Source organism: Amycolatopsis sp. NPDC004378 (assembly GCF_053602455.1).
Genome location: NZ_JBSGDR010000001.1, coordinates 1,176,485 through 1,400,011 on the forward strand (window position 1 = coordinate 1,176,485; position 223,527 = coordinate 1,400,011).

Annotated in this window: 213 protein-coding genes, 4 tRNA genes, 1 other RNA gene and 2 pseudogenes (2 of these 220 only partly in view); 85 read left to right on the forward strand and 135 right to left on the reverse strand. The window is 71.4% G+C overall.

All coding sequences use genetic code 11. The features are described 5' to 3' along the window. From ftsH to dacB, 9 genes are all read right to left on the reverse strand, one after another. A protein-coding gene (ftsH, locus tag ACWEN0_RS05790) for an ATP-dependent zinc metalloprotease FtsH (RefSeq protein ID WP_451969273.1) crosses the window boundary here: on the reverse strand, window positions 1-1,915 show its 5' portion. The gene continues 500 nt to the left of window position 1, outside the view; only the first 1,915 of its 2,415 coding nucleotides appear in the window; its start codon is at window positions 1,913-1,915; its stop codon lies off the left edge, out of view. 202 nt (window positions 1,916-2,117) lie between these two features. After that, window positions 2,118-2,945 (reverse strand): ESX secretion-associated protein EspG, encoded by an 828-nt coding sequence (locus ACWEN0_RS05795; RefSeq protein WP_451969275.1) that lies wholly within the window; start codon window positions 2,943-2,945, stop codon window positions 2,118-2,120. Between the two features lie 283 nt (window positions 2,946-3,228). Beyond that, window positions 3,229-4,014: an ESX secretion-associated protein EspG gene (locus tag ACWEN0_RS05800; RefSeq protein ID WP_451969276.1), complete on the reverse strand. Its 786-nt coding sequence runs from the start codon at window positions 4,012-4,014 to the stop codon at window positions 3,229-3,231. A gap of 61 nt (window positions 4,015-4,075) precedes the next feature. After that, window positions 4,076-5,488 (reverse strand): hypothetical protein, encoded by a 1,413-nt coding sequence (locus ACWEN0_RS05805; protein WP_451969277.1) that lies wholly within the window; start codon window positions 5,486-5,488, stop codon window positions 4,076-4,078. Window positions 5,489-5,511: 23 nt separating this feature from the next. Continuing rightward, window positions 5,512-5,877 (reverse strand): hypothetical protein, encoded by a 366-nt coding sequence (locus ACWEN0_RS05810; protein WP_451969278.1) that lies wholly within the window; start codon window positions 5,875-5,877, stop codon window positions 5,512-5,514. A gap of 144 nt (window positions 5,878-6,021) precedes the next feature. Further along, window positions 6,022-6,573, reverse strand: coding sequence for a hypoxanthine phosphoribosyltransferase (hpt, locus tag ACWEN0_RS05815; protein WP_451969279.1), 552 nt, complete (start codon window positions 6,571-6,573; stop codon window positions 6,022-6,024). Between the two features lie 3 nt (window positions 6,574-6,576). Beyond that, complete coding sequence (gene tilS, locus ACWEN0_RS05820; RefSeq protein WP_451969280.1) at window positions 6,577-7,536, reverse strand: tRNA lysidine(34) synthetase TilS; 960 nt, start codon at window positions 7,534-7,536, stop codon at window positions 6,577-6,579. Next, a complete protein-coding gene (locus tag ACWEN0_RS05825) occupies window positions 7,533-8,543 on the reverse strand; it encodes a zinc-dependent metalloprotease (protein WP_451969873.1) in 1,011 nt (336 codons plus the stop codon). The genes tilS and ACWEN0_RS05825 overlap by 4 nt, the downstream gene beginning before the upstream one ends. A gap of 93 nt (window positions 8,544-8,636) precedes the next feature. Beyond that, on the reverse strand, window positions 8,637-11,132 hold the full coding sequence (gene dacB, locus ACWEN0_RS05830; RefSeq protein WP_451969282.1) for a D-alanyl-D-alanine carboxypeptidase/D-alanyl-D-alanine endopeptidase: 2,496 nt from the start codon (window positions 11,130-11,132) through the stop codon (window positions 8,637-8,639). 173 nt (window positions 11,133-11,305) lie between these two features. On the opposite strand from dacB, the gene ACWEN0_RS05835 reads away from it, so the two are divergent. After that, on the forward strand, window positions 11,306-11,818 hold the full coding sequence (locus ACWEN0_RS05835) for an inorganic diphosphatase (protein ID WP_451969875.1): 513 nt from the start codon (window positions 11,306-11,308) through the stop codon (window positions 11,816-11,818). Window positions 11,819-11,873: 55 nt separating this feature from the next. Here ACWEN0_RS05835 and ACWEN0_RS05840 read toward each other — a convergent pair whose 3' ends face one another. Both ACWEN0_RS05840 and ACWEN0_RS05845 read right to left on the reverse strand, forming a co-directional pair. Next, window positions 11,874-13,523, reverse strand: coding sequence for an MDR family MFS transporter (locus tag ACWEN0_RS05840; RefSeq protein ID WP_451969284.1), 1,650 nt, complete (start codon window positions 13,521-13,523; stop codon window positions 11,874-11,876). Between the two features lie 93 nt (window positions 13,524-13,616). Further along, window positions 13,617-14,534, reverse strand: a complete 918-nt coding sequence (locus tag ACWEN0_RS05845) for an Lrp/AsnC family transcriptional regulator (protein WP_451969285.1) — start codon at window positions 14,532-14,534, stop codon at window positions 13,617-13,619. Window positions 14,535-14,616: 82 nt separating this feature from the next. Between ACWEN0_RS05845 and ACWEN0_RS05850 the strand changes: the two genes are divergently transcribed. Continuing rightward, window positions 14,617-15,378, forward strand: coding sequence for an inositol monophosphatase family protein (locus ACWEN0_RS05850; RefSeq protein WP_451969286.1), 762 nt, complete (start codon window positions 14,617-14,619; stop codon window positions 15,376-15,378). Here ACWEN0_RS05850 and ACWEN0_RS05855 read toward each other — a convergent pair. The 6 genes from ACWEN0_RS05855 to ACWEN0_RS05880 all read right to left on the reverse strand — a co-directional run bounded on the left by ACWEN0_RS05855 (window position 15,366) and on the right by ACWEN0_RS05880 (window position 20,112). Further along, on the reverse strand, window positions 15,366-16,634 hold the full coding sequence (locus ACWEN0_RS05855; RefSeq protein ID WP_451969287.1) for a serine hydroxymethyltransferase: 1,269 nt from the start codon (window positions 16,632-16,634) through the stop codon (window positions 15,366-15,368). The two genes, ACWEN0_RS05850 and ACWEN0_RS05855, sit on opposite strands and share 13 nt — an antisense overlap. A gap of 113 nt (window positions 16,635-16,747) precedes the next feature. Next, complete coding sequence (locus ACWEN0_RS05860) at window positions 16,748-17,152, reverse strand: hypothetical protein (protein ID WP_451969288.1); 405 nt, start codon at window positions 17,150-17,152, stop codon at window positions 16,748-16,750. Window position 17,153: 1 nt separating this feature from the next. Further along, window positions 17,154-17,576, reverse strand: a complete 423-nt coding sequence (locus tag ACWEN0_RS05865; RefSeq protein ID WP_451969289.1) for an uL11 family ribosomal protein — start codon at window positions 17,574-17,576, stop codon at window positions 17,154-17,156. A 33-nt stretch (window positions 17,577-17,609) separates the two neighbouring features. Next, window positions 17,610-18,128, reverse strand: a complete 519-nt coding sequence (locus ACWEN0_RS05870) for a gamma carbonic anhydrase family protein (RefSeq protein WP_086853334.1) — start codon at window positions 18,126-18,128, stop codon at window positions 17,610-17,612. An 87-nt stretch (window positions 18,129-18,215) separates the two neighbouring features. Beyond that, window positions 18,216-19,436, reverse strand: a complete 1,221-nt coding sequence (locus ACWEN0_RS05875; RefSeq protein ID WP_451969291.1) for a M14 family metallopeptidase — start codon at window positions 19,434-19,436, stop codon at window positions 18,216-18,218. Between the two features lie 88 nt (window positions 19,437-19,524). Next, window positions 19,525-20,112 (reverse strand): TetR/AcrR family transcriptional regulator, encoded by a 588-nt coding sequence (locus ACWEN0_RS05880; protein WP_451969293.1) that lies wholly within the window; start codon window positions 20,110-20,112, stop codon window positions 19,525-19,527. Window positions 20,113-20,235: 123 nt separating this feature from the next. Between ACWEN0_RS05880 and ACWEN0_RS05885 the strand changes: the two genes are divergently transcribed. Continuing rightward, complete coding sequence (locus ACWEN0_RS05885; RefSeq protein WP_451969295.1) at window positions 20,236-20,691, forward strand: GreA/GreB family elongation factor; 456 nt, start codon at window positions 20,236-20,238, stop codon at window positions 20,689-20,691. Between the two features lie 231 nt (window positions 20,692-20,922). Here ACWEN0_RS05885 and ACWEN0_RS05890 read toward each other — a convergent pair. Then, window positions 20,923-20,996: transfer RNA gene (locus ACWEN0_RS05890), tRNA-Thr, on the reverse strand. A 134-nt stretch (window positions 20,997-21,130) separates the two neighbouring features. Here ACWEN0_RS05890 and ACWEN0_RS05895 point away from each other — a divergent pair. After that, window positions 21,131-22,795, forward strand: coding sequence for a hypothetical protein (locus ACWEN0_RS05895; RefSeq protein ID WP_451969297.1), 1,665 nt, complete (start codon window positions 21,131-21,133; stop codon window positions 22,793-22,795). Window positions 22,796-22,892: 97 nt separating this feature from the next. On the opposite strand, the gene ACWEN0_RS05900 is transcribed toward ACWEN0_RS05895, so the two are convergent. The 7 genes from ACWEN0_RS05900 to topA all read right to left on the reverse strand — a co-directional run bounded on the left by ACWEN0_RS05900 (window position 22,893) and on the right by topA (window position 33,149). Further along, window positions 22,893-24,098, reverse strand: coding sequence for a DNA polymerase III subunit delta' (locus ACWEN0_RS05900; RefSeq protein ID WP_451969299.1), 1,206 nt, complete (start codon window positions 24,096-24,098; stop codon window positions 22,893-22,895). Next, window positions 24,095-26,260: a bifunctional MFS transporter/dTMP kinase gene (locus ACWEN0_RS05905; protein ID WP_451969301.1), complete on the reverse strand. Its 2,166-nt coding sequence runs from the start codon at window positions 26,258-26,260 to the stop codon at window positions 24,095-24,097. Before ACWEN0_RS05905 ends, ACWEN0_RS05900 begins: the two co-directional genes overlap by 4 nt. 148 nt (window positions 26,261-26,408) lie before the next feature. Continuing rightward, a complete protein-coding gene (locus tag ACWEN0_RS05910; RefSeq protein ID WP_451969303.1) occupies window positions 26,409-27,026 on the reverse strand; it encodes a hypothetical protein in 618 nt (205 codons plus the stop codon). 310 nt (window positions 27,027-27,336) lie between these two features. Continuing rightward, window positions 27,337-28,128: a hypothetical protein gene (locus ACWEN0_RS05915; RefSeq protein WP_451969304.1), complete on the reverse strand. Its 792-nt coding sequence runs from the start codon at window positions 28,126-28,128 to the stop codon at window positions 27,337-27,339. 524 nt (window positions 28,129-28,652) lie between these two features. Then, a complete protein-coding gene (locus tag ACWEN0_RS05920) occupies window positions 28,653-29,444 on the reverse strand; it encodes an ESX secretion-associated protein EspG (protein ID WP_451969306.1) in 792 nt (263 codons plus the stop codon). An 86-nt stretch (window positions 29,445-29,530) separates the two neighbouring features. After that, entirely contained in the window at window positions 29,531-30,148 is a 618-nt protein-coding gene (locus ACWEN0_RS05925; RefSeq protein ID WP_451969308.1) for a hypothetical protein, read from the reverse strand. A gap of 118 nt (window positions 30,149-30,266) precedes the next feature. Continuing rightward, entirely contained in the window at window positions 30,267-33,149 is a 2,883-nt protein-coding gene (topA, locus tag ACWEN0_RS05930; RefSeq protein ID WP_451969877.1) for a type I DNA topoisomerase, read from the reverse strand. Window positions 33,150-33,454: 305 nt separating this feature from the next. Between topA and ACWEN0_RS05935 the strand changes: the two genes are divergently transcribed. Beyond that, complete coding sequence (locus tag ACWEN0_RS05935; protein WP_451969309.1) at window positions 33,455-34,261, forward strand: S1 family peptidase; 807 nt, start codon at window positions 33,455-33,457, stop codon at window positions 34,259-34,261. 18 nt (window positions 34,262-34,279) lie between these two features. Here ACWEN0_RS05935 and ACWEN0_RS05940 read toward each other — a convergent pair whose 3' ends face one another. From ACWEN0_RS05940 to ACWEN0_RS05950, 3 genes are all read right to left on the reverse strand, one after another. Continuing rightward, window positions 34,280-34,930 (reverse strand): hypothetical protein, encoded by a 651-nt coding sequence (locus tag ACWEN0_RS05940; RefSeq protein ID WP_451969311.1) that lies wholly within the window; start codon window positions 34,928-34,930, stop codon window positions 34,280-34,282. A gap of 51 nt (window positions 34,931-34,981) precedes the next feature. Next, complete coding sequence (locus tag ACWEN0_RS05945) at window positions 34,982-35,572, reverse strand: hypothetical protein (RefSeq protein WP_451969313.1); 591 nt, start codon at window positions 35,570-35,572, stop codon at window positions 34,982-34,984. 218 nt (window positions 35,573-35,790) lie between these two features. Further along, entirely contained in the window at window positions 35,791-38,052 is a 2,262-nt protein-coding gene (locus tag ACWEN0_RS05950; protein ID WP_451969315.1) for a sodium-translocating pyrophosphatase, read from the reverse strand. Window positions 38,053-38,401: 349 nt separating this feature from the next. On the opposite strand from ACWEN0_RS05950, the gene ACWEN0_RS05955 reads away from it, so the two are divergent. Further along, a complete protein-coding gene (locus tag ACWEN0_RS05955) occupies window positions 38,402-40,849 on the forward strand; it encodes a DEAD/DEAH box helicase (RefSeq protein ID WP_451969879.1) in 2,448 nt (815 codons plus the stop codon). Window positions 40,850-40,930: 81 nt separating this feature from the next. Here ACWEN0_RS05955 and ACWEN0_RS05960 read toward each other — a convergent pair whose 3' ends face one another. From ACWEN0_RS05960 to ssd, 8 genes are all read right to left on the reverse strand, one after another. Then, window positions 40,931-41,548: a bifunctional DNA primase/polymerase gene (locus ACWEN0_RS05960; protein ID WP_451969317.1), complete on the reverse strand. Its 618-nt coding sequence runs from the start codon at window positions 41,546-41,548 to the stop codon at window positions 40,931-40,933. Between the two features lie 488 nt (window positions 41,549-42,036). Beyond that, window positions 42,037-42,450, reverse strand: coding sequence for an Rv3654c family TadE-like protein (locus ACWEN0_RS05965; protein ID WP_451969319.1), 414 nt, complete (start codon window positions 42,448-42,450; stop codon window positions 42,037-42,039). Then, the gene (locus tag ACWEN0_RS05970) at window positions 42,440-42,772 is read right to left on the reverse strand and encodes a TadE family type IV pilus minor pilin (RefSeq protein ID WP_451969321.1); all 333 of its coding nucleotides are present in this window, start codon (window positions 42,770-42,772) and stop codon (window positions 42,440-42,442) included. Before ACWEN0_RS05970 ends, ACWEN0_RS05965 begins: the two co-directional genes overlap by 11 nt. A gap of 20 nt (window positions 42,773-42,792) precedes the next feature. Further along, a complete protein-coding gene (locus ACWEN0_RS05975; RefSeq protein ID WP_451969323.1) occupies window positions 42,793-42,966 on the reverse strand; it encodes a DUF4244 domain-containing protein in 174 nt (57 codons plus the stop codon). A gap of 22 nt (window positions 42,967-42,988) precedes the next feature. Then, complete coding sequence (locus ACWEN0_RS05980; protein ID WP_451969325.1) at window positions 42,989-43,711, reverse strand: type II secretion system F family protein; 723 nt, start codon at window positions 43,709-43,711, stop codon at window positions 42,989-42,991. After that, complete coding sequence (locus ACWEN0_RS05985; protein WP_451969326.1) at window positions 43,708-44,466, reverse strand: type II secretion system F family protein; 759 nt, start codon at window positions 44,464-44,466, stop codon at window positions 43,708-43,710. Before ACWEN0_RS05985 ends, ACWEN0_RS05980 begins: the two co-directional genes overlap by 4 nt. Window positions 44,467-44,533: 67 nt before the next feature. Continuing rightward, window positions 44,534-45,682, reverse strand: coding sequence for a TadA family conjugal transfer-associated ATPase (locus tag ACWEN0_RS05990; protein ID WP_451969327.1), 1,149 nt, complete (start codon window positions 45,680-45,682; stop codon window positions 44,534-44,536). Window positions 45,683-46,039: 357 nt separating this feature from the next. Next, a complete protein-coding gene (ssd, locus tag ACWEN0_RS05995; RefSeq protein ID WP_451969328.1) occupies window positions 46,040-47,113 on the reverse strand; it encodes a septum site-determining protein Ssd in 1,074 nt (357 codons plus the stop codon). A 564-nt stretch (window positions 47,114-47,677) separates the two neighbouring features. Here ssd and ACWEN0_RS06000 point away from each other — a divergent pair. From ACWEN0_RS06000 to ACWEN0_RS06030, 7 genes are all read left to right on the forward strand, one after another. After that, window positions 47,678-48,508, forward strand: a complete 831-nt coding sequence (locus ACWEN0_RS06000) for an HAD family hydrolase (RefSeq protein WP_451969330.1) — start codon at window positions 47,678-47,680, stop codon at window positions 48,506-48,508. Between the two features lie 724 nt (window positions 48,509-49,232). Then, complete coding sequence (locus ACWEN0_RS06005; RefSeq protein ID WP_451969880.1) at window positions 49,233-50,990, forward strand: glycoside hydrolase family 3 protein; 1,758 nt, start codon at window positions 49,233-49,235, stop codon at window positions 50,988-50,990. Then, window positions 50,987-52,246: an exo-beta-N-acetylmuramidase NamZ family protein gene (locus tag ACWEN0_RS06010; protein ID WP_451969332.1), complete on the forward strand. Its 1,260-nt coding sequence runs from the start codon at window positions 50,987-50,989 to the stop codon at window positions 52,244-52,246. The genes ACWEN0_RS06005 and ACWEN0_RS06010 overlap by 4 nt, the downstream gene beginning before the upstream one ends. 46 nt (window positions 52,247-52,292) lie before the next feature. Further along, window positions 52,293-54,011, forward strand: coding sequence for a serine hydrolase (locus ACWEN0_RS06015; RefSeq protein ID WP_451969882.1), 1,719 nt, complete (start codon window positions 52,293-52,295; stop codon window positions 54,009-54,011). Between the two features lie 238 nt (window positions 54,012-54,249). Further along, window positions 54,250-55,224, forward strand: a complete 975-nt coding sequence (locus ACWEN0_RS06020; RefSeq protein ID WP_451969333.1) for a MurR/RpiR family transcriptional regulator — start codon at window positions 54,250-54,252, stop codon at window positions 55,222-55,224. A gap of 23 nt (window positions 55,225-55,247) precedes the next feature. Further along, on the forward strand, window positions 55,248-56,177 hold the full coding sequence (locus tag ACWEN0_RS06025) for an N-acetylmuramic acid 6-phosphate etherase (RefSeq protein WP_451969335.1): 930 nt from the start codon (window positions 55,248-55,250) through the stop codon (window positions 56,175-56,177). A 122-nt stretch (window positions 56,178-56,299) separates the two neighbouring features. Beyond that, window positions 56,300-57,391: a HoxN/HupN/NixA family nickel/cobalt transporter gene (locus ACWEN0_RS06030; protein ID WP_451969337.1), complete on the forward strand. Its 1,092-nt coding sequence runs from the start codon at window positions 56,300-56,302 to the stop codon at window positions 57,389-57,391. Here ACWEN0_RS06030 and ACWEN0_RS06035 read toward each other — a convergent pair. Then, a complete protein-coding gene (locus ACWEN0_RS06035; RefSeq protein WP_451969339.1) occupies window positions 57,388-58,110 on the reverse strand; it encodes an oxidoreductase in 723 nt (240 codons plus the stop codon). The genes ACWEN0_RS06030 and ACWEN0_RS06035 overlap by 4 nt on opposite strands. Next, complete coding sequence (locus ACWEN0_RS06040) at window positions 58,103-58,600, reverse strand: phosphoribosyltransferase (protein WP_451969340.1); 498 nt, start codon at window positions 58,598-58,600, stop codon at window positions 58,103-58,105. Before ACWEN0_RS06040 ends, ACWEN0_RS06035 begins: the two co-directional genes overlap by 8 nt. Window positions 58,601-58,712: 112 nt before the next feature. On the opposite strand from ACWEN0_RS06040, the gene ACWEN0_RS06045 reads away from it, so the two are divergent. From ACWEN0_RS06045 to ACWEN0_RS06055, 3 genes are all read left to right on the forward strand, one after another. Next, window positions 58,713-59,315, forward strand: coding sequence for a GNAT family N-acetyltransferase (locus ACWEN0_RS06045; RefSeq protein ID WP_451969342.1), 603 nt, complete (start codon window positions 58,713-58,715; stop codon window positions 59,313-59,315). 100 nt (window positions 59,316-59,415) lie between these two features. Then, window positions 59,416-61,398 (forward strand): acetate--CoA ligase, encoded by a 1,983-nt coding sequence (acs, locus tag ACWEN0_RS06050; RefSeq protein WP_451969344.1) that lies wholly within the window; start codon window positions 59,416-59,418, stop codon window positions 61,396-61,398. A 141-nt stretch (window positions 61,399-61,539) separates the two neighbouring features. After that, the gene (locus tag ACWEN0_RS06055) at window positions 61,540-62,016 is read left to right on the forward strand and encodes a DUF6319 family protein (RefSeq protein WP_451969345.1); all 477 of its coding nucleotides are present in this window, start codon (window positions 61,540-61,542) and stop codon (window positions 62,014-62,016) included. 99 nt (window positions 62,017-62,115) lie between these two features. On the opposite strand, the gene ACWEN0_RS06060 is transcribed toward ACWEN0_RS06055, so the two are convergent. Beyond that, window positions 62,116-62,457: a cupin domain-containing protein gene (locus ACWEN0_RS06060; protein WP_451969347.1), complete on the reverse strand. Its 342-nt coding sequence runs from the start codon at window positions 62,455-62,457 to the stop codon at window positions 62,116-62,118. A 130-nt stretch (window positions 62,458-62,587) separates the two neighbouring features. On the opposite strand from ACWEN0_RS06060, the gene ACWEN0_RS06065 reads away from it, so the two are divergent. Beyond that, a complete protein-coding gene (locus ACWEN0_RS06065; protein WP_451969348.1) occupies window positions 62,588-63,316 on the forward strand; it encodes a VIT1/CCC1 transporter family protein in 729 nt (242 codons plus the stop codon). Between the two features lie 27 nt (window positions 63,317-63,343). Here the strand turns inward: ACWEN0_RS06065 and ACWEN0_RS06070 are convergent, their stop codons facing one another. Then, the gene (locus ACWEN0_RS06070) at window positions 63,344-64,801 is read right to left on the reverse strand and encodes a peptide MFS transporter (RefSeq protein ID WP_451969349.1); all 1,458 of its coding nucleotides are present in this window, start codon (window positions 64,799-64,801) and stop codon (window positions 63,344-63,346) included. 188 nt (window positions 64,802-64,989) lie between these two features. Between ACWEN0_RS06070 and nhaA the strand changes: the two genes are divergently transcribed. Genes nhaA through ACWEN0_RS06085 form a run of 3 tightly spaced genes read left to right on the forward strand, consistent with a single transcriptional unit; the run spans window position 64,990 to window position 67,640 of the window. Continuing rightward, window positions 64,990-66,177, forward strand: a complete 1,188-nt coding sequence (gene nhaA, locus ACWEN0_RS06075) for a Na+/H+ antiporter NhaA (RefSeq protein ID WP_451969350.1) — start codon at window positions 64,990-64,992, stop codon at window positions 66,175-66,177. Between the two features lie 42 nt (window positions 66,178-66,219). Beyond that, window positions 66,220-66,714: a phage holin family protein gene (locus ACWEN0_RS06080; RefSeq protein ID WP_451969352.1), complete on the forward strand. Its 495-nt coding sequence runs from the start codon at window positions 66,220-66,222 to the stop codon at window positions 66,712-66,714. 5 nt (window positions 66,715-66,719) lie between these two features. Beyond that, complete coding sequence (locus tag ACWEN0_RS06085) at window positions 66,720-67,640, forward strand: alpha/beta fold hydrolase (protein ID WP_451969354.1); 921 nt, start codon at window positions 66,720-66,722, stop codon at window positions 67,638-67,640. Here ACWEN0_RS06085 and ACWEN0_RS06090 read toward each other — a convergent pair. Beyond that, window positions 67,633-68,721, reverse strand: a complete 1,089-nt coding sequence (locus ACWEN0_RS06090) for an FAD-dependent monooxygenase (protein ID WP_451969355.1) — start codon at window positions 68,719-68,721, stop codon at window positions 67,633-67,635. The genes ACWEN0_RS06085 and ACWEN0_RS06090 overlap by 8 nt on opposite strands. Before the next feature lie 111 nt (window positions 68,722-68,832). Between ACWEN0_RS06090 and ACWEN0_RS06095 the strand changes: the two genes are divergently transcribed. Beyond that, window positions 68,833-69,714 carry a GntR family transcriptional regulator gene (locus ACWEN0_RS06095; RefSeq protein WP_451969356.1) on the forward strand — a complete coding sequence of 294 codons (882 nt, stop codon included), beginning with the start codon at window positions 68,833-68,835 and terminating at the stop codon, window positions 69,712-69,714. Here the strand turns inward: ACWEN0_RS06095 and ACWEN0_RS06100 are convergent. From ACWEN0_RS06100 to nth, 4 genes are read right to left on the reverse strand one after another with little or no spacing between them, the layout of a single operon-like run. Beyond that, window positions 69,711-70,895 carry a MarP family serine protease gene (locus ACWEN0_RS06100; RefSeq protein ID WP_451969357.1) on the reverse strand — a complete coding sequence of 395 codons (1,185 nt, stop codon included), beginning with the start codon at window positions 70,893-70,895 and terminating at the stop codon, window positions 69,711-69,713. The two genes, ACWEN0_RS06095 and ACWEN0_RS06100, sit on opposite strands and share 4 nt — an antisense overlap. Before the next feature lie 4 nt (window positions 70,896-70,899). Further along, entirely contained in the window at window positions 70,900-71,598 is a 699-nt protein-coding gene (locus ACWEN0_RS06105) for an NUDIX hydrolase (protein ID WP_451969359.1), read from the reverse strand. Continuing rightward, complete coding sequence (locus ACWEN0_RS06110) at window positions 71,595-72,194, reverse strand: TlpA family protein disulfide reductase (RefSeq protein ID WP_451969361.1); 600 nt, start codon at window positions 72,192-72,194, stop codon at window positions 71,595-71,597. The genes ACWEN0_RS06105 and ACWEN0_RS06110 overlap by 4 nt, the downstream gene beginning before the upstream one ends. Further along, the gene (gene nth, locus ACWEN0_RS06115; protein ID WP_451969363.1) at window positions 72,191-72,874 is read right to left on the reverse strand and encodes an endonuclease III; all 684 of its coding nucleotides are present in this window, start codon (window positions 72,872-72,874) and stop codon (window positions 72,191-72,193) included. The genes ACWEN0_RS06110 and nth overlap by 4 nt, the downstream gene beginning before the upstream one ends. Window positions 72,875-73,100: 226 nt before the next feature. Between nth and ACWEN0_RS06120 the strand changes: the two genes are divergently transcribed. The 4 genes from ACWEN0_RS06120 to ACWEN0_RS06135 all read left to right on the forward strand — a co-directional run bounded on the left by ACWEN0_RS06120 (window position 73,101) and on the right by ACWEN0_RS06135 (window position 76,945). Continuing rightward, window positions 73,101-73,352, forward strand: coding sequence for a hypothetical protein (locus ACWEN0_RS06120; RefSeq protein ID WP_013230551.1), 252 nt, complete (start codon window positions 73,101-73,103; stop codon window positions 73,350-73,352). Window positions 73,353-73,499: 147 nt separating this feature from the next. Continuing rightward, window positions 73,500-74,174: a Crp/Fnr family transcriptional regulator gene (locus ACWEN0_RS06125; protein WP_003081747.1), complete on the forward strand. Its 675-nt coding sequence runs from the start codon at window positions 73,500-73,502 to the stop codon at window positions 74,172-74,174. Between the two features lie 402 nt (window positions 74,175-74,576). Further along, complete coding sequence (locus ACWEN0_RS06130) at window positions 74,577-75,833, forward strand: MFS transporter (protein WP_451969365.1); 1,257 nt, start codon at window positions 74,577-74,579, stop codon at window positions 75,831-75,833. Between the two features lie 44 nt (window positions 75,834-75,877). After that, window positions 75,878-76,945 carry a DNA polymerase III subunit beta gene (locus ACWEN0_RS06135; RefSeq protein WP_451969367.1) on the forward strand — a complete coding sequence of 356 codons (1,068 nt, stop codon included), beginning with the start codon at window positions 75,878-75,880 and terminating at the stop codon, window positions 76,943-76,945. A gap of 85 nt (window positions 76,946-77,030) precedes the next feature. On the opposite strand, the gene ACWEN0_RS06140 is transcribed toward ACWEN0_RS06135, so the two are convergent. The 7 genes from ACWEN0_RS06140 to ACWEN0_RS06170 form a co-directional block, all read right to left on the reverse strand. Beyond that, window positions 77,031-77,285, reverse strand: coding sequence for a glutaredoxin family protein (locus ACWEN0_RS06140; protein ID WP_451969369.1), 255 nt, complete (start codon window positions 77,283-77,285; stop codon window positions 77,031-77,033). Continuing rightward, window positions 77,282-78,052, reverse strand: coding sequence for an MBL fold metallo-hydrolase (locus ACWEN0_RS06145; RefSeq protein ID WP_451969371.1), 771 nt, complete (start codon window positions 78,050-78,052; stop codon window positions 77,282-77,284). The genes ACWEN0_RS06140 and ACWEN0_RS06145 overlap by 4 nt, the downstream gene beginning before the upstream one ends. Continuing rightward, the gene (locus tag ACWEN0_RS06150; protein ID WP_451969373.1) at window positions 78,049-78,867 is read right to left on the reverse strand and encodes an NUDIX hydrolase; all 819 of its coding nucleotides are present in this window, start codon (window positions 78,865-78,867) and stop codon (window positions 78,049-78,051) included. Before ACWEN0_RS06150 ends, ACWEN0_RS06145 begins: the two co-directional genes overlap by 4 nt. A gap of 108 nt (window positions 78,868-78,975) precedes the next feature. Continuing rightward, window positions 78,976-80,130, reverse strand: coding sequence for a hypothetical protein (locus tag ACWEN0_RS06155; RefSeq protein ID WP_451969375.1), 1,155 nt, complete (start codon window positions 80,128-80,130; stop codon window positions 78,976-78,978). A gap of 36 nt (window positions 80,131-80,166) precedes the next feature. Next, the gene (locus ACWEN0_RS06160; protein ID WP_247058879.1) at window positions 80,167-80,793 is read right to left on the reverse strand and encodes a hypothetical protein; all 627 of its coding nucleotides are present in this window, start codon (window positions 80,791-80,793) and stop codon (window positions 80,167-80,169) included. After that, entirely contained in the window at window positions 80,793-81,248 is a 456-nt protein-coding gene (locus tag ACWEN0_RS06165) for a RidA family protein (RefSeq protein ID WP_451969377.1), read from the reverse strand. The genes ACWEN0_RS06160 and ACWEN0_RS06165 overlap by 1 nt, the downstream gene beginning before the upstream one ends. 5 nt (window positions 81,249-81,253) lie before the next feature. Continuing rightward, window positions 81,254-81,415 carry a DUF4177 domain-containing protein gene (locus ACWEN0_RS06170; protein WP_086679227.1) on the reverse strand — a complete coding sequence of 54 codons (162 nt, stop codon included), beginning with the start codon at window positions 81,413-81,415 and terminating at the stop codon, window positions 81,254-81,256. A 138-nt stretch (window positions 81,416-81,553) separates the two neighbouring features. Between ACWEN0_RS06170 and ACWEN0_RS06175 the strand changes: the two genes are divergently transcribed. From ACWEN0_RS06175 to ACWEN0_RS06185, 3 genes are read left to right on the forward strand one after another with little or no spacing between them, the layout of a single operon-like run. Next, window positions 81,554-81,802: a hypothetical protein gene (locus tag ACWEN0_RS06175; protein ID WP_451969379.1), complete on the forward strand. Its 249-nt coding sequence runs from the start codon at window positions 81,554-81,556 to the stop codon at window positions 81,800-81,802. A 21-nt stretch (window positions 81,803-81,823) separates the two neighbouring features. Next, window positions 81,824-82,831 (forward strand): ArsA-related P-loop ATPase, encoded by a 1,008-nt coding sequence (locus tag ACWEN0_RS06180; protein WP_451969381.1) that lies wholly within the window; start codon window positions 81,824-81,826, stop codon window positions 82,829-82,831. Between the two features lie 20 nt (window positions 82,832-82,851). Further along, window positions 82,852-83,937, forward strand: a complete 1,086-nt coding sequence (locus ACWEN0_RS06185) for an ArsA family ATPase (protein ID WP_451969884.1) — start codon at window positions 82,852-82,854, stop codon at window positions 83,935-83,937. Window positions 83,938-83,982: 45 nt separating this feature from the next. On the opposite strand, the gene ACWEN0_RS06190 is transcribed toward ACWEN0_RS06185, so the two are convergent. Next, window positions 83,983-84,279 carry a WhiB family transcriptional regulator gene (locus ACWEN0_RS06190; protein WP_451969383.1) on the reverse strand — a complete coding sequence of 99 codons (297 nt, stop codon included), beginning with the start codon at window positions 84,277-84,279 and terminating at the stop codon, window positions 83,983-83,985. Between the two features lie 344 nt (window positions 84,280-84,623). On the opposite strand from ACWEN0_RS06190, the gene ACWEN0_RS06195 reads away from it, so the two are divergent. Further along, window positions 84,624-86,798: a transglycosylase domain-containing protein gene (locus ACWEN0_RS06195; RefSeq protein ID WP_451969385.1), complete on the forward strand. Its 2,175-nt coding sequence runs from the start codon at window positions 84,624-84,626 to the stop codon at window positions 86,796-86,798. Window positions 86,799-86,830: 32 nt separating this feature from the next. On the opposite strand, the gene ACWEN0_RS06200 is transcribed toward ACWEN0_RS06195, so the two are convergent. After that, complete coding sequence (locus tag ACWEN0_RS06200) at window positions 86,831-88,525, reverse strand: protein kinase domain-containing protein (RefSeq protein ID WP_451969386.1); 1,695 nt, start codon at window positions 88,523-88,525, stop codon at window positions 86,831-86,833. Between the two features lie 119 nt (window positions 88,526-88,644). On the opposite strand from ACWEN0_RS06200, the gene ACWEN0_RS06205 reads away from it, so the two are divergent. Continuing rightward, window positions 88,645-89,625, forward strand: a complete 981-nt coding sequence (locus ACWEN0_RS06205) for a metallophosphoesterase (protein WP_451969387.1) — start codon at window positions 88,645-88,647, stop codon at window positions 89,623-89,625. A gap of 29 nt (window positions 89,626-89,654) precedes the next feature. Then, window positions 89,655-89,728, forward strand: a tRNA-Pro gene (locus ACWEN0_RS06210). A 41-nt stretch (window positions 89,729-89,769) separates the two neighbouring features. On the opposite strand, the gene ACWEN0_RS06215 is transcribed toward ACWEN0_RS06210, so the two are convergent. Continuing rightward, window positions 89,770-90,534 carry a class I SAM-dependent methyltransferase gene (locus tag ACWEN0_RS06215; protein WP_451969388.1) on the reverse strand — a complete coding sequence of 255 codons (765 nt, stop codon included), beginning with the start codon at window positions 90,532-90,534 and terminating at the stop codon, window positions 89,770-89,772. Window positions 90,535-90,573: 39 nt separating this feature from the next. Here ACWEN0_RS06215 and ACWEN0_RS06220 point away from each other — a divergent pair, with 39 nt between their 5' ends. Next, window positions 90,574-92,424 (forward strand): prolyl oligopeptidase family serine peptidase, encoded by a 1,851-nt coding sequence (locus ACWEN0_RS06220; protein WP_451969390.1) that lies wholly within the window; start codon window positions 90,574-90,576, stop codon window positions 92,422-92,424. Between the two features lie 37 nt (window positions 92,425-92,461). Here the strand turns inward: ACWEN0_RS06220 and ACWEN0_RS06225 are convergent, their stop codons facing one another. From ACWEN0_RS06225 to ACWEN0_RS06250, 6 genes are read right to left on the reverse strand one after another with little or no spacing between them, the layout of a single operon-like run. Next, window positions 92,462-92,647, reverse strand: coding sequence for a tautomerase family protein (locus ACWEN0_RS06225; RefSeq protein WP_020642058.1), 186 nt, complete (start codon window positions 92,645-92,647; stop codon window positions 92,462-92,464). 15 nt (window positions 92,648-92,662) lie between these two features. Then, window positions 92,663-93,700 carry a GNAT family N-acetyltransferase gene (locus tag ACWEN0_RS06230; RefSeq protein ID WP_451969392.1) on the reverse strand — a complete coding sequence of 346 codons (1,038 nt, stop codon included), beginning with the start codon at window positions 93,698-93,700 and terminating at the stop codon, window positions 92,663-92,665. Continuing rightward, on the reverse strand, window positions 93,694-94,734 hold the full coding sequence (locus tag ACWEN0_RS06235) for a GNAT family N-acetyltransferase (RefSeq protein WP_451969394.1): 1,041 nt from the start codon (window positions 94,732-94,734) through the stop codon (window positions 93,694-93,696). Before ACWEN0_RS06235 ends, ACWEN0_RS06230 begins: the two co-directional genes overlap by 7 nt. Next, window positions 94,731-95,762, reverse strand: coding sequence for a hypothetical protein (locus ACWEN0_RS06240; protein WP_451969885.1), 1,032 nt, complete (start codon window positions 95,760-95,762; stop codon window positions 94,731-94,733). The genes ACWEN0_RS06235 and ACWEN0_RS06240 overlap by 4 nt, the downstream gene beginning before the upstream one ends. 23 nt (window positions 95,763-95,785) lie before the next feature. Further along, window positions 95,786-96,817, reverse strand: coding sequence for a GNAT family N-acetyltransferase (locus ACWEN0_RS06245; RefSeq protein ID WP_451969396.1), 1,032 nt, complete (start codon window positions 96,815-96,817; stop codon window positions 95,786-95,788). Next, window positions 96,814-97,518, reverse strand: a complete 705-nt coding sequence (locus tag ACWEN0_RS06250) for a hypothetical protein (protein ID WP_451969887.1) — start codon at window positions 97,516-97,518, stop codon at window positions 96,814-96,816. Before ACWEN0_RS06250 ends, ACWEN0_RS06245 begins: the two co-directional genes overlap by 4 nt. Before the next feature lie 323 nt (window positions 97,519-97,841). Between ACWEN0_RS06250 and ACWEN0_RS06255 the strand changes: the two genes are divergently transcribed. The 5 genes from ACWEN0_RS06255 to ACWEN0_RS06275 are packed head-to-tail and all read left to right on the forward strand — an operon-like array spanning window position 97,842 to window position 103,820. Beyond that, on the forward strand, window positions 97,842-98,852 hold the full coding sequence (locus ACWEN0_RS06255; RefSeq protein WP_451969398.1) for a glycosyltransferase family 2 protein: 1,011 nt from the start codon (window positions 97,842-97,844) through the stop codon (window positions 98,850-98,852). Then, complete coding sequence (locus ACWEN0_RS06260; protein WP_451969400.1) at window positions 98,849-100,090, forward strand: ATP-grasp domain-containing protein; 1,242 nt, start codon at window positions 98,849-98,851, stop codon at window positions 100,088-100,090. Before ACWEN0_RS06255 ends, ACWEN0_RS06260 begins: the two co-directional genes overlap by 4 nt. Beyond that, window positions 100,087-101,334: a hypothetical protein gene (locus tag ACWEN0_RS06265; RefSeq protein WP_451969402.1), complete on the forward strand. Its 1,248-nt coding sequence runs from the start codon at window positions 100,087-100,089 to the stop codon at window positions 101,332-101,334. Before ACWEN0_RS06260 ends, ACWEN0_RS06265 begins: the two co-directional genes overlap by 4 nt. 15 nt (window positions 101,335-101,349) lie before the next feature. After that, window positions 101,350-103,149: a carbamoyltransferase family protein gene (locus ACWEN0_RS06270; protein WP_451969403.1), complete on the forward strand. Its 1,800-nt coding sequence runs from the start codon at window positions 101,350-101,352 to the stop codon at window positions 103,147-103,149. Further along, window positions 103,146-103,820: a hypothetical protein gene (locus tag ACWEN0_RS06275; RefSeq protein WP_451969405.1), complete on the forward strand. Its 675-nt coding sequence runs from the start codon at window positions 103,146-103,148 to the stop codon at window positions 103,818-103,820. The genes ACWEN0_RS06270 and ACWEN0_RS06275 overlap by 4 nt, the downstream gene beginning before the upstream one ends. On the opposite strand, the gene ACWEN0_RS06280 is transcribed toward ACWEN0_RS06275, so the two are convergent. After that, window positions 103,804-104,430: a TIGR03085 family metal-binding protein gene (locus tag ACWEN0_RS06280; RefSeq protein ID WP_451969407.1), complete on the reverse strand. Its 627-nt coding sequence runs from the start codon at window positions 104,428-104,430 to the stop codon at window positions 103,804-103,806. The genes ACWEN0_RS06275 and ACWEN0_RS06280 overlap by 17 nt on opposite strands. 74 nt (window positions 104,431-104,504) lie before the next feature. Here ACWEN0_RS06280 and ACWEN0_RS06285 point away from each other — a divergent pair, with 74 nt between their 5' ends. Beyond that, complete coding sequence (locus tag ACWEN0_RS06285; RefSeq protein ID WP_451969408.1) at window positions 104,505-105,560, forward strand: NADH:flavin oxidoreductase/NADH oxidase; 1,056 nt, start codon at window positions 104,505-104,507, stop codon at window positions 105,558-105,560. A 27-nt stretch (window positions 105,561-105,587) separates the two neighbouring features. On the opposite strand, the gene ACWEN0_RS06290 is transcribed toward ACWEN0_RS06285, so the two are convergent. From ACWEN0_RS06290 to ACWEN0_RS06305, 4 genes are all read right to left on the reverse strand, one after another. Then, window positions 105,588-106,976 carry a glutamate decarboxylase gene (locus tag ACWEN0_RS06290; RefSeq protein WP_451969410.1) on the reverse strand — a complete coding sequence of 463 codons (1,389 nt, stop codon included), beginning with the start codon at window positions 106,974-106,976 and terminating at the stop codon, window positions 105,588-105,590. A 72-nt stretch (window positions 106,977-107,048) separates the two neighbouring features. Then, window positions 107,049-107,525: a Dps family protein gene (locus ACWEN0_RS06295; RefSeq protein WP_451969412.1), complete on the reverse strand. Its 477-nt coding sequence runs from the start codon at window positions 107,523-107,525 to the stop codon at window positions 107,049-107,051. A 47-nt stretch (window positions 107,526-107,572) separates the two neighbouring features. After that, window positions 107,573-107,995, reverse strand: a complete 423-nt coding sequence (locus ACWEN0_RS06300; RefSeq protein WP_451969414.1) for an organic hydroperoxide resistance protein — start codon at window positions 107,993-107,995, stop codon at window positions 107,573-107,575. Between the two features lie 135 nt (window positions 107,996-108,130). Further along, a complete protein-coding gene (locus ACWEN0_RS06305) occupies window positions 108,131-108,679 on the reverse strand; it encodes an NADPH-dependent FMN reductase (protein ID WP_451969889.1) in 549 nt (182 codons plus the stop codon). Window positions 108,680-108,830: 151 nt separating this feature from the next. Between ACWEN0_RS06305 and ACWEN0_RS06310 the strand changes: the two genes are divergently transcribed. Then, window positions 108,831-109,883, forward strand: coding sequence for an alpha/beta hydrolase (locus ACWEN0_RS06310; RefSeq protein ID WP_451969415.1), 1,053 nt, complete (start codon window positions 108,831-108,833; stop codon window positions 109,881-109,883). Between the two features lie 93 nt (window positions 109,884-109,976). Here the strand turns inward: ACWEN0_RS06310 and ACWEN0_RS06315 are convergent, their stop codons facing one another. The 3 genes from ACWEN0_RS06315 to ACWEN0_RS06325 form a co-directional block, all read right to left on the reverse strand. Beyond that, the gene (locus ACWEN0_RS06315; RefSeq protein WP_451969417.1) at window positions 109,977-110,501 is read right to left on the reverse strand and encodes a hypothetical protein; all 525 of its coding nucleotides are present in this window, start codon (window positions 110,499-110,501) and stop codon (window positions 109,977-109,979) included. 537 nt (window positions 110,502-111,038) lie between these two features. Continuing rightward, window positions 111,039-111,638, reverse strand: a complete 600-nt coding sequence (locus tag ACWEN0_RS06320; protein WP_451969419.1) for an acyl-CoA-like ligand-binding transcription factor — start codon at window positions 111,636-111,638, stop codon at window positions 111,039-111,041. Then, window positions 111,619-113,145, reverse strand: a complete 1,527-nt coding sequence (locus ACWEN0_RS06325; protein ID WP_451969420.1) for a DHA2 family efflux MFS transporter permease subunit — start codon at window positions 113,143-113,145, stop codon at window positions 111,619-111,621. Before ACWEN0_RS06325 ends, ACWEN0_RS06320 begins: the two co-directional genes overlap by 20 nt. A gap of 182 nt (window positions 113,146-113,327) precedes the next feature. Between ACWEN0_RS06325 and ACWEN0_RS06330 the strand changes: the two genes are divergently transcribed. Further along, a complete protein-coding gene (locus ACWEN0_RS06330; protein WP_451969891.1) occupies window positions 113,328-114,464 on the forward strand; it encodes an MFS transporter in 1,137 nt (378 codons plus the stop codon). 18 nt (window positions 114,465-114,482) lie between these two features. Here ACWEN0_RS06330 and ACWEN0_RS06335 read toward each other — a convergent pair whose 3' ends face one another. From ACWEN0_RS06335 to ACWEN0_RS06350, 4 genes are all read right to left on the reverse strand, one after another. Continuing rightward, window positions 114,483-114,863 (reverse strand): hypothetical protein, encoded by a 381-nt coding sequence (locus tag ACWEN0_RS06335; RefSeq protein ID WP_451969421.1) that lies wholly within the window; start codon window positions 114,861-114,863, stop codon window positions 114,483-114,485. 16 nt (window positions 114,864-114,879) lie between these two features. Continuing rightward, window positions 114,880-116,058: an RtcB family protein gene (locus tag ACWEN0_RS06340; protein ID WP_451969423.1), complete on the reverse strand. Its 1,179-nt coding sequence runs from the start codon at window positions 116,056-116,058 to the stop codon at window positions 114,880-114,882. Between the two features lie 348 nt (window positions 116,059-116,406). Beyond that, window positions 116,407-117,444: an aspartate-semialdehyde dehydrogenase gene (locus tag ACWEN0_RS06345; protein ID WP_451969424.1), complete on the reverse strand. Its 1,038-nt coding sequence runs from the start codon at window positions 117,442-117,444 to the stop codon at window positions 116,407-116,409. Beyond that, window positions 117,444-118,709, reverse strand: a complete 1,266-nt coding sequence (locus ACWEN0_RS06350; RefSeq protein ID WP_451969426.1) for an aspartate kinase — start codon at window positions 118,707-118,709, stop codon at window positions 117,444-117,446. Before ACWEN0_RS06350 ends, ACWEN0_RS06345 begins: the two co-directional genes overlap by 1 nt. A 229-nt stretch (window positions 118,710-118,938) precedes the next feature. Between ACWEN0_RS06350 and ACWEN0_RS06355 the strand changes: the two genes are divergently transcribed. After that, a complete protein-coding gene (locus tag ACWEN0_RS06355; protein WP_451969428.1) occupies window positions 118,939-119,529 on the forward strand; it encodes a nitroreductase family protein in 591 nt (196 codons plus the stop codon). Between the two features lie 231 nt (window positions 119,530-119,760). Here the strand turns inward: ACWEN0_RS06355 and ACWEN0_RS06360 are convergent, their stop codons facing one another. Then, window positions 119,761-120,135, reverse strand: coding sequence for a hypothetical protein (locus ACWEN0_RS06360; protein WP_451969430.1), 375 nt, complete (start codon window positions 120,133-120,135; stop codon window positions 119,761-119,763). A 218-nt stretch (window positions 120,136-120,353) separates the two neighbouring features. On the opposite strand from ACWEN0_RS06360, the gene leuA reads away from it, so the two are divergent. Both leuA and ACWEN0_RS06370 read left to right on the forward strand, forming a co-directional pair. Then, window positions 120,354-122,114, forward strand: a complete 1,761-nt coding sequence (gene leuA / locus ACWEN0_RS06365; RefSeq protein ID WP_451969431.1) for a 2-isopropylmalate synthase — start codon at window positions 120,354-120,356, stop codon at window positions 122,112-122,114. An 80-nt stretch (window positions 122,115-122,194) separates the two neighbouring features. Then, on the forward strand, window positions 122,195-122,746 hold the full coding sequence (locus tag ACWEN0_RS06370) for a DedA family protein (protein WP_451969432.1): 552 nt from the start codon (window positions 122,195-122,197) through the stop codon (window positions 122,744-122,746). Here the strand turns inward: ACWEN0_RS06370 and ACWEN0_RS06375 are convergent. Then, complete coding sequence (locus ACWEN0_RS06375) at window positions 122,733-123,338, reverse strand: peroxiredoxin-like family protein (protein WP_451969433.1); 606 nt, start codon at window positions 123,336-123,338, stop codon at window positions 122,733-122,735. The genes ACWEN0_RS06370 and ACWEN0_RS06375 overlap by 14 nt on opposite strands. Before the next feature lie 61 nt (window positions 123,339-123,399). On the opposite strand from ACWEN0_RS06375, the gene ACWEN0_RS06380 reads away from it, so the two are divergent. Then, window positions 123,400-124,002 (forward strand): TetR/AcrR family transcriptional regulator, encoded by a 603-nt coding sequence (locus ACWEN0_RS06380; RefSeq protein WP_451969434.1) that lies wholly within the window; start codon window positions 123,400-123,402, stop codon window positions 124,000-124,002. Here the strand turns inward: ACWEN0_RS06380 and ACWEN0_RS06385 are convergent. Beyond that, window positions 123,992-124,896: pseudogene (locus ACWEN0_RS06385) on the reverse strand (LysR family transcriptional regulator). The gene ACWEN0_RS06380 and the pseudogene ACWEN0_RS06385 overlap by 11 nt on opposite strands. Window positions 124,897-124,982: 86 nt before the next feature. On the opposite strand from ACWEN0_RS06385, the gene ACWEN0_RS06390 reads away from it, so the two are divergent. Continuing rightward, window positions 124,983-125,891, forward strand: a complete 909-nt coding sequence (locus ACWEN0_RS06390) for an EamA family transporter (RefSeq protein WP_451969436.1) — start codon at window positions 124,983-124,985, stop codon at window positions 125,889-125,891. On the opposite strand, the gene ACWEN0_RS06395 is transcribed toward ACWEN0_RS06390, so the two are convergent. After that, window positions 125,888-126,538 (reverse strand): DedA family protein, encoded by a 651-nt coding sequence (locus tag ACWEN0_RS06395; RefSeq protein ID WP_451969437.1) that lies wholly within the window; start codon window positions 126,536-126,538, stop codon window positions 125,888-125,890. The genes ACWEN0_RS06390 and ACWEN0_RS06395 overlap by 4 nt on opposite strands. A 105-nt stretch (window positions 126,539-126,643) precedes the next feature. After that, window positions 126,644-127,285, reverse strand: a complete 642-nt coding sequence (locus tag ACWEN0_RS06400) for an SDR family oxidoreductase (RefSeq protein ID WP_451969438.1) — start codon at window positions 127,283-127,285, stop codon at window positions 126,644-126,646. Window positions 127,286-127,421: 136 nt separating this feature from the next. Here ACWEN0_RS06400 and ACWEN0_RS06405 point away from each other — a divergent pair, with 136 nt between their 5' ends. Further along, entirely contained in the window at window positions 127,422-127,784 is a 363-nt protein-coding gene (locus ACWEN0_RS06405) for a YciI family protein (RefSeq protein ID WP_451969439.1), read from the forward strand. Beyond that, window positions 127,781-128,974 (forward strand): RNA polymerase sigma factor, encoded by a 1,194-nt coding sequence (locus ACWEN0_RS06410; protein ID WP_451969440.1) that lies wholly within the window; start codon window positions 127,781-127,783, stop codon window positions 128,972-128,974. The genes ACWEN0_RS06405 and ACWEN0_RS06410 overlap by 4 nt, the downstream gene beginning before the upstream one ends. A 36-nt stretch (window positions 128,975-129,010) precedes the next feature. Here the strand turns inward: ACWEN0_RS06410 and ACWEN0_RS06415 are convergent, their stop codons facing one another. The 11 genes from ACWEN0_RS06415 to ACWEN0_RS06465 all read right to left on the reverse strand — a co-directional run bounded on the left by ACWEN0_RS06415 (window position 129,011) and on the right by ACWEN0_RS06465 (window position 141,224). Next, a complete protein-coding gene (locus ACWEN0_RS06415; protein ID WP_451969441.1) occupies window positions 129,011-130,123 on the reverse strand; it encodes an ABC transporter ATP-binding protein in 1,113 nt (370 codons plus the stop codon). After that, the gene (locus ACWEN0_RS06420; protein ID WP_451969443.1) at window positions 130,120-131,115 is read right to left on the reverse strand and encodes an ABC transporter ATP-binding protein; all 996 of its coding nucleotides are present in this window, start codon (window positions 131,113-131,115) and stop codon (window positions 130,120-130,122) included. The genes ACWEN0_RS06415 and ACWEN0_RS06420 overlap by 4 nt, the downstream gene beginning before the upstream one ends. Before the next feature lie 6 nt (window positions 131,116-131,121). Then, on the reverse strand, window positions 131,122-132,051 hold the full coding sequence (locus ACWEN0_RS06425) for an ABC transporter permease (protein ID WP_451969444.1): 930 nt from the start codon (window positions 132,049-132,051) through the stop codon (window positions 131,122-131,124). Then, window positions 132,048-133,049, reverse strand: coding sequence for an ABC transporter permease (locus ACWEN0_RS06430; RefSeq protein WP_451969446.1), 1,002 nt, complete (start codon window positions 133,047-133,049; stop codon window positions 132,048-132,050). Before ACWEN0_RS06430 ends, ACWEN0_RS06425 begins: the two co-directional genes overlap by 4 nt. 87 nt (window positions 133,050-133,136) lie before the next feature. After that, a complete protein-coding gene (locus ACWEN0_RS06435; protein ID WP_451969447.1) occupies window positions 133,137-134,813 on the reverse strand; it encodes an ABC transporter substrate-binding protein in 1,677 nt (558 codons plus the stop codon). 329 nt (window positions 134,814-135,142) lie between these two features. Then, on the reverse strand, window positions 135,143-135,679 hold the full coding sequence (locus ACWEN0_RS06440; protein ID WP_451969449.1) for a uridine kinase family protein: 537 nt from the start codon (window positions 135,677-135,679) through the stop codon (window positions 135,143-135,145). Between the two features lie 4 nt (window positions 135,680-135,683). Continuing rightward, complete coding sequence (locus tag ACWEN0_RS06445; RefSeq protein WP_451969450.1) at window positions 135,684-136,112, reverse strand: DUF2304 domain-containing protein; 429 nt, start codon at window positions 136,110-136,112, stop codon at window positions 135,684-135,686. An 11-nt stretch (window positions 136,113-136,123) separates the two neighbouring features. Then, window positions 136,124-136,825, reverse strand: coding sequence for a glycosyltransferase family 2 protein (locus ACWEN0_RS06450; RefSeq protein ID WP_451969893.1), 702 nt, complete (start codon window positions 136,823-136,825; stop codon window positions 136,124-136,126). Window positions 136,826-136,884: 59 nt separating this feature from the next. After that, the gene (locus ACWEN0_RS06455) at window positions 136,885-138,864 is read right to left on the reverse strand and encodes a DUF6541 family protein (protein ID WP_451969451.1); all 1,980 of its coding nucleotides are present in this window, start codon (window positions 138,862-138,864) and stop codon (window positions 136,885-136,887) included. Window positions 138,865-138,903: 39 nt separating this feature from the next. After that, window positions 138,904-140,193, reverse strand: coding sequence for a hypothetical protein (locus ACWEN0_RS06460; protein WP_451969453.1), 1,290 nt, complete (start codon window positions 140,191-140,193; stop codon window positions 138,904-138,906). A gap of 8 nt (window positions 140,194-140,201) precedes the next feature. Then, window positions 140,202-141,224 carry a glycosyltransferase family 2 protein gene (locus tag ACWEN0_RS06465; protein WP_451969455.1) on the reverse strand — a complete coding sequence of 341 codons (1,023 nt, stop codon included), beginning with the start codon at window positions 141,222-141,224 and terminating at the stop codon, window positions 140,202-140,204. Window positions 141,225-141,308: 84 nt separating this feature from the next. Between ACWEN0_RS06465 and ACWEN0_RS06470 the strand changes: the two genes are divergently transcribed. Together ACWEN0_RS06470 and ACWEN0_RS06475 are read left to right on the forward strand one after the other, a co-directional pair. Next, window positions 141,309-142,406 carry a UDP-N-acetylglucosamine 2-epimerase gene (locus tag ACWEN0_RS06470; RefSeq protein ID WP_451969457.1) on the forward strand — a complete coding sequence of 366 codons (1,098 nt, stop codon included), beginning with the start codon at window positions 141,309-141,311 and terminating at the stop codon, window positions 142,404-142,406. Window positions 142,407-142,465: 59 nt separating this feature from the next. Beyond that, window positions 142,466-143,020, forward strand: coding sequence for a glucosaminidase domain-containing protein (locus ACWEN0_RS06475; protein WP_451969459.1), 555 nt, complete (start codon window positions 142,466-142,468; stop codon window positions 143,018-143,020). Here the strand turns inward: ACWEN0_RS06475 and recR are convergent. After that, window positions 143,017-143,613 (reverse strand): recombination mediator RecR, encoded by a 597-nt coding sequence (gene recR, locus ACWEN0_RS06480; RefSeq protein WP_451969461.1) that lies wholly within the window; start codon window positions 143,611-143,613, stop codon window positions 143,017-143,019. The two genes, ACWEN0_RS06475 and recR, sit on opposite strands and share 4 nt — an antisense overlap. A gap of 5 nt (window positions 143,614-143,618) precedes the next feature. Then, window positions 143,619-143,978 (reverse strand): YbaB/EbfC family nucleoid-associated protein, encoded by a 360-nt coding sequence (locus ACWEN0_RS06485; protein ID WP_451969463.1) that lies wholly within the window; start codon window positions 143,976-143,978, stop codon window positions 143,619-143,621. A 79-nt stretch (window positions 143,979-144,057) separates the two neighbouring features. Between ACWEN0_RS06485 and ACWEN0_RS06490 the strand changes: the two genes are divergently transcribed. Then, window positions 144,058-144,900: an N-acetylmuramoyl-L-alanine amidase gene (locus ACWEN0_RS06490; RefSeq protein WP_451969465.1), complete on the forward strand. Its 843-nt coding sequence runs from the start codon at window positions 144,058-144,060 to the stop codon at window positions 144,898-144,900. Window positions 144,901-144,955: 55 nt separating this feature from the next. On the opposite strand, the gene ACWEN0_RS06495 is transcribed toward ACWEN0_RS06490, so the two are convergent. Both ACWEN0_RS06495 and ACWEN0_RS06500 read right to left on the reverse strand, forming a co-directional pair. Next, a complete protein-coding gene (locus ACWEN0_RS06495; protein ID WP_451969467.1) occupies window positions 144,956-147,280 on the reverse strand; it encodes a DNA polymerase III subunit gamma and tau in 2,325 nt (774 codons plus the stop codon). 43 nt (window positions 147,281-147,323) lie between these two features. Continuing rightward, on the reverse strand, window positions 147,324-148,874 hold the full coding sequence (locus ACWEN0_RS06500; protein WP_451969469.1) for an ALF repeat-containing protein: 1,551 nt from the start codon (window positions 148,872-148,874) through the stop codon (window positions 147,324-147,326). A 54-nt stretch (window positions 148,875-148,928) separates the two neighbouring features. Here ACWEN0_RS06500 and ACWEN0_RS06505 point away from each other — a divergent pair, with 54 nt between their 5' ends. Further along, window positions 148,929-149,792 (forward strand): spermidine synthase, encoded by an 864-nt coding sequence (locus ACWEN0_RS06505; protein WP_451969471.1) that lies wholly within the window; start codon window positions 148,929-148,931, stop codon window positions 149,790-149,792. Between the two features lie 151 nt (window positions 149,793-149,943). Here ACWEN0_RS06505 and ffs read toward each other — a convergent pair. The 11 genes from ffs to ACWEN0_RS06560 all read right to left on the reverse strand — a co-directional run bounded on the left by ffs (window position 149,944) and on the right by ACWEN0_RS06560 (window position 161,665). Beyond that, window positions 149,944-150,038, reverse strand: an RNA gene (gene ffs, locus ACWEN0_RS06510) — signal recognition particle sRNA small type. A gap of 21 nt (window positions 150,039-150,059) precedes the next feature. Beyond that, window positions 150,060-150,659: a GTP-binding protein gene (locus ACWEN0_RS06515; protein ID WP_451969473.1), complete on the reverse strand. Its 600-nt coding sequence runs from the start codon at window positions 150,657-150,659 to the stop codon at window positions 150,060-150,062. Next, window positions 150,637-150,990: a DUF742 domain-containing protein gene (locus tag ACWEN0_RS06520; protein ID WP_451969894.1), complete on the reverse strand. Its 354-nt coding sequence runs from the start codon at window positions 150,988-150,990 to the stop codon at window positions 150,637-150,639. The genes ACWEN0_RS06515 and ACWEN0_RS06520 overlap by 23 nt, the downstream gene beginning before the upstream one ends. Beyond that, the gene (locus ACWEN0_RS06525; protein WP_364378792.1) at window positions 150,990-151,424 is read right to left on the reverse strand and encodes a roadblock/LC7 domain-containing protein; all 435 of its coding nucleotides are present in this window, start codon (window positions 151,422-151,424) and stop codon (window positions 150,990-150,992) included. Before ACWEN0_RS06525 ends, ACWEN0_RS06520 begins: the two co-directional genes overlap by 1 nt. Then, a complete protein-coding gene (locus ACWEN0_RS06530; RefSeq protein WP_451969475.1) occupies window positions 151,421-154,093 on the reverse strand; it encodes a nitrate- and nitrite sensing domain-containing protein in 2,673 nt (890 codons plus the stop codon). Before ACWEN0_RS06530 ends, ACWEN0_RS06525 begins: the two co-directional genes overlap by 4 nt. 25 nt (window positions 154,094-154,118) lie before the next feature. Next, the gene (locus ACWEN0_RS06535; protein ID WP_451969477.1) at window positions 154,119-154,907 is read right to left on the reverse strand and encodes an ABC transporter ATP-binding protein; all 789 of its coding nucleotides are present in this window, start codon (window positions 154,905-154,907) and stop codon (window positions 154,119-154,121) included. Next, entirely contained in the window at window positions 154,904-155,845 is a 942-nt protein-coding gene (locus ACWEN0_RS06540; RefSeq protein ID WP_451969479.1) for an ABC transporter permease, read from the reverse strand. The genes ACWEN0_RS06535 and ACWEN0_RS06540 overlap by 4 nt, the downstream gene beginning before the upstream one ends. Then, on the reverse strand, window positions 155,842-156,855 hold the full coding sequence (locus ACWEN0_RS06545; RefSeq protein ID WP_451969481.1) for an ABC transporter substrate-binding protein: 1,014 nt from the start codon (window positions 156,853-156,855) through the stop codon (window positions 155,842-155,844). The genes ACWEN0_RS06540 and ACWEN0_RS06545 overlap by 4 nt, the downstream gene beginning before the upstream one ends. Before the next feature lie 624 nt (window positions 156,856-157,479). Next, window positions 157,480-159,348 (reverse strand): glycosyltransferase family 39 protein, encoded by a 1,869-nt coding sequence (locus ACWEN0_RS06550; protein ID WP_451969483.1) that lies wholly within the window; start codon window positions 159,346-159,348, stop codon window positions 157,480-157,482. Between the two features lie 81 nt (window positions 159,349-159,429). Then, on the reverse strand, window positions 159,430-160,938 hold the full coding sequence (locus ACWEN0_RS06555) for a sensor histidine kinase (protein WP_451969485.1): 1,509 nt from the start codon (window positions 160,936-160,938) through the stop codon (window positions 159,430-159,432). Next, the gene (locus tag ACWEN0_RS06560; protein WP_451969487.1) at window positions 160,916-161,665 is read right to left on the reverse strand and encodes a response regulator transcription factor; all 750 of its coding nucleotides are present in this window, start codon (window positions 161,663-161,665) and stop codon (window positions 160,916-160,918) included. Before ACWEN0_RS06560 ends, ACWEN0_RS06555 begins: the two co-directional genes overlap by 23 nt. Before the next feature lie 167 nt (window positions 161,666-161,832). Here ACWEN0_RS06560 and ACWEN0_RS06565 point away from each other — a divergent pair, with 167 nt between their 5' ends. The 4 genes from ACWEN0_RS06565 (at window position 161,833) to ACWEN0_RS06580 (ending at window position 164,658) form a co-directional block, all read left to right on the forward strand. Then, a complete protein-coding gene (locus ACWEN0_RS06565; protein ID WP_451969489.1) occupies window positions 161,833-162,498 on the forward strand; it encodes a hypothetical protein in 666 nt (221 codons plus the stop codon). Window positions 162,499-162,637: 139 nt separating this feature from the next. Continuing rightward, entirely contained in the window at window positions 162,638-163,789 is a 1,152-nt protein-coding gene (locus ACWEN0_RS06570) for a sensor histidine kinase (RefSeq protein ID WP_451969491.1), read from the forward strand. Next, a complete protein-coding gene (locus tag ACWEN0_RS06575; RefSeq protein ID WP_451969493.1) occupies window positions 163,786-164,451 on the forward strand; it encodes a response regulator in 666 nt (221 codons plus the stop codon). Before ACWEN0_RS06570 ends, ACWEN0_RS06575 begins: the two co-directional genes overlap by 4 nt. Before the next feature lie 9 nt (window positions 164,452-164,460). Next, window positions 164,461-164,658: a hypothetical protein gene (locus ACWEN0_RS06580; RefSeq protein WP_451969495.1), complete on the forward strand. Its 198-nt coding sequence runs from the start codon at window positions 164,461-164,463 to the stop codon at window positions 164,656-164,658. Between the two features lie 12 nt (window positions 164,659-164,670). On the opposite strand, the gene ACWEN0_RS06585 is transcribed toward ACWEN0_RS06580, so the two are convergent. Then, window positions 164,671-165,117, reverse strand: a complete 447-nt coding sequence (locus ACWEN0_RS06585; protein ID WP_451969497.1) for a nitroreductase family deazaflavin-dependent oxidoreductase — start codon at window positions 165,115-165,117, stop codon at window positions 164,671-164,673. Between the two features lie 127 nt (window positions 165,118-165,244). Here ACWEN0_RS06585 and ACWEN0_RS06590 point away from each other — a divergent pair, with 127 nt between their 5' ends. Further along, entirely contained in the window at window positions 165,245-165,916 is a 672-nt protein-coding gene (locus tag ACWEN0_RS06590; RefSeq protein ID WP_451969499.1) for a TetR/AcrR family transcriptional regulator, read from the forward strand. A 49-nt stretch (window positions 165,917-165,965) separates the two neighbouring features. Then, window positions 165,966-167,492, forward strand: a complete 1,527-nt coding sequence (locus tag ACWEN0_RS06595) for a 3-hydroxyacyl-CoA dehydrogenase (protein ID WP_451969501.1) — start codon at window positions 165,966-165,968, stop codon at window positions 167,490-167,492. On the opposite strand, the gene ACWEN0_RS06600 is transcribed toward ACWEN0_RS06595, so the two are convergent. From ACWEN0_RS06600 to ACWEN0_RS06610, 3 genes are all read right to left on the reverse strand, one after another. Continuing rightward, window positions 167,482-168,006, reverse strand: coding sequence for a L,D-transpeptidase family protein (locus ACWEN0_RS06600; protein ID WP_451969503.1), 525 nt, complete (start codon window positions 168,004-168,006; stop codon window positions 167,482-167,484). The two genes, ACWEN0_RS06595 and ACWEN0_RS06600, sit on opposite strands and share 11 nt — an antisense overlap. A gap of 131 nt (window positions 168,007-168,137) precedes the next feature. Then, the gene (locus ACWEN0_RS06605) at window positions 168,138-171,311 is read right to left on the reverse strand and encodes a PQQ-dependent sugar dehydrogenase (protein WP_451969504.1); all 3,174 of its coding nucleotides are present in this window, start codon (window positions 171,309-171,311) and stop codon (window positions 168,138-168,140) included. Window positions 171,312-171,422: 111 nt separating this feature from the next. Continuing rightward, window positions 171,423-172,064, reverse strand: a complete 642-nt coding sequence (locus ACWEN0_RS06610) for a L,D-transpeptidase (RefSeq protein WP_451969506.1) — start codon at window positions 172,062-172,064, stop codon at window positions 171,423-171,425. A gap of 210 nt (window positions 172,065-172,274) precedes the next feature. Between ACWEN0_RS06610 and ACWEN0_RS06615 the strand changes: the two genes are divergently transcribed. Next, the gene (locus ACWEN0_RS06615) at window positions 172,275-172,784 is read left to right on the forward strand and encodes a hypothetical protein (protein WP_451969507.1); all 510 of its coding nucleotides are present in this window, start codon (window positions 172,275-172,277) and stop codon (window positions 172,782-172,784) included. On the opposite strand, the gene ACWEN0_RS06620 is transcribed toward ACWEN0_RS06615, so the two are convergent. Both ACWEN0_RS06620 and ACWEN0_RS06625 read right to left on the reverse strand, forming a co-directional pair. Beyond that, on the reverse strand, window positions 172,774-173,664 hold the full coding sequence (locus ACWEN0_RS06620; RefSeq protein ID WP_451969509.1) for a serine/threonine-protein kinase: 891 nt from the start codon (window positions 173,662-173,664) through the stop codon (window positions 172,774-172,776). The genes ACWEN0_RS06615 and ACWEN0_RS06620 overlap by 11 nt on opposite strands. A gap of 8 nt (window positions 173,665-173,672) precedes the next feature. Further along, entirely contained in the window at window positions 173,673-175,364 is a 1,692-nt protein-coding gene (locus tag ACWEN0_RS06625; protein WP_451969511.1) for an HsdM family class I SAM-dependent methyltransferase, read from the reverse strand. 76 nt (window positions 175,365-175,440) lie between these two features. On the opposite strand from ACWEN0_RS06625, the gene ACWEN0_RS06630 reads away from it, so the two are divergent. The 6 genes from ACWEN0_RS06630 to ACWEN0_RS06655 all read left to right on the forward strand — a co-directional run bounded on the left by ACWEN0_RS06630 (window position 175,441) and on the right by ACWEN0_RS06655 (window position 180,611). Then, on the forward strand, window positions 175,441-176,238 hold the full coding sequence (locus ACWEN0_RS06630; protein WP_451969512.1) for a PP2C family protein-serine/threonine phosphatase: 798 nt from the start codon (window positions 175,441-175,443) through the stop codon (window positions 176,236-176,238). A gap of 46 nt (window positions 176,239-176,284) precedes the next feature. Continuing rightward, window positions 176,285-176,369 (forward strand) — tRNA-Ser (locus tag ACWEN0_RS06635). A gap of 568 nt (window positions 176,370-176,937) precedes the next feature. Further along, window positions 176,938-177,198, forward strand: a complete 261-nt coding sequence (locus tag ACWEN0_RS06640; protein WP_086677306.1) for a hypothetical protein — start codon at window positions 176,938-176,940, stop codon at window positions 177,196-177,198. Between the two features lie 4 nt (window positions 177,199-177,202). After that, window positions 177,203-177,448, forward strand: coding sequence for a hypothetical protein (locus ACWEN0_RS06645; RefSeq protein WP_451969514.1), 246 nt, complete (start codon window positions 177,203-177,205; stop codon window positions 177,446-177,448). A gap of 32 nt (window positions 177,449-177,480) precedes the next feature. Next, window positions 177,481-180,210: an FtsK/SpoIIIE domain-containing protein gene (locus ACWEN0_RS06650; protein WP_451969515.1), complete on the forward strand. Its 2,730-nt coding sequence runs from the start codon at window positions 177,481-177,483 to the stop codon at window positions 180,208-180,210. Next, the gene (locus ACWEN0_RS06655; RefSeq protein ID WP_451969516.1) at window positions 180,207-180,611 is read left to right on the forward strand and encodes a hypothetical protein; all 405 of its coding nucleotides are present in this window, start codon (window positions 180,207-180,209) and stop codon (window positions 180,609-180,611) included. Before ACWEN0_RS06650 ends, ACWEN0_RS06655 begins: the two co-directional genes overlap by 4 nt. Here the strand turns inward: ACWEN0_RS06655 and ACWEN0_RS06660 are convergent. The 6 genes from ACWEN0_RS06660 to ACWEN0_RS06685 all read right to left on the reverse strand — a co-directional run bounded on the left by ACWEN0_RS06660 (window position 180,608) and on the right by ACWEN0_RS06685 (window position 186,104). Then, entirely contained in the window at window positions 180,608-180,982 is a 375-nt protein-coding gene (locus ACWEN0_RS06660; RefSeq protein WP_451969518.1) for a YbaB/EbfC family DNA-binding protein, read from the reverse strand. The two genes, ACWEN0_RS06655 and ACWEN0_RS06660, sit on opposite strands and share 4 nt — an antisense overlap. After that, entirely contained in the window at window positions 180,979-181,311 is a 333-nt protein-coding gene (locus ACWEN0_RS06665; protein ID WP_451969520.1) for a hypothetical protein, read from the reverse strand. Before ACWEN0_RS06665 ends, ACWEN0_RS06660 begins: the two co-directional genes overlap by 4 nt. Continuing rightward, window positions 181,311-181,889, reverse strand: coding sequence for a hypothetical protein (locus tag ACWEN0_RS06670; protein ID WP_451969522.1), 579 nt, complete (start codon window positions 181,887-181,889; stop codon window positions 181,311-181,313). Before ACWEN0_RS06670 ends, ACWEN0_RS06665 begins: the two co-directional genes overlap by 1 nt. After that, complete coding sequence (locus ACWEN0_RS06675; RefSeq protein WP_451969524.1) at window positions 181,889-183,103, reverse strand: putative T7SS-secreted protein; 1,215 nt, start codon at window positions 183,101-183,103, stop codon at window positions 181,889-181,891. Before ACWEN0_RS06675 ends, ACWEN0_RS06670 begins: the two co-directional genes overlap by 1 nt. Then, window positions 183,100-183,492, reverse strand: coding sequence for a hypothetical protein (locus tag ACWEN0_RS06680; RefSeq protein ID WP_451969526.1), 393 nt, complete (start codon window positions 183,490-183,492; stop codon window positions 183,100-183,102). The genes ACWEN0_RS06675 and ACWEN0_RS06680 overlap by 4 nt, the downstream gene beginning before the upstream one ends. Window positions 183,493-183,626: 134 nt before the next feature. After that, entirely contained in the window at window positions 183,627-186,104 is a 2,478-nt protein-coding gene (locus ACWEN0_RS06685; RefSeq protein WP_451969527.1) for an endonuclease/exonuclease/phosphatase family protein, read from the reverse strand. Between the two features lie 126 nt (window positions 186,105-186,230). Here ACWEN0_RS06685 and ACWEN0_RS06690 point away from each other — a divergent pair, with 126 nt between their 5' ends. Continuing rightward, on the forward strand, window positions 186,231-187,169 hold the full coding sequence (locus tag ACWEN0_RS06690; protein ID WP_451969528.1) for a CapA family protein: 939 nt from the start codon (window positions 186,231-186,233) through the stop codon (window positions 187,167-187,169). A 291-nt stretch (window positions 187,170-187,460) separates the two neighbouring features. On the opposite strand, the gene ACWEN0_RS06695 is transcribed toward ACWEN0_RS06690, so the two are convergent. Next, a complete protein-coding gene (locus ACWEN0_RS06695; RefSeq protein WP_451969530.1) occupies window positions 187,461-187,907 on the reverse strand; it encodes a limonene-1,2-epoxide hydrolase family protein in 447 nt (148 codons plus the stop codon). Window positions 187,908-187,924: 17 nt separating this feature from the next. After that, the gene (locus ACWEN0_RS06700) at window positions 187,925-188,842 is read right to left on the reverse strand and encodes a TauD/TfdA dioxygenase family protein (RefSeq protein ID WP_451969531.1); all 918 of its coding nucleotides are present in this window, start codon (window positions 188,840-188,842) and stop codon (window positions 187,925-187,927) included. 323 nt (window positions 188,843-189,165) lie between these two features. On the opposite strand from ACWEN0_RS06700, the gene ACWEN0_RS06705 reads away from it, so the two are divergent. After that, window positions 189,166-189,513 (forward strand): hypothetical protein, encoded by a 348-nt coding sequence (locus ACWEN0_RS06705; protein ID WP_451969533.1) that lies wholly within the window; start codon window positions 189,166-189,168, stop codon window positions 189,511-189,513. After that, a complete protein-coding gene (locus ACWEN0_RS06710) occupies window positions 189,510-190,082 on the forward strand; it encodes a hypothetical protein (RefSeq protein WP_451969534.1) in 573 nt (190 codons plus the stop codon). The genes ACWEN0_RS06705 and ACWEN0_RS06710 overlap by 4 nt, the downstream gene beginning before the upstream one ends. On the opposite strand, the gene ACWEN0_RS06715 is transcribed toward ACWEN0_RS06710, so the two are convergent. The 4 genes from ACWEN0_RS06715 to ACWEN0_RS06730 all read right to left on the reverse strand — a co-directional run bounded on the left by ACWEN0_RS06715 (window position 190,075) and on the right by ACWEN0_RS06730 (window position 192,181). Then, a complete protein-coding gene (locus ACWEN0_RS06715) occupies window positions 190,075-190,845 on the reverse strand; it encodes an SDR family oxidoreductase (RefSeq protein WP_451969536.1) in 771 nt (256 codons plus the stop codon). The genes ACWEN0_RS06710 and ACWEN0_RS06715 overlap by 8 nt on opposite strands. A 138-nt stretch (window positions 190,846-190,983) precedes the next feature. After that, window positions 190,984-191,071, reverse strand: a tRNA-Ser gene (locus tag ACWEN0_RS06720). Window positions 191,072-191,246: 175 nt separating this feature from the next. Further along, window positions 191,247-191,675 carry a nucleoside deaminase gene (locus ACWEN0_RS06725; protein WP_451969538.1) on the reverse strand — a complete coding sequence of 143 codons (429 nt, stop codon included), beginning with the start codon at window positions 191,673-191,675 and terminating at the stop codon, window positions 191,247-191,249. A 23-nt stretch (window positions 191,676-191,698) separates the two neighbouring features. After that, window positions 191,699-192,181: a tRNA adenosine deaminase-associated protein gene (locus tag ACWEN0_RS06730; protein ID WP_451969540.1), complete on the reverse strand. Its 483-nt coding sequence runs from the start codon at window positions 192,179-192,181 to the stop codon at window positions 191,699-191,701. Window positions 192,182-192,258: 77 nt separating this feature from the next. Between ACWEN0_RS06730 and ACWEN0_RS06735 the strand changes: the two genes are divergently transcribed. Further along, entirely contained in the window at window positions 192,259-193,488 is a 1,230-nt protein-coding gene (locus ACWEN0_RS06735; protein WP_451969542.1) for a M20 metallopeptidase family protein, read from the forward strand. Here the strand turns inward: ACWEN0_RS06735 and ACWEN0_RS06740 are convergent. Continuing rightward, a complete protein-coding gene (locus tag ACWEN0_RS06740; RefSeq protein ID WP_451969544.1) occupies window positions 193,485-195,434 on the reverse strand; it encodes a phosphocholine-specific phospholipase C in 1,950 nt (649 codons plus the stop codon). The genes ACWEN0_RS06735 and ACWEN0_RS06740 overlap by 4 nt on opposite strands. Before the next feature lie 78 nt (window positions 195,435-195,512). Here ACWEN0_RS06740 and ACWEN0_RS06745 point away from each other — a divergent pair, with 78 nt between their 5' ends. The 3 genes from ACWEN0_RS06745 (at window position 195,513) to thrS (ending at window position 197,784) form a co-directional block, all read left to right on the forward strand. Beyond that, window positions 195,513-195,890: a VOC family protein gene (locus tag ACWEN0_RS06745; RefSeq protein ID WP_451969546.1), complete on the forward strand. Its 378-nt coding sequence runs from the start codon at window positions 195,513-195,515 to the stop codon at window positions 195,888-195,890. A gap of 26 nt (window positions 195,891-195,916) precedes the next feature. After that, window positions 195,917-196,372 (forward strand): heme-degrading domain-containing protein, encoded by a 456-nt coding sequence (locus ACWEN0_RS06750; protein ID WP_451969547.1) that lies wholly within the window; start codon window positions 195,917-195,919, stop codon window positions 196,370-196,372. 113 nt (window positions 196,373-196,485) lie between these two features. After that, window positions 196,486-197,784, forward strand: coding sequence for a threonine--tRNA ligase (thrS, locus tag ACWEN0_RS06755; RefSeq protein ID WP_451969895.1), 1,299 nt, complete (start codon window positions 196,486-196,488; stop codon window positions 197,782-197,784). Here the strand turns inward: thrS and ACWEN0_RS06760 are convergent. From ACWEN0_RS06760 to ACWEN0_RS06780, 5 genes are all read right to left on the reverse strand, one after another. Next, window positions 197,714-198,556 carry a MerR family transcriptional regulator gene (locus ACWEN0_RS06760; protein WP_451969549.1) on the reverse strand — a complete coding sequence of 281 codons (843 nt, stop codon included), beginning with the start codon at window positions 198,554-198,556 and terminating at the stop codon, window positions 197,714-197,716. The two genes, thrS and ACWEN0_RS06760, sit on opposite strands and share 71 nt — an antisense overlap. A gap of 111 nt (window positions 198,557-198,667) precedes the next feature. Further along, entirely contained in the window at window positions 198,668-199,495 is an 828-nt protein-coding gene (locus ACWEN0_RS06765; RefSeq protein ID WP_451969550.1) for an ABC transporter permease, read from the reverse strand. Then, window positions 199,492-200,385, reverse strand: a complete 894-nt coding sequence (locus tag ACWEN0_RS06770; protein WP_451969551.1) for an ABC transporter permease — start codon at window positions 200,383-200,385, stop codon at window positions 199,492-199,494. Before ACWEN0_RS06770 ends, ACWEN0_RS06765 begins: the two co-directional genes overlap by 4 nt. Window positions 200,386-200,518: 133 nt before the next feature. Further along, the gene (locus ACWEN0_RS06775; protein WP_451969553.1) at window positions 200,519-201,562 is read right to left on the reverse strand and encodes an ABC transporter ATP-binding protein; all 1,044 of its coding nucleotides are present in this window, start codon (window positions 201,560-201,562) and stop codon (window positions 200,519-200,521) included. After that, window positions 201,559-202,785, reverse strand: a complete 1,227-nt coding sequence (locus tag ACWEN0_RS06780; RefSeq protein WP_451969554.1) for an extracellular solute-binding protein — start codon at window positions 202,783-202,785, stop codon at window positions 201,559-201,561. The genes ACWEN0_RS06775 and ACWEN0_RS06780 overlap by 4 nt, the downstream gene beginning before the upstream one ends. A 62-nt stretch (window positions 202,786-202,847) precedes the next feature. Between ACWEN0_RS06780 and ACWEN0_RS06785 the strand changes: the two genes are divergently transcribed. The 5 genes from ACWEN0_RS06785 to ACWEN0_RS06805 all read left to right on the forward strand — a co-directional run bounded on the left by ACWEN0_RS06785 (window position 202,848) and on the right by ACWEN0_RS06805 (window position 208,193). Continuing rightward, complete coding sequence (locus tag ACWEN0_RS06785) at window positions 202,848-203,552, forward strand: GntR family transcriptional regulator (protein WP_451969897.1); 705 nt, start codon at window positions 202,848-202,850, stop codon at window positions 203,550-203,552. After that, window positions 203,549-204,454 carry a dihydrodipicolinate synthase family protein gene (locus ACWEN0_RS06790; RefSeq protein ID WP_451969555.1) on the forward strand — a complete coding sequence of 302 codons (906 nt, stop codon included), beginning with the start codon at window positions 203,549-203,551 and terminating at the stop codon, window positions 204,452-204,454. The genes ACWEN0_RS06785 and ACWEN0_RS06790 overlap by 4 nt, the downstream gene beginning before the upstream one ends. Window positions 204,455-204,651: 197 nt before the next feature. After that, window positions 204,652-205,665 (forward strand): fatty acid desaturase family protein, encoded by a 1,014-nt coding sequence (locus ACWEN0_RS06795; RefSeq protein WP_451969557.1) that lies wholly within the window; start codon window positions 204,652-204,654, stop codon window positions 205,663-205,665. A gap of 368 nt (window positions 205,666-206,033) precedes the next feature. After that, window positions 206,034-207,377: a diaminopimelate decarboxylase gene (lysA, locus tag ACWEN0_RS06800; RefSeq protein ID WP_451969558.1), complete on the forward strand. Its 1,344-nt coding sequence runs from the start codon at window positions 206,034-206,036 to the stop codon at window positions 207,375-207,377. Between the two features lie 339 nt (window positions 207,378-207,716). Further along, window positions 207,717-208,193 (forward strand): Lrp/AsnC family transcriptional regulator, encoded by a 477-nt coding sequence (locus ACWEN0_RS06805; RefSeq protein WP_451969559.1) that lies wholly within the window; start codon window positions 207,717-207,719, stop codon window positions 208,191-208,193. A gap of 41 nt (window positions 208,194-208,234) precedes the next feature. On the opposite strand, the pseudogene helR reads toward ACWEN0_RS06805, so the two are convergent. Together helR and ACWEN0_RS06815 are read right to left on the reverse strand one after the other, a co-directional pair. Further along, window positions 208,235-210,438 (reverse strand): annotated as a pseudogene (gene helR / locus ACWEN0_RS06810) (RNA polymerase recycling motor ATPase HelR). 101 nt (window positions 210,439-210,539) lie between these two features. Next, window positions 210,540-210,698 (reverse strand): hypothetical protein, encoded by a 159-nt coding sequence (locus tag ACWEN0_RS06815; RefSeq protein WP_451969561.1) that lies wholly within the window; start codon window positions 210,696-210,698, stop codon window positions 210,540-210,542. A 640-nt stretch (window positions 210,699-211,338) separates the two neighbouring features. Between ACWEN0_RS06815 and ACWEN0_RS06820 the strand changes: the two genes are divergently transcribed. Further along, entirely contained in the window at window positions 211,339-211,722 is a 384-nt protein-coding gene (locus tag ACWEN0_RS06820; protein WP_451969562.1) for a VOC family protein, read from the forward strand. Here ACWEN0_RS06820 and ACWEN0_RS06825 read toward each other — a convergent pair. After that, window positions 211,698-212,183 (reverse strand): DUF6328 family protein, encoded by a 486-nt coding sequence (locus ACWEN0_RS06825; RefSeq protein ID WP_451969564.1) that lies wholly within the window; start codon window positions 212,181-212,183, stop codon window positions 211,698-211,700. The two genes, ACWEN0_RS06820 and ACWEN0_RS06825, sit on opposite strands and share 25 nt — an antisense overlap. Before the next feature lie 29 nt (window positions 212,184-212,212). Further along, the gene (locus tag ACWEN0_RS06830) at window positions 212,213-213,169 is read right to left on the reverse strand and encodes a helix-turn-helix transcriptional regulator (RefSeq protein ID WP_451969566.1); all 957 of its coding nucleotides are present in this window, start codon (window positions 213,167-213,169) and stop codon (window positions 212,213-212,215) included. A gap of 115 nt (window positions 213,170-213,284) precedes the next feature. Here ACWEN0_RS06830 and ACWEN0_RS06835 point away from each other — a divergent pair, with 115 nt between their 5' ends. Continuing rightward, complete coding sequence (locus tag ACWEN0_RS06835; RefSeq protein ID WP_451969568.1) at window positions 213,285-213,899, forward strand: N-acetyltransferase family protein; 615 nt, start codon at window positions 213,285-213,287, stop codon at window positions 213,897-213,899. 2 nt (window positions 213,900-213,901) lie between these two features. On the opposite strand, the gene ACWEN0_RS06840 is transcribed toward ACWEN0_RS06835, so the two are convergent. The 3 genes from ACWEN0_RS06840 to ACWEN0_RS06850 form a co-directional block, all read right to left on the reverse strand. Then, window positions 213,902-214,294, reverse strand: coding sequence for a pyridoxamine 5'-phosphate oxidase family protein (locus ACWEN0_RS06840; protein ID WP_451969570.1), 393 nt, complete (start codon window positions 214,292-214,294; stop codon window positions 213,902-213,904). A gap of 67 nt (window positions 214,295-214,361) precedes the next feature. Then, on the reverse strand, window positions 214,362-216,128 hold the full coding sequence (locus ACWEN0_RS06845) for a DUF2339 domain-containing protein (protein ID WP_451969572.1): 1,767 nt from the start codon (window positions 216,126-216,128) through the stop codon (window positions 214,362-214,364). 45 nt (window positions 216,129-216,173) lie between these two features. Beyond that, entirely contained in the window at window positions 216,174-217,136 is a 963-nt protein-coding gene (locus ACWEN0_RS06850) for a Gfo/Idh/MocA family protein (RefSeq protein ID WP_451969574.1), read from the reverse strand. 80 nt (window positions 217,137-217,216) lie between these two features. Here ACWEN0_RS06850 and dusB point away from each other — a divergent pair, with 80 nt between their 5' ends. The 7 genes from dusB to ACWEN0_RS06885 form a co-directional block, all read left to right on the forward strand. Beyond that, window positions 217,217-218,356 carry a tRNA dihydrouridine synthase DusB gene (gene dusB, locus ACWEN0_RS06855; protein ID WP_451969575.1) on the forward strand — a complete coding sequence of 380 codons (1,140 nt, stop codon included), beginning with the start codon at window positions 217,217-217,219 and terminating at the stop codon, window positions 218,354-218,356. 80 nt (window positions 218,357-218,436) lie between these two features. After that, window positions 218,437-219,075 (forward strand): VC0807 family protein, encoded by a 639-nt coding sequence (locus ACWEN0_RS06860; RefSeq protein WP_451969577.1) that lies wholly within the window; start codon window positions 218,437-218,439, stop codon window positions 219,073-219,075. Window positions 219,076-219,108: 33 nt separating this feature from the next. After that, a complete protein-coding gene (locus ACWEN0_RS06865) occupies window positions 219,109-219,801 on the forward strand; it encodes a GntR family transcriptional regulator (protein WP_451969579.1) in 693 nt (230 codons plus the stop codon). Continuing rightward, entirely contained in the window at window positions 219,798-220,793 is a 996-nt protein-coding gene (locus tag ACWEN0_RS06870) for an ADP-ribosylglycohydrolase family protein (protein ID WP_451969581.1), read from the forward strand. Before ACWEN0_RS06865 ends, ACWEN0_RS06870 begins: the two co-directional genes overlap by 4 nt. Next, window positions 220,790-221,665, forward strand: coding sequence for a PfkB family carbohydrate kinase (locus ACWEN0_RS06875; RefSeq protein ID WP_451969583.1), 876 nt, complete (start codon window positions 220,790-220,792; stop codon window positions 221,663-221,665). Before ACWEN0_RS06870 ends, ACWEN0_RS06875 begins: the two co-directional genes overlap by 4 nt. After that, window positions 221,662-223,095: a purine-cytosine permease family protein gene (locus tag ACWEN0_RS06880; RefSeq protein ID WP_451969585.1), complete on the forward strand. Its 1,434-nt coding sequence runs from the start codon at window positions 221,662-221,664 to the stop codon at window positions 223,093-223,095. The genes ACWEN0_RS06875 and ACWEN0_RS06880 overlap by 4 nt, the downstream gene beginning before the upstream one ends. After that, window positions 223,092-223,527 carry the 5' portion of a cysteine hydrolase family protein gene (locus tag ACWEN0_RS06885; protein ID WP_451969586.1) on the forward strand. Its footprint extends 98 nt past the window's final position, so the window shows 436 of its 534 coding nt (coding positions 1-436); its start codon is at window positions 223,092-223,094; the stop codon falls past the right edge of the window. The genes ACWEN0_RS06880 and ACWEN0_RS06885 overlap by 4 nt, the downstream gene beginning before the upstream one ends.

Sequence of the window (223,527 nt, forward strand, 5' to 3'; positions counted from 1 at the left end):
GGGTCTTGATCGGCGGCTTGTCGGACGGCGTCCGCTCACCGAACTCGTTGAACACGGTGATGTGCGGGCGCTTCTCGACCGTCGCGAAGATCCGCTCCAGGTCCTTGCGGGTCAGCGTCTCCTTCTCCAGGAGCTCGATGACCAGCTCGTCGAGCACGTCGCGGTAGGTGTTGAGCACGTGCCACGCCTCGGTGTGCGCCGTCTCGATGAGCTTGCGCACCTCCTCGTCGATCTCGTGCGCCACCTCGAGCGAGTAGTCCGCCTGCCGGCCGGCCGAGCGGCCGAGGAACGGGTCGCCCTGCTCCTGGCCGTACTTGACCGCGCCGAGCCGGGCGCTCATGCCGTACTCGGTGACCATCGCGCGGGCGATCTTCGTCGCCTGCTCGATGTCCGACGACGCGCCGGTGGTGGGCTCGTGGAAGACGAGCTCCTCGGCCGTGCGGCCGCCCATCGCGAAGACCAGCCGCCCGATCATCTCGGAGCGGGTCATCAGGTCCTTGTCGTCCTCCGGGACGAGCAGCGCGTGCCCGCCCGTGCGGCCGCGCGGCAGGATCGTCAGCTTGTAGACCGGCTCGATGTCCGGCATCGCCCACGCGGCGAGCGCGTGCCCGCCCTCGTGGTAGGCCGTGATCTTCTTCTCCTTCTCGGAGATGATCCGGCTCTTGCGGGCCGGGCCGCCGACGACACGGTCGACCGACTCCTCCAGCGCCACGTCGGTGATCACGTGCCCGTTCTGGCGGGCAGTGAGCAGCGCGGCCTCGTTCAGCACGTTCGCCAGGTCGGCGCCGGACATGCCGACGGTCCGCTTGGCCAGGCTGGTCAGGTCCGTGCCCTGGGCGATCGGCTTGCCCTTGGCGTGCACCTCGAGGATCGCCTTGCGGCCGCGCAGGTCGGGCGCGGACACCGGGATCTGCCGGTCGAACCGGCCGGGGCGCAGCAGCGCCGGGTCCAGGATGTCGGGCCGGTTCGTGGCCGCGATCAGGATGATGCCGCCGCGGGCGTCGAAGCCGTCCATCTCGACGAGCAGCTGGTTCAGGGTCTGCTCGCGCTCGTCGTGGCCGCCGCCGAGGCCGGCGCCGCGCTGGCGGCCGACCGCGTCGATCTCGTCGACGAAGATGATGCACGGCGCGTTCTGCTTGGCCTGTTCGAACAGGTCACGCACGCGGGACGCACCGACACCGACGAACATTTCGACGAAGTCCGAGCCGGAGATCGTGTAGAACGGCACGCCCGCTTCGCCGGCGACGGCGCGCGCGAGCAGCGTCTTACCGGTACCGGGCGGCCCGTAGAGCAGGACGCCCTTCGGGATCTTCGCCCCGAGTGCCTGGTAGCGCGCCGGGTTCTGCAGGAAGTCCTTGATCTCGTACAGCTCTTCGACGGCCTCGTCGGCACCCGCGACGTCACCGAACGTCGTCTTGGGCATGTCCTTGTTCAGCTGCTTGGCCTTGGACTTGCCGAAGTTGAGGACGCGGTTGCCGCCGCCCTGGGCGTTGTTCATCATCCACATCAGCAGGCCCAGGACGAGGGCCAGCGGGATGGCGAAGATGAGGATCTGCGTCAGCACGCCCTGCTGGGTCACCTTGGTGGTGAACTTGATCGGCTGGCCGCCGTTCTTCGCCGCGATCAACGAGTCGTAGATCGGGCGGGTGGCGTCCGCCGGGTACTGCGAAATGATCTGGGTGACCTGCTGGCCGTCGACGTCGACGGGCTTGTTCAGCAGGAGCTTGAGCTGCTGTTCCTTGTCCTCGAGGCTGGCTTCCTTGACGTTGTTCGAGGAGATCTGGGAGTTCGCCACCGAGATGGGTGCCTGGGTGTACCCACGATCACTGTCGAAGATCGTGTTGTACGCGAACAACGCCAGCAACCCCGCGACGATCCACAGCAGTGGGTTCCTGAGCACGCTCTTCCGGTTCATACGACTCGGCCCTGGTGGCCTCGACCCTCCCTGGTTGGGCGGCTCCTGTGATACCCGCCATCACGATCTTGACAACCCGCGGTGCCTGGACACCCGTCCCATCAGGGTACCGTCCGCTGCCGCGTTCATCCCCTGTGAGCCTCTCGCAGGTCAACGGGCGATACCGCGCCCGGGTTCCCGCCCGGCGTCCGCGGTGGTCACGCTATCGCGTGCCGTCGGACACACTGCTCACCATCTCTCCCAGCCGCATCCGCAGCGTCTTCGGGTCGGCCGGGGCGACCGTGACCCACTCGCGGCCGTCCGTACCAGCGCGGGAGACGCTCAGGTAGCGCCCGGTGGCGGTGTCGAACCAGGCCAGCACCCGGGACCGTTGCTTGGCCCCGACCTGCGAACGGCTGTTCGCTGCCAGCTGACCGCCGCGCTGCCGCGGCTGGCCGGCGATCCGACCGTACGCCTCGCGCGGGTCGACCGTCGCGCGTTCGCTCAGCGGGGTGCGGCGGGCCCGGCCGCGGCGCCTGTCTTCTTCCTCACCCGGGTTCGACGGCAACGACACGGGCACCCGGATCGGGGCCGTGCGCAGCGCGTCGTCCAGCGGAAGTGTGATCGACGACTCGCTCCCGCGCGGGCCGGCGGGCAGCACCGCGATCACGGCGGACACCAGGCCGTCCGGTGGGGCGTCGCGCAACCAGATGCCGTCACCGTCCTGGATCGCGATGACGCCCGTGGTGTCGTCGGCCGCCGCGAGCACGCCGACCGTGGGCGCGTCGAACTGCGGGATGTGCAGCGCGTCGATGGTCAGCGGCGCGAACGCGAGCAGCTGCAGCGCGTCCTCGATCGGCGGCGCGAGCCGGCCGCGCGGGTCGCGGACGCCGCGCGCCTTCAGCTCGGCGTCGACGCGGTGGCGCAGCGAGACGCGCTCGTCTTCGGTCGCACCGTGCGACCGGACCAGCAGCGGGTACGGCAGCTCCCCGACCTGCGCGGCCTCCCAGAGGAAGTCGAACGCCAGCGGCGAGAAGAACTCTTGCATCACTACTCTCCCGGATCGGACTCTTGCTCAGCGTAGCCCGCACCACCGACAAAAAGTGATCATCGGCCGAGCACGCTCGGAGAAGCCGGAGCCCGATCTTGGCAGAGCCGACGCAGGGCGACGAGGCTGGGCGGAATGCCGTGAATGGGTCATTCATGGACATAAGGCGATGAATGACAGGTCCGGCGCGATCACCGACCGGCCGGCGCGAGGCTCGGCGGCGTCCAGGCCGCGCCAACCACCTCGACAGCGTCCTTGGAACGCCCTTCACGTCCGGTCCGGTGCGTCAGACCGTGCTCGTCGTCGAGGCTCCGGCGAGCATCTCGCCGAGCCGGTGGCGCAGCGTGGCCGCGTCCGCCGGGGCGATCGTGATCCAGTCGCGGCCGTCGCGGCCCCGGGTGGCCTGGGTGAAGTAGCGGCCCGTCTCGGTGTCGAACCAGCTCAGCACCGGGGTCCGGGTCCGGCCGCCGATCCGGGAGCGGGCGTTGGCCGCGATCTGGCCGCCGCGCAGCCGCGGCTGCGCGTGCAGGCGGGCCAGCGCCTTGCGGTCTTCGTCGGCCGAGCTGCGCTCTTCGCCGTTGCCGCGGCGCTGCAGGAAGTCGACGCCGTGCGCGCCGACCAGCTGCTCCAGCGGGACCGTGATCGACTTTTCGGAGCCGCGCGGGGCGCCCGGGAGCAGCGAGACGATCGCGCTCGCGAGGCCGTCCACCGGGCACGGCTGCAGGTGCAGGCCGCGCGTGTCCTGGACCGCGAGCAGGCCCATCCCGCCCAGCACGCCGGCGACCGCGAGCAGCGGCTCGGCGTCCGGGGCGATCAGCTGGATGGCGTCCAGGCTCAGCTCGGGCTGCGCGAGCACCCCGAAGTAGTCCTCGACGTGCGGTTCCGGACGGCCTCGGCCGTCGGCCAAGCCACGCGCGGTCAACGCCTCCAGCGTGCGGCGGCGCAGCAGCGACCGCTCGTCCACGGTTTCGCCGTGCGACCGGACGCGCAGCGGGTACGGCAGCTCGCCCAGCCCGGCGGACTCCCACAGGAAGTCCACCTCGACCGGGGTGAGCAGCTCAGCGTTGGGCATCGAGCCACCCCCAAGGAGAAAACGGGCCGGGCACACCGTCGGCGTGCCCGGCCCGGAAGGATCAGCGGTCTTCGTCGTCCTCGGACCACGCGCCGATGACCGGCGGCGGGGTCGCCTGGTTCGCGCCGAAGGCCTCGTCCGGGTCCGCCTCGATGAGGAAGGACGCGTGCGTGTGCTCCTCGTCCTGCTCGCCCTGGGCACCGCGTGGGGCCATGCCGCCCATGCCGCCCGGGTTCATCGGCGGCGCGGCCTGCCCGCCGATGGTGCCCGCCGACGAGACGAGACCCTGCTGGGGCGCCTGCGCCGACGCGGCGCTCTGGCCCTGGCCTTCGGCCGACGCCAGGCTCGTCTCGTTCTCGGCCTTCGCCCCGGACTTGCTGCCCTTGCCCAGCGCGCGGGAGGCCAGCGCGCCGAGGCCACCGGCGGCACCGCCGATGCCGAGACCCATGCCGATCTTGCCGAGCGTGCTGCCGCCGCCGGCCTGCCCGGCGCCCGGGGCGACGTGGCCCGCGCCGGTGTTCGTGCCCGCCGCCGTGCCGCCCACGCCGCCCGTGCCGTCGCCGCCGAGCGCCGCCGCGTCGTGGCCGAAGCCGCCGCCCGCGACACCGCCGTGGACGCCGTTCGGGCCGACCGCCGCGTGCTGCGCGTCGAACGCGCCGCCGTGGCCGCCGAAGCCCGAGGCGCCGGCCGTGAACACCGCGCCGCCCGCGCCGGACAGGCCCGAAACCGGACCGGTGCTGCCGACCGCGTTGATCGCGTTGAACGACACGGAGTTGTGCGAGCCCGTCGGCTTCATGCCGAGCGACTCCGGGCCGAAGCTCGGGGTCGTGCTGTCGACCTCGCTCATCGACTTCGTGTAGGCGTTGAAGAACGCGACCTGCTGCGCCTTGACGTCGTTGGCCGCGTCCGCCTGGGCCTTCTGGTCGGCGATCAGGGCCGCCGGGCCCCCGGCCAGCGCGGCCGCCATGGCCTGCTTGGGGTCGTAGTCCTTCGGGGCCGGCATCTTCTTGACCTCGGCGGCCGCGGCGGCCTGCCGGGCCAGCCGGTCGGACATCGTGTGCGCGGCGTCGGACGCCTGCGAACCCGAGTTGGCGATGGCCACCAGCGCGCCCTGCGCACCCGCGGCACCGCGGCCGACCCAGGCGTTGCCCAGCTCGGAGATCGCGTTGTACAGGTGGTCGGACGCCTGCTTCAGCTCGCTGCCGTGGTGCGCCCAGGCCTGCCCGGTCGCCTCGGCCGTGCCGGGGTCGTTGTTGTTGACCGCGCCGGCGTAGAGCTGCTGGCTGGCTTGGGCGTTCCAGTTCGGCGGGTTGGCGATCGCGCGGTCGCTGCCCATGTCGAAGCCGCCGGCGCTGCCGCGGGCGTTGTCGACGATGTTCTGCGACGCGGCGTTGTCGCCGAGCGGCACGATCGAGCCCTGGCCGGTCGAGCCCGGAGCGGTCGTCGCCGGCTGGTCACTGTGGTTCGGAGCCATGACTTCCAAATCCCCCTTGTGGCTCAGGCGTTGCGGAACGGTTCGGCCGCGGCGTTGTCGATCTCGTGGTACCGCGACATCGCCGTGACGATGCCCTCTTCGGCCGCCGTGTACTGGTCGAGCAGGTTCTGCAGCGCGGAGGCGTAGGAGTCGTTCCCGCCGTCCGCGCGCTGGACGAACTTCGCCGCCATCGCGTTGCCGACCGGGTTGTCCCCGAGCTTCGGCGGCTGCGCGAGCGTGCCCGCGCCGGCGAGCAGGGCCTCGACCGCGTCCTTGCCCGTGCGGATCTTGTTCAGCACGATCTGCGCGGCGTCGGGGTCGATCCCGACCTGGCCCGCCGCGGCGGCGGCCTTGAAGGCGTTCGCGTCGGCAGCGCTGCTGTTCCCCATCTGAGCTCTCTCCCGTTCCCCCGACCCGGTCACCGCGGGCACGAATGGTCTTCGCATAGGTTAACGCACGTGATCAGAGCCTATGACGCAAACTTCGTGCCCGGGGTTCCGCGGATCCGGTGGTTGCGGTGAACGGTCGGTGAACTAGGAGGTGTACACCTTCGGGTCCAGCGTGCCGATGTAGGGCAGGTCCCGGTACCGCTCGGCGTAGTCCAGGCCGTAGCCGACGACGAACTCGTTGGGGATGTCGAAGCCGATGTACTTCACCGGGACGTCCACCTTGACCGCCTCCGGCTTGCGCAGCAGCGAAACGACCTCGAGCGACGCCGGGTTGCGGCTCGCGAGGTTCTTCAGCAGCCACGACAGCGTGAGGCCGGAGTCGACGATGTCCTCGACGATCAGCACGTCCCGGCCGGCGATGTCCCGGTCGAGGTCCTTGAGGATCCGCACGACGCCGGACGACGACGTCGACGAGCCGTACGAGGAGACGGCCATGAATTCCAGCTGCGTCGGCAGCGGCAGCGCGCGGGCGAAGTCGGTCATGAACATGACCGCGCCCTTCAGGACGCCCACCAGCAGGAGTTCCCCCTGCCCGTTGGCCGGGTAGTCGGCGGCGATCTGCGCCGACAGCTCCGCGATCTTGTCCTGGATCTGCTGCTCGGTGACGAGCACGGAGGCGATTTCGCCCTCGTACACGGGTCATTCTCCTCGAGTGGTGGGTTGGGAGGTGATGCAGAGCCTGCCACGTGCCCGGCGCGCCTCCAAGTTGCCCGGCAGCCACACGCCGCCCTGACCACGCCACCGGGCGACGAGCTCGTCGACGGCCCGGAGGTGCCCGTCGGTGAGCTCGCGCACACCCGATTGCAGCAGCCACCTGCGGAGAACCCGCCGCCGCACCGCCGCGGGCTCGGGCGCGAGCACGCCGACATCCAGCCCTTCGGAGCCGCCCGCGCGGGTGAAGATCATGTCCGCCAATGTGTCCAGTGCCTCACTGTCCTCACGCAGTTGCGCGGCCGTGCGGGCGAGCGCGCCGGCGACGCCGCCGTTGAGGACGTCTTCCAGCAGTGGCAGCACTTCGGTGCGCAACCGGACGCGGGTGAAGCGCGGCTCGGCGTTGTGCGGGTCCTCCCAGGGCTCGACACCGAGCTCGGCGCAGGCGGCCCGGGTGGTCGCGCGCGGCACCGCCAGCAGCGGACGGCCCCACGGCGGGTCGTGCGGGCGCATCCCGGCGACGCTGCGGGGGCCGGAGCCGCGGCCGAGCCCGAGCAGGACCGTTTCGGCCTGGTCGTCGAGGGTGTGGCCGAGCAGGACCAGCTCGTGTCCGCGCAGCGCGTGGTAGCGGGCCTTGCGCGCGGCGGCTTCCGGGCCGCCCGGGCCGGTGACGTCCGCCCGGCGCACCTCGGCGTCGTCCGCGCCGAGGGACTTCGCGGCCGCGGCGGCGTCGCGCGCGATCTTCGCCGAGCCCTCCTGCAGGCCGTGGTCGACGACCAGCGCGCGGACGCGGCGGCCCTGCCCGTGCCCCACGTACGCCGTGGCCTCGGCGAGGGCGAGGGAATCGGCACCGCCGGAGACCGCGACGCACAGCTCGGGCGGCGGCTCGACGGTCTCGAGGAAGGCGCGGACCGCCCGCCGGACCGCCGCGACCGCCGGCCCGGTCATCCGTGCAGGCGCCGGACCCACGCGGCCGGATCGGAGATCTCGGCGCGCGACGGCAGGGTGTTGGGCGACCGCCAGACGGCGTTGAAGCCGTCCATGCCGACGGCGTCCACGACGTGCTTGGTGAACTTCGCGCCTTCTTCGTACTGACGGATCTTCGCGTCGACGCCGAGCAGCGCGCGCAGCAGCCGGTCGAAGACGCCGCCGCCCTTGCGCCGGGCGGTGAACCGCGCGCGGATCGTGTCGACGCTCGGCACGACCTGCGGGCCGACGGCGTCCATGACGTAGTCGGCGTGGCCCTCCAGCAGCGTCGAAAGGGCCAGCAGCCGGTCGAACACGGCGCGTTCCTTCGGCGACTGGAGCAGCTCCGCGAGGTTGAGCTTCGGGCCCTGCTTGATCGCCTCGGGAAGGCGCCCGACCAGGTCGGCCAGGCTGTCGGAGCCACCGCCCGCAAGCCCGGAAACGAGTCGCTCGACCTCGTCGGCGAAGTAGTCGCGCAGCCACTTGACCGCGGTGAACTGCAGCCGGTGGGTGCACTCGTGCAGGCAGACCCAGAGCCGGAAGTCGTGGCCGGGGACCTGCATGGCCTGCTCGGCGGCGACGACGTTCGGCGCGACGAGCAGCAGCTGGCCTTCGCGCTCGGGGCCGCCGAAGGGGTCGTACTGGCCGAGCACGCGGCTGGCCAGGAACGCGAGCACCAGCCCGGTCTGCACGCCGGCGCCGCCGGCCAGGATCGGGCCGAACGGCCCGCCCTGCTGCGGCAGCGCACGCCCGGTGAGCGCGTCCAGCCCGGCCGCGGCCGAGCGCACCCAGCCGGGGCGGTCGACGACTTCGCCGGGCAGCAGCGGCAGGTCGAGGCCCAGGCTCGTCAGCTGCCGGACGTGCCCCTCGGCTTCGACGGTGAGCTCACGCAGGTCGGTGACGGCCGCTTCGGCCTCTTCGCGCGGGACCTGCGGGCCGCCGCGCACGAGCAGCGCGCCGGTCTGCGCGGCGAGTGCCCAGTCGACCATGGGCCGGGTCTCGGTTTCCTGACTCACCCTTCCGACGCTACCTGCCCGGGACGGGTTTCCGGCCACGATCTCCGCACGGTTCGGCGTCCGCGGCTACGAGCATCCGCACTTGCGGAGGCTCGTGGCCAAGGCGTCGATGGCGTCGCGGCCCGGTTGCTGGTCCGAGCCGTTGGACATGAACGCGAACACCAGCACCCGGCCGTCCTGGTCCAGGACGAGGCCGGCGAGCGTGTTCACGCCGGTCAGGGTGCCCGTCTTGGCGCGGACCCAGCCGCGGCCCGCCTGGGACGCCGGGGTCTCGAAGCGCTTGTCGGCGAGGGTTCCCGAGCCGCCCGCCACCGGGAGGCCGGCCAGCATCGGGCGCAGCTTGGCGGTGTTCTCGTTCTTGCCCTCCGGTGCCGCCGCGGCCGCCATCAGCTGGGTCAGCAGCTTCGCCGGGATCTTGTTCTCCGTCGAGATGCCGCTGCCGTCGGAGAGCTTGACGCCCGTGGTGTCGAAGCCGTGGTCCTTGAGCACCTTCAGGGTCGCCGCCGCGCCGCCGGCGAAGCTCGCTTCCTGGCCGGACGCCAGCGCGACCTGCCGCGCGAGGGCTTCGGCGAGGACGTCGTCGGACAGCTCCATCGTGTCCGAGACCAGCTCGGTCAGCGGCGCCGACTTGACCTCGGCGAGCACCTTCGCGTCCTTCGGCGCGGTGGTCTGCCCGCCGGGCGACGCGCTCAGCTTCGACGCGATCGTCGACGCCAGCGCGCTCCCCGCGTTAGGCGCGCGCTGGGAGTTGTTGTTCTTCGGGTCCAGGCGCCCGGCGTCGGCCATGACCGACCCGATCTGGGTGGCGAACGTCGACGGCGCGTCGCCCGCGGCCCAGCCCGGCGCGGTCGTCGCGCCCTTGAACAGGCTGAGGTCGACCTGCACCTTCTTGACGCCGGGGTTGGCCTTCTTGACCTGCGCGACGAGGTCGTCGACGTGCGCGGCGCCCGGGTACAGCGGCGATTCGGTGCCCAGCGGCAGCCCGGTGAGGGTGACGTCGCCGCCGCCGACCAGGATCACCGTCCCCGGGTCGGCGCCCTGGACGATCTTCGTCGACAGCCGGGTGTTCGGGTCCAGCGCGAGCAGGGCGGCCGCGGAAGTGAGCACCTTCGTCGTCGAGGCGGGGGTCACGGCGGTCGCCGAGCTGTGGTCCCACAGCGTCGTGCCGGTCACCGGGTCGACGACGCTCCCGTTGAGCTGGCCGAGGGCGCTGTTCGCGGCCGCGCCGGCCAGCGCGGACTTGACGCCGTTCGCGGTCGGCGCCTGCCCCGACGTGTCCGGCCCCTGCAGCTGACGTGTCGCCGCGGCCGGTTCCGGGCTGTCGCCCTTCGGCGCGTTCGGCGCCCACGGCAGGCCGAGGCGGTTCGACACCTTCGGCATCGCGGCCGCGATGCCGCCGCCGGCCAGGACCAGCAGGACGACCACGACGAGCGCGATGATCTTGCCCTTGCGCCGCTTCTTCTTCGGCGGCTCCTCGGCGGTCGCGGCCGGTGGCGTCGCCGGGGGTTCGGCGGGCGGTTCGCCGCGCTGCTGCGGCTGCTGCTGGAAGGCCCCGGGGAACTGGGTGGGCCGCTCGATCCCGACGGTCGCCTCGGCGTCGAAGCGCTGCCCGTCCGGTTCGATCCGCATCGGCCGGGCCAGCGAGCCCGCGGACGCCGGCGGGACGACCCCGCGCGGCGGCTCCGGCGGCAGCGCGGGCCGGCCGTCCGCCACGTCCACGCGCTGCGCCCACGGCGGCTGCGGTTCCTGGGGACGCTGCGGCTGCTGGGGCCGCAGTTGCTGGGTCTCCTCGCCGCGGGGCTGCGGCTCATCGCGCCGCGGCTGCTCGTCCCGCCGCGCCTGGGGCTCGTCCCGGTAGGGCTGCGGCTCCTCCCGCCGCGCCTGGGGCTCGTCCCGGTAGGGCTGCGGCTCCTCCCGCCGCGCCTGGGGCTCCTCCTGGCGCGCCTGCGGCTCCTCCCGGGGAGGCTGGGGCTCGTCCCGCCGCGGCTGGGGTTCCTCCGTCCGCGGCTGGGATTCCTCGCGGCGCTGCTGGTCGGCGCGCTGCAGCTGCTCTTCCCGGCGCTGCTGCTCCTCGCGCCACAGCTGCAGCTCCTCCCGCCACGGCTGCGACTCGGGCTTCTCGGTCTGAGGCTCTTCGTGCCGGTCCTGCTGCTCGGCAGGCCAGACGTTGCGTTCCACCGGCACCCACGGCGCCTTCTTGGGCGGCTGCTCGACCTCGATGAACTGGGTGTTCTCCGCGGTCGGGGCCGGCTCGGCGGGCTTGGCCCCGGCCGGCTTGGGCTCGCGCGAGCCCAGGCGGTCGGCGAGGTCCTGCTTGGCGGGGGTCGGCGGCTGCGCGGGTTCTTCGGCGGGGACGTTCAGCCCCGGGATCGGCTCGGGCTCGACGTTCGGCGCGAACCACGACCCCTTCGGCGCCTCACTGCCTGTGACGTTGGGCACGCCCGGCCGGTCCGGAGGGCTCTCCGGCGGGTCGGGCAGCGACATCGGGGTGGTCTTCCGCGCGCCGGACGACGAGCGGTCTTCGTCCGACGAAGGCCACATCGGCTGGTCGTTTTCCGGCACCCACCACTCCTTCTCACCTGCCCCGGAAGGGGCCAAGCTCACATGCCGCGTGGCCGACATCGATGCGACCCCGCGGCAGGGCGTAGTCCACACTAGGAGACGTCAAGACAGTCATGAAGGTTGCCGCCCGCGACGCGGGGCACGCCCGGATATCGAGAAGCAGCGAGGACGCCGTGGAGTTCGACGTCACGATCGAAATCCCCAAAGGGGAACGCAACAAGTACGAGGTCGACCACAAGACCGGCCGCATCAAACTGGACCGGACCCTGTTCACGGCCACCCAGTACCCGGCCGACTACGGCTTCATCGACGACACCCTCGGCCAGGACGGCGACCCGCTCGACGTGCTGGTCCTCGTGCAGGAGCCGACGTTCCCGGGCTGCCTGATCCGCTGCCGCGCGATCGGCATGTTCCGGATGACCGACGAGAAGGGCCCGGACGACAAGGTCCTCGCGGTCCCGACGAACGACCCGCGCCTGGAGCACCTGCGCGACATCCACCACCTGAACGAGTTCCACAAGCTGGAGATCCAGCACTTCTTCGAGGTCTACAAGGACCTCGAGCCCGGCAAGAGCGTCGAAGGCTCGTCCTGGGTCGGCCGCACCGAGGCCGAGAACGAGATCGCCCGCTCGTACGAGCGCGAGAAGGACCGCCTGGCCAAGGAAGAGGCCGACGGCGGCCACTGAGCCCGTGAAAAGGCCCCCTCGGGATCGTCCCGAGGGGGCCTTTCTCATTCCCCGGTCAGTGCGCCATGGCGAGGGCGGGAGCGTCGTCGGCCTCCGCGCGCTGCTCCATCGCGGACTTGTCCGAGAGCGGCTTCTCCTTGAGGAACCACACCAGGACGAAGCCCACGGTCAGCACGATCCCGCCGACCAGGAACACCGTGCTCATCGACTCGGCGAAGCCCTGCAGGATCGGCCGGGCCAGCGTCGGGTCCAGCGAGGACAGGAACGACGTGTCGTTGACGTCCAGGCCGCTCTTCATCTGCTGCGCGAACTCGGGGTGCTGGGCCAGCGCCGACACGTAGGCCGGCGTGGTCATCGCCGAGCGGACGGCGTTCGCGATCTTGTCGGCGACCGTGCCGAACAGGATCGAGAGGAACACCGCGGTGCCCGCCGTGCCGCCGATCTGCCGGAAGAACGTCGCCGCCGAGGTGGCGACGCCGATGTCCTGCGGGCGGACGTCGTTGGTCGCGGCCAGCACCAGCGTCTGCATCGAGGCGCCGAGGCCGAGGCCGATCACGAAGGCGATGACCATGACCAGCGCCAGCGAGGTGTCGACGGTGATCGTCGACAGGGCGAACAGCGCCGCCGCCATCAGGCCGATGCCGGCCACGGCGAACATCTTGTAGCGCCCGGTCTTCGAGATGAGCCGGCCGCTGGTCATGCTCGCGGTCATGATGCCCAGCGTCAGCGGGAGCATCTGCAGGCCCGCCTGGGTCGGCGTCGCGCCCTTGACGATCTGCAGGTACAGCGGCAACGACATCATCGCGCCGAACATCCCGGCGCCCTGCACGACCGTGACGAGCGTCGACATCCGGAACACCGGCCGCTTGAACAGGCGCAGCGGCAGCAGGGCGGCGTCGCCCATGCGGCGCTCGATCCAGACGAAGGCGGCCACACCCAGCGCCCCGACGACGTACATCGCGATCGAGGCGGCGGAGCCCCAGCCCCACTCACGGCCCTGCTCGGCGACGATCAGCAGCGGCACCAGGCCGGTGGCCAGCGCGACGGCACCCCAGTAGTCCACCTTCTGGTCGACGCGGGTGTGCGGGAGGTTGAGGACCTTGCTGACGACGACCAGCGCGGCGAGCGCGATCGGGACGTTGACCAGGAACACCCAGCGCCAGCCGGTGATGCCGGCGAAGGAGTCGATGCCGGCGAAGAAGCCGCCGACGACCGGGCCCGCGACGCTCGAGATGCCGAACACCGCCATGAAGTAGCCCTGGTACTTGCTGCGCTCACGCGGCGCGGTGATGTCGGTAATGATCGCCAGTGCGAGCGACATCAGGCCACCGGCGCCGAGGCCCTGGAAGGCGCGGAACGCGGCGAGCTCGTACATCGACGTCGCCATGCCGCTGGCCAGCGAGCCGACCAGGAACAGCGAGATCGCCGTCAGGTACATGGGCTTGCGGCCGTAGAGGTCGGACAGCTTGCCGTACAGCGGCGTCGAGAGCGTCGCGGTGATCAGGTAGGCGGTGGTCGCCCACGCCTGCAGGCTCAGGCCGTGCAGCTCGTCGGCGATGGTGCGCATCGACGACGACACGATGGTCTGGTCGAGCGCGGCGAGGAACATGCCGAGCATCAGCCCGGACAGGACGGTCAGGATCTGGCGGTGGGACAGTTTGCCGTTCGTAGCGGCTGCTCCTTCCGCCGTGGTGGTGTCGCTCATGGTGGTCTCCCTCGGTAAGCCTTCGTCGTATTTGCTTGTACCCCTCAACTACTTGCCTCGGCCAAGTATTCCGCGGAAGCTTGTATGGTGCAATCAAGTTTTCTGTGAGCCCGGTCTCGTCCCGCGCTTGACGGCTTTCGCGACCACCGTGACCTCGGCGGACGGCACATCGAGGCCGGTCACGAAGGCGTAGAGAGCGCCCAGGTCACGGCACCAGACGGCGGCCATCAGGTTCGTGACCCCGGTCGTGGCGAGGGTGCCGTGGACCATCGGGTGGCTCGCCAGCGCCCGCCCGACCTCGTCGAGACGGCCGGGCGGGACGGTCATCCAGACGTTGGCGTCGATCTCCAGGCCCAGCGCTTTGACGTCCACGTTCGCGTAGGTGTGGAGCCGGCCGGCCGCGGCGAGCCGGTCGAGCCGTCGCCGCACGGTCGACTCCGGGGCCTCGGTCGCCAGCTCGCCCGGCCCGAGCCGGGCGTCGGCGGCCAGCCGGTGCAGCAGCCGCCGGTCGAGGTCGTCGAGGGTGACGTCCTCGCCGGACGGCGGCGGGGTCAGCGCGGCGACCTCGGCGTCGGAGAGCAGGCCGGTGCGCCACTGCGTCGCGTCGGAGAAGACGTGCAGCACCGAGTGCGCTCGCAGCTCGGTGACCGCGTTCGTCGACGGCAGCGCGTCGTGCACCAGCCGCCCGTCGAGACCCCCGAGGGCGACGGCGCTGATTTCTTCGCCGCCCGCGAGGATGTCGGCGAACAGGACATCGTCGCGCTTGGCCAGCCCTTCGGCGATCACCGATGTCCGGCCCCGCAGCACCTTGACCCGCAGGAGCATCGCCCCGCGCAGGCCGTGCGCCGGGTTCGGGACGCAGACCACCTCGAGGCGGCCGTCGGCACGCAGGCGGGCGATGACGCGGGTGACCGTGCGCGGCGAAAGATCGAGCACTTCGGCGATCCGGCCGGGCCCGGCGCGGCCGTCGAGCTGCAGGGCCGAAACCACCCGCTGTTCGATTTCTGTCATCAGCTGCACCATGCAGTCCAGTTTCGCTCATGCCGTAGTGCTGGAGTACCTCGCGCAGCCGTTCCGGCCCGATTCTGACCCCATGATGAAGTCCGTGATCGACATCGTGGAAACCCTGGCCGCCGACGTCCGGGCGCCGGAACGGCCGCCCGCTTCGCTCGAAGAACTGGGCACGACCTTCTCCGCCATCGACGACCCGCTGGCCGCCGACCTGCGCGCCGCGCTCACCGACCTCCGGCCGGGCGCGGGCTGGGCGGGCGAATTCGGCGACCTGCCGAGCGGCGAAGTCTGGGTGGTCGACGCGCTGGACGGCGCCGTCCAGCTGCTCCAGGGCCTGCCGCAGTACTGCGTCACCGTGACGCTGGTCCGCGACGGCGAACCCGAGCTGGCCGTGCTGCACTCGCCGTGGCTGCGGGAGACCTACGCCGCGCGGAAGGGCGAAGGCGCGACCAGGAACGGCAAGCCGATCGAGCCGTCACGCAAGAAGACGCTCGACGCGGTCGTCGCCGCGACCAGCCAGCCGCCGTTCGTCACCGGACAGCCGGGCGTGGCCCAGGCCGCCGGGCGATCGCTGACCGCCGTCCTCGAAGAGGTCGCCGCGGTGCGGAACCTCGGGCCGACGTCGTGGCAGGTCGCCGACGTCGCCGCCGGGCGGCTGGACCTCTTCTGGCAGTACGGCACGGACGCGACGAACCTCGCCGGCGCGGCGTTGGTCGCGCGCGAGGCCGGTGCGGTGGTCACCACCGCCGACGGCGCCCCGTGGACGCCGTCGGCCGGCAGTTTCCTCGCCGCCGCACCGGCTCTGCACCCGCTGGTGCGCGACGTCCTGCGTCAGGCGGAGTAGCCCGGGATCGGGAACGGCGCCAGGAACTCGCGGATCTCCGCGGCGATCGAGTCGAGCGAGGACTCGTCGGACGCGGCCGCCGCGGTCACCGTGCGGTCGATCCACTCCGCCACCTGCGGCTGGTGCTCCGGCTTCAGCCCGCGTGTGGTGATCGCGGACGTGCCGAGCCGGATGCCGGACGGGTCGAACGGCTTGCGCGGGTCGAACGGCACCGTGTTGTAGTTCAGCTCGATGCCCGCGCGGTCGAGGGCCTGCGCGGCCGGCTTGCCCGCGACCGCCTTGTTCGTCAGGTCGATCAGCAGCAGGTGGTTGTCCGTGCCGCCGGACACGAGGTCGTAGCCCTTCGCCAGCAGCGCGTCGGCCAGCGCCTTCGCGTTGGCGACGATCGTGTGCGCGTACTCCGAGAACGACGGCTGCTGCGCCTCGCCCAGCGCGACGGCGATCGCCGCGGTCGTGTGGTTGTGCGGGCCACCCTGCAGGCCCGGGAACACCGCCTTGTCGACGGCCTTCGCGTGGTCAGCGTCGGAGAGGATCATCGCGCCGCGCGGGCCGCGCAGGGTCTTGTGCGTGGTCGTCGTGATGACCTGCGCGTGCCCGACCGGCGACGGGTGCGCGCCGCCCGCGACGAGCCCGGCGATGTGCGCGATGTCGGCGACGAGCACGGCGTCGACCTCGCGGGCGATCTCGGCGAACGCCGGGAAGTCGATCGTGCGCGGGATGGCCGTGCCGCCGGCGAAGATGAGCTTCGGCCGGTGCTGGCGCGCGAGGTCGCGCACCTGGTCGAGGTCGACGCGGCCGGTCTCCTTCGCGACGCCGTAGCGCACCGGCGTGAACCACTTGCCGGTCGCCGAGACGCTCCAGCCGTGCGTGAGGTGACCGCCGTCCGGCAGCGCCATGCCGAGCACGGTGTCGCCGGGCTGCGCGAACGCGAGGTACACGGCCAGGTTCGCCGGCGACCCGGAGTACGGCTGGACGTTGGCGTGGTCCGCGCCGAACACGGCCTTCGCGCGCTCGATCGCGAGCTGCTCGACCTGGTCGATGAACTGCTGGCCCTCGTAGTAGCGCTTGCCCGCGTACCCCTCGGAGTACTTGTTGGTCAGCACGGTGCCGGTCGCCTCGAGCACGGCCTGCGAGACGTAGTTCTCCGACGCGATCAAGCGGATCTTGTCGTGCTGGCGCTTCGCCTCGTCCTCGACGAGCCCGGCGATCGCGGGGTCCGCCGCGGCGAGCGCGGTCAGTTTCGGCTGGTGTGTCATGGCGTACTCCGGCTCTGGAGTGGCCTTCACCCAGGCGCGCGGTGCCGGCCTCGTCGTTCGCTTCCCGGTGGTGCTCCACCTCGATGGCGCCAGTCGCTGCTGCGGGAAAGAGCCTAGTCCACGTCGCTGGCGGCCCGGCGGTGTTCGGCGCACCACTTGCGGGTGCAGCCGGACGTCCGGTCGCAGAACGGCCGCGCGCAGGTCGCGCACCGCTTGACCCGCCGCCAGCCGCCGACCGTGACGAGTTCCGCGAGCCCCGCGGCCCCCGCCGCCAGCTCGCCCGTCTCCGCGCGGGGAGTCACGTAGACGATCCGCCACACCGCGCCGGTGTCGACGAGCCGCGGCCGCGCCCCCGCCTCCGCCAGCACGGCGTTGAGGCGGCGCGCGGCCGCGTGTTCATCGGGCAGTTGCGCGACGATGCCGCACAGCTGCGGATTTCCCTGGCGCAGCAACCGTTCCGCGACGCCGAGCTCGGGGTCCAGTGCGCGGAACGGCGGCACGACCGCGTGCTTGCGCACGTCAGTCCACGACCACGACGCCCATGGACCGGGCCGTGCCGGCGATCGTGCGCATCGCCATCTCGACGTCGGAAGTGTTGAGGTCGGGCAGCTTGCGTTCGGCGATCTCCCGCAGCTGGTCCTTGGTCAGCTTCCCCGCGACCTCGTGCCCGGGGTGCGAGGAACCCTTGTCCCCCAACGCCTTCTTGATGAGGAACGCGGTCGGCGGCGTCTTGAGCCGCAGCGCGAACGAGCGGTCCTCGAACACCGAGACGACCACCGGCACGATGTCGCCGCGCTGGGCCGCCGTCGCGGCGTCGTAGGCCTTCTTGACCTCGACGAGGTTGACCCCGGTCTGCCCCAGCATTTTGCCGAGGTCGACGACCGGGGCGTTCCCGGCGCTGAGTTCGAGGGTGACCTGGTGGGTGAGTTTCTTCGGAGCCATGCCCCGAAGCTAGGGTCTCCAGTTACTGGAGAGTCAAACCGGTTTCGTGCCCGCGCGGTGCCGCCGCGCCAGCTCCTGGTAGATCGCCGCGTTGTGCTCGACCCACATCCGGGCCGAGTCGGTCAGCGGCACGAACTTCTTCGCCGGGCTGCCCATCGCGATGACCTCGTCGGGCACCTCGGTCGCCGGTGTCACGGTGGCCCCGGCCGCGACCAGCGCACGCGCGCCGATCTTCGCCTTGTCGAGCACCGTCGAGCCGTTGCCGATCAGCGCCTGCTCCCCGATCGTGCAGTCGTGCACCAGGCACTGGTGGCCCACGGTGACGTTCTTGCCCACCTCGCAGACGCCGTCGTTGACGTGGATCACCGAGTTGTCCTGGATGTTGGCGCCCTCGCGGATGACGATCCGGCCGAAGTCGGCCCGGATCACCGCACCGAACCAGATCGAGGCGTCCTTCTCGACGACGACGTCGCCGATGAGGGTGGCGGTGGGGGCGATCCAGGCGTCCGGGTGGACCTGCGGGCTGAGCCCTTCGAACGAGAACAGAGGCATGCCCAGACCCTAAACCGCCCCGTGACATCCGAGGCTTCGCCTCGGGCCGGGGGCTCCGCCACCCGGACCCCCCGGAAACACCCTGGGTCAGCCGGTGATCGCCGCGTTGATCAGGATGTCGACCGCCTGGTCGTTGCGGGTCGTCTGCGGCACGATCTGCGTGTCCCGCGGGTAGAAGCCCGGGTTCGAGCCCTTCGGGTACATCTCGAAGGTGAAGCTCCAGATCTTGTGCGTCGCCCACATCCAGTCGTTGACGCTGCCGTCGGTGATGTAGAGGTCGCTGGACTGCTCCGGCGTGTAGCCGTTGGTGGCGGCCATCTGCCGTCCCAGCGTCTGGAACTTCTGCGCCTCGGCCGCGGTCAGGCCCGGCGCCGTGTCGGCGTAGGTGTAGCCGAACGGCCAGAGGACGAGCTCGGAGTAGGTGTGGAAGTCGATGTGCGTCTTGATCTGCTGGACGCCGCCGACCACGCGCGAGTTCACCCAGTTCGAGACGGCGCGGGTTTCGGGCGCCGAGAACGCCGCCGTGCCGCGGTAGGTCTCACTGGACGTCGAGCCCGACGAGCCGCCGCAGCAGCCCCACTTGTAGCCCCAGTTGCGGTTGGTGTCGGTGCCTGGGCCCTGGCGGTTCTTGCGCCAGCTGTGGAAGGTACCGCCGGAGATGTCGTACTCGGAACCGTCCGGGTTGACGCTCGGGATCACCCAGATTTCGGTGCTGTCCACGAGCCGCTTGATCGCGGGATCCGTCGCGTAGCCGCTGGTCAGCCGCTGCACGATGTGCAGGCACATCTCGGTGGTGAGGTGCTCGCGCGCGTGCTGGTTGCAGGTGAAGAGGACCTCGGGCTCGTTCTCGTCGGTCGCGGCGTTGTCGGAGATCTTGATCAGCGACAGCGCGCGGCCTTCGTACGACGTGCCGGCGCTGCCGAGCTTCGTCAGCGTCGGGTAATTCGCGACGGTTTTCTGCAGCTCCGTCTGGGTTTCGGCGTAGGTGTGGTAGCCGGTGTAACCGGCCGGGAAGTCCTCGACGGCCGCGGTGCCCTGGGGCCGGTTCACCGCGCCGAGCGCTTTGACGCCGAAGCCGAGCGCGCGCAGCTGGGCCGCTTCGCCTGGGTTGGCGATGACCGTCGTCGTGCCGTTCGTGCTGTCGAGGATGTCGGCGCCGGTCGTCGCGACGTCGGTGCGTTGCTGGGCCGTGCCGGTGCCGATCACCTCGTAGACCTGCGGTCCGGACGGCTGGGCGGCGGCCTGGCCGCCGGTGGCGAGCATCAGAAGGACGGCCGCGGCCGTCGCCGTGCACGTTCGTGGGCGCATCACGTCTCCTGCTCTCGAGGGTGCTTCGACCTTGGCGGGAGCCGGACGTAGTGCGCAATCCGTACGTCTACGGATCTTCAGGGCGTTGCTAGCCGTAGTTGGCGAAGCAGAGGGCCTCGATGTCGGCACGCAGCGTGGCGAACGGCCGAGGCCGCACCCGCTGCTGGACGACCGTGCCGAGCAGGTAGGACAGCAGCGCGCGGGCCCGGGCCCGCGGGTCGTCGACGTCGAGCGGGGCGAGCAGCTCGGCCAGCAGCTCGGTGAGCGAGGTGAGCATGACGTCGATGGCCTGCGGGTGCTGGGCGCGGCCGGCCGCGATCCAGTACTCGAACCAGAGGAAGGCCGCGTTGGGGTTGGCGGCGAAGACGCGCAGGTACTCCTCGAGGACGGCGAAGAGGCGCTTGCGCGGTTCTTCGTGCTTCGCGGCGACTTCGCGCAGTCCCGCGGCGAAGGCGGTGATGTGCGCGGCCATGGCGCGGTCGATGAGGACGTCGATGTCGGCGAAGTAGTAGTGGATGGCGCTCTTGGTGAGCGGCCCGGCGTCGGCGATGGCCCGGACGGTGCACCCGGCGAGTCCGTCGCGCGCGAGGACGACCCGCGCGGCTTCGACGATCTGGTCCTGCTTGGCCAGCTGGTTGGGGGAGAGCCGGTCGCTGCGACCGGGGACTGCGCTCACGGTGATTCTCGTTACCTTCTTCCTGGACGGCAGCCCCGAATCCTAGGGCAGACGTCCTGCGGGTGACCTCGGGGTGAAAAACCGGATTGGCCACCCCGGTCCGTGCGGCGGACAATGCGCGGCATGGTGATCTCAGGGGACAAGGGGCTCAGCTCGGCCGCGCGCAGCCAGCTGGAGAAGGAAATCGCGAACCTGCGCGCGCAACGGGCCGCTCTCGCGCCGCAACCCGGCGAGCAGGAGCGCACCGGGGACGCGGCGGACCAGGCGGACGTGATCGACCGCGCGGAGTCGGCGGCCCGGCTGGACCGCCAGATCGCCGACTTGGCCGCGAAGATGGAGCACGGCGGCTACGGCAACGCCCAGCTCCCGGACGGCACGACGGTGACGCTCCGCTTCTCGGACGGAGACGAAGAGACGTTCCAGGTGGTCACGGTCCCGGGCGAAGACGCGGACGCGATCACCTCGGACAGCCCCCTGGGCCTGGCCCTGGTAGGAGCCAAGTCAGGCGACGAGATCACCTACAAAACCCCCAGAGGCGACGCAAAAGCCACGGTGGTCAAACTGGCCCCCCCGAAGTAGCCGAGCCCCTCAAAGGGCCCCCAGTCACAAGCTGGGGGCCCTTTGCCGTCCCAAACTTGACCCGTACGGGTGGTTCTCGGAAACAAAAATCCGCCCGCCCACCCAAGGCAACCACGGCAGGGGGTCCGGGGGCGAAGCCCTCCGGGCGGGGTGTGGGGGCTGCGCCCCCACGGGACAAGCGGAGCAAAAAAAGGCCCCTGCCCTAGAGGGGCAGGGGCCGTCCATTTGCGGAGCCGCCTGGGGGAATCGAACCCCCGACCTATTCATTACGAGTGAATCGCTCTGGCCGACTGAGCTAAGGCGGCATGTCTCCGGCTCGCGCTGGCGACGGTAGCAAGTGTAGCGGAGGCTGTGCGCGTCACTTTCCGGGGGGACTGTCGTTAGGGCCCTATGACGTCGGTCTCACTCCCCGGTCGACCCTATCTGGAGGCTCTGGCACATGCGGCGAAGACTGCCCCGTTCGGTGGCCCTGCCGGCGGCCGCGGCGTTGGTCCTGCTCAGCGCGGCACCGGCGAACGCCGATCCGACTTATCCGACGACGCCGATCCCGCAGCCGGCGAGTTCCGGGCAGGCGCCGATCTCGGCGCCGATCGGGCCGCAGCCGCTGGGGCAGGCGGTCGGGGACGCGGGGACCGCGCTCGGGATCATCCGGTTGCTGCCGAACTCCGTGCCGACGAGCACGATCCTGCCGGGGTTCGGGGAGACACTGCCGAAGCAGTCGGCGCTCGAGGCCGGGATGGGTCTCTCCAGCGCGTCGGCGAACTCGGACGCCTACTTGAGCTATGAGAAGGCGATCGCGCAGGCGTCGCCGTTCGGGCTTTCGGTGGGCGGGAACGCGCCGCAGGCGCCGGGCAGTGTCGTGCAGACGGCGTTGCCGGACAACCCGCAGCCGATCAGCGGCGGGCTGAACGCGCCGTCGAACCCGCTGCTCAACGTGGGTCTGCTGAACGGGAGCGCGCACGCGCGGTGGAGCCCGACGCTGGGCCCGTGCGTCGACACCATCGCCGACGCGAACACGTCGGTGGCGAGCCTGTCGCTGCTGAACGTCATCCCGTCGATGCCGAACCTGAACCTGGGTTCGCTGTCGCCGAAGCTGGATCCGAGCACGCTGGCGAGCGGGTTCGACCTGACGAAGGGCCTGCAGAGCCTCGGCGGTCTGCTGCAGGGTGGCGGGCAGACGGCGAAGGACGGCACCGGTTCGCTGCTGAGCCTGCCGAACACGCTGTCGTCGCGGTCGCAGGTGAAGCTCGTCGACGTGCCCGGCTCGAAGAACAAGGCCGTGCAGTCGACGTCGACGCTGCAGGCCGCGGACATCGAGGTCCTCAAGGGGACGCCGTTGGCGCTGAGCATCAAGGTGGCGAGCCAGCCGACGCTGAAGGTGACCTCCACCGGTGACGCGAAGACGTCCAAAGTGGACTACACCGCGCCGGTGCTGACCATCGAAGCGGCCGGTAAGACGCTGTACACGCTGGACGCGGCGCACCCGACGAAGGACATCCCGATCGGGCTGCCGCTGAAGGGGCTGAGCGACCAGTTCGGGCAGGTCAACGACATCCCGGTGGTCGGCGGGCTGGTCTCGACGCTCACGAAGGGCATCCAGCAGGTCGGCAACACGACCGGCACGGTGCTCGACCTGGGTGTCCTGCGGCTGAGCATCGCCGGGCTGGACCAGAAGTCCGCGCAGATGACGACGCCGTTCAAGGGCTTCCAGCTGGGCGCGTCGGCGCGGCTGTTCGACCTGCAGCTGCTGCCGACGACCAAGCTCAAGAGCCTGCTGCCGGACGACCAGGCGAAGAACCTGCCGTCGTCGCTGGCGCAGCTGTCGCTCGGCGAGCAGGTCGCGCGGGCCTACGCGCCGACCGGCGGTGTGGTGTGCGGGTCGACGTCGACGCCGCCCGCGGGTGGCCAGGCGCCGAAGGGGCCGGTGAAGAACCTCGCCTACACCGGCGGCGCGTACGACACCGTGCCGCTGTTCTGGACGGGCACGGCGATGCTGCTGATCGGTGTCGTGATGGTGGCGGCGATGCCGGGTACCCGGCGCCGTCCGCTGGCCGTCGCGGTGGAGCCGAAGCCGTTCAAGCCGTCGCCGCGGCCGCGCGAGTGACCGGGACGCCCCGGGGGCAGTGAAGGAACCCGTCAGGAGCCCGGTGCTCCTGACGGGTTCCTTTTCGCTACCTCCCCAGGGCCGCCTGCAGGCGGACTCAGCCTTGGCGCAAGGTCGTGACCATCGCCTCGACGGCAATGCGCGGCTTCACGTTCAAGTCGATCGCTTCACGGCATTCCAGCACCGCTTCGAGACGGCGAAGCGTCGACTCCGGTGTCCACGCCTGCGCCGCCTCGCGGATCTGGTCGGCGTGGTCGGGGTGGTTGAGCGTCGCGCCCGAGCGGGTCGTCGTCACCAGGACGTCGCGGTAGAAGGCGGCCAGGTCGATCAGTGCCAGGTCGAGTGTGTCGCGCTGGGTGCGGGTCGCGCGGGACTTCTGCTTCTTCTCGAGCTGCTTGACCGCGGCCTCCGCGGCTCGTTTGGCCCCGGCGACGCCCTTGCCGACGCCGTCGCCGCCCATCGCGGTCCGCAGTTCGTTGCGCTCGTCCTCGTCGCGGGCCTTGCTCGCTTCGCCCGCGTCGGCCTCCGCCGCGCTGATCAGCTGGTCGGCGCTGGTGAAGACGTCGCTCATCCGGCGCAGGCCCAGCGGGATCCGCAGCACGGTGGCCCGCCGCTGCCGGGCCGCCTCGTCGGTGGCGAGCCGGCGCGCGCGGCCGACGTGGCCGCCGCACACGGAAGCCGCCCACTGCGCGCGCTCCGGGTCGACGTGGTCGCGCCGCATCAGCACGTCCGCGATCGCCTCGGGCGGCGGCGTCCGCAGCGTCACCAGGCGGCAGCGCGAACGGATCGTCACGGAGACGTCCTCGGGGTGGTCCGAGGGCGCGCACAGCAGGAAGACCGTGCGGTCCGGGGGTTCTTCGACGGCCTTCAGCAGCGCGTTCGACGCGCCTTCGGTGAGCCTGTCGGCGTCTTCGATGATCACGACCTGCCAGTGCCCGGTCGTCGGGCGGCGCGCGGCCGCCTGCACCAGGGCACGCATCTCGGCGACCGAGATGGACAGGCCTTCCGGCACCACGAGCCGGACGTCGGCGTGGGTGCCCGCCATCGTCGTGTGGCAGCCCGGGCAGGCGTCGCAGCCGGTGCCGGTGCTGCACTGCAGGGCCGCGGCGAACGTCCGCGCGGCCACCGACCGGCCGGACCCGGGCGGACCGGTGAGCAGCCAGGCGTGCGTCATCGCACCGGCCGGGGCGGGCTCGCCGGCGACGATCTTGGCGGCGGCCGCGGCGGCCTTGGTGAGCGTTTCGACCGCGGGCTCCTGGCCGACCAGCTGGTTCCAGACGCCGATGCGCTCGGTCGTCGTCACTTCGCCTCCACGCGAGGCTCTTCCGGGACGGGCAGCGGGTCGTCGACGTCCAGCGGGAGCGTCGACGGCAGGTCAGTGACCGGCTTGTCCGTGGTCCCCGGCTGCCCGGTGACCGGCTGGTCGGACGCCGGCGCCAGCGCGGCCAGGCGGCCGACGAACACGGCCCGCAGGGCGGTGCGGATGCGCTCGGCGACCTCGGCGTCCGTGCCGTCGGCGTCGACCACGACGTACCGCTCCGGATCGGCCGCGGCCATCTCGGTGAGCAGGTGCTGGACGCGCCACTGGTCGTTCATCGCGGCCGACTTGTCGCGCGGCGCGCCGTTCGGCGCCGAGTCGAGCAGGACGGTCAGGTCCGGGCGAAGCCGTCCGGTCGCCCAGTCGGCGAGGCCTTCCAGCTCGTCGCTGTCCAGCCCGGCGACGGCCGAGAGGTGGGCGAGCGGCGAGTCGACGAACCGCTCCATCACCACGACCGAACCGGCGTCCAGCGCGGGCTGCACGTGCCGCTCGACGATGTCGGCCCGCACGGCGGCCGCGGCCAGCGCCTGCGCCCGGGCTCCGGTCAGTGAAGCGCCCGAGACGAGCGCGGTGAGCCGCTTGTCGTCGAGCGCCGGGTCGGCGGCGACCACGACCGGCCGCGTGCCGGCGCGCATCCAGTCGGCGAGCGTGACGGCCTGGATCGCGGTGTTGATCGCGGTCGTGCCCTCGACGGCGATCAGGTAGCCGTTGACGCGCCGCGGCGTGCGGCGCAGGGCGTTGCGCAGGTCGGACAGGATCGGCTCGGTGCGCTTGTCGTCCATCTGCCGGTACGCGAACAGGCCCGCTACCAGCGCGATCGCGGCGCCGCCGAGCATGACCGGGCGCGTGCCGTCGATGGTGAGCGGGCTGCCCCAGACGGAGATGGTGTGCCGCTGGACCAGGCCGACCAGCAGGGGCACCGTGACCGTGGTGCCGAACAGCACCAGCTTCATCATCAGCTGGTAGATCGCGTTGATCCGGCCGCGGATGGCGTCTTCGACGCGCGAGCCGATGATCGTGACGCCGGTGAGGAACGCCGTCCCGGCCCAGATGCCGACGAAGAACACGGCGATCAGCGAGAACGTCAGGTGCGGCGACAACGCCACCACCAGCAACGACAGCGCGGCGGCGATGATGGAGATGCCGAACAGCCGGTCGTGCGCGAGCCGCCGGGCGAGCTTCGGGGCGGTGGCCATGCCCGTGGCCAGGCCGAGGAACACGGCCAGCACCAGCAGGTTGAACGCCGAGTCGCCGGCCAGCAGGCTCGAGGAGTACGGCTTGGCCGAGCCGATCACGGCGCCGCCCGCGGCGAACGCGCCGAACGCGCCCACCAGCAGGCCGCGCACCAGCGGCGTGCTGCGGATGAACCGGAAGCCGTCGGCGATCATCTGGCCGATGCCGAACTTCTCTTCGTCGGCCGGCTTGACCGTCTGCTGCGGCATTTCGTGGACGTTGCGCAGCGAGAGCTCGGGGATCCGGGTGGCGATGACGATCGCGCTGGCCAGGTAGAGCAGGCCGGTGATGATGACGACCAGCTTCGCGATGCTGAGGCTCGCGTTGTCGCCCGGGAACAGGTGGAAGGTCGTGTTGACGCCGGTGATGATGGCGTTCGCGCCGGCCGCGGTGATGACGGCGAGGCCGTAGGTCATCACCATGCCGAGCTGGTTGGCCGTCTCGACCTGGTCGGGCCGGCGGAGCAGGTTGGGGACCGCCGCTTCTTTCGAAGGGATCCACATGCTCGACGCGCTGCCGACGAGGAAGTTGCCGACGAGCAGCCACCAGGGCGCGCTGACGATCGCGATGGACAGCAGGAAGCCGCACCGCAGCAGGTCGGCGACCACCATCACCTTGCGGCGGTCGAACCGGTCGGCGAGCAGGCCGCCGACGGGCGCGAACAAAAGCCCCGGCGCGAGGCCGGTGAGCACCACGCCGACGAACGCGAAGTTCTGGGCGAAGTAGTTGTCCGTCAGCTTCGTGGCCAGGCCGGTCAGGGCGAGGATGTTCAGCCAGTCGGCCACGCTGCACAGGTACGTGACGCCCCAGAGCCGCCGGAAAGGTTTGATCGCCAGCACCCGCCGGACCCGGTTGATCGTGGACGCCTCGGCGCCCGACGACCCACCCGGGCCGGCCCCGGGTACCGATCGCACGCCCTCGCTGATACGCCCACCCCACTAGTCACGGCGGTGCCGGACACCCTCGTGGGAAAGCCCGACCGTGAAGCCAGGGTAGCCCGATCGGCCCTTGCCTCGCGGGCGGCCCCGAGGTCCCGGTGGGGTGGGGAACAGCGGGCGAACGCTAGTCGAACAGCCCGCTCACGCTGCTCACCAGGCTCGACACCATCTCGATGGCGACGAAACCGAACACGATCAGCAGAGCCACCGCCAGGATGACACCCGCCGCGCTCGACGACGGCCGGTTGAACGCCGGCATCGACACCGACGGCATCTTCGGCAGCTTCCGCCGCTTGACGGGCACGACCTCGAGGTCTTCGTCGAAGTCCTCCTCGGCGAGCGGCTGCTGCCGCACGGGACGCAGCAGCTGCGGCGGCCGGGTCGGCCAGGTGCGCTGCCGGTTCCGCTGCCGCGGGAGCAGGCCGGGCGGCGGTGCCCCGTCTTCCCCGGCGGTGCTCGTGGTGCCCGCCGGCGGGATGGGCTGCGGAGCCCGGGCGTTCTCCTCGCGCAAGGTCTCCTCGACCATCCGCCGCACGGCTTCCTCGTCGTGCTGCACTGGCCCGGCCACCGGGATGGCGGCGGGCTCGTGGCCATTGGCGACCGCGGCGCGTGGCTCGGAGCCGGCCGTGACCAGTCCCGATACGGGGTCGGCGAACGTTTCGCCGGGTGCTTCGGACAGAGTGCCGTCGCGCTGAGTGAGCTCGGGGGCATTGAAGAAGGGAGCCTCACCGTTCGCGCTCATGGTGACCACCTCACTACTGAATGTCCTCGCCTTTCCAGGGTAGCGACGATGGCGGATAACGCATCCGCCCAATGGCTCTGTCTGCTGTGGAGGGTCCGTCACGCTGCGCAAGCCCGCACCCGAACCCCCTGCAGTGTCCAGTCCGCCGAGGGTCCGGTCGACCGCCAATGGTGACGGATTGTAGTGAGTCCGGTCACAAGACCGGCAGCCGGGACTGGCCAGCGGACGGCCCGCGGTGGCCAGTTCGCCGGGCGCCACCCGGGCCGCGCACGGCGTCGCACAGAAAGGCCCGCGCCGGCTGCTCACCTGCTCAGGGCACCTCCTCCTGCCCGAGGTCGATCATCTTCCGGCACCAGTCGCGCAGCATGCCGCGGCTGAAGGGACTCAGAACCAGCTGACGGCAGCCGTCACCGCGGTCGAGGGCCGCCAGCGCGAAGCGGCCCAGGTCCGTGTCGACCAGGACGAACCCGTGGTCGGGGAACTCCGCGCACAGGCCGCCGAAGGCGAGCATGTCCAGCACCGCCGTGCCCGAGCGGGGACGGGCCAGCAGCTCACGCATCGCGCCGACGTCGTCTTCCTGGCCGTCGTGGACCAGGCCGTCGTCGTCGACCGACAGCCAGATCGCGCGGGGCGAGGCACCGAACGGCACGTCCGGTAGCTCGGCCACCAGCATCTCCGGCAGCTCCTCGAAGTCGGCGAGGTGGATCGCGGTGCGCCCGGGCAGCGAGCCCATCATGAACGCCCGCTCGCCATCGGCGTAGCAGCGGATGTCCGCGGTCTCCGGCCCTTCGTCGAACACACCGCACAACGCCGCCCGGACCGAGCCGCGCAGCATCAGCGACACCACCTCGAAGCCGACCTCGTTGAGCTCACCGTCTTCGCCGAACGGCGTGCCATCGATCCAGGCGGCCCACTCGGTGTGCCGCTCCACCTCGGCGATCAGGTCGGCCGGATCGTCGGAGACCGGGCCGTGCACGAGGATGTCGTGGTCGCTGACATCCGGGTTGTACAGCCGGTCGACGGGCTCCCGGTCCGGCATCGCCGCCAGCACCGGCCCGGCCGCCAGCTCGAGCAGCTCGAGCGCGGCCGTGCGGTCAGCCATGGCTCCGCGCCTCCTCACCGGCTCGCCGCCCGGCACCGTTCCGGTCGCCGGCCGGGCGGGCGCGGCCGTCACGTGAGGTCGGGGCCGCCGCTCGTGACGGTGGCTTTCCGGCCGCGCAGGATCGCGTGGCCGGGGCGGGTGGTTGCGGCGCCGAGTCAGCATCGGTGCGGGATGCAGGCGAGCCCGGGCCGTCCTCGGCGGGCGACCGGGACTCGGAGTCAGCCTCGGCACGCGACCGAGGCGAGGCTGAGCCGCCCTCGGCGGGCGACCGGGGCTCGGAGTCAGCCTCGGCGGGCGACCGGGACTCGGAGTCAGCCTCGGCACGCGACCGAGGCAACGCTGAGCCGCCCTCGGCGGGCGACCGGGGCTCGGAGTCAGCCTCGGTGGCATCCGGTGGCGCGGATACGCCGCTGTTCTGCTCCGCAGCCTCGAGGATCGCCTCGCTGACGGTGAGCCACATCGGCGCGGGCGCCTGCTCCGGCCCGTCCGCCTGCTCCTGTGCCTCCCTCACAGGTTTCCGCTGGTCAGGCATGGCTCTGCACCGCCTCGACGATCCACTGCTCGGCCGTTGTGCGGGAGGCTGGGCCCCACGTGACCGTCCAGCGGCCGGTTCGGCCTACCGCTGCGCTGAACTGGTAGCGGCCCAGGTCGTTGTCCACCAGGCCGAACGCGCCGTGGGGGTACTCCGCCAGGATCGCGTTGCGCACCGCCAGGTCGACCAGCACCGTGCCCAGGCGGGGCCGGGCCGCGCACTCGCGGATCAGCTCCACCTCGCGCTCGCAGCCGCGCGGGATCAGGCCTCCTTCGTCGGTCTCGATGCGCACCTGGTGGCCGGGGCCCGGCGGGCGGTCGGGCAGGCCGTCGAAGACCCAGCCCGGCAGCTCGCTCAGGAACCCCGAACGCAGCCGCGCCCGGGTGCCCAGCTTGTGCAGCACCGTGGTGTAGTCCTCGTCGCCGAAGAACCGCACCTCCCACGGCTCCCGCCGTGCCGGGAAGACGCCGGTCACCACGCCGCGGATGAAGCCGCCGCGCAGCGCCCGGTACAGCCCGACGGCTTCCGCCGTGACCTCGCCACCCGGGGCCAGGCCGATCGCGGACATCCCGGCGACGAACCGCGTGTACTGCTCCACTTCGTCCGCGAGGGTCCGCGGCGGCGAGGAGGGACGGCCCGGCAGCGGTCCGGTGTCCGCCAGCACCGGCGGGATCTCGAACTCGGGGTCGTAGAACTCCATCACCGAGGGCCGCTCCGGCACCTCGGCCGACAGCGGGGCGATGACCTCGTCGATGACGTCGAAGACGGCGACTGAGTTGTTCACCCCTTGATTGAACACCCTGGCACCGACAATTTCTCGCACATATGTTCGACCGGGTGACACCTTTCGGTGAGCGGTCGGCGAGCGGCTCACGCATGCTCCGGCACCCGCCCTTCGACGAACTCCGCGAGCCGCTCCACACTGCCGGGCAGCCACCAGAACCGGCGGTGGCCGCCCTTGCGTCTGCCCAGAGCGGCCAGGTGGCGGCCGCGGTCGTCGTCGACGAGCGCCAGCACCTCCCACGGCCGTCGCGGCCCGCGGTCGCCATCGCAGGCGACGTCGATCTGCAGGGTGCCCAGCCGCGGCCGGTCCAGATCGTCCATCAGGTCGTAGATCAGGCACTCCTGCTCGGGCTCGAGCACCCCACGCTCGTCGGCGTCGAGGTAGAGCCCGCGGCCCGGCGCCGGTGGCCGCGGCGGCAGGCGCGTGAACGCCAGGCCGAGCAACTCGGCGGCCGAGCCCAGCGCGGGCCCGGACAGCCGCAGGCCGTCCCCGGCGACGCCGAACCTCTTCCGGTCGTCGAAGAAGGCTGCCGTCCACGGCTCGCCGGTTATCGCGACGGCGACGCCGCAGACGCCGCCGCTGCCCACGAAGCCGGGGAGCGAGTCCATGAGGTCCGTGGCGGTGGAGCTGCCGGCGGCCGCCGCCCGGACCGGCTTCAGGATCTTGGTGGTCACCGTGTGCACGGTGCGTGGTGTCTTGGTCACGCGTTCATGAAACCCGGGACCACCGACAATTTCCCGAACATCCGTTCGAGATGTCACCCGAAAGAGTGGGCAGACACCACGAAGGCCCCCGGGTGAACCGGGGGCCTTCGTGGGCGTCTTACTTGGACTTCGTCGCGGTCGAGCCGGAGCGCTTCGTCCCGGTGGACTTGGCCGCCGCGGCCTTCGACGTCTTGCTCGTACCCGCCTTGACCGTCTTCGCCGTCGTCGACGCGGGCTTGCGAGCCGGCGCCTTCCGCTTCGGCGCCGGGCCCTTCGCGCGCTTCTCGGCCAGCAGCTCGGAAGCCCGCTCGGCGGTCAGCGACTCGATTTCGTCGCCCTTCCGCAGGGTCGCGTTGTACTCGCCGTCGGTCACGTACGGGCCGAAGCGGCCGTCCTTGACCACCATCGGCTTCTTCGACACCGGGTCCTCGCCCAGCTCCTTCAGCGGCGGGCGGGCCGTCGCCGACCGCCCGCGCTGCTTCGGCTCGGCGTAGATCTTCAACGCTTCTTCGACGGTGATCGAGAACAGCTGGTCCTCGGTCGAGAGCGACCGCGAGTCCGTGCCCTTCTTCAGGTACGGCCCGTAGCGCCCGTTCTGCGCGGTGATCTCGTCGCCGGACTCCGGGTCCTTGCCGACCACACGCGGCAGCGAAAGGAGCTTCAACGCGTCGTCGAGCGTGATGGTCTCGATGTCCATCGACTTGAACAGCGAGCCCGTACGCGGCTTCGGCGCCTTCGCCTTGGCAGCCTTCTTCTGCGCGGCCGTGGCGTCCTCGGGGATCTCCACCTCGGGCAGCAGCTCGGTCACGTACGGCCCGAAGCGGCCTTCCTTGGCGACGATCTCGTGCCCGCTCACCGGGTCGGTGCCCAGCGAACGCCCTTCCTGCGGAGTCGCGAACAGCTTCTCCGCGATCTCCTGCGTCAGCTCGTCCGGCGGGAGGTCCTCGGGCAGGTTCGCGCGCTGCGACTCGCCGTTGACCTCGCGCTCGAGGTACGGCCCGTAGCGCCCGACGCGGACCACGACCGTGTGCCCGTCGGCGTCGCTGAACAGCGGGATCGAGTTGATCTCCCGCGCGTCGATGTCCTCGACGCTGCCCTCGACCAGCTTCTTCAGCCCGCCCAGGCGGCCGATCGAGCCGTCGACGCCCATGTCTCCACCGAAGTAGAACTTCGACAGCCACTGCGCGCGCTGCTCGTTGCCCGCCGCGATGCGGTCGAGCTCGTCCTCCATGCCGGCGGTGAAGTCGTAGTCGACGAGCCGCTCGAAGTGCCGTTCCATCAGGCCGATCACGGCGAACGCGACCCACGACGGAACGAGCGCGGAGCCCTTCTTCCACACGTAGCCGCGGTCCTGGATCGTCTTGATGATCGACGCGTACGTCGACGGGCGGCCGATGCCCAGCTCTTCCAGCTTGCTGACCAGGCTCGGCTCCGAGTAGCGGGCCGGCGGCGACGTCGTGTGGCCGTCGGGGCTCAGCTCTGTGGCCGTGAGCTCCTGGTCCTTCTCCAGCACCGGCAGGCGGCTCTGCTTGTCGTCGGCCTCGCCGCCGGTCTCGGTGTCGACCGCCTCGACGTACGCCTTGAGGAAGCCCGCGAAGGTGATCGTGCGGCCCGAAGCGGCGAAGGTGCACTCCTCGCCCGACGTCGCGTTGCCGACGATGCGGACGGACATCGTGGTGCCCTTGGCGTCCGCCATCTGCGACGCGATCGTGCGCTGCCAGATCATCTCGTAGAGCCGGAACTCGTCGGTGTCCAGTTCGCCCGCGACCTGGCCCGGCGTGCGGAAGACCTCGCCCGACGGCCGGATGGCCTCGTGCGCTTCCTGCGCGTTCTTGACCTTGCGCGTGTACTGGCGCGGCGACGGCGAGACGTACTCCTTGCCGTACAGCTGCGTGGCCTGGCTGCGCGCGGCCGAGATCGCCGACTCCGACAGGGTCGTCGAGTCGGTACGCATATAAGTGATGTAACCGTTCTCGTACAGCTTCTGCGCGATCCGCATGGTGCGCTCGGAGGTGAACCGCATCTTGCGGCCCGCCTCCTGCTGCAGCGTCGACGTCATGAAGGGCGCGTACGGCTTCCGCGTGTACGGCTTCTCTTCGACGCTCGAGACCTTGAAGTCACGCTGCTTGAGCGCGTCGGCCAGACGCCGCGCGTCGGCCTCGGCGAGCACCCGGACCTCGGTGTTGGACGCCTTGAGCTGCCCGTCCGAGCCGAAGTCGCGGCCGGTGGCCAGGCGCGCGCCGTCGACGGCGACCAGGCGCGCCGGGAAGTTCCGCGGCGAGGCCTCCTCACCGGCGTCCATCGTCGCCGAGATGTCCCAGTACGACGCCGAGGTGAAGCGCATGCGCTCGCGCTCCCGCTCGACCACGATCCGGGTCGCCACGGACTGCACGCGGCCCGCCGAGAGCTTCGGCATGACCTTCTTCCACAGCACCGGCGAGACCTCGTAGCCGTAGAGGCGGTCGAGGATGCGGCGGGTCTCCTGCGCGTCGACGAGGTCGGCGTCCAGCTCACGGGTCGAGTCGGCGGCCGCGCGGATGGCCTGCTCGGTGACCTCGTGGAAGACCATCCGGCGGACCGGGACCTTCGGCTTCAGCGTCTCGAGCAGGTGCCACGCGATGGCCTCGCCCTCGCGGTCGGGGTCCGTGGCGAGGTAGAGCTCGTCGACGTCCTTGAGCAGGCCCTTGAGCTCGGTGACCTTGGACTTCTTGTCCGGGGTGACCACGTAAAGGGCCTTGAAGTCGTTGTCGACGTCGACGCCGAGGCGCGCCCAGGACTCGCCCTTGTACTGGGCGGGCACGTCGGCAGCGCCCCGCGGCAGGTCGCGGATGTGCCCGACGGAGGACTCGACGACGTAACCGCCGCCCAGATAGGGGGCGATCTTGCGAGCCTTCGTCGGCGACTCGACGATGACCAGCCGCCGGTGCCCGGCGCCGTTGTCCGCCGAGGCTCCGTTCTTCTTGGTCCGTGCTCCTGCCACGCTGCCCTGCTCTCCGCTCATCTCGTCCCGCCGCCGCGGGACCGCACCGGGCCCGTCCCCGTAGGTCCGGGCCCGCGTCTTCGACCTGCCAGTGTGCACGCTGTTCCGGCCCGGACGGCGCGGAGGTGGCCCAACACGCCGCCGGTCCTGTGTCCAGCGCATCGCCGCTGACCTCGACGATGTTTCCCCAACGTACCCGTCACGTGATTTCGGCCACGTCCCGCGCAGCCTAGCGCGTGACCACCCGGATACCCTCCGTTCGACGGTGGTGGGCGCGGGGACGGCACCGCTTCACTGGTTTCCCCGCCCCGCCGAAAGGATCCGACATGACCCGACGCCTGCTCGGCGCCCTGCTCACCGCCGCGACCGCCACAGTATTACTGGGAACGACACCGGCGAGTGCGGCAGCGGCGAACTTCGCCGGCACGGTCGCCCTGTCCAACTGCTCGGGTTCGGTGGTCAAGCCCGCCGCGACACCCGACACGGCACCCGCGCTCGTCATGTCGAACGGGCACTGCCTCGAGACCGGTTTCCCCGGCCCCGGCGAAGTGATCACCAACCGCACCTCCAGCCGGACGTTCACGCTGCTCACGGCCAGCGGCAGCACCAAGGCGACGCTCCGCGCCAAGAAGATCGTCTACGGCACGATGACCGACACCGACGTGTCGCTCTACCAGCTCACCACCACCTACGCGCAGATCAAGTCGAGCTACGGGATCTCGCCGCTGGAGCTGTCCGACGCGCACCCGGCCGCGGGCTCGGCGATCGACGTCGTCTCCGGCTACTGGAAGCGGATCTACTCCTGCAACGTCGACGGCTTCGTCTACCGGTTGAAGGAGGGCAGCTGGACCTGGAAGGACTCGATCCGCTACACGTCCGCCTGCCAGACCATCGGCGGGACGTCCGGCTCGCCGATCATCTCCGGCGGCAAGGTCGTCGGCGTGAACAACACCGGCAACGAAGACGGCGAGCGCTGCACGGAGAACAACCCGTGCGAGGTCGACCAGGCCGGCAACGTCACCGTGCACTACAAGACGAACTACGGCCAGGAGACCTACGGCATTCCCGCCTGCCTCACCCCGGCCAACGAAATCGCCCTGACGCAGGCCGGCTGCACCCTGCCCCGGCCCTGACGCGCCACCCGCACCCGGTCAGGCCGTGCTCGTCACGGCCTCCGGGTGCGGGACCGGCTGCGGAGCCGCTCCCGGCCACGCCGCTTCGGCGCCCGGCGGCGGCTCCCCGATCAGTTCCAGCAGCGCCTCCAGCCGGCGTTTCCCGGTGACCTTCACGGCCGGGACCTCGGCCTTCGGGCCGGTCAGCTTAGCCGCGACGCCCAACGGCGTGAGCGCCTCGACCAGCCGCTCGTGCATGCCGGGCGCCAGCGGGTCGACACCCAGCAGGTAGCCCTGCGTGCCGGGGCGGCCGCCGGCCAGCGCCCACATCCGCAGCATCGCCCCGCTGAGCCGGAAGCCGTCCGGCACCGCCTTGCCCGAGTCGTCCTCGACCGGGCCCGCGCACCCCTCACGCAGCCATCTCAGCGCCAGCGGGAGCAGGTCGACGCGGAACGACGTGCGCACCTGCGGCCGGCCGCACTCGGCCTTCGAGACCTGGGCGTCCGAACCGCGGCAGCGGAACTCACGCGCCAGGACGTGCGCCCGCCACGGCTCCTCGACGATCACCGACAGCCGCGCGGCGGTGCGCCCGAAGCCGGTGATCTGGCCGTGGCAGCACAACAGCCCGGCCAGGTCGCCCAGACCCGGCCCGCTGGCCTCGGCGGAGAAGAGCGAGATCGTCCGATCCACCGCGCCATACTAGAACACAAGTTCGATTCGTGGCGATAGTCACGCCGATCTTCACCGGGGTGACTGATCCAGCTGACGGCAGCTCGGCGCCCGCTGCTCGGCCGCTGCCAGGGCCGGGACGTCCTTGAGGCCCCTGAGGTAGTCGAGGGCGTCGATGCGGTCGAGTGTCGCCTTGGCCTCGCCGAGGGCCGCCTTCGTCGCCGACGCGTCGCCGCGGACGGCGTCGATGCGCTGACGCGCGGTCTCGGCCTGCGCGCGGATCTCGGAGAACTGCCCGATGACGTCCTTGCGGCCGCCGTCCGCGGACGGCACCGGCGGCGCGCCGAGCGCGTTCAGCCCGGCCAGGCTCTGGTCGAGGCCGCCGACGACGGAGGAAAGCAGGTCACTGGACGTCCGGGACGCCTGCTGCGGGGTGCTCGGGTCGACGACCGGCAGCGCGGCCAGCGTGCTGACCAGGTGCGTCACCGCACCGCAGTAGGCCTCCGCCCATCTCGCCGCCGGATCGGCCTGGGGCACCACGGTCGACACCGAAAGACCCTGGTCCCCCGCCGGTGCCTGCGTGGCGGCTTGCTGCCCGCAGCCGGCGAGACCGATCGTGATCGTCGTGGTTAGGGCGGCGAAGACGGTTGACCGCGGCCGCACCTGCACACCTCCTGCCCGACGACGTCCCGGCAAGCCCCGACGGTACCGACTCGGTGCCGCTTCGCAAGTCGCCGTGCCAGTGTGGGATGACCCGACACAGCACTTGGTGCTTTCGGGGGCTCGGGTGGCGGAGCCCCCGACCCGAGGCGAAGCCTCGGTACAGCACAGGCCCGGCACGCGACGCTGCGTGCCGGGCCCGGGTGCGGGTGGTGCCGGTGTCAGGCCTTGACCTCGGCCGGGGTGTCGGAAATGACCGTCCCCCGCCGCTTCGAGACCACGATCGCCGCGACGATCACGGCGAGCGCGACCAGCGAGATGATGATGCGCACCGCGGTGTTGGCGCTGTCGCCGATCGTCAGCTGCACGACGGCGGGCGCGATCAGCACGGAAACCAGGTTCATCACCTTGATCAGCGGGTTGATCGCCGGGCCGGCGGTGTCCTTGAACGGGTCACCCACGGTGTCACCGATGATGGTGGCCTCGTGCGCGTCCGACCCCTTGCCGCCGTGGTTGCCGTCCTCGACCAGCTTCTTCGCGTTGTCCCACGCGCCACCGGAGTTGGCGAGGAAGATCGCCATCAGGGTGCCGCAGGCGATGGCGCCGGCCAGGTAGCCGGCGAGCGCGCCGGTACCGAGGCCGAAGCCGACCGCGATCGGGGCGAAGACCGCCAGCAGGCCCGGCGTCGTCAGCTCGCGCAGCGAGTCGCGCGTGACGATGTCGACGACCTTGCCGTACTCGGGACGGGTGGTGCCCTCCATGATCCCCGGGATGTCGCGGAACTGGCGGCGCACTTCGTAGACGACCGCGCCGGCGGCCCGGGACACCGCGTTGACCGCGAGACCGGAGAACATGAACACGACGGCCGCGCCGACGATCACGCCGACCAGGGTCGCCGGGGTGACGATGTTCGCGACGAAGCTGCCGCCGACGCCCACCGCCTTCGTGATCGCGTCCGAGTAGGAGCCGAACAGCGCCGTCGCGGCGAGGACCGCCGTGGCGATCGCGATGCCCTTGGTGATGGCCTTGGTGGTGTTGCCCACCGCGTCCAGCTCGGTGAGGATCTGCGCGGCCTTCTCGTCGACGTCGCCCGACATCTCGGCGATGCCCTGCGCGTTGTCCGAAACCGGGCCGAAGGTGTCCATCGCGACGATGACGCCGACGGTGGTCAGCAGGCCGGTGCCGGCCAGCGCCACGGCGAACAGCGCGACGCCGCCACCGAGCAGGTACGCGCCGAAGACGGCCGCGCCGATGACGAGCGCGGTGTACACAGCGGACTCGAAACCGATCGAGATGCCGGACAGGATGACCGTCGCCGCACCGGTTTCCGACGTCTGGCCGACGTCCTTGACCGGCTTGTACTCGGTGCCGGTGTAGTAGCCGGTCAGCTTCAGGATGACCGCGGCGAGCACGATGCCGATGATCACCGCGACGGTCGCGATGACCGCCGGGTTGCCCGAACCCGAGAAGCCCTGGCCGAACTCGGAGAAGCTGCTCGGCAGGTACACGAACGCCGCGATCGCCGACAGGACGGCGGAGATGACCGCGGAGATGTAGAAGGAGCGGTTGATCGTGACCAGACCGCCCTCACCCGCGCGCGCCTTGGTGATGTAGACACCGATGACGGCGGTGATGACGCCGATCGCCGGGACGATCAGCGGGAAGAGCAGGCCGTGCACGCCGAAGGCGGTGCTGCCCAGGATCAGCGCGGCGACCAGCATGACGGCGTAGGACTCGAAGAGGTCCGCGGCCATGCCGGCGCAGTCGCCGACGTTGTCGCCCACGTTGTCCGCGATGGTCGCGGCGTTGCGCGGGTCGTCCTCCGGGATGCCCTGCTCGACCTTGCCGACCAGGTCCGCGCCGACGTCGGCGGCCTTGGTGAAGATGCCGCCGCCGACACGCATGAACATCGCGATCAGGGCCGCGCCGAACCCGAAGCCCTCGAGCACCTTCGGGGCCTGCCCGGTGTAGACGAGCACGACGACCGCGGCACCGAAGAGGCCGAGGCCGACGGTGATCATGCCGACCACGCCGCCCGTGCGGAACGCGACGCGCATCGCCTTCTCGCGGCCGCCCTCCTCACGCGAAGCGGCGGCGACCCGGAGGTTGGCCTGCGTGGCCAGCCACATGCCGAGGTAACCGATCGTGAACGAGAAACCCGCCCCGACCAGGAAGAAGATCGAACGGCCGATCCTCTCGCTCCAGTCGTCCGCGGGGAGCACGAAGAGCAGGAGGAACACGACCACGCCGAAGATGGCGAGGGTGTTCCGCTGCCGCTTGAGATACGCGGCCGCGCCTTCTTGCACCGCCTTGGCGATGTCCTGCATCTTGGCGGTGCCCTGGCCTGCGGCCAGCACCTCCTTGAGCAGGACGTAGCCGATGACGAGTGCGGCAAGCGCGACCACGGCGACTACACCGACAATCGTGTAGTCACCTCCGGAGAACGGAAGGTTTCCGCCCTCCGCGAGGAATTGCCGTGACATTCGTCCTCCAGGAGACGTCGCCGATCGCCAGCTTCGACGGCAAGCCGAGGGTTCGACACGGCCGACGCTGGCATGGACCCTGTACCGAGCGACACGCTAGCCGTGCGGCGATGCACGTCTCGCATGACGCTCACCACAGAGGGTGTGGATTGCGGGAGTGTATTGGTATCGCAACCAGCGGCGATAAGCCGTCCCCAGGACAGCACGTTCCGTTATCTTGTGAGCCTCCTCACTTGATCGATCACTCTTCCGCCGATCCGTTGCCGCGATTGGGGATGCGGGAACTGTCGGACCCCTGTGCCAAGCTCGGCGAGTGGACGACTCACGTGGGCGGCGGCTGCTGGGGCGGGTGACCGCCGGCATCCCGTCGCGCGAGAACCCGGTCACGCACGTCGCGGACCTGCCGGGCCGCGCCGCGCGGTGCGTGGAGTGGCCGTCGTGGGCGGATCCGGCGGTCGTGGCTGCGCTGCGTGACTGCGGCGTCGCGGCGCCCTGGGCGCACCAGATCGAGGCGGCGTCGCACGCGTACGAAGGCCGGCACGTCGTGATTTCGACCGGCACGGCGTCGGGCAAGTCGCTCGCCTACCAGCTGCCGGTGCTGTCCCGGCTGGCCGCGGGCGAGAAGGTGAACGCGCTGTACCTGTCGCCGACCAAGGCGCTGGGCGCGGACCAGCTGCGGTCCGTGTCCTCTTTGGACGTCCCCGGCGTGCGCGCGGCGTCGTTCGACGGGGACACGCCGATGGCGGAGCGCGACTGGGTGCGCGCGCACGCGAACTGGGTGTTCACCAACCCGGACATGCTGCACCGCGGGATCCTGTCGGCGCACGGGCGGTGGGCGTCGTTCTTCCGGCGGCTCAGCTGCGTGGTCGTCGACGAGTGCCACAGCTACCGCGGCGTCTTCGGCTCGCACGTCGCGCTGTTGTTGCGCCGGCTTCGGCGGGTGGCCGAGCACTACGGCGCTTCGCCGGTCTTCGTGCTCGCTTCGGCGACAACGGCTTCGCCTGCTTCGTTCGCTTCGCGGCTCACCGGCGTTCCCTGTGAGGCCGTGACGGAGGACGCGTCACCGCGCGGCGCGCGGACGGTGGTGCTGTGGGAGCCGCCGCTGCTGGAGGAACTGACCGGGGAGAACGGCGCGCCGGTCCGGCGATCGGCGGGCGCGGAGACGTCGCGGATCCTGGCCGACCTGGTGGTCGAAGGCGCGCGGTCGCTGGCGTTCATCCGGTCGCGGCGGGGCGCCGAGCTGGCCGCGCTGGGCGCGCGCCGCATTTTGTCCGAAGTGGACCCTCGGTTGACGGAAACCGTTGCGGCGTACCGATCCGGCTACCTGCCGGAGGAGCGTCGCGCGTTGGAGGCCGCCCTGTTGTCGGGGCGGCTGCTGGGGGTCGCGACGACGAACGCGCTGGAGCTCGGCGTCGACATCGCGGGGCTGGACGCGGTGGTGCTGGCCGGCTACCCGGGCACGCTCGCGTCGTTCTGGCAGCAGGCCGGGCGGGCGGGCCGGTCCGGCGACTCGGCGCTGGTGGTGTTCGTCGCGCGGGACGACCCGCTGGACACCTACCTGGTGCACCACCCGGCGGCGCTGCTCGACCGACCGGTGGAGACGGCGGTGCTCGACCCGGCGAACCCGTACGTGCTGGCGCCGCAGCTCGCGTGCGCCGTCGCCGAGCTGCCGCTGACCGTCCCCGAGCTGGAGGTGTTCGGCGGCGCGGCGGCTCAGGAGGTGCTGACCGAGCTGGCCGAGCAGAAGCTGCTCCGGCGCAGGTCGAGCGGCTGGTACTGGACGTCTCGCGACCGGCCGCACGCCGAGGTCGGCATCCGCGGCACCGGCGGCGAGCAGATCGCGGTGGTCGAGTCGGACTCCGGGCGGATGCTGGGGACGGTCGACCCGGGCTCGGCGTGCTTCGCCGTGCACCCGGGGGCGGTGTACCTGCACCAGGGGTCGTCGTACGTCGTCGACGAGCTGGACCTGGAGACGGGGCTGGCGATGGTGCACGCCGAAAACCCGGACTGGACGACGACGCCGCGCGAGATCGTGGACATCGCGGTGCTGAGCACGCAGGAGAAACAGGACTTCGGCGGCGTGAGCGTGTGCCTCGGCGAGGTGGCGGTGACGTCGCAGGTCGTCGGTTACCTGCGGCGACGGCCGTCCGGGGAGGTGCTGGACCACACGCCGCTCGACCTGCCGGAGCAGAGCCTGCGGACGCGAGCCGTCTGGTACACGATCTCGTCGCCGCTGCTCGGACCGGCCGAGCCGCGGCGCGCGCGTTCCCGTGACTCGGGGGCCGATGGTGTGGCGGGGACCGGGGGCCATCGGGTGGGGACCGAATCTGCGGGGCCGGTGGGGACCGGGGAGGAGACCCTGGCGAACGGTCGGGGGCCCGTTCACGAGGGGGGTGGCAGGACACCGGGGAGTGCCGGACTGATTCCGGCACGAGTCCCCGGTGCCCTGCATGCCGCCGAGCACGCGGCGATCGGCCTGCTACCGCTGTTCGCTACGTGCGACCGATGGGACATCGGCGGGGTGAGTACCGCGTGGCACGAAGACACCGGGGAGGCGACGGTGTTCGTGCATGACGGCCATCCCGGGGGTGCGGGATTCGCCGAACGCGGTTATGCCGCGATTGTCCCGTGGCTGGCCGCAACGCGGGAGGCGATCGTCTCCTGCGAGTGCCCGACGGGATGCCCGTCCTGCGTCCAGTCGCCGAAGTGCGGGAACGGCAACGATCCGCTGGACAAGGCGGGTGCGGTGGCAGTTCTGGACACCGTGCTCGGGGCGTTGCGTCAACACGGGGAATAGAACCGCCACTGGTGGTTCATGGAGTTGTGTCCTGCGCCGCCTCGGCCGGGCTGGGACCGGCCGGGCGGTGGTCGTGGTGATTCAGGCCGCGGTGGTCTGAACCAGCTGCGCGGCGTCGGCGCCGGCCAGGGCGCGCACGAGGACGTCGTGCACCTCGGCGGCGTCCGGCAGCTGCCAGCCGCACACCTCGGGCTTGACGCGCCAGTGCACGACACCGTGCTGGAACGGCGACGGCGGCAGCGGGATGTAGCTGTCCTTGCCGTGCCACTGGATGCCGGCCTGCGCGGCCAGCTCGGCCGGGATGGTGTCGGCGACGGTGGTGAGGAAGAGCCAGCGGCCGTTCGGCAGCGCGATGATCGGCGCCGGGTGACCGAGGGCGCGCAGCAGGCGGCATGCGCGCTTGCCGAGTTCGTCGTCGACCTCGATGGCGTCGAGCACCGTGCCGGTGGCGACGAGCAGGCTGTGGGTCCGGTCGGAGAACCAGGTGGCGACCTCGTGGGCGTGGGTGCCGATCTGCTCGCGCCAGTGGTCACTGGCGGGGATCGGACGGCGCCAGGTGAGGTCGTCGCCCTCGGTGACCGGCGCGGGGTTGACGCCCGGGAGCACCGGCCAGCCACGCCAGGCGAGTCCGATCGCCTCCGCGCGCAGTTCGATGCGGAAGGCGCCCCGCCAGCTGTCCGGCCAATTCGCGTCCAACATTGTCTTTCCTGCCTTCAAGTTCCGGTTCTCCGCGACCCCGCTAGACCCGGTCGTGGTGTCGCACATCTCACTAAACGGCAAGTTGCACATCGCCCGGAACCCCCACGCGACAACCGGTGGTTACGCGGCGATGAACGCCCAGTAGTCCCTACCGCCCGACCGAACCCGTCGGCACTGATCGACGGTGAACGGCAGCCGCCCACGGACCGCTCGTCGCGGGAAAACCCGTGATCACCAGTCCGGCAGGCCGGGCGCACGGTGGCCGATGCACGCCCTTTCGGCCCAGGTGAACAGCGGTTTCGACCGCTCGCCGTGCTTCACCGACCGCTGCCCGTGACCTTCGGCCGCTCATCGCCGGCCCGACCGGATCAGCCGGTCACCGTGGCATACCGACCGGTCGGCGTCCGACGGGCGGACGGTCCGGCGGACGTCTCGACGAGCGAGAGGACGCCGGCCGTCACCGACAGCCGGTCGCGGCCGGTGGGCGGTCACGGTGGTCGGCCGGCAGGTCCGGCGCGGGCGCGGGCCCGTGGGCCGGGTAGGCCGCCGATGCCCAGGCTCGGGGCCTGGACTTCGACGAACGCGTCCAGCCGCTGCCATCTGCACGTCAGGAGGGTGACCGCCATTCGGTCGGCTATCCACCTGGCGCGGTCGCAGGCGCGGTCCGGGCCTTCCGCGGCGTGTGAAGCCGCTGCGAGTGCGCCCAGGTCGGCGGCGGTCTCCGCCCGGTGGCGGGCGACCACCGCCGCGGCGAGCCAGCAGCCCAGGACTGCGACGCCGGTCAGCGCCGCTACCGCCATCGCCGTCCAGATGGTGGCGATGCCGCTGTCTGCCGGGCGCCGGTTGTTGCCTCGGAGCCGGTTGCTTGGTCGTGCCCCGACCGGTCGTGGGTCAGCCTGCATCGGCGGGCTCCGTTCCCGGCTCGGCTACGGCGTAGGCCGTCGCGTTCAGGTCGATCGATGGAAGCAGGTCGCCCACCGGGTGGGCGCTGACCTGCACCGTTATCGAGTCGCCTGTTCGCTGGATGTCGAGTTTCGCTCCGGGTGGGGCGATCTGGTGGACCGCAGCCGCTGCCTCGTGGGGCTGGCCTCTTGCCAGCAGGCGCGCCGCTTCGCGGGCCGCGTCCGTGCAGCGCAGGTAGCCCGTCAGGGCCGTGACGGCCGCCAGGAGCAGCACAGTCACGACCGTCAGGCCGGCCAGGCCGAGCGCTGCCTCGACGGTCACCGATCCCTCATCCCGGCGTCTCACGACGGGACCGACAGGGCCTTCATCACCAGGCTCGTCAGCCACGTGACCACCGAGTCGCCGGTGAGCAAGGTGTAGAGGACAGCCGCGAAGGCTGCCACTGCGACCGTGACGATCGCGTACTCGACCGTCGTCGAGCCGTCGTCGGAGCCGGGCTGGTTGGACGCGCGCATGGGGTTTCCCTTCAGGTACTGGTCAGAAGAGGGGGCCTAGGCGGGTGGCCAGGCCGATGACGACCGGGAGCACGCCCAGGCAGAAGAAAGCCGGTAGGAAGCAAAGGCCGACCGGGAGGGCGAGCGCCACGCCCGCCCGCTCGGCTCGTTCCTCAGCCTCGGTGGCCAGCTCCTCGCGGAACCGTCCGGCCAGGTCGGCGGCCGCTGTCGCGAACGCGGCGCCCGAGCGGGACGTCCGGATCGCCGCGGTCGCCAGTTCGCCGAGGCCGGGCACGGCCTGGACCGGGGCCCAGGCCTCGTCGGGGCGTGAGCCGAGGGCGAGGAGGCTCGCCGTCGAGTGCAGGGCCGCGCCTGCCTCGGCAGGTGCGGTGCCGGACACCGCGTCCAGGGCCGAGGGAACCGGTAGGCCCGCGCGAAGGCACGCGGCCAGGAGGTCGAGCGTTCCCGCCAGCCGGAGCTTGGCCGTCATGTCGACGGTCGGCGCGCGGGGACGTCGGGTGCTGCGGATCGCCCACCAACCGGCCGCGCTCGCCGACGCACCCAGGGCGACCCCGGTGACGCCGCCGACCAGGAGGGCCGTCGACGCGCCCGCCACGGCCGTCGCGATGTGCGGGACCGCTCGAGGCCACTTGCGGGGCTCGGGCTGTCCCTGTCCCGCCAGCCAGCTGAAGCGGCGTGCCGCGGCCGCCTCGCCCGGCCAGGCGAGCAGGGCGCCCGCGAAGAAGAGGAGCGCCGTCGCGTTCATCGGAGCCGCACCCGTCCGGTCAGCACGCGGCACCAGGCTGTGCCGGCCCAGAGCAGGACGCTGCCGGCGACCAGCAGCAGCTGCCCCGGCACGCTCTCGGCGAGGACCGGCAGCGGGGACGCGCCCATCACCTGCCCCAGCAGCGCGCACAGGGCCGGGAGGCCGGTGAGCACCGCCGCGCTCGCCCGGGGGCCGGCCAGTTTCGCGCGCATTCGGCGGGCGAAGGCCAGGGCTGCTTCGGCGTCGCGGCGAGTTGCGTCCAGGACGTCCGCCATGGGCAGGCCGTAGCGCTTGCCCAACGTCCACGCCGCCGCGAGTTCGGGGAGAGCCGGAGCGTGCAGCTCGCCGTCGAGACGTGCCGACGTCGCCAGCGCACGCAGGTCGCCGGCCACCGCCGGGACGGCCGTGGCTGCCGACTCCGCCGCCGTGACCGGGTGGGCGCCGGACCGCAGTTCGGCGACCATCGTGCGCAGCGCCGTCGCCGTGTGGGTGGCGACCTCGAGGTTCGCCGCCGCGCGGCGGTGGGCTTGCCACTCCTGGCGCCATGCCAGCGTCAGCACGCCGGCGGCGATCGCGCCGCCGACGCCCGCCAGCAGGCCGGCGAGGGCGGCCGGGAGCAGCCACTGCGCCACGCGCCAGACGTCCGGGAGGCGGATTGCCGTCGGCTGCTCGACCACGGCTTGGAGCCGGGTCGGTGCCGCCGGCCAGCACGCCAGTGCGGCGCCGACGCACAGCGGGAGCCACGGCGTGATCATCGCGGTCTCCTTCGGCGGCGCGGGAAGACGCCCGCCAGCAAGGAAATACGGACGAACAGGAGGGTGATCACGCGATCGCTCCCGTCGTGGCGAAGAGGTGGCGGTCGACCGTCCAGCGGCCTCCCCGCCACACCGGGACGACGCGGGCCCGGCCGTGTTCCTTGCGGAGCACACCGACCTCGGCGAGCCGTCGTCGGCCGCCCAGCTCGCGTCGCATGTGGAGGACCACGCGGATCGCCGCGACGAGCTGGCTGTGCACCGCGTCGCGACCGAGGCCGCCGAGCGCGGCCAAAGCCTCGATGCGGGCCGGCACCTCGGCCGGGGAGTTGGCGTGGACGGTGCACGCCCCGCCGTCGTGGCCGGTGTTCAAGGCCGTGAGGAGCGCGCCGACCTCCGCGCCGCGGACCTCGCCGACCACCAACCGGTCGGGACGCATGCGCAGGGCTTGGCGGACGAGCTCCGGCAGGCCCACCGCGCCCGCACCCTCCACATTGGGCGGACGGGCCACGAGGCTGACGAACTGCGGGTGCCGGGGCTGCAGTTCGCCGGCGTCTTCGACGCAGACGATCCGCTCGGCCGGGTCGACCGCGCCGAGCAGCGCGGCGAGGAGTGTGGTCTTGCCCGCGCCGGTGCCGCCCGTGACGAGGAAGGCCATCCGCCGCGAGATGACCTTCTGCAGCAGGTTCGCGCCGCCTTCGTCGAACGCGCCGAGCTCGCGGAGGGTGGTGAGGTCGTGGGTCGCCGGGCGGAGGACGCGCAGGGACAGGCAGGTGCCGTTGGCCGCGACCGGTGGGAGGACGGCGTGCACGCGGATGCGGCCGTGGGGTCCGGCGCCGGGGAGCCAGCCGTCCACAAAGGGCTGTGCGTCGTCGAGCCGCCGGCCCGCCGCGAGGGCGAGGCGCTGGGCGAGCCGGCGGACGGATTCCTCGTCCTTGAAGCGGATTTCCGTGCGGGTGAGGCCTTCGGGGCCGTCCGTCCAGACCTCGGCGGGGCCGGTGACGAGGACGTCGGTGGTCGCCGGGTCTTCGAGGAGCGGGGCCAGCGGGCCGGCGCCGACGAACTCGTCGCGGGCTTGACGGGCCGCGTCGAGCGCCGCGACGTGGCCGAGGGCGCCGCCGGCTTCGGCCCGGACGGCGGTCGCGACGGCGACCGGATCGGCTTGCCGGCGGTCGCCCGCGAGGCGGTTGCGGACGCGGTCCACGAAGTCGCTGGTCATGGGGTCTCCGTCTTTGCCAGGGGTCGGGGGTGGCTTCGGGGGAAGCCGGCCGTGACTCGGGTGCCCGGTGTGGAGCGGGGTTGGTTGCCGTGGGGAAAGAAGGCCGTGACGCGAGTGCCTGCCGCGGGGCGGGAGCGGTGGGTGGCGTTCGCTGTTACTCGGGTGCCTGCCGAGGGGCTTGGCGTGGTGGTCATCGGGGTGGTTCCTCGGGGTTCGGGGTGGGTGATTCGCTCGGGGGTGCCAGGAGCGTCAGGAAGTTCTCCGCGCTCACTCGGCCGCGGGTGGCCAGCGTCAGGACCGTCGGCCAGAGGAGCTCGGCCACTCTCACCGGGCGGCCTGGTGCTCTGAGGTGGGTGCTCATCGGGCTGTCGCTCGGGCTTCTCGGCGGGCTACTGCCAAGACGTCGGCTGCCGCTGTTGCCAGGGGGCCCGATGTCCTCGTGGGGAACTCGCCGCGCTCGATGGCCGTCTCCAGGCCTCTTTCCGGGGGCATCGCGGCCAGGAGGGGCGGGCCCAGGAGGCCGGCCGTCTGGGCTGGGGTGGCTCCGGACCGGGACCGTCCACACGCGACCACGCCCAGGCGGGCCGTCATCTCCGACAGGTGCCGCAGGACCTGCTTCGCCGCCATGCAGGCGCGGAACTCCACCGGGGCCACCAAGACCACCAGGTCCGCCACCGTGACCGCTTCCGCCGCCGCGTTGCCCAGGGTGCGCGGGAGGTCGCACACGACCGTGCGGCCCGAGCGGCGGGCCGCCGACAGCACGGCCGACAGGGACTCGACCGCCGGGCCTTCGCCCTCGCGGCCGCACGCCAGGACCGGGAGGCTGCCGCCTCGGTGTTTTCGCTGCGGGAGTGCCGCCGCCAATGACGGGACCGAGACGCGGCCGTCGAGCCGGACCTCCGACCAGCGGGGTCCCGGGGTCTTTTCCAGGCCCAGCAACAGATCCAGGCCACCACCCAAGGGGTCGCAGTCCACCAGCAGCGCGCCGCCCGGGGCGCGGTCGGCCGCCAGCGCCAGCATCGACGCGAACACCGACGCGCCCGCGCCGCCGCGGCCGCCGACCACGCCGAGGACCAGGCCGGCTTCTTCGGCCGGGGTCTCGACGACGTCGGCGAACGCGCCCGCCAGCTCGGTTTCTTCGTCGGGCAACGAGATCACGCGCTCGACGCCGCCGCGGAACGCGTGCTCCCACGTCCGTGGGCCCGGACTGCCCTTGCAGACCAGCAGGATTCCGCCACGGCGAGGGAGGCGGGGTGGCAGCCGGGCGGCTTCCTCGTCGAGGACCACCAGTGGCGCACGCGCCCACTGACCGCCCGCAGCCGTCAGGTCCGGTGCCCGCTCGAGTTCGCAGCCCGCGACCGCGGCCACGCGCAGGATCTCGTCGAGCACGGTCTCGTCCGCGGCCACCACCAGCGGTCGTTCCCCCGCCATGCGTTCCTCCCCCGTCGTCGGTGCGGGCCGTGGGTGGCCCGGATTCCACCGTCGCGCTCGGGGGTACGGGGGCACAACGGGCCGGGCGGCCGGCTGTGGACAACCGGGGTGTTGTGGACAACTGCCGTCCGCCGAACCGCTCGCGGACCGGTTCTGTCGGTGGGCTGTGGCAAGATCGCGCCCGCCCGCGACGCACCTGCGGCGAAAAGCGGAACGAATATCCGCATCGACGATTTCGATCACCCGGAAAATGGGTGATCGGGCCCGCGCCGAACGGAATCGAAAAAGGTAAGAGGAAGGTTAAGAGGGCGGCCCCCGCCAGGGGGGAGGGACGGGGGCCGCCGTGGGTTCAGCCCCGGGGGGTCGGACTGAACCGGCCCGGTTGGACACCGGGCTCCCTCACTGTAACTCCGCCGGTGGCCGGTTCGCGCGCCAGGCCGGGCATACAGTTCGATAACGGCACGGCGCGCCGGAAGTGCCTTCCTGTCATGGATTTTCCGCCGGTGCGACGCGCGCGTGGTGGACCAACGGGACGTGCCGCGATCAAGCTCTTATCCTGGTGGCGTGGCCGAACCGAGCAGCGCGCCGTCGCGCATCCGGAAGCCGGGCCCGGAGCACGCGGTGGCCGCGTTCTTCGACCTGGACAAGACGATCATCGCCTCGTCGAGCGCGCTGGCGTTCAGCAAACCATTGCTCAAAGAAGGATTGATCAACCGCCGCGCGGCGTTGCGCAGTGCCTACGCGCAACTGGTGTTCTCGCTCGCCGGCGCCGACGAAAACAAGACCGAACGCCTGCGCGCCGAGGTTTCCGCGCTCTGCGCCGGGTGGGACGTGGCGCAGGTTTCGGCGATCGTCCGCGAAACCCTGCACGACGTCGTCGATCCGCTGGTGTACGTGGAGGCGGCGGAACTGATCGCGCGGCACCGCGAAGACGGGCACGACGTCATCGTGCTGTCGGCGACCGGCGAAGAGGTCGTCGCGCCCGTGGCGGAAATGCTCGGCGCCACCCGCAGCGTCGCCACGCGGATGCAGATCGTCGACGGCCGCTACTCCGGCGAAGTCGACTTCTACTGCTACGGCGCCAACAAAGCCGTCGCCGCGAAGCAGCTCGCCGCGACCCACGGCTACGACCTCGCGGAGTGCTTCGCCTACACCGATTCGAGCACCGACATCCCGCTGCTCGAAGTCGTCGGGCACCCCCACGCGGTCAACCCGGACAAGCTCCTGCGGCGCGAGGCCCTCGAGCGCGGCTGGCCGATCCTGGCCTTCGACCGGCCCATGTCGCTGCGCAGCCGGATCCCGACACGATCGGCGGGAATGGTGGCTCTCGGCGTCGGCGCGGTGGCCGCCGGCGCGACCTGGTACGGGCTCAGTCGTCGCCGTCGGTCGCGATAGCGCGAGACCGTCCCACCCACACGGCCGCACGACCTGCACTTTGCTTGGCCCAGCCCCGAATTGTCCGTCGCGCAGGGTGCCCGTGTCACCCGATCCAGCCTCTGTACCGGTGCACCCGTCCGCGCACTTGAAGTGACCGGGCTCACGGCGTAGAAAGTAGGTGCGGACGTTTGGTCGGCCAGGGAGCAGGTAGAAGAGAAGCCTGTTCCACCCCGGCAAACCTCCGTGCGCGGACTCCGGGTACCCACGCGCAGCGCGCCGCGGGAGGCTCGTCGTCTAGGGACTGCGTAGTGGGACGCCACACGCCGAGTCCATGTAGGTACGACCAGAGTTGCACGCTTGGTCGCCCGAGAAGTTCGCGCTTGCAGGCGGCGCCCGTCGGCCCTTGGCCACGGGCGCCGCCTCGTCTCTGCGTAAAGGTCGTCAAGCCGGCCTGGGCAGAGCCGACCCTGGGTAGAGCCGACACAGCCCACTCGTCGAAGTGGTCCGGCACCCGTTCAGCCGTAGCGCATGTTGCGAACGGCGAATTTCTTACCGATCCGGGTACGAACGGACCGTTGGTGCCGTCGGTCGATGGACATCGCCGGATTCGGTGAGTAGCTTCCCGATACTGGCGCCTCCGAGTGGACTTCTCACGTCCGCCGGGCGCCCGCAACTTTCTGGGAGGCTGGTCGTGACGACCCGAAATCGGAGGTTCCATGCGCTCGCCCTGCCCGTCGCGGGGGTGCTCGCCCTCACCGGTGTGGGTGTCGCGACCGCGGCGAGTGCGCCTCAGGTGAGCGCCGACGCGCAGGCGGACGCCGCGGCGACGCAGGCGTTCCGGGGGCTGACGCTCGAGCAGAAGGTCGGGCAGCTGTTCGTCACCTGGGTGAACGGCAAGTCGGCCGACGAGGTGAACCCGAAGAACCAGGCGGACTTCGGCGTCGACACCCCGGCGCAGGTGATCCGGAAGTACCACCTGGGCGGCGTCATCTACTTCAACAACGACACGCGCGACAACTTCGACGACCCCGTGCAGGTCGCGAAGCTGTCGAACGGCCTCCAGCAGGCCGCCATCGGCAGCGGGGCGCACATCCCGCTGCAGATCGGCGCCGACCAGGAGGGCGGCACGGTGACCCGGATGGGCGCACCGGCGACCGAGTTCCCGAACTCGATGGCCATCTCGGCCGGGCGGGACCCCGGGCGGGCGACGAAGGCCGCGACGATCCTCGGCCACGAGCTGCGCGCGGTCGGCATCAACCAGGACTTCGCGCCCGATTCGGACGTCAACTCCAACCCCGCCAACCCGGTCATCGGCGTGCGTTCCTTCGCCGGCCAGCCCGGCCTCGCGAGCCAGTTCGTGACCGCCGAGGTCAAGGGCTACCAGGACTCCGACCTGCCGACGAAGACCGTCGCGGCGACCGCCAAGCACTTCCCCGGCCACGGCGACGCGGCCACCGACAGCCACACCGGCCTGCCCCGGATCGACCGGACCGAGCAGGAGTGGCGCGACATCGACGTGCCGCCGTTCAAGGCCGCGATCGCGGCCGGCATCGGCTCGATCATGACCGCGCACATCCAGTTCCCCAGCCTCGACCCGTCGCTGGAGCCCGCGACGCTGTCGAAGCCGATCGTGACGGGCAAGCTGCGGGGCGAACTGGGCTACAACGGTGTCGTCATCACCGACTCGCTCGAGATGCAGGGCGTGCGCGAGATGCACAGCGACGCCGAAATCCCGGTGCTCGCGCTCAAGGCCGGCGTCGACCAGCTGCTCATGCCGGTGCACCTCGATGTCGCCATCAACGCGGTGCTCAACGCCGTGAAGACCGGCGACCTCCCGATGCAGCGGATCGACCAGAGCGTGCTGCGCGTGCTGAAGCTGAAGTTCAAGAGCGGCATGCTGTTCTCGCCGTTCGTCGACCCGGACCGGGTGATGAAGACCGTCGGCACGCCGGCGAACCTCGCCACCGCGCAGGACATCGCCGACCGCGGCATCACGGCCATCGCGAACGACGGCGGCGTCCTGCCCCTGAAGCAGAAGCCCGCGACGACGCTCGTCACCGGCTGGGGCGTCTCCACGACGGCGGCGCTCGCGCAGAAGCTGACCGCCCACGGCACCACGGCGACCGCGTACCAGACCGGGCAGGCGCCGACGGACGCCCAGATCGCGCAAGCGGTCGCCAAGGCGCAGAGCGCCGACCTCGTCGTCGTCCTGACGAACAACATCGGCGGCTTCCCGCTGCAGACCAAGCTGCTGAACGCGCTGCAGGCGACCGGCAAGCCGGTCGTCGCGGTCGCCGCGCAGATCCCGTACGACGCGGGTTACCCGAGTCAGGTGCGGACCTGGCTGGCGACCTACGGCTACATCACGCCGACCCTGGAGGCACTGGCCAAGGTCATCCTCGGCGAGACGAAGCCGGTCGGGAAACTGCCGGTCGACATCCCGGCGGGCGCCGACCTGCAGACCGTGAAGTACCCGTTCGGTCACGGGCTGACCTGGTGAACCTCAACCGGCGCCACTTCCTCGGCGCGGGCGCGCTCGCCGTCCCGGCCCTGGCGAGCGGCTCGGCTGTCGCCGGGGCCGAGCCGGAGAACCGGCCCGGACGGGTCCTGACCGGCGCGGAGCAGCTGGCCGCGCAGGGCTGGCGGTCCTTCGCGGGCCGCAAACTCGGCGTCCTGTCGAACCCGACCGGCGTGCTGCTGAACGGTGACCACATCATCGACTCGATGGTCGCGGCCGGCGTCAAGCCGGTCGCGGCCTTCGGGCCCGAACACGGCTTCCGCGGCAGCGCGCAGGCCGGTGGCTCCGAAGGCGACTACACGGACCCGCGCACCGGCGTGCCCGTGTACGACGCGTACGGCGTCGACGCGACGAAGCTCGCTTCGCTGTTCACCAAGGCGGGCGTCGACACGGTCGTCTTCGACATCGCCGACGTCGGCGCGCGCTTCTACACCTACATCTGGTCGCTCTACACGGCGATGGTGGCCGCGGCGCAGGTCAAGGCCGCTTTCGTCGTGCTCGACCGGCCGAACCCGATCGGCGGCCGGGCGGCCGGGCCGCTGCTCGACGCGAAGTTCGCCTCGGGCATCGGGAAGAAGCCGATCGTCCAGCAGCACGGCATGACAGCCGGTGAACTCGCGCGCTTCTTCGCCGAAGAGTTCCTGCCCGGCGAAGGCGTGAAGCTCGACCACCTCGACGTCGTCCAGGTCCGCGGTTGGCAGCGTGACACGCTCTTCGCGCAGACCGGCCTGAACTGGGTGCTGCCGAGCCCGAACATGCCGACGCCGGACACCGCGCTCGTCTACCCGGGCACCGGCATGTTCGAGGGCACGGTGTTCTCCGAGGGCCGCGGCACGACGAGGCCGTTCGAGATCATCGGTGCGCCCGGCCTCGACTGGCGCTGGCGCGAAAAGCTCGAGGGTCTGCGGCTGCCCGGCGCGAAGTTCCGCGAGATCTACTTCGTCCCGACGTTCAGCAAGTTCGTCAACCAGACCTGCGGGGGCGTGCAGCTGAGCGTCGACGACCCGCAGGCCTTCGACGCCATCCGGACCGCGGTCGCCATGCTCGTGACGGCCAAGGCACTGCACCCGGACGTCTTCGCCTGGCGTTCCGACAACTACATCGACAAGCTCTCCGGGTCCGACCGCCTGCGGACCATGGTCGACGCCGGCGCGGGCGTCGACGAGGTCACCGGGGCGTGGCGGGCCGAGCTCGCCGAGTTCGACCGGAGACGTCGTCACTACCTGCTCTACCGCTGAGGGGGAACTCGTGCGTGCTAGGAAGGTCATCGCCGCGGCCACCGGAGTGCTGGTCGCTCTGACCACCTTGACCTCGGGAGCCAGCGCCATCGGACGCCACGACGACGCGGGCCGCTTCGACCGGCCGCAGCAGGGCTTCGCCGCGCCGTGGACGACCCTGCGCGACGGACGGCCGCAGGAGGTCAACCTCGATCCGGCGCCGATCAAGGCCGCCGAGGACTTCCTGGCGAGCTGGACGAAACCGGACGCCACCGGGCACCCGCACTTCTCCGGCGCGGTCGGCCTGCTGGCCCACGACGGCGTGGTCGTCGACCGGTACGCCGTCGGCGGCGCGCTGCGGTACGCCGATGCGGCGGGCACGGAACTGCCCGCCGACCAGCAGGTCCCGATGCGGAACGACACCATCTTCGACATGGCGTCGATCTCGAAGCTGTTCACCTCGATCGCCGTGCTGCAGCTGGTCGAACGCGGTCAGCTCACCATCGACACGCCCGTGTCGAAGTTCTTCCCGGAGTTCGCGACCGGCGACAAGGCCGCCATCACGGTCAAGATGCTGCTCACGCACGTCTCCGGGTTCGACGCCGACCCGGTCCCCTCGCTGTGGGCGGGCTACCCGGACATCCCCTCACGCCGGCAGGCGGTGCTCGACAGCCCGTTGAAGAACAAGCCGGGCACGACCTACCTCTACTCCGACATCAACCTGCTCACCCTCGGCTTCATCGTCGAGAAGCTGACCGGGCAGACCCTCGACAAGGTCGTCCACGACCGGATCACGGCGCCGCTGGGCATGGTCGACACCGGGTACAACCCGCCCGCGTCGAAGCTGAACCGGATCGCGGCGACGGAGTTCGAGACGAACCCGCCGCGGGGGATGGTGCGGGGCAGCGTCCACGACGAGAACGCGTGGTCGCTCGGCGGCGTCGCCGGGCACGCGGGGGTGTTCAGCACCGCGAACGACATGGCCGCGCTCGCCCAGACGATCCTCAACGGCGGCACCTACCGCGGGCACCGGATCCTGGGCGCCGAGACCGTGCGGCAGATGCTGACCAACTACAACCAGCAGTTCCCGGACGACTCGCACGGCCTCGGCTTCGAGCTCGACCAGCCCTGGTACATGGGCGCGCTCGCCTCGCCGGTCACCGCCGGGCACACCGGATTCACCGGGACGACGCTGGTCATCGACGCCGAATCGCGGTCGTTCGCGATCCTGCTGACCAACCGCGTGCACCCGAGCCGGAACTGGGGCTCGATCAACACCGCGCGCCAGGTGTGGGCGACTTCGCTGGCCAGGGCCATGGCCGTGCAGCCGGCCGTCGGAAAAGACGCCTGGACGAGCACGCTGGGTAACACGAGCGTGGCCACGTTGAGTACTCGACCATTTACTACGCAAAGTGATCAAGCACGCGTGTCCTTTTTCGCCTTCGTGGACACCGAAGGAAGCACTGATCCATTACAGCTGCAAGCCTCCACCGACGGGGTGAACTGGCAACCGATCGTGCTCTCGGTTTCCGGCCCGGGCGCACCCTCCGGAGATGTGACGTCGCTCTCCGGACACGGACACCGTGCCTGGTGGAAGGCGACCGGCTTGCTGCCGCAGGGCGCGTCCGTGAGCCTCCGCTGGCGTTACAGCACCGACCCGAATTACACGGGCCGCGGAGTTTCGGTCGACGGTGTGAAAGTCACCGAGAGCGGCCGATCACTCCTCGACGGTGAACGGAATCCCGCTGCATTCGTCGCAGAGGGTTGGCAATTGAGCGCTCGGTGACTTGCCGGTCGCTCGTTGTTGACTTTTCACCGCAGTTAACCGTCAGCTTGCCGTTTGCACCGCGACACTAAGTTGCCAAGTCGTTAGCTTGAGCTCGTTAACAAGACCGACCTGGTTGGCGACTTTCTGGTCAGTGATTAATCGCAAATCCAGATCCGCAGACACGGACGGGTTGCGATCCGACCGAAGGGTGTGGGTAGCCTTGTCGCAGATGCCAACGGTTAGTAACTTTCCGACGGTGAGTGATACCGAATCCGTAGTCGGCACGGCACCGTCCGAGCCCGTATCGGTCCAGACGGCCGTGCGGGACGCGGACGCCAGCCCGCTGGTCCGGATCCGGTCCCTGCTCCCCGGCCTGGCCCGCGCCGAGCAGCGCGTGGCGAAGGTGGTGCTGGAGGATCCCGCGCAGGTCGCGAGACGCAGCATCACCGAAGTGGCCTTGGCGGCCAACACGAGCGAGACCACGGTGACGCGGTTCTGCAAGGCCGTCGGCGTCGGCGGGTACCCGCAGCTGCGCATCGCGCTGGCCGCGGACACCGCCCGCACCGAGGCGCGGACCACGCGCAACCTCGGCGGCGAGATCGGCCCGGAGGACGACCTGGCCGCCGTGATCGGCAAGGTCAGCTTCGCCGACGCGCGGGCGGTCGAGGAGACGGCCGACCAGCTCGACGTCGCCACGCTGGAGCGCGTGATCGAGGTCGTCGCGAACGCCGGCCGCGTGGACGTCTACGGCGTCGGCGCCAGCGCGTTCGTCGCCGCGGACCTGCAGCAGAAGCTGCACCGCATCGGCCGGGTGTGCTTCTCGTGGTCGGACACGCACATCATGCTGACCTCGGCCGCGGTGCTGAGCCCCGGTGACGTCGCGATCGGCGTCTCGCACACCGGCGCGACCACCGACACCGTCGAGGCGCTGCGGGTGGCCCGCGAGCACGGCGCGATCACCATCGCCGTGACGAACTTCCCGCGGTCCCCGATCACCGAGGTCGCCGACTACGTCCTGACGACGGCCGCCCGGGAAACCACCTTCCGTTCGGGAGCCACGGCGAGCCGCATCGCCCAGCTCACCGTCATCGACTGCTTGTTCATCGGTGTCGCCCAGCGGCACATGGACGCGTCGGTCAGCGCCCTGGACGCCACCAGGGACGCGGTCGGCTCGCACCGCTTGGGGGTCAGGCCGGACGGTCGTCGCCGTCCGCGGGAAACCGGCAAGTAATGACCGGAGAAAATGTGAGGCGCATGATGACCGTCCCCACCCAGGCGGTGCACGTCGATTCGCCGACCGAGACCCGCAATCCCCGCACCACGGACATCGACCTGATGTCCACCGCGGGGATCCTGGGCGCGATCAACGCCGAGGACCGCACGGTCGCCGGTGCCGTGGCCGCGGTGCTGCCCCAGGTGGCGCGCGCGGTGGACTACGCGGTGGACGCCCTGCGGTCCGGCGGGCGGGTGCACTACGTCGGGGCGGGCACGTCCGGGCGGCTGGCCACGCTGGACGCGGCCGAGCTGGTGCCGACGTTCAACGTGCCGGCGGACTGGTTCATCGCGCATCACGCCGGCGGCGAGCAGGCCCTGCGCCACGCCGTCGAAAACGCGGAGGACGACGACGGGGCGGGTGCGGCCGAAATGGCCGCGATGGTCCAGCCGGGTGACTTCGTGCTGGGGCTGACGGCGTCGGGCAGGACGCCGTACGTCTTGGGCGCGCTGCTCGCGGCGTCCCGCCAGGGTGCCCGCACCGGGCTGGTGTCGGGCAACCCGAAGGCCGCGAAGCCCGCCGGCGTCGACGTGCTCATCGCCGTCGACACCGGCCCCGAGGCGATCGCCGGCTCGACCCGGATGAAGGCGGGCACGGCGCAGAAGATGATCCTGACGTCGTTCTCCACCGCGACGATGATCAAGCTGGGCCGGACGTACTCCAACCTGATGGTCAGCATGCGGGCCACGAACGCGAAGCTGCGCGGCCGGACCATCCGGATCCTGCAGGAAGCCACCGGCATGACGATGGCGGACTGCTCGGACGCGCTCACCGAGGCCGGGGGCGACCTCAAGGTGGCGCTGGTGCACCTGCTTTCGGGCACGGACGTCAAGAGCGCCGCGAAGGCGCTGCACACGTCCGGCGGGCATGTCCGGAAGGCACTGGACTTGGTGCGCGTGCGCGCCAGCTGACCCCGTCTTTCGGGGGCTCCGGGTGGCGGAGCCCCCGGCCCGAGGCGGAGCCTCGGTTGTCACAGCATTGCTCTTCATCTGCTCACCTGTCTAACCTCTCAGATGAGGGAAGGCGGGTGGCGATGGCGGGGACGAAGGAGGACTCGCGGCGCGGGCTTTCGCGCCGCGAGTGGGTGTCCGTCGGCGGGATGGCCGGGTTCATCCTGCTGCTCAACGTCGTGGGCTGGGTGGTGCTCGCCGCCTTCGTCGCTCCGAAGCACTACGCGCTGGGCACGTCCGGGGTGTTCGGGATCGGCCTCGGCGTCACGGCGTTCACGCTCGGCATGCGGCACGCGTTCGACGCCGACCACATCGCGGCGATCGACAACACCACCCGGAAGCTGATGGCCGACGGCCAGCGGCCGCTGTCGGTCGGGTTCTGGTTCTCCCTCGGGCACTCGACGATCGTCTTCGCGCTGTGCCTGCTGCTGTCGCTCGGTGTCCGCGCGCTGGCCGGGCAGGTCGAGGACGGCTCCTCGGCGTTGCACGACGCCACCGGCCTCATCGGCACGTCGGTGTCCGGCGTGTTCCTGTACGTGATCGCGATCCTCAACCTCGTCGTGCTGGTCGGCATCCTGCGGGTCTTCCGGCGGATGCGCCACGGCGAGTTCGACGAGGCCGCCCTGGAGCGCCAGCTGGACAACCGCGGCGTGCTGAACCGGCTGCTGCGCGGCGCGACGAAGGCCGTGCGCAAGCCGTGGCACATCTACCCCGTCGGCGTGCTGTTCGGGCTGGGCTTCGACACCGCGACCGAGATCGGCCTGCTCGTGCTCGCCGCCGGCGCCGCCACGTTCGCCCTGCCCTGGTACGCGATCCTGGTGCTGCCGATCCTGTTCGCCGCCGGGATGAGCCTGTTCGACACCGTGGACGGCTGTTTCATGAACTTCGCCTACGGCTGGGCGTTCGCCAAGCCCGTGCGCAAGATCTTCTACAACATCACGGTGACCGCCCTGTCGGTCGCGGTGGCGCTGGTGATCGGGACCATCGAGCTGGTCTCGATCCTCACCGAGAAGCTGGACATCACGTCCGGCCCGCTGGCCGCGATCGCTTCGGTGGACCTGGACTACGTCGGCTTCGGGATCGTCGGGCTGTTCGTGCTGACCTGGGTCGTCGCGCTGGCGGTGTGGCGGTTCGGGCGGATCGAAGAGAAGTGGTCGGCGAAGCTGTCCGCTTAAGACGCCGCGTCCGAAATGCTCTTCGCCTCGCGCGCACCTGCCTCGAACGCTTCGCAGCAGAAGAGCAGCCACGCGCGTACGCCGTCCGGCGAACCGCTCGCGAACCCCTCCGCGGCCTCGAGATAACGCGGCACGCGGCGGAAGAACGCGACTTCGGGCACGCTCAAGGCCTTCGGGTCCAGGCCCGTCGCGATCATCGTCAACCGGGCCGCCGCGCGGGCCACGACGCCGTCCGCGCTGCCGAACGGCTTGAGCGCCAACAGTTCCCCGTGCACCACGGCCGTCAGGACCGGGCCCGGCACCGAAGTCGAGCCGGTCACGAGCTGGGCGAGCAGCTCGAGCCGGCCGCCGCCGGAACGCGGGCGCCCCAGTGCGTCCAGGTCGTCGACGAGGTCCGCCGCGGCCAGGACGTGCAGGCGCGCCAACGCCTGCATCGGCGCGCGGCGCCACGTCGGGAGGAGCGACTCCAGCGTTTCCGCGACGCGCAGGGCGCCGGCGAGGATCGGGTCGGCGACCGAGCCGTCGGCGGGCAGTTCCGGGTTCGCGCCTTCGATCCCGGCCGACGCGCGGGCGGCGCGCACCGACGCTTCCGCCGCCGTCTCCGCGCCGCCGCGGAGGTTCGCCGGGAGGCGGTGGACCGCGAACACGGCGTCCTGCGCGGACTTCGCGGCCGCCGCGACGCCTTCGAGGTCGAGCAGGGGCTTCAGCGGATCAGGCATCGAGCACCTGGCCCGCGCGCGCGACCACGGGCGGCAGGACCGACCACGGGAAGTTGATCCACTTGTCGGTGTGCCGCCAGACGTACTCGCACTTCACCGTCGAATGCGGCTTTTCGTAGACGACCGCCGAGCGCACCTCGGCGACGTGCTCGAGGCAGAAGTCGCGGACCAGCTTGAGGGTGGCGCCGGTGTCGGCGACGTCGTCGGCGATCAGCACCTTCTTGCTCGTCAGGTCGACGACGTTGGGCACCGGCGGCAGCATCACCGGCAGGTCGAGGCGCTGGTCGACGCCGGTGTAGAACTCGACGTTCATCACGTGCAGGTTCTTCACGTCGAGCGCGTAGCCGAGCGCGCCGGCGACGAAGAGGCCGCCGCGGGCGATGGACAGGATCAGGTCCGGCGCGAAGCCGTCGTCGGCGATGGTGTGAGCCAACTCACGGCTGGCCGTGCCGAACAGTTCCCAGCTCAGCTCTTCGCGCTCTTCGGCCATCGATCCTGCCTTCCGTCGTGGTCAGCCGAGCATAGGCAACGCCGAAGTGGCCTGCGGAAATGCTCCGAAATTGGCTATCAGGAGCAGCCACTGCGCGCCTTACGGTGATCAGGTGAGCGACTGGAGCACCACCCCGACCCTGGCCGGCGAGCACGTGCGGCTGGAACCGCTGAGTCTCGACCACGCGAAGGGCCTGCTCGAGGCGGGCGCCGACCCGGGCATCTGGGCGTGGCTGAGCATCCGGCAGCCGGGTGATCTCCCGGCGGCGGAGCGGATGGTCGAGCAGGCCCTCGCCGACCCCGCGCGCCGCGCGTTCGCGCAGATCGACGTCCCCTCCGGCCGCGTCGCCGGGACGACGTCGTACTACCAGGTCGTCGAGCCGCACCGGATCCTCTCGATCGGGCACACGTGGATCGGCACCGACTGGCAGCGCACCGGGCTGAACACCGAGTCGAAGCTGCTCCTGCTCACCCACGCGTTCGAAACCCTTGCCGCGCAACGGGTTTCGTGGGAGACGGACATCCGGAACCTTCGCTCGCAACGCGCCATCGAACGGCTCGGCGCGCTTCGCGAAGGCGTGCTGCGCGCACACCGCATCCGGCCGGACGGCTCGTCGCGCGACACCGTCACCTATTCGATGCTGGCGCCGGAATGGCCCGCGGCGAAGGCACGGCTGAACGAACGCTTAGTCACCGGGGCTCGCCTGCCTCGGTGAAACCACAGGGCAACGTGGGTGCAACCTTTTACAAGGCGGACTAACGTCGCTAGCGTGCCGCTAGCCGTCGTCTCGGCGCACTACAGGAGGCCTTGCAACCATGACCGAGCAGTCCCCAGCCCTGGACAACCTGCTCACCGAGAGCCGCACGTTCCCGCCCAGTGACGAATTCGCTGGCCAGGCCAATGCGAAGGCCGAGCTCTACGCCGAGGCGGACGCCGATCGCGAGGCGTTCTGGGCGAAGCAGGCGGAGCGGCTGACGTGGGACACGAAGTGGACCACGGTACTGGACTGGACCAATGCGCCCTTCGCGAAGTGGTTCGTCGGCGGCAAGCTGAACGTCGCGTACAACTGCGTCGACCGGCACGTCGAGGCCGGGCACGGCGAGCAGGTCGCGATCCACTGGGTCGGCGAGCCGGGTGACACCCGGGACATCACCTACGCCGAGCTGAAGACCGAGGTTTCCAAGGCCGCCAACGCACTCACGTCCCTGGGCGTCACCGCCGGCGACGTCGTGGCGATCCAGCTGCAGATGGTCCCCGAGGCCATCTTCGCGATGCTCGCCTGCGCGCGGATCGGTGCGCTGCACAACGTCGTCTTCGGCGGCTTCTCGCCGACGGCGCTGCGGGCCCGCGTCGACGACGCCGCCGCGAAGATCGTGATCACCTCCGACGGCCAGTTCCGCCGCGGCAAGGCCGCGCCGATGAAGGCCAATGTCGACGAAGCGCTCGAAGGCGCCGAGACCGTCGAGAAGGTCATCGTCGTCAAGCGCACCGGCGACAAGCTCGAGGGCGACGTCCCGTGGACCGACGGCCGCGACCTCTGGTGGCACGAGCTCGTCGACGGACAGTCCGAAGAGCACACTCCCGAAGCCTTCGACAGCGAACACCCGCTGTTCATCCTCTACACGTCCGGGACGACCGGGAAGCCGAAGGGCATCCTGCACACCTCCGGCGGTTACCTGACGCAGACGGCGTACACGCACCACAACGTCTTCGACCACAAGGCCGGCGAGGACGTCTACTGGTGCACCGCCGACATCGGCTGGATCACCGGCCACAGCTACATCGTCTACGGCCCGCTCGCCAACCGCGTCACGCAGGTCGTCTACGAAGGCACGCCGAACACCCCGCACGAGGGCCGGCACTGGGAGATCGTCCAGAAGTACAAGGTCTCCCTCTACTACACCGCCCCGACGCTGATCCGCACGTTCATGAAGTGGGGCGCGGAAATCCCGGAGAAGTACGACCTGTCGTCGCTGCGGGTGCTGGGCTCGGTCGGCGAGCCGATCAACCCCGAGGCGTGGATCTGGTACCGCGAAAACATCGGCGCGGGCAAGGCCCCGATCGTCGACACGTGGTGGCAGACCGAAACCGGCGCGATCATGATCTCGCCGCTGCCGGGCGTCACGTCCACCAAGCCGGGTTCCGCGCAGAAGGCGCTGCCGGGCATCTCCGCGAAGGTCGTCGACGACACCGGCACCGAGGTCGCGCACGGCGGCGGCGGGTACCTGGTGCTCGACAAGCCGTGGCCGTCGATGCTGCGGGGCGTCTGGGGCGACGAAGAGCGCTTCCGCGACACCTACTGGTCGCGCTTCAAGGAGCAGGGCTTCTACTTCGCCGGCGACGGCGCGAAGTACGACAACGACGGTGACATCTGGCTGCTGGGCCGCGTCGACGACGTGATGAACGTGTCCGGCCACCGCATCTCGACGACCGAGGTCGAGTCCGCGCTGGTCTCGCACCCGACGGTGGCCGAGGCCGCGGTCGTCGGCGCGACCGACCCGACGACCGGGCAGGGCATCGTCGCGTTCGTCATCCTCCGCGGCAACGCCGTCGACGGCGGCGACGAGGCCGTCCAGGAGCTGCGCAACCACGTCGCCAAGGAGATCGGGCCGATCGCGAAGCCGCGGCAGATCATGGTCGTGCCGGAGCTGCCGAAGACGCGCTCGGGCAAGATCATGCGCCGCCTGCTGCGTGACGTCGCGGAGAACCGGCAGGTCGGCGACGTCACCACGCTGGCCGACTCGTCGGTGATGGACCTGATCTCGTCGGGCCTGCAGTCGGGCAAGTCCGAGGAGTGAGCTAGCGTTCTTCCGTCAGGGCCCTTCCGGCTTCGCGCCGGGAGGGCTCTGTCATGACACCCCGAGTGGCACGCCTCGAACGCATGTTCTACGCTGTGCCGCGAACCACACCCCCTTCCCGGGCAAGGAGACGACACGACGATGACCGTGGATGTCCTGACGCACGACGAGGAAACGGCTGCTGCCGAGGCTCCGGCTTCGGCTCCGGAGGTTTCCACCGCCGAGGCGGCCGTCACCGAGTCCGCGTCCCCGGCCTCTTCGGAAGGCTCTGCCGAGCCTGCCGCCGAGGAGGCTCCCAAGCCGAAGCGCGGCCGCCCGAAGGGTGCGACGGCGTCGACGGCGAAGAAGACCCGCACGGTCGAGCTCACCCTGACCGTCACCGGCACCGCCGACGGCGAGTGGCAGGCCGAGCTCAAGAACGGCTCCAAGTGGGTCGCGAAGGGCCTCGAGATCCCGGCGGCGGCGGTCTCGCGCGCGGCGAAGGAGCTGCACGCGGACCTGTCGGGCCCGATCGACGAGGTGATCAACCAGGCCCGCGAGGCGCAGGCGGCGAAGGTCGCGGCGCTGGAGGCCGAGCTCGAGAAGGCCAAGCAGGCCCTCGCCGAGCTGGACGCCTGAGCTTCACTCCAGGAGACGCCCGGTCCCGCCTCGAGCGGGGCCGGGCGTTTCCGCGTGTTCGGAAGGCCGACACGCGTGATTGAAGGGTCGACACGGGGGTCAGGCGATGGGGGGTCTTGCCGGGAGCGGGGACTTGAACTCCACCCACATGGAGTCCGTCAGGGCCTCGACGTGGTGGGCCACCCCGCGCGGGTGCAGCACCGAGTCACCCGGGCCGGCTTCCGCCTCCAGGCCGTCGACCGCGCCCCGCAGGCGGCCGGACAGCACGTAGACGATCGAGTCGTGGTCGTGCGCGTGCGTCGGCGAGGCCACCCCCGCCGGGTAGTGGATCAAGTACGCCAGGCCGTGCTCGGCCTTCTCCAGCAGCCGGTACCGGCCCTCGCCGCCTCGCAGCGGGAGGCCCTCCACCGCCACCAGCGGCTGCCAATCCTGCTCCTCCATGCCGCCCATGATGACCCATGGCGGCTGAGAGTCCACACAGGACGGCTTAGGTAAGGCACGCGTTAATTAGGCGTACCTGACAAAAAGAACAAGTCTCGCCACGATTCTGCGTTCGTGTTTCACTGTTCTCGTGACCGAAACGATTGACGGTGACGCCGTGGAGCACGCGCACGAACCGCACGAGGACGTGGGCGGGAAGCTGAACTGGCTGCGGGCCGGGGTTCTCGGGGCGAACGACGGGATCGTGTCCGTCGCCGGGATCGTCGTCGGCGTCGCCGGCGCGACCACCGAAAGCACCGCGATCCTGACCGCCGGAATCGCCGGGCTCGTCGCCGGCGCCTTTTCCATGGCCGGTGGTGAATACGTCTCGGTGAGCACCCAGCGCGACACCGAACAGGCTTTGCTCCGGCTGGAAAAGCACGAGCTCAAGACGATGCCGGAGGCCGAGGAGCGCGAGCTCGCCGAGATCTACGAGCAGAAAGGGCTTTCGCCCGAGCTCGCCGGCCGGGTCGCCCGCGAACTGACCGAAAAGGACGCCCTGCAGGCGCACGCGGAGGCCGAGCTCGGGATCGACCCGGACAACCTGACCAGCCCGTGGCAGGCGGCGTGGGCGTCCCTGCTCGCGTTCTCGGTCGGCGCGCTGCTGCCGATCCTCTCGATCGCCTGGGCCGGGGTCTCCCTGCGGGTGTGGGCCTGCGCGGCCGCGGTCGTCGTCGGCCTGACGCTGACGGGCTACGTCAGCGCCAGGCTCGGCGACGCCCAGGTGGGGCGCGCGATCCTGCGCAACGTCGGGGTCGGCGCCCTCACCATGGTCGTGACGTACTTCGTCGGGGTGCTCTTCGGCGTCACCGTCGGGTGACGGCCGCCCGCCGAGGGCCCACCCAGCTCAGTGGACGCCCTTCATCAGCTTGCGGATGAAGGGCGTCGCCGCCAGCAGGAGCACGCCGATGACGATCGCGACGCCGCCGACCGTGCCGAAGTACGGCGTCTCGTCGTCCACCGAGTAGTACTCGGCGAGCTTGCCCGACATCGCCGTGCCGAACGAGATCGACAGGAAGTTCAGCGCGACCATCTGCGTCCGGAAGGCCTTGGGCGCGAGCTTCGTCGACAGGGACAGCCCGACGGGCGAGAGGCACAGTTCGGCGATCGTGAAGACGAACAGGATGCCGACCATCGCGAGCATCGGGCTCGCGTTCTTGCCGCTGCCGACCATCGGCAGGAACAGCAGGAACGCCACGCCCATCAGCACCGTGCCGAGCACGAACTTGACCGGCGTCGACGGCTGGCGCTCGCCGAGCTTCGTCCACAGCGCCGCGATGATCGGCGCGAACACGATGATGAACACCGGGTTGATCGAGTTGACCCAGGACACCGGCATCTCCCAGCCGAACAGGTCCCGGTTCAGCCGCTGGTCGGTGTAGGCCGCGACGACCGTGAACTGCTGCTGGTACAGCGAGAAGAACGCGGCGCTGGCGATGAACATCGGGATGAACGAGAACACGCGGCTGCGCTCGTCCGACGTGATCTCGCGGCTGCTCAGGATGACCACGAAGTAGATCACCGAGATGATGCCGACCACCCAGACGACGACGTCGGCCAAGTTGTCCGGGTTGACGACGCCAGTGAGCACCAGCGCGACGATCGCGGCGACCAGGACGACGGCCGCGCCGACGGCCAGCAGGCGGCGGGACGACGGCAGCGGGTTCGGCACCTCCTTGGCCTTCTCGCCGAGGTTCTTGCGGCCGAGCGTGTACTGGATCAGGCCGAGTGCCATGCCGATCGCGGCGAGGCCGAAGCCGAGGTGGAAGCCGACCTCGGTCTGCGCGAGCCCGGTCAGCAGCGGACCGACGAACGCGCCGAGGTTGACGCCCATGTAGAAGATCGTGAAGCCGGCGTCGCGCCGCTCGTCGCCCTCGGCGTAGAGCGTGCCGACGATCGCCGTCGCGTTGGACTTCAGCCCGCCGCTGCCGACCGCGACGCACACGAGGCCGACGCCGATCCCGGCCATGCCCGGCAGCAGGGCCAGGCTGATGTGGCCGATCATGATCAGCACGGCGCTGGAGAAGAGCGTCCGTTCGGAGCCGAGCAGCCGGTCGGCCACCCACGCGCCGACGACGGCGGAGAGGTACACGAGCCCGCCGTAGGCGCCGACGACGCCGAGCGCGGCGTCCTGGTTCAGGCCCAGGCCGCCCTGGTCCGCCTTGTAGTAGAGGTAGATCGGCAGGATGCCGAGCATCCCGTAGAAGGAGAAGCGCTCCCACATCTCGACGCCGAAGAGGTTCGCCAGTCCTCGTGGGTGCCCGAAGAACCTCGTGTCCTGCTGGACCTCGGTAGAGGTGCTCACAACTCTGTCTTCCTTTGTCTCGGACTTCGTTGTCGCTTGGCATGGTATGAGTGCTCGCCGGTGAATCACCACCGGCACCCCGTGTGGCGACGGCCATAACAGTCCGTGACAAACAGGCATTAAAATGGCGTCAAGGTGCGCCGGGAAGTCTGGTCGGCAACGGTTGTCAGCGACCCGAGGAGCCGTCCGTGTCCCGTCCTTTGAACGAGTTCGCGCGCTACCTGCGCACCGAGACCACCGGCGGGCTGATCCTGCTCGGCGCGACCGCCGTCGCCCTGCTCTGGGCCAACTCCCCGCTGCGCGACAGCTACCACGCGCTGCGCGACTTCCGGCTCGGCCCGCAGTTCCTGCACCTCGACCAGACCGTCGGCGACTGGGCGAAGGACGGGCTGCTCGCCCTGTTCTTCTTCGTCGCCGGCCTCGAGCTCAAACGCGAGCTGGTGATCGGCGAGCTGTCCCGGTTCAAGCAGGCGATCCTGCCGGTCGTGGCCGCGATCGGCGGCATGGTCGTGCCCGCGCTCGTCGCGCTGGCCGTCGGCTGGGGGACGCCGGGCATCGACCGCGCGTGGGCGATCCCGGTGGCCACGGACATCGCGTTCGCACTCGGCGTGCTGGCCCTGACCGCGTCGAACCTGCCCTCGAGCGCGCGGGTGTTCCTGCTGTCCCTGGCCGTGGTGGACGACCTGGGCGCGATCCTCGTCATCGCCATCCTGTTCACCACCGGGTTCGACCTGGTCGCCGTGGGGGTGGCCGTCGTGGCGCTCGCGCTGTACGCGTTCCTGCAGCACCGCCGGGTGCGGACGCCGTGGCTGTACGTACCGCTCGCGCTCGTCACCTGGGTCGCGGTGCACTCGGCGGGCATCCACGCGACGATCGCCGGCGTCGCGCTCGGCCTGCTCACCCGCGTCCGCGCCGACGAAGGCGAGGCGGAGGCACCCGCGCTGCGGCTCGAGCACCGGCTCCAGCCCTGGTCGGCCGCGGTCGCCGTGCCGGTGTTCGCGCTGTTCGCGGCCGGGATCTCGGTCGACGGCGACGCGCTGGGCGCGGTGTTCACGACGGCGTTGCCGCTCGCGGTGCTGGCCGGGCTGCTCGGTGGCAAAGTCGTCGGCATCCTCGGCGCCAGCATGCTCGCGGTGAAGCTGCGGCTGGCGGAGAAGCCCCGCGGGATGGGCTGGCGCGACATGGCCGCGTTGTCGGTGCTCGGCGGGGTCGGGTTCACCGTCAGCCTGTTGATCGCGGAGCTGGCGCTGCCCGAGGGGACGAGCGAGCTGGCGAAGGCCGCGGTGTTGATCGCGTCCGCGACGGCGTCCCTCCTGGCGGCGGCCCTGCTACTCCGCCGTAGCAAAGTGCACGCTCGAATCTCCGACACACTGTGACTCCGCCGCGCCCGCTCTACGGACACATGGCACGATGACCCGGTGAGCAGCCCCAAACACGAACGCACCGGCCCCGACGGCGTGGGGGCCGTGCCTTACCTCCCGCTGTCCTCCGACTCCGACGTCCCCGGCGACCAGTCGATCGGCCGGCTCGTCGGCGACGCGACCCAGCACATCTCGACCCTCGTCCGGGCCGAGATGGAGCTCGCGAAGTCCGAGCTGGTCGGCGAAGTGAAGAAGGGCCTCAAGGGGGCCGTCTACTTCCTGATCGCGCTGACGGTCTTCCTGTACAGCACGTTCTTCCTGTTCTTCTTCGCCGCCGAGGGGCTCGCCGAGTGGGTGCGCTACCGCTGGATCGCGTTCGGCATCGTGTTCGTCCTGATGCTGCTGGTCGCGGGCGTGGCCGGGTTCCTGGGCTACCGCAAGGTGAAGAAGTTCAAGGCGCCCGAGCGGACCATCGCCAGCGTCAAGGAGACCGCCGCCGCGCTGAAGCCGCAGAAGGCGCCTGAAGCCGACTTGACCACTACGCGCGACTGAGTTCGTTGCCCGCGTCCCCCGACCCGTCGAGCGTCCGCCTCGACGGCCCGTGGGTCCACCGCGACGTGTCCGCGAACGGCATCCGGCTGCACGTCGCCGAGCTCGGTGACGGCCCGGTCGTGGTGCTGCTGCACGGGTTCGCCGAGTTCTGGTGGACCTGGCACCACCAGCTGCGTGCGCTGGCCGAAGCGGGGTTCCGCGCGGTCGCCGTCGACCTGCGCGGCTACGGCGACTCGGACAAGCCACCCCGCGGCTACGACGCCTGGACCCTCGCGGGCGACGTCGGGGGCCTGGTCAAGTCCCTCGGGGCGCGACGCGCGCACCTCGTCGGGCACGCCTGGGGCGGCATGCTCGCCTGGACGGTCGCGTCGCTGCACCCCCGGCTCGTCTCGTCGGTGACGGCGATCGGCGCCGCCCACCCCCTCGCCCTGCGCTCGGGCGCGGCCCGCCCGTGGCGCGGGCAGGGCCGGGCGGCCGGGCACCTCTTCCGCTTCCAGGTACCGATGGCGCCGGAGAAGTGGCTGGTGAAGGACGACGCCCAAGCCGTCGCCGACCTCTTCGGCGGCTGGGCCGGGAGCCGCTGGCGGTCCACTTCGGACTTCTCCGGCAGCGTCGAGGCGTTCCGGCGGGCGATGCTCGTGCCGGGGGTCGCGCACAGCGCGCTGGAGTACTACCGCTGGGCGTTCCGCGCGCAGTTCCGCGGCGAAGGCCGTCGCTTCACCGACGCCGTCGGCAGCCGGATCGCGGCGCCGACGCTGCAGCTGCACGGCGCCGACGACCCCTGCATCCTCCCCGAGACCGCGACCGCGTCGGTGCGCTGGGCGGGCCCGCACACCGAGCCGGCCCTTTGGCCGGGCGTCGGGCACTTCCCGCACCTCGAAGCCCCGGACCGCACGTCGGCGGCCCTGATCGACTTCCTCAACTGAGGTCGATGGCGTTCTTCGCCCGCTCGATCGACTCCTCCGCCGGCCCGCCCGTCGGGTTCTCGGTAGCCAGGGCCTGGTTGAGCTCGGCGAACGGCCGCATCCGGCGCTCGTAAGCCGCGAAGGCCGTTTCGTGGTCCGCGCGGCCCAGCTCCTGCGCGAGGACATACGCGCCGACGAGCGCGAGGCTCGTCCCCTGGCCCGACAACGCCGAAGCGCAGTAGGCGGCGTCGCCGAGCAGCACGACCCGGCCCGCCGACCAGCGGTCCAGGTGGATCTGCGCCATCGCGTCGAAGTAGAAGACGTCCGCGGTGGCCATGGCTTCCAGCAGCTTCAGCACCTCCCAGCCGACCCCGGCCAGCCGCTCGGCGACCAGCCGCTTCTGCTCCGGGACGGTCAGCGGGGGCAACGGCTCCGAGCCGAAGCCGAGGGTGACGCGCAGTTCGGTGTTGTCCCGCACCGGGTAGACCGCGCCGCCGGTTTCCTCGTGCCGGAACCAGACCTGCCAGTCTTCGAGGCCCAGGGAGTTCGGCGCCGGGAAGATCGCCAGGTACTGGCCGAGGTGGCGGGCGAACTCCTCCTCCGGCCCGAAGGTCAGCCGCCGCACGGCCGAATGCAGCCCGTCCGCGCCCACGACCAGGTCGAACGTCCGGGCGTCGCCGTGCTCGAACGCCACGCGCACGCCGTCCGGCCCGTCGGTCAGGGCCTTGATCGCGTCGCCGAAGACGTATTCGACGTCGGTTGCCTCGTGCAGGATCGCGACGGCGTCGTCGCGCAGCAGCTCGAAGTCGTCGCTGTCGAGCCGGCCGCTGCTGTAGGTGAACTCCTCGGTCCGGAACAGCTCCTGCCCGGCACCGTCCACCATGGACATCCCGCGCATCCGGGTGCGCACCGCGCGCATCCGGTCGCCGAGGCCCATCGCCTCGACGACGTCGAGCGCGGCGCCCCGCACGTCGATCGCCTGGCCGCCGGTGCGCGGGCCGGGCGCGCGCTCCACCACCGTCACGGTCCACCCGTCGCGCGCCAGGAACCACGCCAAGGTGCCGCCGGCGACGCCGGCCCCCGAGATCAGAACGTTTCGCATGAGCCCCTCCAGAGTCGTACGCTTGTCTGCACCCACTGTGGAGTTCATGCAGCTCGAAGGCTAAATCTGTACTAGTACAGATGGCCGGCTGTACTAGGTCAGGAGGCAGCCGTGAAGTACGTGGCCATCGCCGACGAGCTGCGTGGCCGGATCGTGCGCGGCGAGCTCCCGCCGGGCGCCCGCGTGCCCTCGACCCGGCGGCTCGCCACCGACCACGGCGTCGCCATGGCGACCGCGGCCAAGGCGCTGGCCCTGCTGAGCCAGGAAGGCCTGGTGCGCGCGGAGCCGCGGTCCGGCACGGTCGTCGCCGGCCGCGACCGCCGCGGTGGTCAGCGCGGCCTGACGCGCGACCGGATCGTGCGCACGGCGATCGAGGTCGCCGACGCCGAGGGGCTGGCCGCGCTGTCGATGCGGGGCATCGCCGCGCGTCTCGGCGTCGGGGCCATGGCGCCCTACCGCTACGTCACCGGGAAGGACGAACTGGTCCTGCTGATGGCCGATGCGGCGTACGGCGAAGGCCACTACCCGGCCACCCTGCCGTCCGGCTGGCGCGAGCGGCTGCTGCTCGTCGGCCGCACGCTCTGGGAGATCTTCCGGCGGCACCCCTGGCTGGCCCAGCTCACCCCGATCACCCGGCCGCTGCCGCTGCGGAACCTGGCGGCGCACGGCGAGCGCGCGCTCTCGGCCTTGACGCAGCTGGGCGTCGACGCGGCCACCCTGTGCGACCTGCACGTGGTGTTCTTCAGCCACGTCCAAGGCGTGGCGATCCACCTGGAACGCGAGCAGAACGCGCTGGCGTCGTCCGGACTGTCCGAAGACGACTGGATGAACCGCCAGACCCCGGCGATGATGGCCGTGACCAGCGGGTACCCGATCTTCACCCGGATGCTCGGCGAACTCGGCGAGACCGGCTACGACCTCGTCCTGGACGACATCTTCGAGTCGGGTATGCGGGCGCTGCTGGACGGCCTCGCGCTGCGCTACGGGCGTTAGGCGGCGCAGGAGCCGGTGGACACGTTCGTCGACTGCGACGGCGCCGCGTCGACCTCCGCCCGCACCTGCTCGGCCGTGAGCGTGAAGCCGGTTTCCGGGTCCTCGACCGCGGCCCCGAACACGACGCCGATGACCCGGCCGTCCGGCGTCACCATCGGGCCGCCGGAGTTGCCGCTGCGGATCTCCGCGCGGACCGTGAAGACGTCCCGCTGCACCGTGTTGGCGTCGTAGATGTCCGGGCCGCGCAGGTTGATCCGGCCGCGCACGCGGGCCGGCGTCGCCCGGTACGGGCCGTCGAGCGGGTAGCCGAGCACGATCGCGCTGTCCCCCGCGCGGGCGGTTTCCGGCGCGAACTGCAGGGGCTCGGCCCGCAGGCGCGGCACGGCGAGCACCGCGATGTCGACCTCCGGGTCGAAGTAGACGACGCGCGCCGGGTAGTCGCCCTGCGTCGTCTCGATGCCGACGGTGTCGGTGCCGGCCACGACGTGCGCGTTCGTCATCACCCGCTGCGGGGAGATCACGAAGCCGCTGCCTTCCAGGGACCGCGAACACGAGCTGGCGCTGCCGCGGATCTTGACGACGCTGCCGTGCAGTTGCTGGACCGTCGAGCTGGTCTGCAGGGCCGGGTCCGGCGGCGAGGTGTCGGCCGTCGGGGCCTTCTGGAACGGGTCGACGATGGACGGGAAGCCGGACGCGTCGAGCAGCTTGCGCAGCTGGCTCGGGAAGCCCTGGGCGGCCTCCGGCATGGCGTCGTTGACCTTGCCGAGGACCACCGAGCCGTTGATCGCCTTGGCCAGCCCGGGCAGGCCGGACACGGTCGTCAGCGGTGTCGCGATCAGCCACGCCACCACGAACACGACGGCGGCCTGCACGACCGCGCCGAGCGTCTTGTCGATGCCGGAGAGCTTGTCCGGGTTGATCTTCTGGCGCAGCTTGCGCCCCACGTAGACGCCGATCGCCTCGCCGAAGGCGACCAGGAAGACCACGGTCGCGACCGCGAAGGCGACCTTCCAGACCGGGTCGTCGAAGAACGAGACCACCACCGGCGCGAGCTTGATCCCCACGACCGCGCCGAGCACCACGCCGACCAGCGACGGCAGCGCGATGATCACGCCCTGGTATGCGCCGGACACCGCCGCCAGCACGGCCAGCAGCAGCACCAGCACATCGACCCAGTTCACCGCGTCACTCCTCGCCCGTAATTCGTGCCCGGTAGGCGGCCAGCGCCTCGTCGAGGTCCCGGACGTCGCCCGGGTCCCATTGGCGCTCCCAGCCTCCCAGGCCGAGGAGGACGGACAGCAACCCGGCGGTGAATCCCCAGACGAACAGGCCCGCGACCTCGAAGGCCGGCCCCTTCCACGGCGCGCCGGCCTTCTGGACGGTGAACCGGTTGGCCGGGTCGACGAGGTCGGCGATGGGCACGCGGGCGACGGACGCCGTCTCGGCCGGGTCCACCGCGTGCACCGGCGACGGGGTCTCCCAGTGCGCCAGCACGGGCGTCACGGCGAACTTCGAGACCGGGACGAACAGCTCCGGCAGCACCGCGACCGGCCGGACGCCGGAGGGGACCACCCCGGTCTCCTCCTCGGCTTCGCGCAGCGCGGTGCCGACCGGGCCGCCGTCGCCTTCCTCGGCGCCGCCGCCGGGGAACGCGACCTGCCCGGCGTGCGAGCCCAGCGTGTCGGCGCGGCGCTGCAGGAGGACGTCGGGCTCGCCGTCGGCCTCGCGCTCGCCGAAGAGGATGAGCACCGCGGCCGGGCGCGTGTAGGCGTCCTCGGGCGGGCTGAACCGGGTGAACGTCTTCGAGTCGACTTCGCCGCTGACCTTGACCAGCGGCCGCAGCCACTCGGGGACGGAGTCCGGCTCGACCAGTGGTCCGATCACGATGCTCCCTCGACTGCCGCGCGCACCTGGTCAGTGTTCCCGAAGGTGCGTGGATTCGCGATGAACCGCACGTCACCGGCGGCGGTGACCAGGTAGGACGCCGGCAGCGACGACGGCACCTTGAGCGCCGTCCGGACGGGCCCGGTCCGCCCGTCGCCGTCGAACACCGACGGTAGGTGCACGCCCAGCTGGGCGAGGAGGTTCAAGCCGTCCTTCGCCGGGCTCTGCACCTGGACGCCGAGCACCCGCACGGCCCCCGGCTGCTTCGCGTACTCCTGGAGCACGGGCAGCTCGGTCCGGCACGGCTGGCACCACGACGCCCACACGTTGACCAGCACCGGAGCGCCCGCGAGCGCGCGCCCGACGTCGACACTCGCGCCGTCGCCGAGGCAGTCCGCCTTGACGCCCTCGAGCTGCTTCACCGGCTGCGCCGAGCCCGGCGCCGGGCACGGTTGGAGCGCCGCCGCGGACCGGGCCGGGGCCAGGTCTTCGGACGGCTTCGCGGCGCTGTCACCACCCCCGCGGGGGAGCAACGCGACGATGAGCGCCACGGCCACCACGGCGGCCGCGAGCGCCCACTTGGTGACTCTCGTCACCGGGGCGCCGCCAGCGCCAGGATGTGGTCCTTTTCGACGCCTTTGACCAGCTTCGCGGCTTCCTCGAACCCGGTCGGGCCGGTGCCGTACGACGGGCAGTCCTTGGCCAGCGGGCAGGCGCCGCAGGCGGGCTTCTTGGCGTGGCAGACGCGCCGGCCGTGGAAGATCACCCGGTGGGAGAGCATCGTCCACTCCTTGCGGGGGATCAGCTCGCCGACCGCGTGCTCGACCTTGACCGGGTCCTCCTCGGCCGTCCAGCCCCAGCGCCGGACCAGCCGGCCGAAGTGGGTGTCGACGGTGATGCCCGGGACGTCGAAGGCGTTGCCGAGCACGACGTTGGCCGTCTTGCGGCCGACGCCGGGCAGGGTGACCAGGTCGTCGAGCTTGGCCGGGACCTCGCCGTCGAAGCGCTCGACGAGCGCCGCGCCGAGGCCCATCACGGAGTTCGCCTTCGCCCGGTAGAAGCCGGTGGAGCGCAGGTACTCCTCCAGCTCGGTGCGGTCGGCGCCCGCGTAGTCGGCGGCGGTCCGGTAGCGCTTGAACAGCGCGGGCGTGACGAGGTTCACCCGGACGTCGGTGGTCTGTGCGGACAGCACGACCGCGACCAGCAGTTCCAGCGGCGTGGTGAAGTCGAGCTCACAGTGGGCGTCGGGGTACACGTCGTCGAGGCAACGCTTCATCCGCCTGGCGCGTCTCACCAGAGCTAACCGGCTTTCACCAGCGGCCTCACGGGGGGCGTTCGTGGTGGCAGGTGGCACCCCGATAGCCTACGGGCGCCGTCGGACGAGCCGGTGACTGACCGGTGGACGACCGACACGCCAGAGCACCACCTCGGCGCAGTTTTCCGGCCGCCATGAGCGAGGATCTGGAGTAGATGCTTTTCATCGAGTGTTTCGGGGTCCGGTCATGACTGTCTGGTTCGTCATCCTGGTCCCGTTGGTGATCATGTTCTTCGCGCTGTTCATGGAGCGCGTCGAAAGCCGGCTCAAGCACGTCGCGGTGCAGGAGAACGAGGTCGAAGAGTTCCTCGAGCAGGCGCAGCCCAACGAGGTCCGGGCGCTCTACGGGCACGGCATCGGCCGCGCGCTCGAGCTGTTCCGGCTGCGTAGGCTGGGCGGACGGGCAGCCAGGCTACGCGCGCGACGCGTGCGGAGTTAGGCTCCACGTTCGAACGAGATCATCTGGCGGGCGCGCGTCCGACAGGCGATCTCGCGAGTACGCCCTAGACTGACGCGCAAGTGATCGGCGTCACGCCCTTCCAGCCACGGGAGGGCGTGAACGTTTCTCGACGAGGAGGCACCCGAGGTGGACGAAACCCTGGCCCGTGCGGGCATTTTCCAGGGTGTGGAGCCGGCAGCGGCGGAGGCGCTGGCCCAGACCTTGGAATCCGTGGAGTTCCCCCGCGGCCATGTCATCTTCAACGAGGGTGAACCCGGCGACAAGCTGTACATCATCCAGTCCGGCAAGGTGAAGATCGGCCGCAAGAGCCCGGACGGCCGCGAGAACCTGCTGGGCATCTTCGGCCCGTCGGACATGTTCGGCGAGCTGTCCATCTTCGACCCCGGCCCCCGGACGTCGAGCGCGACCACGGTCACCGAGGTCCGCGCGGTCACGATGGACCGCCCGGCCCTGCGCCAGTGGATCTCGACCCGGCCGGAGATCGCCGAGCAGCTGCTGCGCGTGGTCGCGCGCCGCCTGCGCCGGACGAACAACATGGTCGCCGAGCTGATCTTCACCGATGTCCCCGGCCGCGTGGCGCGGGCGCTGCTGCAGCTCGCGCAGCGTTTCGGCAGCCAGGAAGCCGGCCTGCTGCGGGTCACGCACGACCTGACGCAGGAAGAGATCGCCCAGTACGTCGGCGCCTCGCGCGAGACCGTCAACAAGGCGCTCGCCGACTTCGCCCACCGCGGCTGGCTGCGGCTCGAGGGCAAGAGCGTGCTGATCCTGGACCCCGAGCGGCTGGCTCGCCGCGCTCGCTGAGTCTCTGTCACGTCGAAGGCCCCTCGGCTTGCCGAGGGGCCTTCTTCATGGCTTGATGTAAAAACGGTGCTGGTTACAAACAAAGAGCCGGGCGCCACCCCCGACGTGGCGCACCGGCTCTTCGTTTGTCGCGCGGACCATCCCCCGACGATCCGCGCTCCCCGCCCTCCGGACCAGGCCCCGACCCATATGCCGGAGGGAGCTGGGTTCTCTGCTGTTGTTCAACCATCACGGCCCATACCCACGAATTCAAGGCCATTCACTCTCAAGGACGCTGACCCGGCTGTTTCGTTGCACGGGTTCACGGAGAATATCGCGAGTGTTACCCGATCGAGACCTGGTGACGCAGCTGACCCGCAAATAACTGGTACCCACGTACCACTCTGCGGCATACTGGTACGCGTGTCCCACTCCGAAGGTCGTACGACTCTGGCCGATTACCGCAGCGCGCTGACGACCCGCGCGGCGCGGCGGCCCGCTGTCGCGGCGGTGCTCGCCCGGCTGCCGATCGCGATGATCGGCATCTCGGCGCTGCTCTACGTCCAGCGCGAGACCGGCTCCTTCGCCGCGGCCGGGCTCGTCTCGGCCGGTTCACTCGTCGGGGTGTCGGTGGGCGCGGTGATCCAGGGCCGGCTGATCGACCGCTTCGGCCCGACGCGGCCGCTGCTCGTCGTCGCGGTCACCCTGGCGCTGTCGATGACCGCGCTGGTGACGTCGATCGAGTCGCACGCGCCGACCCCGGTGATGGTCGCGCTGGGTGCGGTCACCGGGCTGTCCGAGCCGATGGTCGGCTCGGCTTCGCGCGCGCTGTGGAGCCGTCTGCTGCCTCCGGGTGGCGCGCGCAACGCCGCGTTCTCGTACGAGGCGATCAGCATGGAGGTGTTCTTCATCCTCGGCCCCGGCCTCGCCGGGCTGCTGGTCATGGCGCCGTGGGCGGGTACCGGCCTGGTGCTGGGCGTCGCGCTGCAGTTCACCGGCGCGGTGATGTTCGCACTGAGCCCGGCGGTCCGCTCGTGGGGTCCGTCGGCCTCTTCCTCGGGGACGCTGCTGGGTGCGCTGGCGAGCCCGGGCATGCGGACGCTGGCGCTGGCCGCGCTCGGCTTCGGCATCGTGATCGGCTTCGTCGAGGTCGCGGTGCCGGCGTCGGCCACCGAGGCGGGTCACGCGTCCGTGGGTGGCCTGCTGCTTTCGGCGTGGTCGCTGAGCTCGGTGGCGTTCGGTGTGGCGTACAGCCTGCGCCCGTGGCCGCGCCGGCTCGGCCTGCGGCTGCCGGCGCTGCTGGGCGCGTTCGGTGCGCTGGTGGCGCTGCTCGCGTGGCCGTCGTCGCTGTGGGGACTGGCGCTGATGATGCTGCTGGCGGGCGCGTTGATCACGCCGCAGTCGACGGCCCATTCGTCGGCGATCGAGGTGGTCGCGCCCGCCGGGACGGCCGCCGAGGCGTTCGGCTGGGTCCTGACGGCGGTGACGCTCGGCTTGGCGGCCGGGCAGTCGGTCAGCGGGTACGTCGTGGAGCACGCCGGGCCGTCCGCCGCGTTCCTCGCGGCGAGCGTGGCCGGGCTGGTGCTGGCGGTGGCCGTGTGGCTGCTGCGCGGGACGGTCCGCGCGCCTCGGCAGGCTTCGACGGTCGAGTCGCCTTCGCTGGTCGGTGCGGGCCGGTAGGTCTCCCGCCGTTTTTGTCGGTGGTCGCCGCTAGCTTGGCGGGTATGGACGTCACCGCGCCTGCCCACCGCCTCTCGGCGGCTGTCTCCGCCGCTGCCCGGCTGCTGCCCGCCCGCGCCGGGCTGCGGTTGCGGGCGGACGCGGCCGGGCTGACGGTCGCCGGCAGCGACCCGGATCTCACCGTCCGGTTCGCCTGCCCGGCGACCTCGCACACCGACGGCGAGGTCGTCGTCCCGGCGGCACCGCTGGCCGAGACGCTGAAGATGCTCGACGCCGAGCTGGTCCGCCTGGTCGTCGAAGGCAGCCGCCTCGCCTTGCGGCTCGACAACGCCCGCTTCGCGCTGCCACTCCTGACGGCCGAAACGACCCCACCGGACGCCGAGCCGGTCCGAGTGTCCGAAGTGGACGGAGCAGCGTTCGCGTCGGCGCTTCGGATCGTCGCGGGAACGGCGGCGAAGGACGACCCGCTCCCGCTGTTCACCGGCGTCCGCCTCCAGGCGGCCGAGCACCTGACCCTGACGGCGTCGGACCGCTACCGGATGGCCGTCGCCCGCCTGCCGTTGCGCACCCCCGGCGCACTGGACGTCCTGGTCCCGGCGACGTTGCTGACGGAGGCCGCACGCCAGGCGAAGGGCACGGTCGGCCTGCACGCGGGCCCGGGCCGCTTCGGCCTGAGCTGGGAGGGCGGCCTGATCGGCACGGCGGTCCTGGACGCGGGCTTCCTCTCGGCGGACTCGATCTCGTCAGGCACGGTCGACACCACGGTGACCTTGAACGCCGACGCCCTGGCGGCGGCGGTCCGCCGCGTCGGGGTGTACGCGGAGGACCGGCGAGTCCTGACCCTGGAGGTGGGCGACGCCCAGGTCCGCCTGGCGAGCACCCGCCAAGACACGGGCGAAGCGGAGGAGACCCTGAAGGCGGACGTCGGCGGAGGCCGGACCTCCCCGTCGTTCCAGGCGAGGTACCTCCTCGACGCCTTGCACGCATTCACCGGCGAGCGCGTGACGCTGTCGATCCAGCCGGGGATGCGAGCGTGCATCCTCCGGGTGGCGGACCCCGGTCCCGGGGAGGTGGAGCTGACCTACTACCTGATGCCGATGCTCAGCCGATGAGCCCGGCGGTGAACACGACGCACTGGGCCGCCTTGAACGGCGAAGGTGTGGGCCGCCTTCCTCCACGGAACGCGGCCCGGCGCGATCAGCCCGCCGCAGCTGCCTTGACCGCGGCCTCCACCTCGGCGAAGGAGGGGTTGACCATCGCCGTCGAGCCGACGATCACGGTCGGCACGGTCTCGTTGCCGTTCGCGACCTCGCGCACGCGTGCGGCGGCGTCCGGGTCCTCCCAGATGTTGATCTTGCGGACGTTGAAGCCGCTCTTCGACATCGGCCGGTCCAGCGCGGCGCAGAACCCGCACCCCGGGCGCCAGTAGAACTCGACCTCGACGTTGCTCATCCCTGTTCCTCCGACCGCAAGTAGTCCAGCTGCGCCTGCACGCTCAGTTCGGCGGGCGCCCACAGCGCCCGGTCGACGTCGGCGTACACGACCTCGACGACCTGGCGCGGCGTGGCGTCCGCCCCCAGCGTCTTCAAGGCCGAACGCACCTGGTCCAGCCGCTGTTCCCGATGGGCAAGGTACGCACGGGCGGTAGCGGGGAGATCGGGGAGCTCTGGACCGTGCCCGGGCAGCCCGAGCAGGCCCGCCGGCAGCTCGATCAGCTTCCGCAGGGAGCGCAGGTAGTCGCCGAGGTCGTGCAGGACGGTCGTGCCGCGGCCGAGGATCGTGTCGCCGGTCAGCACCTGGCCGTCGAGCACGAGCGACACCGAGTCGTCGGTGTGGCCGGGCGTGTGCAGCACGCGGATCGACAGCCCGCCGGCGTCGATGACCTCACCATCCACAAAGGATGAGGCGGCGACGCACAGCGAGGGGTCGAACGCCCGGACCGGCGCGCCGACCCGCTCGGCGAGCCACGGCGCGCCCTCGGCGTGGTCGGGGTGGAAGTGCGTCAGCAGGATCAGCTCGACCTCGCCGGCCGCGGCCAGCAGTTCGAGGTGCTCGAGGTCGCGGTAGCCCGGGTCGACGACCACGGCGGGGGTCGACGGCGTCGCGCGCAGCACCCAGCTGTTCGTGCCTTCGAGCGTCATCGACGACGGGTTGTTCTCCAGCAGCACCGAAGCCGTCTCGGACACCTGGCGCAGCACGCCGTAGGCGGGGGCGGTCATCGCTGCTCCAGCACGACGCGGACCTGGTCGTTCTCCTGGACGAGCGTCGGCGCGATCCGGACGATCTCGCGCGGCGCGTTCAGGATGTCGTCGGCCGTGGCGAACTCGGCCAGCTCGCTCAGCGTCAGCCACGTCGGCGGCATGAGCATGCGACGGCCTTCGCGCGCGTCGGCGATCGCGGCCTCCGGGCGCTGCCAGCCGGAGCCGGCCGCCTCCGACGTCGCGCCGTCGGCGTGCTGGCCCTCGGGCAGTTTCGCGACGTAGAAGCGGGTGTCGTAGCGGCGCGGCTCCTCCTCGGGCGTGATCCAGTGCGCCCACGGGCGCAGCAGGTCCGCCCGCAGCGTCAGCCCGGCGTCGGCGAGGAAGGCGGCCAGCGACACCTCGCGCGTCTCCAGGGCCTGGCGCGCGGCCGCGTACGGCGAGACGTCGGTGAGCACCGCGTCCGCGCTGCCCGCGAGCAGCACGCCGGACTCCTCGAACGTCTCGCGGACCGCCGCGCAGGTCAGCGCCCGCGCGAGGGCGTCGTCGCAGCCGAAGCGCGAAGCCCACCACGAGGGCTCCGGGCCGGCCCAGGCGACCGACGCGTCGGCGTCGCGCTTGTCGACCCCGCCGCCCGGGAAGACGGTCATCCCGCCCGCGAACGGCATGCCCTTGACCCGGTGCTGCAGGAAGATCTCGACGCCGTCGGCGCCGTCCCGGACCAGGATCACGGTGGCCGCGTCCTTGGGGACGGCCGGCGGCCCGTCGGCGTTCGCGCGGGTGGCTACCCCGGCGCCGACGGGGATGTCGAAGACAAACTCCTTTGGCTGCTCCACCGGGGAAACATACCTCCGGTACCCGGCGTTCCGTCGCGCGGTTGTGGCACGCCGGACACGGAAATGGCGGAGCTTTCACGGGAAAGCTCCGCCATTTCCGAGACGAACCTAGGGGGCGGTCCAGCCGCGCTGGTCACCACCGGACCGGGACGCGCCGTTGAGCCGCATCTTCGCCGCCTCCGCGCGTTCGCGCTCGGCCAGCTCGGCGTGCAGCTCCCGCAGCAGCGCGCGGTCGCGCTCGCTCAGGCTCGGGTCGTCCAGGTCCAGCGCCGGCAGCTCGACGACCTCGTGCATCGACGGCTTGCCCGCGGCGATCTCGCGGCCCTTCTCCGGGTCCTCGGCCAGCGCCTGCCGCAGCTGCGCGACCTCGGCCGGCGTCAGGTCGGCGGTGCGCTCGGCCCGCGTCTCGGACCGCTCCGACCGCGACTGGCGCGGCGGCTCCGGGGCCGGCTGAGGAGGCGGCGGCGAAACGATCGGCACCACGGGGGCGACCGGCTCGGGCGGAGCCGGCGGGGCCGCCGTGGCGGCGCTCGACCGCATGCTGTGCCGGCTGCCCGACTCCGCGACCGGTTCCGGCGTCACCGGGGCCGGCGGCTTGACGGGCTCCGGGCGGTACGGCGACGAGCTCGACGTCGGGCTGCCCGTCACCCACGCCGGCGACGCGGCCGCCGAAGCGGCCTGGTGGTACTCGGAGTGCGCGACACCCGGGCCGCTGACCTCGACGACCGAGTGGATGCCGGCCCGGCGCAGCGCCGTGTCGACGCGGAACGCGACGGCCGGCGGGTTGCCTTCCGGACCCAGCTCGACGAGCACCACGCGCTGCGGCAACGCGCCCGGCACGCTGCCGGCCGGGGTGTTGCGCCACACCGCGTGCACCGAGCGGACGTCCGGCAGCACCTGCAGGGTGCGGTCGAGCGCCTCGGCGATGCCGAACTCCGGGGAGTTCTCGCCGGTGAACCGGTGCGTGTTGACCGGCTCGGCCTCGTCGACCAGCAGGTCGTTCGCCAGCGTCGCGTCGGACCGGCTCATCTCGAGGACCAGCGCCAGCTCGCGCTGCTCGGCGGAGCTGACCGGGATCCGGCCCGCGATGAGCGTGCCGGTGGTCAGCTCGACCGCCTCGTCGATGTGCGCCCGGGCGATCAGCTCACGTGCTTCGGTGAGTGCGCTGTCGTCGATCCGGCCCGCCAGGGCCAGTAACAGGTTGTGCAGGCGCAGGGGCACCGAGAACCCGTCCATGGGCGGGCCGTCGTGGACCTCCACCATTGCCTTGCTCCCTCCCAGCTCGCTGGCGGGCGAGCGTTATGCGGCTACTAGCCGGTTCCCCGCCACCGCGCCCACGCAGACCAGCTCTGAGTCGGCCAGCGCGGCCCGGTGGTACCCCGGCAGGTCGAAGCGCGGCGGAATGACCTCGACGCTGGGCTCTTCGTCGCCCAGCACTCGCAGCACCCGCTGCAGTTCACCGGTCAACCTCGGCAGACCGCTCAGCGCGGTGATCAGCAGGACGCGCTTGGCGGTGCCCTGTCCGACCACGCCGACGTGCCGCCAGCTCTGCCGCACTTCCCCCACATCCGGCCGTCCCCGCAACGTTGCGTGGATCAAAACGGACACGGAGTCGACCGAGTTAACCCATTCGGGCGCACTCGACGTGAATGTGTACCGGTTCTCGGTGACGTCGTCTACCCCCAGCGTCGAACTGACCTGGTGCCAGTCGGCGCCGTGCGGGATGAGCCCGGCCACGAGCAGCCGGTACTCCGTCTGGTCGAGGTCAATCCTGTGCTTAAGCAAAGACCTCGGCAGGGTCCGGGCGAGCGTGCCCATGGCACCCTCGCCGAGCCAGTCGCGGAACCGCCACAGCAGCTGGTCGGGCAGCCGCCCGGCCAGCCGGAGCAGCAGTTCGTGGGTGGACTGCTCGATGTCCGGGTCCATCACTGCACCTCCACGATCAGTTCGACCTCCACCGGCGAGCCGATGGGCAGCTCCGCGACGCCGACGGCCGAGCGGGCGTGGATGCCCGCGTCGCCGAAGACCTCGCCGAGGAGCTCGGACGCGCCGTTGACGACCGCCGGCTGGCCGGTGAAGCCCTCCGCGGAAGCCACGAAGCCGACAACCTTGACGATCCGCGCGATGTTGTCAATGCCCACCAGCGCGTGCACCGCCGCGAGCGCGTTGAGCACCGAAGTGCGAGCGTGCCCCTTCGCCTCTTCGGGGCTGATCTCCGCGCCGACCTTGCCGGTCGCGGCGAGCACGCCGTCGACGAAGGGCAGCTGGCCGGAGGTGTAGACGTGCTTGCCGCTCTGGACGGCGGGCACGTACGCGGCCAGCGGGGCCGCCACGCCGGGCAGCTCGATGCCGAGCTCCTTCAGCCGTTCGCTCCAGCTCACGCGGATCAGCCCTTCGGACGCTTGAGGTACGCGACGTGCTGCTCGCCCGTCGGGTTCGGCAGCACGGTGACCAGCTCCCAGCCGTCCTCGCCCCACTGGTCGAGGATCTGCTTCGTCGCGTGGATCAGGAGGGGGACGGTCGCGTACTCCCACTTGGTGGCGCTCATGACCCGGGAGCGTAGCCAAGCGGGCAAGCGCGCCGGGGGCCGCCGCCGGATTCGGGCCCGCGACGCGCCGTCGCGCGCGCCGACTGTGGTTCATCTCACGCTCACCCTCGCCGCCCGGGCGGCCGCTAACGTTGGTCCGTGGAAACGTGGCGCGTGATCGCGACCGTGCTGCTCGCGGCGGCCGGGCTGCCCCTCGTGCTCGTCGTGATGGCGAAGGTGCGGGACCGGACGCAGAATTCCGGCTCGGTCGCCGTCGGCGGCGTGGTGACCCTCACGCTGCTGGTCGTCATCGGTGTGCTCACCCTCACCGTGCTGCCCGGGCTCGTCGCCTGGGTGCTGGTCGCGGCGGTCGCCGCTGCGGTCAGCGTCATGCTGCTCGCCAGCTGAGCGCTGATTTAGGGTGAAGAAGTGACCACTTCCCATGCCGGCTGGACCGACGAGCTTGCCCGTGCCCGGCTGCACTTCGTCACCGGCAAGGGCGGGACCGGCAAGACGACCCTGGCCGCCGCACTCGGGCTCGCGCTCGCCCGCGAAGGCCGGCGCGTGCTGCTCATCGAGGTCGAGGGGCGCCAGGGCATCGCCCAGCTCTTCGACACCGAGCCGCTGCCGTACGCCGAGCAGCGCATCGCGGCCGTCCCCGGCGGGGGTGAGCTGCGCGCGCTGCACATCGACGTCGAAGCCGCGCTGCTCGAGTACTTCGAGATGTTCTACAACCTCGGCTTCGCCGGCCGGACGCTGCGGCGGATGGGCGCGATCGAGTTCGCGACCACGCTCGCGCCGGGCCTGAGGGACGTCCTGCTCACCGGGAAGATCAAGGAGTGCGTCGGGCGCACCGAGTCCGACGGGCGGCACACCTACGACGCCGTCGTCGTCGATTCGCCGCCGACCGGCCGGGTCGTCAAGTTCCTCGACGTCACCAAGGCCCTGACCGACCTCGCGAAGACCGGCCCGATCCGCGGCCAGGCCGAGGGCGTCGTGCGGCTGCTGCACTCCGGCGAGACCGTGATCCACCTGGCCACGCTGCTGGAGGAGATGCCGGTCCGCGAGACCGTCGAGGCCGTGGCCGAGCTGGACGGCGCCGACCTGCGCCCGGGCGCGGTGCTCGTCAACCGGGTCCGGCCGCCGCGGCTGCCCGCCCGGTCGGTGACCGCGGCCGCGGACGGGCGCGTCGACGCCTCCCGCGTCCGCTCCGGGCTCGCGGCCGCCGGGCTGAAGCTGCCGGAGGAGACGCTGGACGCGCTGGTCGAGGAGACCGTCGAGCACGCCGTGCGGGTCGCCGCCGAGCAGCGGGCGCGCGAGCAGCTCGCCGAGGCCGACCTGCCCACCCTCGAGCTGCCGGACCTGACCGACGGCGTCGACGTCGCGGCCCTCTACGACCTGGCCGAAGCCCTGACCGACCAGGGGGTGCGGGTGTGACCACCATCGACATCGACGCGATGCTCGACGACCCGGAGAGCCGCGTGATCGTCTGCTGCGGCTCCGGCGGCGTCGGCAAGACGACCACCGCGGCGGCGCTGGCGTTGCGCGCGGCCGAGCGCGGCCGCCAGACCGTCGTGCTCACCATCGACCCCGCCCGGCGCCTCGCGCAGGCGCTGGGCCTGCGCGAACTCGGCAACCACCCGAAGCAGGTGCAGGTCGAAGGGTTCGAGCCCAAGGGCGAGCTGTGGGCGATGATGCTCGACATGCGCCGCACCTTCGACGACATGGTGCGCGTGCACGCCGGCCCGGAACGCGCCGAGCAGCTGCTGAAGAACCCCTTCTACCAGACCATTTCCACGTCGTTCTCCGGCACGCAGGAGTACATGGCGATGGAGAAGCTGGGCCAGCTCGCGGCGACCGGCGACTGGGACCTGATCATCGTGGACACCCCGCCGAGCCGGTCCGCTTTGGACTTCTTGGACGCCCCGACGCGGCTCTCGTCCGCTTTGGACGGCCGGATGATCCGGCTCCTGACGGGTCCGGCGAAGGCCGGCGGCTGGGGCCTGCGCAAGGTCGTCAACGCCGGGTTCTCGATGTTCGCGAAGGCGGTCTCGACGATCATCGGCGGCCAGCTGCTGACCGACGCGTCGGCGTTCATGCAGGCCTTCGACAGCATGTTCGGCGGCTTCCGCGAGCGCGCCCGCAAGACCGCCGAGCTGCTGCGCTCGTCGGGGACGTCGTTCCTGGTGGTCGCGGCGCCGGAGCCGGACGCGCTGCGCGAGGCGTCCTACTTCGTCGAGCGGCTGTCGGCGGAGTCGATGCCGCTGGCCGGGCTGATCGCGAACCGGACGCACCCGGTGCTGGCCTCGCTGTCGGGCGCGGAGGCGCGCGCGGCCGCGGACACGTTGCAGGGCGCGCCGCTGGCCGAGGCCGTGCTGCGGCTGCACGCGGACCGCGTCGACCTGGCGGCCCGCGAAGAACGGCTGCTCGCGCGGTTCACCCGGGCCCACCCCGAGGTGGCGTTGGCCCGGGTGCCCGCGCTGGCCGGTGACGTGCACGACCTCGACGGCCTGCGCGACATCGGCGTGAAGCTCGCCGGCTGAGCGTCGTGGGCGGCGCGCCGGCAGGGCCGCGCCGCCCACGGCCGCTCAGCCGACCTGGACCCGCTCCTCCGCGTCCCGCTTGGCCGCGTCGAGCAGGTCCGCCCAGCTCACCACGTCGGGGCGGCGGCGCAGCAGCGCCCGCCGCTCCCGTTCGGTCATGCCTCCCCACACGCCGAAGTTGATCCGGCCGTCGAGTGCTTCGGCGAGGCATTCGGTGCGCACCGGGCAGCCCATGCAGACCGCCTTGGCCCGGTTCTGCTCCGCGCCCCGGACGAACAGGCCGTCCGGATCGGCGTCCCGGCAGGACGCGTTGATTCGCCAGCTCGACTGGTTGGTTTCCATACCCCCAGCTCCCTACCCTGGTGATCGACGCACCAGCGGGGAAAGGCAACTGCGCTCCTTGCCCCCGCGAGCGTGTCTCCCTCTGCTCACGTCGGTTCCCGGGCACCTCCCCGGTGCCGGTGCCGCCGTTCGGACCAGGCGAGCTCCCACTCGCGTTGATCCATCCGACGGCTTTTCTTCGTGAGACGTTGACGGACTGTAGGGGCCCTCGGTTCCCCCCGCCAAGACCTAGAATGCCTTCCGTTACCAGATGTCACCGAAGGGGGTCGGTTTTGTCACTGATTTCACACCTCCGGAGACACGGCGTCACCGGCGCCTGACTCACTCCGGGTAGCCTGGCCCTCGTGCGAAAAGCGGATGGTTTGTTCAAGCTCATCGGCCTCTGCCTGCTCGCCGGGGTGCTCTTGGCCGGAATGCTGTTCCCCGTCGTGGGGGCGGCCGGCGTCATGTCCAACCAGGCCAGCGAGACGGTGGAGAAGACCTCCTCCGACCTCGCCGACATCCCGCCACCGCTGGTCACCACGGTCACGGACAGCACGGGCAAGCCGATCGCGACCCTCTACGACCAGTACCGGCTGCCGATCACGCCGGACCAGATCAACGAGGCCATGAAGTGGGCCCTGGTCTCCGTCGAGGACAAGCGGTTCTACGACCACCACGGCGTCGACTGGCAGGGCACGCTGCGCGCGGCCGTCAGCAACAGCACCGGCGCGGACACCCAGGGCGCCTCGACGCTGACCCAGCAGTACGTGAAGAACTACCTCATCAACGTCGTGTACCGGAACGACCAGGTCGGCCAGAAGAAGGCCCAGGAGCAGTCGATCGCCCGCAAGCTGAAGGAAGCGCGGATCGCGATCCAGCTCGAGACCAAGCTGAGCAAGCAGCAGATCCTCGCCGGCTACCTGAACATCGTCGAGTTCTCCCGGCAGATCTTCGGCATCGGCGCCGCCGCGCACGCGTACTTCAACACCACGCCCGAGAAGCTCACGGTGCCGCAGGCGGCGCTGCTGGCCGGGCTCGTGAACAACCCGATCAACAACGACCCGTGGAAGCACCCGGACAAGGCCACCCAGCGCCGCAACCTGGTGCTCGACCGGATGGTGGAGAACAAGAAGCTGGCCAAGGCCGACGCGGACCGCTTCAAGGGCGAGCCGCTGGGCGTCGTGCCGGACTTCCCCGCGAAGCCCGCCGCCAACTGCATCGGCGCGGGCACCGAAGCCGGGTTCTTCTGCCAGTACGTCGAGGACTACCTGATCAAGTCCGGGATGACGAAGGACCAGCTCTACACCGGCGGCTACACGATCAAGACGACGCTGGACGAGAAGGCGAACCACGAAGCGAAGGTTTCGGCCGAGGAGCAGGTCAAGAAAACCCAGCCGTACGTGGCGAATACCTTGTCGCTCATCCGGCCCGGGAAGAACAGACACGAAGTCGTCGCGCTGGCGGCGAACCGCGACTACGGCCAGGACCAGGACGCCGGACAGACGACGTACGCGCTCCCCGCGGGCGTCTACAACACCGGCGGCGCGGGGTCGACGTACAAGATCTTCACGACGGCCGCGGCGATGGAGAAGGGCGTCGCGGGGATCTATTCGCCCGTCGACGTGCCGGACACCTACGTCTCGCACGTCTTCACCGGTGGCGGCAACAGCTGCCCGAAGACCGGGCCGCCGCAGAACTCGCGGTGGTACTGCGTCGGCAACGCCGGTGACTACAGCCGGATCGCCCAGGGCGCGAACGTCCAGATCGCGCTCGCGACGTCGCCGAACACCGCGTTCGTCGAACTCGAGGACCGGCTCGGCAGCACCGCACCCGGCATCGACATGGCCAAGCGGCTCGGCATGCGCGAGACGATGGCCAGCACGCCCGGCGGCGGCACGGTCGACCCGAAGTCCGACGACCCGGGCAAGCGCCGGAGCCAGGCCGAGGTCTACGGGCCGGACAGCCGGTCCCCCGGATACGGCGCGTTCACCCTCGGCTTCAGCCCGCTGAGCGGACTCGAGCTGGGCAACGTCGCGGCGACGATCCTGTCCGGCGGCGTCTGGTGCCCGCCGACGCCGATCGCCGGCGTGACCGACCGCAGCGGCCAGCCGGTGCCGGTCAAGGAAGCGGCGTGCGAGCAGGCCGTGCCCGAAGGCCTGGCGAACACGCTCGCCGTCGGCATGAGCAAGGACGACCAGCCCGGCGGCACGTCGGCGCAGGCGGCCTCCGCGGTCGGCTGGGACCGGCCGATCATCGGCAAGACGGGCACGACGCAGGGCAACGTCTCCGCGACGTTCGTCGGCGGCACCCCGCAGCTGGCGGGCGCGGCGATGACGTTCAAGTTCGGCGGCGGTCAGGGCGGCATCTGCGACGCCGGACCGGGCAACGTCCGCGTGTGCGGCAGCGGGAACATCTTCGGTGGCAAGGCTCCGGCCCGCACGTGGTTCGGCGCGATGAAGAACATCATGGACGACAGCCAGCCGAGAACGGACCTGCCGCAACCGGATCCGCAGTACATGGGCGGTGGCGGCCGGTAGCCCGGCCCGGGTGATCGGCACAGCGGTGCCGATCACCCGCCGGGCATGGTGGACAGGATCTGCTCGTTCCACCAGTAGTAGAGCTGGTCCAGCTCGTCGGCGTTGGTGACCTTCGCCGACTTCAGGACGCCGGCCATCAGGTTCTGCTTGTCGGTCCACACGAGCATCGCCGGGTCGCCGAGGTAGCACGTCAGGTACTCGCCGTCGACCGGGTGGCGGGTCTCCGCGCGGTAGTACGTGCCCCAGATCTTCGGCGCCTTCAGCGGACGGCACGCGCCTTGGGCGTCGTTGCGGGTCAGGCCCTGGGACTTCACGATGCCCTGGAAGAACGCGTCCATCGCGCCCGCGTCGGCGAACCGGAGGAACCGTGCGCCCGTCGGCTGTTTGAAGACCACGTTGCCCGACTGGGCGTCCCCGATGTTCGAGTCGGCGCACTCGACCGCCGCGACCGCGCCGGCGTCCGGGGCCGCGTCGCCGCAGGTGGCGTTTCCCTTGTAGGCCGAGGGAAGCGCGTCGTACAGCTTGCCGTCGTGCGGCGCCTGCTGGTCCGAAGTGGACGGTGGCGGCGTGGACTCGGGCGTCGTCGACGTCGGGGGTGTGACGGTCACCGGTGGCGTCACCGAACCCGGGTGGCCGGTCTGGGTCGTGCTGTCCTTGGTCACCAGGTACGTGATCAGCAACGCGACCACGACGACGCCGGCCAGCGCGCCGCACAGCGCGATCCACCCGGTCCGCCGGGACTTCGGTGGTGCGACCGGTCCCGGTGGGGCGGTGAACGGACGCGGGTACGGCCCGGGCGGCGGCGCGGGAACGGCGACCGGCCCGGAGGACGTGGGCGGTGGTGCGGCGAGCGTGGGCCGCGGCGGGGTCACCGGGCCCGGTGTCGTGAGCTGCCACGTCGGGATCGGGGCCGCTGGTGCGCTCACCGCGGCCCGGACCGCCTGGGCGAACGCCGTCGCCGTCGGGTAGCGGTCGGCCGGGTTCTTCGCCATTCCGCGCGCCACCACGGCGTCCAGTGCGGGCGGCAGGCCCGGCCGCTCGCGCGACGGCGCCGGCGGCGGCGCGGTCAGGTGCGCGCCCATCTGCGCGGCCGCGCCTTCCGCGGCGAACGGGCGGTGCCCGGTCAGGCATTCGAAGAACACGCACGCGAGCGCGTAGACGTCGACGAGCCCGGTGATCGGCGCCTCGCCGAAGCGTTCCGGGGCCATGTAGTCGAGCGTGCCGATCACGTTGCCGGTGCCGGTGATCGACGTGCCCTCGCCCGACATCGACCGCGCGATGCCGAAGTCCACGAGGTACACGAAGTCCGCGTTCGTGACGAGCACGTTGGACGGCTTGACGTCGCGGTGCACCAGGCCGTCCGCGTGGGCCGCGTCGAGCGCGCCCGCGACCTGCTCGACGATGCCGGCCGCCCGCGCGGGGTCCAGGGGCCCGGCTTCCAGCAGTTCCTTGAGGTCGCGGCCTTCGACGAGCCGCATGTCGAGGTACAGCCGGCCGTCGATCTCGCCGTACGCGTGGATCGGGATGACGTGCGGTTCCCGCAGCCGCGCGACGATCTGCGACTCGCGCCGGAACCGCGCGCGGAACGCCTCGTCCGCGACGAAGGGATCGGACAACAGTTTCAGCGCGACGACCCGATCGTGCGCGGTGTCGTAGGCGCGGTGGACCTCGCCCATGCCCCCGCGGCCGAGCAGGCCCTCGATCCGGTACGGCCCGAACTGCTCCATCGTTCTCCCCAAGCCCCCCGGCTTGAATCCCGTCTGTCGGGCCGACGCAAATGCTAAGCGTCAGGTTCCCCGTAACGGCGGCGAAGTCATCCAACTGTTGAGCACGTATCCTGGACCTCGTGAGCACGCTCAGTAACACAAGCACGTCGGGGGCGACCGCGAAGCGCCTCGCCGCGGGGACGGTGGCGCTCGGCGTCGCGACCCTCGGTTACGCCGTCGGCATCGAACGGCGCCACTGGACCCTGCGCACCGCGGAACTGCCGGTGCTGGCGCCCGGGGCGCGGCCGTTCACCATCCTGCACGTCTCCGACCTGCACATGCTGCCCAGCCACCGCAGCAAGCAGCGCTGGGTCGCCGCGCTCGACGAGCTGAACCCCGACCTGGTCGTCAACACCGGCGACAACCTCTCGCACCGGCAGGCGGTCCCGTCCGTGCTGCGCGCGCTGGGCCCGCTGCTCGACCGGCCGGGGGTGTTCGTCTTCGGCAGCAACGACTACTACGCGCCGAAACCCAAGAACCCGGCCCGGTACCTGATGCCGCAGGGCAAGAAGAAGCGCATCCACGGCGTCCAGCTGCCGTGGCGCGACCTGCGCGCGGCGTTCGTCGAGCACGGCTGGACGGACCTGACCCACGTCCGCCGCACCATCGACGTCGGCGGGCAGCCGGTCTTCGCGGCCGGCGTCGACGACCCGCACCTGCGCCGCGACCGCTACGCCGACATCGCCGGCCCGGCGGACACCCGCGCGGCCGTCCGCATCGGCGTCACGCACTCCCCGGAACCCCGGGTCCTCGACACGTTCGCCACGGACGGTTACGACCTCGTCCTCGCGGGCCACACCCACGGCGGCCAGCTCCGGCTCCCGGGCTACGGCGCCCTGGTCACGAACTGTGAGCTGGACCGCACCCGCGCCCGCGGCGCCTCCCGCTGGGGCGCCCACATGTGGCTGCACGTCTCGGCCGGCCTGGGCACCTCACCCTGGGCGCCCGCACGGTTCGCGTGCCCGCCCGAGGCCAGCCTGTTGACCCTGGTCCCGCGCGGGTCGGAGTCGCCGGAGCCGCGTAAGGCAGCCCGCCGAAAAGCCCGCGACACCGTCCGCTAGACTTCTGCACGACCCGTTAAGCAGTACCTCGGGGTGTGGCGCAGCTTGGTAGCGTGCCTCGTTCGGGTCGAGGAGGTCGTGGGTTCGAATCCCGCCACCCCGACGAGTAAGAGCCGGTGTCTTCGGACACCGGCTCTTCTGGTTTCAGCGGGTCGCCGTCACTTCGACCCAGCACTGGCTGAAGTCGCCGTCGCCGCCGCGGGTCCACATCCACGCCGAGCGGGCCGCGCTCGCCAGCTGGTCGCGGTCGCGGCCCTCTTCCTTCAGCGCCGCTTCCAGCCGCGTCTCGACGTATCTCGCCAGGTCGCGGTAGCTCATGTCCGAGCGGTAGCGGGCTCTCGACACCACCTCCGTGAACCCCGCCGTGACGCACTGGTCGGCGATCACCCGGCCCGCGAACGGGTTGCCGCCCGCCTGGCGGCGCAGCAGGTAGTGCCCCCTCAGCGCCGCGTCGACATTCGCCGTCTTCGGGCGCAGGCGGGCCCTGCTCCAGTCCGATGTGGACAGAGCAAGCCTGCCGCCCGGCCTGAGCACCCGGCGCAGTTCCGCCAGCGCGTCCGACGGGCGGGCCAGGTGCTCGAACAGCGCGTGCGAGAACGCGACGTCGACGCTTTCGTCGGCGAACGGCAGGTCGTACGCCGACGCCACCACGAAGTCCACTGTGGAGCGTCCGGCCCGGCGCGCCGCGGCGCGCGCGAGAGCCACCTGACCGGCGTCGAGGTCCACCCCGGTGACCCGGGACTCCGCGGCGAGGCCGAGCGTGATCGAGCCGGGGCCGCAGCCGAGGTCCACCACCCACGTACCCGGTCTGAACAGCGCTTGGGCGAACGTCGCCCGCTCCGCGGCGGTGCGCGCGGACATCATCGAAACCGCGTCTCGCCCGTAGCCCGGCGCGTAACCCTCCAGCACCCCGCACACAGTACGGCCCGGAGGTGGCAGGATCGAGGGGTGAGCACGCAGTCAGCCAACCAATATCCGCCCGCGGTGGTCCCGGACCGGCTGTTCGACGACGCCGAAGCCGAAGCCCGCTGGCGCGCCCGCTTCCACGCCCCGCGCATCTCCGTGCCCGACTGGGCCCGTGACGCCGCCGACGCCAACGTCTACGTCTCCAACGCCAGCGGCGTCTGGGAGGTCTACGCCTGGAACCGGGCGACGGGCGAACACCGCCGCGTCACCGACCGGCCGAACGGCACTCTGCACGCGACCCCGTCCCCGGACGGCGCGTGGATCTGGTGGTTCGACGACACCGACGGCGACGAGTTCGGCTCGTGGGTGCGCGAGCCGTTCGCCGCGAGCGAAGGCACCGAACCCGAGAAGGCCGTCCCGGACGTCCACGACGGCTACCCGGCCGGCCTCGAGATCGGCACCGGCATCGTCGCGATCGGCGTCTCCACCGACGACGGCAGCGAGCTCTTCGCCCGGATCGACGGCGAGACCCACCGCTTCTACAGCCACGCCGACGACGCCGGCATCGCGTCGCTCTCCCGCGACGAGAGCCTCATCGCGATTTCGCACTCCGAACACGGTGACTCGCGCCACCCCGCGCTGCGGGTGCTCGCCGCCGACGGCTTCGGCGTGGTCGCCGAGAAGTGGGACGGCGAGGGCAAGGGTCTGAGCGCCTTGGAATTCTCGCCGCTGCCCGGCGACCAGCGGCTGCTGGTGCTGCACGAACGCCGGGGCCGCGAGGAGCTGCTCGTCTGGGACGTCCGCGAAGACACCGAGACCGAGCTGGAGCTGGACCTGCCCGGCGAGGTCGTAGCGGGCTGGTACCCGGACGCGCGCGCCCTGCTGGTCGTCCACTTCCACGAGGGCCGCAGCTCGTTGTACCGCTACGACCTCGACACCGCCGAACTGTCCTCGGTGGACACTCCGGCCGGCCGGATCGGCGGCGCGGGCGTCCGTCCGGACGGCACCGTCGAGTACTCGTGGTCGAGCGCCGCCGAGCCGGCCGCGGTCCGCGCGCGGACGGCCGACGGCACCGACTCGGTGCTGCTCGAGCCGCCGGGCGAGCGCGCGCCGGGGTCCGAGCCGGTGACCGACGCGTTCGTCGACGGCGTCGGCGGCCGCATCCACGCGCTGGTGTCGCGGCCTTCGGACGCGCCGGAGGGCCCGCTGCCGACGGTGTTCTCGCTGCACGGCGGCCCGCACGCGGCGGACGAGGACCGCTTCTCGGCCTACCGCGCGACCTGGCTCGACGCCGGGTTCGCCGTGGTCGAGGTCAACTACCGCGGCTCGACCGGCTACGGCTCGGCCTGGCGCGACGCCATCGAGGGCCGGCCCGGCCTGACCGAGCTGGAGGACGTCGCCGCGGTCCACGACTGGGCCGTCCAAAGTGGACTCAGCGATCCGGCGAAGTGCGTCGTGAACGGTGCTTCGTGGGGCGGCTACCTGTCCCTGCTCGCGCTCGGCACGCAGCCGACGCGGTGGGCGGCGGGCGTCGCCGGGGTGCCGGTGGCGGACTACGTCGCCGCGTACGAGGACGAGATGGAGCAGCTGCGCTCGTTCGACCGGGCACTCTTCGGCGGCGCGCCGGAGGACGTGCCCGCGGTGTACAAGGAGTGCTCGCCGATCACCTACGTCGACGCCGTGACGGCGCCGGTGCTCGTGCTGGCCGGCGACAACGACCCGCGCTGCCCGATCCGCCAGATCGAGAACTACCTGGACCGCCTCGGCGGCCGCGACCTGCACCACGAGTTCTACCGCTACGACGCGGGCCACGGCTCGCTGGTGATCGCCGAGACGATCAAGCAGACGTCGATCGAGGTCGGCTTCGCCCTGCGCGCCCTCGGCCTGCGCTGAGCCCGGAGCTGAGCGGCACCGCCGGTGGCGGTGCCGCTCAGCGCTCGGAGTGCAGGACGCCGCCGGTGGCCCAGTGGTCGGCGCCGACCTCGACGAGCGTCACCTGGACGCCCTCGGGCTTGCCGCCGCAGGTGCGGACGAACGCGTCCGTCAGCTCGCGGACCAGGGCGCTCTTCTGGGCGGGCGTGCGGCCGGGGAACATGGCAACGCTGATCATCGGCATGACGGGCTCCTGCTGCTAGGTGGGACGCCGCGAAGCTAGCACCGGGACGGCCGCCGCGTACTGCGGGACGAGCCGCGCGCCCAGGGTCGCCTTCATCTCCGTCATCTTCTTGCCGAACACGACCGCCGTACGCCCGTGCGCGATCGCCCAGCGCACCGCCTCGCCGTAGAAGTGGAAGTAGAGGTTCGGGCGGCCGCCGTCCGCCGGGCCGAGCGCGCCCCAGTGCCGGGCGATCGGGCGCGCCGGGTGGTCGAACAGGGTGGCGACGGCGAGCAGCCGGCCCGTCCGGGTGTCGTGGTACTCGATCACCGAGACGTCCGGCTGCCGCAGCAGGGCCGTCAGGTAGCCCACGAAGTGGGGCAGCGGGACGATCGGCACGTCGTGGTGCTTGCGCTCGTTGTGCCGCAGCACCTCCGCGACGGCGACCGGGTCGGCCTCCTTCCCGGGCACGCACCGCACCGCGACCGACGCGTCCGCGTCGAAGGTGCGGAAGATCTTGCGCAGGTTCTGCTTCCGCTTCCGGGCCAGGGAGTTCATCCAGTCTTCGCGGGAGCCGAACGCGGAGACGTCCAGCACCGCGATGTCCTCGGTGCGCCGCACCAGGCGGAACCGGCCGCTGACCGCGGGCACACCCGCCTCGCCGACCTGACGCACCAGCATCCCGCGGAACCCGGGCCCGAGCTCGGCCCGCATCGCCGGGACGTACGTCTCGAGCAGCCTGGTCACCCCGCCGTCGTCACCCGGGTCCGCGAACCACCAGCCGGGCCGGGAGCTGGCGCCGGGGGCGCGGATGTCGAGCCCGCCGAACCAGCCCCGGCCGTCGCCCGCGAAGCGGTACCGGCGCGTCCGGCCGGTGACCCAGGCCGCGCTGACGACCCCGTGCGGCGTGGCGCCCTCGCGGAACACGGTCACCGGCTGCGGGGTCCGCGCGGCCCACGCCTGCGTCGCGAGGACCTCCCAGCTCCAGTCGGCCCGGAGGCCGGCTCGCTCCCGCAACGCCGTCCAGTACACCGGTTCCGCGTCGTGGCGCGGGTCGAGGACGTCGATCACCACCGCGTCACCGGCCTCGGCACGACCACGCCGGTCATCGGGCTCGGCGTGAACCCCAGCGACGCCTTGAGGTCGGTGACCCCGCGGCCCAGCGACAGGAACTTCCGGTTGTGCTCGATCATGTGCCGCACCCCGCGCACGACGACGTCGAAGTAGAGGTGCTTCGGGCGGCCGTCGGCGGGCAGCAGCGCGGCCCAGTGCTGGTGCAGCGGCATCACCGGGTGGTCGAGCAGGTCGGTGAAGGCGAGCAGCCGGCCGCGCTCGTCGTGGTAGGTCGTGGTGACGACGTCGGGACGGCGGACGAGCTCGCCGAGGTACTCCGCGGTGACCGGCCCGCGCTGGTCGAACTTCACCGTCCCCTTGGTTTCGCGGTGCGCGCGCAGCATGGCCGCCAGCTCTCCGGGGTCGACGTCGTCGCGGGCGGTTCCCTCGCGGACGACCACGCCCGGGTCGGCGGCGATCTTGCGGATCTGGCCGCGCAGGCTCGAGCGCCGGTTCCGGCTCAGCGACGCGAGCCAGCCGTCGAGGTCGGCGAAGGTGTTCTCCAGCACCAGCGCCGGCTGGATCTCGCGGACGAGGCGGCCGCGGCCGGCCACCAGCCCGGCGGTGTCCGGGGTGGCCGCGCGGTAGACCACGCCGAGACAGCCCGGGCCGGTCCGCCGGCAGGCGGCGCGTTCGAACCGGCGCAGGATCTCGCGGCGCGCGGCCGCGTCGAGCTCCTCGGCGAACAGCCACGCCGGGTAGCACGACAGCCAGGCGTGCTGGACCTCCAGCCAGCGCGGGCCCCACCGCGCCGGACCGCCGACCGGCCCCGGCTCCGCCCCGCCGGGCCGGCAGACCATGGCGAGCACCGCGGCGACGAGCTCGTCGCCGTCGGTCACCACGGTCAGCAGGTACGGGCTGCGGGAGGGCCGCGACTCCGTGCACAGCAGGCCGTAGTCCCAGGTCAGCGGCGCCTGCTGGGCGTCGAGGAACGCGGCCCAGCCGGCGGGCTCGGGATCGGTGCGCGGGTCGAGCACCCGGACGGCGAAGGTCATCGGCCCAGCACCGGCCTCGGTACGGCCACCGAGAACAGGCTCCGCGTGCCGAAGCCCAGCGCGGTCTTCTCCGGCAGCATCGCCCGGCCCGCGGTCAGCTCCGGCCGTCCTTCGGCGATCATGTGGGCCACGCACCGGGCGTAACAGTCGACATAGAGCCCCTTCCGGCCGCCGGCCGCACTCGGCAGCGCGGCCCAGTGGTGCACCGCGGCCCCGCCGGGGTGGTCGAGCATCGTGTGGAAGCCGATCAGCCGCCCGGCGTCGTCGCGATAAGTGCGGGTCAGCACGTCCGGCCGCCGGACGAGCGCTTCGAGGTACGCCGGTGCGACCGGGCTGCGGGTGTCCAGGTGCAGCCCGCCGATCCGCGACCGCTGCCCGCCCGCCCACGCGCGGTCGTCCTGCCGCGCGCGGTGCGCGTTGAGCAGGACGGCCAGCTCGCGCGGGTCGACGTCCGCGCGGCCGAACGCCGCTTCGGTGGCGACGTCGGCGTCTAGGTACCGCCGGACTTCGGGTGCGAGCGTCGCGACCCAATCGTCCACAGTGGAATAGCGGTTGACCAGCACGGCGGTCGGGTCGATTTCGCGCGTCACACGGCCGCGGCCGTCGAGCGCGGGGACCAGGTCCGGGTTCATCGCCCGGTAGACCACGCCGAGCAGGCCCGGGCCGACGTACTCCCGCAAGGCTCGCTCGAACTCACGGATCGCCGCCCGCCGCTCCGTGAAGCCGTCGTCGAACACGGCCGCCGGGTAGCCGCTCAGCAGCGGGAGGTAGACCTCGGCCCAGCGCGGCCGCAGCCGTCCGGCGGACAGCGGGCCGAAGTCCGCGGCCCGCCAGCTCCGGCAGACCATCACCGAAAGCGCGCCGACGATCGCGGAGCCGCTCCGCACGACGGCGAGCACCGGCGGGTTCTTCGCCAGCCACGCCTCGCGTCGCAGCAGTTCGTGGTCCCACACCGGAGGGAGGCACCGGGCCCGGAATGCGGCCCAGCCCTCGGGCGGCGGGTCGACTCGGGGGTCGTGGATGTCCACGTGCGACACCGCGGTCAGGGTCTTCACCGGCCCAGCACCGGCCTCGGCACGGCGGCCGTGTACACCGGCCGCGCCCGGAACCCCAGCTCCTGCTTGAGCTCGAGCATCCCGCGGCCCGCGGACAGCTCCGTCGCCCCGCGCCGCGCGAGGAACCGCACCGCGCGCACGTAGGAGTCGAAGTACAGGCCCGACCGGCCGCGCTCCTCGATCGGCAGCGCGGCCCAGTGCTGCAGGCTGGGGCTTTCCGGGTGGTCGAGCAGGGTGTTCACGGCGAGCAGCCGGCCGTCGGCGTCGGCGTAGGTGAGCGTGTGGACGTCCGGCCGCCGGACGAACCGGTGCAGGAAGCCGGCCGACGGCGGCGTGCGCGTGTCCAGCGGGAGCTTGCCGTAGCGCTCGCGGTGCGCCCGGATCAGCCCGGCCAGCTCGGCGCCGTCGAGGTCGTGGCGCCCCGGGCCGCCGCGCACCACCAGCGTCGAGTCCTCGGCGAGCCGGCGGTGCCGACGCCGCAGCCCGGATCGCCGGGAACTCGGCAACGTCGCGAGCCAGTCCTGTTCGGACCCGAACCGGTTTTCCAGCACGGCCACCGGGTCCACGCGCTTGACGAGCCGGCCGCGGCCGGCGAGCCCCGCGGCGAGGTCCGCGCCGAGCGCGCGGTAGACCACGCCGAGCAGGCCCGCACCGAACCGCCGGCCCAGCTGCCGCTCGAACTCGCGGACCAGCGCGTGCCCGTCGCGGAAGCCCGGGGTGAACACGATGCCCGGGTAGCCGCTCAGCCACGGCTGGCAGACCTCGGCCCAGAACGGCCGCAGCAAGCGCTTCCCGGGCCGCGGCGCGAACCGCGGGGACAACCGGGGCCGGCAGACCAGAACGGACAACGCGGCGACGAGCTCGTCGCCTTCGGCCGCGACGACCAGCAGCTGCGGGTTGCGGGCGCCCCACGCTTCGACGCCCATCAGTTCGTAGTCCCACACGGGGTGCGGCCGCGCGGCCCGCCGGAACTCCGCCCAGCCCGCGGGCACCGGATCGACGCGGGGGTCGTGGAACGCGAACCTCACAGGACGACCGGGGTGCCGTGCCGCGGGCAAGGCGCGATCTCCGCGCGCACGCCGGCGGCCGGGATGACGTCGACGAACCGCGGGGAAGCCTGACGCAGCAACGTGACCGCGAGCCCGCCGGCGGTCGGGCGCGCGTAGACGTGCCGCCAGTCGAGGTGCCACCGCCCGCAGCTCCCCAGCGCGCCGAGGTACCCGAGCACCGGGTCGTGCAGCACGCCGTACGGCCCGGCGTCGAGCGAGTCGAGTTCGCGGTGCGGCACGGCTTCGACGCGGTCGTCTTCGATGAAGGCCGCGAGCGCCTTGTCGTCGCCGACCGCGAGCACGCGGTGGCCCCGGTTCAGCACGGCGGTCAGCTCACGCAGTACCGACGTGCTCGGCGCGTCGGGATCGGTGACGCAGCCGCGGACGCCCTTCGGCAGGTCGGCCGGCGGGCGCAGGCCGTCCGGCCCGAGCAGGACGACCAGGCTGCCGGGCCCGGGCTCGCGTGCCGTCCGCAGCACCCGGCCGAGCCCGCGAACGGGCTCCGTCCGCTGGGCGCCCCCGGCGAGCGGGACCAGGTCGACGACCTGGTGCACGGCTTCCGCGAGCGGCGCCGCGCCGCCGTTCGTCCCGGTGCGCCCGGGCACCAGCACCGGGTCTTCCCGGCCGTCGAGCGCCCAGCGCTCCCGGTAGAACGGCACCGTCGCGAACGCCGAACGCACCGCCCGGACGTAGGCGGCACGCCAAAGGACCCCCGCCCCCAGATTCCACATGGCCGGGGAGTCTGCGTCATCCGCGCCCCGGACGGAAGGAGTTCACCGGAAGGACACCCCGAATGCCGGATGGGTTAATACTTTGGTCTGGGTCTGAACGGAGGAATTCGAAGTTCTGCCGTCGCAGAACGACGATCCGTCTGCTTATAACTCCGCCACACCGCATATCGGCAAGCTGGCTTACCGGATCCGTCTGGGGGATTCATGATCACTATTCGCACTGTCGGTGACCGAACGGACACAAAACCGGGACCACGCCCCGGGCGCCGCAGATGACCAGTCCTTTCCCGGGGCCGGCCCACAGTGGACTCACCGTAGTCATTCCGTGCTTCAACGAAGTCGAGAACGTCGGACCGTCCTATCGGGAAATAACCAACGAGCTGTCCGGCTATTCACTCGAACTGTTCTACGTCGACGACGGGAGCGTCGACGGGACGTTGGACGAGATCCGCGCGCTCGCGGCCGCGGACCCGCGCGTGCGGTATGTTTCCTTTTCACGGAACTTCGGTTTCGAGGCCGCTTTCTCGGCCGGCTACCGCTACGCGTCACGGCCGTGGGTCCTGCACATCGACGCCGACCAGCAGTTCCCCGCCGCCGAGGCGGAGAAGCTGATCGCGGTGGCCGAGCAGGGCAACGACGCGGTGTTCGGCGTCCGCACGAACCGCCAGGACCCCCGGCTGCGGCGCTGGGGCACCGCGGCGTTCCACTTCCTCGGGCGGCGCGTGCTGCGCATCGAAATCCCGCCCGGGGCCACGGCGTTCCGGCTGGTCCGCGCGGAACTGGCCCGCAAGATCGTCGACCTGCGGCTCGGCACGCCGTACTTCCTGGCCACCGTGCCCCGGCTGACCAGCCGGTTCGCCTGCGTCCAGGTGGCCCACCGGGCCCGGGAGCGCGGGGAGTCCAAAGTGGGCTTCGGCTTCCTTTCGTCGCACGCCATCGAGCTGTTCGTCGGGTTCACGCGACGACTGACGACCGCGGCGTCGGCGACGGCCCTGTTCGCCGCGGGGATCGGCGTGCTGGCCGCGGGCGCGGCGGCCTTCGGGCTGCTCGGCGCGAGCGTCACGGCCGCGACGCTGTTCGCGCTGCTCAGCGTGCTGCTGGTCGTGCTGTCGCTGACCGTGCGCTACCTCGTCGTGGTCGGGGCCGGCCAGGCGCGGCCCCGGCAGTTCTACGTCCGGGAGGCGAACGTCGTCGTCGACGCCGAGGACCGGCTCTTCACCCCGGTGGACCCCGAGGGTCCCCGGCTCATCGATGTGCAACTGGGGAAAGGCGTTTCAGCGTGACGAGTTCGAAGAAGGACCCCGCGAGAACCCTGGTGATCCTGGGGGGTGCGGACGGTTCGGTCAGCACCTACGAGCGGGCGCGGGAGCTGGGGTTCCGCACGATCTGCGTCGACGTCCGGCCGGCCGCGCCGGCGGTGGCGTACGCGGACGAGTTCCTGCAGGTCAGCGTGCGGGCACCGGAGCAGATCGCGGCGGCGCTGGAGGGCCGCCGCGACCTGGCGGGCGTGCTGTGCCCGGCCAGCGACGTCGGCCTGCCGGCGCTGGCGTGGCTGACCCGCCACTGGGGCATGCCGGATCCCCTGCCCGAGTACGCGGTCCGGGCGTCGACGGACAAGGCCGTCTTCCGCGCGCTGTCCGACCACCTGGGCCTCCCGAGCTACCGCAGTGTCGACGGCCGTCCCGGCCCGGAGCTGATCCACGCCGCCCAGCAGCTGCGGTTCCCCGCGCTGGTCAAGCCGGTCGACTCCTCCGGCAGCCGCGGGGTCGTCTCGTGCGCGGGCCCGGGCCGGCTGGCCAAGGCGTTCACCGAGTCGCTCGCGTTCTCGCCGTCCGGGCGCCTGGTCGTGGAGGAGCACCTCGACGGCTCGCACTTCACGATCGAGGCGCTGGTCGTCGACGGCCGGATCGTGTTCCACGCCGTCACCGAGCGCGTGCTCACGCCGCCGCCGTTCTTCGTGACGTCGTCGCACCTGCTGCCCGGCGAACTGCCGGCGGACGTCGAACTGCGGCTGATCGAGGCGCTCGACCTGATCTGCACCGAGCTCGGCTACCGCACCGGCCCGCTGACGCTCGACGCCGTGCTCGGCCGCGACGGGCAGCTGTACCTCATCGAGATGGGCGCGCGCATGGGCGGCAACGGGCTCGCGGAAGCGATCGCGCACTGCCACGGCGCCGACCTGATCGCGGCCGGGATCGCCGCCGCCACCGGCGGCGAGGTCCGGCTGGACCTGCACGAGCCGAGGCCGACGCTGGTGCACATCCTGGCGTCCGACCGCGGCGGGCACCTGTCCCGGGTGGACGGTGTGGACGACGTGCGCGCGATGCCCGGCGTGGTCGGCCTGCACCTGTTCGCCGACGCGGGGTCGTTCGTCCGGCCCTACGAGCAGGCCGGGCACAAGCTCGGGTACGTCGTGCTCACCGCCGGTTCGGTGCCGGAACTGCTCGCGTGCGAGAACGCCGTCCGCGGCACGCTGAAGTTCCTGCTCCACGACCAGGACATGGCGGTTCCGCTGCCGTGACCGTGCCCGCCACCGCCCCGCCGGTCGCGGCCCCGCCGCGGCCGGCGGTCGTGCTGCGGCTGCTCGCCGGCCGCGGTGTCTTCCGGTTGTCGGTCCAGGCGATGGGCCTGGTCCTGATCACCGCGTGGGGCGCGCACGACTACGGGCGGTTCGCCAACGCGCTCGGCCTGATGACCTGGCTGAACTTCGTGCCGGCCGCGGCGGAGAAGTCCGCGCTGAAGGCGTTGCCGCGGTTGAGCCGGACGCGGGACGCCGTCGCGGCGCTCGCGGTCCGGCTGGCCGCGGTGCCGGTGCTGGCGGTGCTGGCCGCGACGGCCGTCGCGCTGGTCGCCGCCCCGGCGTCGGACGCGGCGCTGTACCTGACGGCGGCCGCGTGGTCGATCTCGGGCGGGTTGCTGATGACCGTGTCCGGTCTGCACCGCCTGCGCGGAAAGTCCACTTTGGACGCACTCGCGTTCACCGCGGGCTCGGTCGTGGTCGGCGTCGTGACCTGCGTGACGTGGGCGGTGCGCTGGTCCCCCGGCACGCACCTCGCCTTGCTGCTCGCCGGGATCCTCGTGCTCCTCGGTGTTTCGGTGGCCCTGCTGCCGAGGCCGTGGTTGCGCGGCGGCGGGGTGCCGGGGCACCGGCTGCTGCCCGCGTTCGGCCGCAGCACCGTGCTGCTCGGCCTGACCGAACTGCTCGACGTCATCTCGACGTCGGTCGTGTTCGCCGTGCTCGCGCTGGCTGGGCGGACCACCGACAGCGGGCCGTTCTACCTGGCGCTGCTGGCGTCCAGCGCGTTCTGCTCGCTGCTGTACTACCAGCTCAAGCTGCACCAGCCGGCCGCGTCACGCCGGCTGCGCGGCACCGGCGCGGCCGCCGGGCGGGCGCGGGCGGTTTCGCTGCTGCGGCTGGTCGAACGGGCCGGGATCGCCGTCGCCGTCCTGCTGGCCGCGGGTCTCGCCATCCCCGGGACCCGCGGCCTGCTCACGGCCGAAGACGCCTACGTCGTCCTCGGGGTGCTCGTGCTCGCCGAGACGGCGTTGTACGCGATCGGCCTGTACGCGGGTTTCCTCATCGAAAACACCAACAGCAGGGTGCTGACGCTGACGTCCGGCACGGCCGTCGTCTCGCTCGCCGCCACCGCCGTCGCCGCGGCGCTGCTCGTCCCGCCGCTCGGGCCGGTCGGCGGGTTCGCCGCGCTCGTCCTCGCGCTCGCGGTCAAGGCGGCCGTCCTGCGCCGCCTGGTCCGCCGCTACTGAAACTGGGAGAAAGTCATGTACGTACTGGGCATCAGCCGGGTCCACGACTCGGCCGCGGCACTCGTGCGCGACGGCGAGATCATCGCCTTCGCCGAAGAAGAGCGCTTCACGCGCGTCAAGCACGACGGCGGCTTCCCCGCCGAAGCCATCAAGTTCTGCCTGGAGCGCGGCGGGATCACTCTCGCCGACGTCGACCACGTCGCCTACTACTGGCAGCGCTGGAAGGAAGGCATCCACGCGGCGAAGGTGTTCGCGCGCTACTTCCCCGGCACGCTCGACGTCTTCCGCAACGCCAACGGCGACGAGGGCGGCAAGTCCGCGGGCATGGTCGACACCTTCCTGACCGGCGGCGGGAAAGGCCACGACGACTACCACGTCGGCGGCGCGGTCCTGGCCCACATCAAGCGGTCCTACACCCTCGAGAAGGACGTCAAGGAAGCCGCCGGCTGGACCGGGCCGACGAAGTTCAAGACGCACCTCGTCGACCACCACCGCGCGCACGCGGCCAGCGGCTACTTCATCTCGCCGTGGGACGAATCGGCCGTGCTCACCTTCGACGGCATCGGCAGCGACGGCACCGCGACCTACCTCGCGCACGGCCGCGGCAACCGGATCGTCGACCTGCGGCGCATCAAGTTCCCGCACTCGCTCGGCGCGATGTACGCGGGCGTCACGGGGTATCTGGGCTTCTACCCGACTCGCGACGAAGGCAAGATCATGGGCCTGGCGCCGCTGGGCGAGGCCACCTACGTCGACGCGTTCAAGCAGCTCATCCACCTCGACGACGACGGCGGCTTCGAGCTGGACCTGTCCTGGTTCGGCCACCACCGCACGGGCAAGCACGTGATGAGCCGGAAGTTCACCGACACCTTCGGCCCGGCGCGGCCGAAAACCCGGGTCACGGCTTCGAATCCCGTTCCCCAGCACTATTGCGACATCGCGTACGCGCTCCAGGTGACGCTCGAAGAAGCCGGTCTGCACCTCGCGCGGTGGCTGCAGCGGGAGACGGGTTCGAAGCGGCTGTGCGTCGCCGGCGGCGTCGCGCTGAACAGCGTCATGAACGGGCGGATCCTGCTGGAGACGCCGTTCGAGGACTTCTTCGCCCAGCCCGCGGCGGCCGACGACGGCTGCGCGCTCGGCGCCGCTCTGGACGTCTCGGTCGCCAAGTACGGCAAGCCGCGCCCGCGTGACGGCTACACCTACACCGGCCCGGACTACACCGAGGCCGAGATGGAGCTGGCCCTGCAGGACGCCGGCGTCAAGTACGAACGCGTCGACGACATCGCCGCGCACACCGCGGCGAACGTGGCCGACGGCAAGATCGTCGGCTGGGTGCAGGGCCGGATGGAGTGCGGGCCGCGGGCGCTGGGGAACCGTTCGCTCGTCGCGGACCCGCGCGACCCGGAGTCGAAGACACGGATGAACGAGAAGGTGAAGCACCGCGAGGCGTTCCGGCCGTTCGCGCCGTCCTGCCTGGTCGAGCGCGCGGGCGAGTACTTCGTCAGCGACTACCCGTCGCCGGTGATGCTGCTGGTGTTCGACGTCCTGCCGGACAAGCGGGCCGAGGTCCCGGCGATCACGCACGTCGACGGCACGGCCCGCGTGCAGACCGTCAGCCGGGAGGACAACCCGCTGTACTACCGGATGATCAGCGAGTTCGAGAAGCTGACCGGCGTGCCGATGGTCGTCAACACGTCGTTCAACGACAACAATGAGCCGATCGTGGCCAGCCCGGCCGACGCGATCGCGTGCTACCTCAAGACCGACGTCGACGCGCTGGCGCTCGGGCCGTTCTGGGTGGAGAAGGACCTGTGACCGTTGTGGAAACGCCCGGCCTGGTCGCCGCGCTGTACCGGCGGCGGCAGTGGCTGTGGCTGGTGGCCGCGGTCCCGGCCGTGGTCACGGCGCTGCTGATCATGGTGGTGCTGCCGCCGGACCAGACGCTGGACAACGTCGGCGACTGGGCGTTCAAGCTGTGCCCGTTCGCCTTCGCGGTGCTGACGGTTTCGCTGTTCCCGCGCGGCCGGTTCGGCCCGGCGTTGATCGTGTTCGCCGTTTTCGTCTACATGTCCTATTTGGACACCGAACTGGTGATGCGGGTGCAGGACTTCGCGCGCTCGCCCGACCAGGACTTCCAGCCGGTGTACCAGTTCGAGCTGTTCGTGACGACGTTCATCGTGCTGTTCGCGCTGCTGGCCTACCGCCTGGGCGGCGGGCGGACGGCGAACGTGCTCAAGGTGGGCGTCGCGTCGATCCTGGTCGTCATCTCGGGCGTCAACGACCTGACGTTCTGGGCGCTCAACGACGTCTGGGCGGCGGGCACGAAGCCCACCGAGCTGAAGTGGGCTTCGCACATGATCGTGTTCCTCGGCGGGCCGCCGAGCGTGCCGGCCGCGGTCGCGTTCATGGCCGTGCACCTGGTGCTGGCCGCGATCGTCGTCGCGCTACCGGTGGGGCGGTGGGTTTCGCTCAGAGTCCACGCTTGACGGCCTGGAGTTTCGTGACGGCGGCCGCGTCGCCCTCGAAGTCGAGCTTCACGGCGTCGCGGCCGAACACGAACAGCAGCAGGTCCACCGGCTCGCCGACGATCGTGACGGGGTCGGGCCCGGTCTTGACCGCGGCTTCCCGGCCGTCTCGCGTCTTCAGGGTGACGCCGACCGGCGCCTTGCGGAGGTTGAGCTTGGCGGCTTGTTTCGCGGACTTCCACGCGGCGGCGTCCCGGGTGGGGTCGGCGGGCCGCGGCTCCCAGCCGGGCTGCGCTCGCCGGACGTCCTCGTGGTGGACGAGGAACTCGGCGGTGTTGGTCAGCTCGTCGAGCGGGCCGATGGCGGTCGGCCAGAACTTCGACGGCCCCCGCCGCACCTGCTCGACGAGGCTCGCCCACGGCTTGGCGGCGTAGCGGTCCTGGACCTTCTTGGTGTACCCGGCGAGCGCGGGCACGAGAATCCCGGGCGCGGTGTCCGGCCGGTGCTCGCGCACGACGAGGTGCGCGGCGAGGTCCCGCGTGGTCCAGCCCTCGCACAAGGTCGGCGCGTCGGGCCCGAGGTCGTCGAAGAGTGAGCTCAAGGCTTGGCGTTCGTCAGCAGCGACACCCATGTGGCCGACGTTACTCGCCGGTACACCCTTCGCGCGACGGGAAGAGACGCCGGGCACGCGTCGTTGATCGAAAGGTGAGCCGACTCTTCAGCCCGATCACCGTCCGCGGCCTGACCCTGCCGAACCGCGCGTGGGTTTCGTCGATGTGCCAGTACTCCGCCACCGACGGCGTGCCCGGCGACTGGCACCTCGTCCACCTGGGCCAGTTCGCCACCGGCGGCGCCGGCCTGGTCATGACCGAGGCCACCGCCGTGGTCCCGGAAGGCCGGATCAGCCCGCAGGACACCGGCATCTGGAACGACACCCAGGCCGGGGCGTGGCGCCGGATCGTCGATTTCGTGCACGGCCAGGGCACCGCCATCGGCCTGCAGCTCGCCCACGCCGGCCGCAAGGGTTCGACGCGACGGCCGTGGGAGGGCACCGGCAGCGTCCCGGAGGCCGAAGGCGGCTGGCAGACCGTCGCTCCGTCGGCGACCGCGTTCGGCTCGTACGCGACCCCGCGCGAGCTGACCACGGACGAGGTCAGCGCCCTGCCGCAAGCGTTTGCGGACGCGGCCAAGCGCGCCCTCGACGTCGGCTTCGACCTGCTCGAACTGCATTTCGCGCACGGCTACCTCGTGCACCAGTTCCTGTCGCCGCTGTCCAACACCCGCACCGACCGCTACGGCGGCGACTTCGAGGGCCGCACCCGGCTTGCGCTGGAGATCGCCGACGCCGTCCGCGCCGAAACCGACGTCCCCCTCTTCGCGCGGCTGAGCGCCACGGACTGGACGGAGGGCGGCTGGACCGCCGACGAGTCCGTCCGGCTCGCGAAGCTCCTGGCCGAGCGCGGAATCGACCTGATCGACACCTCCACCGGCGGCAACACCCCGAACCCGGACATCCCGGTCGGCCCGGGCTACCAGGTGCCCTTCGCCGAGCGCATCCGCACGGAGACCGGCATCCCGACCGGCGCGGTCGGCATGATCACCGACCCGCACCAGGCGGAGGAGATCATGGAGAAAGCCGACGCGGTCTTCCTGGCCCGCGCCCTGCTGCGCGACCCGCACTGGCCCCTGCGCGCGGCGAACGTCCTCGGCGCCGACGTCCACTGGCCCGACCAGTACGCCCGCGCCAAGTCCTGGCACTGAGCGGCACTTTCCCGGGAAAGTGCCGCGTCAGTGGTGGAAGGAGGTCGCCGTCGACGGGTCGTTCTGGCGGCCGCCTTCCTTCTTCAGCTCCGGGAGCACGCGGGCCAGGTCCGCCAGCAGCAGGTCGGCCAGGTCGTGCGTGAAGCCGTTGCGGACGACGATCCGCAGCACCGCCAGGTCCGTCCGCTTCTCCGGGAACGTGTACGCCGGCACCAGCCAGCCGCGCTCCCGCAGTCGTCGTGACACGTCGAAGACGTCGAACCCGACGTCCGGTTTCGTCGTCACCGCGAACACCGGCAGCTGGTCGCCGCGGGTCAGCAGTTCGAACGGGCCCAAGCGGGCGATCCCGGAAGAAAGGTGCATCGCGACGTCCCGCGAAGCCTGTTGCACCGCCTGGAACCCGGACCGCCCCAGCCGGACGAACGTGTAGTACTGCGCCGCGACCTCGGCGCCCGGGCGGGAGAAGTTGAGCGCGAACGTCGGCATGTCGCCGCCCAGGTAGTTCACCTTGAACACCAGCTCCGACGGCAGCGCCTCCTGGTTGCGCCAGACCACCCAGCCGACGCCCGGGTACACGAGCCCGTACTTGTGGCCCGACGTGTTGATCGACGCCACGCGCGGCAGCCGGAAGTCCCACTCCAGGTCCGGGTCGAGGAACGGCGCGATCATCGCGCCCGACGCGCCGTCGACGTGCAGCGGGATGTCCCAGCCGGTGCGCTCCTGCAGGGCGTCCAGCGCCTCGGCGATCTCCGCGACCGGCTCGTAGCTGCCGTCGAACGTCGAGCCGAGGATCGCCACCACGCCGATCGTGTTCTCGTCGCAGCGGGCCACGGCCTCGTCGGCGGTGAGGTGGTAGCGGTCGCCGTCCATCGGCACCAGCCGCGGCTCGACCTCCCAGTACTCGCAGAACTTCTCCCAGCACACCTGGACGTTCACGCCCATCACCAGGTTCGGCTTGCCGGTGCGCCCGAGCTTGGACCAGCGCCGCTTCAGCGCCATCCCGGCGAGCATGCAGGCCTCCGACGACCCGGTCGTCGAGCAGCCCATGATGTCCGTGGGGTCGGGCGCGTGCCAGAGGTCGGCGAGGATGTTGACGCAGCGGCGCTCCAGCTCGGCCGTCTGCGGGTACTCGTCCTTGTCGATCATGTTCTTGTCGACGCACTCGGCCATCAGCTCGCGCGCCTGCGGCTCCATCCACGTCGTGACGAACGTGGCGAGGTTGAGCCGCGCATTGCCGTCGAGCATCAGCTCGTCGCGCACGAGCTGCAGCGCGGTGTCCGGCGGCAGCGAGTCTTCGAGCAGCTTGTCGCGCGGCATGACCAGTCCCGCGGCCAATGCCGGGTTCGCGCCGGCGTAGAGCGGGTTCGTCCCGCCGACGCGGTCCGGGCGGTCGGCTTTCCCCTGATGCAGCACCATGCCGTCGAAAGTACTGCGTGCGGACGCGAAAGGGGCCGTTCCACGCGGGAACGGCCCCTTTCGCGGGACGGATCAGGCCTGCTGCGCCTGCCACATCCAGTGCGCCTCTTCGAGTGCGCGGGTGATCTCGATCAGCAGGTCCTGCGTCACGAGGTCACTCTTGTCCGTTTCGTCGATGCGGGCCCGCAGGCGCTCGATCAGCGTCGCGAGGATGTCGACGATCGCGGCGACCGTGGACTCCACGGACTGCCAGTTGTCCGGGTACTCCGGGGCGCCCGAGCTCTCGACGACGGTCTTGGCCTTGCCGTTCGGCGAGATGCCGATGGCGTTGGCGCGCTCGGCCACCTCGTCGACGTACTGGCGCGCGGTGGCGACGAGCTCGTCGAGCTGCAGGTGCGCGCTGCGGAAGTTCGCACCCACGACGTTCCAGTGCGCCTGCTTGGCGATGAGGGACAAGTCGACGAGGTCGACCAGCGTCGCCTGCAGGGCGTTGCCGGTGATTTCCTTGTCCGCCTCGGAAAGCGGGCTCTTGATCGGAGAGTTGCTCATCTCTGGGGATCCTTTCCTCGGACTGGTCCGGAACCGCCGCCGGGCGGTCAGACGGTGGCGGAGAGCGCGACCTCGATGTTGCCGCGGGTCGCGTTGGAGTAGGGGCACACCTGGTGGGCCTGCTCGACCAGCTGGTCGGCCTGGGCCTGCTCGAGACCCGGCAGGGAGACGTTCAGCGCGACGCCGAGGCCGAAGCCGACCTCCTGCTTGAGCACGCTGACCTCCGCGGTCACCGTCGAGTCGTGCAGTGCCACCTTGGCCTGACGGGCGACCAGCTGCAGGGCGCTGTGGAAGCAGGCCGAATAGCCGGCCGCGAAGAGCTGTTCGGGGTTGGTCTTGTCCCCGCCGGGGCCGCCCATTTCCTTCGGGATGGCCAGGGACTCGTCGATGACGCCGTCCGACGAGGTCACTTCGCCGTTGCGGCCGTCGCCGCGCGCCGTCGCCACCGCGGTGTAGATCGCCTGACCCATGCTCAGCCTGCCTTCTGTCGCGAACGCTCCACAGCGAGCGTCTCACTGGGCACAACATCCCGCACCCGCGGAACCGTGCCCCCACATGGCGGGCATCACGTGGATTCGATTACCCGGCCGCGGCCGGGCGAAACGTCATGCGGCGCGCGTCACGGCGAACTCGGCGACCTGCCGCCCGATCAGGCGAAGGGTGCGGACGCTCTTCTCGTCCGAAGCGCCGCCGCCCTCGTCGAACTTGGTCTCGGCGGAGTTGATCGAACCACCCAGCGGGGTGGCCCAGCCGCGCAGCGCGTGCGTGATCGTGCGGAGCTGCTCGAGCGTCGTCACCGCGGCCTGCCAGCCGTAGGCGACGGCGGCGAGGCCGACCGCGCGGCCGTCGAGGTAGGGACGTTCGTCGTCACGCAGGTCCTCGACGTAGTCCAGGGCGTTCTTGACCAGGCCGGACAGCGCGCCGTGGTAGCCCGGCGAGACGACGATGAGCCCGTCCGCCTGCCGGACGGCCTCGACGAGCCGGGCGGCGCGTTCGTCGCGCCCCGGTTCGCCGGCGTCGTAGAACGGCAGCACCAGTTCCGGCCCGGAGAGCATCCGGACCCGGACGCCGACTTCGGCCGCGCCGGTGAGCGCGATCTGCAGCGCGCGTTCGGACTGGGAGCCCTCCCGCAGAGAGCCGCCGATCCCGAGCACGTTGATCGTCCTGGCTGAAGTCACGTCTTTCAGGCTAACCCCTCCACTTAAGTGGATATCCAGACTTTGGGACCGAGGCCCGCGTCACAGCTGGACCTGTTACCTACTGACGAGTAACGTCCCCGTCGGCACCGACGCTCAGGAGGCAACGATGGCGATCCCGCTCCCGGTCCGCGCCCAGGCCGCGGCGTCCCAGCTCGCGTTCTGGCTGCCCGCGCCGCTGCGGCGCGCGGTCGCCGGCCGCCCCGTGCGCATCGACGGCCAGGAGCTCGCGCTCGACGCCCAGCTGCTGCTCCGGCTGCAGAAGGTGTCCGGCGCGGAGCTCGTGCACGGGTCGGTGGAGCAGTCGCGCGCACTGCTCGACGTCGGACGGCACCTGGTCAGCGGCAAGCCGGTCGAGCCCGTGTCGGTGCGCGAGATCGCCGTGCCCACCCCCGACGGCGACGTCCCGGCCACGCTCTACACGCCGGTCGGGCTGCCCGAGAAGTCGCCGCTGCTGGTGTTCTTCCACGGCGGCGGCTGGGTGATCGGGACGCGCGCGAGCCACGACAACGCGGTCCGCTTCCTGGCCAAGCACGCCGGGGTGCGGGTGCTGTCGATCGAGTACCGGCTGGCCCCGGAGTTCCCGTTCCCGGCGGCGGCGGAGGACGCGCTCGCTGCGTTCGAGTACGCCGTGGCGAAGGCGGGCGATCTCGGCGCCGACCCGGCGCGGATCGCGGTGGGCGGCGACAGCGCGGGCGGCAACCTGGCCGCGGTGACGGCGCAGCAGGCGGTGCGGCGCGGCGGCCCGGCGCCTGCGTTCCAGCTGCTGATCTACCCGGCGACGGACTTCGCGAAGCGCTACCGCTCGCGGGACCTGTTCGGCGAAGGCCTGTTCCTGACCGACGCGCACATGAAGTGGTTCGAGAACCACTACGTGCCGGAGGGCACGGACCTGACCGACCCGCGGCTGTCGCCGTTGCGCGCGGAGGACCTGAGCGGCCTGCCGCCGGCCCTGGTCGTCACAGCGGGCTTCGACCCCCTTCGCGACGAAGGCGAGGCGTACGCGGAAAAGCTGCGCGAAGCGGGCGTCGAGGTGGCCCTGCGGCGGCACGAAGACCTGATCCACGGGTTCATCAACTTCACCGGCGTCGGCACCCGGTTCCGCGAGGCACTGGCCGAGATGGCGGGTGCGCTGCGGCAGGGTCTGTCCAAACGGGACTGAGCTCGGCCGGAAAGGCCCGAAAACGAACCCGGAGCCCGGCGCGGAGGAATGTCCGCGGCCGGGCTCCGGGCCCCCCTGTTTTCGGTGGCCGGGTTACGAACCTGGAACCGGCAGTGGTGGCACCGGCAGCGGCGGCACCGGCAGCGAACCGAGCAGGCCGCCGAGGATGCCCGTGACGGCGCCCAGCAGGGCCTTCAGCAGGTCGCTGACGATCTTCAGCGGGCCGGGCAGGTCCGGGATGGGCGGCAGCGGCAGCGGGGGCAGCTGGCGCGGGGTCGCCGTCGGGTCGGTCAGCAGCCGGTTCGACTCGTCGGCGCGGCCCTTGGCCAGGCCGGCGAGCTGCTGAGTGTCGGTTTGGATCGTGTAGCGCTTTCCGGCCGCGATGTCCGCGAGCACCGGGCTGAGCTGCCCCAGGTCGCCGCGCGTGGCACCGACGTTGCCCGCGTAGGCCACCTTGGTCAGGTCGTCACGCATCTGGAGCACCTGTGCGGCGAGGGCCTGAGTACTGGAGGAACCCTTGCCCCCGTCCGGGCTCGCCGAAGCGATCCCCGCCGTTCCGACCGCCAGCAGACTCGCGGCGGCTACCAGGGCGATGGACCGCCCGAACTTGCCTTTCATTCCTTACCTCCTGGCCTCGGGAGACCTGACGGGATAAATCGATACCCCCCGTATCGGAGATAAGCCACCCGATCACCGGTTAGGGACGTTTTCTAACCCTTACGTGCCGGATGCGCGGGCAGCGAACTGTCCCGCAATTGATTAACGTCGAAACCTTGCCCGTCCCCCTGAAGATCATCATGACCGATCCCGAACGTCACCGCTGGTAGCGACCGTCCACTATGGAACATTTGGGTCACTCACGCGGGTGTAAACGGTGATCATTTAGCTTCATCACTCCGTCGGACCGCGTGTCGCGACTGCTCCAGACGGGGCGTCCCCCACGCTCGCACCGCCACCCACAAGGTTCCGCCACTGGTGGACGCGGAAATGCGAAATCAATTCCGGAAATTCGCACTTCGGGCGGGACGGAGGGGGCAACGGCGGGGGTTCCGCGCTCGGCTGTGCCGCGACGGGCGGGTGACGGCACCCCGGTCGGCGGCGATGCCACCCCGCGCACCAGCCCGCCCACCGCGAACCACCCCCGGGCACCTCCCCTCAGAGCGGCAGGCCGGTCTCCAAGTGCGCCAGCGCCCGGTCCAGCACGGCCAGGGTGTCGGCCTCGGGATCGGACGCCGCCCCGGCGAACGCCGCCATGATCACGCCGACCACCGCGCCCGCCCAGTTGCGGACCTCGAACTCGTCCCGCTCGCGGCCCGTCCGCTCCGCCGCCATCCCGGCCAGCAGGTCGATGCCCTCGGCGAACTGGTCCATGATCGCGCTGCGCAGCTCCGGCTCGCGGAACACCAGCAGCTGGCGCTGACGCTCGCGGGCCCAGTCCTCGCCCGAGATCTGCTCGCGGATGGTGCCGGCCGTCGCGCGCAGGGCGGCGGTCGGGCTCAGCTCCGGCGGCTGCGCGAGCGCCGCCGCGATGAGCACCGGGTCGAACGGGTCGTACAGGACCGTCGCTTCCTTCGTCGGGAAGTACCGGAAGAACGTGCTCGGCGAGATCTCCGCCGCGGCCGCGATCTGGTCCACCGTCGTGGCGCTGTAGCCCTGCTCGTCGAACAGGCGCAGCGCGTGCCGCTGGATCGCGGCACGCGTCCGGGCCTTCTTCCGTTCGCGCAGCCCCGTGGGCTCAGATGGCGACGACGTCATGCTCCGATTCTCGCGGCTGCGGCTCCCCGGCCGCCCGCCCGGGCAGGAACAGCAGCGCGAGCAGGGCGCCGGCCAGGCCGAGCCCGGCGCACACCCACAGCGTCGCCGCCATGCCGTCGGTGAACGCGGCCCGCGCGGAGCCGGCGAGCGCGGGCAGGTGCAGCTTCGCCGCGACGGCGATCGCGGCCGACGCGCTGCCCCGCACGGCGTCGGCCACCGGCGCGGGCAGGCCGTCGACGGCGACCCCGGCGCGGTAGACGCCGTTGAGCACCGTGCCCAGCACCGCGACGCCGATCGTCCCGCCGACCTGGCGCAGCACCTGGATCAACGCCGACCCGGCTCCCGAACGGCCCTCGGTGAGCGCGCCCATGGCCATCGACATCAACGGCGGCAGCGTGCACCCGGTGCCCAGGCCGATGACGACTTCCCAGGCCAGGGTGACGCCGTAGCCGTCGGACGGCGACGTCGTCGAGCCCCACGCCAGCCCGGCCGCGAGCAGGACGAACCCGGCCGTGACGACCACCCGCACGCCCAGCGCGACGACCAGCCGTTCGGCGAGCTTCGCCGACGCCAGCATCCCGCCGATCAGCGGCAGCAGCCGCACGCCGGTCTGCAGCGCGTCGGCGCCCTGCACGGCCTGGAACAGCTGCGGCAGCACGAACAGCAGGCCCATCAGCGCGAAGGACGCCATCGTGGCGAGCACCGCGCCCCAGACGAACCGCGGTTCGCGGAACAGCGCGAGGTCGGTGAGCGGCGCGGCCACCCGCGTCTGCGCCCAGCAGAACACCGCGAGCACCGCGGCGCCCAGCGCGATCAGGCCGTACGTCACCGGGTCGGCCCAGCCGTGCTCGCCCGCGTGGACGAAGCCGTAGGTGAGCGCCACGAGCCCGGCCGCCGACAGCGCGATGCCCGGGAAGTCGACCCCACCCTCGCCCGATCCGCTCGTCAGCGGGACCAGGAACAGCACCGCGAGCAGGCCGACCGCGGTCAGCGGCACGTTGATCAGGAACACCGAACCCCAGGCGAAGCGGTCGAGCAGCCAGCCGCCGAGCAGCGGGCCGAGCGGGATGCCGACGAACGTCGCCATCACCCACGTCGTCAGCGCCTTCGCCCGTTCCTCGGGCGGGAACAGGATGTTCAGCAGCGAGAGCGACAGCGGGATGAGGAACGCGGCGCCGACGCCGAGCACGACCCGGGCGGCGATCAGCTCGCCCGGCGAGCTCGCGTAGGCGCACCACAGTGAGGCGAGCCCGAACACCGCGAGCGCGCCGAGCAGCAGTTTCTTCGGGCCGAAGCGGTCGCCGAGCAGGCCCGCCGGCAGCAGCAGCGCGGCCAACGCCAGCGTGTAGGCGTTGCCGAACCACTGAAGTTGCGTGGTCGTCGCGCCGAGGTCGACGGCGAGCGTCGGCACGGCGACGTTGAGCACCGTCAGGTCCAGGCCGACGGTCAGCAGGCTCACCGCGAGCGCGCCGAGCGCCCACCACCTGCGTGGGTGTGGCTGAGTCATAGCGACCCCCAATTGATAGTTACTACCAAATGAGAGTAGCTCTCAAAATTACCCGGCACCAGAGGAGATGCCCGGAAATAAGTTGCACGCGCGTACCACCTTGGGTTCTCATCGAGTACGTGCCTCTGCAGCCCTACCGCCGGGTGCTCTCCGTCCCCCGCGTCCCGTCGACGATGGCCCTGATGTTCCTGGCCCGGCTGCCGATGACCATGAACGGCGTGCTGATGACGCTGTACGTCGTCACCGGCCTCGGCCGCGGCTACGGCGCCGCCGGGCTGGTCGGCGCGGGCGTCACGCTCGGCATGGCCCTCGGCGCGCCCCTGCTCGGCCGCTGCTTCGACCGGTACGGGCTGCGCCCGGTCGTCGCGGTCTGCGGCACCGGCACGACGGTGTTCTGGATCGCCGCGCCGCACCTGCCGTACGAAGCCCTCGCCGCCGTCGCGGTCCCCGCCGGGATGCTCTCGGTGCCGGCGGGCTCGCTGGCGCGGCAGGTCCTGGCCGCGCTCGTCCCGCTCTCGGAGCGGCGGGCCGCGTACTCGCTCGACACGATCTCGATCGAAGCGACGTTCATGATCGGCCCGGCGATCGGCATCGCGGCGATCACGACGATTTCGCCGACGTTCACGCTCAGCGCGCTGGGCGTCCTGTTCGGCGTCACGGCCTTCCTGATCTGGCTGGTGAACCCGCCGATCCGCGAGTCCGTCGAGCCCGGCGCGTCCACCACCCGGCCGCCGCTGCGGAGCTGGCTCACCGGCCGGCTCGTGGCGACGCTCCTGGTGGCCGGCGGCACGCTGTTCGTGCTCGTCGGCACCGAGCTGGCGACCCTCGCCGCGCTGCGCGCGAACGGCGACATCGGCGTGACCGGCCTGGTCATCGCGGTGATGTGCCTGGCGTCGATCGCGGGCGGCATCGTGCACGGCGCGGTCAAGCGGTCGCTGCCGCAGGGCGTGCTGATGCTGTTGCTCGCGGTGCTGGTGATCCCGGTCGGGCTCGCCGACCGGCCGTGGTGGCTGCTGATGCTGGTGCTGATCCCGACGAACCTGGTCTGCGCGCCGACGCTCGCGGCGACCACCGAGACGGTCAGCCGGATCGCCCCGCCGCAGGTCCGCGGCGAAGCGATGGGCCTGCAGGACGCGTCGACGCGGCTGGGCCTGGCCCTGGGCAGCCCGGTGGTCGGCTTCGCGATCGACCACTCGAGCCCGGCGTGGGGCTTCGCCGCGGCGGGCATCGGCGGCCTGGTGATCGCGTCGGCGGGCCTGCTGCGGAGGCGGGCACCAGCGGCCGAGCCGACGCCCGCGTTGGCGGAGAGCTGCAACTGAGCGGTCTGCCGCGGCTTGTCAGCCGCAGGCCGCACGGAGGGCGTCGAGCTTCTTGACGTTGCGCTGCACCCACTGCGCGACGACACCGGCGTCCTCGATGCGTTCCTTCTGCACCTCGACGTACGAACCGGCCATGCCGAGCAGCGCGTTCTTGACGTCCTGGTCCTGGACGTTCCCGGCGAGCTCGCGCAGCCGCTTCTCCTTGTCCGCGGCGCGCGCCTTGAGCTTGGCCGGGTCGACCAGGGGGTTCAGGTCGGCGAGGCCGAGCGCCTCGGTGCAGGCGCTCACCTTGTCCGCCGTCTTCGACCCCTGGTCGACCGCGTCGCTGACCTGGTCGCACCCGCTCAGCAGCAGTGCGGCCGCGGCCAGCAGCGCGGCCGTCGTTCCACCCCTCGTCATGGCGCCAAGGTACCGCTCAGCCCTTGACGCAGACCACCTGCTTGAGGTGCGCCACGACCTCGACCAGGTCCGTCTGGGCCCGGATCACCGAATCGATGTCCTTGTAGGCCGCCGGGATCTCGTCGACGACGCCGGTGTCCTTGCGGCACTCGACGCCCGCCGTCTGCTCCGCCAGGTCCTCGGCCGTGAACAGCTTCTTGGCCTTGTTGCGGGACATTCGCCGTCCGGCGCCGTGCGACGCCGACTGGAACGACGAGTCGTTCCCGAGACCGCGGACGATGTACGAACCGGTCCCCATGCTGCCCGGGATGATCCCGAGGTCACCCGATCCGGCACGGATCGCGCCCTTGCGGGTGACGAGCAGCTCGACGCCGTCGTAGGTCTCCTCGGCGACGTAGTTGTGGTGGCACGAAATCGCGTCGTCGAAGGTCGTCTGCGGGACGATGTCCTTCAGCGCCTGCTTCACGAGCGCGACCATCGTGGCGCGGTTGCGCGCCGCGTAGTCCTGCGCCCAGAACAGGTCACGGCGGTAGGCCCGCATCTCCGGCGTGCCGGCGACGAACACCGCGAGATCCCGGTCCGGCAGGTCCGCGTTGTGCGGCAGCTTGCGCGCGACGGCCATGTGCCGCTCCGCGAGCTCCTTGCCGATGTTGCGCGAACCCGAATGCAGCATCAGCCAGACGCGGCCGTCGTCGTCGAGGCAGACCTCGATGAAGTGGTTCCCGCCGCCGAGGCTCCCGATCTGGCGCGCGGCCCGGCCGTGCAGCTCCTGGACGCCGGTGTGCAGCTGCCCGAAGCCCTTCCAGAACGCGTCCCAGCCGCCGACGCCGTGCACCTTCGCGGGGTTCACGGGCGTCTTGTGCAGCCCGAAACCCACGGGCACGGCGCTCTCGATCCGGCGGCGCAGCGCCCCGAGGTCGTCGGGCAGGTCGCTCGCGGTGAGCGACGTCCGCACGGCGCTCATCCCGCACCCGATGTCCACACCGACGGCGGCAGGCGAAACGGCGTCGCGCATCGCGATGACGCTGCCGACGGTGGCGCCCTTGCCGTAGTGGACGTCGGGCATCACGGCGACACCGTGCACCCACGGCAGGTTCGCGACGTTGTGCAGCTGCCGCATGGCCTGGTCTTCGACCGACGCGGGGTCGGCCCACATCCGGATCGGGACGCGGGCGCCGTCGACAGCGGTGTACATGATTTCCTCCCCGGGACTTGCTTGCGACGCCTACGATCCCCCGAGACGGGGAATCGGACAAGGCGATTTCCGATCGTCCACTGTGGAGGAGAACGGACATGGGCCTGCTGCCCGGCCCCGGGGGCATGGTTTCGGACGCGGAGCTCGGCGCCGACCCGCACTTCGACGACCCGGAGCTCGCCACGGCGGTCTCCGCGGCACTGGCCGGCGACTGGCACTCGGCCGCCGCCACCACGGCCACGACCGGCGTCAAGTGGAACGCCGCCCCGTTCGCTCCACGGCGCACACAGACCCGCGGGAAGCCTGAAGGCCCCCTCGGCGAGCGGCGGATTCGAGGGGGCCTTCAGCTCACTGCTGCGCGATCAGCTCCGCGATCTGCACGGCGTTGAGCGCCGCGCCCTTGCGCAGGTTGTCGTTCGCGATGAACAGGGCCAGGCCGCGGCCGCCCTCGACGCCCTGGTCGACGCGGATGCGGCCGACGTAGCTCGGGTCGTTGCCCGCCGCCTGCAGGGGGGTCGGGATCTCCGACAGCTCGACGCCCGGCGCGTGCGTCAGCAGCTCCGTCGCGCGGTCCACCGTCAGGGGCCGCTCGAATTCGGCGTTCACCGAAATCGAGTGCCCTGAGAACACCGGCACGCGCACGCACGTGCAGGACACGCCGAGCCCCGGGATGCTCAGGATCTTGCGGCTCTCGTTGCGGAACTTCTTCTCTTCGTCCGTCTCGAGCTCGCCGTCGTCCACAATGGACCCGGCCATCGGCAGGACGTTGAACGCGATCGGGCGGACGTACTTGTCCGGCGCCGGGAATTCGATCGCCCCGCCGTCGTGGGTCAGCAGGGACGCGTGCTCCGCGCCCGCCTTCACCTGGCCCGCCAGCTCTTCGACGCCGGCGAGCCCGCTGCCGGACACCGCCTGGTAGGTCGACGCGACCAGCCGGACCAGCCCGGCCTCGTCGTGCAGCGGCTTCAGCACCGGCATCGCGGCCATGGTGGTGCAGTTCGGGTTCGCGATGATCCCCTTGCGCGCTTCCTTGATCGCCTCGGGATTGACCTCGCTGACGACCAGCGGGACGTCCGGGTCCATCCGGAACGCCGACGAGTTGTCGATCACCGTCACGCCCGCCTCGGCGAACCGCGGCGCCTGCGCCTTCGACGTCGAGCCGCCGGCCGAGAACAGCGCGATGTCCAAACCGGACGGATCCGCGACCGCCGCGTCCTCGACCGTGATCTCCGTGTCGCGCCAAGGCAGCTTCGAACCCGCCGAACGCGCCGAAGCGAAGTACCGGAGCTCGGCGATCGGGAACTCCCGCTCCGCCAGCAGCTTGCGCATCACCGCGCCGACCTGGCCGGTCGCGCCGACCACCCCGACCCGCAGCCCGTCCGCCATCAGCGACCACTCCCCGCGTAGACCACCGCTTCCTCGTCGCCGCCGAGCTCGAACGCGTCGTGGATCGCGCGCACGGCCTCGTCGAGCTGCGCGTCGCGGATCAGCACCGAGATGCGGATTTCCGAGGTGTTGATGATTTCGATGTTGACGCCGGCGTTCGCCAGCGCTTCGCAGAACGTCGCCGTGACACCGGGGTGCGAGCGCATCCCGGCGCCGACCAGCGAGACCTTGCCGACGTGGTCGTCGTAGAGCACCGACTCGAAGCCGATCTCCGCCTTGACCTTCTCCAGCTCCTTGACCCCCGCGGCGCCGTTGGCCTTCGACAGCGTGAACGTGATGTCGGTACGGCCGGACACCGTGCTCGACACGTTCTGCAGCACCATGTCGATGTCGATCTCGGCGTCCGCGATCACGCGGAAGATCCGGGCCGCGGCGCCGGCGTGGTCCGGCACCCCGGTGACCGTGATCTTGGCTTCGGAGCGGTCGTGCGCCACACCGGTGATCAGGGCTTGTTCCACGGGGATCTCCTCGATAGAACCGGTCACCGTCGTGCCCGGCTTGTCACTGTAGGAAGAACGGACTCGGATCGGAACGCCGTAGCGGCGCGCGTACTCGACCGACCGCAGGTGCAGGATCTTCGACCCGCTCGCGGCCAGCTCGAGCATCTCTTCGTAGGTGACCGTGTCGAGCTTGCGCGCGTCCGGCACCACCCGCGGGTCGGCGGTGTACACACCGTCCACATCGGAGTAGATCTCGCACACGTCGGCGTTCAGCGCGGCGGCCAGCGCGACGGCGGTGGTGTCCGAACCACCGCGCCCGAGCGTCGTGATGTCCTTGGTGTCCTGCGCGACCCCCTGGAAGCCCGCCACCAGCGCGACGTAGCCCTGCTCGAGGGCTTCCGTGACGCGGCTCGGCGTGACGTCGATGATGCGCGCGTTCCCGTGCACCGACGTCGTGACGACGCCGGCCTGCGAACCGGTGAACGACCAGGCCTCGGCGCCCTGGGCCGCGATGGCCATGGCGACCAGCGAGTTCGAGATGCGCTCACCGGCGGTGAGCAGCATGTCCATCTCCCGCTCCGGCGGCGCCGGGTTCACCTGCTGTGCCAGGTCGAGCAGTTCGTCGGTGGTGTCACCCATCGCCGAGCAGACCACGACGACGTCGTTGCCCGCCTTCTTCGTGGCGACGATCCGCTCTGCGACGCGCTTGATCCGGTCGGCACTTTCCAGCGACGATCCGCCGTACTTCTGGACCACGAGGGCCACGCCCGAACCTCCTCGACGGGCCGGGTCTGCTCCCTGGCGGGCACCGGAGAGCCCCCGCGTCCCATAGTTGAGAAGGAGCCTACCGGGGCTCCCGCGGCCCGCCACCCTCTTGACGTGGGGCGGGTGCCGCGAACGGGCGGCGCGGAAGTAAATCTTCCGTAACACCAACGAAATGCGCGAAGCCCTTCCTCCCGAGTGATGCAGCGCACGCCTGGGTAGGGTCGAGATCGTGCGAAAGCCAGCTGTGACGAGCGTCCCCATCGCGACCGTGATGGCCGAGCGGTGGAGCCCCCGGGCCTACGACGAGACGGCCGTGATCACCCCGGAGCAGGTGAGAGCGCTGCTCGAGGCGGCCCGCTGGGCCCCGTCGTTCGGCAACACCCAGCCGGCCCGCTACCTGGTGGGGCGGCGCGGGACGCCGTCGTTCGACGCGATCTTGGCGACGTTGAACGACGGCAACCAGGCGTGGGCGCGCCGCGCGAGCCTGCTGCTGATCGGCGTGATGGTGACGACGAACGAGAAGGGGGCGGTGCCGTACGCGGAGTACGGCCTCGGGCTGGCGTCGGAGAACCTCGTGCTGCAGGCCGTGGAGCTGGGCCTGATCGCCCACCAGATGGCGGGCTTCTCCCCGGACGCGGCGAGCGCGGCCTTCTCACTGCCCGCCGACGTGGTCCCGAAGGTGGCGATCGCGGTGGGCTCGCCCGCGTCGCCGGACGTGCTGGAAGAGGACTGGCGGATCGAGCGCGAGAAGGCGGACCGGGTGCGGGTGCCGCTGGCGGAGTTCGCGTTCACCGACCAGTGGGGCACGCCGGCTTTCTAGCCCGGCCGATCCGCAGGTCCCGTGCGATGAGCGGGTCGCCCGCGACGAGCTTCCGCGCTTCGGCGCGGCGGCGAGGGCCGGGTTCGGGCCGTCGACGCGCGGCGAGCTCCAAGATCGTGGCCACCGAGGTCAGCACGTTCCGGTCTTGCCCGCGAGGTCCTCGGCGCGGCGTGCACGAACGGCACCCAGCGGCTCGTCACGAGCCCCCGTCGATCGTGATCGGCGTGAAACTCAGGAAGCTCCGCCGACGCGGCGGATGACCTTGGCGAGGATGCCCGACACCACCAGCCAGAACACCGCCGCGATGCCGTAGTTGACCAGGACTCGCAGCTTCTCGTCACTCGGCGTGAACAGGTCGCTGAAGCCCAGCGCCAGCCCGTCCGCCCAGGACTTGACGAACGAGACGATGCCGTTGTCCGGGTTGGCCGAGCCGACCGTGAAGATCACGTGGATCACCAGGAACGCGGCGAAGACCAGGCCCACCCAGCGGACGATCGAGGCCACCAGCGAGGCGGCGCGGCCGCCGGTCCGGCGCCAGTCGACCGGGGCCCGGCGCGAGACGCGCGTCTCCTCCGAGGCCGATGACGACTCCGCGTGCTCACCCATGCCCGAAGTTTCGCACGGCGACCGGCCAATTGCTACCCACAGGTAACCCTCGTCGGGAGATGCCCGGCTTTCCTCACGCAGCGTTCCGTGGTTATGGTGGGGTCGTGGCGCGTGCTCTCCTGCTTCGCTGCCGCGACGGGGCCTGACCGGACCGGCTCCCCGTCGCGGGGCTTCGTGGTGCCGGTCGCACCCGTCGATCTGGAGACACCCCAAATCCCATGAGCACCATTCGCAAACCTTCGCGTCCCGCACCCGCCGACCAGCCCGTGTGGAACACCCAGCGCGGCACGTCCATGCCGGTCCACCGCTACCGCCCCTGGTACGACCTCGTCGAGAACATCGACCTGCCCGACCGCACCTGGCCCGGAAAGCGCATCGAGCGCGCGCCGCTGTGGTGCGCCGTCGACCTGCGTGACGGCAACCAGGCCCTGATCGACCCGATGTCGCCCGCGCGCAAGCGGAAGTTCTTCGACCTGCTCGTGCGCATGGGCTACAAGGAGATCGAGGTCGGCTTCCCGGCCGCGTCGCAGACGGACTTCGACTTCGTCCGCGAGATCATCGACGAAGGCGCCATCCCGGACGACGTCAGCATCCAGGTGCTGACCCAGTGCCGTCCCGAACTGATCGAGCGGACCTTCCAGTCGCTCGAAGGCGCGCCGCGCGCGATCGTCCACATCTACAACTCGACGTCGATCCTGCAGCGCCGCGTGGTCTTCCGCGAGGAGCGCGAAGGCATCAAGAAGATCGCGACGCAGGCCGCGGAAATGGTCGTCGAGCTGGCGGCGAAGCAGCCGGACACCGACTTCCGCTTCCAGTACTCGCCGGAGTCCTACACCGGCACCGAGCTGTCCTACGCGCTCGAGGTCTGCAACGCCGTCACCGAAATCTGGCAGCCGACGCCGGAGAAGCCGGTCATCCTGAACCTGCCGGCGACCGTCGAGATGGCGACGCCGAACGTCTACGCCGACTCGATCGAGTGGATGTCCCGCAACCTGGAGCGCCGCGACTCGGTGATCCTGTCGCTGCACCCGCACAACGACCGCGGCACCGGCATCGCCGCCGCCGAGCTGGGCTACCAGGCCGGCGCGGACCGCATCGAGGGCTGCCTGTTCGGCAACGGCGAGCGCACCGGCAACGTCGACCTGGTCGCGCTGGGCATGAACCTCTACAGCCAGGGCATCGACCCGCAGATCGACTTCTCCGACATGGACGAGATCAAGCGCACGGTCGAGTACTGCAACCAGCTGCCGGTCGGCGAGCGCTCGCCGTGGGGCGGCGACCTGGTGTTCACGGCCTTCTCCGGTAGCCATCAGGACGCGATCAACAAGGGCCTCGACGCGCTGAAGGACGCCGCCGACAAAGCGGGCGTACCGGTCGACGAGTACCCGTGGGAGGTCCCGTACCTGCCGATCGACCCGAAGGACGTCGGCCGCACGTACGAGGCCGTGATCCGGGTCAACTCGCAGTCCGGCAAGGGCGGTGTCGCCTACATCATGAAGGCCGAGCACCAGCTCGACCTGCCGCGGCGGCTGCAGATCGAGTTCTCGAAGGTCATCCAGCGCTACACCGACTCCGAGGGCGGCGAGGTCGACCCGACGACGATGTACAACGCGTTCTCGGCCGAGTACCTGGAGCTGAAGACGCCGCTGGAGCTGGTCCGCCAGCACGTCCGCGACAACGGCGACGGCGAGTACGACATCACGGCGACCGTCCGCGTGGAGGGTGACGAGCACGAGGTCACCGGCCGCGGCAACGGCCCGATCGCGGCGTTCTTCGACGCCCTGAGCACGGTCGGGTACGACCTGCGCCTCCTGGACTACAGCGAGCACACGCTCTCCCCGGGCGACGACGCGCGCGCCGCGTCGTACATCGAGTGCGCCATCTCCGACCGGGTGTTCTGGGGCATCGGCGTCGACCCGTCGATCGTCACGGCCTCGCTGCGCGCGGTCGTCTCGGCGGTGAACCGCGCCCACCGCTGAACCTGTGGGCCGCCTGTCGGGTTCCTGTGAGTACCCGGTGATCAGGAGTTTTCCGGGCCGGGCAGGCGGTTAATGGAGATGTGGACACGACTACGGCGGGACTGCTGGTGCTGTTCGTCGTCTCGCTCGTGCCGCTGCTGCCGACCGAGGTGACGATCCTCGGGATGGGCGTCGCGGCGGCGCAGGGCGGGACGTCGCTGGCCCTGGTGATCGCCGTGGCCAGTGCCGGGTGCCTGGTCTCCGACCAGGCGCTCTACGCCCTCGGCCGGTTCGGTGGCCGGGCGGCGCTGGACCGGCTGAGCCGGCGGCGGAAGATCGCCGCGGGCATCGGCTGGCTCGACGGCCGGCTGCAGCGCCACCCCCGGCCGGTCCTCGTGGTCGCCCGCTGGCTGCCGTCGGGCGGGACGGTCGGCGCCCTCCTCGCCGGCTCCCTGCGGTGGCCGATGGCGGAGTTCTTCACCGCGTCGGCCGTCGGCGTCACGCTCTGGACGTCCTATGTGGCCTTCCTCGGCTACGCCGGCGGCCAGCTCATCACCGAACCCGGGATCAGCATGCTGCTCTCCCTCGGCGTCGCCCTGATCCTGGGTTCGGTGATCACCTACAGCGTGAAGCGGTCCGCTAGAGCGCTTTGAGGATGTCCTCGGGCTCGGTCCGCGTGACGAAGTCCGGGTGGACGTCGACGAACCGCAGCACCCGGTCCCGGTCGACCACGACGACCGCCGGGTGCACCAGCTCCCAGGTGCCGTTGACCTGCTCGAGGTCCGTACCGAGCGCCTGCATGGCTTCGCGCACGGGCGCGGAAACCGGGTAGCTCAGCCCGAGCCCGCGGGCAACGGTGCTGCCGACGTCCGAAAGCACCGGGAAGTCGAGGTCCGGGAGCGGGCCGTCCGGCTGCTGCGGGCTGATCGCGGCGAGGGTCGCGTTCCTCGCCGTCAGCTCGGGCAGGAGCTCCTGCTGGTAGGTGCGCAGGGTCAGGTTGCAGTACGGGCACCACTGGCCGCGGTAGAAGACGAGCACCGCCGGGCCGTCCGCGACGAGGTCGTTCAGGCTCGTCGGCACGCCGTCGGCGCCTGGCAGCGTGAAGTCCTCGATCTTGTCGCCCACCTGGGCGAACGTCGTCTCGGCGGCGCGGCGCCGGGACGCTTCGAACACCTCGAAGATCTCCGGCGGCAGCGCGCCCCGGGCGTGGTCGTTCACGCCGGTCAGGGCTTCGTTGAGCGTCATGGATTCCCCAAACTCTGGTTGTACTGATCAGTACAGTGAACCGGACTGTACTATTCAGTACATGGAGGCGCAAGCGGCTTCGACCCCACGCGGCCAGCGGACGCGCGACGCGATCGTCGACGCGGCGGCCGCGCTGATGTACGTCGACGGCGTCGCGGGCACGAGCGTCGACAAGGTGCTCGCGGCGAGCGGGGCCGGGAAATCGCAGATGTACCACTACTTCAAGAACAAGGAACAGCTGGTCGAGGCCGTCATCGACCGGTACCTCGAGCAGGTCCTCGGCAACCAGCCGGCGATCTTCGCGCTGTCCTCCTGGGCCGATCTGGAGACGTGGACCGAGCAGCTGCTGGACGTCCACCGCCGCGCGGGCGGCCCGATCGCGTGCCCGCTGGGCAACCTCGCCGGCGAAGTGGGCGACAACCCGAAGCTCGCACCGCTGGTCGACCAGGCCTACCGGACGTGGGAGTCCCACCTGGAGCGTGGCCTGAAGACGTTGCAGGACAACGGCGAACTCGACCCCGACGCCGACCCGGCGCGGCTGGCCCAGGCGGCGATGACGTCCGTCCACGGTGGACTGCTGCTGGCCCACATCCGCCACGACCTCACGGCCCTCGAAGACGCCCTGGGCATCGCTCTGGCCCACCTGCGTGGCTTCAAGCGGTGAGCTGGGCGATCTCCGCGCGCAGCTCGTCGATCACCTTGGCCACGGCCGGGCGCTGCAGGGCGCCGGTGCGGCACACCGCCTCCACCCGCCGCGCCGCGCGGATGCCCGCCAGCGGCCGGCTCACCAGGCCGCTGCCCCGGCGCGTGTCGATCGTGTAGCGGGGCACCAGCGCGATCCCGTGGCCCGCCGCCACCAGGCGTTCGGTGATCCGGAAGTCGTTGATCCGCTGGACGACGACCGGCCGGACGCCGGTGCGGATGGTCAGCGAGCGCAGCACGTCGTCCACCGGGAAGCCGTGGTCGACGCCGATCCAGCGTTCGTCCGCGAGCTCGGCCAGCTCGACGCGCCGCTTCTTCGCCAGCCGGTGCCCGACCGGAGCGCGACGTCGAGCGGCTCCCGCAGCAGCGGCACGACGTCCAGGCGGTCCTGGTCGAACTCCGGCGCGTGCTCGTCGCGGTGGGCCACGACGACGTCGTAGTCCGCGACCAGGCCGGGCACCTCGGGCGGTGTCATGTCGACGTCGCGGACGTCGACCTCCAGGCCGTCGTAACCGGCGACGCGGGTCAGCAGGCCCGGCAGCAGCATCAGGCCGGCCGACTGGAAGATCGCGACCCGCACCCGTCCGCGCGGCGCGCTGCGGTAGGTGTCCAGTTCGGACTCCGCGCGCTCGAGCGCGGCCAGCACCTCGTCGGCCCGGGCGACCAGCGCGCGGCCGGCGTCGGTCAGCCGCAGCCCGCGGCCGGCCGGCTCGGTGAGCGGCAGGCCGACCTCGCTCTGCAGGGCCCGCAGCTGCTGCGAAACCGCGGACGGCGTGCAGTGCAGCGCCCGCGCGGCCGCCGTGACGCTCCCGCGGTCGGCGAACTCCCGCAGCGTGCGCAGGCGACCCAGATCCACCCCGCCAGCATATGTGAAGCACGACTACAAGGTCCCTGCAGATATTCTCGCTGGTCCTTCACGATCGACGTCGTCACAGTGGGGGTATGCCCGCTCGTGACCGCCTGCTCGCCGTGTTCGTCGCCGTCCTCTGGGGCCTGAACTTCCTCGCCATCCACGCCACGCTCGGCCAGTTCCCGCCGGTGTTCGCGGGCGCGCTGCGGTTCGCCGTGATCGCCGTGCCGACGATCCTGTTCGTGCCGTGGCCGAAGGTGAAGGTGCGGCACCTGCTCGGCTACGGCCTCGGCTTCGGCACCGGGCAGTTCGCGTTCCTGTTCATCGCGATGGACACCGGGATGCCGACCGGGCTCGCGTCGCTGGTGCTGCAGGCGTCGGCGCCGTTCACGGTGCTGCTCGGGGCCGTCTTCCTGCGCGAACGCGTCACGCCGCACCAGCTGGCCGGCATCGCGCTGGCCGTCGCCGGAATGGTCGCGATCGCGTGGCAGCAGGCCGGCCACGCCGCCCTGCTGCCCATGGTCCTGACCCTGCTGGCCGCGCTGAGCTGGGCGTTCGGCAACCTCAGCACGCGCAAGGCCGAGCCGGACAACCCGCTGCACTTCACCCTGTGGATGTCGGTGGTGCCGCCGCTGCCGATGTTCGCGCTTTCGCTGGTCATGGAGGGCCCGGCCGCGCAGTGGAAGTCGCTGACCACGCTGGGCACGTCGACCGGGCTGACCGCGCTCGCCGGGCTGAGCTACGTCGTGCTGATCGGGACGATCGTCGGGTCGGGCCTGTGGACGACGCTCATGCGGCGCAACCCGGCCGGTGTCGTCTCGCCGTTCTCGCTGCTCGTGCCGGTGGTCGGGCTGACGGCGTCGTTCCTGTTCCTGGGCGAGCGCCCGACCGGGCTGGAGATCGGCGCGGCCGTCGTCGTCATCGCCGGCGTGCTGCTCGGGTCGCTGCGGACCGCGCGCAAGCCCGACCCGGAGCTGCTGCCCGAAGAGATCCCGGTCTAGGACGCGGTCTCTTCCTGCTTCGGCTGCTGCTCTTCTTCTTCCTCGTGCTTGCGGCCGAGGCGCTTCTTCATCACGAAGAAGACGACGACGCCGAGCACGATGGCGGCGACCAGGCCGTACTTGGAGAAGTTGCCGAGCCACTCCTCGGCGACGACGCCGAGGTAGTAGACGAGCGCGGTCGTGCCGCCCGCCCAGATGATGCCGCCGGCCGCGTTCGCCAGCAGGAACTTCGGGTAGTGCATCTTGAGCGACCCGGCGAGCGGGCCGGCGAGGATGCGCAGGAACGCGATGAACCGGCCGAGGAAGACGGCCCACACCCCGCGTTTGTCGAAGATCCGTTCGGCGTTGGCGAGGTGCGTCGGCCCGAAATGCTTCGGGAATTTCCGGCCGGCCCAGGCGAACAGCCGTTGCCCACCGGTCTTTCCGATCAGGTAACCGATGCTGTCGCCGACGATGGCGCCGGCACTGGCCAGCACACCGATCCACAAAGGGCTGAGCGTGCTGTGCTGCGAGGCCAGCAAGGCCGCGCTGACCAGCACGATCTCCCCGGGCAGCGGGATGCCGAGGCTTTCGATCATGATCACGGCGCCGACGATGAGGTACACCGAAAGCGGCGGGATCGCCTCCAGCCATTGGTCGATGTGCACTGCCCGTACCCCCTACGTGGAGAATCTGCTTTTCGCAGGGTACCGGGGAAGGGGTGCGCCGGGCGGCCTACTCAGGTATCGCCCGGGGTACTCCTCAAGTCGGGTTCACTCGAGCGTGGCGAGTGCGGGGGCGACCGGGAAATCCCCGGAAACGACGTCGAAGCCGCGGTTTTCGGTGAGCGGCTCCCGCAGGACCCTGACGAGCACGGCGGCGACGTCCCGCCGGCTGATCCGTCCCGGCTCGAGGTGGCCCGCGGCCTTGACGCGGCCGGTGGCGGGTCCGTCGGTGAGCGTCCCGGGCCGGACGATGGTCCAGGTCAGCGCGGAGCGCGTCAGGACGCTGTCGGAGACCTGCTTGGCGAGCAGGATCGACCGCACGAGCCGGTCGCCCTGGTCGGGCGCGTCGGCGAACTGCGCGGAGAGCTGGACGTACCGCGGCACCCCGGCGGTCTCGGCGGCCCGGATGGCGGCGATCGAGCCGTCCCGGTCGACGAGGTTCACCGACTCGGGTTCGGGATCCGGCGCACCGATGGCGCTGATGACGACATCGGAGTCCTTGAACACCTCGACGAGCTCGTCGAGGTCGGCCGTGACGTCGGCGACGACCGGCTCGGCTCTCTCGTCTCTCAGGACTTCGGCCCGGCGACGGCTCCGAAGCCCGGCCCGGACGGTATGACCTTGGGCGGCGAGCAGGCGGACCACGTGGATCCCGGTTCGTCCTGACGCCCCCAGCACGGTGACCTGCATGAGCCGATCGTCCCGCACCAGGCGCGAGTTCGCCGGTCCCGGAGTTGTCCACAGGGTTGCCCACAGGGGCGGTCCCCGTGTGGACAACTCCGGTCGTGCCATCCTCCAGAGGGTCGACATCGTCCGGGAGGCGCGCGTGAAGTACGTGGTCCTGATCTACGGCAACCCCGAGTCCCGTGCGGCGTGGGAGGGGATGAGCGACGAGCAGCGAGCCGCCGGGCTGGCCTACTACCAGCAGCTCAACGACGACCTCGATGCGTCCGGGGAGCGGATCGTCTCCGAACGGCTCGCCTACCCCGAACTGGCGAAACGGGTCAGCGGCGGCGCCCTGACCACCGACGGGCCGTTCGCCGAAGCCAAGGAGTTCCTCGCCGGGTTCTACCTGCTCGACTGCGAGAGCGAGGCGCGCGCGCTCGAGATCGCCCTGCGGATCCCCGAAGCGGCGTTCGGGACGGTCGAGGTGCGGCCGGTGATGGGGCTGCACGGGCCGGAGCTGTGACCGCGGTCGAAGGCCTGCTCCGCGAGCTGGCCCCGCAGGTCCTCGCGGCGCTGGTCCGGCGCTACGGCGGCTTCGACACCTGCGAAGACGCCGTCCAGGAGGCCCTGCTGGCGGCGTCGCTGCAGTGGCCGGCCGAGGGCGTCCCGGATCACCCGAAGGGCTGGCTGATCACGACGGCGTCCCGGCGTCGGATCGAGCAGTTCCGCAGCGAGACCGCCCGGCAGCGGCGGGAGGCGACCGTGGCGCTCGCCGAGCCGCCGGCCCCGGAGCCGGTCGCCGGGGTCGACGACACCCTGACGTTGCTCCTGCTCTGCTGTCACCCTTCGCTCACGCGACCGTCGCAGGTGGCGCTCACCCTGCGGGCCGTCGGCGGGCTGACGACGGCGGAGATCGCGCGCGCCTTCCTGGTCCCGGAGGCCACGATCGGCCAGCGGATCAGCCGGGCGAAGCAGAAGCTGCGCGGCGAGCGGCTCACCCGGGACGAGAGCCCGGAGCGGCTGGCCGCGGTGCTCCAGGTGCTGTACCTGATCTTCACCGAGGGCCACACGGCCAGCTCCGGCGGCACGCTGAACCGCGTCGAGCTGACGACCGAGGCGATCCGCCTGGTCCGGCAGCTGCGCGCCGAGCTCCCGGGCGACGGCGAAGTCAGCGGGCTGCTGGCCCTGATGCTCCTCACCGAGGCACGCCGCCCGGCGCGGGTCACCGCGGGCGGCGCGCTGGTCCCGCTCGCCGACCAGGACCGGACCCGGTGGACCAAGCCGTTCATCGCGGAGGGGGTCGAGCTGATCACGAAGGCCCTGGCGACGACGCCGGTGGGCCCGTACCAGCTGCAGGCGGCGATCGCGGCGGTCCACGACGAAGCCCCGACGGCCGCCGAGACCGACTGGGCGGAGATCCTCACGCTGTACGACCTGCTGCGGGTCGTGGCCCCCGGCCCGATGGTGACGCTGAACCGGGTCGTCGCGTTCGCGCAGGTGCACGGCCCCGAAGCCGGGCTGGCCGAGCTGGCCGCGACCGACGACCCGGCGCTGGCCGCCCACCACCGCGTCGACGCCGTGCGCGCGCACCTGCTGGAGCTGTCCGGCGACGCCGCCGGCGCCCGCGAGGCGTACCTGTCCGCCGCGCGGCGGACGTTGAGCCTGCCGGAGCAGGCCTACCTCCAGTCCCGGGCCGCGGCCCAAAAGCCGTGAAGGCCTCCTTGAGGGAGTCAAGGAGGCCTTCACGGGCTAGAGGATCTCGGCGGAGGTGCCGACGTCCGGCGGGCCCAGGTCGGGGTTGAGCGACCCGGTGAGCTCGATCAGCTCCGGCTCCACCTCGTGCGGCTGGATGCGCCCGTCGCGGATGTCCTCCGCGAAGTGGCACGCCACCCGGTGACCGCCGCCGATCTCGCGCAGCTGCGGGCGGTCCGTGTCGCACAGGCTCGCCTGCTTCCACGGGCACCGCGTGTGGAAGCGGCAGCCCGACGGCGGGTTCGCCGGCGAGGGCAGGTCACCCGCCAGCAGGATCTGCTCGCGGCTGTCCTCGACCTGCGGGTCCGGCACCGGGATCGCCGAAAGCAGCGCCCGCGTGTACGGGTGCAGCGGGTCCCGGTACAGCGAGTCCGCGTCGGTCTCCTCGACCAGCGCGCCCAGGTACATCACGCCGATGCGGTCGGAGATGTGGCGCACCACCGCGAGGTCGTGCGCGATCACCACGTACGTCAGGCCGAGCTGGTCCTGCAGGTCCTCCAGCAGGTTGACCACCTGGGCCTGCACCGAGACGTCCAGCGCGGACACCGGCTCGTCGGCGACGATCAGGTCCGGCTCCACGGCCAGCGCCCGCGCGATGCCGATGCGCTGACGCTGCCCGCCCGAGAACTCGTGCGGGTACTTCCGCAGCGACGTCTCCGGCAGGCCGACCGCGGCCAGCAGCTCCCGCAGCCGCCGCTGGGTGGCTTCCTTGTCCTTGTCGAGGCCGTGCGCGTGCATGCCCTCGAGCAGGATGGACTCGACCGACTGGCGCGGGTCCAAACTGGACATCGGGTCCTGGAAGATCATCTGCATCCGGCGCCGGGCCTTCCGCAGCTCCTCCCCCTTGAGGTGGGCGACGTCCGTGCCGTCGAAGACCACCTGGCCGGCCGTCGGCTCGTTGAGCCGCAGGATCGCCCGGCCCAGCGTCGACTTGCCGCACCCGGACTCGCCCACCAGGCCGTAGGTTTCGCCGCGGCGGATGGAGAGGTCGACGCCGTCGACCGCGAACACGTGCCCGACCGTCCGGTCGATCACGATGCCGCGCTTGATCGGGAAGTGCACCTTGAGGTCGCTGACCTCGAGCAGCACGTCACCAGCGGGACGGGTCATCGGGCTCCTCCTCCCGCCGCGACCGCCGGCCGCACGGGGTTGTGACAACGCAGCAGGGTGCCCCGGTCGGGCACCAGCTGCGGCTGGACCTCACGGCACACCGGCAGCGCGTTGGGGCAGCGCGGCGCGAACGCGCAGCCGCCCTCCCACGGGATGTTGTCGGCCACCGAGCCCCGGATGGGGACCAGCTTCTCGCCGCGGCCCGCGTCGAGCCGCGGGATCGACGCGAGCAGGCCGTGCGTGTACGGGTGCCGCGGCTCGGCGAAGAGCTGGTGCCGCTGCGCCCGCTCGACGATCTTGCCGCCGTAGAGCACGTTGACCTCGTCGCACAGCCCGGCGACCACGCCGAGGTCGTGCGTGATCATGATCAGCGCGGTGCCGGTGTCCTGCACCAGTTCCCGCAGCAGCGCCAGGATCTGCGCCTGGATGGTGACGTCCAGGGCGGTGGTCGGCTCGTCGGCGATGAGCAGCCGCGGCCGGCACGCCAGCGCGATCGCGATCAGCGCGCGCTGCCGCATCCCGCCGGAAAGCTGGTGCGGGTACTCGGAAAGCCGCCGCGACGGGTCGGGGATGCCGACCTTGTCCAGCAGGTCCGTCGCTTCGACGGACGCCGCCTTGCGCGACATGCCGCGGTGGCGCTCCAGCACCTCGGTGATCTGCAGCCCGATCGGGATGACCGGGTTCAGCGAGGACAGCGGGTCCTGGAACACCATGCCGAGGTCGCGGCCGCGGCGGTCGCGCATGTCCTTGTCGGACAGCTTGAGCAGGTCGGTGCCTTCAAAGCGCACCGAGCCGCTGACCTTGTTGCCGCGCTTGGCCAGCAACCGCATGATCGCCAGCGACGTCACGGACTTGCCGCAGCCGGACTCGCCGACCAGGCCGACGGTCTGGCCGGGTTCGACGTCGAAGCTGACCCCGTCCACCGCGGTGAAGGGGCGCTCGCCGCGTCGCTGGAACACGACCGAAAGGTCGCGGACTTCAAGGAGTGCCATGGGATCTCACCGCCTGTTCTTCGGGTCGAGGGCTTCACGGAGGGACTCGCCGAGCAGCGTGAACCCGAGCGCGACGATGATGATCGCGATGGCCGGGTAGTACGCGAGCTCCGGGCGGATGTCGAGGAACTGGCGCGAGGCCTTGCCCAGCATCAGCCCCCACTCCGCCCGCGACGGGTCCGGGTCGCCCAGACCGAGGAACGACAGCGCCGCGGCCTCCAGGATCGACGTCGCCAGCGTCAGGGTCGCCTGCACGATGACCGGGCCGAGCGAGTTCGGCAGCATGTGCCGGAACACGATCGTCCCGCGCTTGACGCCCAGTGACGTCGCCGCCAGCACGTGGTCGGCGTCGCGCTGGACCAGCATGGAACCGCGCAGCAGCCGGGCGAAGATCGGCACGCCGACCATCGACACGGCGAGGATGACCGTCCACTGGCTCGGCTTCGCGAACAGTGCCGCGATGGAGATGGCCAGCAGCAGCGACGGGAACGACAGCATGACGTCGACCAGTCGCATGAGGACGGTGTCGACCCAGCCGCCGAAGGCGCCGGCGAGGCCGCCGATGATCACGCCGATGAGGACGCCGATCACCGTCGCGAGCACACCGACGAGCAGGGTCTGCTGGGCGCCGACGATGAGCCGGGACAGGAAGTCGCGGCCGAAGTCGTCCACCCCGAGCGGGTAGCCCGGCATCGACCCGGGGATGATGCCCCGGCCCAGCTGGACCTGGTCCTGCAGCGCGCGGTCGAGCGGGTCCTTCGGGGCCAGCAGCGGCGCGAAGATGGCCAGCAGGAGGAACAGGCCGGTGATCACGCCACCGGTGATCGCGACCGGGCTGCGCAGCATCCGGCGGAGCGCTTCCCCGCCGAGACTGCGCCCGCTCGCCGCGGCGAGCTTGTCGATCGGTTCCTTCTTCTTGTTCAGCAGAGTGTTCATCGCACACGCACCCTCGGGTCGATGATCCCGTACGAGATGTCGACCAGCATGTTCACCAGCACGTACACCACGGCCCCGAACAGCAGGAGCGCCTGCAGCCGGGGGTAGTCACGCCGCTCGATCCCTTCGGCCAGCAGGAAACCCAGGCCGCGGAAGTTGAACACCCGCTCGGTCAGCACGGCGCCGCCGAGCAGCGCGCCGGTCTGCAGGCCGATGGTGGTGACCACCGGCAGCAGGCCGTTGCGCAGGACGTGCCGGGTGCGCACCACCTGCTGCGTCAGGCCCTTCGAGTTGGCCGTGCGGATGAAGTCCTCGTTGAGGACGTCGAGCACCGACGCGCGGGTGATCCGGGTGATCACCGCGAGCGGGATGGTGGCGAGCGCGAACGCGGGGAGGATCAGGTGCTTGATCGCGTCCCAGACCGCGTCCCACTCGCTCGTCATGATGCCGTCGAGGATGGCGAAGTTCGTGATCGACGTGGCGTCGAGGCCCGCGGCCTGCCTGCCCTGGGACGGCAGGCCCAGCGGGGAGGCGAGCAGGTCCTGCATCATGTAGCCGAGGAAGAAGACCGGCACCGCGACGCCGACCAGGCTGAGCACGATGATGACGTTGTCGACCGGCCCGCCGCGGTACCGCGCGGAGAGGTACCCGGCCGGGATGCCGATGACGACCGCGATGATCATCGCGGAAAGACCGAGTTCGATGGTCGCCGGCAGGAACGTGGCGATCTCGCCCATCACGGGCTGGCTCGACACCAGGGAGTTGCCGAAGTTGCCGGTGAACGCCCGGCCGAGGAACCCGAAGTACTGGATGATGATCGGCTGGTCGAGGCCCAGCACGTGGTTGAGGTCGGCGATCTTCTCCGGCGTCGCCTTGTCGCCGAGCAGCGCGGCGGCCGGACCGCCGGGCAGGGACCGGAGCCAGGCGAAGATCAGGATGGACAGGATGAAGAGCGTCGGGATCGCTTGTAGCAACCGACGCACGAGAAAACGAAGCACTTGCAGTCCTTTGGTGCCAGCCCGGGAATCAGGCGCAGGGGGTGGGTGCGGTAGCACCCACCCCCTGTCCTGGGCCGAATTCCGGAATCAGCTCACGGTCACGGTGTTGAAGCGCTCGTCGGTGAGCGGGCTCGCCACCAGACCCTTCACCTTCGGGCCGACCACGATCGCCGGCGTCGGGTAAGCGATCGGGACCGCCGGGAGGAAGTCCATGATCTTCTTGTTCACGTCCTGGTACGCCTTGGCGTGCGCGTCGCCGGCCGGCGAGGCGTCCGCGGCGGCGAGGGCCGAGAACAGCTCCGGGTTGTTGAAGCCGAACTCCTTCTTCTCACGGCCGAAGAACGTGCCGACGAAGTTGCCGGCGTCGTTGTAGTCACCGGTCCAGCCGAGCAGGTGCAGGTCCTGCTTGCCGAACTTCTGGACGTCGTCCTTGTAGCCACCGTTCCACGGCTCGGCGTGGGCCTCGATCTTGATGCCGATGTTCTTGAGGTCCTCGGAGATCGCGGTGAAGGTGTCCGCCGGGTTCGGCATGTACGGCCGGGTGACCTCGGTCGGGTAGTAGAACTTCAGCGTCAGGTTCGACGCGCCGGCCTGGGAAAGCAGCTGCTTCGCCTTGTCCGGGTCGTACGGGTACTTGGTGACGTCGTCGGTGTAGCCGGAGATGACCTTCGGCACGAACTCGGTCGCGACCTCGGAGCCCTCGGCCAGCTTGGACTTCACGAACTGCTCGCGGTTGATGCCGTAGGCCAGCGCCTGGCGGACCCGCGGGTCCTTCAGCTTCTCCGCGGCCGGGCCGGACTGGTTGATGCCCAGGTACAGCACGTTGAACGACGGGCGGATGAGCACCTGCTCGCCGTCGTTGCGCAGCAGGCCGTAGTCCGCCGGGTTCGGGTAGTCGTAGCCGTTGATGTCGCCGGCCTTGAGGGCCTGCTTGCGGGCGTTCTCGTCCGGGATGACCTTGAAGATCAGCTTGTCGAGCTTCGCCGGCGTCGGGCTGGTGTCGTTCTTGACGAGGGTGATCTCACCCTTGCCCTGGTCCCAGCTCTCGAACTTGAACGGGCCGGTGCCGACCGGGAACTTGTTCGCGTACTCGCTGTAGGTGAACGAGTCGCCGCTCTGGGTGACCTGGTCCGCGTTGTGCTTCTTCATCGCGTCCGGGCTCTGGATCGCGAAGGACGGCAGCGTGAACGCCGCCGGGAACGCGCCCTTGGCCTTGTTCAGGTTGAGGACCGCGTGCGTCGGGTCCTGCGCCTGGCAGTTCTTGTAGACCGGCTCGCCCGCCGCGTCGCCTTCGTTCTTGGCGAAGCCCTCGAAGACGTCGCCGTAGTAGATCATCTGGCTCTGGGCGGCGGCGCCCTTCATGTTGTACCAGCGGTCGAAGTTGTAGCAGACCGCCGTGGCGTCCATCGGGGTGCCGTCGGAGAACTTCACGCCGGACTTCAGGGTGAACGTCCAGGTCTTGCCGTCGTTGCTCGAGTCCCACTTCTCGGCGAGGGAGGGCTCGAGGTCGGCGGTGCCCGGCTTGTTCTGGATCAGCGTGTCGTAGATCTGCCGCGTGATCCGGAAGGTCTCGCCCTCGTCGTTGAACGCGGGGTCGAACATCTTCGGGTTGCCGGCCGCACCGAAGATCATCGTGCCTCCGGAACCACCCCCGGCGCCCTCATCACGCTTGGATTCCGCACAAGCGGACAGCGAAACCGCGAGCGCGCCGGCGAGCCCGATCAGGGCCACGCGGCGTGTTCGGGTCAGCCGCAATTGCTGCATCTGGCACCCCTTGGGAGATGTTCGGGTTTCAAAGTCACCGTCCGGTCGGTCAGGAACTCGACGGACGATCGGTGTGCCCGCCGACACTAGCGGGAAGTCGGCCCGGGCTTAAGTACGTGAGGTTACGATCGCGCTACGTGGGCGTCGATTTGACCGCAATGTGTCCGTAAATCACGACAGACTGTGACCATTTGTGGCCGGCCGCTCCGCCCGGTGCCGGATCACTAACTCAGATGGCGGTACCAACGTTCGCCCGACCGTGGTGGACCGGGCCGTGGAGCTTGATCGATCCGGAGCCGTCCGTTCACGCACGGTGACCGTTCGACCCCCTACGAAAGTCGGGTCCCGGCGGCCCGGGGGGTGCCGTCGACGGCGAACCAGCCGTGCTCGAACCGCTGCCAGCGCTCCAGTTCGTCCCGTGCGTCCGCTCCGTCCCGCGCGACGGCCCTGGCCAGCCGGTCCGCCGCCGAGCCCCCGGAGAGCCAGCAGAGGTGCGAAAGCAGGGGCCTTGCCGAAGTGCGTCCACTGGAGACGCCCTCGAGGACCAGGAAGTCCGGAACCGGCACCCGGACGAGCTCGCCAAGGCGCGGTTGCCCGCCGGTCCAGTCCATCCGCCGGTAAGCGCCTGCCACGCCGTTCGCGAGCGGCCGCAGGACGCCGTCGGCCAGCCGGGGCCACCACGCGACCGGGTCGTCCCAGGTCGCGAAGGCGTCGGTGCTCACCGATCCGGTGTGGTGGCCGCGGGCGCGCAGTTCGCCGACGACCCGGGCGGCCAGTGTGGACTTGCCCGAACCGGACGGTCCGTCGATGGCCAGCACGCGCACCCCGCCGAGCCGGGCGGGTGCGGCCAGCAGGGCGTCGACCACCCGGTCACTTGGAGACGCGGTGCACCTCGGGAAGCCCCTTGACGTCGTCCGGCGCCGGCGCCTCCAGCGCGGCGATCCGGTGCTCCAGCTCGCGCTTGGTTTCCTCGAGCTCGCAGCGCAGCAGCGCGGTCTCCTCGACCGTCGTGCGCACTTCTTCCTCCAGGCGCCCGACTTCGGTGGACAGGTGCAGCGAGACCAGCGCCAGCACGAAACCGGCCAGGAGGAAGACGAAGTTCGACGGCGTCTGCACGCCCGTGTGCTTGGCCAGGAACTCGGCCGCCTGCGGCAGCACCGCGAGGACGACGACACCGACCGCGACGACCAGCCACACGCCCGCGTACTTCTCGCGCAGCTTCCGGCGTCTCATCATCTCCACGACGACGAAGAGCACGACACAGGCGACGACGATGCTGAGAATGCGCCAACCGGCCATTTCGCTTCCCCTTACGCCGAGTCCGACGAGCCGACCGCGGGACGGCGGCGCACCAGCGCCAGCAGCAGCGCCAGCCCCGCCCGGCTCAGGTAGACGGCCGACTTCACCGGCGAGTGGCTGGGCGTGCCGCCCGCCCGCTCCCGCATGACGACCGGGATCTCCTTGATGGTCAGCTTGGCCCGGATGGCCAGCACCAGGGACTCCACGGTGTCCCCGAGGTACTCCGCCGGGTAGTAGCCGGCGAACAGCCGGATCGCGCGCGGGCCCATCGCCTTGAACCCCGACGTGACGTCGGTGAGGCGGGTCTTCGCGAGCCGGGAGAACACCAGTGCCAGCACGACCATCGCGTACTTGCGCGGCCCGCTCGCCTTGTACGTGCCCTTGCCGGCGAACCGGGAGCCGATCACGATGTCCGCGTCTTCGAGGCCGCGCAGCAGCGCGTCGAGCTCGCCGGGGTCGTGCTGGCCGTCCGCGTCCACCTGCACGACGACGTCGTACCCGCGGGCCGCGGCGTACCGGAAGCCGGTGCGCATCGCCCCGCCGACGCCCAGGTTCACGGCGAGCCGGGCCACCCCGGCACCGGCCGCGCGGGCGAGCTTCGCGGTGTCGTCGACCGAGCCGTCGTCGACCACCAGCAGGTCGCTCTCCGGCAGGGCCAGCTTCACCTGTTCGACGACCGAAGCGACGCTCTCGGACTCGTTCCACGCGGGCATCACGATGAGCACGCGGTGGCTGGTCACAGCGGTGCTGGTCACGGAATCACCCTAGCCCTTCACTGCCCGCCACGGGCCGCTGACGCGGGGGCCGCACCGGCCGCGACCACGCCCTGCTGGCCCTCGATCTCGTACACGGTGGCGCCGGCGTTGTGGAACACGACCTTGAAGCCGGGGTTGCCGTCGATGTTCTTCAGGCCCGGCCCGTTGAAGCTCGTGGGCTGGACCCGGCCCTTGCCGAGGAAGAGGTACCGCACCTTGAGGTCGGTGAGCAGCTTGCGCACGTGCGGGTACCGGTCGATGTCGTCGAGGTAGCGGCTGAGGAAGCCGGCCGGGGTGTCGGCTTCGGCGCCGTAGAAGGTCCACTCGACCGGCTGGACGCCGCTGAGCGCGTACATCCAGACCGAGCCGTCGGCCTTGCCGTTCATGACGTGCTCGCCCGGCGCGACGTGCGCGGCGAGCCAGTCGAAAGCGCTGCGTTCGTCGTTGCCGACCGTCGGGCCGTCGTTGTAGCTGTACTGCAACCGGGCGGCGTTGCGACCGACGTACCCGCCGCCGCTCAGGCCGGCCACCACGACCGCGAGCACCACCAGGCCGGCCGAGGTGAGCACCGCCGGGCGGACCTTCGGCAGCCAGGCGCCGGCCTTGCCCGCGAACCAGCGGGACGTGGTGTCGGCGAACTCCCCGAACGCGACCGCACCGGACAGCGGGATCAGCGCGCCGATCCGCCAGTGGTCGTTGTAGAAGATGCCGGTGAGCGCGTGGACCAGGGGTGTCTCCAGCGAGACGGTGGCCGCGAACAGGGTGCCGAAGACGACGTAGGCGGCGACCATCCACAGCATCCGCCGGTGCCGCACCAGCATGAAGACGCCGATGATGGCGGGCAGGCCGATCCACCACTGCGGGAAGTCGGCCATCGGCGAGAACGTCAGCGCCTCGCCGATGCCCCCGGAGACGGTCGCTTCGGATCCCCAGATCGCGCCGGTCACGCCACCCGCGTTGTACAGCGAAGGCAAGGCGAGCGGCAGGCCGCAGACCACGGCGAGCGCGAGCGTGGCCCCGAGCGAAGGCGCGGACCGGCGCCAGTCGATCCGCTCCGCTTTGAGGAGCACGGCGGCCAGGATCAGCAGGAAGTAGACGACGACCACGAACGCGACGCTGGTGTGCAGCCCGATCAGCCCGGCGACGCCGACGCCGATGGCGGCCGGGCCGGCGAGCCCGCGCGGCTCGAGCAGCAGGCGGCCCAGCGCGAGCATCGCCGGGATCAGCGCGACGCCGGCGGCGTAGGGCCACAGCGGCCCGCGCCACATCGCGTCGTACGGGAAGTTCGTGAACGACACCGAAACCGCCGCGGCCGCGGCGACCGCGATCGTCGGCATCCGCCACACGTGGCACATCGCGGCGACGCCGACCGGCACGCACAGGATCACCGTGAGCGCGGCCATGTTCAGCGTCGGCATCATCGCCAGGCCGGCCTTGTCGAAGACCAGCGCGAGCAGGGCGTGGTAGGTGTCCGGGTAGAAGTAGTCCGTCTGGTTCGGGAGGTTCGCGATCGTGCCGACGGTCGACGGCCGGGCGTCGCCGTGCTCGGCGATCCAGCGCACCAGGTTGGCGTGGAACGGCGCGTCCCAGTCCTGCTGGACGCGGTCGAGTCCGTGGGCCCCGCGCAGGAACGTGACGACGCCGACGAGGCTGCCGGCCAGCACGCCGGCGCCGATCAGCAGGTGACCGCGCAGCGACCGGGGCGGAACGGCCGCCGCAGCGTCCTTTTCGGCCCAGTCCGGGTGTCTCCGGACGGTGAACCGCTTGACGAGCAAGGAGAGGGCGAATCCCGCGGCGGACAGCACGAGTGTCCACAGTGCTACGTCGAGGATCGTCCAGCGGATGCCGAGGTCGCCGAGCACGGGCACGCCGAGGCTGACGACGCCGAACGTGAGCAGCGGCGCGGCCGCGGCGAGCAGCCAGCCGCGCAGCCTGATCGCCGCCCCGAAAACGAGGCCCGGCACCCAGAAAGCGAGCACGACCAGAAGTACGTTCATGGTTCCCGATTCCTGTCCCGCGGTCCGGCCGCGGTCACCTTACTGAGACGCCGCAGCGGGCTTTGCGTTGCCCGGACGACGCAGGACGAAGATCACCACGACGACGAGACCCAGCGTCGGACCGCCGGCCAGGCCGGCCACCGCCCTGAGGATCGGATCGCCCGGCACGAGCAGCAACGTCGCCGCCGTGGCGATCGCGACGACGGCCCAGGTGACGAGCACCTTGTTCGCCTCTTTCCTGGCCACGAGCACGGCCGTCATCAGCTGCAGCGCGGTGAGCAGCACCGCGCCCCACACCATCCAAGCCACCCACCAGCCCCGGGCGACGAAGTCCGCGCCGTAGAGCAGCGAGACCAGCCAGGGCCCGGTCAGCCAGCCGACGAGCGCGCCGACCGCGCCGACGACGAGCGTGCCGAGCGCGCCGGCCGCGAGCAGCTTCCGCAGCCGGTGCCCGCCTTCCTCGGTACCCGAAAGCCGCACGACCGTCGGCACGGCGAGCGCCTGCAGCGGCGAAAGCAGCAGCAGCGGGACCCGCGACACGGTGAGCGTCGCGAAGAGGACGCCGACGTCGGCGGCGGACCCGCCGGGGGCGAGCAGGCTCACCATCGCCGGGTAGCCGGTGATGACGCTGGCGGTCAGGCCGGCGCCGGCCATGAGCACGAGGATCCGGGCCGTCACGGTGCCCCAGCCGTCGCCGTCGGCGTGCGGGTCGACCAGCCCGGAAACCGGGCGGACGAACAACAACCAGGCGAACGAGCCGGTGGCCGCGGCGATCGCGAACGACGTCAGGCCGGTGAGCCCCGCGGCCGCGATCCCGAGCAGCACGACCACGCGGACCGCGGCTTCGGCCACGACCAGCCCCGAATACGGCTTGATCCGCTGCTGCCCGACGAGCAGGCCGCGGGCGGCGAACTGGCAGGCGAACGAGACGGCTCCGCACAGCACGATCACGCCGAGCGCGGTGTTCCCGGCGTAGAGCCGGTCCGAGAGCACCGGCACGACGAGCGTCACCGCGGCGACGACGGCGACGGTCACCGCGCCGACGGTGAGCGCGCGCAGCGCGGGCTTGCCGGCCCGGCCGCCCTCGAGCGCGGCCACCGCGGACTGGCGGGACAGCTCCTGCTCCAGCGGCGAAAGGGCGCTGCCGAGGCCCATCAGGATGCCCCAGAAGGACAGGTAGACCTTGCTGTTCACCGGGCCGAGCCAGCGCGTCGCGACCAGCGTGAGGACGTAGCCGAGCGCGATCGCGACCAGCAGCGAAACGCCGATCTTCCCGGCCGAGCGCCCGGTTTCCCTCGCCAGGCCGCGGCCGGCCGTCTCGTCGGTCACCGGGGAGCTCATCGTCCCCGCCGCCGGCGGGCCCGCAGCGCCAGGACGAGCCCGCGGACGGCACCGGCGCCGAACGCGGTGCCGAACACCGGGGCGAGCTTCGCGACGGCCTTGGCTTCCGCGTTCGTCGCGCCGAAGCGGGTCACGGCCGCGCCGGCCGCGGCGGACCCGGCGGCCGCGAGCACCACCGCCGTCTTCGGGCGCCGCAGCGCCAGGCCCAGGCCGAACACGCCGACGCCGAACGCGGCGAACAGGCCGGTGCGGGCCGGGCCCGGCGAACCGAGGTAGGAGTCCACGAAGGTCGTCCCGCGGAAGTAGGCCTGGGCGGCGAACTTCCGGAAGCTGTCACGCCCGTGATAGGTCGCGGAGAACTCCGGCGCCAGGAAGATGCGGTGGCGTTCGGCGATCCAGCGCAGGACACCGGTGTCGTCACTCGCGAAACGCACATCGTCGAACAACGAAACGAAAGCATCGGAAGCGGACTCGAGAACGGCACGCGGCGCGGAAAAGAATCCGGTGCCCTTCGGAAACAGGTCGAACTGCTCGATACCGAACGACATCAGGCGCGGATCCGCGCAGTAGCGGCGCCACGGAATCTTCACCAGACCGGCCAGGAAACCGGCATACGGGTTGTTCTCCGACGCGACGTTCACGTGGCCGTTCCACACTGTTCGCCCAGGGTGGCCGACCAGCTGGTCGCGCAGGAAGGTCAGGGAGCCGGAGTCGACGACCACGCGGCTGTCGAGCAGCAGGACCTGCTGCCCGGACGCTTTGGCCAGCCCCGCCCGCCGGGCTTCGAACCGGCCCGAATTGGCCTGGCTGATGACGGTGATGCCGTGGTGTTCGCGCAGCTCGTCGAGCCGCACCGGGGTCGCGTCCGTGCTGCCGTCGTCCACGACGACGACCTCGATCGGCCAGTTCGCCGCTTCGGCCGAGGCGAGCAGCGCGCCGACACTGCGTTCGATCCAGTCCTGCTCGTTGTGGACCGGGATCACCACGCTGAGCGAAGGGAGGAGCGGGTTCGCACTCACGGTGCCGAGGCTACCCGGCAGCCCGGGTGGGGGGTCGGCCAGTATCCTTGCGCCACCGATTCCGACCAGAAATGGGCTTTCACGGTGATTTCCTTCATTCTCGGCACCACCGCGGAACTGATCAAGATCGCGCCGGTCTGGCACGGGATCGCCGAACGCGGGATGCGCCCGAAGATCTGGTTCACCGCCCAGCACGTCGACGAGGTGGCCGATGTCCTCGCCGACCTGAAGCTGCCGGAACCGGACGTCTGGCTGGTACCGGAGGAGACGGCCCGCAACCTCGAGTCGCCGGCGCAGGTGCCGGGCTGGGCCGCGCAGGTGCTGCGCACCGCGTGGAGCCGCCGCCGCGAACTGCGCGCGAAGCTCGCCGAAGACGGCCGTCCCCCGCTGGTGCTGGTGCACGGCGACACGTTCACCACGCCGTACGGCGCGCTGATCGGGAAGCGGATCCTCAAGTCCCGCGTCGGGCACGTCGAAGCGGGCGCGCGGTCGGGCAGCATCCTCTCGCCGCTGCCGGAGGAGCTGAACCGCAAGATCGCGGCGAAGATCGTCGACATCCACTTCGCGCCGAGCGCGCGTGAGGTGCACAACCTCCGCAACGCCCGCGGGGTGGTCGTCGACACCGAAGCGAACACGGCCATCGACGCGATGCGCCTGGCCGTCAACCAGCCGCTCGACGTGCCGGACCTGCCGGAGAAGTTCGGCCTCGCCACGCTGCACCGCTTCGAACTGGTCTCACGTGCGGACAAGTACCGCGAGGCGCTGGAGATCCTGCGCGAGCGGAGCCGCGAGATGCCGGTCCTGTACATGGCCGGGGCGCCGGAGCGCGAGCGGATCCGCGCGATGGGGATCGAAAACCTCTTCGACGACCGGTTCATCGTGCAGCCGAAGATGCGGTACCTGAAGTTCCTCCCGCTGGTCGCGCGCGCGGAGTACGTCGTCACCGATTCGGGTGGCCTTTCGGCGGAGTGCTACTACCTCGGCCTGCCCTGCGCGGTGCACCGCGAGCGCACCGAGACGCCGCAGCACCTCGGCGAAACGGTGGTGCTGACGGAAATGCGCGGCGACAAGCTGCGGAACTTCCTCGACACCTACCGGAACCGGCGGGGTGAGTCCTGGATGGACAAGTACCACCCGTCGGAGATCGTCGTGAACACCCTGGCGCAGCTCGGCTACTGCTGACGTCCCCGTCCGGGTGATCCCGGTCGCCGCCGCCGCGGGGATCGGGCAGCTTTTCCGCCATGATCCACATCGGACTCGCGGCGGTCCTGCTGGTGACCCCGCCGGTCGACCAGCCCTCCGTCCGGGCGGCCGCCCTGGACGCGGGCTACCAGGACGCGTACGTCGCCACCGCGGGCCCGATCGCCCGCGCGATCCACGCGGCGTACAACATCCCGGCGTCGGTCACGGTCGCGCAGTCGATCCTGGAGTCGAACTGGGGCCGCAGCCAGCTGTCGGCGAACGAGCTCAACTACTTCGGCTTCAAGTGCGTGACCCCGACGAGCCCGGGCCCGATCGCGGTGCGGTGCGCGCGCTACCCGACGACGGAGTGCGTGCCGGCACCCTGCCACCCGGTGGACGCGTTCTTCCGGTCGTACGCCTCGATCGAGGACTCGTTCCGCGACTACGGCCGCCTGCTGACGACCTCGTCGAACTACGCGGCGGCGCTGCCGGTGCGCTCGGACCCGGACGCGTTCATCCGGGTGGTGGCGCGCAAGTACGCCACCGACCCGGAGTACGCGGACAAGGTCATCCGGCTGATGGACCGCTACGACCTCCGCCGGTTCGACGCCTAGAGCGCCCGGCGGCCCGAGAGCGCGCGGCCCAGCGTCAGCTCGTCGGCGAACTCCAGGTCACCGCCCATCGGCAGGCCCGACGCCAGCCGCGTCACGCTCAGCCCCGGGAAGTCGCGCAGCATGCGGACCAGGTACGTCGCCGTCGCTTCGCCCTCGGTGTTCGGGTCCGTCGCGATGATGATCTCGCGGATGTCCGCCTCGCCGATGCGCTTGAGCAGCTCACGCATCCGCAGCTGCTCCGGTCCGATGCCCGACAACGGGTCGAGCGCGCCGCCCAGGACGTGGTAGCGGCCCTTGAACTCGCGCGTGCGCTCGACCGCCAGGACGTCCTTCGGCTCCTCGACCACGCAGATGACCGTGAGGTCGCGGCGCTCGTCGCGGCAGATGCGGCACGTCTGCTGCTCGGAGACGTTGCCGCAGACCTCGCAGAACTGCACGCCCTCCTTGACCTTGCCGAGCACGTCCTGCAGCCGCGCGATGTCGGCCGGGTCGGTGGCCAGCAGGTGGAACGCGATCCGCTGGGCGCTCTTCGGCCCGACCCCGGGCAGCCGCCCGAGCTCGTCGATCAGGTCCTGGACGACACCTTCGTACAAGTTCGTCAGCCGCCGAAACCGAGGGCGCCGAGGTCCGGCATGCCGCCACCGCCGCCGAGCCCGTTGGCCAGCGGGCCGAGCTTCTGCTCGGTGAGCTTCTGCGCGTTCGCCGACGCGTCGCGCACCGCGGCCACGACCAGGTCGGACAGCGTTTCGACGTCGTCGGGGTCCACGACCTTCGGGTCGATCTGGAGGCTCTTGAGCTGGCTGTCACCGGAGACGGTCGCGGTGACCAGCCCGCCGCCGGCACTGCCGGTGACCTCGGTGTTGGCCAGTTCTTCCTGGGCTTCGACGAGCTTCTGCTGCATCTGCTGCGCCTGCTGCATCAGCTGGGAAAGGTCGAAGCCGCCGCCGGGTTGGGCCATGATCGCACTCGGTCCTCTCTGCACGCCTGTGTCGTCCACCAGGGTAGTCGCGCCACGCGGGGTGCCGGGCTGTGGCACCGTGGTCGCCGTGCGACGCGCGATTGCTCCCCTCCTGCTGGCCGGTGCCCTGCTGCTCACCGGCTGCTCCGGCGACGTCCCGGCCGCGCCGGCGCCGGCCCCCGTGACCACCCGGACGGTCACGCCCACGCCGTCGACCGTGACGCCGTCCCCGACGCCACCGTCGTCGTCCGCCGCGCCCCCGGCGACGCCCGCGTCCGGGAAGGTCGTCGTCCTCGACCCCGGGCACAACGGCGGGAACGGCGCCCACCCGGCCGAGATCAACCGGCAGGTGCCCGCGGGGCGCGGCCAGACCAAGCCGTGCAACACGACGGGCACCGCCACCAACGCCGGCTACCCCGAGCACGCGTTCACCTGGGACGTCGCCCAGCGGGTCGGGAAAGCTTTGGCGGGCAAGGGAATCCGCGTCGTCTACACGCGACAGAACGACACCGGCGTCGGGCCCTGCGTCGACCGCCGGGCCGCGATCGGGAACGAGGCGAACGCCGACGCGGTCGTCTCGATCCACGCCGACGGCTCGACGTCGCCGGGCGCGAGCGGCTTCCACGTCGCGTACTCGTCCCCGCCGCTGAACGCGGCGCAGGGCGAGCCGTCGACGCGGCTGGCGCAGGTCGTGCGGGACACCCTGCGCACGAGCGGCTTCAGCACGTCGAACTACATCGGCGGCAACGGCCTCTCGGCCCGCACGGACCTCGGCGGCCTGAACCTCTCGACCCGCCCCGCGGTGCTGGTCGAGTGCGGCAACATGCGCAACGCGGCCGAAGCGGCCCGGATGACCAGCGAGGAAGGACGCCAGCAGTACGCGTCGGCCATCGCGGCGGCGATCGAGGCCTACCTGGCGTGACGTACCCGGTGGGCGGTGCCGGTGATCGTGCGGGCGACCGCCGCTGGGCCGGCCGTCAGTCCAGGGGGCGGGCGCCGAGGTGGTCCGAGATGAGCTTGCGGGCCAGCTCGTCCGGGTCCTGGTCCGGCGGCGGTGGGGGCGGCGGCGGGGCCGGGCTGGCGTCCTCGTTGTAGAGGTCCTCGTCGTCCTCGTCGGAGGGCTCCGGGGGCAGCGGGATGTCCGGCTCGGCCGTCGTGACCTTCGGGCGCGCCGGTGCGGGCGGTGCCGCGGGCCTGGCGGGCGCCGCCGGTTCGGGGGACGGCGCGGCCGGGGCCGCCGACTGCCGCGTGAACGACCGCTCCGGCGCGGGCGCGGCGGCCTGCTGACGGGCCGCGGGGGCCGGGGCGTTGCCGTGGACGCAGCGGACCCGCCAGTCGCCACCCAGGACGTCGGCCAGGGCGCCGGCGATCTTCTGGGCGTTGTCCTGGTCGGACAGGCGGCGGGCGAGGGGCTCGGACTTGTGGGTCAGGGTGACGGCGTTGCCCTCGACGGTCGCGACCGTCGCCTGGGTGAGCATCGCCTCGAGGCTGCGGCCACCGGTGAACTTCCGCAGGGCGGTCATCAGCTGCGGCCAGACGTTCCGGATCGCGGCGGCATCGAACTCCCCGGTCGCGGCGGGAGTTGCTTCGGCCGCAGGGGCGGGGGTGCGTGCGGCTCCCCAGCCACTTTCCGCGGGAGCGGCGGCAGCCGCCGGAGCCGCGGGTGCACCGCTACCCGGCGTGCGTGGAGTACCCCAGGCACCCTCCGCACGCGCACCGCTACCCGGCGTGCGCGGGCCCCCTTCCGCGGAAGCGGCGGCCACCGCCGGAGCCGCGGGCGCACTGCCACCCGGCGTGCGCGGGCTGCTCCAGCCGCCCTCCGCGGACTGGGTTGCCGGAGCGCTCGAAGCGGCAGGCGTGGTTTCCCGGCCATCGTCCGCCGGTGCGGAGGCTCCCTGTCCGGTGCTCGCTGGCCGGGCAGGTGCCGAGGCGCCCGCGGCCTGGTCCGCAGCACCGTGGCCACCATCAGCAGGCTGAGCCGCAGCAGTTCCCTGGCCATCGCCCTTGGTGTGGGTGGGCTCGGCCGCCACCGGGGCCGGGCCGGCCGAGGCCGCGCGCTGGGACGGCCGGGAAAACTCCCGCTCCGGCGCGGCACGCACCGGGGGCTCGACGCCGCCCTCGGCGGGCGCGCCTCCGCCGGCGGCCACCGTCGCGCGGCGCTCCAGCCGCTCGATGCGGGCCAGCAGTGCCTTCTCCGCCTCGGTCACCGACGGCAGCAGCATCCGCGCGCACAACAGCTCGAGCACGAGCCGCGGAGAAGTCGCGCCGCGCATCTCCAGGAGTCCATTGTGGACGATGTCCGCGTACCGCGAGAGCGTGGCCAGGCCGATCCGCTCGGCCTGCGCCACCATGCGCGACAGCTCCTCCTCCGGCGCGGACACCAGGCCGCCCGCGGAGTCCGGCACCGCGCGCAGCAGCACCAGGTCACGCAACCGGTCCAGCAGGTCCGTCGCGAAGCGGCGCGGGTCGTGCCCGGCCTCCGCGAGCTTTTCCACCGTCGAAAACACCGTGGCCGCGTCTTCGGTCGAGAGCGCGTCCACCATGTCGTCGATCAGCGCGACGTCCGTGACGCCGAGCAGCGCCACCGCGCGCCCGTAGGAGACGCCGTCCGGGCCCGCGCCGGCGAGCAGCTGGTCGAGCACCGACTGCGTGTCCCGCGCCGAGCCACCGCCCGCGCGGATGACCAGCGGGTACACCGCCGGCTCGACCTGCACGCCCTCCGCCGCGACGTTGCGCTCCAGCAGCTCGCGCATCGAGCTCGGCGGGATCAGCCGGAACGGGTAGTGGTGCGTGCGCGAGCGGATGGTGGTGAGCACCTTGTCCGGCTCGGTGGTCGCGAAGATGAAGATGACGTGCTCGGGCGGCTCTTCCACGATCTTCAGCAGGGCGTTGAAGCCCTGCGTGGTGACCATGTGCGCCTCGTCGATGATGAACACGCGGTACCGCGACTCGGCCGGCGCGTAGAACGCCTTGTCGCGCAGCTCGCGGGCGTCGTCGACACCACCGTGGCTGGCCGCGTCGAGCTCCGTGACGTCGACGCTGCCCGGCCCTTCGGGCGCGAGCGCCTTGCACGAGTTGCACTCACCGCACGGGTCCGGCGTCGGGCCTTTGGCGCAGTTCAGCGAGCGCGCCATGATGCGCGCGCTCGACGTCTTGCCGCAGCCGCGCGGGCCCGAGAACAGGTAGGCGTGGTTGATCCGCCCGGCGGACAGCGCCGTGCGGAGGGGATCGGTCACATGCTCCTGCCCGACGACCTCGGCGAAGGTTGCCGGACGGTACTTGCGGTACAAGGCGAGAGCCACCCCGCGAGGGTACCGGGCACCTACGACAACCTTCGCCGTGCGGTCAGGGCAGCTGGGCGAGCAGCGCGTTCACCTTGGCGACGTGCTCCGCGGTGAAGGCGTCACGCGCCCGCGCGCGGGGCAGCGCGTTGTCCAGGTAAGGCTGCAGACCCGCCTCCGGGCCGTCGAGCACGCACTGCGCGACGGCCTCGACCTCGGGGCCGTCGGACAGCGTCCGGGTCACGTAGACGTCCAGGTCGATCAGGTGCGAGACGTACTGGCCGGTGGCCAGGAACGCGCGGATGTCGGCGACGGTGCCGTCGAGCGCCTTCTGGGCCGCCGCCTTCGTCGACGGGCCGCCGGCCGCCATGATCCGGTCGACCTCGACGCGGTCGTCGGTGTCGCGGCCCGGGTAGTCCCGCGTGCGCAGCAGCTCGGCGACCCCCGAGTACGGCCCGGCGAGCGCGTCGCGCGCGGCCTGCCGCAGGCCCGGACGGGCCGCCGGGTCGTCCGCGATCGCCTGGACGGCGGCGCGGTCGTCGGTCTCCTGCGCGGCGGGGAGCCCGCTGTGCACGAAGGTGACGACGTCGTCGTCGGACCCGCTCAGCGCGGCACGTGCCGCGTTCTTGACCGCGGCGCCGCCGTTGCGCAGCAGGTAGACGGCCGCGCGGCGGCCGTTCGGCACGGTCAGCGCCGGGTCGGCCGCGTCGGCGAGCAGCTTGTCGTTGTCGGTCTTGGCCTGCGCGGCGCGGGCCGCGGCGTCGCGGGCCTCCTGCTGCGCGGTGGCCTCGGCACCCGCGGCGGCCCGGCCGTCCTCCTGGCCCTTGGCCCGCTGGGCGGCCAGCCGGTCCTTGTTCGCCTGGCGCGCGTCGGAGGCGATCGTGGCGGCGCGGCTGCGGGCGAGCTGCACGCCGAGGGCGCTGTGCTTGGCCGCGGCGGCCTTGCCGAAGTCGACCTGGGCCTGCACCCCGGCGAGCTCGGTGTCGCCGTTCGCGGCGACCTGCCGCCAGAGCGAGAGGAAGTACCGGACGTCGTCCGGGGTGCCGTCGAGCGCGGTCTGCGCGGCGGCCCGCACCTCGGGGCCGCCCGCGGCCATGGCCTGGTCGGCCGTGATCCGGTCATCGGTGTCACGCGCCTGCTGCAGCCCGGTCTCCAGGAAGGCCCGGACGTCGGCGGGCGTGCCGTCGAGGGCCTTCTGGGCGCGCGCGTTGACGGTCGGCCCGCCGGTGCTCATGGCCTGGCCGACGGCGATCCGGTCGTCCGCGACCCGGGCCTGGGCGAGGCCGGTGGCCAGGAAGGCGCGGACGTCTTCGATGGTGCCGCCGAGCGCCTGCTGGGCGGCCCGCTTGGTGACCGGTCCCCCGGTGGACAGGGCCTGGGTGACCAGGACCCGGTCGTCGTCGTCCTTGGCCTGCTGCCGCCCGGTGGCCAGGAAGGCGGCCAGGTCGGCCGGAGTGCCGAGCAACGCCGCTTCGGCGGCTCTGGCCACCCCCGGCCCCCCGGTCTCCAGGTACCCCACCGCCTGCGCCCGGTCGGGCAGGACGTCCGCGGCGGCGGGCGTCGCGAAGACGCCGGCAGCCAGCGCGGCCGCGATCATTACTGCGCTTGCACGCAAGGGAACCCCCTCGATCGTCGATCGTTCCGCTCCCTTATCGACCGGCTGGTCGGAATGTTTCCGATATGCTCGAATTTCGTGAGCCGCACGCGAAAACCCGGCCGGTACCCGGTCCGGTTCGGCACGGCCGAGCTCCTCCGCGACGCGGACCGCCCCAACGCGTGGCTGCTGTCGGTGGACGGGGTGGCCCAGTCCCACGTCGACCTGGACGACCCGGCGAGCCTGGAGTTCGACTACGTCCGCCGCTTCGCCGACGTCGTGGACCAGCTGCCCCCGGGCCCGCTGGACGCCCTACACATCGGTGGCGCGGCGTGCACGCTCCCGCGCTACGTGGCGGCAACGCGGCCCGGCTCGCGGCAGCTGGTGTTCGACGCCGACGGCGAGCTGGTGGAGCTGGTCCGCACCCAGCTGGGCCTGCGGATCCCGGGCGTCCGCGTCCGGGTGACCGACGGCCGCGAGGGCCTGGCCACCAGACGCGAGAACTCGGCCGACCTGCTGGTGGTGGACGCGTTCGAGCGAGCGACCCTGGCGGGCGGCCTGGCCACCCTGGAGGCGACGCGCGCGATCGCCCGGATCCTGCGCCCGCCGGGCATCTGCCTGGCCAACATCACGGACGGCTCGGGTCTCCCGTTCGCCCGCCGCTACCTGGCGACGCTGCGCGAGGTGTTCCCGCGGGTCCTGCTGCTGGCGGACCCGGCGGTGCTGAAGGGCCGCCGCTTCGGCAACCTGGTGTTCGCGGCCTCGGCAACCGACCTCCCGACGGCGCAGCTGGCACAGAGGGCGGCATCGGCGGCGTTCCCGTCGAGGTGCGTCGAGGGCGCGGAGTTGCGAAAACTGGCAGGCCGGGCAACCCCGATCACGGACGAGGACCGCCCACCACCGCCACAGCCCCCAGAGGACATCCTGGGCGTTTTCTGACCGCCACGCGGCCCCCAAGCCACCCGACGGCCACGGCAGCCCCCCAAGCCGCACCAACGGCACCGTGGGGGCTCCGGGGGCTCGGCCCCCGGGCAAAAGGACGAATCGAAGGCCCGGCGAGGGGGCGAAGCCCCGAGAGCCGGAGCCGAAAAGAAGGGGACCCCGCGCACCCGTCAGAGCCTGCTTATCCTTGCTGCCTTCCGGCCCTGGGGAGGTTCACAGGGTGGACGCCGCGCGGGGTCCGTCGCCAAGTGTAGCGGGCCCGGATCAGGTGCCCGCGCCCGCCTGGGCACGCGCCTTGCGGAACGTGTTGTGCAGGACCGCGAGCAGCGCGTCCCGCACCGACAGCTTCTGCCGCGCGTCGAACGTGATCAGCGGGACGTCCTCGCTCACCGCCAGCGCCCAGCGGACGTCGTCCAGGTCGTGCCCCAGGGAGCCGTCGAACATGTTGACCGCCACGACGAACGGCAGGCCCGCGTTCTCGAAGTAGTCGACCGCCGGGTAGCAGTCGTCCATGCGGCGGGTGTCCACGATCACCAGCGCGCCCAGGGCGCCGTGGACGAGGTCCTGCCACATGAAGCCGAAGCGGTCCTGGCCCGGCGTGCCGAACAGGTACAGCTTCACCTCTTCGTCGATCGTGATGCAGCCGAAGTCGAGCGCGACCGTCGTCGTGGTCTTGGCCGGGACGTGGCCCGTGCGGTCGACCGACGCCGCCACCGACGTGATCGCCGCTTCCGTGGTCAGCGGCTTGATCTCCGAGATGGACGACACCGCCGTCGTCTTGCCGACGCCGAAGCCGCCCGCGATGACGATCTTGACCGGAGCCGGCGGGCGGGCGCCCGGTTCAGTGAATGGCTTCGAGTCCACGAATGACCCTTTCGATCATGCCGAGGTCGTGCGAGTTGTGGTTCCCCGGCCGCCGGACGACGACGTAGCCCAGCTCCGCGAGGTCGGCCACCAGCACGCGCGCGACGCCGATGTGCAGGCCGAGCATGGCGGCCACCTCGGCGACGGACATGGTGCTGCGGCAGAGGGAGACGATTTCCTGCCGTTCGAAGGTGAGCTTCGGATGCGACGCGGCCCCGAGGCGGGACGTCATGACCTGGGCCTCGATTTCGAGGCTCTGGTCCACGGGCTGGGCGCGTCCCGAGGTCATCAGGTACGGCCGCAGCAGCGAGGTGTCCGGCTCCTCGCTCATCACGAACCCACGGTGTTCTTCAGTTCCTCGATCAGGCCGGGCGTGAGGACTTCGGTGGCGCGGTTGGCGAACATCGCCATCTCGTAGGCGATCGTGCCGAGGCTGGCCTGCTTGTTGGCCAGGACGCCGAGCGAGCAGCCGATGCTGATGGTGCAGACCAGCAGGTAGCCGTGCTCCAGCTCGATGATCACCTTGTCCGGCGAGCCGAGCGGGTGGCTTTCGGAGACGCCGTGGGCGAGGCCGAGCATGGCGGAGGAGATCGCGGCGAGGCGGTCGGCGTTGGACCGCTCGAGCTCCGACGACACCGCGATCAGGAGTCCGTCGGCCGAAACCGCGATGGCGGCGATCGCGCCCGCGGTGTGCTGCGCGAAGCGGCTCACCAGCCAGTTGAAGTTCTGGGCTTCGACGCTGACACCGGCTGCGGGGATGCTCATTTCCTGCTCTCTTCTGCTCGTTCCGTCACACGACCGGCGACCACGCCTTGCGGCGGGCTGTCTGCCGTCACCACGTCCGCCTTGGCGAGGCCGGCGGCGAACGCGTCGAACGCCGCTCGCTCGGCCGCCGGGTCCCGCCTGGTGCGGTTCACGACGGCTCGGGCGACCGGCCTGCCCGAGGCGGCCTGCTGGCGCAGGCCGGGGGCGAGCTGGGCTCCGGGGACGCGGCGGACCAGGCCGTCCCGGGACTGCGGAGCGGCCGGGATCCCGGCCGAGGGCGTGGCCGGGACGCGCACGGCACTTTCACGGGAAAGCGGCGGCTCGGCCGTCATCGCGGTGACTTCGGCGGCCTTCGCGAAGGCGCTCTGGAAGCCGTCCATCGCGGACTTGGTCGCCTCGGGGTCGTGCCGCGGCTTGAGGTCGGCCGTCACCGGCGCCGAAGTGCCGGGGCTGGGCAGCTGCGCGCCCCGGACGCGCCGCTTCAGGCCGCCACGGCTTTCCGGCTCTTCGGCGACCTTGACGTCCGGCTCGGCGTCCGGCCACACCGGCTCCAGCTGGTTGAACCAGCGGAACCCGGTGCCGGGCCCGAGCAGCGCCGGGATCGCCGGCGCGGGCAGCTCGACGGGCCGCAGATCGTCCAAAGTGGACACCGAAGCGGCCACGGCGGCGGCCTCCGCGGGCCGCGCGGTCGGCGGCGCGGACACCGTGGCCTGCACCGGGATCACCGGGGCCGGCTCGGCCTTCGCGCGCAGCCCCGAGCGGTGGCTGAACAGCGACGGCGGGATGGTCAGCCGCGCGGTCACGCCACCGGTCGTCGGCGTCGCCAGCAGTTCGACGCCCAGGTCGTGCCGCCGCGCCAGCCGGCCGACCACGAACAGGCCGAGCACGCTGGTCGGCGCCAGCTCCAGCCGTTCGCGTTCGACGAGCCGCTGGTTCTCCTCGGCGATCTTCTCGGCGGTCATGCCGATGCCGTGGTCGACGATGCTGACCAGGCACGAACCGTCGGCGAGGAACATCGTGTCCACCTCGACCAGCGACCCCGGCGGCGAGAACGACGTCGCGTTCTCCAGCAGTTCGGCGAACACGAGCACCAGGTCCGCGCCGAGGGCCGACGAAAGCAGGATCTCCCCGACGACGCCGAGCTTGACGCGCTGGTAGTCCTCGATCTCGGCGAGCGCGGACCGCAGGGCCGTGGACAGCTCGATCGGGCCGGCGATCCGGGTTTCGTCGCGGGTGCCGGAGACGACGAGCAGGTTGTCGGCGTTGCGGCGCAGGCGGGTGGACAGGTGGTCGAGCCGGTAGAGGCTGGCCAGCAGCCGGGTGTCCTGCTCGTTGCGCTCGACCTCGTCGATCAGGGCGAGCTGGCGGCCGACGAGGTTCTGCGTGCGCTTCGCGACGTTCGCGAACATCAGGCTGGTGTTGCGCCGGGTGAGCGCCTGCCGCTCGACCAGCTCGGCCGCGGTCGTCTGGACCCGGTTGAACGCCGCGGCCAGCTTGCCCAGCTCGTCGCCGGAGACGACGTCGATGGTGGCCAGCCGCGGGACCTGCGCCTCGGCCTCTTCGGTGTCGGTCACGCGGACGAGCTCGGTGCCGGCGAGGTCGGCGACCGACGTCGCCGCGGTGGTCAGCCGCCGCAGCGGCTGGGCGATCGAGCGGGACACCGCGACCGCCAGGAAGGCGACCAGCAGGAACAGCACGCCCGCGCCGAGGCCGACCAGCCACGCCAGCCGGGTGCCGGCGTCGGCGCGGCCGGTCGCCGCGTCGGCGATCTCGCCGGTGACCCGTTCCTGCACCAGCTTGCGCTGGCCCGCTTGGCTTTCCGCCGCGGTGAGCACGTCGGTGACGTACTGCGTGGTGGCGGCCGCGTCCCGCGGGTTGGCGACCTGCGCGGCGAGGTCCTCGATCCGGCGGCCGGCGTCGCTCTGCTCGACGTTGACGACCAGGGCGGCCTGCTCGCTGTCGGACTCGTCGTCGGCCTGCTGCACGAACCGGTCGGTGAAGATCGGCGCCTGCTGGGTCGCGTCGTCCAGGATGGGCCGGCCGGCTTCGGGCGCCACGGCCGTCACGATCAACGCCATGCCGCGCAACGAGTTCTCCTCGTTCGCGCGCAGCAGCGCCTCCAGCGCGGTCAGTTCCCTGGTGCCTTCGGCGTCGCTGGTGAGCTGGGGAACGAGCCACAGCGAATCGATCACCGCGCCGATCAGCGCGTGGTAGGTGCGCGCGACGCTGTCGAGCGCGACGCCGCGGCGCAGCGCGTTCTGCCGCAGCTCGTTCAGCGAGCCGATCCGGGTCAGGGCCGCGGACAGCTCGTCCGGCGCGTCGGACCCGAGCGACGAGCGCACGCTCTCGACCGCCGCGTCCACCGTCTTCTGCTGCTGCAGCACCTGGTCGGCCGACATCGACGGCGTCGCGACGAAGGCCCCGGTCAGCAGCCGCTCGCGCTGCAGCTGCCAGACGAGCCCGCCGAGCTGCTGCGCGTGGCGCGCCACCGTCGCCGACTGCGACGCGGCCACCGCGCTGCTCGCCTGGGTCAGCACGAACGGCACCGACACCAGCACCACCGCGACCAGCGGGGGCAGGAGCAGCAGGTTCAGCTTGCCGCGAATGCCGAGCCGGGCGAGAAGACCCCCGCCGGCGACCCGTTCCGCGCGCGCCCTGCCGTGCCTCATCCCCACACCTTCCCGTCTTCCGTTCTCACTCGACCGCGGCGACCCGGCTGACGTGGCCGCGGTGCTGCTCCCGGACGAGGTCCTCGATCCGGGCGCGCAGCGCGAGGAACGCAGGCTCGCGCTTCACCGCCAGGTCCCGCTCGGCCGGCAGCGTCACCTCGACGTCGGCGGCGATCCGGCCCGGGTCGGAGGCGAGCACCACGACCCGGCCGCCCAGGAACACCGCTTCCTCGACGTCGTGGGTGACCATCAGCACCGTGGTGCCGGTGTCGGCCCACACCTGGCGGATGAGCACCTGCATGTCCTCTTTGGTCTGGACGTCCAGGGCGCCGAAGGGTTCGTCGAGCAGCAGCACGTCCGGTTCGCAGGCGAGCGCCCGCGCGATCGCGACGCGCTGCTTCTGGCCGCCGGAAAGCTGTTTCGGCAGCGACTTGCGCACGGTGTCGAGCCCGGTTTCGGCGAGGTACCAGTCGACGCGCTTGGCGCGCTCGGCCGCGTCGAGCGAGAGCAGCTCGAGTCCGAACGCGACGTTCTTCTCGACACTGCGCCACGGGTACAGCGCGCCCGCCTGGAAGACGAGCCCGCGGTCCGGCCCGGGGCCGGTCACCGGGACGCCGTCGAGCACGATCTCGCCCTCGGTCGGCTGGTCGAGGCCGGCCACCAGCGAAAGCAGCGTCGACTTGCCCGAGCCGCTCGCGCCGACGACGCAGACGAACTCGCCGCGCAGCACTTCGAGGTCGACGCCGTCGAGCGCGCGCGTCACCTCTCCGCGGACGGTGTAGTCCTTCGCGACGTTCCGCAGTTCCAGCGTCATGCCGCCCACTTCCCGACCCGTGTGCGCAGCAGGCGCAGCAGGACATCGATGACGACCCCGGCGACCCCGATGAGCACGAGCACCGCGAAGATCTTGTCCGTCTGCAGGAACCGCTGCGCGCGGTTGATGCGGTAGCCGAGGCCCGCCGCCGAGTTGATCAGCTCCGCGACGACCACGAGGTTCCACGCCGCGGCGGCGTTGACCCGGATCGCGTCGATCATGCCCGGCAGGGCGTGCGGCACGACGACCTTGCGCAGCACCTCGCCGCGACGCGCGCCGAGCGTGTAGGAGACGTCGAGGAGCGAGCTCGGCACCCCGCGGACGACGTCGGCGGTCATCAGCGTGTTGAAGAAAACGGTGCCGATGAACAGCAGGGCCACCTTGGACGGCTCGCCCAGACCCAGCCAGATCAGCAGCAACGGGATGAACGCGCTCGCCGGCAGGTAGCGCAGCAACCCGATCAGCGGCTCGAAGAACGCCTGCCCGGCGGCGAAACCGCCCATCAGGATGCCGAGCGGGACCGAGATCAGCACCGCGAGGCCGAAGCCTTCGAGCACCCGCTCGGTCGTCGCCCAGAGGTCGGCGAAGAGCTCGCCGGTGCTCGCCATGTCCACCCCGGCCTTGAGGACCGCGGCCGGGGACGGCAGGTACGTCGAGTCGACGGCGCCGCTGGCGCTCAGCGTGATCCAGGCGAGGAGCGGGATCACGAACGACAGCACCGCCAGCGTCCAGCGGGCCGACGCGGAAATCGGCTTGCGCAAGGAGAACAGCGGTGACGTGGCCGGCTTGAGCCCGGCCCGCCGCGGCAGCGGCGCCCAGGCCGGGCGCCCCCGGCCGGACGCCTGCGCGTCCGCGAGCCGCTGCTCGGCCTCCAGTTCCCCGGCCAGCCGTTCGTCCGCCGTGCCCGGCGTGGTGGTGCGCTGGGTCGGACCCGTCACTGTGGCACGGCCTTCACGAACTGGTCGTCGAACAGCCCGTCCAGCGACGGCCGCTGCTGGGCCAGGCCGGTGCTGGTGATGAAGTCGATGATCTTGTTCGCCTGGAAGTCGAGGTGCTGCGGGGTGACACCCGGGGTGAACGCGTCGAGGTTCTGCTGGCGCGTGAAGATCGTGGTGCCCGCGTCGTAGGTCTTGTAGTCCGCCTCGGAGACGCCACCGCGCTTGGCCATGATCTTGATGGCCGCGTCCTTGTTGTTCTTGATCCAGGTCAGCGTTTCGTACCAGGTGTTGACCAGTGCCTGGACGTCCTTCGGGCGGTCCTTGACCAGCTTCTGCGACGTCACGAGGTGGTCCGGGATGGCGCCGGGGAACTCGGCCGACGAGGAGATCGCGCGGCTGCCCTGGCGCTCCAGCGCCGTCGAGGTGAACGGCGCGAACGCGGCGACCGCGTCGACCTGGCCGCTCTTGAACGCGGCGGCCGCGGCGTCGGTCGGGAGGTTGACCAGCTGGATGTCCTTTTCGGTCAGCTTCGCCTCCTGCAGCGCCAGCAGCAGCAGGTAGTGGTCGACGGCGCCCTGCTCGACGGCGACCTTCTTGCCCTTGAGGTCGGCGATGCTGGTGATGCCGTCCCGCGCGATGATCTTGTCGTTGCCGGTGGAGTTGTCGTTCACCAGCACGATCGACAGCTTGGCGCCGCCCGAGGCCGACGAGAGCGTGTCGTTGAGGGTCTGGCTGTTGGCGTCGATGGCTCCGCTGGCGAGCGCGTTGATGCTGTCGGTGTAGTTGTCGAACCACTTCAGGTCGACGTTCACGCCGTTCTTCGCGAACAGCCCCTGTTCCTGCGCCACCTGCCAGGGGAACCAGCCCGGCCAGGCGCTGAACCCGAGGGTGATCTTGCCGCCCGTGCCGGAGGCGTCGCTGTCGCTGCACCCGGAAAGCGCGGTGACGCCGGCGAGGGTCAGCAGAGTCAGGAGCACCGTCAGCAGACGGGGGCGGGAACGGGAAATCACAACGAACTCCAGGTTGCGGGGGAAGTGGAGTGGTGCCGTACCAAAGGGGGAATTGCGGTGCCCGGAACTACGATTGGTGACCACGAGGAGGCGGGTCGGGTCGAGCAGCGCCAACGCGCACGGTCATCGCTGCTCTCTTCCAGCCGCACCTGATCGGGTCATGGCAGAGAACGCGGACCGGGAGCACCCCAGGAACCCAGCACTCAGCGCACCGGGTCAGCCACCCCTTGTCCCTCTCCCGGCGGAGAGCCTAGCGAGTAGCACAAGATCCCCACAACGCCCGGCCAATGCATCCGAACGAGTGACCAACAACCGTGTCAACCAGCAACATCGACGGCCTCGAAGATCAAGTACGGCCGTGTTTCTGTCGGCCGCCCGGCCAAGATCAGGTCACGGCGAGATCGCCGAGCGCGTGCAGGTGCACGGGCCGTAGCTCCTCGTCGTTACATCGGCCCGCGATCATCACCGAGGGCCACGCGCGCCGGCCGAACAATCGTTCGGAATGCGCCGGTCAGCGGGATGGATTCGAACAGGTGTGCACCCCCGCGGGTACCGCGCCCGGCCGTCGCGCGCCGAATGATTCCGCGACTGTTAACACGCTTGAAACAATCGGGCGAATTTCGATCAATTGACAGATTTTGTGAGGTCGTAAATCGTCGTCCCGCCGACCGTCTGCGGCGTGAAGTTCTGTTCGACCCAGGCCTGGATCTCCCCCGAGGTCCCGCGGCCGCCGCCGAAGCCACCACGCCCGCCTGCGACGAAGTAATGGACATCGCCCGCCGCGACGTACTGCTCGAACTGCGCGAGCGTCGGCGCCGGGTCGCTGCCGCTGAAGCCGCCGATCGCGAGCACCGGCCGTCCGCTCGACAGGGCCAGCCCGGCCGACTGCATCGCGCCGCTCTGCGCGGCGGCCCACTTCGTCGTCGTGTTCTTCAGCAGGCCGATCACCGCCGCGTCGGTCTGCCCCTCGCCGAAGCCGCCGGGACCGCGGCCGAACCCGCGGCCGCTGGCGCCGGCCGGGCCGGATGACGGCGTCCCGCCCGAATGCGCGGTCGCCGCCGTGACGAGCGTGAACGACGTCGTCCCGAGCAGCGCGCCGCACAGGCCGAGCACGGCCACGACCGGGCCGAGCCGCCGCACGCGGTCGGCGCCGAAGAGCAGCGCGAGGACGGCCACCGCACTGAGCACGAGCAGCGCGTAGCGGATCCACGGCTGCCATTCCGGCGTCCGCGCGAGGAGCACGAACCCCCAGACGGCGGTCACCGCGAGCATCACCGCCAGCACCGCGCGGGCCGCGAAGTTCGCCCGGCCGCGCCAGAGCTCGCGCGCGGAAATCCCCAGCGTGCCGGCGATCCCGGGCGCCAGCGCGACCGTGTAGTACGGGTGGATGATGCCGCTCATGTAGCTGAACACGAGCACCGTGACGACCAGCCAGCCGCCCCAGAGCAGCAAAGCCGCGCGCGTCCGGTCGGTGCGCGGCGCCCGGCGCGTGAACCACAGGCCGGCGACCAGGCCGACGACCGCGGCGGGCAGCAGCCACGACGCTTCCCCGCCGAACTCGCCGCCGAACAGCCGCGTCAGGCCGGTCTGGCCGCCGAAGCCACCGAAGCCGCGGCCGCCGCCTCCGGACGGCGGGCCGAACGTCCCGCCGCCGCGGCTTTCACCGAAGATGCGGCCGAGGCCGTTGTAGCCGAAAGCCAGCTCCAGCACGGTGTTGTCGGTCGACCCGCTGATGTAGGGCCGGTCGGCGACCGGCCACAGCGCGACGATCACGATCCACCAGCCCGCGGCCACGAGCACCGCGCCGGCCGCGGCGAACAGCTGCCCGATCCGGCGCCCGAGCGACGTCGGCGCCGCGACGGCGTACGCCAGCACGAAGGCGGGCAGGACGAGGAAGGCCTGCAGCATCTTGTCGAGGAAGCCGAACCCGACCGCGACGCCGGCGAGCAGCAGCCACTTCGTGCTCGCGTGCTCGAGCGCCCGCACGACGCAGTACCCGCCGGCGACGAGCAGCAGCACCAGGAAGGCGTCGGGGTTGTCGTAGCGGAACATGAGCGCGGCGACCGGTGTCAGCGCGAGGGCGGCCCCGGCGAGCAAGCCGGCGCCGGGCCCCGAAAGCCGGCGCACGGCGAGGTACAGCAGGCCCACCGACGCGACACCGGCGAGCGCGTTCGGCACGAGCAGGCTCCAGCTCGAGAAGCCGAAGATCCGTCCGGAGAGTCCCATGATCCACAGGGAGAACGGCGGTTTGTCCACGGTGACGACGTTGCCCGGGTCGAGCGAGCCGAAGAACAGCGCCTTCCAGCTCCACGTGCCGGCCTGGGCGGCCATCGCGTAGAAGTCGTTGGCCCAGCCCGTCTTCGCCAGGTCCCACAGGTAGAGCAGGCCGGTGCCGGCGAGCAGCGCGGCGACGGAAGGCCTGATCCACCGCGGTTTCCGGGCGGGCGCGGGTGCGGGCTGGGCGTGTTCGGGCGCCGACAGCGTGGTCGTCATGATCCTCACCGTGTCGGCGCCGCATGTGGTGAACTTGTGCCGAAGCTGTGCGCCGGCTGTGCATCCGGCCTGATCGGGTGATCAGCCCGCGGCCTCCGGGAAGGTGACCTCGAACTCCGTGCGCCCCGGCCGGCTCTGCACACCGACCCGGCCGCCGTGCGCGCCGACCACCGCGGCCACGATCGCCAGCCCGAGCCCGGTGCTGCCCGCCGCCCGCGAACGGGAGTTGTCGCCACGGGCGAAGCGCTCGAAGATGTCCGGGAGGACGTCCGGCGGGATGCCGGGGCCGTCGTCGGCCACGCGGAGCCGGACGACTCCGTCCGAAGTGGACAAACTGGTCGTGACCGTGGTGCCCGCCGGGGTGTGCGTGCGCGCGTTGGCCAGGACGTTGATCACGACCTGGTGCAGCTGGCCCGCGTCGCCGAGGACGCCGATCGGCTCGCCGGGGACGTCCATCAGCCACTTGTGGTCCGGACCCGCGACGTGCGCGTCCGCGACCGCGTCGGCCACCAGCCGGCACAGGTCCACCCACTCGTGCACCACCGGACGGCCGGAGTCCAGCCGCGCGAGCAGCAGCAGGTCCTCCACCAGCGTCGTCATCCGGCGCGACTCGGACTCGACCCGGCTCATCGCGAACGCGACGTCCGGCGGCACCTGCTCGCCGCTGCGCCGGGTCAGCTCGGCGTAGCCGCGGATCGCCGCCAGCGGCGTGCGCAGCTCGTGGCTCGCGTCCGCGACGAACTGGCGGACGCGCTTCTCGCTCGCGTGCCGCGCGTTCAAGGCGTTCGCGATGTGCTGCAGCATCCGGTTGAGCGCCGAGCCGACCTTGCCGACCTCGGTGTTCGAGTCCGTGTCGGCCTCCGGGACGCGTTCGGACAGCGCGACCTCGCCGCGGTCGAGCGGCAGTTCCGAGACGCGGGTCGCGGTCGCGGCCAGCCGGTCGAGCGGCTTCATCGTGCGGCGGATCGTGGCCGCGCCGACCGCGCCCGCCACCAGGATCCCGGCGAGCGCGACGCCGCCGAGGATGAACCCCAGCCGCCACAGCGTCTCGTTGACGTCCTTGAGCGGCAGGCCGATGACGGTCTTCTCGCCGCTGCGCGACGTCGTCGACACGACGCGGTAGTCGCCGAGGCTGCCGCCGAGGTCGATGGTGCGCTGCTTCCCGTCCGACGGGAGCGCCAGCAGGGCCAGGACCTGGCTCGGCTCCACGGTCTTGACGGGCGACCTCCGCTTCGACGGCCCGCCCACGCTGGAGTCGAGGACGCCCGCCTTCGCCTCCGAGCCGGTTTGGACGACGGCGAGGGTGCCTTCGCCCTGGCCGAGCACGCGCAGCGGATCCGGCGGCGGGGCTTCGCCGTAGGTCCAGGGCGGCGGCCGTTCGCCGCTGTGCGACGCGCGGTCGCTCGCCGCGGCGAGCCGCTTGTCCTGCTGGCCGACGAGGAACTCGCTGAGCGCGAACTCCGTGACCACGCCGACGACCAGGCACACCAGGGCGAGCAGCGCAGCGAGCTGGACGATCAGCCGCCGCCGTAGCGACCACGGCCGCCGCGTCCGGACCGGGCCCGGCTCAGCCGGCGGGCTTGAGGACATACCCGGCGCCCCGCATGGTGTGGATCATCGGCTCGCGGTCGGCGTCGATCTTCTTGCGGAGGTAGGAGATGTAGAGCTCGACGATGTTGGCCTGACCGCCGAAGTCGTAGCTCCACACGCGGTCCAGGATCTGGGCCTTCGACAGCACCCGCTTCGGGTTGCGCATGAGGTAGCGCAGCAGCTCGAACTCGGTCGCGGTCAGCGGCACCAGGTCGCCGCCTCGGTGAACTTCGCGGCTGTCCTCGTCGAGGGTGAGGTCACCGACGACGAGCGTCGACCCGCTCGCACCGGTCACGCCGCCGGCCCGGCGCAGCAGGGCGCGCAGCCGCAGGGCGACCTCTTCGAGGCTGAAGGGCTTGGTGACGTAGTCGTCGCCGCCCGCGGTGAGCCCGGCGATGCGGTCCTCGACCGCGTCCTTCGCCGTCAGGAACAGCACCGGCAGGTTCGGCGCCTCGGCGCGCATGCGGCGCAGGACCTCGAGACCGCTGAAGTCGGGGAGCATGACGTCGAGGACGACGGCGTCGGGCCGGAAGTCGCGCGCGATCCGGACGGCCTCGGTGCCGTCGCCCGCGCTGCGCACCTCCCAGCCCTCCATGCGCAGGGCCATCGAGACGAGCTCGGCCAGCGTCGCCTCGTCGTCGACGACGAGGACCCGCACCGCGCTCCCGTCGGCGCGGCGCAGGTCGGCCTTGCCGGGGCCGGGTGACGTGGCGTTCATAGCGGTCATGGTGCCATCTTCTCGGCGGGTCTTCAGTAGTCGCTGTGCGGTGACTGTGCGTTTCCTGTGAAGGTTCGATCTTTCGAGGCACAGCACCCGCTGACGCTTCGCACAGCTCGCACACAGCGTCGGCGACGAATCTGGGCAGGACCAGTCTGGCCCTACCGGAGGACACGATGACGACCGAGCCGACGCCGAACACGCCGCCCCAGGGCGAGCCGGCACCCGCCGCGAACACCCCCGCCTGGGGCGAACCGGCCCCGGCCGCGGCGAACTGGGGCGACCCCGCGGCCGCCCCGCCCAAGAAGGGCTGGTCCGGCAAGAAGACGGCCATCGCGGCGGGCATCGCGGTGGTGATCGCGGCCGGCGGCGGCGCGGCGATCTGGGCGGGCACGAGCAGCGCGGACAACAGCGCCCAGCAGGGCCCGGGTGGCTTCGGCGGCCCGGGCGGCGGCCCCAACGGCCGGTTCAACGGCCAGGGCATGCCGGGCGGCGGCTTCGGCGGCGGCATGGCAGCACTGCGAGAAGCCCTGCACGGCGACTTCGTGGTGTCGAACGGCAGCGGCGGCTACACGACGGAGCGCCTCCAGACGGGCGACGTCACCGAGCTGAGCGCGACATCGGTGACGCTGACCAGCAAGGACGGCTACAAGCAGACGTACACCCTGGACAGTTCGACCCAGAAGACGGGCGACGTCAAGCAGGGCGACACGAACGTGACGGTGGTGGCCAAGGTCGAAGGCCAGACCGCAACGGCGACGTCGCTGGGCCAGGCCCTGCAGGGCCAGCGCCAGCCAGGCCAGCGCCGCGGCGGCGACTACTCGGCCCGCCCGACGAACTGACGCACGTTCCGGGGATGAGAGCAAGCCCCTTCATCCGTCGACCCTCCTTCCAGGGAGCGTCCCGATGCCGGCGTACCCCTCCCGCCGCATCGGGGCGTTCCCGCCCACCCCCTTGCCTTCTTGCGGCAGAGTTGCGGGTGTGTACGACATCAGCGGGTCCCTGCGGCGCCAGTCGTTGCTGGTCGCGCTGGTCTGCGTCGTCTGCGACGGGGCGCTTTTCGCCCTTCGGGGGCCGCTCGGCGAGGCCGGGTGGCGGGCCTGGGTGGTGCTGCTCGCCGGGATCGCCGTCAACGCCGCCCTCGCCGGGCCCGCGCGGTACTCCGGCTGGGTGGCTCTCGCGCACGCCGTCCTCTTCGCCGGCGGGCCGCTGCTGCTGGGGCACGTCTCCGGCGCCGAGATCGGGGACAACGCCGGCATCCTCATCGCCGGCTACCGGGCGGGCGCGTGGTTGCGGCCGAAGCCGTCGGCGCTCGCCCTGTTCGCGCTGCTCGCCGGGGTGACGGCGGGCTGCCTCGAGATCGGCAAGGGCGGCTCGGACTGGCGGCTGATCGCGATCAACGTCGGCGTCAGCGCGCTCCTGCCGTGGCTGGTCGGCCGGTACACGACCGCGCGCCGCGCCTACATCGCCGACCTCGAACGCGAAGCCGACGAACGCCGCCAGCACGAGGAAGAGGCCGTCCGCCGGGCCGTCCTCGAGGAGCGGACGACCATCGCGCGCGACCTCCACGACGTCATCTCCCACCACGTCAGCGCCATCGGCGTGCACGCCGGCGCCGCGCGGCTCGGCCTGCCCGACGGCGCCGAGCCGGTGCGGAAGTCGCTCGGCGCGGTCGAGTCCGCGAGCCGCTCGGCGATGGCCGACCTGCGGCGCCTGCTCGACCTCCTGCACGCGGAGACCAACGCCGAACAGCCCGGTCTCGACAACCTCGACGAGCTGGTCGAGACCGTCCGCGCGGCCGGCCTGCCGACCCGCCTCGCCCTGCGCGGCGAACCCCGCGAGCTGCCCGGCTCGCTCGACGTCGCCCTCTACCGGATCGCGCAGGAAGCCCTGACCAACGCGCTGCGCCACGGCGAAGGCCCGGTCGAGGTGGAGCTGAACCACGGCCGCACCGAAGTCGTCCTCACGGTGACGAACGGGCTCCGCGCCGGCCGCGCCGAAGAGAACGAGCACGCGCACCGCGGCCTGACGGGGATCCGCCAGCGCGTCACCCTGTTCGGCGGCCAGGTCTCCTACGGCGAGAACGGCGAGCACTGGCAGCTGCGCACGACCTTCCCGGTGGAGAGCACATGATCCGCGTCCTGCTGGCCGACGACCACGCGATGTTCCGCTCCGGGATGCGCGCGCTCCTCGACACCCAGCCCGACTTCACCTGCGTCGGCGAGGCTTCCGACGGCCGCGAAGCCGTCGCCGAGACGGCCCGCCTCCGCCCGGACGTCGCGGTCCTCGACGTCCGCATGCCCCGCCTCGACGGCCTCGCCGCGACCGAGGCGATCCTGGCCGCGCCGGGCAACGACACCCGCGTCCTCGTGCTCACGACCTACGACGCCGACGAGTACGTCTACCGCGCGCTGCGGGCCGGGGCGAGCGGGTTCCTGCTGAAGAGCCTGGCGCCGGAGGAACTCGTCGCGGCGATGCGGGTGGCCGCGCGCGGGGACGCGCTGATCGACCCGTCGGTCACCCGGCGGCTCGTGGCGAAGTTCGCGGCGGTGCTCGAACCCGCGGCCACCGAGCCACCCGAGCTGGCCCGGCTCACCTCCCGCGAACGCGAAGTCCTGCTGCTGATCGCCAACGCGTGCAGCAACGCGGAGATCGCGCGGCAGCTGCACGTCGGCGAGGAGACGGTCAAGACGCACGTGTCCCGCGTGCTGAGCAAGCTCGGGCTGCCCGATCGCGTGCACGCCGTCGTCTACGCCTACAAGCACAAACTCGTCCCGGACGAGCACCCTGCCTAGACTGGGGCGATGAGGCGGTGGATCACGTTCGCGGTCGGGGTCGTGCTCGTGCTGGTCGGCGCCGTGTGGGTGCTGCAGGGCATCGGGGTCATCACCGGCAGCTTCATGACGGGCCAGAAGCTGTGGTTCCTGATCGGGCTGGTCGCGTTCCTGGTCGGGGTCGTGCTGGTCGCGGCGAACCTGACGCGGCGCAAACCCACGCCGTGAGGACCCACCCCGCTACTTCGTGAAGATCTCGAAGATCGGGTAGCCCGGCGCGATCTCGCGCAGCTTCTCGTCGGACGCCTTCGCGTCGACGCCGTCGAAGAACACGCCGACCTCGAACTTCCAGCGCTTGAGGTACGCGCGGAGGATCCCCGGCTTCTCGTCGTCGACGAGCTCGCGGAAGGTGAACTCCTCGACGCGGCGCCCGACGCGCAGCGTGCCCTGGCCGGCGGCCCGCAGGTTGCGCACCCACTGCGTCTCGCCGCGCGGGGCGACGAGGTAGCGCACGCCGTCGACGGTCAGCAGGTTCACCGGCACCGACCGCGGCTCGCCGCTCTTGCGCCCGACGACGGTCAGCACCCGGCTGCCCCACACGCTGAAGCCCATCCGAGTCAGCTTCGCGACGGCCTCGTTGAACGCGTTGGTGGACTTCTTCGGCTCGATGTAGCGGGCGGCGGTCATGGTGTCCTCCGAAGTTCTGGGAGAGCAGTGCTCTCGGTTAAGAGCAGTGAACACCCTTGAGAGCGCCGCTGTCAAGAGCAGTGCTCTCGATTTTGTGCAGCGCTCTCGTCATGGCACACTGATCCGCATGACCGCGACCCGGACCGCGCGCGAACGAGCCCGCGCCGAACTGACCCAGGAGATCAAGGACGAAGCCCGCCGCCAGCTCGCCGAGGTCGGCGCGCACGGGCTTTCGCTGCGCGCGGTGGCGCGGGAGCTGGGCATGGTGTCGTCCGCGCTGTACCGGTACTTCCCGAGCCGGGACCGGCTGCTGACCGACCTGATCGTCGACGCCTACAACGCGATCGGCGAGGCGGCCGAGAACGCCGACCCCGGCGAAGGCAAGCCCCGCGACCGGTGGCTCGCGATCTGGCAGGCGACGCGCGAGTGGGCCCGCGCGCACCCGCACGAGTACGCGCTGATCTACGGCTCACCGATCCCCGGGTACTCGGCGCCGCAGGACACCGTCGCGCCGGCCGGGCGCGTCGCGCTCGCCCTGGTCAAGGTGCTCACGCACACCGAACTGCGCGCGGTCGACGGCGACGTCGCACCCGAGCTGCGCGCCCAGGCCGAGACGCTCACGAAGGTCCTCGGGATCGTCGCCGGGCCCGAGACCGTGGCCCGGCTGATCATGGCGTGGACCCAGCTGTTCGGCGCGATCAACTTCGACCTGTTCGGCCAGTACGTCGGCAGCGTCGACCCGGCCGACGCGTTCTTCGCCCACTCGGCGATGCGGATGGCGGAGTTCGTGGGCCTCTAGGCGGTACCGTCACGCGCGAGAGAGACCGACAGCGGAAGGCGGGCGCGAAGTGACGGGGTGGGCCGGGAAGGTCGGCAGGATCCGGGTGATCGGGACCGGGGTGATGGGCCGCGGGATCGTCCAGCTCGCCGCGACCGCGGGGGTGACCGTCGAGCTGGCCGACGTCCGGCGCGAGGCCGTCGCCGAAGCGATCGAGTACGTCGGCGGGATGGTCGACAAGCTGGCGTCGAAGGGCAAGCTGACCGAGGACGCGCAGGTGGTCAAGGACCGGCTGGTGGCCGTGGACGCGCCCGACGCCCCGGCGGACGGCGTCGACCTCGTCGTCGAAGCCGTGCGGGAAGACCTCGCGACCAAGCGGGCCCTGTTCGCCGGCCTCGAGCGGGTCTGTCCACAAGAGACGATCTTCGCGACGAACACCAGCTCGCTCTCGGTCACCGAGATCGCCGCCGAGCTGGCCGAACCCGGCCGGCTGGTCGGGCTGCACTTCTTCAACCCGGTGCCGCTGATGCGCCTGGTCGAGGTGGTCCCGGGCACGCGCACGCACGACTGGCTGCCCGCCGAGGCGCTCGAACTGGTCCGCGGCTGGGGCCACGAGCCGGTGCTGGCGAAGGACGCGCCGGGCTTCCTCGTCAACCACGCCGGCCGCGGCCTCAACACCGAGGCGCTGCAGATCCTCTCGGAGGCGCTCGCCGAGCCCGCCGACGTCGACCGCGTCGCGCGGGACGTGCTCGGCCTGAAGCTCGGGCCGTTCGAACTGCTCGACCTCACCGGGCTCGACGTCTCGCACGCGGTGCTCGAAAGCATCTGGAGCGGCTTCCACGGCGACCCGCGGCTGCGGCCGTCGTGGCTGACCCGGCCGCGCGTCGCCGCCGGCCTGTTCGGCCGCAAGAACGGCGAAGGCTTTTACCGCTACGACAACGGGAAGCAGCAGGTCGCCGACGAGCCGGAAGCACCGCCGAGGCCGACGAGCCCGGTGTTCACGGCGGACGAGCACCTCGCGCGCACGCTCGCGGCGGCCGGCGTGCAGGTCGTGCCGGACGCCTACCCCGACGCGGTCCTGCTCGTCCCGCTCTACGGCGAGTCCACGGTGGACGCCGCGACCCGCGCCGGGCTGCGCCTCGACCGGGTCGCCGGCGTCGATCCCCTCGGGGGCTACGAACGGCGCCTGACGATGTCCGTCCACCCGGGACTCGACCCGGTGGTGGGCCGCGCGGCGTGGGGCGCGCTGGCCGCGACCGGCCACCCGGTGACGGTCGTCCGCGACGGCCCGGCCCCGATCGCCCAGCGCCTCCTGGCCTCGATCGTCAACACGGCGTGCTTCATCGCGGGTCAGCACCTCGCGACGCCGGCCGACATCGACACGGCGGTCCGGCTCGGCCTCGGCTACCCCCGCGGCCCGCTGGCCTGGGGCGACCTCGTCGGCGGCGACGTGGTGCTGCGGATCCTGCGCGGACTGGCCGCGTCCACCGGGGACCCGCGGTACCGGCCGAGCCCGTGGCTCACCGAGCGCGTCGCCCTCGGGCTGCCGCTGGCGTCGGCCGGGACCACGCCGGCGGACCTGACGGTCACCGGATGACCTGGACCTCGTCACCCTTGTCCAGCGCGGAGAAGAACTTCAGCGACGCCGCGGCCGAAAGGTGCACGCAGCCGTTCGAGTACTTGGCCAGGCTGCCCTGGTGGAACGCGACGCCGTTGTAGAAGAACACGGAGTTCGGCATCGGCGCGTTGTCGAATTCGCGGCTGAGGTGCAGCTTCTCCTTGGCGAGCACGTGCCACGTGCCGACCGGGGTGGTGCTGCCCTTCTTGCCGGGCATGATCTTCACCGGGCCGTAGACGATCTTGCCGTCGTCGAGCAGCCAGGCCTGCTTCCCCGAAAGGGAAACGCACGCCTTCGCGGTGATCGTGCACGGAACACCGGGCGCCACCGTCGGCTTGCTGTCCGAAGTGGACGGTGTGGCCGGGGCGGCCGAAGTGGGCGACGGCGTCCCCGCCGCCAGCCGGACGTCGGCGGTCTGACCGGCCGAACAGGCCGTCAGCACCGCCGCGACGGCCAAAGTGGACAGTGCGGCCAGCGCGCGCCGAATACGCATGTGCTCCCCCAAGATCGTGGTTCCCGCTCTCTGCCTCTCAAGACGTGCGGGCCCCGCCGAGGTTCCGAAACGGCGCAGGCCGCCCCCGGAAACCCGGGGACGGCCTGCGCCGGTCGTGGTCGGTTACCGCGTCACCAGCGGCGGTCGACCGCGCCGGTCGACGGCGTCCACGTGATGTAGCCGCCCTGGAAGTCGCTGCGGTACACCCCGTTCGTCACGTACTCGTCCGAGGTCGCGTAGCCCAGGTAGGACTTCTCCCAGCCGAGGGCCGCCCAGCGCTTGCGGATCTCGCCCTTGATCACGTGCGTGCCGGTCATCGGCGTGTAGTAAATCGAGTGGCCGAGACTGAAGTGGTTGAAGCGGCCGACGCCGTCCGGTGTCCCTTCCTCGTCGTTGATCGGGTAACCGAGGCCGCGTTCGTAGCCGTAGGCCGCCCACTTCTTCCGGATTTCGCCGTAGATCGCGTGTGCGCCGAGCGCGTTCGTCCAGTAGATCGAACCCACGTTGCCGGCCTTGACGAAGTCGTTGAACCGGCCGACCCCGTCCGGCGTCCCGTTCTCGTCCGCGGTCGGGTAGCCGACGCCCTTTTCGAGGCCGAGCGCCGCCCACTTCTTCCGGATCTCCCCGACGACCGCGTGCGCGCCCGTCTGGCCCGTCCAGTAGATCGACCCGACGTTCGTGCCGTTCAGGAAGTCGTTGAACCGGCCGGCACCGTCCGAGGTGCCGGTCTCGTCCGTCGTCGGGTAGCCGACGCCCCGCTCGTAGCCGAGTGTGGCCCACTTCTTGCGGATTTCGCCGTAGAGCGCGTGCGCGCCGAGCGCGTTGGTCCAGTAGATCGAACCGACGTTGCCGGCCTTGACGAAGTCGTTGAACCGGCCGATCCCGTCCGGTGTCCCGTTCTCGTCGGAGGTCGGGTAGCCGAGCCCCTGCTCGAGGCCCAGTGCCGCCCACTTCTTCCGGATTTCCCCGTAGACGGCGTGCGCACCCGTGGCGGCCGTGTAGTAGATCGACCCCACGGTGCCGTTGTTGACGAAGTCGGAGAACTGCCCGGTGCCGTCGGCGGTGGCCGTGGTGTCGGTCGTCGGCGGGCCGAGCTTCGCGTGGCCGCCGTAGCCGAGGTACTTGTCCAGCACCGGGCCGGTCACGTACTTCGTGCCGCCCACCGCGCTCCAGTAGAGACGGCCGTTCGCGTAGGTCCGGTAGTGGACCGTGCCGTCGGTGACCTCGGTGCCCGTCGGCGCCCCGAGCTTCGCCCGCAACGCCGGGTCGCCGTCGTAGCGCTGGTCGATCGGGGTCGCGTAGTTCGCCGTCAGGGTCAGATCGCCCGAGCCGACCGTGACGACCCACGTCGTGTCGGTGGGACCGCCCTGCCAGCCGGTGAACTTCGAAACGCCGTCGATGGCCAGCGGCGCGGCCTCGACGTCGAAGGATGCGCCCTCGGTGACCAGCGCCGTGCTGACGCCGCCCTCGACCGGGATGCTCAGCGCCGCGGGCTGCGTGCCGAGCAGGGTGATCCGGTGCCGGCGCGGCCACGCCGTGTACGTCTTGGACGTCGTGACGCCCGCGCTGTCGGTCACCGTCGCGGTGAACTCCATGCGGGAGTCCGGGTGCTCGGTGAACGGCGCCGCGTAGCTCGCCCCGGTGCCGCCGGCCCCGGGGTGCGCGTGGCACGTCGCCTCGGTCGGGCAGTGCCGCACGGCCGTGGTCCAGGTGACCGGCAGCGCGCCGTCCTCGGCGTCGGTCGCGGTGGCGCTCAGCGAGACCTGCTGGTTGACCGCGAAGGTCGCGGAGTCACCCGGCGTGGTGAGCGTCAGCTCCGGGGTGTGGTTGCCGGGCGCGACCGCGATGGTCGTCGTGTCGCTGGCCTCCAGGGGGTCCCGGACGGTCAGCTTCGCCGTGAACGCGTCGGTGCCCGCGGCGTAGGTGTGGGAAACCTGCGGGCCGGCGTCGACCGCGGTCGTCCCGTCCCCGAAGTCCCAGTCGTACTTCAGCGGGTCGTTGTCGTAGTCGACCGAAGCGGAGCCGTCGAACGTCACCGTGCGGGTGGCCGGGTCGGTGACCGAGGTGGCCTTCGCGACCGGAGCCGTGTTGTTGGCCGAGTAGGTCAGCCGCCGCAGGTTGCCGGACAGGATGTCGGCGTAGACGATGTCGCCGTTCGGCGCCGCCGCGAACTTCACCGGGCCGCCGATGCCGGTGAACACCGGCGGGTTCTCCGGCGCCTGCGTCAGCTGGCCCTGGCCGTCGTAGCGCAGGGTCCAGATCTTCTTCGTCACGTAGTCGCCGAAGAAGTACGACCCGCGGTACGCCGCCGGGTAGCTGGATCCGTTGTAGACGATGCCGCCGGTGACGCTGTTGCCCTGCATGTCGCCGGTGCCGTGCTGGTACTCGAAGATCGGCGGCTGGTTCGCCACGCCGGCGCAGCCCGCGAGCCCGCTGTAGCCCGGGGTCGCGTGGTTGCCTTCCCAGCACGGCCAGCCCTGGTTGGCACCGCGCTGGACGACGTCGACCTCTTCCCACGTGCTCCAGCCGACGTCACCGGCGACCGGCAGGCCGAGGTTCGGGTCGATGCTGAATCGGAACGGGTTGCGGAACCCGCGTGCGAACACCTTGCTCGCGGTCGAGCCGGGGTTGGCCGCGTCGTAGTACGGGTTGGCCGGCACGCCCCGGCCGTCGGCGGCCAGGTGGAAGATCTTGCCGTAGGGCTGGTTGACGTCCTGCGCGCGCAACGACGCCGGGTCCATCTTCGTGAAGTCGCCGTTGTCGCCGATGGACAGCCAGAGCGTCCCGTCGGTGGCGGCGACGACCGTGTCGATGGCGTGGACGTTCGTGATGCCCGGCACCTCGAACAGCGTCTGCTCGCCGGTCAGCCCGGTCGGCGCGCCGGCCGCGTCCACGGTGACCGTGAACCGCGCCAGCCGCATGACGAAACCGCTGGTCTGATTGATCGACCGCGTCAGGTAGATGGCGTGCGACGTCGCGTAGTCCGGTGCGACGGCCAGCCCGACGAGGCCGAGGTCCTCGTCGGTCCGGACGGGCAGCGTCGCGATCGTCCGGCCCGCCCCGGTCTCCGGCAGCCAGCGGACGGTGCCGGTCTTGCTGATGACGAACACTGAGTTGTCCGGCAGGTACCCGAAGTCCGTCAGGGGCTGGTTCCCCAGCCCCGCGTTGGTGTCCCGCAGCACGAACCCCTGCGGGATCGTCGTCGCCGCCGTCGCCACCCCCGTGGACACGACGGGCAGCAACGCCCCGGTGAGCACCGCCGCGACGAGTGCGTGGCGTAGTGCTCTGAGCCTTCCCAAGGCCATTTGGCCCCCCTTCCCAAGCGATCACATATCGCCTGAACAGGGGGGCCAGTTTCACTCTGCCGAGTGATCTTATTCGTTCGTGATCAACTGTCCGTATTGGTCAAGGACCGTTTACGGAACCACCTGCACGATGTCACCGACGTGCAAGGTGGTGAAGAACTTCAGGGACGCGCCCGCCGACAGGTGGATGCAGCCGTGCGAGTACACCGAGAGACTGCCCGTGTGGAAGGCGTCACCGGGGTAGAAGAACACCGAATTCGGCATCTTCGCGTTGTCGAACTCCTTCGACAGGTGCACCTTCTCCTTCGAGAGGACGTGGAACGTGCCGGTCGGCGTCGGGTTGCTCTTGCGGCCCGGCAGCATCGGCACCGGCCCGTAGACGACCTTGCCGCCCTGCAGCAGCCACGCCTTGTGCGCGGAGATGTCGACGCAGGCGGCGGTGCCCGAAGACGCGGCCGCGGCGGCGCACGGCACCCCCGGGTCGCTCGCCGGGGGCTGCGGCTTGGGCTTCGGCTTGGCCGTGGTGGTCGGCGCCGGCTTCGCCGTGGTGGGCGCGGCGCTCGTCGAGGCCGGCGTCGCGCTGGTCGTGGTGGGGGCCGGAGTGGTGCTCGACGTCGTCGGCGTCCCCCCGCCGGTGCCGGCGGCGACGGCGCCACCGCCCGCGTTCGGCCCGCCCGCGGCCCCGCCGCCCGAGCAGGCGGCCAGCACGAAGGCGGTGGCCAGCGCGGCCGCTCCCGCCAGAAGCCTTTTCACGATCCGGTACCCCCATGCTCGATCATCGCGTTGCGAACACCCCTGAAGACGGCGATCACCCGGTCGAGGTTCGCCCCGGAAGGTCACGATTCGGTCAGCGTCCACCCTGGGGTTGAGATCGAGGTCCACCCGGGCCCGATCCGCGCGCCGACGAAACCGGGCCGCCGTTCGCCGATGCTGGGGGCACCTTCGAAACCAAGGAGCCCCGAAATGTCCAGCGCAGCGAACGTCCTGCTCTACGTGGTCATCGCCGCCTACGTCCTCTACAAGGTCGTGTACAAGCAGGTCCGCGGCACGCTGCTGAACCGCAAGACGCTCGTCGTGATGCCGCTGATCCTGGTCGCCGTCGGCGCGTACCTGACCGCGAAGGCGCTGCCCGGCGCGTCGGCCGCCGAGCTCGGGCTGCTCGCCGTGGACCTGGTCGTCCTCGCCGGGCTCGGGGTGCTGCGCAGCACGACGACCACGCTCAGCGAGCGCGGGGGCACGACGTTCCAGAAGGGGTCGGCCGTCACCGTCGGGCTGTGGCTGCTGACGATCGCGATCCGGGTGGGGCTCGTCGCCCTGGGCACGGCGCTCGGCGTCGCCGGGCCGCTGACCTCGGCGTCGATCGCGCTCACCCTGGGCGTCAGCATCGCGGTGCAGAACGCGACGACGTACTACCGCATCCAGCAGCGCGGCCTGCCGCTCGCCGAGCAGCGGCCGGCGGCGCTCAACCGCTGACGCGTCCCAGCATCCGGGCGTACATCCGGCCCGGGCTGGGCACGGACGGCGGCACGAGGAACCCCGGCAGCGGCGGCAGCGCGCCGACGAACGCGCCCAGCCGCTCGTACAGCACGGCCGCCCCGGGCGGCCGTGCTTCGGGGTCTTTCGCCAGCATCTCGGCGAGCAGCGCGTTGAGCTGCTTCGGGACGCCCGGCACGGGCGGTGGCAGCTCCTTGACCTGCCGCTCGAACACCGCGTACGCCGTGGGCCCGTCGAAGAGCCGCCGCCCGGTGAGCATCTCGTGCAGCACGCAACCCAATGCGTAGAGGTCGCTTCGCGGTTCGGCGCCGCCGCGCTGGATCTGCTCGGGCGCCATGTAGGACGGCGTCCCCAGCAGCTGCCCGGCCCGCGTGAACTGCGCGGCGTCGGCTTCGCGCAGCACGGCGAGGCCGAAGTCCATCACCTTGACCCCGCCGTCCGGGCCGAGCATCAGGTTGGACGGCTTGAGGTCGCGGTGGCACACCGCGAGGGCGTGGGCGGCGGTCAGCACCGCGCACGCCTGCGCCGTGATCGCCGCGGCCCACGGCACCGGCAGCGGCCCGTGCTCGGCGAGCAGGTCGGCCACCGTCACGCCGTCGACGAACTGCATGACCTGGAACAACCGGTCGTCGTGCGTGCCGTAGTCGTACAGCGTCGGTACGCCGGGGTGGTCGAGCGTCGCCAGGATCCGTGCTTCGCGCGCGAAGCGGGCTTCGAGCTCCTCGTCGCGGCCAGGCAGTCTCAGCAGCTTGATCGCCACGCGCCGGCCCAGCCGGCGGTCGTGCCCGCCGTGCACCGCGCCCATCCCGCCGCGGCCGAGCGGCAGCTCGTCCAGCTCGTAGCGGTCGGCGATCAGCATCCGTTCCCCTATCGGCCCGGCGCGAGCCGTCCTTCGACAAGTCCAGCGAAGCCTAGCCGGACCAGCTCACGGCCCGTTTCCGCCGTCTCGCGCAGAACGGCGTCGAACTCGGCCAGCCGCCGGAAGACCCGGCCGTACTCGCGCTGGACGCCGATGGCGACGCGCGGGATCCGCACGCGCCTGCCGTCGATCCGGGTCGACGCCGACGCGGCGGGCAGGTCGGCCGCGCGCAGGCAGCCGGCCAGGAAGTCCGCGTCCAGCCGGTCCGGGTCGACGCGGTACACGGTGAGCCCGGGCCCGACCGGCTCATCTGGTCCACTGTGGACGTACGCGATCCCCGTCACGGACGCGACGACGTCGCCCGCCTCGGCCACCGGGTGGTCGGCGTCGGCGCGGGCCGCGTGCTTGACCTCGACGACACCGGCCTTGACGAGCTCGCCGACCGTCGTGAACGCCGGCTCGGTGTCCACCGCTTCGAGCGGCGGCAGCCGCGGGCTCAGTTCGGCGAACCGCGCTTGCACGGCCTGGAAAGCCCGGCCGAGGTCCTCGTCCCGGACGCGGCGCCGGGCCGGCGTGAGGTCGACGTCGTCGTCGAGCAGGTCGATGATCCGGACGCCGGATTCGGGGTGCTCGAGGAAGCCCCGCCACATATCGTCCACTGTGGACAGATCGTCGCCCGCCTCGCCGAGCAGGACCGTGGACGGCGGGCGCCGCCCGGGCACCGGCCGCCGCAGCAGCCAGAGGTCGGGTCCCGCCGCCGTCAGCGTGACGACCGCGCGGACCGCGCCCGCGCGCAGCAGGTTGCCGCGGATGCGCTTGCCGCTGCGCCGCCCGGCCGCCGCGCCCGGCATCAGGATCGCCACCGTGCCCCCGGGTTCGACGTGCGCGAGGCAGTGCTGCACCCAGGCGAGCTCGGGCTCGCCGCGCGGCGGCAGGCCGTACTCCCAGCGCGCGTCGCCGACGAGCTCGTCGTGGCCCCAGGCCCGCTCGTTGAACGGCGGGTCGCACAACACGGCTTCGGCCGTCCGGCCGGCGAAGGCGTCATCGCGCAGCGCGTCGACCGCGTAGACCTCCGCCTCGAGGCCGCGCAGCCGCAGCCGCAGCGTCGCGATCGAGGCCGTCATCGGGTCACTGTCCTGCCCCAGCACGGTTTTCGCGCCGCTCGCCAGCGCGAGCGCGCCGAAGCCGCAGGCGGGGTCGAGGATCGTGGCCACCGGGCCGGCGAGCCGGGCCATCAGCTCGGCGACCGGCTCCGGCGTCGTCGACAACCGCCGCGAATGCGCTTCGAAGTAGCGGCGGCACAACAGTTCGAACGATTCGACCGGGCCGTCCCGGTGCGTCATCTCGCTGAGCAGGGTGATGAGCTCGGGGTCGTCCAGCCTGCTGTCGAAGGTGTCGAAGATCCCGGCCTGGAAAGCGAAGAAGACGCCCGCGCGGCTCACGCGCTCGGCCAGGCCGAGGTCGTCGCCCAGGGCACGAAGGCGCTGCCACGCGCGTTCACCGGCGGACAGTTCGAACTTCTTGCCCCGCGTGCGGAACCAGCCGGCGACGGCGGACAGGCCGAACAACGGGCTCGACGCCGTGCCGCCGACCGGCGGCGGGAAGTCCGGGTAGCGACGCCGCCAGTTGCTCACCGCGGCCCGGCCGACCCCGGCGAGCCGCGCGATGTCGGCCGCGCTGACCGTCGCGTCGTCGTCCATGCCGGAACCCTATCGGACAGTGCTCCATTCAGCCGAGTTGCTTGTGAACTCAGTCAACCAATGCTTTCATGGGATCATGACACACGATCGGTACGTCCTCCGGTACGCCGCGGGGTCGGACGTCGGCAAGCGACGCCAGGTCAACGAGGACTCGGTCTACGCGAGTTCCCGCCTGCTCGCCGTCGCCGACGGCATCGGTGGCCAGCCGCACGGCGAAGTCGCCAGCGCGACGGCGGTCGACGTGCTGCGCGAGCTCGACGTCGACCTCCGGCGGATCAACCTGACGGGCGTGGACCTGGCGGCGACGCTGTCCGGCGTGGTCAAGACCATCGACGAAAGACTGGCCGAGGTCGCCTCGAACGAGCCGACGACCGAAGGCATGGGCACCACGCTGACGGCGCTCCTCTTCGACGGCGTCGAGTTCGGCGCGGCCCACATCGGCGACTCCCGCGGCTACCTGCTGCGCGACGGCGACCTCCGCAAGCTGACCCGCGACCACACGCTCGTCCAGGCCCTGGTCGAAGACGGCCGGGTCGCGGCCGAAGACGCGGAGTCGCACCCACGGCGTTCGCTGCTGATGAAGGCGTTGCAGACAACCGGCTCCGCCGACCCCGACATCTGGACGTTCACCGCCCGCCCGGGCGACCGCTACCTGCTCTGCTCGGACGGCCTGAGCGGCCCGGTCAGCGAGCCCACCCTCCGCGACGTCCTGGCAGCGATCCCGGCCCCGGCCGACGCGATCCCGGAGCTGATCCGCCTGGCCAACGAAGGCGGCGGACCGGACAACATCACCTGCGTGGTGGCCGACGTCGCAGCGCCATCCGGGGCTTCGCCCCGAGCCGGGGGCTCCGCCACCCGGACCCCCACCGGCTGAGACCCACCTTCACGACGACGAACGACCATCCGGTATCGTCTCCTGCGGAGGATTGGCCGAGCGGCCTAAGGCGCACGCTTGGAAAGCGTGTTGGGTTCACGCCCTCGCAGGTTCGAATCCTGTATCCTCCGCCGTTTGATCAGGCGAAACGCCGGGCCTCGCGCCCGGCGTTTCGTCGTTTCCGGCCGGAAACCGGTGGCCTGTCCCGAATCCGGCTCTTCTCGCCGCGCGGGCCACCACCTCGGCGACGGCGAAGGACCCCGTCTGCCACCGACGGATCCGGGCTGGCGATGCTCGTGGGGCACCTGCGACAGCCTGGAATGTGAAATGGCTTCCTCGTTGCTTTCTTGCGCGCGTCTACGGTGAGTTACGAGCAGGGCTGCGCGAAGCCGGTTGCTCCGGTCGCGCTAGTCTCACCCTCAACCCGAGCCCGACCCTTCCAGAAAGGCCAGCAGTGGCACGAAAACCGCTGTGACCTGGGGTAGCGCTGGCCAGCGACTTCAGTGTGCGGACTTCGCGCAGGGACACCCCCTGCACGCACCGTGATCGGCCCGGCCCCGGACGTTCCCACGTCCGGGGCCTTGCTGATTCCGGACCCGTGATCACTCGGCACAGTCAGATGATCACGCTGAGTCGCTGGATCTGTTTCAATGGAATCCGCACCGTACGACCACCCAGATTTCGAGGAGTAGAGGCCCGATGGCCGGAGTCGAAGAGATCCGCGCTGGCATCGCACTCGCCAATGAAAAGGCGTCCGCGAGCATCGCCGCCCTGCAGCAGGCAGCGCAGTCTCTCGAAGAAGCCCAGCAGTCGCTTTCGCAGGCGACGCAGGGGAGCAGCCAGCACGAAGTCAGCCAGGCGCACGGACTCCTGGCGGAGGCCCTGCAGGGCATCAACGGCCTGCAGAGCACGGTCCAAGCGAGCATTTCCTCCGCCGACTCCTACTCGGCGCGTCTCTAGCGGGATGTCGCTCGCCGAACTCCACCAGCTGCTCACCGCTGCCGTGTCCGGGCTCGCCGACGCGCGCGCCCACTCCGAGCGGGCCACAAGCCTGCTCGGGGAAGCCCGGCAAGCGCTCGTGGACGCCCAGGCCAAGGCCGATCCCTGGCTCCCTTCGCAGTACGCGCAGGCCGGCGAGGGGCTGGACCAGCTCCTCGTCCGCCTGGCTTCTGCCGAAGACTTGGTGAGCGGATACCGGTCACGCCTGTAATCCTTTCAGGGACACCTTTTTTGGGGACGCCGATGGCCAACAAGTCAGCCGAGCAACGCAACCGGGTCGAAACCGCCCTCGACCGGGTCCGGCACCAGATCGGGCTGGTCCTGGGCGCGGCGGCCGGTGCGCGCCAAGCCGCGGAGGCCGACCTCGCCAAACTCGAGCTGGAGCGGGACATCGTCCGCGTCGGCATGAACCACGCCGGCACCGAGCAGCAGAACGAGTGGGCCCGGCACCCCGCCGCGCACGAGGTCTTCAGCGCGCTCGGCAGCGTGCGAAGCGCTTACTACACCGACTGGAGCCAAGGGCCGGCGACACTGCGCGAGCTCGTCGCGCAGAACGCACCCGGCCCGGCCGGGCTGCCGCCGGGTGACTGGCTCGGCCGCGTCGGGCACAACCCCGGGATCACGTCACCGGGTCTGTGGCGGGTCGGTTCCGCGACCGCCGCGGGCGGTGACGCGACGCGGACGTTCGACGTCGCGGTCCCGCTGCTCGACGAATCGCACCTCGCGATCACGTCGGCGCCGAAGACGCGGCCCGTCATCGACGGCATCGTCCAGAACCTGCTGATCCGCGTGCTCTCGACGTTCGAACCCGGCGCGGTGCGCGTGCACCTGTGGGACATCGGGCAGCTCACCGCGATCCTGCCCGACCTCTACCCGCTGAGCCGCACGAGCGCGCTTTCGCTGTACGACCCGGGCCGGCTCGAGGACCTCCTCGACGAGCTGGCCGGCCACATCCGCCGCATCCACGCAACCGGCATGCAGGCGGGCCACACTTCGCTGCGGGAACTGCGCGTCGCCCGGGGGGAGCGGATCGAGCCGTTCCGCATCGCGGTGCTGTACGGCAACGGCGAAACCCTCGAACCGGAACGCGCCCGTGACCTCAAGCGCGTCGCGAGCGGTGCGCTGGCCGCGGGGATCTGCCTCATCATGATCGACGTGCCGACCGCCGTGAGCGCGTCGGTCGAGACGCTGAGCCTGATCGACGACCGGCAGGCGATCAGCAGCATGACCGGCACCGACCTGGCCGTGACGCTCGACCCGCCGATGCCGTCCGGGCAGGTCATCCGGGCCGCCGACCGGATCGCGGGGGCGCTGATCGCCAAGCAGGGCGGGCCGCGGGCGTTCGACGACCTGCTGCCGGCCGAGCTGGGGCACGAAAGTTCGGCGCGGGAGCTGCGCGCGCCGGTCGGGTTCTTCGAAGGCGAGCCGGTCGAGGTCGTCATCGGGGACGCGAGCCCGCACGCGCTGATCGGCGGACCGTCCGGTTCGGGCAAGACGAACTTCCTGTACGCGCTGCTCGGCAGCCTCGCGGCGCGGTACAGCCCGGAGGAGCTGGCGCTGTACCTGCTGGACTTCAAGGAAGGCGTCTCGTTCGCCGGGCTGGCGCCGGGCCGGAAGGACGCGAGCTGGCTGCCGCACGCGCGGCTGGTCGGCGTGAACGTCAACACCGACCGCGAGTTCGGCTTGGCACTGCTGCGGTTCCTGGCCGACGAACTGCGCCGGAGATCCGCGGCGGCGAAGGAGCACGAAGTCACGAACCTCGCCGACCTGCGCGAAGCCGACCCCGGCGGGCACTGGCCGCGGATCGTCGCGGTGATCGACGAGTTCCAGTACCTGTTCGCGGGCCGCGACCAGGTGACGGCCACCGCGACACAGCTCCTCGAGGACATCGCGCGGCGAGGCCGTTCGCAGGGCATCCACCTGGTGCTGGCCAGCCAGGACGTCGCGGGCATCGAAGCATTCTGGGGCAAGCCGGCGGTGTTCGAGCAGTGCACGCTGCGGATCGCGATGCCGAAGGCCCGGCGCGTACTGGCCGAGACGAACAACGCGGCGGTGTCGGCGCCGAAGTGGCACTCCGTGATCAACCACGACTCCGGTGTCGCGCACGGCAACCAGCTGGCCCACATCCCGGACGCGAGCAGCAAGGACGTCTTCGTCCGGCTGCAGCACCGGTTGTGGGAAGAGTACGCGGGCCGCTTCCCGCGCCCGCGCCTGTTCGACGGCGCGCATTCGCCGGTCCTGGAACAGTTCCCGGCGTACGTGGACCTCAAGCCGAGCTCGCGGCCGCGGGCGCTGCTGGGCCAGTCCATCGACGTCACCGAGGCGGCGTGCGGGGTGGACCTCGCCTGGGCGCCGGGCCGCAACATCGCGGTGCTCGGATCGGCGACGGCCGAAGCACTGTCCATCATGGACTCCTCGGCGCGGTCGCTGGCGCGGCAGTACGAGCCGGGCGAGGTCGAGTTCGTCCTCGGCTGCACGATCGAGGCGTGCGCCCCGGCGGTGCTGGAACTGGCGGAGCGGCTACGCGCCGACGGCCACCACGCCACGCTGGTGGACGACCTGACGGCGACACTGGAGTCGATGACCGGCGCGCTGTCCGGCGGCGCGAAGATCCTGCTGCTGTACGGGGTCGACGCGGCGCTGCCGGCGTTGGAGGTCAAGGCGGTCGGCCAGCTGAAGAGCGGGCTCGACCACCTGCGCACAGTGCTGAAGCAAGGTCCGGGCCACGGCATCCACACGATCGGCTGGTGGCGCAGCATCGCGCGGTTGAAGGACACCCTGGGCTTCGCGGGCACGGACGACATCGGCACGTGGGCGGCCCTCGACGTCCAGGGCAACGAGCTGGCGCCGTTCGCGGCCGGCCAGGTGGTGCACTGGTCGCCACGCCCGGGCCGCGCGTTGTTCTTCGACCGCACGACGCACGGAGCCCCCGAAGTGATCATCCCGTTCCAGCGCCCGGAGAACGCCCAATGACGGACGACGGTGCCACCGCGGCCATGCGGTACAAGGAAATCATCGCGCTCTCGCGAGGCTCGGCGGAGAACCTGCGGGCGTGGGAACTGGCCCGCGCCGAGGAGCTGGACGCGGAGATCGAGGAAGCCCAGAACGCGATCGAGGCGGCCGCGGAACGCGAAGCCAGGGCGGCCGAGCGGGCAACGCGCTGGTGGAAGATGGCCCTGCACAACATCCAGGGCCTGATGTGGCTCCCCCCGGGCGACGACCCCCGCCCGGTCACGACGGCGCGTGCGGCCTATTTGGAGCGTTACCTCGAGGAAGTCAAGCCCAGCTACCAGGAACTGGTACAGGCGGTACTGGCCTTGGGCTGGCGCGCCAAGCGAGCGGCGTCCAAGCGAGGCGAACCACCGGCTGTTTAGACGTCGAAGACGGTGTCGTAGGGCTCGTCGTCGGCCGGAGCGGGTCTGGCCGGCCGAGCCGCGGGCGCACGGTGCGGCAGACTCTGCGGCGCCTCGGCCAGCGTTCCCCCGGCGGCAACGGCTTCCCGGATGACGGCGGTGATGGTCCGGCTGAGCGTGCCGGCGTCGAACCGCATGGCCTCGGGCGCGAGCCGGACCTCGGAGACGACCCCACCCGGCCCGGCGAGCACGGTGACCGACCGATCAGGCGAGGTCACGGTCGTGTGGTTGGTGCCCGCGATGCCGGCGAGGATGCGCTGGTTGTCCGCCTTGCGGTCTTCGATCTGCTTGAGCTGCCAGCGCATTTCCTCGATCAGCTGCTCGTTGCTCATGGCCCCGTTCTCCCCGCCTGGTGCGGTGCGTAGAGGAACTCGTAGTACTTCCCGAATTGGTGCTCGACCAAGGCGTAGCCCCGGCTCTGCGCGACCCAGTGGAGATCGGCCCTGCTGATGCCGAACTCGGCCATGCGGATGGTGACCTTGTTCCGGCCGTCGAGCCGTGAGGCCAGGCGGGCCATCTGCTGTTCACGCGGCTGGGACCCCCGGTTGATCCGGATGATCGTCACTATCAGACTGGCAGCCAAGAGACCGCCGAGCACGACGGTCAAGAGCAGCAGGAGCAGCAGCGACCCCGCGCTGGTCGAGTGGGCGGCCGACACCATTACCGAGCCGCCTCGCCGCTGCGGAGGCTCCACGCCACCTTCGCCGTCGCCTCGGCGACCGCCGGCCAGGCGTCCTCCGACTCCGCGACCACGGACAGGATCACCACAGACCGGCCGTCCGGCAGCGGGATCTGGTATTCCGCCTTGATCTGAGTGCACACGTCCCTGCCGGGAGGGTGGAACTCACCACCACTGATCGCGACGATCGCCGGGCCGATCGGGAGCCGGACCGGCTGCACCACCGCCCCCGTGTGCCGGCTGCGGTATTGCTCGGCCAGCGCCGTCACCAGGGCGTCACGGCTGCTTGGCGCGGGCTCCGGCCACTGCGCCATACCGAGCGTCAAGGTCGCGACGTCACCCTTGCGCGTGCCGACCGCGAACTTGCCGAACACCCGGATGCCGTTGGCCTGCATGGTCGGGACGAGGGCCATCAGGTAGCTGCCGAACTCCTCGACGGACTTCCCGGCGCCCGCCGCGACGTTTTCGGCGATGGTCCAGGCGTGGCCGCGGTTCATCTTGTCGTCGGTGCCCACCGGCATGCCCGCGAACCCGGGCGGCAGGTCGATCTGCAGAGGCATCAGTTCCACACCTCGTCTTCAGCGCGCTCACGACGTCGTTCGGGGGTGTTGTCGGCCTGAACTCCGGCCTGGGTCGCGTTGCCGACGGCGACGGCCACCCACGGCGCAGGCCCGGCGACGACAGACGAAGCCGCTGCCGCCCATTGGCCGGCGTCTTTGGGCAGCCAGTAGTTCTTGAAATCGTCGATGGGACCTTCGAAGTCCATCCCCGCCACCTCGGTCGCGGCATCGGTCTGGAACTGGGCCCCCACCGCTCCCAGGCCGATGGCTTTCATCGCGATTTCACCACCCGGTGGAAGGAAACTGCCGATCAAGGAAGTTCCCGTGCCGATGCCGTCGAAGATCAGGGTTTCCGGAGCGACATCGGCACCGGCCACCTTGGCCACGGCATGCCCCTCCAGTGCCGTGACCCCGAGACCCGTCGCGACGGCTCCCACCGCCAGGTTGACCGGCGGCGGCAGGAACTCACCGACGAGGCCGAGGACATTGCCGACGTCACCCGCTACGTCCGAGAGCTTCGCGATCACCTCCGCGTGGTCCTGGACGAAGTCCCACGCCTGGGCCGCGCTGTCCGCCAGTGTGTTCGCCAGATCGCCCATCGCCCCGCCGACGGCGTCCGCCAGCTTGTCGAGGACGTCCGGCTCGTCCGGGGCCAGCTCCTTCGCCTTCCGCAGGGCCTCCGCGACCCTGGCCGCCGCCTCGCCGTGCTCCTGCTGGAGCTGCCTGGCCGCGTCCTGGATGTTCTGGCAGCCGTCGATCGCCGTTTGGAGTTGCCGGCCCGCGTTGTCCAGGAGGCGCTGGGCGATCTGGAGGGACTGCTGGTCCGGGAACGTGCGGTTCGCCAGGGCGAAGTCCGGGTTCGCGCGGGCCTGCTCGGCCGCCTTCGCCGCCGCTTCCGCGCGGGCCTCCAGGTCGGCCGCGCGTTTCTGCAGGTCGCCCAGGTCCCGGGACCAGCCCTCCAGGGCGTCCGCCGCCTCGCCCATCGACCGCGCCGCGCCCTCGAGGTACTGCGGCAGCGGGCCGATGCGGCGGGCGAACGCCTCGCTCGCCTCGCCCTGCCAGATGCCCTGCTTGCGGACGATCTGCCGCAGCGAGTCGTCGGCCTCCGTCAGGTCCTTGCTCACCGCGCGGTACTTGCCCGCCAGGTCGGTGATGCCGTCCAGTTCGCCCGGCGCCGGGTCGAAGCCCAGGGCCGGGAAGTCGCGGGCGCTCACCGGCCGGTGCCGTTCAGGATGTCCGTGATGCCGCCCGTCGCGCCGCCGCCGACCATGCCACCGCCCGGCGCCGCGCCGCCGTCGCCCAGCACCGCCGAGCCGAACTTCGCCAGGTCGCCGCCGAACTGGGCCTCGATCCGCTCGTACTTCTGCTTCGCCTGCTTCAGCCGCTCGGTGATGTCCGACGCCGCCTCGCCGAGCCGGCCGATTCCGTAGCCCCAGGCCTCTTCGAACTCGACGCCCGCCTTGCCCAGGTCGGCGTTGCCCAGCGAGCCGAACGCCCCGCCGCCGCCGAGCTTCTTGTTGGCGTCGGCCATCCGGCCCGCCGCCGTGTCGAGGTCGTCGATGAGCTTGCCCAGCTCGTCGACCTTCACCGCGTATCCGTCCACGCCACCCTCCCCTGTGGGTCCGGTCAACACTAGGACGACCGTCAACTCTCCGGGGTTTCATCGTCACCCGAAGGGGCGAGTACGAGAAAGGCCACCATCGGGGCAACCCGATGGTGGCCTTTCGACGCCCGCGTTTACGGGAGGTACTTGCCGAGCAACTGCTCCAGGTAGTCGAGCAGGTCGTTGATCCCGTCCTGGATCGCGTTGCCCGCGCTCGGCCGGAACCGGACCACCTGCGGGTCGTGGTCGCTCGCCTGGTCGGCGAACTCCGCGTTGATGTGGACGACGTCGTAGTCCACCCCGCGCGGCGCCGTCGACGCCAGGATGTGGTCCAGCACCTGCGACTGGCCCTCGAACACGTAGCTGTACCGCTCGGCCTCGGGCACCGACGCGATCAGGTCCTTCAGCGCGCCACCGGCGGTGAGCGTCTGGACCGCGGGCGAGAACGGGTAGTCGTTCAGGTCACCCGCCACCACGACGTTCGCGTTCTTGTCCGACGCCAGCAGCGAATCGACGAACCCGCGCAGCACCGTCGCCTGCTTCTGCCGCTGCACCTCGGAACTGCGCACCGGCGGCTGGAACCGCCCGTGCGTCGGCTGGTCGCCGCCCTTCGAGTTGAAGTGGTTGGCGATGACGAACACCGTGCGGCCCTTGAAGACGAACTCGCCGGCCAGCGGCTTGCGGCTCGCCGTCCAGGCGTCGTTCGCCGGGTCGACGCGGCCCGGCGACGCGGTCAGGTGCGTCTTGCCGTGGTCCTTCGTGACACCCACCGCGGTCGTCGACGTCCCGCCCGGACGGTCCACAAAGGACACACGCGCCGGGTTGAACAGGAACGCCACGCGGATGTTGCCGCCGGGCTGGCCGCCGTCCTGGTCGTTGACCGGGTCGATCGAACGCCACTGGTAGCGCGGCCCGCCCTTGGCGACGATCGCGTCGGTGAACTTCTGCAGCGTCTGGTCCGCCGTCACCGTGCCGTCGTCGGTCGCGCCCGTGTTGTCCTGGATCTCTTCCAGGTTCACGATGTCCGGCGTCGCCAGGTGCGTCACGATCGCCTCGCCGAGGCGGTCGTACTTCGCCTGCGGGTCGCTCGGCGCCAGGTTTTCGACGTTGTACGTCGCGACGGCCAGCTCGCCCGACCGCTGCTTGCGCGTGGTCTCGGCCTGCAGCCCGTTGTCCTTTTCGGTGCCGAGCACGCTGGCGAACAGCGTGTAGCCGCCGAAGTTGCTGTACTCGACCGGGCCCGACGTGGTGCCCGTCAGCACGTCACCGACGTTGAGCTTCGGGAACGGCCGCTGGTCGAACGGGATCAGCGACGAAACCTTCATGACGCCGGAGTTCAGCTGGTCGTAGCCGAGGTAGACGCTGCCGCCGCGCACGGACTCGTGCTGGTCCGGCTTGGACGTCACGTACAGCTCGTTGAACGAGTTCGACGGGCCGACGACCCGGGCGTCGCTGACCGAAACGATCTCGCTCTCGTGCGACTCCCAGAAGTCCAGCGCGTACTTCGTGGGCTCCAGCGGGAGCGCCTCGATGTTGCCGCCGGGCGACGGCGCGTACGTCGTCGGCACGGTGTCGGGGTTCAGCACGGTCGGGGCGGGCAGGGCGTTCCCGTGCGAGCCGACCGTCCACTGTGCACTGCTCAGCTCGGTGAGCGACTGGTAGTTCGACGTCGCGGGCGCGTCCGGGTAGAACTCGCGGACGGTGCCGGTCGCGGTCACCGCGTCGCCGACGGCCACGGCCGGGCTGGTCGAGCCGGTGAACACGAACAGGCCCTCGCTGGTACGCGGGTCGTTGTCCGGGTTCGGGTCGGTGAGCCAGAAGCCGCGCGACGAGCCGAACGTCCTGGTCGCGGTGACGACGCCGGTGACGTCGCTGACCTTCTTGTCCTTGAACGGCGAAATGCGCGTGGTGCCCTGGATGTCGTGGATCTTCGCCGGGGTCCCGGGGTCGCCGGGGGTGCCGCCGCCGGTCGTCTCGCCCTTGGTGTTGGTCGGGGTCGGGTCGCCGACCGCGAAGTCGGTGGCGTTGTCGTCGGTGTCGGCCAGCGACGCGGCGCGCGCGACGGACGTCGTGTTGGACGGCGCGGCGGTCGGGTTGCCCTCGCGCACGGTGGCCGCGCCGAACCCGACGAGGTCCTTGACGCGCGTGTCGGCAGCGCAGTCCGCGGCGGTCTTGCAGGTCAGGGCGGTCGTGCCGGAGACGAGGGCGACCGTGCCCGCGGTCGCCGACATCGCGATCGCGCCGGTCGCGTCCGGCGTCGGCAGTGCGACCGTGCCGCCGCTGCCCTTGCCCTCGGCCACGAGGTAGCGCCCGCCCGGCGCGACGCTGCCGGCCAGCTGCGTCACCTGCCAGGTGCTGGACGCGCTCGGCGAACCGGGCAGGTACTGGACGCTGAAGCCGTCGACGCTCGCGGCGGCAGTACCGTGGTTGGCGAGCTCGACGAAGTCGTTGGTCAACGTGGCGCCGGAGTTGCCGCCACCGCCGTAGACCTCGGCGATGACCGCGTCGGCGCTCGGTGCCGCCAGCGCCGCCGGTGCGGCCACGCCGCCGAGCACGAGGCCCGACGTGACGGCCGCGGTGAACGCGGCCTTGCCTCTGTGGGTCTTGGTCACCCTGAGTCCCCTTTGTGCTTGAACAGTCGTGGCATAGTCCCCCGAACAAGTGAGGAGGAGGAAGACAAAGGTGCAACGATTCGTAACAACTACTTTCGTCGTCACTCGTTCGGCAGAGCAGGTTTCGTGATCACGCTCGTACTCGGCGGAGACGTCAACATTCAGGGCCGCGCGAAGCCGTCGACCGCCTTCGCGGGACTGGATCCGCTGCTCAAGGGGGCCGACGTCCGGTTCGTGAACCTCGAAGGCCCGCTCGACGCGGCGATGGCCGAAGCGCTGACGTCCCCCCGCATCGACGTCGTGTCGTGCGCGAACGACCTCACCCACCCGCCGAGCCTCGCCGTGCTCGACGCCGCGGGGGTCGCGCACTGCGGCGCCGGCCCGAACCTCGATGCCGCGCACGCACCCGCCGTGCTCGAGCGCTCCGGCGAGAAGGTCGCGTTCCTCGCCTACACCTCACTTCGCCCCCATGGCGCGCCGTTGGACTTCCCGGGTGTCGCGCAAGCGTTTGCGACCACGGCGTACCAGCCCGATCCGCGCGTCGCGGAGATCCCGGGCCGGCCACCGCTGGTCCGCACGGCACCCGTGCCCGAGCACCTCGACCGGCTCGTCGCCGACGTCAGGCGCGCGAAGCAGGACAACGACCACGTCGTCGTCTCGATGCACTGGGGCCTGCCGGGGCCCGAACTCGCGGAATACCAGGTCACCTACGGCCGCGCCGCGATCGACGCCGGCGCCGACCTGGTCGCCGGGCACGGGCCGCACACCGTCCAGGCCGTCGAGGTGTACCGGGGCCGGCCGATCCTCTACAGCCTCGGCAACCTCGTCTTCGACTGGCCGGCGATGCGCGGCCGGCACGTCGACGGGCTGCTGGCGGGCTGCATGTTCGGCGACGAGCCGCGGCTCGAGCTGATCCCGGTGCGCCGCACCACCGGCAACGAGTGCGAACCGCTCGCCGGGGACGAAGCGGGCAAGGTGCTGCAGTACGTCGCGGGTCTTTCGGCTCGGCGCTCGACGAACGTCTCCATCAGGGACGGAATCGCGTCCGTAGCCGTTGGCGCGTAACCGAACGCGCGCGGGCGGTGACAGGATCTGGCGCGCCTGTCACCCATCCGGCGCATCTGCCTTAAATGCTCCCTAAGGACCGGAACAAGCCGCGTGAAGCGGCGGTACGGTCTGCGAGAGCCGCCGGAAAAGTGGCACAGACCACTCCTCGACAGCTCTCGATCGGCACGACGCGGGGGGAGGGAGAACGGTCATGTGGGGGCTGGTTGTTCTCAGCTGCGTGTTCGTGCTGGTGCTGGGGATAGCCGCGGTCGTGGACCTCAAGGACCACGACCGCGGCGAGCACCACGTCTAGCGCACGGCCTGCTTCGCTTTGTAGCGGCCGAAAAGCGTCCTCGCGCCGGCGAGCGCGACGCGCCCGGCGCCCTTCGCGCTCGCGGCCAGGACCGTCGTCCAGTCGAAGTAGTCGCGCCACAGCACGATCCGGCCGCCTTCGACCTCGAACGTGCCGCACACCCAGAACTCCGCTTCCCACGCGCCGCGGCGCAGCACGTCGGTGCGTTCGGTGAGCACGACGTTGCCGTCCACGGCTATGTGGTGCGTGCGCGCCTCGAACCCGGACCCGAACCGGGCCATCAGACGCAACTGCTTCTCGACCGCCGCGACGCCGCGGGCGGGCGGCAACGGCACGTTCTGGTACACGATGTCGGTCGCCGCGAACGTCAGCGCGCGGTCGATGTCGAGGTCCTCGAGGGCCTTCAGGAAACCGGTCACCACTGCCTGGGGTTGTTCGGTCATGGCCCCCAGGCTAGGGCTCAGTACGGCCGGTCGCCCGCGATGGCGACGCGCTCCGCGATCCGGACGTGCGGGTGGTAGTCGTTGACCGCGTAGTGCTGCGTCGCGCGGTTGTCCCAGAACGCCACCGAATTCGGCCGCCAGCCGAACCGGACCTGGAACTCCGGCGTGTGGGCCTGCAGGAACAGGTACCGCAGCAGCCGGTCGCTCTCGGCGCGGTCCAGGCCGACGATGTGCGTCGTGAACGCCTGGTTGACGAACAGGGTGCGCCGCCCGGTCTCCGGGTGCGTCCGGACCACCGGGTGCTCGACGGGCGGGAACTGCTCTTGCCACTGCGCCAGGAGGGCGGGATCGGAGAACCGGTCGAACCCGGGGAGGTAGTCGTGCACGGCGGTGAGCCCGTCGATGCGGGCGCGGACGTCTTCGGGCAGGTTGTCGTACGCGGCGGCCATGTCGGCCCACAGTGTGTCGCCGCCGACCGGCGGCACCTCGATCAGCCGCAGCACCGAGCCGAGCGCCGGCTTCGGCCGCCAGGTGACGTCGACGTGCCAGATGTTCTCGTAGCCCGGCATGGCGGCGGTGCGCTCGAAGCGCGTGACGGCCTCGTCGTCGCCCTTCGGGATGAACGGGTTGGTCTCCAGCTCGCCCCAGTTCGCGGCGAACGCGCGCTGCTGCGCCGACGTGATGTCCTGGTCGCGGAAGAAAAGCACCTTCCACGCGAGCAGCGCGCGGTTGAGCTCTTCGCGCGGTTCGGGCGTGAGCGGCCGGCCGAGGTCGACGCCGTCGATCTCGGCGCCGATCACCCGGCCCAGCGGGCGGAGGGTGAACAGCTCGTACTTTTCCTGCGGTTCCCGCAGGATTCGCGGACCTTCGACGATGCCATCGGCGGGCGTGACGGCTTCGCGCAGCTGAATCCGGGCAGGGAGGTCTACGGACATGGCTGTGCTCCAAGGGTTTTCGGAAGGATTCGGACGCCGGGACTCGCGTCAGGCAGGGGGCGAGCCCAGGCGGCCGCGGCGCAGCAGGAGCTCCACGGTGCCTTCTCCGACCGACCGCTCGGAAGCGCGGCCGAGCCACCGGACAGGCGTGCTTTCCGAGGTGGCGGGCATGCGTTCATGGTGGCTTTCTTCCCGAGTTGCGGTCAAGACGTCCACTTGGTGGAACGCCTCAACGCCGCAGGTCACCGCGATGCGGGCGGCCGGGGAGCATTTGGCAAGATCTTCCACGATCGGGTGAGCGCCCATGGACGACGGAGGTCCCCATGCCGGACGGCAGAGGCTCGCGGATCGACGGTGACATCCCGGTGCTTCGGAACCTCCCGAAGCGGCCGGACCGGCTGCGCGCGGCAGCCGACCTGCTCGACCAGGCCGCGGCCGCCGACGACAAGGCAGCGGGGCGGTTCGCCGAAGCCCGCGTCGACTCGACGCCGTTCGGCATCTCGGGTCAGGCTCGCGAGCTCGCGGCGCGCTGGTCGTCGGCCTTGGCGGCGCGCGAAGCCGACGCGCGCGTCCTCGGCGACGCGACGTCCGACCTGGCGGGCCGGCTGCGCATGGCGGCCGAAAGCCCCCGGAGCACCGGCTTCCGGGGGCGGATCGCGGTGGCGCCGTGACCGCTCCGCTGTTCGAGCACCCGGCCCTGACCGCGGCGGCCGCCGAGCTGGCACCGCTGCGCGCGGCGGCGGGCCGCGTCGGCGCCCCGGACCCGGTGACGGCCCTGCGCCACCTGGACTGCTCGCCGGCCGCGATCCGCCGGTCCGCGTCGACGGTCGACGCCGGCGCGCTGGTGGTGACGTCGGCCCAGGCGGAGTTCCGCGCGGGCGTCGAAGCCGCGGAAACCGGCGGCAGCGCGGAAACGTTCGGCACGTGGGCGGACACAGTGGACGATCAGTACGCGGCGGCGGCCCGCGCCGCCGCGGAGACGGCCGCGCTGGGCGCCGAAATCGCCACGCGCCTGGACGACCTGGCGGTGTCGGCGTCGACGGAGGTCCGCGAACTGGCGTCCGCCGCCTCGACGGCGGTGTCGGCGGTGCTGACGGGCGACCGTTCGGCCGAGGTGGTGAGCACGGTCAGCACGACGTGCGCGGCGGTGGTCCGGACGGTGTCCACGAAGATCGCGTCGCTGTCGTCGTTGGTCGCGGAGCTGGAGCCGCTGACCGCGCCGGTCGTCGAGCTCAGCTGAGCCGTTCGCGCGCCCAGGCGTCGAACGACCGGGCGGGGTGCCCGGTGACCCTGGCGACGTCGAGCGAGACGGGTTCCGGGTCGTCGACCAGTGAAGCCCAGTAAGGCAGGGCGCTTTCCGCGAATTCCCTGCCCAACTGTCGGGTCGCTTCGTCCAGGGGTTGTTCTTCCCATTCCGCGGGTGTTCCGAGCACGTCGCCGATGATCCTGACCTGGTCGGCCTGGGTGAGCGCTTCGGGCCCGGTGACGAGGTAGATCCGTTGGGCGTGGTCTTCGGTGAAAGCTTTGACGGCCATGTCGGCGACGTCCCGTTCGTGCACGAGGGAGCGCCTGGCCCGGCCGTAGGGCGCCCGGACTTTGCCGGTTTTCGCCTGCGGCACCCAGCCGAGCGTGTTGGCGGCGAGGCCGGTGACGCGGAGGAAGGTCCAGTCGCCGGTGACCTTCGTGATCGCTTCTTCCACTTCACCCCAGAGACCACCGTCCTCCGCCGCGGCGGAGGAGAGGTAGACGATCTTCTTGTCCCTGAAGGGTTTTACGGCTTTGTCGATTCCGTCCGCGGTGAAGAAGGGCCAGAGGAAGTAGACGGCGTCCACGTCCCGCGCGGCTTCGGCGGGATCGGTGATGTCGCCTTGGACGACGTCGGCGCCTTCGGGAGCCCTGGCGCGGTCACGGACGAGCACCCTGGTTTCGATGCCCGCGTCCAGCAACCCCGCGACGACGTGGCGCCCGGTGGTCCCGGTGGCGCCGGTGACGAGGACCTTCATGGCGTGCTCCTTCGTGGTCAGGTGGTGCCGACCACGCTCACACTTCGAGGGCCCTTCAAGTCAAGCCGCGTTCCGCGGGGAGTTCCCGGAACGCCGGAACCCCCGGCCAGCTGGGCTGACCGGGGGTCCGGGTGAGAGCGGTGGCGGTGGGATTTGAACCCACGGACGGGGATTAGCCGTCACACGATTTCGAGTCGTGCTCCTTCGGCCGCTCGGACACGCCACCGCCGAGAACAATACCGGAGGGTCGTCGCGGGTCTCACGAGGGGTCGGCGGCCCGGCCGTTGCGCCACTTGACCTGGGCTTCCCGCACGGCGCTCGTCGCCTTCGCGCGGACGTCGCGGGCCACCGCGCGGACCCGGGCCGGCCGCGGCCCGCCGACTCCGGACGGCGGTTCCCGGTCAGCGAAGCGTCGCGAAGTACGTCTCCAAGACCGAGGCGCATTGCCGCTCGAGCACGCCGCCGTGCACTTCGGGGCGGTGGTTGAGACGGCGGTCACGCACGACGTCCCACAGCGACCCCACGGCCCCCGTCTTGGGCTCCCACGCGCCGAAGACGAGCCGGGCGACCCTGGCCAGGACGAGCGCGCCCGCGCACATCGTGCACGGCTCCAGCGTCACCGCCAGTGTGCAGCCCTCCAGCCGCCAGCCGTCGTCCACCACCCGGGCCGCCGCGCGCAGCGCGAGGATCTCCGCGTGCGCCGTCGGGTCGCCCAGCTCGACGCGGGCGTTGCGCGCCGCCGCCAGGGGTGCGCCGTCGGGGCCGAACACGACCGCCCCGATCGGCACGTCCGCGCCGGGAGCCCGCGCGGCTTCCAGCGCGGCCTCCACGGCCTCGGTGTCGGACGGGCGTCTCAGAGCTCGTCCAGGAACTTGACGAACTCGCTGCCGAACCCGCAGCGCTGCGCGACCATCTGCAGCTGCTCGTCCGGGTAGAGGTCGACCTCGGCGACGATGACCTGCAGCTCCGGCCCGGGCAGCCCGAGATCGGCGAGGATCTCCAGGTCGCCCTCGGGCCAGACGGAGTCGTCCTCCTCGTCGGGCGGGTCGACGCGCAGGACGTCGAGGACGTCCGCCGCGATGTCGTAGTCCAGCGCCGCCGCCGCGTCCGAGAGCAGCAGCGACGGCCCCCGTGGGCTCGGCCGGACGATGACGAAGAACTCGTCGTCGACCGCCAGCAGCCCGAAGCTCGCGCCGGTGGAACGTAGTTTGCCCAGTTCAGTGATCGCCGCGTCGAGCTCGGTCAACGCCCCCGGGTCGAGCGCGCTGCACCGCCACCGACCGTCTTCCCGGACCACGGCTGCCGCGAAGCCCGTGACCGGCTCATCCACCGCCATGCGCACACCGTATTCCGCCCCCGGACGGAACGCACGCACGGTGCGCCCGAAGCGCCGCATGGGGCACTATCGGGACCATGACCGGCCCCACTGATCTGCCCACGCTGCCCGGCACGCCGTTCGCCGGCCTCCTCGGCGACGCGCGGGCGCTGCAAGACCGCACGGTCGCGCTGCGGCGAGCCGTGCACCGCCGCCCGGAGCAGGGCCTCCACCTCCCGATCACCCAGGCGGCGATCCGCGAAGCCCTCGCCGACCTGCCGCTGGAGATCACCGAAGGCAAGGCCACGACGTCGCTGACGGCCGTCCTGCGCGGCGCGCGCCCGGGACCGGCCGTGCTGCTGCGCGGCGACATGGACGCGTTGCCGCTGACCGAGGAGACCGGGCTGGACTTCGCGTCCGAGGACGCGGAGTCGATGCACGCGTGCGGGCACGACACGCACGTCGCGATGCTGGCTTCGGCGGCGCGGCTGCTCGCGGGGCGCAAGGACCAGCTGGCCGGGTCGGTCGTGTTCATGTTCCAGCCGGGCGAGGAGGGCCACCACGGGGCCCGGTTCATGATCCACGAAGGCGTGCTCGACGCGGCCGGGACGCGGGTCGAGCGCGCGTTCGGCGTGCACATCCTCGCCAACCTCCGCAGCGGGCTCCTGCAGGTCCGGCCGGGCCCGCAGATGGCGTCCGCGGACTCGTTCTCGGTGCTCGTGACCGGCAAGGGCGGCCACGGCTCCGCACCGCAGCACACCATCGACCCGGTGCCGGCGGCCGCGGCGATGGTCGGCGCGCTGCACACGATGATCACGCGCCGGGTCAGCGTGTTCGACCCCGCGGTGCTGTCGGTGACGCGGATCCAGGCCGGCACGACGACGAACATCATCCCGGAGACCGCCGAGCTGGAGGGCACGATCCGCACGCTGTCCGAGCAGACGCGCTCGCTGGTCCGCACCGAGCTGCCGAGGGTGTGCGAACAGGTCGGCGCGGCGTACGGCTGCCGCGTCGTCGCCGACGTCGAGCCGGGCTACCCGGTGACGGTCAACGACGAGCGCGTCGCCGCCGAAGTCCTGGCGCTCGGGGAAGCCGTGCTCGGCCGGGAGAACGTCGAACTGATGGCCGACCCGCTGATGGGCGCCGAAGACTTTTCCTACGTCCTGCAACGCGTTCAGGGCGCGTACGCGTTCCTGGGCGCGTGCCCGCCCGGCGTCGACCCCGTCGAGGCGGCGGCGAACCACTCGAACCGGGTGGTCTTCGACGAGGACGCCATGCCGAGCGGGGTCGCGATGCTCGCCGCCTTCGCGCTGGACGCCCTCCGCTAGGGCCCGGTCCGCGACGGACGGCCGTCTTCGAGGTGGCCGGCGAAGCGACGGCGCCACCCCGGCGCGTTCAGCGTGACGTCGTACCAGCCGTTCTTCGCCGGCACCGGGAAGTCGCGCGTGCCGCCCGGCGCGAGGGTGACGCCGTTCAGCGCGACCGGCTCCGGCCCGCTGTTGGTCACCGTGATCCGCAGCGCGGGCGCGTCCGTGTAGGCGACGGCCGCGTCGAGCCCGGCGCCGCCCGAGGCCTCCACGACGAAGCCGTTCGGGCCGTGGATCGCGATGTCGTACGACTCGCCGTACGCGATTTCGCCCGTCATCTCACCGCGCGGGCCGACGTCGAAGCGTTGTGACGCGCCGCCCGCGTGGTAGGCGTACGCGGCCAGCTGCAGCGCCTCCGTCCCGTGGTTGGCCAGGTGCAGCCGCAGCGCGCCCGGCCCGGCCGTCACCCAGGCGACCGGCTGGTACGGCAGCGGGCGCGCCTTGGCCGTGCCGGGGTCCTGCACCAGCGCACCGGGCCCCAGCCCGGGCTTCGGCAGCCGCGGCTGCGTCCGGGCGGCTTCGGCGCGCAACGCGTTCGCGTCCGGCAGCGACGGGATCGACGGGTCGTGCGCGCGGAAGTCGAAACAGCTGGTCAGGTCGCCGCAGATCAGGCGTCGCCACGCCGAGATGTTCGGCTCGCGCACGCCCGTCCACGTCTCGAGGAAACGCAGCACCGACGTGTGGTCGAAGACCTGCGAGTTCACCCAGCCGCCGCGGCTCCACGGCGAAACGACGGTCATCGGCACGCGCGGACCCAGCCCGATCGGCGCCCCCGCACCGGACGCCTCGCCCCGCTCCGGCCGGTTCCCCGGCAGGTACTCGCCCGGCGTCCCCGGCGGCGGCGTCGGCGGGACGACGTGGTCGAAGAACCCGTCGTTTTCGTCGTAGTTGATGAAGACGACGGTCGATTCCCACAGCTCCGGCTTGTCCCACAACGCTTTCAGCATCCGCAGGACGTAGGCGGCGCCGTCGACCGGCCGCGCGGCCGGGTGCTCGCAGTAGCCGTACGGCGCCACGACCCACGACACCGCCGGCAGCGTCCCGGCCGCGCAGTCGGCGATGAACTCGGCCAGGGCGTGGTCGAGGTCCTCGCCCTTGCCGGAGTCGGGCAGGAGCTTCTTGCGCAGGTTTCCGCGTTCGGCCAGCCGGCGCTTCACCGGGTCCATCGAGTACAGCGCGTCGTGGAAGTTCCGGAACAGCCACAGCGGGTTGTCGCCGTAGTCGCCGGCGAAGTGCTCGGGGACGCCGCGCTCCTCGTCGTTCGCGTAGATCCGCCACGTGATCCCCGCGGCCTCGAGCCGTTCCGGGTACGTCGTCCAGCGGAACGACGGCTCGTAGTCCGGGAAGTTGTGCGTGACGGGACCGCCGGCGACGCCGTCCGGGTCGACGGTGCCGGTCCAGTGGAACAGCCGGTTCGGCTGTGTCGGGCCCTGCATCGAGCAGAAGTAGCTGTCGCACAGCGTGAACGCCTTCGCGAGCGCGCGCTGGAACGGGATGTCGTCGTCCGTGAAGTACCCCATGGTCATGGGGCCCTTCGCGGTGACCCAGCCGTCGTACGCGCCGCCGTTCCACGCGCGGTGCGTCGTGTTCCAGTCGTGCGGCAGCTCCGTGAGGTCCTGGCCGTCCACAACGGACGTGTCGATGCGGAACGGCAGCACCGGCGCGCCCTTGCCGCGCTGGCCGAAGACGTCCCGCAGCGCAGAGCGGTCGCCGAAACCGCGGACGCCCGCCATGGTGCCGTAGTAGTGGTCGAACGACCGGTTCTCCTGCATCAGCACCACGACGTGCCGGACGTCGTCGATCGTGCCCGCTCGCGAGGCGGGAGCCGCGCACGCGGCCGGCAGCGAGCCGGCGACGGTGGCCGCGGCCACGCCGCCGAGCACCGTGCGCCGCCGGACCCGGCCCATGCCCACCTCCTCGGGTGAGCTTTCCCCACGTCCGCGGGCCGGACAAGGAGTACGTTCGCCGCCGAGAGAGGAGTTCCCATGCTCGGCTCAGCGGAATTGGTGGCCTTCGCACCCTCGGCCGACCTGGAGCGCTCACGTGCCTTCTACACGGATGTCGCCGGGCTCGAGTTCATCGAGCAGTCCCCCTTCGCGTGTGTGTTCCGCAGTGGCGCGACCATGCTCCGCGTCACCGCCGTCGCCGAGTTCACGCCGCAGCCGTTCACGGTTCTCGGCTGGGCGGTCGCCGACATCCGGGCAGCGGTGGCCGAACTGCGTGGCCGTGGCGTGGAGTTCCTCACGTTCGACACGCTGCCACAGGACACCGACAAAATCTGGACCACGCCCGGTGGCCGGATCGCGTGGTTCGCCGATCCGGACGGCAACGTGCTGTCCTTGACCGAGTTCACTGGCAATTAAACAACAGTGTTGATTTAATGGCCCGCATGACCGACCTCGACCAGCTCGCCGACCAGGAGGACCGCCTCCAGTTCACGAAGTTCGACAACGAGACGGCACTGGCGCTCGGCGCCCAGCTGCTCGCCGCCGCGCGCGAACGCGGGCTGCCGGTGACCATCTCGGTCCGCCGCAACGGCCAGCGCCTCTTCCACGCGGCGCTGCCGGGCACGTCGGCGGACAACGACGCGTGGATCGACCGCAAGAGCCGCGTCGTGGACCGCTACGGCCACAGCTCCTTCCTGGTCGGCTCCCGGTTCCGCGCGAAGGGCGGCTCGTTCGAGCAGGACTCCCGCCTGAACCCGGACGAGTACGCGGCCCACGGCGGCGTTTTCCCGGTGATCGTCCGCGGCGTCGGCCCGGTCGGCACGGTGGGCGTGTCCGGCCTGCCCCAAGCCGACGACCACGCGTTCGTCGTCGAACAGCTGGAGCTGTTCCTGGCCTAGCCGTTCCGCAGGATCACGACGCGACCGCGAAAAGGGCTGGCGCCCCTTGCTACCGTCGAAGACATGAAGCGCGCAGCGAACACGACGACGCCGGAAAGTGTCCCGGCGCGCTGATCCATGCTCACGAAAGCCCGGGGCGGTCGCCCCGGGCTTCGTCTTGTGGTCACCGCCTCGCCGTCCGCGAGGAGACCACCATGCCCGATCACCGCAAGCTCGGCCGTGAGCTCGGCCTGTTCGGCGGCGACCCGCTCATCGGCGCCGGCCTGCCCTACTGGCTGCCCGACGGCGCGCTCGTCCGGCACAGCCTGGAGGAGTACGTCCGCGGCCTCGAACGGCGTGCCGGCTACCAGCACGTCCATTCGCCCGTGCTCGCGAAACGCGAGCTGTACGAGGTTTCCGGGCACTGGTCGCACTACCGCGACGACATGTACCCGCCGATGGACGTCGGCGGCGAGCAACTCGTGCTGCGGCCGAGCCTGTGCCCGCACCACGCGCTGATCTACCGTTCGCGCGGCCGCAGCCACCGGGAGCTGCCGCTGCGGATGGCCGAGCTCGGCGCGATGTACCGCAGCGAGCTGTCCGGCGTGCTCGGCGGCCTGAACCGGGTGCGCGCGATCCAGCTCAACGACGCGCACGTCTTCTGCACCCTCGACCAGGTCGAGGCGGAGGCGGCCGCGGCGCTGGACCTGATCCGGCGGGCCTACGACGCGCTCGGCATCAGCCCTTCGCGCTACCGGCTTTCCCTCCCGGGTCCCGGCGGGAAGTACGTGGCCGGGAACTGGGACCGGAGCGTCGAAATCCTGCGTTCGGTCCTCGACGGGCTCCCGTACGACGCCGTCGAGGGCGAAGCGGCCTTCTACGGGCCGAAGATCGACGTCCAGATCGCCGACAGCGCGGGCCGCGAATCGACCCTCTCCACCGTCCAGGTCGACTTCCACCAGCCCGCGCAGTTCGGCCTCGAGTACGTCGGCGCGGACGGGGCGAAGCACCGGCCGGTCATGGTGCACCGCAGCATCATCGGCAGCGTCGAACGCGCGGTGGCGCAGCTGGTCGAGGTCCACGGCGGCGCGTTTCCGGCCTGGCTGGCGCCGGTGCAGCTGCGGCTGCTGCCGGTTTCCGCCGCGGAGCTGCCCTACGCGCAGTCGCTTTTGGACAGGTGCGGGGAGCTGCGGGCCGAGATCGCGGCGGAGGGCAGCCTCGGCGCGCGGATCCGGGACGGGCGGCTGGTGCCGGTCCAGGCCGTGATCGGGCCGCGGGAAGCGGCGGCGGGTCTTCTTTCGCTGCGGCTGCGTGACGGAAGCCGCGTCGACGCCCAGCCGGCCGCGGACGCGCTGGCGTGGGTCAGCGCGTCGTCGCGGCCGCCAGCCAGTCGAGGGCCGGCTTCAGGCTTTCCGGAGCGGCCCAGCCATTGATCACCGCGAGCAGCCGGAGGTAGCGCTCCCGGCGCGGGTCGTTGACGGCGTCGAGCCATTCCCGCAGCTCATCGGGGCCGCGCCGGAGACCGTCGACGATCGCGGCGGCCTCCGGCGAGCCCGGTTCGACGCCGGCTTCGAGGGCCGGCCCGACGGCGTCGCGCACCTCGGCCGCGAAGTCACGGCGCAGGCCGCCTTCGTGCTGCTCGACGAGCCGGCGCAGGACGGCGCGAAACTCCTTGTCCTGAGTTAGCCCGGCAAGTTCGATCCAGGCTTCGACCTGGGCGGGGGCGGGGTTCTCGGGCAGTTCCGGGGTCAACGTGCGGGCGACCCCGGCGAGTTCGGGGCGGTCGCCCAGCGCTTCGGCGAGGAAGTCGTCGACCAGGCGACGTCGTTCCCCTTCGGACAGTCGGGCCAGCTCGTGCATGAGCGTCGTCTCCTCGGGGGTCGAACCGCGTTTCGCCACGGTCGTCAGCACCGCGTGCCGTACGCGCAGCACGCGGATCTGCAGGTCCAGGGCCTCGGCGTGCCTCGCCGCGACGTCGGCGACGGTCGCCTCGCCGTCGACGATCCGGCGGATCGTGGCGACGTCGACCCCCAGGTCCCGCAGGGTGCGGATCAGGCCGAGCCGGGCGAGCGCGGCGTCGTCATACCGGCGATGACCTGCGGTGGTGCGTCCGGACGGCGGCAGGAGGCCGCGGTCGGAGTAGAACCGGACGGCCTTGATCGTGAGGCCGGTCCGGCGGGCCAGCTCGCCGATCGAATACCGCATGCCGTCAGCCTGGCACCTCCCCTCGGGGGAGCGGCAAGCGTCAGGTTCGCCCGATCGTGTCGATCACATGTTCGACTTTTCGCGGTAATGTCGATCACATGAGCGAACGAATCAGGTCTCTTCCCGGATCCGGGTCACCAGCTGGGTCGGGTTCACGAACCGCAACGCGACGAGAAGGAGCACGAGCATGGAAGCGGTGTAGATGGTCGCCATCGCGTCGACCGACTGGTTCGCGCGGATGCCCGCGGCGAACACGGAGTTGTAGAGGGCGACGACGAGGGTCGTCGAGTCCGGGCCGGCGGTGAGGAACGTCAGCTCGAACATGCCGACCGTCCGGACGAGCACCAGGATCGAGGCGGCCAGGATCCCCGGCAGCAGCAGGGGACCCAGGATCCGGGTGAACACCGAGACGGTCCGCGCACCGGACATGCGCGCCGCGGCTTCGATCTTCGGGTCGATCTGCTCGATGAACGGCGTCATGGTCAGCACGACGAACGGCACCGACGGCACCAGGTTCGCCAGGATGACGCCGGTGGTCGTGCCGGCCAGGTGGAACTTGTAGAGCACGGTGGCCAGCGGAATGCCGTAGGTGATGGGAGGGATCAGGATCGGCAGCACGAACAGCAGCATCACCAGGCGCTTGCCGGGGAACGAGCGGCGAGCCAGGGCGTAGGCGGCCGGAACGCCGACGGCCACCGACACGGCGATCACCACCAGGGCGACGACCGCCGTCGTGAGGAGGACGTCCGAGAGGCCGAACTCGCGCCAGGCGTCGGCGTACCAGTGGGTGGTGAAGCCGTCCGGGAGCCAGGTGCCGAACCACTGCTTGCCGAACGAGTCGACGACCACCGAGAGCACCACACCGGCGAGGTTGACGAAGAAGAACACGACGACGGCCCAGACGACCCAACGTCCGGGACGCGCGACCCAACCGGTCATCCCTTGCCTCCGGTCGCTCCGCGGTACAGCGTGCCGCGCCACGCCATCACCAGGCCGATCACGATCAGCATGACCACGGCCATGAGCATCGCGACGGCCGAGCCCATCGAGTAGTCGTACTCCTCGAACGCGGCGTGGTAGGCCGCGATCGAGATGACGCGCGTCTCGTTCGCGGGGTCGCCGACGAGCTGCGCGCTCGGGAAGACGGAGAACGCCATGACGAACGAAAGGCAGAAGGTGATCGCCAGGCCGGGAGCCAGCAGGGGCAGCGTGATCCGCCGGAAGCGCTGGACCCAGTTCGCGCCGAGGGTCGCGGCAGCCTTCTCCAAGGAGGGGTCGATGCCGGAGAGATAGGACAACGTCAGCAGGAACGAGAACGGGAAGCCGGTGATCACCAGGGAGAGCAGCACGCCGGTGTAGTTGTGGATCAGCGGGAGCGGCTGGTCGGTGACGCCGAGGACGGTGAGCACCTTGTTCAGCCAGCCCGCCGGCCCGCCGTACATGATCAGGCCCTGCGCGGTGAGCACCGTGCCGAGCGTGATCGGCACGACGAGGATCGTCGTCAGGAGGCGCTTGCCCCGCACGCGGCCACGCATGACGTAGGCGATCGGGATGCTGGCGAGGACGTTGACGAACGTCGCGGGCAGCGCGATCGACAGCGTGGTCCAGATGGTGTCACGGAGGTAGGGATCACTGAAGAACCGCGCGTAGTTGGCGAAGACACCACCCTTGCGCGGGGCGAAGGACAGCTGGAGGCCGTAGAGGAAGGGGTACAGGAACAGGCAGAGGATGACGAGCAAGCCGGGCACGAGGAGCACCAGCGTCCGGTCGACCCCGCGTTCGGCGAGCCGGTGCCGAAGCGCCGGGCGGGCACTCACCACGGCGGTCACGGCGCGACCGCCAAGGCAACCCGCGCAGCGAGCGCGGCGAGACCACTGGAGCGGCCCCCATGGCTCGCACGGACCACTGTGACCGTGGCGACCGGGGCGGCCAGGCCAACCCGGGCGGCGGCATTCGCGGCGGTCATGGCGCGAACACCAGGACCCGCTCGGCCGGCACGCCGATCTGGACCGTGTCGCCCGGCGCCAGGCGCTTGTCGGTCCGGAAGTAGACCGGCAGGCCGCTCGCCAGCCGGGCCGAGATCGACAGCTCGCGGCCGTGGTACTCGACTATCTCGACCGTGACGTCGAGGGCGTTGTCCGCGCCGTCGCCGACCACGAAGTCCTCCGGGCGGATCGCCACCTTGGCCGGGCCCTCCGTGCGGGAACCGCGGCCCGTCAAGCGGACGCCGGTGCCCTCGACCGTGACCGTGGTGCCCGTCGTGGCGGTGATCGTCAGGTCCAGGAGGTTGCGGTAGCCCATGAACGACGCGACGTAGCTGTTCACCGGCTGGGCGTAGACCTCCTCGGGGGTGCCGATCTGCTGGACCGCGCCCTCGCGCAGCACCACCAGGCGGTCGGCCAGGGACAGGGCCTCTTCCTGGTCGTGGGTGACGTACACCGTGGTCAGGCCCAGCGTCTGGTGGAGGCGGCGGATCTCCATGCGCATCTCGAGCCGGAGCTTGGCGTCCAAGTTGGACAGTGGCTCGTCCATCAGGACGACCGGGGGCTCCAGCACGATCGCGCGGGCGATCGCGACGCGCTGCTGCTGCCCGCCGGAAAGCTGCGCGGGGAACTTGGCCGCGTGGTCGGTGAGCTGCACCAGGCGCAGAGCCTCGTCGACCCGGCGGCGGGCGTCGGCGCGGCCGACCTTGCGCATCTTGAGGCCGAAGCCGACGTTGCCGCGGACCGTCATGTGCGGGAACAGCGCGTAGTTCTGGAAAACCATCCCGAACCCGCGCTGCTCCGGCGGCTGCCCGTCGATGCGGGTGTCGTCGAGCCAGATACTGCCGCCCGTCAGGGGCAGCAGGCCGGCCAGGCAGTTGAGGGCCGTCGACTTGCCGCAGCCGGACGGGCCGAGCAGGGCCACGAACTCGCCGCGGGCGATGGCGAGGTCGAGGCCGCTCAGGGCGTTCGCGGAGCCGAAGCTTCGCGAGACCCCGTCCAGCCGCAGCTGCTCGAACGTCACTTCTTGCCGACCTTCGAGCCGCCGACCAGCTGGTTCCACTTGTCGAACGCCTTCACCTGCTGCTCGGCCGGCAGCGAGGTCTCCTTGGGGTACTGCGCGATCCACTGCTCGTACTCCGGGCGCCCGAACTGCTTGATCGTGTCCTGGCTCTTCTGCGGCGCCATCTGCAGCGTGACGTCCTTGACCGCCGGGCCGGGGTAGAAGTAGCCGTCGTCGTAGGCGATCGCCTGCTGGTCCGGCTTCAGCATCCACGCGATCAGCTGCAGGATCGCCGACTCCTGGTCGGGGGACAGGCCCTTGGGGATGAGCGCGTACTGGGCGTCGGTGACCCAGTGCATCGGCTGCATGATCGCCGTCTTCACGGTGTTGGGCACCGTGCCGAGCTTGCGCGGGTTGATGTCCCAGCCGGTCGTCGACATGATCATGTCGACCGAGCCCGACGCCAGGTTCTTCATCGTCTCGGTGGTGCCGGACGGGTAGTACTTCACGTACTTGCCCAGCTCCTGCAGGAACGCCCAGGTCTTGTCCCAGCCCTTGTCCGGGTCCTTCGGGTCCTTGTCGCCGAGCAGGTACGGCAGGCCCATCAGGAACGTGCGACCCGGGCCGGAGTTCGACGGCTGGGCGTACTGGAACTTCTCCGGGTGCGCCTTGGCCCAGTCGAGCAGCGCCTGCGGGGACGCCGGGGCCTGCGGGACCGCCGACGGGTTGAACTCCAGCAGCGGGCCGGACGGGTAGTAGACGATCTCGACGCCGTAGCCGTTGGCGAGCTCCTGCATCTTGGCCGCGGGCTCGAGGTAGTTCTGCATCAGGTTCGGGAACCGGCTCGAGAAGTCCGGCAGCACCTTGGCCAGGGTGCCGTTCGCGATGCCGGCGGACAGGCCGTCGGTGCCGCTGAGGACCAGGTGCGTCTGGGCGACGCCGCCGTCCTGCTCGGCCTTGAGCTTGCCCGCCATGCTCGGTGCGGGCGCCGTCGAATAGGTGACCTTCGAGAGCACTTCCGGGTGCGCGGCCTTGAAGTTCTCGATCATCTGCTTGGTCAGCTGCAGGTTGCCCGCGATGTCGAGGATGTTCAGGTCGACGGGCTTGCTCGGCTTGTCCGGCACGGCCGACGGGTTCGCCGCCTGGCCGCCGTCACCGCCCGGCGCCCCGCAAGCCGCCAGGCCGGCGGTGAGGCTCACCGCCAGCAGCACTCGTCGGAATCGGAAGCCGGTGCGACGCTGCATGGCTGCTCCCTGGGTCCGTGATAATGTTGTATGTCGCATCGTATATCAGATCGGACATGCCAGTGGCGAGCACTTCTTCGGCCAGGAGGCCGCCGCCGCCCGTGTCGCGCACGGATTTCGTGCGGGACGCGATCAAGGAAGCGATCTTGAGCGGGGAGTTCGGGCCGGGCGAAACGCTCGCCGAGGCCGAGGTCGGCGCGCTGCTCGGGGTGTCGAAGACGCCGGTGCGCGAAGCACTGCGGATCCTCGCGGGTTCCGGTTTGGTCACGATGAGCACGTACAAGGGGGCGGCCGTCCGGGTCATGGACGCCGAAAGCGCGCACGCGGTGTTCGACCTGCGCGCCCTCCTCGAGCCCGAGGCCGTCCGGCGCTCGGTCGAGCTCGGCGCCGATTTCACCGAGGCGAGGAGCGTGCTCGCGGAGGTCGGGACCGGTACCGACGCCACCGACCGCGCGAAGGCCAGCCTGACGAACCGGCTGTTCCACCGTGCGCTCTACGCCGGGTGCGGGAACCCGCTGCTGGTCGAGATCCTGGACGGCCTGCGCGACCAGGCCGCGCTGATCACCGTCACCGGCTGGGGCATCAGCCCGACGTGGCAGGGCGAAGCGGCCGAGCACCGGGCGATCCTGACCGCCGCCGAGAGCGGGAACGCCCGGCAGGCCGAGCACCTGCTGCGCCGGCACATCACGGATTTCCTCGATCGGGTCGCGTTCGGGCTCCGAGGCGAAGACGGCGAACACACCGCAGACACGAAGGGGGCCCGATGACGTTCGAGCAGCAGAGGCGGCGGCTTTCCGGGGTGGTGGCCATCCCGGTCACGCCGTTCGACGCCGAGGGCGCCGTCGACGGCCAGACGTACGCGAAGCTCGTCGACCGGCTGATCACCGGCGGCGTCGAGGTCGTGACGCCGAACGGGAACACCGGCGAGTTCTACGCGCTGGACGCCGGCGAAGCCCGGCAGTGCCTGGAGGTCACGGTCGAGGCCGTGGCCGGCCGGGCGAGCGTGCTCGCCGGGATCGGGCACGACGTCGCGTCGGCGACGAGGGCCGCGGCGCACGCGCGGGACGCCGGGGCCGACATGATCATGATCCACCAGCCGGTGCACCCGTACATCTCCGGCGACGGCTGGGTCGACTACCACGCCGCCATCGCGGCCGCGGTGCCCGAACTCGGCGTGGTGCTCTACGTCCGGAACCCGGCGATCTCCGGCGAGCAGCTGCGCGCGCTGGGCGAGGCCGCGCCGAACGTCATCGGCGTGAAGTACGCCGTGCCGGACCCGGTGCGCTTCGGTTCGGTCGCGCGGGACGCGGGCTTCGAACGGTTCGTGTGGATCGCCGGCCTGGCCGAGCTCTCGGCGCCCGGGTACTTCGCCGTCGGCGCCACCGGCTTCACGTCGGGCCTGGTGAACGTCGACCCGGCGATCTCGCTGGAGATGTTCCACGCACTGTCCACAGGGGACTATCCTGCCGCGATGGCGGTCTGGGAGCGGATCCGGCCGTTCGAAGAGCTGCGCGCGGCGAACGGGAACGCCAACAACGTCAGCGTGGTCAAGGACGCGCTCGCCCAGCTCGGCCTCTGCCGCCCGGACGTCCGGCCGCCGAGCCGGCTGCTGACAGCCGGCGAACGCGAGCGGATTTCCGGTTTGCTGTCGTCGTGGGGGCTCGCCTGAGACCTGCCCGTCACCTGAGCTTGGCACGCTGTACAGGTCGCGGCGATTGCCATCGGGCGGCCGGGGTGAGACCCTGGGGCCATCCGCGGAGCGAGCCCGCGGGCAGGCCCCAGTGGCCCTTATCCCGGATCGGGTCCGGCGTGTCATGACCGGAAGCCGTTGCTGGACAAGCGTTTCAGCTGACCAGGACGGCGGACATGACTTCGCTCCAGGCTTTGGAAACCACGCGCGGAAGCGACTTCGCCGAGCTTTCGCGGCTCATCAAGGACGCGGGACTGCTGCGGCGCCGACGGCGGTACTACGCCGTCCGGATCGGGCTCAACCTCGCCGCGTTCGGCGGCGGCTGGGTCGCCTTCGCCTACCTCGGCGACTCGTGGTGGCAGCTGCTCCTCGCCGCGTTCTTCGCGATGATGTTCGCGCAGCTGTCGTTCGTCGGGCACGACGCCGGGCACAAGCAGATCTTCCGCAGCCGCCGCGCGAACGACGCCACCGGGTTCGTCCACGGTGGACTCACTGGGCTGAGCTACGGCTGGTGGATCGGCACGCACGCGCGGCACCACGCCAACCCGAACCACGAGGACGAGGACCCGGACGTCGACATCGCCGCGCTCGCGTTCAGCAGGGCGCAGAGTTCGCGCAAGCGGGGGTTCCTGCGCTGGGTGGCGAAGTACCAGGCGTTCCTGTTCTTCCCGCTGCTACTGCTCGAAGGCCTGAACCTGCACGTCTCGAGCGTGAAGGCGGTGCTGCGCAAAGATCTTCGCCGCCGCAAACTGGAGTCCGCGCTCTTGATCGCCCACCTCGCGGCCGTGTTCATCGTGCTTTCGCCGCTGACCGGCGTCATCTTCATCCTCGTGCACCAGTTCCTGTGGGGCCTGTACATGGGCTGCTCGTTCGCGCCCAACCACAAGGGCATGGAGATGCTGTCGACCGGCCACGAGCTCGACTTCCTGCGCAAGCAGGTGCTGACGTCGCGCAACATCCGCGGCGGCCGGGTCGTCGACTTCGCGCTCGGCGGGCTGAACTACCAGATCGAGCACCACCTGTTCCCGAGCATGGCCCGGCCGAACCTCCGGCACGCGCAGGTGATCGTCCGGGACTTCTGCGCCCGGCACGGCATCGCCTACGCCCAGTGTGGCTGGGCCCGCTCGTATGGCTACGTGCTGCAGCACCTCCACGAGGTGGGTGAGCCGCTCCGGACGGCGAAGGCCTAGTCCGCCCGCCCGAACGCGGCGAACACCGCCGGGACGAACGTCGTCACCTCGGCCACCAGCCGTCGACAACCTCCAGCGCGTTGAACCCGAACGCGGGGAGCCGGCCGTCGTGGCGGAGGTCCGTCACCACCGCCGTGGCACGCGTCCGGCGGAACGTCTCCTGCAAACCATGCCCCGCGTGACGACGGCGACCCCGGAAATTTAGCTTCGCGCAGGTCAACCGGGGTGTGGCCGAAGTTACTCGCGCGTCAATACGGAGTAAGCGGACGACGGAAACGCGTCAGGACGGCATTCACGGGGGACGCGCGGCGAAGGCGGCGGCGGTGTCCTGACGGAGTCCGATCCGCCGTGATGCCCGGAGGCACCCCGTGACGCTCAGCGAGCTTCTTCCCAGCCTCGGCTGCGAAGCCGCCGATCACCTCGAGCCAGGAGTCTGGCCGCGAAGCACCCGACTCGGCGAAGACGGCGAACTCCTCTTCGCCGGCGCGAAGGTCAGCCACCTCGCCGCGCGCTTCGGGACGCCGGCGTACTTCGTCGACGAACAGCAGGTACGCGACGTCGCCCGCGAGTACCGCGAAGCGCTGCCGGACGTCGAAGTCGCGTACGCGAGCAAGGCGCTGTGTACGCGCTCTGTACTGCGCTGGGTCGCCGAAGAGGGGTTGTCGCTCGACACGTGCTCCGCGGGCGAGATCGCCGTCGCGCGCTCAGTCGGCTTCCCCGCGGAGCGGATGCTGCTGCACGGCAACGCGAAGACGCCCGAAGACCTGAAGGCCGCTCTCGAGTACGGCGTCCGGCGGATCGTCGTCGACTCGCTCGACGAGATCGCGCAGCTCGGCGCGCTCACCCCCGGCGCGCAGCAGGTGATGATCCGGGTGACGCCGGGGGTCGCGGCGGGGGCGCACGCGGCCATCAGTACCGGCACCGAGGGCCAGAAGTTCGGGTTTTCCCTGCTCGACGGCGTTCCGGACAACGTCGACGCGGCGGTGCGCGCGGTCCGGGGCCAGCCTGGCCTGCGGCTGGCCGGGCTGCACTGCCACATCGGCTCGCAGGTCTCGCGCGTCGACCGGTACGAAGCCGCCGCACGACGGATGGCCGAGGTGCTGGTCCGGATCCGCGACACCCACGGCCTCACGCTGCGAGAGCTCGACCTCGGCGGCGGGCACGCGGTGCCGTACGTCGGCGGCGAGCCCGCGTTCGACCTCGGCGGCTACTCGCGACGGCTGCGCGTGGCCCTCGGCTACGAATGCGCGGCGCACGGCTTTCCGGTGCCGCGGCTGACGATCGAGCCGGGCCGCGCCATCGTCGGGCCGGCCGGGATCACCGTGTACCGCGTGTGCGCGGTCAAGCGCGGCACCCGCACATTCGTCGCGGTCGACGGCGGCATGAGCGACAACGCGCGGCCGTCGCTCTACGGTGCCCGCTACACGACGCGCCTCGTCGGGCGCCGCTCCCGGGAGAAGCGCGTCCCGATGACCGTCGTGGGCCGGCACTGCGAGTCGGGCGACGTCCTCGCCGACGGCCTCCTCCTGCCCGGTGACCTGCGCGCCGGCGACCTGCTGGCCGTGCCCTGCACCGGCGCGTACCACCACTCGCTGGCGTCGAACTACAACCAGGTCGGCCGGCCACCGCTGGTCGGCGTGAAGGACGGCGTCGCGACGCTGCTGGTGCGCCGGGAGACGGAGGAGGACCTCAGCCGCCGCGACCTGGGCTGACCACGGCGAGTCCGATGTGGATGGTGCCACGGCAACCGGGCACCCCGGCCGCGGACTGCTGCCGATGGCGTAGTCCGACCCGCGGGTCGGCCGAACACCGGGCCCCACTGCGCGGTCGTCCGGGCCGGGTGAGCGCGCCCGCTGTGCGCGGGGCCGCAGATCCGCCCGTGAACCGCCTCGGAATGCCTTGTGATTTTCCCTCCGCGCCACCGAATCCTCGGCTGACGGCACAATCGGCGCCGGATCGCGTGAAGCTCGCGCTGGGGTCTCGCTTTCTCGGCAGGTCTCGATACGCTGCGCACTTGACAAATCACATGCCGAAACACAGGGAGGGCCGGCATGGGTGACGATTCACGAGCGCGCGGACTGGACAACACGGACAGATCGCTGATCGCCCTGCTGCAGCAGGACGGCCGCGCGTCGTTCACCGCGCTCGCGAAGGCGGTCGGGCTCTCGGAGGGAGCCGTCCGCCAGCGCGTGCAACGGTTGCTGCGCGACGACCTCATGCAGATCGTGGCGGTGACCGACCCGGCCAACGTCGATCTGACGAGGCAGGCGATGGTCGGGATCAGCGTCGACGGCGCTGATCCCCGCGAGGTCGCCGACAGATTGTCGGACCTGCCCAACGTGCACTACGTCGTGTTGTGCGCCGGGCGGTACGACTTGCTGGCCGAGCTCGTCTGCCGGGACGACGATCACATGCTCGAAGTCCTCGGCGAGGAGATCCGCAAGATCGAGGGCGTCTCCGGGACCGAGCTGTTCGTCTACCTGAAGCTGGCCAAGCAGAACTACGCCTGGGGCCGGCTCACGGCGTGACCGCCGGGGATGACGGCTCCCCACCCGCCATCCCCGACCGGCTACAGGAACCGCCGGTACCCGGCCCGCGCCGGCGCGCCCGCTTCGGCGAGCCCGGACAGCGCCGCCGGCAGCGGATCCCGGTGCAGCACCCCGAGGCGTTGCGTGGCGCGGGTGAGCGCGACGTAGAGCTCGGCCGCGCCGCGCGCGCCTCCCGCCAGGATCCGCTCCGGCTCGACGACCAGGACGGCGTCGAACTCCAGGCCCTTGACCGCCGACGGCGTGACCGCGCCCGGCACGCCGGGCGGGCCGATGACGACGCTGGTGCCTTCGCGCCCGGCCTCGTCGCGGACGAAGTCGCCGATGGCCTCCTGCACATCGCCGTCCGCAATTCGCCTGGCCCACGGCCGTACTCCGCACGCGCGCACCGATTCCGGCGGCCGGACGCCCGGCGCGAACTCCGCCAGCAGCGCCCCGGCGACGGTCATGATCTCCGCCGGGGTCCGGTAGTTCACGGTCAGCTCGCGGTACACCCACCGGTCGCCGACGTACCGCTCGAGCATCGGCCCCCACGCCGTCGCGCCGGCCGCGCCGCGCCGCTGCGCGAGGTCGCCGACGATCGTGAACGAGCGGCTCGGGCACCGCCGCATCAGCACCCGCCAGTCCATTTCGGACAGTTCCTGCGCTTCGTCGACGACGACGTGCCCGTACGTCCAGTCGCGGTCGGCGGCCGCGCGTTCGGCGAGGTCACGGGTGTCGCTCTCGACGAACCGCCCGGCCAGTTCGCCGGCGCCGAGCAGGTTCTCCGCGCCGAGCATGACGTCTTCGTCCAGTTCCTCGCGGTCCAGCTTGATGAGGTCCATGACCCCGGCGGCGTACTCCTCGTCCTCCGCCGTCCGGCGGCGCGCGGCGGCGCGTTCGGCGGAGTCGTCCCGGCCGAGCAGGTCGGCCAGCTCGTCGAGCAACGGCACGTCGGACACCGTCCAGGCCGCGCCGTCCGCGCGGAACAACGCCGGATCGGCGCCGGCCGCTTCGAGCCGGTGCGGCGACGTGTACAGCGAGGCCAGCAAGGTCTCCGGCGTCAGCTCGGGCCACAGCTCGCCGAGCGCGGCGTCGAACCCTTCGTGCTCCGCCAGTTCGTCGAGGACGTCGGCGCGCAGGTCGGCCCACGCGCCGCGGTCCTCCCGGGTCAGCCAGCCTTCACCGATCTTCGTCACGGCCCGGTCGGCGACGGCCGCAGTGACGTGCTCGCGGAAGACTGCGCGGGCCTCGTTGTGCGGCAGGCCCGACCGGCGTGCTTCGAGCCGGGCCTCGCCCGCGACGCCGGCGTCGAGGGGCACGGTGACGTCGGCCAGTTCGACGCGCACCGGCTCGGCCGGCACGGCCTGCCGGTCGGCGACCGCGGCCGCCAGCACGTCGAGGATCTTCAGCGACCCCTTGAGCTTCGCGACCTTCGGTGCGTCTTCGGCGGTGACGCGCAGGCCGGGCACGAGGTCGCCGGTGGTCAGGAAGACGACGTCCGATTCACCGAGCGAAGGCAGCACCCGGCCGATGTGGTCGAGGAACAGCGGGCTCGGCCCGACCACGAGCACGCCGCTGCGCGACATCCGTTCGCGCCGGGTGTAGAGCAGGTAGGCCACCCGGTGCAGCGCGACGGCGGTCTTCCCGGTGCCGGGCCCGCCTTCGACGACCAGGACGCCCGAATGCCCGAGGCGGATGATCTCGTCCTGCTCGGCCTGGATCGTCGCGACGATGTCCCGCATGCCCCGGCCACGCGGAGCGCTGATCGCGGCGAGCAGCGCCGCGTCGCCGCGCTCGTGGTCGCCCGGACGGCCGAGCACCTCATCCGTGAAATCGACGATCCGCCGCCCCGACGTCCGGAACTGACGGCGGCGGCGCATGTTTTCCGGCGTCGCCGCGGTGGCGACGTAGAACGGCCGCGCCGCCGGCGCCCGCCAATCCAGCAGGAACGGTTCGTAGTCGTTTTCGGCGTCGAAGAGCCCGATCCGGCCGATGTAGCTGGTTTCCCCGGAAACGGCGTCGAGCCTGCCGAAGCAGAGCCCGTTGTCGGCGACGTCCAGCCGGGCCGCCTCCCGCGACCGGAACCGCACGTCGTCGTCCCGTTCCCGAGCGCGGCGCCGGAATCCCCGAGCGCGCCGCGGAACCGGGCCCGCGCCACCGCGCGCTCGCGGTCGAGCCGCTCGTACAGCCCGGCGACGTAGGCCCGTTCTTCCCGCAATTCCTCGTCGTACCCCTGGTTTGACAAGTTCCCCTCACAGCGGTTAGACTAATGGCACATTCGACGGATTCTCCTGTTTCTTGTGGAGAGCACGTCGATTTTTTATTGTCCACCCGCTGTCAAGACCGTCAGCCCAGCGTGAATTCGCGCGGGTTCAGCGGCCGGTCGGCCACTTGCACGTCACCCAGCAGCCCGCCGAAACTCCGGTCCACCTTTCCCGCGTACGAAGAAAGGGACAGTGTGGCGGCCGATTCCCGCGGGTCGTCGCCGGTCTTGCCCAGGGCCACGCCGCTGCCCTGCCGGGCGAACAGCCCGCGCCAGCCGTGGTGGCCGTCCTTGAAGTCCGCCGGCAGCCGGAAGAACGCCTCGACGGTGTAGCCGCGCTCGAACTTCAGCCCGTTGCTCGGCGCCGCATCGACGGTGCGCAGGTAGGCGCCCCGGCTCCGGTCCGCTGCCGGGAGCCGTGACGCGCCTGAGGTCGTTGCCGCGGCCGGTCCGGTCGCGCACGACGACGTCGTCCGGCACCGGCTTGCCGTCCTGACCGCCTTCGAAGCGCCAGTACGCGACCGTTCCCGGCACCATGTGCTTCCACTGCGCCCCGGCGTTCTCGTCGGCCCACACCAGTGTTCCGCGGCGGCGGCCGCGAATAGCTTCTGCTCGCCCTCGACTGGCGGCCTTCGGCCGGCGGTCGATGCGGGCGAACTCGTCCGCGCGGCCGTTCTGCGTGAGATCGCCGAGGTGAGCGAGGAAGACAACGTTGTCGTCGGCGCCGGATCTTCGGGGCCCGGGCGGGGAAGCCCTGCGCTTGGGCTTGGGCGGCCGGGGCACCGGCAGGAGGAAGGTCCGGCGGCGCCCGCACCGAGGAGGAGGTCCGGCGAGAGGTGCAACGGCTGCCGAACGCGGGTTGAACAGCGGTACTGTGCGCGCATGCGGGTCTTCCGGCTGATCCAGCCCGTCGACGACATCGAGGTCGCGGCCACCTTCTACGCCGCCGTCCTCGGGCTTGCCGGCGAACGGATCGCGGTCAACCGGCACTACTTCACCTGCGGCGACGTCGTGCTCGCGTGCGTCGAGGCGCCGCTGGAGCACCGTGAGCCGCGGCCGCGGCGGGACCCGCGGATCGTCTACCTCGCGGTCGAGGACGTCGAGGAGACGTTCCGCCGGGTGGGCGCGGCCGGGCCGCGCTGGGTCGACGAGGCGATCGAAACCCAGTTCTGGGGCGAACGGTCCTTCTACGCGGACGATCCGTTCGGCAACCCGCTCTGCTTCGTCCAGGAGGACACGCTCTACCTGGGCGGACCGGTCGGCTGACCCTCCTCCGGGTTCAGCCGGGACGCCATCGCGAACCAGAGGACCCCGAAGAGCAGGACGCACAGCACGGTCATGATCGTCATCGCGATCCCGCCGTAGACCACCTTCGCGATCAGCGCGACGGTCGACGTGATGGCCAGGGCGAGGCAGACCAGCCCGACCAGCACCAGCCGGTTGCCGACGGTCAGGATCCGCTCCCGGCTGCCCGTGCGGAACAGCAGCCGGTGCCACGCGGCGGGCGCGGTCAGCAGCGCCGTCGCGGCCACGGCGAGCACCACGGCGGACAGGTGGAGGGCCTTCTCGAACCCGCTGGCGTCGTGGAAGCGGTCGGTGAACACGACCGACAGCAGGAAGCCGAAGAGGATCTGCACGCCGGCCTGCGCGACGCGCAGCTCCTGCAGCAGCTCGCCGATGTTGCGCTGCAGCTGCGCGTTGCGGGTTTCGCCGGTGTGTTCCGCCACGGAAAAACGATACGTGGACTCCTCCGGGTTCACCGGCCGGCGGCCGCCAGCAGCCGCTGCCCGAGGACCCGCGCGGCCTGCCGGAGTTCGGGGCACCCGGCGATCCGGTACGCCGCCGGGAGCTTCGCGAGCTGCTCGGCGTACCACGCGGGATTGCTGGTGCTGCCGCGCAGGAGGGTCGTCCCGGCGCCGACGGGCTCGAGCGTCCCGACAGCGCGTGGCAGGCAGCGGCTCACCACGTCGAGGGGCGCGTCGATGACGACCTCGGTTTCGTACTCCCACCCGGCGGCGAGGTGCTCCTCGACCGCGGCGACCGGGTCGAGGTCGGCGGGCGGGTCGAAGGTTTCGGCCCGGAGTTCGACACCGCGGACCCGGTCGATCCGGTACGCCCGCCGCGCGCCCTCCGGGTGGGTGCGGCAGAGCAGGTACCAGCGGCCGTGGCGCACGACGACCGCCCACGGGTCGACGTCCCGGACCCACTCCGAGCCGGCTTCGGAGCGGTAGCCGAGGCCGGTGCGGCGGTGGTGGGCGCAGGCGTGCACGAGGGCCGCGGTCGTGTCGGGATCGGGCCGCACCGCGGCGGCGTCCGGCGCGGGCGCGGCGGTCCGGCGCACGGCCTCGGCCTGCGCGGCGACGGGCTCCGGCAGCGCCTGGACGAGCTTGCCGAGCGCGCGGCCGACCAGCGTACCGGGGTCACCGGCCTCGTGGTGGCCGTCGAGCACCGCCATGACCAGACCGAGCGCCTCGGCCGGGGTGAACGTCAGCGGCGGGAGCCGCAGGCCGCGCCCGACGCGGTAGCCGCCGTAGGGACCGCGCGCGGACACGACCGGGATGCCGGCCTCACGCAGGATGCCGACGTAGCGCCGCGCGGCCCGCTCGGAGACGCCGAGCTCGGCGGCGAGCCGCCCGGCGGTGCTGCCCGGGCCGGCCTGCAGCAGTTCGAGGGTGCGCAGGGCCCGCGCCGTCGGGCTGGTGTCGTCCGCCATGGGAATCCCCGGTTCCGGAAGTGGATCGTCCGGAATGCAGCCTAGGCTCCCCAGCCATGACCGACGCAGACGCGACGCCGCTCAGCCGGGCTGTTTCACCCGGCACAACCGGCGCATGACGGCGGCCGAGAACGTCACCGTCGTCCCCGCCAACGAGGCGTCCTGGGACGACATCGCCGCGATCTTCGGCACCGCCGGCTACCCGGCCCGCTGCCAATGCCAGCGGTTCAAGGTCCCCGGCTGGATCTGGCGCGACTCCACGCAGGAGGAACGCACCGCGTCTCTGCGCGCCCAGACCGCCTGCGGCACCCCGGGCGCCACCACGAGCGGGCTCGTCGCGTACGTCGGCGGCGAGCCCGCCGGCTGGGTCGCCGTCGAGCCTCGAACCGCGTACCCCAAGCTGCGCGGCACGCGCGTCCCGTGGACCGGCCGCACCGAGGACAAGGACGACGACGGCGTCTGGGCGGTCACGTGCTTCACCGTCCGCAAGGGCTACCGCGGCCGTGGCCTCACCTACCCGCTCGCCCGCGCGACCATCGCCTTCGCCCGCGAACGCGGTGCGCGCGCGCTCGAGGCGTACCCGATGATCACCGAGCCGGGCAAGGAGATCACCTGGGGCGAGCTCCACGTGGGGGCCCGTCAGGTGTTCGCCGACGCCGGGTTCGCCGAGGTCGGCCACCCGACCCCGCGGCGCGTGGTCATGCGTGTCGAACTGTCTGCTGTGTACTGACCTCAGAACCCCCAGGAGCGCTCGGGCACCACGCGGATGCGGACGGAGTACGAGGCGTCGAACGCCTCCGGTGTCGCGAAACCGATGGCGCTGTAGGAAGAGCCGTACTTGTCGAGGTACCCGGGCGCTTCGGACGCCTTGCCCTCTTCGACGTGCGCAGTGCCGTTGACGACGAGGATCGCGCCGCCGCCTTCGTTGCTGTTCAAGTGAAAGCTCACCGCGGGGTTCGCCTCGAGGTGCTTGAGCTTCGCGGTGCCGGGCTGGCTGAACACCACGATGTCGTCGCCCTCGAGCACGAACCACACCGGCCGCGGCGCGGGCCTGCCCTTCGGCGTGACTGTGGTCAGCCAGCCGATGTGCTCCGCGGCGCGGTCGGTGAGTTTCGGTGTCGCCATCGGTCCTACCCCCTGGTCGTCGGGTTGTGATCCAGGTAACCACAGGGGTCCGACAATTCTTCCCGCGTCAGCGCGAGGCGACGGCTCGCGCGTACCGCGTCCCGGCGACGAGCAGCACCAGCCCCGCGCCGAGGAACGCGCCCACACGCGCCAGGCCGTCCAGAGCCGAGAGGTCGAACAGCACCAGCTTGAGCACGGCCGCGCCGACCAGCACCAGCCCGGTCACGCGGAGCCCGACGACCTCGATGCCGCGCAGCAGCAGCACGAGCGCCGCGATCGTCCAGGACACGGTGATCAGCGCGTGGCCGAGGAGGAATCCCGTGCGGTCCGGGACCGCCAGCAGCGATCCGCACAGCACGACCCCCGCGGCGCCGTACAGCGCCGCGAAGCCGGCCAGCAGCCACACCGGCAGGTCGTGGGCCGGGCCGCGGAAGACCTCCAGCCGCGCCGCCGCCCACGGCAGGGCGATCGAAATCGCGAGGATCAGCGTGGCGACCGCGAGCGCTCCGACGACGTCACCCGCCGGCCGGTTCCGGTACACCGCCAGCAGGGCGGGCGTGACGTCGAAGGCCACGCCGACCAGGCCGCCGATCGCGGCGAACCCGAGGGCGGCGCCCAACGCGGGCCGGTTGCGCGCGCCCAGCGCGGCCGCGACGAGCAGCAGCGCCTCGGTCAGCAGCACCGCGGCGCGTGCCGGGCCGTCGAACTGGGTGACCGTCGCCTGCAGGATCGCCAGCAGCCCGGCGAGCCCGGCCAGCGACCCCGCGGGGCCCGGCCACCAGGCACGCGTCGCCCACACGCCCAGCAGGACGACGCCGGCGCCGGCCGCGACCGGCACCGCCTGGGTCTTGGGCAGCGGCAGCACCGCGACGAGCACCGGGACGACCGAAGCCGCGAGCAGCGTCAACGCGGCGGCGTCGGTTTCGCGGCGGAGCACCACGATCAGCGCGAGGGCGACCCCCAGGAGCCCGGTGCCCAGCGCCGCGCCGGTGTTGGCCCAGCCACCGCCGTCGACCGCGGTGCTGAGCACGGAAGCGACGAGCGGCGGGACGCCGGCGGCGAGGGTGAGGGACGACCAGTCGCGGCGCAGCTGCACCGGTGCCGTCGCGAGCTGGACCATGAGCAGGAACGTGACGAGCTCGGGCGTGAACCCGCGGGTGAGCACCGGCGCGCAGACGACGCAGCCGACGACGACGGCCGAGGCCAGCAGCGGCGACTCCCACCGCACGGCCACGAGCAGCCCGCCGACGGCGACCGCCAGGCCCACCGCGAGCCCGGCGAGCACCGGGAGGAAGTCGTACAACGTGGTCGCGGCGACGGCGTCCAGGTAGAGCGTCGCGATGCCGGTGGCGGCCAGCGCGAAGGCCCCGGTGCGGCCCGCGGGCTTGCGGTGCAGCCAGACGCCGACGCCGGTCAGCGCCAGCCCGAACGCGGCGCCGACGAGCACCCGCGGCAGCGGCCCGAGCCACCCGCGCTGGACGGCCAGCACGAGCAGCAGGACGACGCCGAGCAGCGTCACGGCCCCGCCGACCCACGCCAGGACGCGGCTGCCCGCGCCTTCCTTGCCGAGCTTCTCGCCGAGCGTCGGGCGCGGCACGGGCCGGTAGGGCGGTTGCGGCGGGAAGTACTGCGGCTGGGGCGGCGGCTGCCACTGGTACTGCGGCCACGGCTGCTGCGGCGGCGGCATCGGCTGCGGTTGCGGCTGCTGCTGCGGTGCCTGCTGCGGCTGTCCGGCCTGGACGGTCCGCAGTTCGGTACCCACCACGGCGAGACGACGCCCCAGGTCGTCGATCTCGCCGGCGAGCCGGAGGAGCACATCTGCTTCGGTGGTCATACCGGACAGAATCACCCACAAGGGGCCGCCAGCGGATCCGTAGCACTACTCAACCGCGCTGAGTACCCGGTCCACGGTCGTCATGATCGAGACGGTCTCGTCGAGCGGCATGAGCGGGCTCTCGGTCTCGCCGGCGGCCAGCCGTCGCGCGACTTCGTCGGCTTGGTGCCGCAGGCCGCGGCCCTCGTCGACGTACTCGTAACGCGTCCGCTCCCCGGCACGCCGGATGAGCGTGAACGACGCGGGCGCGTAGAACGGCCCTTCGATCTCGATCCGCGCTTCGGTGCCGACGATCGACGCCGTGGTCGGCGAAGCGGCGCTCAACGTGCAGGTCAGCACGGCCTGCGCCCCGCTCGCGTAGCCGAAGAGCATCGACATCTGCGCGTCGACCCCGGTGAAGGCGGGCGTCGCCATGGCGGCGACGCGCTCGGGCGTCCCCAGCACCATCGACGCGAACGAGACGGGGTAGATCCCCAGGTCCAGGAGGGCGCCACCGCCCAGTTCCGGGGCGAACAGCCGGAAGCCGGGGTCCTCGGCGAACCACTGCCCGTGGTCGGCGCTGACGGTGACGACGTCGCCGAGGCTCGGCAGCAGCTCGCGGACGTGCCGGATGTGGGGCAGGAAGCGCGTCCACATGGCTTCCATGAGGAAGAGGTCCCGCTCCCGTGCGAGGGCGACGAGGTCCCGAGCCTCCTCGGCGTTCATCGTGAAGGGCTTCTCGACCAGCACGGGCTTGCCTGCCTCGAGCGCGAGCCTCGCGTTGGCGTGGTGCAGGGGGTGCGGGGTGGCGACGTAGACGACGTCGACGTCCGGATCGGCGGCGAGGGCCTCGTAACTGCCGTGCCGGGTGGGGATCCCGTGCTTTCCGGCGAACACGTCGGCGCTGTCGACCTTGCGAGACCCGACGGCGGCGACTACGCCGGAGCCGGTGAGCTCCAGGTCGTCCGCGAAGGCGCCGGCGATCCCGCCGGTGCCCATGATTCCCCAGCGCAGAGGCTTGTCGGTCATACCTCCAACCTAGGCTCACGCCGACGGCGAAAGCGCGGCCGGACCGCCCCTCCTCGACGTGATCGACACCACAAGCGACAATGGAGGACGTGACCGCCACCCTGAGCAAGCCCGCCCTGAAGATCGGCCCCTACCAGGTCGATCCGCCCGTGGTGCTCGCTCCGATGGCCGGCATCACCAACGTCGCCTTCCGGCAGCTGTGCCAGGAGTACGGCGCCGGCATCTACGTGTGCGAAATGATCACCGCCCGCGCCGTCGTCGAACGGCACCCCGGGACCCTGCACATGATGACCTTCGGGGCCCACGAAAAGCCCCGCTCCATGCAGCTCTACGGCGTCGACCCCAAGACCATGGCCGAAGCCGTCCGCATCATCGTCGGCGAAGGCCTCGCCGACCACGTCGACTCCAACTTCGGCTGCCCGGTCGCGAAGGTGACGCGGAAGGGCGGCGGGGCGGCGCTGCCGTTCAAGCGGAAGCTGTTCCAGGCGATCGTCCGGGAGTCCGCGAAGGCGGCCGGGGACGTGCCGTTCACGGTGAAGTTCCGCATCGGCATCGACGACGACCACCGCACGTTCCTCGACGCCGGCCGCATCGCCGAGGCCGAGGGCGCGGCGGCGGTCAGCCTGCACGCGCGCACGGCCGCGCAGCGCTACTCGGGCCAGGCCGACTGGACCAAGATCGCCGCGCTGAAGGAGGCCGTGACCAGCATTCCGGTGCTGGGCAACGGCGACATCTTCACGGCGGACGACGCGCTGCGCATGGTGGCGGAGACGGGCTGCGACGGCGTCGTCGTCGGCCGCGGCTGCCTCGGCCGCCCGTGGCTGTTCGGCGAGCTGGAAGCCGCCTTCGCGGGCCGGCCCCAGCCGACCCCGCCGAATCTCGGCGAAGTCGCGAAGGTCCTCCGCCGCCACACCGAGCTGCTGATCGAGCACGACGGCCACGACAAGGCCATGCGCGACATCCGCAAGCACATGGCCTGGTACCTGATGGGCTTCCCGGTGGGTTCCGAGCTGCGCCGCGGTTTCGCGATGCTCTCGAGCATGGACCAGCTGGACGACCTGATCGCCCGTCTCGACCACGACGCCCCCTTCCCCGAGGCGGCGACCGGTCCCCGCGGCCGGCAGGGCTCGCCGGGCAAGGTCACGCTGCCGCACGGCTGGCTGGACGACCCGGACGACGACTGCGTCCCCGAAGCGGAAGACATGCACTCCGGCGGCTGAGCCCGGCCGTGACATCTGTCAGGTCCAAGTCGTGGCGAACGGCATCCGTCCCGGAAGTCCTGCCGCGACAAGCTTTTCCCATGACGAACAACGGATCTCCGCTCAAGTCCCTCGCCATCGACATCGCCGTCCCGATCGGGGTCTACTACGGGCTCCACGCGCTCGGTGCGAGCGTCTTCCTCTCGCTCGCCCTCAGCGGCGTCGTCCCGCTCGCGCGGACGCTCCAGCAGTTCGCCAAGCACCGGACCCTCAACGGCCTCGCGCTGGTCGTCCTGGTCACGAACGTCGTCGGCATGCTGCTGACCTTCGTCTCCGGGGACGCCCGCATGATGATCGCCAAGGACTCGCTCGGCAGCGGCATCACCGGGCTCGTCATCCTCGCCTCCGCGTTCACCGCGGCGCCGATCATGACCAAGACGATCCAGCCGTTCCTGACCCGCGGCAAGGCCGAGAACGAAGCCGCGTGGGACCGCCTCGCCGGCACGCCGAGGTTCCAGGTGATCATGCGCCGGACCAGCGTCATCTGGGGCGTCGGCTTCGTGCTCGAGTCCGCCGCTCGCATCGTCGGGGCCTTCACGCTGCCCATCGAAACCATGGTCTGGCTGAGCACCGTCATCTTCGTGGGCGCGTTCGCGGCGATGATGGTCGTCGGCGGGAAGACCGCCGAGCAGGCCGGCAAGATGATCGAGGCCGACGTCAACGAGCTCGTCGCCGCTTGACCTGCGGAAACCCGAGGGTGTACAGGTGTGTACATGTACAGCAAGCGGCAGCAGCTCGTCGGCGACCTCTCCGACCTGATCCGGTCGGGCCGCCTGGCCCACGGTGAACGCCTCCCCGGTGAGAACCAGCTCGCCCTGCAGTACCAGGTCAGCCGCGGCACCGTCCGCAGTGCGCTCTCCGAGCTCCAGCAGCTGGAGCTCATCTCCACCCAGGCCGGCGTCGGCTCGTTCGTCACCTTCGACGGCGTCCAGCTCGACCAGCGGCTCGGCTGGGCCCGCGCCCTCGCCGACGCCGGCGCGCCCGTCACCACCGAGCTGATCAGCATCGAGACCGTCGAAGACCGCGGCCTCGAAGAGGAGTTCGGCGAGCCGGCGTACGTCGCCGTGCGGCGGCTGCGGCGGGAGCACGAGCGCGGTGTCTCGCTCGAAACCGCCACCGTGCCCGCCGTCGGGCCGCTCGCCGGCCTCCCCGAGACCGGTCTGCGCGACGACTCCCTCACCAAGACCCTCGAAGCCGCCGGCCGCGTTTCGGTCGGCGGTGACCAGTGGATCAGCACCGAACGCCTCGACGCCTGCAGTGCCGAGCTCCTGGGCCGCAGCATCGGCGAGCTCTTCCTCCGCGCCGAGCGCACCTCGGTCGACGTCGACGGCCGGCTCGTCGAGCGCGTCATCAGCCTGCTCGACCCCGATCGCTTCCAGTTCCACCTCACCTTCGGACACCGGTGAACGCGCGGGACCGGGCGCTCGGCGCGTTCACCGGGCTGGCCGTCGGGGACGCGCTCGGCATGCCGACGCAGTCGATGTCCCGCGCCGCGATCGCCGCCGCGTACGGTCCGGTCACCGGCCTGCTGACCGCCGTCGCCGAGCAGCCCGTCGCCCCGTCGATGCCCGCCGGTTCGATCACCGACGACACCGAGCAGGCCCTCCTGCTGGCCCGGCTGCTCATCGAAGGCTGCGGCACGGTCGACCCGCATGTCTTCGCCGACGCCCTGCTCGCCTGGGAGGCGGACATGATCCGCCGCGGCTCCGCCGACCTGCTCGGCCCGTCGACGAAACGCGCGCTTTCCCGGCTGCAGGACGGCGTTCCGGCCGACGAAGCCGGCCGCACCGGCACGACCAACGGCGCCGCCATGCGCGTCACGCCGGTCGGCATCGCGACCCCCGCCGGGGACCTGCACGCCCTGGTCGACGCGGTCGTCGCGACCGCGCACGTCACGCACAACACCAGCCTGGGCATCGCGTCCGCCGCCGCGGTGGCGGCGGCCGTCTCCGCCGGGGTCGGCGGCGCGAGCCTGCCCGAAGCGCTCGACGCCGGCGAGCGCGCGGCCGTCGTCGGCGGGGAACGCGGGCACTGGGCGGCCGGCGGGGAAATCGCGGCCCGGATCGACTGGGCGCGCGGGTGGGTGCGCGGCATGGCCCCGGCCGCCGTCGCCGACGCGGTCGCCCGGGTGATCGGCACGTCGGTCGCGTCGCAGGAGTCCGTCGTGGCCGCCTTCGCACTGGCCGAGGCCCTGGGTGACGACCCGCCGGCCGCGTTGCGCGTCGCCGCGGGCCTCGGCGGGGACACCGACACCGTCGCCGCCATCTGCGGGGCGATGCTCGGTGCCGCGCACGGCGCCGGCGCGTTCCGGCCCGACGTCGTCGAGACCGTGCTGACCGTGAACGGGCTGGACCTCGAACCGCTGGTCGACCAGCTCCTCGAGCTGCGCCGGCGATGACCGGGCGGCTGGTGCACACCGGGCAGGTCGTCCTCGACCTGGTCATGGCGGTGCCGGCCCTGCCGCCGCCGGGCGGCGACGTCCTGGCGTCGTCGACGAACCTCTTGCCCGGCGGCGGGTTCAACGTGATGGCCGCGGCCGCGCGGTCCGGGGCCCGGGTGCTGTACGCGGGCAGCCACGGCACCGGCGCGTTCGGCGACCTCGCGCGGGCCGCCCTGGCGGCCGAAGGCATCGAACTGGCCCACGAACCGTCGCCGGAGCTGGACACCGGCGTCGTCGTCGCGCTGGTCGACGCGAGCGGTGAGCGCACCTTCGCGACCGGCACCGGCGCCGAAGGGCGGCTGACGCACGCGGCGCTCACCAACGTCCTCCCAACGAGTGACGACGTCGTGTATTTGTCCGGCTACAGTTGGTTGCATAAGAGCAATCGCAGGGCTCTCGCCGAGTGGCTTCCCCACACGTCCGGCTCGAGGACCCTTTTCGATCCCGGCCCGTTGGCCGGCGACCTCACCCCCGGAGACCTTCACGACTTACTGTCCTTTGTAGACATACTCAGCTGCACCGCGCGCGAAGCCGACGTGCTCGGCGAACTGCCGGCGGTGGCTGTCGTCCGCGACGGCGCGAAGGGCTGCCGGGTCCACGACCACGGTCGCGTCACCGACGTGCCGGGCTTCCCGGTGGACGCGGTGGACACCAACGGCGCCGGCGACACGCACTGCGGCGTGCTGGCCGCGGAGCTGCTGCGCGGCAGTACCCTCCTCGACGCGGCCGTGCGCGCCAACGCGGCGGCCGCGCTTTCGGTGACCCGCCGCGGCCCGGCGACGGCACCGCGCCGGGCGGAGATCGACAAGCTGCTGGAGGCCACGACATGAGCGGTACCCGCAGGCTCGAGGTGGAGACGAACGGCCTCGACGTGATCGACGACGCCGAGCGCCGCGGCCGGCCGCGGCAGCTGTTCTGGCCGTGGTTCGGGGCGAACGTGTCGGTGCTGGGGCTGAGCTACGGCTCGTTCACCCTCGGCTTCGGCATCTCGTTCTGGCAGGCGCTCGTCGCGGGCGTCGTCGGGATCCTGTTCTCGTTCCTGCTCTGCGGCTTCATCGCGATCGCCGGCAAACGCGGGTCGGCGCCGACGATGCTGCTTTCGCGCGCCGCGTTCGGCGTCCGCGGCAACCGGCTGCCGTCGGCGATCTCGTGGCTGCTCACCGTCGGCTGGGAAACCGTGCTGACGGCGCTGGCGACGCTCGCGACGTCGACGGTCTTCGAGCGGCTCGGCTGGGGCGGCGGGACGGCGACGAAGGTGATCGCGCTGGTCGTGGTGGCCGCGCTGACCGTCGCGGCCGGGGTGCTCGGCTTCGACGCGATCATGAAGCTGCAGACGTGGATCACCTGGATCACCGGCGTGCTCACGATCGTCTACGTCGTGCTCGTGGCCGGTGACGTGCACTGGGACGCCGTGAGCGCGCTGCCGTCCGGCTCGGCGCAGCAGTGGGTCGGCGCGCTGGTGTTCCTGATGACCGGCTTCGGCCTCGGCTGGGTCAACGCGGCCGCGGACTACTCGCGCTACCTGCCGCGCTCGTCGTCGAGCCGGGGCGTGGTCGGCTGGACGACGTTCGGCGCGTCCGTGGCGCCGCTGGTGCTGCTGGTGTTCGGCCTGTTGCTCGCGGGATCGTCGCCGGACCTGAACAAGGCGATCGCGGCCGACCCGATCGGCGCGCTGACGACGTTGCTGCCGCTGTGGTTCCTGGTGCCGTTCGCGATCGTCGCGGTGCTCGGCCTGGTCGGCGGCGCGGTGCTGGACATCTATTCGTCGGGGCTGGCGCTGCTTTCGGCCGGGCTGCGCGTCCCGCGGCCGGTGGCGGCGTTGGTCGACGGCGTGCTCATGATCCTCGGCACGATCTACATCGTCTTCTTCGGCGGCGAGTTCCTGGGCCAGTTCCAGGGTTTCCTGGTGACGCTGGGCGTGCCGGTCGCGGCCTGGTGCGGCGTGATGCTCGCGGACGTCCTGTTGCGGCGGCGCGACTACGCCGAGCGCGAACTGTTCGACCCGGCCGGCCGCTACGGCGACGTCCGCGTCGGGCCGATCGCGCTGGTGCTGGTGGCGACCGCGCTCGGCTGGGGCCTGGTGACGAACACGTCCGCGGAATGGTTGAAGTGGCAGGGGTATCTCCTCGAACCGTTCGGCCTGGGCGGCCGCGACGGCTCGTGGGCGTACGCGAACCTCGGCGTCCTGCTCGCGCTGGCGCTCGGTTTCGTCGTCACCCTGGCCGCCCGGCCGCGGATCCGCGCGCAGGAGGCGGCATGAGATCGGTCCTGGCGGTCATCGACCTGCAGAACGTCTTCGCGGATCCGGCGAGCGAGTGGTTCACGCCGCGGTTCGCCGACGTCGTGCCGCCGATCGCCCAGCTGGTCAAGGCGTTCGGCGACGACGTCGTGTTCACGCGGTTCCTCGCGCCGTCCCGCCCGGAAGGCGCGTGGAAGCGGTACTACGAACGGTGGCCGTTCGCGCTGCAACCGCCGGACTCCCCGCTGTACCAGGTGATCGACGCGTTCCACCCGGAGTCCACAGTGGACGCGACCACGTTCGGCAAGTGGACCCCGCGCATGGCGACCCGCGTGGGCGGCGCCCACCTGGTGCTGGCCGGCGTGTCGACGGACTGCTGCGTCCTGTCGACCGCCTTGGCAGCGGCGGACGCGGGCGTGGCGGTGACGGTGGTGTCCGACGCCTGCGCGGGCG

What these genes read in the sequence shown, in the direction of transcription:
- ACWEN0_RS05800 (WP_451969276.1), bottom strand. Translation starts at nt 4,014, where the DNA reads ATGCCCAACGCTGAGCTGCTCACCCCGGTCGAGGTGGACTTCCTGTGG.
- ACWEN0_RS05805 (WP_451969277.1), bottom strand. Translation starts at nt 5,488, where the DNA reads ATGGCTCCGAACCACAGTGACCAGCCGGCGACGACCGCTCCGGGCTCG.
- ACWEN0_RS05810 (WP_451969278.1), bottom strand. Translation starts at nt 5,877, where the DNA reads ATGGGGAACAGCAGCGCTGCCGACGCGAACGCCTTCAAGGCCGCCGCC.
- tilS (WP_451969280.1), bottom strand. Translation starts at nt 7,536, where the DNA reads ATGACCGGGCCGGCGGTCGCGGCGGTCCGGCGGGCGGTCCGCGCCTTC.
- ACWEN0_RS05825 (WP_451969873.1), bottom strand. Translation starts at nt 8,543, where the DNA reads ATGGTCGACTGGGCACTCGCCGCGCAGACCGGCGCGCTGCTCGTGCGC.
- ACWEN0_RS05840 (WP_451969284.1), bottom strand. Translation starts at nt 13,523, where the DNA reads ATGAGCGACACCACCACGGCGGAAGGAGCAGCCGCTACGAACGGCAAA.
- ACWEN0_RS05845 (WP_451969285.1), bottom strand. Translation starts at nt 14,534, where the DNA reads ATGACAGAAATCGAACAGCGGGTGGTTTCGGCCCTGCAGCTCGACGGC.
- ACWEN0_RS05850 (WP_451969286.1), top strand. Translation starts at nt 14,617, where the DNA reads ATGATGAAGTCCGTGATCGACATCGTGGAAACCCTGGCCGCCGACGTC.
- ACWEN0_RS05855 (WP_451969287.1), bottom strand. Translation starts at nt 16,634, where the DNA reads ATGACACACCAGCCGAAACTGACCGCGCTCGCCGCGGCGGACCCCGCG.
- ACWEN0_RS05865 (WP_451969289.1), bottom strand. Translation starts at nt 17,576, where the DNA reads ATGGCTCCGAAGAAACTCACCCACCAGGTCACCCTCGAACTCAGCGCC.
- ACWEN0_RS05870 (WP_086853334.1), bottom strand. Translation starts at nt 18,128, where the DNA reads ATGCCTCTGTTCTCGTTCGAAGGGCTCAGCCCGCAGGTCCACCCGGAC.
- ACWEN0_RS05875 (WP_451969291.1), bottom strand. Translation starts at nt 19,436, where the DNA reads ATGCGCCCACGAACGTGCACGGCGACGGCCGCGGCCGTCCTTCTGATG.
- ACWEN0_RS05885 (WP_451969295.1), top strand. Translation starts at nt 20,236, where the DNA reads ATGGTGATCTCAGGGGACAAGGGGCTCAGCTCGGCCGCGCGCAGCCAG.
- ACWEN0_RS05895 (WP_451969297.1), top strand. Translation starts at nt 21,131, where the DNA reads ATGCGGCGAAGACTGCCCCGTTCGGTGGCCCTGCCGGCGGCCGCGGCG.
- ACWEN0_RS05910 (WP_451969303.1), bottom strand. Translation starts at nt 27,026, where the DNA reads ATGAGCGCGAACGGTGAGGCTCCCTTCTTCAATGCCCCCGAGCTCACT.
- ACWEN0_RS05915 (WP_451969304.1), bottom strand. Translation starts at nt 28,128, where the DNA reads ATGGCTGACCGCACGGCCGCGCTCGAGCTGCTCGAGCTGGCGGCCGGG.
- topA (WP_451969877.1), bottom strand. Translation starts at nt 33,149, where the DNA reads ATGAGCGGAGAGCAGGGCAGCGTGGCAGGAGCACGGACCAAGAAGAAC.
- ACWEN0_RS05935 (WP_451969309.1), top strand. Translation starts at nt 33,455, where the DNA reads ATGACCCGACGCCTGCTCGGCGCCCTGCTCACCGCCGCGACCGCCACA.
- ACWEN0_RS05950 (WP_451969315.1), bottom strand. Translation starts at nt 38,052, where the DNA reads ATGTCACGGCAATTCCTCGCGGAGGGCGGAAACCTTCCGTTCTCCGGA.
- ACWEN0_RS05960 (WP_451969317.1), bottom strand. Translation starts at nt 41,548, where the DNA reads ATGTTGGACGCGAATTGGCCGGACAGCTGGCGGGGCGCCTTCCGCATC.
- ACWEN0_RS05965 (WP_451969319.1), bottom strand. Translation starts at nt 42,450, where the DNA reads ATGCAGGCTGACCCACGACCGGTCGGGGCACGACCAAGCAACCGGCTC.
- ACWEN0_RS05975 (WP_451969323.1), bottom strand. Translation starts at nt 42,966, where the DNA reads ATGCGCGCGTCCAACCAGCCCGGCTCCGACGACGGCTCGACGACGGTC.
- ACWEN0_RS05980 (WP_451969325.1), bottom strand. Translation starts at nt 43,711, where the DNA reads ATGAACGCGACGGCGCTCCTCTTCTTCGCGGGCGCCCTGCTCGCCTGG.
- ACWEN0_RS05985 (WP_451969326.1), bottom strand. Translation starts at nt 44,466, where the DNA reads ATGATCACGCCGTGGCTCCCGCTGTGCGTCGGCGCCGCACTGGCGTGC.
- ACWEN0_RS05990 (WP_451969327.1), bottom strand. Translation starts at nt 45,682, where the DNA reads ATGACCAGCGACTTCGTGGACCGCGTCCGCAACCGCCTCGCGGGCGAC.
- ssd (WP_451969328.1), bottom strand. Translation starts at nt 47,113, where the DNA reads ATGGCGGGGGAACGACCGCTGGTGGTGGCCGCGGACGAGACCGTGCTC.
- ACWEN0_RS06025 (WP_451969335.1), top strand. Translation starts at nt 55,248, where the DNA reads ATGATGACCGTCCCCACCCAGGCGGTGCACGTCGATTCGCCGACCGAG.
- ACWEN0_RS06030 (WP_451969337.1), top strand. Translation starts at nt 56,300, where the DNA reads ATGGCGGGGACGAAGGAGGACTCGCGGCGCGGGCTTTCGCGCCGCGAG.
- ACWEN0_RS06035 (WP_451969339.1), bottom strand. Translation starts at nt 58,110, where the DNA reads ATGCCTGATCCGCTGAAGCCCCTGCTCGACCTCGAAGGCGTCGCGGCG.
- ACWEN0_RS06040 (WP_451969340.1), bottom strand. Translation starts at nt 58,600, where the DNA reads ATGGCCGAAGAGCGCGAAGAGCTGAGCTGGGAACTGTTCGGCACGGCC.
- acs (WP_451969344.1), top strand. Translation starts at nt 59,416, where the DNA reads ATGACCGAGCAGTCCCCAGCCCTGGACAACCTGCTCACCGAGAGCCGC.
- ACWEN0_RS06055 (WP_451969345.1), top strand. Translation starts at nt 61,540, where the DNA reads ATGACCGTGGATGTCCTGACGCACGACGAGGAAACGGCTGCTGCCGAG.
- ACWEN0_RS06060 (WP_451969347.1), bottom strand. Translation starts at nt 62,457, where the DNA reads ATGGAGGAGCAGGATTGGCAGCCGCTGGTGGCGGTGGAGGGCCTCCCG.
- ACWEN0_RS06090 (WP_451969355.1), bottom strand. Translation starts at nt 68,721, where the DNA reads ATGCGAAACGTTCTGATCTCGGGGGCCGGCGTCGCCGGCGGCACCTTG.
- nth (WP_451969363.1), bottom strand. Translation starts at nt 72,874, where the DNA reads ATGAAGCGTTGCCTCGACGACGTGTACCCCGACGCCCACTGTGAGCTC.
- ACWEN0_RS06120 (WP_013230551.1), top strand. Translation starts at nt 73,101, where the DNA reads ATGACTGTCTGGTTCGTCATCCTGGTCCCGTTGGTGATCATGTTCTTC.
- ACWEN0_RS06135 (WP_451969367.1), top strand. Translation starts at nt 75,878, where the DNA reads ATGGACGTCACCGCGCCTGCCCACCGCCTCTCGGCGGCTGTCTCCGCC.
- ACWEN0_RS06140 (WP_451969369.1), bottom strand. Translation starts at nt 77,285, where the DNA reads ATGAGCAACGTCGAGGTCGAGTTCTACTGGCGCCCGGGGTGCGGGTTC.
- ACWEN0_RS06145 (WP_451969371.1), bottom strand. Translation starts at nt 78,052, where the DNA reads ATGACCGCCCCCGCCTACGGCGTGCTGCGCCAGGTGTCCGAGACGGCT.
- ACWEN0_RS06155 (WP_451969375.1), bottom strand. Translation starts at nt 80,130, where the DNA reads ATGGTGGAGGTCCACGACGGCCCGCCCATGGACGGGTTCTCGGTGCCC.
- ACWEN0_RS06160 (WP_247058879.1), bottom strand. Translation starts at nt 80,793, where the DNA reads ATGGACCCGGACATCGAGCAGTCCACCCACGAACTGCTGCTCCGGCTG.
- ACWEN0_RS06170 (WP_086679227.1), bottom strand. Translation starts at nt 81,415, where the DNA reads ATGAGCGCCACCAAGTGGGAGTACGCGACCGTCCCCCTCCTGATCCAC.
- ACWEN0_RS06185 (WP_451969884.1), top strand. Translation starts at nt 82,852, where the DNA reads ATGCTCGACGACCCGGAGAGCCGCGTGATCGTCTGCTGCGGCTCCGGC.
- ACWEN0_RS06190 (WP_451969383.1), bottom strand. Translation starts at nt 84,279, where the DNA reads ATGGAAACCAACCAGTCGAGCTGGCGAATCAACGCGTCCTGCCGGGAC.
- ACWEN0_RS06200 (WP_451969386.1), bottom strand. Translation starts at nt 88,525, where the DNA reads ATGGAGCAGTTCGGGCCGTACCGGATCGAGGGCCTGCTCGGCCGCGGG.
- ACWEN0_RS06225 (WP_020642058.1), bottom strand. Translation starts at nt 92,647, where the DNA reads ATGCCGATGATCAGCGTTGCCATGTTCCCCGGCCGCACGCCCGCCCAG.
- ACWEN0_RS06235 (WP_451969394.1), bottom strand. Translation starts at nt 94,734, where the DNA reads ATGACCTTCGCCGTCCGGGTGCTCGACCCGCGCACCGATCCCGAGCCC.
- ACWEN0_RS06255 (WP_451969398.1), top strand. Translation starts at nt 97,842, where the DNA reads ATGACCAGTCCTTTCCCGGGGCCGGCCCACAGTGGACTCACCGTAGTC.
- ACWEN0_RS06270 (WP_451969403.1), top strand. Translation starts at nt 101,350, where the DNA reads ATGTACGTACTGGGCATCAGCCGGGTCCACGACTCGGCCGCGGCACTC.
- ACWEN0_RS06280 (WP_451969407.1), bottom strand. Translation starts at nt 104,430, where the DNA reads ATGGGTGTCGCTGCTGACGAACGCCAAGCCTTGAGCTCACTCTTCGAC.
- ACWEN0_RS06290 (WP_451969410.1), bottom strand. Translation starts at nt 106,976, where the DNA reads ATGGTGCTGCATCAGGGGAAAGCCGACCGCCCGGACCGCGTCGGCGGG.
- ACWEN0_RS06295 (WP_451969412.1), bottom strand. Translation starts at nt 107,525, where the DNA reads ATGAGCAACTCTCCGATCAAGAGCCCGCTTTCCGAGGCGGACAAGGAA.
- ACWEN0_RS06300 (WP_451969414.1), bottom strand. Translation starts at nt 107,995, where the DNA reads ATGGGTCAGGCGATCTACACCGCGGTGGCGACGGCGCGCGGCGACGGC.
- ACWEN0_RS06310 (WP_451969415.1), top strand. Translation starts at nt 108,831, where the DNA reads ATGGCGATCCCGCTCCCGGTCCGCGCCCAGGCCGCGGCGTCCCAGCTC.
- ACWEN0_RS06315 (WP_451969417.1), bottom strand. Translation starts at nt 110,501, where the DNA reads ATGAAAGGCAAGTTCGGGCGGTCCATCGCCCTGGTAGCCGCCGCGAGT.
- ACWEN0_RS06320 (WP_451969419.1), bottom strand. Translation starts at nt 111,638, where the DNA reads ATGACGTCGTCGCCATCTGAGCCCACGGGGCTGCGCGAACGGAAGAAG.
- ACWEN0_RS06325 (WP_451969420.1), bottom strand. Translation starts at nt 113,145, where the DNA reads ATGACTCAGCCACACCCACGCAGGTGGTGGGCGCTCGGCGCGCTCGCG.
- ACWEN0_RS06330 (WP_451969891.1), top strand. Translation starts at nt 113,328, where the DNA reads ATGTTCCTGGCCCGGCTGCCGATGACCATGAACGGCGTGCTGATGACG.
- ACWEN0_RS06335 (WP_451969421.1), bottom strand. Translation starts at nt 114,863, where the DNA reads ATGACGAGGGGTGGAACGACGGCCGCGCTGCTGGCCGCGGCCGCACTG.
- ACWEN0_RS06340 (WP_451969423.1), bottom strand. Translation starts at nt 116,058, where the DNA reads ATGTACACCGCTGTCGACGGCGCCCGCGTCCCGATCCGGATGTGGGCC.
- ACWEN0_RS06345 (WP_451969424.1), bottom strand. Translation starts at nt 117,444, where the DNA reads ATGGCGGACGGGCTGCGGGTCGGGGTGGTCGGCGCGACCGGCCAGGTC.
- ACWEN0_RS06360 (WP_451969430.1), bottom strand. Translation starts at nt 120,135, where the DNA reads ATGGGTGAGCACGCGGAGTCGTCATCGGCCTCGGAGGAGACGCGCGTC.
- leuA (WP_451969431.1), top strand. Translation starts at nt 120,354, where the DNA reads ATGAGCACCATTCGCAAACCTTCGCGTCCCGCACCCGCCGACCAGCCC.
- ACWEN0_RS06375 (WP_451969433.1), bottom strand. Translation starts at nt 123,338, where the DNA reads ATGACGCTCAACGAAGCCCTGACCGGCGTGAACGACCACGCCCGGGGC.
- ACWEN0_RS06380 (WP_451969434.1), top strand. Translation starts at nt 123,400, where the DNA reads ATGGAGGCGCAAGCGGCTTCGACCCCACGCGGCCAGCGGACGCGCGAC.
- ACWEN0_RS06390 (WP_451969436.1), top strand. Translation starts at nt 124,983, where the DNA reads ATGCCCGCTCGTGACCGCCTGCTCGCCGTGTTCGTCGCCGTCCTCTGG.
- ACWEN0_RS06400 (WP_451969438.1), bottom strand. Translation starts at nt 127,285, where the DNA reads ATGCAGGTCACCGTGCTGGGGGCGTCAGGACGAACCGGGATCCACGTG.
- ACWEN0_RS06415 (WP_451969441.1), bottom strand. Translation starts at nt 130,123, where the DNA reads ATGACCCGTCCCGCTGGTGACGTGCTGCTCGAGGTCAGCGACCTCAAG.
- ACWEN0_RS06420 (WP_451969443.1), bottom strand. Translation starts at nt 131,115, where the DNA reads ATGGCACTCCTTGAAGTCCGCGACCTTTCGGTCGTGTTCCAGCGACGC.
- ACWEN0_RS06425 (WP_451969444.1), bottom strand. Translation starts at nt 132,051, where the DNA reads ATGAACACTCTGCTGAACAAGAAGAAGGAACCGATCGACAAGCTCGCC.
- ACWEN0_RS06435 (WP_451969447.1), bottom strand. Translation starts at nt 134,813, where the DNA reads ATGCAGCAATTGCGGCTGACCCGAACACGCCGCGTGGCCCTGATCGGG.
- ACWEN0_RS06445 (WP_451969450.1), bottom strand. Translation starts at nt 136,112, where the DNA reads ATGGCCGGTTGGCGCATTCTCAGCATCGTCGTCGCCTGTGTCGTGCTC.
- ACWEN0_RS06450 (WP_451969893.1), bottom strand. Translation starts at nt 136,825, where the DNA reads ATGCCCGCGTGGAACGAGTCCGAGAGCGTCGCTTCGGTCGTCGAACAG.
- ACWEN0_RS06455 (WP_451969451.1), bottom strand. Translation starts at nt 138,864, where the DNA reads ATGAACGTACTTCTGGTCGTGCTCGCTTTCTGGGTGCCGGGCCTCGTT.
- ACWEN0_RS06475 (WP_451969459.1), top strand. Translation starts at nt 142,466, where the DNA reads ATGATCCACATCGGACTCGCGGCGGTCCTGCTGGTGACCCCGCCGGTC.
- ACWEN0_RS06485 (WP_451969463.1), bottom strand. Translation starts at nt 143,978, where the DNA reads ATGGCCCAACCCGGCGGCGGCTTCGACCTTTCCCAGCTGATGCAGCAG.
- ACWEN0_RS06505 (WP_451969471.1), top strand. Translation starts at nt 148,929, where the DNA reads ATGTTTCCGATATGCTCGAATTTCGTGAGCCGCACGCGAAAACCCGGC.
- ACWEN0_RS06520 (WP_451969894.1), bottom strand. Translation starts at nt 150,990, where the DNA reads ATGAGCGAGGAGCCGGACACCTCGCTGCTGCGGCCGTACCTGATGACC.
- ACWEN0_RS06525 (WP_364378792.1), bottom strand. Translation starts at nt 151,424, where the DNA reads ATGAGCATCCCCGCAGCCGGTGTCAGCGTCGAAGCCCAGAACTTCAAC.
- ACWEN0_RS06530 (WP_451969475.1), bottom strand. Translation starts at nt 154,093, where the DNA reads ATGAGGCACGGCAGGGCGCGCGCGGAACGGGTCGCCGGCGGGGGTCTT.
- ACWEN0_RS06535 (WP_451969477.1), bottom strand. Translation starts at nt 154,907, where the DNA reads ATGACGCTGGAACTGCGGAACGTCGCGAAGGACTACACCGTCCGCGGA.
- ACWEN0_RS06550 (WP_451969483.1), bottom strand. Translation starts at nt 159,348, where the DNA reads ATGACGACCACGCTGTCGGCGCCCGAACACGCCCAGCCCGCACCCGCG.
- ACWEN0_RS06555 (WP_451969485.1), bottom strand. Translation starts at nt 160,938, where the DNA reads ATGTCCTCAAGCCCGCCGGCTGAGCCGGGCCCGGTCCGGACGCGGCGG.
- ACWEN0_RS06560 (WP_451969487.1), bottom strand. Translation starts at nt 161,665, where the DNA reads ATGACCGCTATGAACGCCACGTCACCCGGCCCCGGCAAGGCCGACCTG.
- ACWEN0_RS06565 (WP_451969489.1), top strand. Translation starts at nt 161,833, where the DNA reads ATGACGACCGAGCCGACGCCGAACACGCCGCCCCAGGGCGAGCCGGCA.
- ACWEN0_RS06575 (WP_451969493.1), top strand. Translation starts at nt 163,786, where the DNA reads ATGATCCGCGTCCTGCTGGCCGACGACCACGCGATGTTCCGCTCCGGG.
- ACWEN0_RS06580 (WP_451969495.1), top strand. Translation starts at nt 164,461, where the DNA reads ATGAGGCGGTGGATCACGTTCGCGGTCGGGGTCGTGCTCGTGCTGGTC.
- ACWEN0_RS06585 (WP_451969497.1), bottom strand. Translation starts at nt 165,117, where the DNA reads ATGACCGCCGCCCGCTACATCGAGCCGAAGAAGTCCACCAACGCGTTC.
- ACWEN0_RS06590 (WP_451969499.1), top strand. Translation starts at nt 165,245, where the DNA reads ATGACCGCGACCCGGACCGCGCGCGAACGAGCCCGCGCCGAACTGACC.
- ACWEN0_RS06600 (WP_451969503.1), bottom strand. Translation starts at nt 168,006, where the DNA reads ATGCGTATTCGGCGCGCGCTGGCCGCACTGTCCACTTTGGCCGTCGCG.
- ACWEN0_RS06605 (WP_451969504.1), bottom strand. Translation starts at nt 171,311, where the DNA reads ATGGCCTTGGGAAGGCTCAGAGCACTACGCCACGCACTCGTCGCGGCG.
- ACWEN0_RS06615 (WP_451969507.1), top strand. Translation starts at nt 172,275, where the DNA reads ATGTCCAGCGCAGCGAACGTCCTGCTCTACGTGGTCATCGCCGCCTAC.
- ACWEN0_RS06620 (WP_451969509.1), bottom strand. Translation starts at nt 173,664, where the DNA reads ATGCTGATCGCCGACCGCTACGAGCTGGACGAGCTGCCGCTCGGCCGC.
- ACWEN0_RS06625 (WP_451969511.1), bottom strand. Translation starts at nt 175,364, where the DNA reads ATGGACGACGACGCGACGGTCAGCGCGGCCGACATCGCGCGGCTCGCC.
- ACWEN0_RS06630 (WP_451969512.1), top strand. Translation starts at nt 175,441, where the DNA reads ATGACACACGATCGGTACGTCCTCCGGTACGCCGCGGGGTCGGACGTC.
- ACWEN0_RS06640 (WP_086677306.1), top strand. Translation starts at nt 176,938, where the DNA reads ATGGCCGGAGTCGAAGAGATCCGCGCTGGCATCGCACTCGCCAATGAA.
- ACWEN0_RS06645 (WP_451969514.1), top strand. Translation starts at nt 177,203, where the DNA reads ATGTCGCTCGCCGAACTCCACCAGCTGCTCACCGCTGCCGTGTCCGGG.
- ACWEN0_RS06650 (WP_451969515.1), top strand. Translation starts at nt 177,481, where the DNA reads ATGGCCAACAAGTCAGCCGAGCAACGCAACCGGGTCGAAACCGCCCTC.
- ACWEN0_RS06655 (WP_451969516.1), top strand. Translation starts at nt 180,207, where the DNA reads ATGACGGACGACGGTGCCACCGCGGCCATGCGGTACAAGGAAATCATC.
- ACWEN0_RS06660 (WP_451969518.1), bottom strand. Translation starts at nt 180,982, where the DNA reads ATGAGCAACGAGCAGCTGATCGAGGAAATGCGCTGGCAGCTCAAGCAG.
- ACWEN0_RS06665 (WP_451969520.1), bottom strand. Translation starts at nt 181,311, where the DNA reads ATGGTGTCGGCCGCCCACTCGACCAGCGCGGGGTCGCTGCTGCTCCTG.
- ACWEN0_RS06670 (WP_451969522.1), bottom strand. Translation starts at nt 181,889, where the DNA reads ATGCCTCTGCAGATCGACCTGCCGCCCGGGTTCGCGGGCATGCCGGTG.
- ACWEN0_RS06695 (WP_451969530.1), bottom strand. Translation starts at nt 187,907, where the DNA reads ATGACCGAACAACCCCAGGCAGTGGTGACCGGTTTCCTGAAGGCCCTC.
- ACWEN0_RS06700 (WP_451969531.1), bottom strand. Translation starts at nt 188,842, where the DNA reads ATGTCCGTAGACCTCCCTGCCCGGATTCAGCTGCGCGAAGCCGTCACG.
- ACWEN0_RS06705 (WP_451969533.1), top strand. Translation starts at nt 189,166, where the DNA reads ATGCCGGACGGCAGAGGCTCGCGGATCGACGGTGACATCCCGGTGCTT.
- ACWEN0_RS06715 (WP_451969536.1), bottom strand. Translation starts at nt 190,845, where the DNA reads ATGAAGGTCCTCGTCACCGGCGCCACCGGGACCACCGGGCGCCACGTC.
- ACWEN0_RS06730 (WP_451969540.1), bottom strand. Translation starts at nt 192,181, where the DNA reads ATGGCGGTGGATGAGCCGGTCACGGGCTTCGCGGCAGCCGTGGTCCGG.
- ACWEN0_RS06735 (WP_451969542.1), top strand. Translation starts at nt 192,259, where the DNA reads ATGACCGGCCCCACTGATCTGCCCACGCTGCCCGGCACGCCGTTCGCC.
- ACWEN0_RS06740 (WP_451969544.1), bottom strand. Translation starts at nt 195,434, where the DNA reads ATGGGCCGGGTCCGGCGGCGCACGGTGCTCGGCGGCGTGGCCGCGGCC.
- ACWEN0_RS06745 (WP_451969546.1), top strand. Translation starts at nt 195,513, where the DNA reads ATGCTCGGCTCAGCGGAATTGGTGGCCTTCGCACCCTCGGCCGACCTG.
- ACWEN0_RS06750 (WP_451969547.1), top strand. Translation starts at nt 195,917, where the DNA reads ATGACCGACCTCGACCAGCTCGCCGACCAGGAGGACCGCCTCCAGTTC.
- ACWEN0_RS06760 (WP_451969549.1), bottom strand. Translation starts at nt 198,556, where the DNA reads ATGCGGTATTCGATCGGCGAGCTGGCCCGCCGGACCGGCCTCACGATC.
- ACWEN0_RS06765 (WP_451969550.1), bottom strand. Translation starts at nt 199,495, where the DNA reads ATGACCGGTTGGGTCGCGCGTCCCGGACGTTGGGTCGTCTGGGCCGTC.
- ACWEN0_RS06780 (WP_451969554.1), bottom strand. Translation starts at nt 202,785, where the DNA reads ATGCAGCGTCGCACCGGCTTCCGATTCCGACGAGTGCTGCTGGCGGTG.
- ACWEN0_RS06790 (WP_451969555.1), top strand. Translation starts at nt 203,549, where the DNA reads ATGACGTTCGAGCAGCAGAGGCGGCGGCTTTCCGGGGTGGTGGCCATC.
- ACWEN0_RS06795 (WP_451969557.1), top strand. Translation starts at nt 204,652, where the DNA reads ATGACTTCGCTCCAGGCTTTGGAAACCACGCGCGGAAGCGACTTCGCC.
- ACWEN0_RS06805 (WP_451969559.1), top strand. Translation starts at nt 207,717, where the DNA reads ATGGGTGACGATTCACGAGCGCGCGGACTGGACAACACGGACAGATCG.
- ACWEN0_RS06820 (WP_451969562.1), top strand. Translation starts at nt 211,339, where the DNA reads ATGCGGGTCTTCCGGCTGATCCAGCCCGTCGACGACATCGAGGTCGCG.
- ACWEN0_RS06830 (WP_451969566.1), bottom strand. Translation starts at nt 213,169, where the DNA reads ATGGCGGACGACACCAGCCCGACGGCGCGGGCCCTGCGCACCCTCGAA.
- ACWEN0_RS06835 (WP_451969568.1), top strand. Translation starts at nt 213,285, where the DNA reads ATGACGGCGGCCGAGAACGTCACCGTCGTCCCCGCCAACGAGGCGTCC.
- ACWEN0_RS06840 (WP_451969570.1), bottom strand. Translation starts at nt 214,294, where the DNA reads ATGGCGACACCGAAACTCACCGACCGCGCCGCGGAGCACATCGGCTGG.
- ACWEN0_RS06845 (WP_451969572.1), bottom strand. Translation starts at nt 216,128, where the DNA reads ATGACCACCGAAGCAGATGTGCTCCTCCGGCTCGCCGGCGAGATCGAC.
- ACWEN0_RS06850 (WP_451969574.1), bottom strand. Translation starts at nt 217,136, where the DNA reads ATGACCGACAAGCCTCTGCGCTGGGGAATCATGGGCACCGGCGGGATC.
- dusB (WP_451969575.1), top strand. Translation starts at nt 217,217, where the DNA reads ATGGAGGACGTGACCGCCACCCTGAGCAAGCCCGCCCTGAAGATCGGC.
- ACWEN0_RS06860 (WP_451969577.1), top strand. Translation starts at nt 218,437, where the DNA reads ATGACGAACAACGGATCTCCGCTCAAGTCCCTCGCCATCGACATCGCC.
- ACWEN0_RS06865 (WP_451969579.1), top strand. Translation starts at nt 219,109, where the DNA reads ATGTACAGCAAGCGGCAGCAGCTCGTCGGCGACCTCTCCGACCTGATC.
- ACWEN0_RS06875 (WP_451969583.1), top strand. Translation starts at nt 220,790, where the DNA reads ATGACCGGGCGGCTGGTGCACACCGGGCAGGTCGTCCTCGACCTGGTC.
- ACWEN0_RS06880 (WP_451969585.1), top strand. Translation starts at nt 221,662, where the DNA reads ATGAGCGGTACCCGCAGGCTCGAGGTGGAGACGAACGGCCTCGACGTG.